This is a genomic window from Colwellia echini, assembly GCF_002843355.2.
Lineage (GTDB): Bacteria > Pseudomonadota > Gammaproteobacteria > Enterobacterales > Alteromonadaceae > Colwellia > Colwellia echini.
Genome location: NZ_PJAI02000001.1, coordinates 173014 through 403699, shown reverse-complemented (window position 1 = coordinate 403699; position 230686 = coordinate 173014). Strand labels below are relative to the sequence as shown.

The following is a 230686-nucleotide window of genomic DNA, read 5'->3' as shown; positions in this document are numbered from 1 at the left end:
AATCATTACCAAATATTGATAGTTGAGGTCTTTTTCCTACCGCGACTTGTGCAATAAATGGCATTAAATTATTTGGAATACCGCTTGGATCTTCCCCAATAAGGCCGCTTTTATCTGCACCAATTGGATTAAAATATCTTAAATTTACCACTTTGAAGTTGTTATTACTTTTAACAACATCAGCGAGAATTTGTTCTACCATCAACTTAGTTTGACCGTAAGGACTAGTCGGTGAACCTAGTTTTTGTGTTTCAACATAAGGCGCTTCTGCCTCTTCACCATATACCGTTGCTGATGAGCTAAACACTAAGTTGTTTACATTATGTTCAAGCATGGCTTCAACTAAAATAACTGTGCCTTCCACATTGTTGTGATAATAGCTTAATGGTTTTTTCACGGATTCACCTACCGCCTTGTGGCCGGCAAAGTGAATAACAGCACTAAATGAGAACTGTGAAAATATGCTGCTAAGTAGTTCTTTATCTAAAACACTACCTTCAAAAAAAGTAACCTTTTTACCAGATATACCTTCAACTCGATTTAACGACTCGCGAGAGGCGTTACTTAAATCATCAATAACAACGACATTTTTATTCAAATTAAGTAATTCTAAAACAGTATGACTACCAATATAGCCTGCACCGCCTGTTATAAGTATATGACTCATTAAGCTTCCTCAACTTCATTGATAACCGAAACACCATTCGCTGCACGGCTAACAAAAATATCTGCCACAAGGCTTGTTTCTTTTGTATATTTATCTTCAACAACTTGTTTTACCGTATCAACTAAATCATTGGCAACAAAAGCAACAACACAACCACCAAAGCCACCACCAGTCATTCGAACACCACCACGTTCGTCAATCACTGACGAGATAATATCAACAAGATAATCTATCTCTGTCGTAGTTATTTCAAACAAATCACGCATAGAAGCGTGGCTTTGTGCCATTAAACTGCTTATTTCTTTAACATCATTTACTTTAAACGCTTTTAATGCGTCTAATGTACGTTGGTTTTCAAATAAAACATGTTCGGCTCTATTGGCAACAATACTATCCATTTCGCCTTTTTTAGATTCAAATTCAGCTAGTTCTACATCACGAAGGCTTGTTTTACCAAAGAATGCCGCAGCCTCTTCACATTGCTCTCGACGAGTATTGTATTCACTATCAACTAAGCCACGTTTAACATTCGAATTGATGATCATAATAGTCATATCATCTGAAATAGTGGTATAGGTTAAGTCTAAACTTCTACAGTCTATGCCTACTGCTTGCTGACTTTTGCCACAAGCTGAAGCTAACTGATCCATAATGCCACAAGCACAACCAACAAAGTTATTTTCAGCTGCTTGAGATATTTTTGCTATATCAACCAACGAAATATCTAATTGACATAAGTGGTTAAAAGCAGCTGCAATTCCAACTTCTAAAGATGCAGATGAACTTAACCCTGTGCCTTGAGGTATGTTGCCACCAATAACAATGTCACAACCTGCTAAAGTGAAACCAGCTTTTTTAATTTCATCCACAACACCTCGCACATAATTGCTCCAGAGCTGAGATTCATGCTTATTAATGGTAGAATTAACATCAAAAGTATCTGTTTGTTCATCGCAATCAATAGCAACAATATTCACCAAAGAATCACTACGACGTGAAACGCAAATAACAGTTGCAAAATCAATAGCGCAGGGTAAAACAAAGCCATCATTATAATCAGTGTGTTCACCAATTAAATTAACTCTGCCTGGCGCATTAACGGTAAAGTCAGGGCTTTTTTGATAGCTTTCTAAAAATTTACTTTTTACTTTTTCAATAATATTCATAACTAACTCCTAAGAGGCTTTATAGTGAGTGGACGGCTGTGCTCTTAGCCTTTCAGCTGCTTGTTCTGGCGTTATATCTCGTTGTGCTTCAGCCATCATTTCATAACCTACCATAAACTTTTTAACGGTAGCTGAGCGTAATAATGGAGGGAAGAAATGTGCATGTAATGTCCATTCTTCATGTGATTCACCGTCAAAAGGAGCTCCATGCCAGCCCATAGAATATGGGAAAGAGCATTTGAATAAATTGTCATATCGGATAGTGATCTGTTTCAAAACATCAGCAAGGCTCTCTTGCTGCGATGGGGTTAACTCAGTCATTCTTTGAATATTGAAGCGTGGTAATAATAGTGTTTCAAATGGCCATGCAGCCCAGTAAGGCACTACGACTAACCAATCATCATTCATAACAACAATTCGTTCTTCACTCGCTATTTCTTTAGCAACATAATCAGCAAGTAAGTTGGTGCCAAACTTCTGCTTATATTCATCAAACGCATTTTGTTTTTTGATTGCTAAAGTAGGTAACTGATTTTGTGCCCAAATTTGACCATGTGGATGTGGGTTTGAACAACCCATAACCGCGCCTTTATTCTCAAAAACCTGAACCCAAGCATAAGTTTTAGACAAATCGTCACATTCCTGTTTCCAAGTTTGAACAACTTTAGTCACTTCTGATAAAGATAACTCTGGTAATGACCGACCATGATCAGGAGAAAAACAAATAACACGACTTACGCCTTGCTCGGCAGATAAGCGGAATAATGGATCATGATTTTCAAAACTTGGCGTCTGCTCATTTAATGCAGCAAAGTCATTGGTAAAAACAAACGTATCTGTATAGTTAGGGTTTATCTCACCATTGATTCTTGTATTACCTTGACAGAGAAAACAGTTTTCATCATAGGCAGGTTTTTCCGATTCATCGGCAACTTCTTCCTGGCCTTGCCAAGGTCGTTTTGCGCGATGCGGAGAGACTAAAACCCACTCTTGTGTTAATGGATTAAATCGGCGATGAGGGTGCTCAGTTGGGTCGAATATATTGCTCATTATGCTTTACCTAGCTTTAGTTTTAGGTTAATTCAATAATAATAGTCTACACCCTTTAATGTATATTGTTAACAATTAATTTATTGAGTTACAATTATAAATACGAAAAAAATGGTGAGACTTAAAAAAAAGCATCTATTAATTAGATGCTTAGATTTGGTGACTAGAAATGCGCTTTAAAAGCTAATTAGAGTTTTGGAAAGTACCAGCATCTAATACTTGACGCTTGATAGAAAACTTACAGATAAAGTTCCAGTTCCAACTTTTATCATATTTATGGCAAAGCCCCCATGACAAACCAGGAGACGCTAATTCTTCACCGCTATCATCTCGATACAAACCAATAGCTTCTGGTGCGCCTTTTATATGGGCTTTAATGTCAAAATTAAGACCATCAGGTGCAAACTGTACGGTATTTTTCTCAGGACCATCAGTGGTTAGTAAATTAGCAATACCACCTTGATAGTTCCATACCACAACTTCATGACCGCTGTTCGAAATTGGATTGAGATCAGATTTTATATAAGGACCTTCAATATTATCAGCAATGGCAACACCGTGCTTTATTTCACGGCCACCAAAGTTCATTTCTTCGCCCATGGTTTCACCTTTATAATAAAGGTAATATTTGTCATTAAAAAAAACTAAACAAGGATCGTGCACTTTGTGACTGTCAAAACTGCCTTTTTCTTTTACTAAAAATCGACTGTCTTCTTCACCATCCCAAACACCATCTTGGCTCGGGCTTAAAATTGCTTTGCTAGATTTTTTCCAAGGACCATAAGGCGAATCAGCACTAGCCATAGCTACTTCTTCAATTTGTCTATTGCTATAAGGAAATTGCACCGTTTGATAAACTAAATAAAAGCGATTGTTATGATGCAATACTTCAGGGGTAAAAATGGCTCTGTCATCAAAACAACCTTTAGCGCCTCTGGTAATTGCTACGCCTTGCTCTTTCCATGTAATCGTATCTTCTGATGTGGCATGCCACACTTCTGTTAAGTCCCACGGAAACACTTTATCTTCAGGATTATCAGAGCCAAACCCAACAGTTTCACCTTCACCTTTGGTATACCAGCAATGGTATAAGCCATCAACTTTTATAACCGAAGAAGGATCACGACGAATCACCCCTTCCTCAAAAGCAAAGTCACCTTTTAGTTCAACGACATCGAACTCAATCATCCAGCTAGAGTCTTTATCATCATAACCACGTTCTAGAGCGCGTTGACTTGCTAAACTTAATTTTTTATTTGATAAATTCATTTTTAAACCTTTTTAAATATGTGACATTCGAATTAGTTATACCAGTTTCATTAATTAAGTGATCTATTTTAGACGGAGGGAAAATCATTAAATACAAGGCTTTTATTTACATAACTAGTTGTTCTAATTATTAAATAAATAACGCTGTAGTTAGTGGTTTTAGCTCGTATAAATGATCACCTAATTTGTGAGATTGGTATTAATTACTTTTTCATATTGTTCTGATGGCATAATTGCGCCACGATGCTGCACTACGTGACCCGCAACCTTTGACGCTTGTTGCAAGGCAGTAGCAATATCATTATTAATTATTCGTTGTGCTAAATAAGTACCCGCAAATGAGTCACCAGCTGCTGTTGAGTCAACTTGAATAGGTGCAGCTTTGAACGGCTGATGAGCAGTCAGCTTGCCATCAAAATATGCAAAGGTTCCTTTTTCGCCACATTTGATAATCACTTCTTGCACATTAAAAAGCTGACAATAGTCTGCTATAGCAATGTGGTCTTGATGAGCAAATAACGCCTGATGATCTTCTTCACCTGGAAGTACAATATCACTAACGCTATAAGCTTGTTCTAACCAAAAAACAGCATGTTCTTTATTTACCCACATCGCAGGTCTGTAATTAGGATCAAACGCTATTTTCACGCCTTTAGCTTTTAAACCTTGTATAAATTTAATTAAAACGGCTTTATCTTCTTCAGACAATATAGCCAATGAAATACCACTGAAAAATACACAGCTTACGTCAGGACAAGTTTCAATTAACTCATACACTGGCTTTATAGCCATCATCTGTGATGCTGCTGAGTTTTTACGCCAATAACTAAAACTTCTTTCGCCTGTCACATCAGTTGAAATAGCATAAATACCAATAGTGGCAGTATTAGAAATTAACGTAAAGGAAGTATTAACTCCTTCTTTTTCCCACTCAGTTGACATACTTCTACTGATATCATCATTACCAATCGCTGAAAAAATAAAAGCATTGAGCTCTGGAACACTTCGCTTTGCATAAACCAAAGCATTATAAGTATCCCCAGCAAAAGCTTTATTAAAGCTTTTATCACCTTGCGGAGTTAATTCCATCATACATTCGCCAATTGCCAACAGTGCAGCCATATTTTAATTCTCTTGCTTATAACGTTAGGGACTAAATGTCTTAAGTTTATTTGTAAAGTAAGCATTAACTTAGTAATTCATAATAACCTAGTATGTAACAATTGTTAACAATTAATTATATGCAAGCATTATTTTTAGTGTATGCTATTGCTTAATAATATACCCGTTACCATTCAAAGTACGGGAACCTGCATTTTGAATGATAACGGGTATAGATTTAAATTCGATAAAAAATCAGTTAATGCGCACTGTAATAAACACTGGTAGTTAAATAAGCAGTAAGAGGATATAAACCTTGAAAAACAAATTTATAATAAAGTCCATTTGGTTTACTTCTTTGTTGGTAATAGCGCTAGCTTTAGTTGCCTGCAAAACAGACAAAACAACGTCTTTTCCAATAGTAGTATCACCTTCAACGCCATTAATTATTAATAGTCATCTTGAAAATTCTTTGTTAAAAAAGATAGTACTTGATGTAGACAATTCAGGTAATTATGCAAATTTGAGTTTATACGCAGATGATAAGTTATTAATTGATAACCTCAATATACCAAAGCAGGGTAAGCAAACACTTAATGCTCTAGTGCAGTTTAATTCACTAGGTGAAGTACAATTAAAAGTAGTTACTAAAGGCGCGACTCTAACTATCAATAACGTATCATTTGAAGACGTAAAAGACTTAAACCTACCACAATATACCGACATATCAGTTGCTGCAGGCATTGATAAAGTTAGCTCAATTAAGTATGGCGGCCCAACCATAGCCGATATAGACAATGATGGTGACTATGACTTCATCGTTAATAACCATAATGAAGAATCCAGTAAACTGTATTGGAATAATGGTGACGGCACAGTAACTAAACATAATCAAAATCTCGCTCGATGGTTTATGCATGACTTACACGGCACCTCCGTTGGCGATTACGATAATGACGGAGATTTAGATATGGTAGTAACGCTTGGGGGAGGTAACGGCAAAAACCCCGGCAAAGCTAATTTCTACCAAAACAGTAATGGCTATTTCGTACTTAGTACCGGTGATGTAAATATAGACAGAGGAGGTCGAGGTCGAGGCGCTAAATGGTCTGATATGGATCTCGATGGTGACTTGGATTTAATGCTAATAAACGAAGCAAGCCTTCAACATAGTAAACCACAGCATTATTTCTATAAAAACTTAGGTAATGGTGCCTTTGAATACCAATCAATAAAAGGCTTAGAAGATCAAGAGCCATCACGCGCACTAATCACAGATATTAATGGCGATAACATTGATGATGTCATTCTATATAGCCCACTTTCTATTTGGCAGGGTAATGGAGACTTTACCTTTACAGAGATCACTGCTCAAATCCCCGAAGATATTGCCAAACTTCATGATGTAATGGCAATAACCGATATTGACATTGATAACGATGGTGATCTCGATTTATACCTTGCTAGAGGTAAAGTTTTTGAACATGGTTTTGGTGAGGCACCGTCTGTTGATCATGATCCAATCAGTAAAGAATTTTCTATTAAACCAAGAGGCTATAAAGGCGTTGATGAATTTGAGTTCACCGCTAATGGTGCTATCAAACTACATCAATATAACTTTTTAACTCAAGGTACTTTTAGAGGCAAAGATTATCCCATTTTTCTTGGCAGTAATAAAACCGCCAAGATACTTGCTAAAGGTGAAGAGTTAGATATAACACCTGATGAATCAACAGGTTGGCCAGAAGACATCTCAGAAAATGGCGTCTATTTCGGTTATCTTGGTAATGGTAAGTGGCAAGCAGCACTCGTACGTACTGATAATATTTTTTGGACTTTCAGGTTTAGCCTTTCAGGCGTAGACGATGTAACACTAGGATTTGAACCTGAAAACCGGAACATTGCTGATATTTTATTAAAAAATGACAATGGCAAATTTACTGATGTTTCACAGGAATGGAATATACCGTCAGGCGGCAATTCTCTTGGTGTTACCGTTGGTGATTTCAATAACGACAGTCACCAAGATCTTTTTGTTTATCGGTGGGGATTAATTGGCGCTAGAATCTCTGATTATATGTTATTGAACACAGGTAAAGGCGGTTTTGAAACTGTTACTATGCACGGTGCTAACGATGTTGGAGGCCCTGGCAATGGTGATATGGGGCAAGCCTTTGATTTCGATTTAGATGGTGATGTAGATTTACTCAATGGTAGCGAAGACGGTGAATGGTACTTATACGCTAATCAAGGTGCTAACAAAAGCCCTAGCCAAGGAAATTATGCTTTAGTCAAGGTAGGCTATGCGCCTAAATCAAATGTTGATGCTATTTCTGCTGAGGTAATTGTTAAAACGTCGTCCAAGGAATATAGAAAACGTGTCGGCTCTGCTGGAGCAATTTTTTCACAAAGCTTACTCAATATTGTTCATTTTGGTTTAGGTGATGAAGATACCATAGAAAGTATTAACATAAGGTGGCGTAATGGTGAAACAGTCACTATCAAAGGGCAAACGGCTAATAAATTGTTTGATACCGATAATATTGATCCGGTAACACTTGCGGTTACGCCTGCAACCATCGAAGTAAGAAAAAGTACTTCCATAAAACTTAGCGCTAACACAACACCTATCAACGCAAACGATAGGGTTCATTGGTCATCAAGTGATGAGTCTATCGTCACCGTTAATGAAAGTGGCACGGTAAAAGCGATTGGAGATATTAACAACTCAGCTACCATTACAGCAAAAACACCAACAAATGGCCTGACTAGTTCAAGTAAAATCACCATTGTTGACTGGTATGCAATACCCGTTGAGTCAATATTATTACCGAAGCAACCCCAAACGATGATTGAAGGACAAAAACTGCATCTACATGCCACTGTATTACCAGAATATGCAGATAATTCCGCATTACACTGGTCTAGTAGTAACACTGACATTGCTCATATTAGCCCAGATGGAACAATCAGTGCATTACAAGCAGGAATAGTTACCATTAACGTAACTTCACAAGAAAATACCAAAATTAACAATCAATTAGAGATTTTGATAAAACCTTTTATTGAGCCATATGTGAATATTATTGATCCCCAAAAATATGAAAATACTGATTTTGTTGTTGGTGAAAGTATAAAGATCGATGTTAATTATCATGCTGGTACTGACAATACGGTGATTTCGGCTGACGAAGGTGGTATTCGATATTGGTTGCGAGAATTTAAATATAAGTGGATCCCCGCAAAAGATATTGTTTTAACTGACTCCAGTGCCTTAAAAACAGAATCTGGTAGTTCTTCAATGACCATTTCACTTGATGGCCTAACGCCAACTTCAGAATTACCTACGGGGCATTTTTATTATTTAAATGTATCGTTCGCGTCAAGTAATGGGCAAATGTATAAACACGAAATATACCCAATTACGATTGTTGATGCTAAGAAATCTAACTAATTAATATTGTGTTTTATAAACCTGGCTGCTGTAAGTTTTGGGTTTTTACCAACCTTAACTATACAGCCCTAAAATTTAGCCAAGACACTGATGTTGATGATTTTAAAGTATATAGGCCCTACTAAACCTGTAACGTGAAACATCACCATGAGTTGTCCCATATAATAACGTCTAATAAAGGAACTTGAGAATGAAACTAAATTTAATCGCACTATATGCTGCCTGTGCTGTATCCACATCAGTTTTTGCAGCGCCGCCACCGCTTGCAGAAAAAGCTCAATACAAAGTAGGTTTTGCACAATCAGAGAACAATAATCCATGGCGAATAGCAGAAACAGATAGCTTCAAAAATATTGCTAAAGAGTGTGGTTGGCAATTGATTGTGACAGATGCTTCAGGCTCTGCTTCCAAACAAGTTTCCGATGTCAATTCAATGATTGCACAGCGAGTTGATGTGATTTTTTTACCTCCTCGTGAAGAGCGCCCTCTTGTACCCGCAGTAAAAAGAGCAAAAGCAAGAGGTATTCCTGTTTTCCTCGTTGACCGTAAAGTAGACGAGACAGTTGTAAAACCAGGTGAAGATTACGTTACTTTCATTGGCTCAGACTTTATCAAACAAGGTGAAGTCGCGGCAGAGTTGCTCGTAAAACTATCTGGTGGGAAAGGAAAAATTATTCAGCTAGAAGGCACAACCGGCTCTACTTCTGCACTTGATCACGTCGTGGGTTTTAATAGTGTCATTGCCAAATATCCAGATATGGAAATTGTAGCATCACAAACAGGTGATTACGCTCGAGATAAAGGGCGCAAGGTAATGGAAACACTTCTTCAAACCAACCCTGACGTTACTATGGTATGGGCGCATAATGATGAAATGGCCTTAGGTGCAATTAGAGCGATTGAAGCTGCTGGTCTAGTACCAGGAAAAGACATTATTGTCGGTGGTAAAGATGGCACCCGTGATGGCTTGCAGGCCATTATAGATGGAAAAATGGCCTTTATTGTTGAGTCAACACCTAAGTTTGGCCCACTCGCTTGTGAAACGATGAAACGTTATGCGAGCGGAGAAAAAATAGAACCGTGGGTTAAAACAGAAGATCGAATATTTGACGCCTCTAACGCTGCTCAACACATTAATGATGCCTTCTAATCATTTTTAATCATTTTAATTAAATTGAGGGGTGCTCCCCCTCAACTTTCAAACACTCAAGGAGTGATATATGAACTGGGACAGTCCTATTTTACAAGTCACAGGCATCTCTAAATCCTTTAATAATATTCCTGCATTAAACAGTATTGACCTATCACTAAATCCCGGTGAAGTTAGAGCACTTATCGGTCAAAACGGAGCCGGAAAGTCTACTTTAATTAAAATTCTTAATGGTGCATATACATTAGATAGCGGCAGCATTCTTTTCGACAATAAACAAGTCCAATACTCTTCCCCCTACCAAGCTCAGCTCGACGGTATGAGCACCATTTTTCAGGAGGTCAATCTATTAGGTTATAGAACGGTTGCTGAAAATATAATGGCAGGGAGAGAAATAAAAAGATATGGCTTAATTGACTGGGCAGCCTGTAATAAATTTGCTGATGAAGCCGTTAAAATTTTAGGGTTAGATATAGACGTAACTCGTACCCTTGACTCATTTAATGTTGCTATTCAACAGCTTATTGCGATAGCAAGATCGGTTTCATTCAACGCCAAAGTATTGATCATGGATGAACCGACAGCATCACTTGATGAAGCAGAAAAGAAAACCCTATTTAAGGTGGTAAAAGATCTTAAAACTCAAGGAGTAGCTATCCTTTATGTTAGCCATCACCTAGAAGAATTATTTGAAATTTGTGATTCAGTGTCGGTTATGAGAGATGGCCGCATGATAGAAACATCGTTGATTAAGGATTTAACCAAAAAAGACATGGTTGCAAAAATGTTGGGGAAACGCGTCGAAGATATATTATCTGACGAAAATGCTCGACCTAAAGTCTGCGCAAATGATGAGGTCATTTTACATGTAGAAAAAATATCCGGTTCAGGTGTACTAAAAGAAGTCACTTTTGAACTTAAGAAAGGTGAAATTTTAGGTTTAGCTGGTTTATTAGGATCAGGACGAAGTGAAGTGGCTAAACGTATATTTGGCGCTGAGCAGGACGATAGTTATCAAGGTAAAATATCAATAAATGACATAACTATTGGCGTTAATGGACCTAAAATCGCCATTGAAAAAGGTATCGCGTTTTGCTCTGAAGATAGAAAAAATGAAGGTATTATTCCGGAAATGTCAGTGAGAGAAAACATGTCACTGGTGATCTTAGACTCCCTTTCAAAAAATGGTTTGATTGATAAAGAAAAAGAAATGGCATTGGTCGACTCCTACATTAAAAAACTTGGCATCAAGGTTTCTGATATGGAACAACCTATTTCACAATTATCTGGTGGTAACCAACAAAAAGTACTTTTAGCTCGCTGGATGGCAAATAATCCTGAGGTACTTATTCTTGATGAACCGACACGGGGCATTGACGTGGGAGCCAAATCTGAAATAACAGACCTCATCTTATCGTTAGCAGAACAAGGCTTATCTGTACTATTTATATCTTCAGAATATGAAGAAATATCAGCCAGTTGTCACAAAGTGCTGGTGATGCAAGAAGGTATTTCGCGTGATTACTTACACTATGACGAAATATCAGAAAATGCCATTTTAGATGAGCTAGGCAAACATTAAAAAGTCTCCGTGAATTAGGAAAGATATAATGGATATGATTAATCAACAAATTGATAAAAATGAAAGTTCGGGCAGCATAGCAAGCAGTGCAAAGTTTAAAGCTCTGCTAAAGAATAATGGCGCACTAGTCGCGCTTATAGTTTTACTGATTATTAACGCAATATTTACTCCACATTTTTTTGCTATGCAAACTTTTTATATCAATATGACGCAAGTCGCGCCAATTGCCATAGTTGCTATAGGTATGTGCCTTGTTATTGCCTCTGGCAACGGAGGTATAGATATTTCTGTAGGCTCGGTTTTGGCTCTCGCTGGTGCCTTAGCGCCTATGGTTTTTATGTCAGAGTTTGGACTCAACAACCCTGGTATTGCTATCGCTCTTGCCATTGTGTTGCCATTATTAGTTGCAACTAGCTGCGGACTTTTTAATGGCTTCTTGGTAGGGCATTACCGTATTCAACCAATGATAGCGACATTAATTTTATTTATATCAGGTCGTGGTATCGCACAGTTACTTACTAATGGCGATATTCAAACCTTTAATAATGACTTTTTTCAATACCTAGGAACTGGCCGTTTGTTTGGTATTCCTATTCAAGCGGTCATATTAATTATTATTGCGCTGTTCGTTTCATGGATTATTAAAACCTCTAAATTTGGCCGCTATTTATTAGCGGTTGGCGGTAATGATAAAGCCGCATTTTTGTGTGGTTTACCTACTTTTAAAGTCAAACTTATAGCATATGGTTTTTGTGGTTTCTGCGCCGGCATGGCGGGTTTATTTACCACCGCAATGAATTCCGCATCAGATGCGAATACTGCGGGCTTATTAATGGAGCTTGATGGAATATCAGCGGCAGTAGTTGGCGGTACAGTAATGATGGGGGGGAAAGCACCAGTAATAGGTGCTGTAATAGGCGCGCTTGTTATCCAGATGATGACCTACACACTATTAGCTAATGGTATATCTGATTCAGCAGCGATGATTGCTAAAGCCGCAATTATTATTGGTGCCATTTATTTACAATTAAAAAATAAACAAAAGCATTAAGAGGATTGTATGAAACTTAATAAATGGATGAAAAAATCACAACACCCACTCCTAAGAACTGAAGCTGTTTGGGTTGCATTAACCTTAATAATTGTTTTTGCAAGCTTACGTTATGACGACTTTCTATCACCTTATAATATTGAGAGTTTTTTCTCTTACAACTCAATGTTTATCTTAATTTCAATCGGTATGTGCTTTGTTATCATGACCGGTGGAATTGATCTTTCTGTTGGCGGTGTAGTCGCTCTTTCGAGTGTTATGGTTGCCTATGTTAGTCCTTATGGCATTGTTACCGCCTTAATTGTTGGTGCACTTACTGGGCTTATATGCGGCTTAATAAATGCCGTAGTAATAATTCGACTACGCATAGCACCTTTTATTGCCACATTAGCCATGATGCTCGCATCACGCGGTGTTGCCTTACTTGTATCTGGCAAACAATCAGTTCCTATTTCATGGGAAGGCAGCTTCCCAGAATATGGCATGGGCTTAATGTTTGATTTAATACCTTGGCCTGTAGTTGTTTGTTTAGTTATTGCCATAATGGCTTGGGTTCTTTTAGAAAAAATGCCCTTTGGACGTGCTGTATTAGCTGTTGGTGAAGATGAAGAAGCTGCAAAATTGATGGGATTAAAAGTTAATAAAACTATCACCTTGGTTTATGTTATTTCTGGTGTATTGGCTGGGTTAGCAGGTGTTACACTCGCAGCAAGTTTTGGCGCAGGACAACCTGCTGAAGGTGTTGGTTGGGAGCTTATCGCCATCTCTGCCGTTGTTGTTGGTGGTACACTATTAACAGGTGGATTAGGCTCAATTACCGCATCAATAGCTGGTGTAGTGTTAATGGGATTAATTTTCAATATTCTTAATTTTGAAAATGGTTACGGCAGCTTTACTATCAGTACTTATTGGCAGTCGGTTATACGTGGATTATTTCTATTACTCGTACTAATTATTCAAGCAGAAGTACTAAAAAGGTTAAGAAACAAGAAGACGGCCCAATAGATATGAACTTTAAAGACGCGAAACAACTTTCCGATTTGTCTTTGGCATTGGCCAACCAGAAAAAAGTAGCTATTGCTATTTCAGTGGCAGACAGCCATGGCGAATTAGTGATGTACCATAAAATGGATGCCGTTAGTTATCACGCTGCTTACTTGTCACAATGCAAAGCTTATACAGCAGCTAGAGAAATGCTGACATCCTCTCAAGTTGGCGCTTATGCAAAAAATACGGCTAAGGATTTAGCTAACTGGTGCGATAGTAAAATAACTGGAATCGCCGGTGGAGTGCCTATTTTTTCAGGGTATAAGGTTATCGGTTCATTAGGTATCGCAGGACTTAAAGAAGCTGAAGATGAGGAATTCGCTTACGAGGTTATCAAAAATTTCAGTAATACCAATTCATATAAGAAAGTGATCACTTAGCTTGTGGGGTTGGTATTACTACACCTACATCTAAATCACGCTAAAACTACAAATTACTATATTGTTAAATATTCAAATTGTTACATTGTTAACAATTTACTTAGTTACATTGTCAACAATCATCTGTTAACATGGAGTCAAGAGTGCTTTCAAAATTCATCATTCACCTATAAAAATTCTTTAAAGGTAAATATGATGAAGTGAAGGTTAAGCGCTACTTATCATAAACATTTGAGGTATTAGCATGATAACAACGATTAAAAATAAAAAGAAAACATCCTATGCTGTAGCAAGTCTATTGGTATTGACCATTTCAAGTTGTGGAGGTTCAGATGATGAACCATTAGCGCCAACTGTGCCAGACACAACACAACCTGACCCAACTACACCAGAGACAGATACTACGCCTAATATGTTCAGCTTTACTAGCATGAACAATGTTGCTCTAAACTCTGTAATAACTTCAGATGAAATAACTATTTCAGGCATAAACGCAGCTGCAAATATTACTATTACTGGTGGTGAGTATTCTATCAATAATACAAATTTCACTGCTTCTTCTGGCACAATTAGTGATGGCGATAAAATACAAATCAAAATTACAAGTTCAGCTGAGGCAGAAACGCTTTCAACAGCTCAACTAACAATAGGTGGTGTATCTGCTACTTTTTCTATTACGACTAAAGCAGCCGGAGCCTTTACAGGTATAAATGTAGATATTAATTTTGATACTAAACATAGTGTTGGCGGCATAGAGACATTTGATCGTCAGAAATTTATAACTATCCACTCATCACCTTCAGAAAATGATTGGGGCGAGAATGACGTTCATACCCAAAATGCTCCGAATGAAGATCCTAACTTAATGGTAAATTTTGTAACCAATAATGATGTTTATTTTGGCCGCAATACTGGTTCAATTGGCTGGGCACTTCGTAATGTCAGTGAAGATAGTAATAAACCTGGTTTCATTGATGAAAGTACCGCAACAACTGTTGGTGGCAATTTCCGTTGGACATATGCGAATGCTACCACTAAAAAACATACCGATGCGCGACTTCCACAAATTAAAGCCCGTAGTCTTGATATGATACATGGTGGTCAACAACACCCTTACTGGCCAGAAGGTACGCCAATTAGCCCACTAGCTGGTGATGCTTGGTCATTTTCGCAAACAGATACAGAAAGTGAGCCACTAGGTACTGCAACGGGTCATTATATGGCGCAATTCCTATCCAAGTTTTTCAGCAATACTGACACAGATGGTTATGAACCGAAGCCTAAATACTTCGAAATAATGAATGAGCCACTTTACGACTTAACAACTGTTCGTAACCCAATTGACGATGACTATGTATCGCCGTTAGAAGTATTTGAATTTCATAACACAACAAAAGCTGAAATACGTAAAATTGCTGAAAATGATGATATTGCAGTAGGTGGCTATACTGTTGCTTTCCCAGATTTTGATAAAGACAACTTCCAACGTTGGGAAGACCGCGATAAGTTATTTATCGATACTTCCGGTGCTGCAATGGATTTTTATTCTATCCATTTATATGACTTCCCTTGCCTTAGCAATACCGAAAAATATCGTTCAGGCAGCAATGTGGAAGCCACTATGGATATGATGGAAAATTACAGTCATATAGCCGTAGGCGAGATGAAACCTTATGTTATTTCAGAGTATGGCGCAGCAAATCATTGTGAACGAAGCATTGGTTGGACACCGAAAAAAGACACCTTAGTAATGCGCGCTACCAACAAAATGTTAATGAGCTTTTTAGAGCGCCCTGATGTAATCGCAAAAACCATCCCGTTTATTGTAGTTAAAGCAGAATGGGGTAGAACAACTCAAAATGGTCAATCTATCCCTTATGGTCCACGTTTAATGGTACAAAAATTCGAACGTACCGGTGTGAGCACAGAAACCGAATGGGTTTATTCTGATATCGAGTTATTTTATAACTTATGGTCAGAAGTTAACGGAACTCGTGTTGATACTTGGTCTTCTGATTTAGATATTCAAGTTGATGCATATGTTGATGGTGACGATGCTTATATCATTCTAAATAACTTAGAATTTGATGAAACTGAAGTGAACTTACACGCTTTTGGTATTGATACCGCTAATATAAGTGCTGTTAATATGAAGCATTTAAAAACGGATGATTGGGAGTCTTCACTGGTTGAATCAAATCAAACTAGTTTACCTGATTCGGTAACTATCGATGGTGAAGGCACAATAGTTATTAAAGTGACTTACAACACCGATATTACTATTGATCAAACCAATGATGAAGTTAAGTACTATTCTGGTGACTTTAAACAAGCAATTACAGCTAATACCGCTATAACATTTAATATCAACGATGTTACTGTTGGCGATAATGGTGAAGCAATACTACGTTTAGGTATAGGTCGTGACCATGGTAAGTCATTAACACCTACAGTTTTGGTTAATACTACTGAAGTGTCTGTACCTGTAGATTTTAGAGGTTACGATCAAGAGATGGGTAATGTAAACCGTGGGCGTGATAATTACTTTGGTGTGATAGAAATACCGGTATCGTTATCTGCTTTACAAGCAGATAATACCATTACGGTTACATTTTCTGATACTGGTGGATTTGTTTCTACCGCTGCCCTACAAGTATTTAATACGAGTCGTGCGTTATCAAGAAGTAAATAAGTTTAAGTAGAAGTTATGCTTTAAAACATGGGTTAAGTTTAACTTCCAACATAGCTTTATAAACAGATAGTTTATAAACATAAAAGCGGCTAGTCTAAAAACTAACCGCTTTTTTATATATCAAATAAAGCGTACAAAAAAGACCAGCAGCAAAAGCTACTGGTCTTTCATTAAACCCGTCAAGCTATTTCAAGACGAGACACCACAAATCAATTTATTTTTCTAGGTTGTTTTTCCATTTGATCAATTTATCAAAGTGAATACCAGAACTTAATAACAGATGGCACACTTGTAAAATTCCAGCATTATGACACTCTTCAAGTGCACTTCCCTTTAACTCAGTAACTGCTTTTTGCTTGATAGCATATAAACCATTTAAACTAGTAGACTCTTTATCATTGAGATCAATATTGATGGTTACAGGCTCAATCAATCCGAATTCATCCGCTTTAGCAAGTAGTGTTCTTGTCTGCTCTGAACCATTAAGTAATTCAGAGAACATTTTTTGAATACGTTGCAAATAAGCCGTTGGTTTTCCGCTATCATCAAATAGCATTTCACCTTTCTTGTCTTGTAGCTGTGTACTAGACATATCAACGGCTATATGCCCTTCTGCTGTTGAGTTTTCATCGGGTCTTATTAATTGGAAAGGCCTTCTTAGCACATCAATAGGTAGGTAAGTAGCCTGCCAGCTATCTCCTTTTAAATAAAGATTTTCACCGTTTGAAAAACCAAGTATTGCGGTAAGTTGAAAATCCCCAGTGTTATTATTCTTGGTAATAAAAATGGGGTATTCATGCACTACAGTACTGAGTTCATTAATGATCACTGAAGCTGCGTTGACATGATTTTGCTCACAATTATAACTTTTCGTATTTACGCGTAATTTACTGTGTTTAGCTGGGTTTAACATTTCAATAGAATTCGAAGCCATAAAGCTCTCCAACGATAATTAGGTTAGTAATATTATATTTTTTTCATTCCATACTGATGAATTTGTTCAATCAATTCACGATTAGATGGCAAAGTAGTTAACAATTTTTTAGTGCGTAATTCATTTTTAGTAATTTGTTCAGTTGCAAAGTTTTTTATTGCAGGGTCTATATCGAACAATGATTCTGTACGAAATTTACTACCATACAATACAAACTGATAACTGGCTGCCTGAAACACTTCACCAATACGGTTAAAATCGAATTGTGTTGGCACCGTATTTTTCCATAACGTCATTTGGTCTTGCAGACGTTTAGGAATACTTTCTTCTTTTTTATTATCTTGCCAAAAAGGGGTCGTTCTATTACTAACAATATAATGCAGCTTTAAGAATTCAATCACCCTTTCCCAACGATAATGAAAAGTTTCATTAAAACGTTGTTCTATTATAGCTAAAGTGTCTGTGGTTTTAGGTAGTTGCTCAGCAATCATAGTTGCTGAAAGCTCAACCATCACCAATGCGGAAGCCTCTAAAGGCTCAAGAAAACCTGCTGATAAACCAATCGCAACACAGTTTTTATAGAAAAACTTCTCTCTATAGCCCGGTTGAAATTTAATCTCTCTAAAAGTAAGCTCGTCTGTATTAACGCCAGTGTTTTTAATATAAGTAACTAAATCTTTCTTAACTTCATCTACTGATGCGTGTTTACTTGAAAAAACATAACCTACGCCGCGACGAGAGGGTAAACCAATATCCCAAATCCACCCTGCGGTTTGTGCGGTAGACTTTGTATATGACGCAATAGTATCGTTACTTTTTTCATAAGGTACTTGAACAGCGAGTGCTGTGTCTGCAAAAAGAACATCATCAATTGGATTAAATTTCACCCCGAGTGCTTCACCCAGTAATAACGATTTGAAACCACTACAGTCTACAAAAAAGTCTGCTGATAAATTACTACCATCAGCAATAATCACAGACGCTATATCACCCGAAGCAGATAGCTCTGCTTTTTTTATATCAGCTATAACATGCTTCACGCCCAAATTAGCAATACAATGCTTGCTTAAAAAGGCTGAAAATTTAACAGCATCTAAGTGATAACCATAATTGGCGAATGAAGCGTATTCTGGAGTAGAAATAGTTTTAGGTGCAAGTTCATTGTCACAAATAGATTCTTGGCTGGTAAAAAGTTTGGCCAGTGACTCATCAAAATTTTTATTCAACCAGAAGGAAGCTATATCGCCCTCTAAAGCACCTTGAGGAACATCAAAAGGATGATAATAATGACTATCTTCAGTTTCATTATCCCAATTGACAAATTTTGTGCCTTGCTTGAATGAAGCCGAGCACTCACGAATAAAGTCAGTTTCAGATATGCCCATACTACGCAATGTATTTGGCATAGTAGGCCAAGTGCCTTCCCCTACTCCAACAGTTGGAATATTGTCAGATTCAATCACAGTGATGGTTAAAGTATTATTTTTGATACGAGTGCGATGACGTGCAGCAATAATGCCTGCGGTTAACCAACCTGCCGTACCGCCGCCGACAATAATGATTGATTTGATTAGGTTATCCATACATCTTCCCTTACTTATTATTGTAATTATGTCTATACAACTGAACAAAACGAGTCATAAGTCTTCTTCAGAATTAAAATATACTTTATGGGGTAGCATTGAATCTTTAAATAAATAAAAATCATCAGGTTATGTAAAACACTTTGCTAGTAACCAATTACGTAAAGAATAAATTATCGTCAATAAAAGTAATTTTTATCTAGGTAAAACCAATCCAACTAATTCAGTGATATTTTAAAATGGACTAAATATCTAATAACATTGTTGCTTTCAATCCCAAAAAAACCGCTATTGCTAAATCAAGCGTCTTGTTCTTAAATATTTACCCTCATTAAAAATTGAATACTTAATTAATCTGATTGGTATAACTGCTTTCTATAATTAATATTCAATTCTTTAAAATAAAAAGCTCCAGTAAATACTGGAGCTTTAGTTTTAAACATATGTAACTATAGTACTATCTACGGAATACGTACAATTTCAATATTATCAATGATGTATTGCGCACCTACACTTTTTAATACAAAATCGACTGTAAGATTGTCGCTATTCCAATCTGTTTCAGCGTTAAACCCCAACCAATGACTAGCTTCATCAGCAACACCTTGTACTTCACCACCAGTTGCACCGTTCCATACGGTACTAAATAATGTAAAGTCTGTTGCGTTATCAGGATTTTTGAAAACAACGTCAACTGGATAACCACCCCATTGATTTATTTTAGGGTCAGTTGCCGCTTCTTTATTAGCCTCAAAGTTTAGATACTGAATATCATATGTTACTCGATATCGACCACCAGGGACTATCGAGCCTTTTTCGATTGGGAAGCTTATCGAAACACCGTCTTCGTCTGCACCTGTGGTATCTACATATAACACTTTGTTGGTAGCATCATTTGTGTCTTCTCGTACTTCAACCAATCCACCACCTGAAGTTGTAGGCACGTAAGCACCATCTTCAAATGAACCTGCATTAGCCGTTAAAATATCAACACCTTCAATATTGTCATAACGTATAAACTCGAAGTCATCAAATACTGGTAAGCCGTCGTTACCCAACCATGCACTCATCACATATAATTGTAACTGATCAGCACTTTCTATTGGCGTAGTACCATCCCCACCTGGTGTAGCTAAATAACCAGATTCAGTATCAAACTCAACAATCAATGGACGCCAAGAATCGTTGGCTGGATGCCAAGGTCGATCGCCCACCCAGAAGTTATGATTGGTTGTACTCGCATCATTGTGAATCATGATATAAGGGGATGCATCACCTGTTGCTACGTACGCATTATAGTGTAGGTAATATTTCCCACCTATTTCCAAATCAGGAAAATAGCTAGTACCATAAGACATATAACAAGGCGCACCTAACATTTGTAACGAACCTGTACCATTAGCAACAATGCTGTTACTGATTTCAGTTCCTGCTCCACAGTTAGTAGCGGCAAAACCCTTCCCATCACTTTCAAAACCGACATCTGCGCCTGCCGTAGAAACTAGTAAATTAGATTCAACACCATTAACCGTAACAATTAACTCACGCTGTCCGTCAGACATATTGCCTTTGTCATCAGATACCTTCATAGTAAAAGTGAATTCTTTGAAAGCTCCTGCTGCAATGTCATCCAAATAAGCAGTTGGGTTAAAGTACAACGTGTTATCTTCAAACCGGGTAGCAAAAGAGTTTGTCAGTGGAACACCGTCCAACATAAGTTCACTGACGATAATAGCATCACCTTCTCGCTCTACAATATCTTTTGCAAGATCTACCATTAACATCCCATCAGTTTCGACAATATTTTCGGTTAAGAAATAATTAGCAATTAACGGGGCGCCAGCAACATCTTTCACACCTAAGACATTAATAATCATATTACGTGACACTTCATTATTATGATCTTTAATCGTATAGGTGTATTTAAAAGTAACTTTATTTCCATCTGGAATCTCTGATGCAATTGCTGCGATATCTAGATTCAGCATGTTATCAACTATTGTGAAAGGAATTGCAAATGGGTTAGCTGCATCCGCTACAACAGAAGAAGTTTCTACGGTTAATGGCTCTTCATCTGCATCAGAAACATTTTTGAGTAAATCTAATACACCTGTACCTGCATCTTTCGTGAAGTTACCGATTAAGTCACCTACAACAACAGGAGCCGCATCTTCACCAACAATATTAATAGTCATTGTTCTAGGTACAGATTTTTCGCCATCAGAAATATTATATGATAACTCTATTGTCTCGGTATCGCCGGTATCTAAAGTTGCCGCGTAATCTGAAGGACGAACCCCCACTTTAGGGCCTGTTAGTGATATACCTGTGTCATCACCAGAGACTAACATACCATCTCTAATAAAAAGGATATCACCATCCATATCTGTGGCCACGCCTTCACCTACTGGCATACCATCAGGCGTACCTAAAGCAGATATAAAGCCAAAGCCCTCTTTCTCACTAAGTGTTACTACAATGTTACCACCGTGTTCAGGGGCATACATATTTTCTTTTACTTCTGGAGTGTAGTCATCGCCACAACCTGTTAGCGCTGTAATAATGCTACAAGCAATTAATGTTTTAGTTTTTAGTATAGTTTTCATAATTAAACACCATTCGATTATTTAGGGGGGTACGAAATTACTTTCGTCCCCTTCTCAATTTAGTTTAGAAAGTTACTCGAACACCTAAGCGGTAAGAAGTACCTACTTTATAGCTAGTGTAAGTTCTGTCAGTTGTAGCATCACCTGTCAGAGGGTTACCTTCTGGCACTGCTACAAAATCATACCCGGCAGCATTGTCTGCAAAGACACGAGTCACCGCTAGCTCTCTATTCGTATAGTAAGTTCTATATGCCGCATCTGTTAAGTTAGATGCTTGAAATACTACATTGACATAATCATTAATTTGGTAGGTTGCAGAGAAGTCAAGCGTGTCTCGTCCTTCATTCCAAATTGAACCTTGGTTCCAGGTACGACCGCTTTGACCGTTGTTGTAATCAGTGCCCACTAATGAGTCACTAGCACCACGCCAGCTTAAACGAACTTGATGTCCGTCTTGTTCCCAATATCCCGTAAAGTTATATGTGTGCATTGGAGTTTCAGCCACAGGCAGAGTAGGTAACTCTAAACCAGTGATAGATGATATATCCGCATCATATTCACTTTTTTGATAGGTATAGTTAGTAGAAACACCTAAACCACTCAAGAAATAGCCAGGTAAGAAGTCATACGCTTGGGTGTAGCCTAATTCTATACCACCAATAGTCGCACCTTTACCATTAACAACTTTAGTAACACTATACTCACCACATAAATCACGAAGATCATTGCTTAACATTGTTGGATCTGAACCCCAGAAGCCATAATCAGCTGTAGCACGTTGCGGCATACAACCTGTTAGACCATGGTTATCACCATCGGCATCGCTATTATCAGCAGTCATAATGATATCATTACTTGAAATTTCACCATCTACATCACGAAGATCAACTATGTATGATGCTGCACTATCATTAGTAGTAAAGTTTTTCATATCTTTATAGAACAATGCGACGCTTAATAAAGATGATGGATTAAAATACCATTCAGCTGAAATATCAAAGTTAGTAGACTCAAGTGGTTCAAGTTGTGTATTGAACATTGTAACTCGACCAGCTTGCGGGTTACCGCTACCCCAATAACCACTTTCATTTACTGAAAACCCTGGGCGAATCATGTCAATTTCTGGACGAGTCATTGTTTTAGACGTTGCAAAACGACCAATAAAGTCATCCGTAAATGCATAGTTTAAATTCAAACTAGGTAAAAGGTTCTCATAGGTATGAGAGCCCGTTGATGCAAATGAATTTAAAGATTTATCTTCTGTAGAATTGAAGCTATAACCAGTGAAGTTATTTGCCTCTGCAGGAGAGCCATCCCATTGAACACCAGAGTTCCAACCATAATCCTTGTTGGTAGAGATATCAGCATATCGCCACATGCTATCCCAAGAAGGAGACCATGCATCATCAGCTCTAGGAATACCCGCTTGAACATCAGCAGCCCACGAAGCATATTCTGGATCATGACAAGCGCCTTGATCAGGTGTTTGAGTCCAGCCAGAAGGATCTTGACCACTACTAGTATCCCAACCTAGCCCATCTACACGACCATAACGTTTATCGTAGCCTTGTATTGCATCACCTGCAAAAGCAGATAATTGACAAGCAGGTAATGATGTATCACGCAACTCACGAAGGTGTACTCGGTCAAATTCACGGTATAAATTATCAGCAGGGCTTGTGTAGAAATTAGCACCTGAGTAACCTGTTGTGTCTACCTTCGTTTTAACGTATCGAGCACCAATATCACCCGTTAATTTACCATCAAAATATGAAAAGTTGAATTTAAGATAAGCGGCTGCAGTATTAAAGTCAGCACCACGAGTTTCCGTATTGTTAATCGTTTCATTAACATCTGCACCAGCAAAAACAAGATCTGCTGCTGCAAATACATCAATAGGAGTCCAACCTGATGTAGCTGAATTACGACCGTAACCTAAAGATCCCATAAAATCGTCATAGTCTAAACCATCACTGGCGATCATCGATCCTCTAATATTTGATAATGTACCACCTGGAACAGTTACTGTATTACCATCTTCATCTAAAACTACATCTGTCGCTGCTGAAGAGCTATAAGTAAAAGCCTGATTATCAACAAATTTTTCACGCTCAGTATATTTAGCACCAAACTCTATGCCGCTAATTCCCGCAAAATCAACATCATATTGAAAATCAAACTGCGCATTACTAATGGTATCTTCAACGTCAACTTGGTTTCTAGCAATATAATTTAAATGAAATGCATTAATATCACGCGGGTTAAAGTTTGTTGTCGAAGAGTTGTCTTCATTGGCCACATGATAAACACCGTCTTCATCGGTCCAATCAAATTCATGTTCACCTAAGTCAACAAAACCTTCACCATTAACAATTTCACAACGACTTGACGTTGTACAATCGTAACCTACAGGCTCATTATCTGCACCTGCATCTTGGCTAAGTGAAGCAGGAGATTGAACAAAGTTTTGCATGTTAGTATTAGCATTAGGCATACTATGAGAAGTACTTTTTGAATGACCAACTAAAACGCTTAAGGATAAATCCTCAGTAATTTGATAGTCCATATCTAAATTTAAACTAAAGTTTTCCCGATCATTACCACCTTCAGCTCGAGCCAAATCACCTGAGCCATAACGGTTGACAAATTTAGTTAATGTTTGAGTAGAAGTGTCAATGGTGTACCAATCTTCTTGAGGGTCGGTAAACGGATCAATAGTATTATTATTTAATGAGCTAACACCTTCAATAAAGTTAGGTTGATTACCGTTACGACTTTTAACCGCGTCCATACTACTAGTTTTATCTTGTGAACTGTATGTTGCATCAAACATGAATGACAGGTCATCTGTAGGAAGCCATTGTAAGCCTAATGTACCGCCAATGCGGTCACTGGTATTTTGAAATAACTCGTAATTGGTAGAAGAATGCTGAATGGCTTTAACACCAGAAATAATTTCACCATTTTGATCTCTCGCTATTCCTATTTCATTTGAAGCCATGAAATTTTCTACACGATATTGGTCACGACGAACAGTATTAGTTTCATCATAAATAGAAAAAGCTACACCAAAAGTATCATCTAAGAATCTTTCAGAAAAAGCAGCAGATATTTTATAATCTGCCTTCTCAGCGAAATCGTTGTATCTGCCTTGAAGTGTTATAGCACGAACATCCCTATCAACCTCAAGAGGGCGAACTGTCGTCAAGTTAATACTCGCGCCTAATGAACCTTCATCTTGATTAGCGCTAGGTGTTTTAACAACCTCTAATTTTGACAAAATATCTGCAGAGAAAGAGCTTAAATCAACTGCTTGACTAAAGTCAGTTGAGGTCATTTGTTGACCATTGATAGTAATCTTATTTTGATTTGCCGAAGCACCACGTACTGTAACCTGAGAGCCTTCACCGTCTTGGCTTACTATTGTAACACCAGTAATACGGCCTAATGCATCTGCAACATTTTGGTCGGTACTTTTACCTACATCTTCTGCGTTGATAGAATCAACAACATTTGTAGCAAACCTTTTGTCATTAATGTTTTTTCTTAAACTGCCTCTTAAACCAGTAACTTCAATGGTCTCAATTTCCTTATCGGCACTTTCTACTTTTGAATCAGTATTTTTTGCTGTTACGTCAATATTATTATTGTCAACTTCTTGTGCGCTGAGGCTAAGACTTGTTGTGGCAAGCAAAGCAATGCACACAGGACTTAACTTAAATTTTTTACTATGATTAAACATATTACATCCCCCTAAGGTATCTTGTTTCAACGTTTTAACGTTAGGTGTTGTTGATTTTATTTCTTCTTTTCACCGTTATTTATTGTATTTTTAATCTTTCTTCTTCATCAAAATAAATTAAAAAGTTAATTTGATAATTTATTTATGTTTTACCTTATGCTTTATCCGCATGCCGTGTCAATTATTTTTTGTTAACAATCCACAATTATGAGTTTTGAAGTACGTTTTTTATATTACTTAATTAGTATTTATTGTTTATCCGTCATCTAAAGTATAGTTATTACAAAATTAAACTTACAAGCAACCCCTTAATTGTTAACAGTTAACCTGGTCTTGAAAACAGATTTTTGTTAACAATTATATTTAGTCAAAAAATAATATTGCCAAGCTAGATAATATTATTTTTTGTTAACAATTTACTTTTATCGAAAAAAATATATACTTCCTTTATCAAAATAATTAGGAGTTACTAATGAATCAAAAGACAATGCTTCTTCTATCTATTATAACATTGACCGCACTAACCGCTTGTCAGAGTGATAATAAAACTGAAGAAAATAAACCACTTAAATCCACACTTGATGCTAACACAAAGTCTCTTAACGATTTAAATCACAGCCCTGAAATAGTGTCTCTTATCGATTTCAATCAAGAAGCTGACCTAAGCCAAGTAAGCTTTATAAGTGCATCAGCTGAACAAATAATGGCAAACGATGGTTTAAAAGTAAATTTTCATTCTAAAGAAAATGGTTACAGTAATGTAACGCTCACCCCAAATGAACCTTGGGACTGGAGTAAATATGACGATTTTAACTTGGCAATTGATATCGCAAATACCGGCCAACATAGTGTACAACTCTATTTAGATATAACAGATATTGATGGCGGAAATTATACCCGAGCGACTAATATTCCTATCGGTGAATCAACAACTTATTATGCAAAAATGGCCGGACACGACCTTGCCACTCCTGACGGAGACGAGTCAGTAGAACTTAACTTTATGTCTGGTTTAAGAGGTAATCCTGATACATGGGAATCAGATGATACTCAATTCATTTCATTATGGGGCAAGAAAAACCTCAACCTTAAAGGTATTAAACAAATATCACTAAGCGTTCAAAGTAACCTTTTTGATAAAACAATAACATTGAGTAATTTAAGATTAAGAAATAATCCTGAGTTTAACAAAGATTACTTAACACATATTGTCGACCAATACGGACAAAACGCCACTATTGATTTTGCCGATAAAGTGCATAACGATGAAGAATTAAAAGCACAAAAAATTGAAGAAGCAAAGCAATTAACAGGAATATTACCTAAAGATCGTTCTATTTATGGCGGTTGGAAAAATGGACCTAAATTAGAAGCTACTGGCTACTTCAGAGCAGAAAAAGTTAATGATAAATGGTCACTAGTTGATCCAGAAGGTTATTTATATTTTGCCACAGGTATTGATGTTATCAGACTTTCAAACTCATCAACCATGACCGGTTATGACTTTGATCAATCCCTTATTAAAGCTCGAGAATCAACTAGCGTCACCCCTGAAGATTCACAAGGATTAAATAGAGTTGATAATGTTGTAAGTAAAACTAGAAAACTTGTTTCCCCAACTCGAATGAATTTATTCGAATGGTTACCAACCTATGAAGAACCATTAGGCAAGCATTTTGGGTATCGTAAAAGTGCTCACTCTGGCCCGATGAAACATGGCGAAACTTATAGTTTCTATGCTGCCAATTTAGAAAGAAAATATGGCGGTAAAGACGTTGATGTTATGGAAACATGGCGCGATGTAACACTTGATAGAATGATAGATTGGGGTTTTACCTCTTTGGGTAATTGGAATGACCCTATGTTTTACGACAACGGCAGAGTTCCTTTCTTTGCCAATGGTTGGATTATAGGTGACTTTAAAACAGTATCAAGTGGTAATGATTTTTGGGGGGCAATGCCTGATGTATTTGACCCTAAGTTTAAGGAGCGTGCATTGTTCACTGTAAAAAACGTTGCTGAACAAGTTAAAAACAATCCATGGTGCGTGGGGGTATTTATTGATAATGAAAAAAGCTTTGGCCGACCAGACAGTATTGAAAGTACCTATGGCATAGTGTTAAACACCTTGCAAAGAAATGGTAAAGATGTGCCAACAAAGGCTGTTTTTACCACCGCTATGAAAGAAAAATATAAAAATATTGCGGCGTTAAATAAAGCATGGGAAAAAAATATAACGAGTTGGGAAACTTTTGATGAAGGAATAGATGCAAGCCTTAATACCGATGCTCAAATTGCCGACTATTCATCATTGTTATCAATTTATGTCGACAAGTATTTTAGTATTGTTGATGATGCCTTAACCACCTATATGCCTAATCATTTATATATGGGAGCCCGTCTTCCTGATTGGGGTATGTCAAAAGAGGTCGTTGAATCTGCAGCAAAATACGTGGATGTAATGAGCTATAATTCATACAAAGAAGGTTTACCAGAACATAAATGGGAATTCCTAAGTAAAATAGATAAGCCGAGTATCATTGGTGAATTTCATATAGGTGCTACTGATTCTGGTATATATCACCCTGGATTAATCATGGCGAGTGACCAAAATGACCGTGCTCGTATGTACAAAGATTATATGAATACGGTAATCGATAACCCTTATTTTATCGGCGCACATTGGTTTCAGTACATAGACTCTCCTATCACAGGTAGAGCATACGACGGTGAAAATTATAACGTTGGTTTTATTACTGTTACCGACACTCCTTATGCTCCAATGGTAAAAGCCGCTAAAGAACTACATTCAACGATGTATGAACGTCGGTTTAATTAACCTAAAACCAAGCAAAGAATAGTACTATGTAGTCACTATTCTTTGCTACTCTAAATAATACTAATTGAAATAATACCAATTGAAATGTTAAATCAATTAACTTCAGATGGTATAACGATTGCATGAATGGGTTGTTGACAATCTTCGTTATACAATATTAATTCAACAAAGCTATGATTTTACGAGATAAAGTACTCGTTAAAATTATACTTTTTGTAAACAATAAATCATAAATCAATTGTAATCCTGCTATTAAACGATAAAATGAATTTATTATCTAAATAATCTAGTGTCGCTCATAAAGGCAAATAAGGGAGAAAATTGAAGGTGAATAAGGCTAGAAGAATTATGTCCGTAAAAGATCAAATAGCAGAACAAATACGTTCTGATATTATCGCTGGAGATTTAGCTCCTAATACGAAATTAAATGAAAAAGAGATGGCCGACAGGTTTGGTGTATCACGAGGTCCAATCAGGGATGTAATTCTTCAATTAAGTAAAGAAGGTTTATTAATCTCTAAAAATAACTGCGGTGCTTCTGTTAACAGTGTACTTGATCCTAAAATACAAAAGTTAATGATTAAGCTTCGTAGAGATATTGAAGTTTTTGCTATCGAGCAATTAAAAGATAAGTTAACCGCACGAGAATTAGCAGACTTAGATACAATATTAGAGCAATTGCAAAGTGCCTTTGATAAAGAAGACTATACCGAAGTAACTAAGATTGATATTTCTTTTCACAAATATTTAATTAACAAAGCTGGGGGTGATGAACTTGTTAATATTTGGTACCCTTACGTGATGAGAATGCGTTTGAATTACAAACGAATTACCTCAAGTGCGGAATGCGTAGCTGAGCATAAGTTAATTGTAGATGCCTTGAAAAACGCCGATATCCCTGCTGCGATCAAAGCAACCAAATCAAATATTCGATGATTGATAAATATCAATGTAAATAGTAAATAGTTAATAATCATATATTATTTACTATTTACTATTTACTAAACTACTACGGTTGGAAATAACTATTATTCAACCAATTGACCAAAACAGAGTAAATTACAACCCATATCTTTTAACTTTATTATGTGTTTAATAAAATTACTATAGCTCCCATACAACTAAAATTTATAGCTGTTTTATCTTGCGTATAACATAGTTCACAAATCTACCCAAATTATTATAACACTTGGTTTTATTCTTAATTGCTAAATGCTATTACTTTTATTAGGCGCCTATTCCTTATATACCTCTTACTGTCCGCTATCAAGTCTCCACTAGTTTCTAAAAAATCACAAATGACATTTATTAACATTCCATAAAAAAACAGCTTTAGTTGATTGTTAACAATGATTGGGTTAATGTTTATTCATGATTAATCATAATTTCATTTGGTATAAATATAATAAATATTAATGATTCTTATGGATTAAGGTTGAGGAAATATTTAAGGAAGTATATATGTTTAAAAGTATCAAGAACGTAAAAGAAATATCTATAATTGGAGGCTTTGCGCTTATTTTATTAGGTGGTTGTGCTCAAGAGAGATCCATTAATACTAGCAATCCTTCATTGACTAGTAATACTGACACTTCAACTGAAAAAGTGGGAGGGAATCATAACCCTCTGGCAAAAGTAACCTCTCAATACAAAACACTTGGCAGCATTGAAATCATTAATAACAGCGCCAAAGCCTATTTAGATGCTTCAAGTAAAGTGGTTGAGATAGCCACCGGTTTTAAATGGACAGAAGGACCACTTTGGCTTAACAAAAGTGACACCTTAATATTTTCAGACATCCCTGATAATAAAATTTATCAATACAACGAAAAGTCAGGACTATCGGTCTACCTTAATAAAACAGGGGCTACAGATCTTGTTGAAGGTGACTATTTAGGAGGTTCAAACGCTTTATTGCTCAATCAGTCAGATCAGTTGGTGTTATTACAAACTGGAGATCGTCGTGTTTCCATAATGAATGCGCCGCTAGATCAACCGCAATCGCTGTTTTCTACTTTAGCTGGTGCATATCAAGGGCTTAGATTAAATAGCCCCAATGACGGTGTATTTGATCAGCAAGGAAATTTATATTTTAGTGATCCTGCTTACGGTTTGAAAGATAAATTAGATGACGAACGCAAAGAGCTTACATTTCAAGGCGTATACCGTCTGACACCTTGGGGAAAGCTATCAGTTATAGATGAAACAATAAAGTTCCCTAATGGTATTGGAATTTCACCTGATAATAAAACGCTTTATGTGGCGGTATCTGATGAACAAGCACCCGTTTGGTTTGCTTACGACATTGAAGACGATGGCTCAGTTGTAAATAAACAATTACTTCATGATGCAAGTACTAATAAGCTTGATAATGACATTGGTGTACCTGATGGCATGGCAGTTCACTCTAGCGGCGTAATATTCGCTACAGCCCCGGGTGGTGTTTGGTTATTAAGTGCAAATGGTGAATTATTAGCAAAAATTAATACTGGAAAATTTTCCGCAAATTGTGCTTTGTCAGCTGATGAAAAACAATTATTTATCACGGCGCACGATAGTATTTTAAAAGTTGATTTAAATTAAAAATTGGCTACTCGCTGTTAGCTGACGAGACATTACTCGCCAGCTCTAACGGTAATGTTTTAAATAACACAGTTAATTTCTCAGCAAATAGAGCAAGTTGTTAGCGTTCAACTAACTCAACAACACACGGAAAGATTATTATAAATTTTACGCTTACTTAAGCCACAATCAGAAACCAATATAATACATTGAAGTAATTCACATAATCGCGACTTTCTTGACACATTTTGATTCAGTTTCCGCCCCACGCCTAGTGCGTTCTAAAAAACACAACCTGATGGATATTCTCTTATTCTCGATAAGTGCCTTGTATTTAACCATTCCTCCTACGTATAAAAAAAACACCAAGTAGATAGTACGGCTATAAATTAACACCGAAATCCTTTCATGTTATTTAAAGTAAACGATTCTTTAAATACTGTTTTTGTTAACAATTAATGTTTGACAGTAATCATTACGTTGTGAGATATTTAGTTATGCATTAAAAGTAAACAAAAAATAATACGTAATCTAATGCGGCATAGAAAAACTACCTCCATTCATTACTGTTTTAAACATATCACGGGAATAGACATGAAAATAAACACAACAAAATTTCGAAGAACTGCACTGTCAACAGCAATTTTACTGGCGAGTGCGGGTTCGATAACTCAATTACATGCTGCAGAAAGTAGTACCGAAAAGAGCATGATTAAGGATGTTGAAGTAATTCAAGTAACCGGTATGCTTGGTTCATTGAGTAAATCAGCACAAATGAAACGTACTGGAACAGGTGTTGTTGATGCTATTTCTGCTGAAGATATCGGTAAGTTCCCCGACGCAAACTTAGCAGAATCATTACAACGTATTACAGGTGTTTCGATTGACCGTACTAATAATGAAGGTAATGGAGTTACGGTGCGTGGTTTTGGTCCAGATTTTAACTTAGTAACACTCAATGGCAGACAAATGCCTAACTCTTCTGCTCTACAATCTGAGGGGATTGATCGTAGTTTTAATTTTAACGAAATCAGCTCAGATGCTGTGTCTGCAGTAGAAGTATTCAAAACTGGCCGTGCTGATCTGGATTCAGGCGGCATTGGTGCAGTTATTGACATTCAAACCGCGAAACCATTTGATTATGATGGATTTAAGGCTACAGCGAGTGTTAAAGCTGTTGTAGATACCACTGTTGATAATGTAACCCCTGAGTTTTCAGGTATGATCAGTAATACATTCCTTGACGATACTTTTGGTATTTTAGTAGCCGCTTCGTATGCTGAACTCAATAGTGAAAGTAAACGTATAGGTACTCAATCAGGTTGGAATACTAACTTTCCAGCACAAGTAGCAGGCAATATTGATAAAAGTAATATTAATACCGCATTAAACCCTGATAAAACTACCTGGGGTGTAAATACCGTTGACTCAGATTATTCACACAATGAGCGTACACGTACAAATGCCCAAGTAGCATTACAATGGGCACCAACAGACACCATTGTTGCCTCTGTCGAGTATTTCTTATCTCGCTTAGAACGTAGCAACTCAATGACTCGTAGTAGTTTCTGGTTTGATAATATTGAAACCGGTACAGCCGATGCCAATGGTACTATTATCAATCCTGCACGTGAAAATGATGAATTAAACTTTTGGGCGTGGGAGTATAACTTTGAAACAAAAAATGATTCTCTTGGTCTTAACATTGAGTGGATGGCAACAGACTCTTTAACCTTTACGTTAGATGCTCACGACTCTACTTCACACTCTAATCCAGGAGCACAGCCCGCAGAAAGTATCGCGAATATGAAAAATCCTGGACAACTTGTAGATATCAGTGCTGACTTCACATCTGATATGCCTATGGTTGGTTATGATGCTTCAGCTTTGCCTGGTGGCGACCCATATGCTCGAGAAAACATTGTCGGTGATATATATCAAAGACGTGGCTACGAAATTGAAAATAATATTCAACAAGTTGCACTTGGTGGTACTTGGCAAAGTAATGGCGACGCGGCGCTAGAGGCTATTCATTTTGGTGTGCAAAATACTGTTTATACTGTTGATACTACGTTAAGAGAAGAAGCTAACTGGAATGTTAGTGGTATGGATCTTAGCGAGCTTGATATGACGCTTGTTCCCGGTGAAATCGGCTTCCAACAACATATAGATTATAGCGCTGTTCAATTTTTCGATTTACTTGATAACCAAAATTTATTAAATGATCCAACATTAAAAACTAATGGTATGGAAGAAGATACAATCGCAGTATATCTTGCTGTTGATTTTATCACTGAAATTTATGATATGACATTTATCGCTAATTTAGGCGTTCGTTATGAAGATACTGATGTAACTTCTTATTCAGTCGTCCCTCCTGTAGTAGGGTTTAACTGGATAACTGACCTTGAAATGTCTGAATATGTCCTACCTGATACTCCAAATGTCTCAAGTAATTTATCTGGTGATTATACGAGTACCTTACCAAGTGTTAACTTAAGTTTACAAGTTACTAATGATTTAATTACTCGTTTTTCTTACAGTAAGACACTATCAAGAAGTACCATTGATGCTATGTTCCCGGCAACATCTCTAAATGACCATTTTTCAACAGGGCCTTTTAGAGCATCACAAGGTAACCCAGGACTATTACCTTACCTTGCCGATAACTTCGATTTCTCTTTAGAGTATTATTATGCCGAAGGTAGTTATGCTTCAATTGGATATTTCAGCAAAGATGTTGATAACTATATAGGTACTGGTGAAGAAGATAGAGTAATTAATGGCGTAAATGGTCCATTAACTAATCCAAGTATAAACCCACGCGGAATATGTCCAAGCGGCTCTAATTCTGATCCAGATCCAGATTGTCTGTCTCAACCACAAGATCCAGCTATTATATGGACAGTGACCACGCCAATTAATCAAGACAGTACTACTGTAGACGGGTGGGAGTTAAACATTCAAAACATATTTGGTGATACTGGTTTTGGTGCTATAGCTAACTATACGATAGTAAATACAGCTGATGAATATGACCCTTATTCTCTAGATAACCAGTTTGCGATTACCGGTTTAAGCGATACCGCTAACTTAGTCGGTTTTTATGAGAATGAATCATTTGAAATCCGTGTAGCTTATAACTGGCGTGATGACTTCTTGTTACTTGCTGGTAGTAGCCCTGTATTCACTGAAGCTTATTCTCAAATTGATATTTCAGCGAGTTATGATATTAATGACTCAGTTTCTATATTTATTGACGGTTTAAACATCACTGAAGAAGATACTCGCCGCCATAGCCGATTCTCAAATCAAATTGTTGACTTTGAACAATATGGTGCCCGTTATAATGTTGGTGTTAGAGCTGTTTTCTAATCATTAATCATTAGAAAACATTCATTAAATGGGGGGTACTCTAATTAGAGTACCCCTTTTTTTATAAAAATTTAATATTAGTTTAAATCCGTTGAATTAGTTAAGTTAGTTAAAAGGGTTATTAATAATGACAAGTAATGTAAAAAATATTGTTATTGTAGGTGGCGGCACAGCTGGCTGGATTACTGCAGGTACCCTAGCCGCTAGTTTAAAAAAGAAAGTCAGCTCTGGTTATTCAATTACCTTAATAGAATCAGCCCGTGTACCCATCGTTGGTGTAGGTGAAGGTACTTGGCCGACCATGCGTAACACGTTAAAAAATATGGGCATAAAAGAAACTGATTTTATCCGTCAATGTCATGTATCTTTTAAACAAGGAGCTAAATTTTGTAAATGGGTTACCGGTAAAGATGATGACTTTTATTATCATCCATTGATCTTACCTCAAGGCCATAACCAAATAGATCTAACGCCTCATTGGCTGGCATCAAACTCACAACAATCATTCGCTCAATCGGTTTGTCCTCAAGAAGCTATTTGTGAATTAGGTTTAGCACCAAAACACATAACAACTGCTGAGTACCTCGCACAAGCTAATTATGCGTACCATTTAGACGCAGGTTCATTTTCTGAGTTTCTTAAAAATCACTGTAAATCACAGTTAGATGTTAAACATATTGTTGATGATGTTTGTCAAATTAACAGTCTTGATAACGGCGATATTGCGTCAGTTACCACAAAAGAAAACGGACTAATTTCAGGCGACTTATTCATAGATTGCACAGGTTTTAACGCTTTATTACTAGGGAAACATTTTAAAGTACCCTTTATTTCTTGCGAAGATAGTTTATTTGCCAATCAAGCTATTGCAGTACAAGTTCCTTACAAACAAGAAGATAGCCCTATTCAATCTCATACACTCTCAACGGCACAATCAGCTGGATGGATTTGGGATATTGGTTTATCAACAAGGCGTGGTGTTGGCAGTGTTTATTCAAATAATCATATTAGTGAAGACCAAGCACATCAAGAATTATTAAATTACTTAAAACCTACGGTAGCGGAGCCTGAAAAGTTAACATTTAGAAGTATTCCAATTAAGGCAGGTCATCGTCAACGTTTTTGGGAAAAGAATTGTGTTGCAATAGGTTTGTCCGCTGGTTTCTTAGAGCCGCTTGAAGCATCAGCCATACTATTAATAGAAATATCAGCACAAATGATTGCCGATCAATTACCTACAAACCGTTTTGCTATGGATATATTAGCAAAACGTTATAACGAAACCTTCACTTATCGATGGCAACGTATTATTGACTTTTTAAAGCTCCATTATACATTAACTAAACGTACCGATAGCCAATTTTGGCTTGATCATCAAAACACCGATACAGTTTCAGAGCGATTGCAAGAACAACTTGAGCTATGGAAATATCAATTCCCTTGCGATAACGACTTTGAACAATCATTAGAAATTTTTCCAGCAGCCAGTTATCAATATGTTTTATATGGCATGGGCTTTAAAACAGAGCCAAACCCTTTAGGTATGTCAGCACAAAGTATTGAGATGGCACAACAGCACTTTCAAAAAAATCTGATGCAAAGTAACGCCTTAACATCATCATTGACCAGTAATCGAGAATTACTGAATAAAATTCAACGCTACGGCTTACAAACTGTATAAATATAAGGAATTTAACATGACTACATTAGAAGTATTGGATAAAAATATACATAAAAACACCCGTATTATTACTGGACGCGGGGCTGAATTTGGTGAAAATATTCATTTAGTACCAGTTATTGCTCAAGAGTTACATAAATTAGTTCTTGAATACCCAATATGTTTAATAAAAGACAATAATACGGGTCAATTTGGTTTAAATGCCTTATTAGGTTTTGAGGTTGGTGAGAATTTATTTTTACAAGGTAACGAATGGCAAGCAAATTACCTGCCTTTACACATATTAAGACAACCTTTTATGGTGGGTGTAAATGCTAAACAAGGAGAACAACCTACCCCTGATAATACAGTAATTACCATCAATACGGCTAATGCGCGAGTACAAGAAGATACTGGCGAAATGATCTTTGATGAAAAAGGTAATATTACCCCGTATATGCAACAAATGAACAACTTACTTTCAACGTTAGTAAACGGTATTATCAATACAGAATCATTTATCAATACTTTATCAGAGCACAACCTTATTGAACCCATACAACTCACTGTAAACTTAATTGGCAGTAAGGAAAAACGTTTTGATGGTATTTACACTATCAACGAAGAAACACTCAAGCAGCTCAGTAGTGAAGCTTTAAAAGAATTAAATAGCAAAGGATATTTACAAGCCTGTTATTTGCTACTTGCTTCAATAGGTCATGTGCAAAAACTAATTACCTTAAAGCGACAACGAGTATCGGTTGAGGTTAATGATTAATTAGCTAACTCATATACCTTTCCCAAAATAAAAGTAGCCTCTAATTTATTGAAGCTACTTTTATTTTGTTATCCATCGTAGTTAAAAAATTCACTATACCAATTAAAATTAATTCCCTCCCTCTCCTCTTCTTTGAATTGTTGACAATTAACATTATAAAACGCAGTATACATATATAAATAATACATTCAAAAAAACATACCACTTAAAAATACACCAAGATAAAAATAGGAATATAATGAAAACTGTCGTAATTACAGGCGCAAACAGAGGCTTAGGGTTAGGGTTTTGTAAGCATTATTTGTCTGCTGGTTGGCAGGTTATTGCTTTATCTAGAGTCAAGCCAGATATAGAAATATCAAATATAATAACGGATAAACAAAAGGCTCATTTCCATCATATTGACATTGATCTTTTAAGTGAAGAGTCTATTAATAACTCATATAGTAAAGTAGCAAAGATCACTTCCTCTGTTGATTTGGTACTCAATAATGCTGGTGTCGCTGAACATGAAAAATTTGGCCATTGGACTCAGCAAGCATTTATAAAAAGTTTCACCATTAATGCCATAGCTCCTGCTCTACTTACACAAACAATATCACCACTACTTAGTAATAATGCAAAAGTAATTCAATTAACTTCAGGGCTTGCCTCATTGCATGAACATATAGGACCTTTAGAAGACTTTGAAAGTTATAGTATGAGTAAAGTAGCGGTGAACATGCTGAGTCTACGTTTAGCCGTAAAGCTAGCCGAACGCCAAATAACAGTTTGCTCAATTAGCCCCGGCTGGGTAAAAACATCGATGGGTGGGGATGAGGCGCCAACAAGTGTTAGTCAAGCTGTAACTGATATCACCAACACTATTGAAGAATTAACCATTTCGCAAAGTGGCGGTTTTTTTGATGAGCTAGGCAATTCCCTTTCATGGTAATAGCGCTCTATTGCATAATTTAAAATTTTAAAACAGGGTTTATATATGAATATTCGTAACTTTATAATGTTAGCTTTACTGTTAAGTATGGCTCATAGCCAAGTTCACGCTAAAGATATAGCAAAAGTTAATACAACAGATAACCGACCAAATATTATCGTAATTTTAGCTGATGATCTTGGCTATAACGATGTCGGTTTTACAGGTGCTACACAAATCCAAACCCCAAATATTGATGAATTAGCCAATAATGGTATCAAATTCACCAATGGTTACGTTACTCACCCCTATTGTGGCCCTTCACGTGCAGGGTTAATAACAGGTAGATCACAAGCAAGATTTGGTATGGAAAATAATGTGTCTTACCTTCCAGATGACCCTCATATGGGCTTACCCCTTGATGAAATAACCTTTGCAAAACGTTTACAGAAAGTAGGTTATAAAACTGCAGCGTTTGGTAAATGGCACTTAGGTGGCGCCCCTCATTTTCAAGCAAACAATCGTGGTTTTGATTACTTTTATGGCTTTTTAGACGGTGGCCATAATTATATGCCAGGAGAAGTAGAAGTTGGTGGTGACGGTTATTCTCTGCCAATAATGAGAAACACTGGCGTAGCAGAGTTTGATGAATACCTAACAACCGCATTAAGTAATGACGCTGCACGATATATTAATAATAGCGGTGATACACCTTTTTTAATGTACCTGGCTTACAACGCACCTCATGCTCCTTTACAAGCACCACAGGAATTTATTGATAAATATTCACATATTGAAAACAGAGAACGTCGAATATATGCAGCCATGGTAGATGCCATGGATGAAGGCATTGGTAGGGTTGTTAATGCACTAGAAAAAGAAAATAAATTAGACAATACCTTGATTTTTTTCCTATCTGATAACGGTGGTGTTTATCCAGAAGCATGGTTACCTGATTTTAATTGGGCAGACAACTCGCCATTTCGACGTGGCAAAGTTGCCTTATTAGAAGGCGGTGTGCATGTCCCCTTTATTGCTCATTGGCCGAAAAAGATACCTAAAGGCTCAACATTTGATGGCTTAGTTTCTTCACTCGATATTGCTGCAACATCAGTTGCCCTTGCAGGCGCAGATGCTTCTGATGGAAAACTTGAAGGGGTTAACCTCATTCCATATGCGAGCGGTGAAAAACAAGGCTCTCCTCACCAAGCCTTATTCTGGCGATTAGAAGAAGCGGATAACATCTGGGCTGTTCGTACAGTCGATTCAAAATACTTAAGTCAACCATTGCCTAATGTTGGAAGAAGTTTTTTTGATATGAAAACAGATCCTACTGAACGTAATAATATTGTAGATCAATACCCAGAAAAGCAGGCTCACTTAGCAAAATTGTGGAACGAGTGGAATGCAAAAAACATTAACAACATACACTTACAAAAATATGAATATGACCAGGCTAAGAAGAAGTTTTTTGATGACTTATATCAACAACAGCTTAAAGCGGCGGCTGAGCAGAAAACTTATGTAATTAAGTAGACTGTTAAAAAAGGTACTTAAATCGTACATAAACTGGATAAGTACCCAAATTTATTTTTTGTGAGTGATTTTTTATGAATAAAGTAAAGCAAACGATGTTAACTGCCTTGTTAAGTATTCTGTCGTTATCAGTTAGGGCAGAACCTCAAAAACCTAACATTGTATTATTGTTTTCTGATGATGCTGGTTATAGCGATTTTAGTTTTCAAAAAGCAGTTAATAACAATAACTTCCTAACGCCTAATATTGACAACCTCGCTTCCCAAGGAGTTCGGTTCTCGCAAGCTTATGTTACGGCAGCTGTTTGTGGACCTTCTCGTGCGGGTTTAATAACGGGAAAATACCAACAAAAATTTGGTTTTGAAGAAAACAATGTACCTGGTTACATGAGTAAATCAGGACTTGATTATGATGATATGGGGTTACCTCTTAATCAAATAACTCTTGCAGATAGATTAAAAGCTCTTGGCTACAGAACCGCAATTTTTGGTAAATGGCATTTAGGTGACGCCGAACGATATCACCCGTTAAAACGTGGTTTTGATGAGTTTATTGGCTTTCGTACAGGTTCTCGTAGCTATTTTGAATATGATGATAAAAAATTACCGCAAGTCCCACAAAATGAAAAACTAGAATACGGTTTTGGTGATTACCGAGAGCCCAAACAATACATGACTGACTTTTTGGCTGAAGAGGCAAATCAATTTATAGAACGAAACAAAGACACGCCATTTTTTGCTTTTGTTTCTTTTAATGCCGTCCATACCCCAATGGAAGCACACCCAGATGATTTAGCAAAAATAAAAGGGCTTAGCGGAAAGCGAAAAGAGCTTGCTGCCATGACCATCGCACTTGATCGCGCGGTAGGAAAAATCCTTAAAAAATTAACTCAATTAGGCTTGGATGAAAATACCATTGTCGTGTATACCAATGATAATGGCGGGCCATCAGATACTAATGCGTCTGTAAATTTCCCTTTGAGCGGAACCAAAGCAAATCATCTAGAAGGAGGTATTAGAGTACCTTTCATTATCCGTTGGCCAACTAAAATTAAAGGTGATTCGTCCTATTCTCATCCTATTAGTACACTGGATTTATTGCCTACATTTGTCACTGCGGCAGGCGGAAAAATTTCCACCGAAGACGATCTAGATGGCGTAAATTTACTGCCTTATTTAAATAATCAAACAACAGAAGTCCCTCACCCAACACTCTTTTGGAAAAAAGAAGTTCGCGCAGCAGTACGAGATGGAGATTGGAAATTATTACGTTATCCAGATCGCCCTGCAGAACTTTATAATATTAAATTGGATGAAAGTGAATTAAACAATTTAGCTCATAAATATCCTGAGAAAGTTCGTGAGCTATACAAGAAGATTTTTGAATGGGAATTAACGCTAGAACGGCCTCTATGGCAATTAAAACGAGAGTATGAAGGTAAGGCAATGGAACGTATGGATGCATACCGCCCAGCGGCTATAAATGTTATGTAACGTAAACTTATTATCCTAATTTAGGAAGTAATATGTTCTTGTATTACCTAATACCTGTCTGATTAAGTTCTTTCCCACTCAGCGAGAATTAAAGGCTTAGAGGCAAGGCATTGATTGAAGAAAATGGTCATTCAGGAGAATAAGCGCCTGCATTCTCTAATAAGCTACATCCTTGTAGCGTCCTTATAAAAATAAATTAGGACAAGGCGATCGATTGAGCAAGAACTTAGTAATATTAGGTAATCACTATCTTGATGTACGGCTTACAATCGCGTTAAGACGCTGTTCTAACGCTTTTACTGTATCACTGTTTTGTTGCGCAACATTATGTTGCTCTTCTGGGTCGATAGCTAAATTATAAAGCTGAGCTGTTTTAGACAACCCCGGTTCTATATTTTTTAATGACATAACCCAGTCGTTTAAGTTTTCAGTTGGCGATATGTATTTCCATTGCTTCGAACCTATATTTGATCGAAGTGATAACGTATAAGCTTCTTCTATCAACTCGCTTCTGCCTTTTGCTTGATGATTCAGCCATGTATCAGCATAATTTTCACTATCGATAGCTTCATTACTTGCTAAAGGAATATCTAAAATTGCCGCAACAGAAGCATAAATATCAATTTGGCTCATCAGTTCATCATTAACACCTGGGCTAACTTTATTTGGGTAGTGGATTATTGTAGGTACACGTGTGCCCGCTTCGAATGCGCTGTATTTTCCACCACGATAAATGCCTCCAGGTTGATGATCGCCAAGTAATTCTTCCGCTTGATCGCCATAACCATCATTAAGTACAGGACCATTATCGCTGGTGAATAAGATCAGTGTATTATCCAATAGGCCCTGACTTTCTAAGTGGTCTACAACAGCACCAGTGATCCAATCCATTTGTGCAATAGCATCACCTCGAACACCCATAGTGCTTTTTCCTTGAAACTTTACGTTTGGCAATCGTGGAACATGAATATCATGAAAAGGGAAAAACAAGAAAAAGGGAACTTCTTTATTTTCACTTATAAAGTTGTTCGCTTTATTAGTGAATACTTGATAAAAGTCTTCATCTTTCCATTCTGCTGCTTTACCACCTTTCATCCAACCGATACGACTTATACCATTAATAATTGATTTGTTATGCTGATTGTCGGCTAATTGTTTTAATAGCTCAGGATTTTCATAACCCGTTGGACGTGAACCAATTTTTTCCTCATAGCTAACTGATAACGGATCGGAGTTATCAACATTTACCACATGATAATCTTCCAAATAAACTGCAGGAACTCGATCACCTGTTGCAGGTAATAAAAAGCTGTAATCAAAACCAATTTCTAAGGGACCTGGCTTTACTTCACCATTCCAGTCAATAGGTGTTCCATCACCTAAACCCAAGTGCCATTTACCAACAACGGCGGTTTTGTAGCCTGCTTTTTTAACAAGACTTGCTAGTGTAGGCTGTTCAGGAGAAATAATAAGTGCAGCGTCACCTTGTAATACTGAGGCTTTATTACGAAAAGCGTATTCACCCGTAAGCAGTGAGTAACGTGACGGTGTACAAGTAGCAGCAGAGCTATGAGCATCAGTGAACTTAATACCATTGGCTGCCAGTGCATCAATATTAGGTGTTTCAACGCCTTTAGCACCGTAAGCGCCAACATCGCCATAGCCTAAGTCATCTACATAAAAGATAACTATATTGGGTTTAGTTACATTAGATTTGGTTTTGTTGACAGCTTTAACATCACTACTATTTTGTACAAAATCTTGTGTTTTCTGTTGCGGTTGGCAAGCCATTATTGCTGTTATTAATAAGAGTTGTGAGGCTTTTTTTGAAATATTAAAATAGCTTAAATCAAATTTATTAAAATTCATGTTATTAACTTCCTTAGATAAACCTAATAGCTATACTCTTTACCAAATGAATTAACGTTTCAAATTTCAAAAATATTGAGAAGGGTGAGGCTTATGCCTCATCCCTCTCACAGAGCCGTACGGACCTCGTATACGGCTCCTGTACCCTCCACATTTTATCAACTTATTTCCTAAACGCTGATAAAGCAAGCCATCCCGTATTCACTTTTTCTATTGGATATAAACCAAGCTCCTCAAACCATTGGTTTGGCATCGCTACACAAGATAAAGGGCTTAGTGAGTTACGCCACGAGTTCATCTTTATGAACTTAAGTGGTGGCTTTTTCCCTAACTGCTTTAATCGTCGATGAAGCCTTGATGGCTTCTTCCACAACCTCAGCTGTATTGCCCTTAGTCGGGGTGATAAGGCATCTTTCAGCCTATCGGGTTTGCCAGCTTCGCTGGGCAAACAAAAAAGCCCCGCTTCAAATGAAGCGGTATTTAATCATATTACAATGATAGCTTATTACTCAGTAAGTAATCTTATACTACGCCTAACTGCAATTTACGGTAGTTTAGTAACAGTTAGGTTATCAACGTATACATCTAGCTCTAATGTGTTTGAAAAACCAGGTCGAAATACTTTATAACCAACAATATATTTACCTACAGGTAATGTATGAGTTGTGCTTATTGTTTGCCATGCACCACCAACATTTCTCTGCCAAAATTTATAAAGATCTGAATTAGCTGGGGTCTCCGCAGGGCGGATTGAAGCTTCTATAGCGAAATCTGTACCTGAAGACAAATTAGCGCCGTATACGTCAGAATCAAATTTATACTGACCTTCAGTAGTCACCTCAAATTCAACATCTTTTAAAATAAAGTTTTGTTGAGCACTGTTTGTATAAGCAAACTTAATACTATTACTACTATCTTTAGCTTGTTCATCGCTGAACGTAATTAAATTTGACAAGTCAGTTGCATAGTCATCTACCGTGTAAGCATACCAATCACCAATAGAGCCACCTTCGGCATTTGCACTACCACAACCTAGTAGGTTAGTCGCACAATCCGTCTCTACAGGAGTAGAGCTAGCAATAATGTTTAGTGGCCAAAGGCCTTTATCTGCAGCCTCGCCTTTAACATTTGTAATTTTAGCAAATAAGAAGTAGAAATTACCTTCATCTAACTCTGCCGTTAATTTTACATCACTTAAATCAAATATTACTGAAGCACTACCTGACTCTGTAGATGCTACTGATATGTCGTCTAAAACAATATCATGAACAACACCCCAAGCTGAGTTCATTTCTCGAAGGTAGAATTTAATTCCTGTATCTGTAACCAGCTGTGCAGAGCCGGCATGATAATTAACAGTCACTTCAAACAAATCATCTGCGTAAATTGGTCCGGTGTATTTACCTTCATCATCATAAGCAATAGATATATCGGAAAACTCTTCAATTGAAATATTAACCGTGTCTGTAACCATATCGTCGTTGGCGCTACTTAGGGCTGAAGCGGTAATGGTAGTTGCTCCTGTTGCAACACCTGTTACCTTACCTGTAGTGTCAACAGTTGCCACATTTTCTGCGCTACTTGTCCATGTTACGGTTGTATCATCTGCATTTACAGGCGTTACAGTCGCTGTTAATTGCGTACCTTGGCCTACATAAAACGCTGCTGAACCACCAGAGATAACCACGTCGGTAGCATACATAATATCGTAGTCACCTACTGTGATTACAACTTGTGCAGAAACGCTATCATCTACTGTAGAAGTAGCGGTAATGGTAACGTCTCCAAGGCCTATTCCGGCTACTAAACCTTGTGCATCAACAGTTGCAATGCTGTCATCGCTTGAAGTCCACGTTAAAGTATTAGTAGCATTTATTGGTGTAAATGTAGGTATTAAAGTTAAATCTTCAGACGGACGTAATTTAACGGTTGCCTCTCCTATACTCATAGCAACTGGCGTTGGGCTATCAACTCCGTCAGTAGTTACCGTAGCATTTGCTGTGACATCTGTGATTATAACAGATTCGCCGTTTCGCCATTTTACTTCTACTGAAGACACGTTAGTTACTTTACCTAAACCAAAGTGAACCGTATCTATAACACCAGCAGAGAAAATTTCGCCTGCTGAAGAGACACGCTTTGTATAAACATCACCAGATTCTAAGGTAACTATGATTTGAGCAGACATGGCATCTACATTATTTAAAGGGCTGTAGCCGACATCAACTAATAAGTAATTATTGTCATTAACAGTGTCATTCTCCCACAAATACCATTTACCACCTTCTTCACTGCCGTTGATCATGTCAACTGCGCCATCTTTGTTAAAATCAAACGCTTGACCCATATCGCCATGGCCATTATCAGTCATATTTATTGCGCCATGCATATGTGTTGTAGTAAAGCTATTATCACCAGAATTAAGCAACAATAAGTCTGAAATATGCTCATTTAAGAAACCATAACGGTATACGAATAAATCATTCCAACCATCATTGTTAAAGTCGCCGTGGGTAACACCCCAATGATCACCACCTTTTGGTAAATTCCATTCAGTGCTAGCATCAACAAATTTATCACCTTGGTTAATAAGTAGAACATCTTGCCCATTACGATTATTAGGTGTCCAGTCATATGTAACGTCAGTTAACCCGTCTAATGTGAATGAAACATTCCAATAAAGAACTCCGTCACGTACCCATTCAGCTTTCCAGTTTCCATCTGTAGTATGGCCAATGTATAAACCATTAATGGTTCTTTCTGTTGGCCAACCGGCAGCGTCTGTCTGGCTGATAGTTAATGAGTCATCGGCATTTGCCATTTCAACTGGTAATTGGTTTGGTTGAAAGCCTTCAGCTTTAACAACATGGCGAGTTTTCGCTGAGCCTAAGAATATAGGATAATCACCATCCCATTGGCGGTAAGTTAATCCTAAATCCGTTAATGTTATTTCGCCTTCGGCTTTAAAGTCGATTAACGTTGTACCTGTTTCACCATTATCGTGAATGTTTAATTCACCAATAGTAGGATTAAAATCAATAGATTTATTAGACAATTGATAATGTGTTTTACCGTAGGCTAAGTATAAATCTAGTTTTCCGTCGTTATTAACATCTACATCGGTTATGGCATTGATGCCCCATGAGTTTTGTACTGTCTCAGGCAAATAGGTAGCCGTAACATCAGTAAAGGTAAAATCACCATTGCCTTGCCACAACGTTAACGGCGAATACATAACTAAGTCTTCGTTTTGATCGCCATTAAAGTCAGTAATTAATAAACGTTCTCCGCCTTGGCTTTCTACACCAGCTACACGCACAGGTTTAAATGTGCCATCACCTTCATTGCTATAAAACAATTGAATTGGCCCATCACTGTTAGGTGTTATAGCGTTAGCTAACATAATATCTAAGTCACCATCGGAATCAAAATCAGCCCATCTTGGCGCTCTTCCTCGTGCAGGAGTATTAATACCCGATGCAACCGAAACATTTTCAAAAGTGCCGTTATTATTTTTCAGTAAAGCATAAGAGGTTGGGCTAGTGCCGTTTGCACCACCTAGCGCTACCATTATGTCTAAGTCACGGTCATTATCGTAATCAGCTAATGATACGCCGTGAAAATCTTGTGCACCGCTAAATAACTCTGTAACTGTCACTGTATTGTCACCATTGTTTTCAACATATAACGGTGGAATATAGTTATGATTTGGTAAGACGAAGTCATAATAACCATCATCATTTATGTCACCAACAGCTGGACCACCATATTTATAGGTATCCTCGGTGATTAATCCTATGGCTTCTGATATATCCGTAAAATGAACAAGTTGCTCTGATACTTCGGTAATAGTTACCGATTTTAAGTTGATTTCAGAACTTCGACCGACAAACTTTAGATCTTGTTTACCTGCTTTAGGAAACTCAACTAATATGTTTAAAACATTGTCGCCAGCAGTCGGTACATCAATACTATCAATTAATAATGTATCGCCAGAAAATAGACTTAAGTTAGCGTAGTTTTTTTCTATCGCTAGCTCTAAAGTTATTAATTTTTCTAAGGCGCCAGTAATATTAACTTCTTGTGTAAAGCCACTTATATTACTTAATGTTGCTGGTAAAGAACCTACAATATTAGACGCATCGCCGTCAGTGTTACCGCCGTCAGTGTTACCGCCGTCAGTGTTACCGCCGCCAGTGTTATCGCCGTCAGTGTTATCACCGCCAGTGTTATCGCCGCCAGTGTTACCGCCGCCAGTGTTACCGCCGCCAGTGTTACCACCGTCAGTGTTACCACCGTCAGTGTTACCACCGTCAGTGTTACCACCGTCAGTGTTATTATCGATAACAAAGTTATCTAATACAGAAGAATCAATCCCAAGTTTATCTAATTCACTTTTAAAATGGTTAATAGCTTCTTCTGAGTTAATTAGCTTTTCGTTAGGAATTGCCGCAAGAATTGCCGCTTCAAAACCTTCTTGTGTTAAAGAAAAATCTACATTGGCGTTCGTTACAAGATCAGGAGAAATATCAATGCCGTTTTCTAGATTGCCATCAGCATCAAGTGTTTGTAGTAATCGGGCAATATTTATTATAATAGTAGCCTGAACGTCAGCATCTGAACTTGATTCTAAAGCAATATCAATAGGGGTAATAATCGCTTTAGCCGTTACTGTGGGTAATACTATATTGCCAAGGGTAAAGGTGATTTTTTCACCTGCCACATATACGAACTCACCATTCGAGTTAGTTTTTCCTGATTGAGTTTCAGTTGTATAATCAATGTTTAAGATTGGGGCATCGATAAACACCCCAGTATTTAGTGTTTGCTGTTCAGGTTGAGGATCATTACTACCGCCACAAGCCGTAAGTGTAGAAGCGGTTGTGAGTAACAAGACTTTAAATAAATTATTTTTTAACGCAAAGGGTATTTTCGGATTCATGTTATTGAGTTCCTTAAGGTGTCATTTATTATTGATAATTATTAATTGACGATTGTTAACAATTAAGTAATGTAACAAATGTATAAAAATAAATCAATAATATTAAATTTGGGTTACAAGGGGCGCGTATAATAGACATGGAACAACCATTAACTAAACGTAATACCAGATGAATTAACGTTTCAAATTTCAAAAAAAAAAAACCGATAATGAATTCATTATCGGTTTAATATTCAGAAAAATGAGGTATTTCTAAAAGAGGTTACAATTTAAATAACTTAGTTATTTCTCTTTAAAATATACTGTCTTTTTCTCAAGATATTGCTCAAGACCAAACTTACCGTCTTCACCACCAAAACCGCTTTGTTTCCAACCATTATGGAAACCTTGGTGTTGCTCGCCCATACCCCGGTTAACATATACTTCACCGACTTCAAGGTTATTAATAGCATTATTAATATCTGCAAAGTTTTTTGAGAATATATAGGCACTTAAACCATAAATACTGTCGTTACAGTATTCGATAGCTTGATCCATGCTATTTATTTTGATGATTGGCAACACTGGTCCAAACGTTTCTTCGTGAACAGCAATATTGTCTTGTGCAACATCAACTAATAACGTTGGTTCATACCAACAACCGCCTTCAAAGCCTTCAACTTCAGCTAATTTTGCCCCTGTAGCTACCGTAGCACCTTGCTTGATACTTTCTTGAACAATATGATCAATGTTCTCAATTTCACGTTGGTTACATTTAGGCCCCATTTGTGTTTCAGGATCCATTGGGTCGCCAACTTTCAAGGCTTTAACTGCTGGTACGAATTTAGCCATGAATGCTTCATAAACATTTTCATGTACATATAAGCGTTCAACACAGGTACATACTTGACCACAGTTAGCAAAACGCCCCCAAAGAGCAGCATCAACAGCTTGATCTAAGTCAGCATCGTCCATAACAACCATTGGCGCTTTACCACCAAGCTCAAGCATAACCGGAGTCATGTATTCAGCACTGGTTTTATAAATCTGCTTACCCGCAGCCGTAGAGCCTGTCATGGTGATCATTTTAGTAATTGGGCTTTCACATAATGCTTGACCAACAACAGAACCAGAGCCATTAATAACGTTCAATACACCTGGAGGAATGCCAGCTTCATTAGCAATACGGCCTAATTCAGTTGTGGCAAGTGGTGTTTCTTGTGTAGGCTTTAATACAATTGTATTACCGGTAATTAATGCTGGACCAATTTTACGACCGGCAAGCGCAAGTGGGAAATTCCATGCGGTAATACCGACAACAACACCACGCGCTACTTTATGAATATATATTTTTTCATCTTCGTTATCAGATGGAAGAATATCACCTTCAATAGTCAATGCATTGTCACAAGCATAATCAATAAATGTAGCCGTTACATCAACTTCCATTTGCGCAACAGAAAGTAATTTACCTTGCTCTGCAACAATCATAGGCGCAAGGATATCTTTATTTTCGCGTATTTTATTAGCAAAATTGCGAAGAATATCTTGACGTGCACGAGCAGTCAATTTAGCCCATGATTTTTGAGCAACATCAGCCAGTGCAAGCGCATTATTTGCATCTTCAGCACAGCCTTTTGGAATATTACCAATAACTTTGCCGGTAGCTGGATTAAGGATTTCAATAATACCTTCTGCAGCAGAAGCTATATATTCACCATTGATAAAGTTAACATTGTTTTTAAATGATTCGTTTTGAAAGTTCATTGTGGATTATCTCCCCATCCAGCCGCCATCGACTAATAAGATAGCGCCGTTAACATAAGCAGCAGCTTCTGAAGCTAAGAATACTGCAGGCCCTTTAAAGTCTTCAGGATTTCCCCAACGACCTTGTGGAATACGGCCTAAAATAGCAGCATTACGTTCAACATCAGCACGTAAAGCTTCAGTATTATCTGTATCAATATAACCTGGTGCAATTGCGTTAACATTTACGCCCTTGCCTGCCCATTCATTAGACAGTGCCATAACTAACTGACCAATTGCGCCTTTACTTGCAGCATAACCAGGTACAGTAATACCACCTTGGAAGGTTAATAGTGAAGCCGTAAAGATCACTTTACCTGAGCCACGGTTAACCATTTCTTTACCAATTTCGCGACTAAGAATAAATTGAGCATTCAAGTTAACTTCAATAACTTTATCCCAAATATCATCGCCATGTTCAGCAGCAGGCGCACGTAAAATAGTACCCGCATTATTCACTAAAATATCAATTTTAGGATAACCTGCTTTCACTTCTTTAATAAAAGCATATAACGCATCACGATCGCTAAAATCACATTGGTAAGCTTTAAAGTTTCTACCTAGGGCTTTTACTTCTTTCTCAACGTCAGAGCCTTCAAGCTCTAAACTCGCAGAAACACCGATAATATCAGCACCTGCTTCAGCTAAACCTAATGCGATACCTTTACCAATTCCACGTTTACAACCAGTAACTAATGCTACTTTGCCTTCTAAACTAAATTTTTCAAACATATTATTCATTGTTAAAACCTTGTCTTTAATATCAAATTGAATATCAAACTATTCTGCGCCACATGAAACCAGTGCTTTCATGCCTTCAGGATTACCATCCATACTAGCAAATGCAGTACCAATTTCAGCTAACGGGCTTACTGAACTAATAAATGGCTTAAGATCAATTTGACCTGATGCAATTAATTCAATTGCCCAATCAAAGTCTTCAGCTTCATATACACGAGCACCTAATAACTCTAGCTCTTTCCAGAAAAATTGGAATAAATCAATTTCAGGTTTAGTGCTATGAATAGCAACCATAACAATTCGACCGCGACGGCCGGCAATTTGAGTCATTGCATCAATTGCTGGTTTAACGCCTGATACTTCAAATACTACGTCAGCACCTTTAGTTTCTGTCCATTCGTCAACGTAAGCCGCTAAATCTTGTTCAATAGGGTTAACTGATTTAACACCTAATTCATCAGCAAATGCACGACGACTTTCATTAGGCTCAGACACTAATACTTCTGCACCAACACTTTTGGCAACCGCAGCAACTAATTGACCAATTGGACCACCACCTAATACCACAACCTTTTCGCCAGCAACTAAACGTGAACGTCTAACATCATGACAAGCTACTGATAAAGGCTCAACTAATGCACCTTGCTGTAAATCAACGCCAGCAGGTAATTTATGTAAAGTACGAGCTTTAACTGTCCAGCTTGACTGGAAAGCACCCGGAGTATCAATACCCATGAACTTAAGGTTTTGACAAATATGTGTGTGCCCTGCATTACAAGTAGGACATTCGCCACACCAATCTAGTGGACGAACAACTACTTTTTCACCTACGATAAAACCCGTAACATCGGCACCAATTTCAGCAACAACACCTGAAATTTCGTGACCTATCGTTTGTGGGATAGAAACACGTTGATCCATTACACCGTGATAAATATGCATATCTGTACCACAGATACCAACATAACCTACGTTTAAACGGACTTCACCGGCTTGAGGCGCTTGTTCTTCGCCAGCCACTAAATCAAAACCTTTATTACCTATATAACGTGCAGCAACCATTGTGTTATCCTCTTAAGAATTTTTAATTAAATATTGACCAAGTAACGCGTCGTCGAAATCAACGCCGGTTCCTACTACATCTGGAGCAATCGCTCTTCCATCTTCGTCTAACTGAAGAGGATGCTTTGTGTATTGATCGATTGGAAATGAATGTACTTCTAAATAACCGGCATGTGACTGAGAAGCTAATAAAGACACATGTAATTCATGCATACCATGGCTACAAAGCGGTAAGTTATTTTCCTTAGCCATTTTTGCAACTCTCAAAAACCCAGTAATACCACCAATATTTGACGCATCAGGCTGTAAATAACTCAACTTAGCTTGTGCAATGGCATAACCAAATTCATGTGGTGTATGTAAATTTTCGCCCATTGCTAAAGGAATTTTCGTATTGTCAGCAATTTTAGCAAAACCGAGGTAATCATCCGGGATGGTTGGTTCTTCAAACCAGGTAATATTGTATTGTTCAATGGCATTAGAGAATCGAATCGCTTCATCAACAGATAATGAATAGTTAGCATCGACCATAAAGGTAATATCGTCACCGATTAGCTCTCTCACTGCAGCAACACGTGCAACGTCTTCTAGGTAGTCTTCTTTACCTACTTTAATTTTTACTGCATTAAAGCCTTTATCCAAATACCCTTGGATATTGGTAAGTAGTTTTTCTTGGGTGAAATTTAAATCTATACCGCCGGCATAACAATTAGTCTTGTTATCAGCTCCGCCAGCCACTTTCCAAAGTGGTAAACCAAGTTGTTTACAGCGAATATCCCACAAGGCAATATCGATCGCAGATGTAGCAAAACTTACTAAGCCACCACGACCTACATAATGTAAGTGCCACTCAATTTCGTCCCATATCTCATCGATTTCATTAGCGTCTTTACCAATAAGAAAAGGTTTCAGTTCATCCACTAAGAGTGAATAGATTGCTCGACCACCTTTACCACCTGTATACGTATAACCAACACCTTTAACGCCATCAGCACAAGTAATTCTTGATACGATTAACTCAAAATGAGTGTGGTCTCCATGTTTTGCATCAGATAGGACTTCAGCAAGTGGTACTTGATAGTACTCAACGTCTATCGCTATTATTTTATTAGCTGTTGAATTCATTTAATACACCCATAAAAGATAATTTAAAACTATTTATTGTTAACAATTTACACTAGAGATTGGTATTTGTAAAGCAACGTATTAATAATATATTCAATCATGAATCATTTTAATGCTGTAATATGTCAACAATAAACGTCTTGTTAACATTTTAAAAACGGGTAAGAAATAAGACGTAAAAAAAACTATAGGGTATTTAACCTCAACTCTGGATAAGAGGTTAGCTAACACATTGAATAGAAATAATTTTATAACCTCTGTCGTTCTAGCTTGATGTGTTTTCTTAATACAAGGGAAATTAGTGCGTCAATAGCGAGCTATTGCAATCTAATTTGACGCTGTAGTAAGGAAAAATAGCTGCTAGAAAGCAAGTTCTTATCCAGAGCTGAGGTTATTTAACGATTAGGTGAAAAATAAATAGTATTTAATATTCAATTTCATCTAAAATTCGGGTAGCGTTTTATCATTTTTCAATGATATCCGTTGATAAGAAAAATATGTTCATGGGAATAAAATGATTACACCAAAAAGTAGTAAATATGCGGTACCCGCTCTCGATAAAGGCTTAGATATTTTAGAATATCTAGCATCAAAAGCTGTTCCGTTATCACAAACCGAGATTGCACAAGGTATTGAACGATCACCAAATGAAATTTATCGGGTGTTAGTTGGTTTAGAAAACCGAGGGTATCTTATTCGAGATGAGGTTTCTGGAAAGTTCAGCGTGTCATTAAAGCTTTATAGTCTTTCAAGAAAGATCTCTCCGATTGACCAACTGCGACAAACCGCCATCCCTATCATGGAAGACTTTTCTGCAAAATCGGGTTATGCATCGTATTTAAGCATACTTTATCAAAGTAAAGTCATGGTCATTGTACATGCGAGAAGCCATGCTCCTATTTCACTTTCAATTGCTGAAGGTACTGTATTTCCAACAGTTGATACGACAACTGGACGCGTTTTATTAGCGAACAGTAATGAAGCTGTGAAACAGTTAATTTATGAGCGTGATGAAAGCCACCTTAAGATGAACAAAAAAAATAAATCCTTACTTGAGGGTGAGTTACAAGAAATTTTATCTGACGGTCATTGTTTAAGAAAAAGCCAATTAACTGATGGGCTAACCGATTGTGCCGTTATTATAGGGCAACCAAATGGTGCTGTTATTGCGGTATTAGCTGTATCATTACTTACTTCAACATTAGCTGATGAAGATACCCAAAAACATTTAATTAAAACATTAAAAGCAACAGCGACAAAAATATGTGAGCAGTTGGGAAACTAACATTAGGGTCTGTTGCTCTTTCAGGGGTAAAACTTATTCAATTTAAAGGCAGCACTTGTTTGAAATTTATAAGAGAACAACCTTTATCACATCACAGCGCTTTGAATTGAGATTACTCAGGCGCTCTGAAACCTTCATCTTTAATGATAACGGCTATAATTTCTTCGAAGACCCCCTGTACGACACGTAAGTTTTATCTTGACCCCCCAAGCATCTATATTTTTCAATATAGAGAAGTTTTCAGTAAAGTGTAAACTTATAACATACACTTAGTGTTATGAAAATTGATGTACTCGATAAGAGAAAAATGAATGTTTATTAATAGCTTACGTTCCATGATTAAATTACTTGGCCAAGTATATTGTCTTATTGCTCTATTTTTCCTCTGCGCGGTAAACAGTGTTGAACAACCTGTAAATACTTCAATAACTATTGCCATACATGGTGATGGCGTTATTCATCGAGAAGAAATTCAAAAACGTCTAGATAATTTTGAAAAACAATACCCTAACATTGATATTGACCTTTATTTTGTTAATGGCATGGAACGGTATTCTACCTATATTGATAAATGGCTCAATGGCTCAGAAGGGCCAGATGTCATTGGATGGGTAGGTGGTTCACGTGTTAAAAAGTATGTATCAAAAGGTTTAATTAAAGACTTAACCCCTTTTTGGAAAACAAATAAAAATCTTAACTTATTTCCTCAAGCGAACTTAGATTCTGTCCGGGTTAATGAAAAATTTTTTGGTATTCCCAAGAGCTCTGCAATCGTTGCATTTTATTATCGTAAGTCATTGATTAAAAACTTAAAAATAGAGCATCCAAAAACTTGGCAGCAGTTACTTGATACCTGTAATATTTTACACGAAAAAAAGGTAACCATGTTTGCTTTAGGTACGAAGGGAACAGAATGGGTTATTCATGGCTGGTTTGATTATCTAACTTTACGTTTACACGGAATAGATTTTTACAAACAACTAGCCTCTGGACAGAGTAGTTACTTAGATGTGCGAGTAAAAGAAACGCTTGAGCACCTTAAATCGTTGGTGGACAATAATTGCTTCAACCATGATCACGCTAATCACTCTACTTGGGATGTTTTTCCGACAATAATTAGAGGTCAAAGTGCGATGATTTTAGGAGAAGGTTTACCTCAAACTATCCCTTTTAACGATTATACTGACATTGGCATAACGGAGTTTGTTAATATCAAACCTGAAATTCCTAATTACACCGTAGTACCTGTCAGCACATTTGTGGTACCTCATTACACTGAAATAACACCAGAGATCACCACGCTACTTAACTTCTTGACTTCAGAAGGTTTTCAAAAGCACCATCAAGCAAATATAAGACATTTACCCACAATGATCACAACAAACCTACCACCTAATGAGCTCGTAAAATCCGCTACTGAGATCATACAAAACTCACCTGGCAGTATTCAGTACTTTGATCGGGAAGTAGATATACGCTTTTCAAGTAAAACCCCTAAGATATTTGTTAACTTTATCGATCACCTTAAGGTTGATGAAACCATGCAAACATTAGAGGAGCTAAGACTAAGCGTTTTTGGTGGAGTGGAGGTAAAGTAATTAAATATCATTAAGGTGCTTCAAAACGCTTGCAGATAAAGTTTGATAGATACCTGACACAGCAGCGTCATAAAACTTATCAAGGCAGCGTCCTAGTGCATCGTCATTTATATACTCCGCCTTGCTCTTTACCTATAAGTCGCTCAACGGGCTGTTCTTTAAAGTATTGCGATCACCCTGCTCAGGAAGTGCTTTATCAATTAACTTGGCAATACTAGCTCTTTGCTCATGCCGGGAATCAAACCTAAATGATCAAGACCTTTTGTTGAATACGATGCCATAGCTTTTCCACCACCCAAAGATTTTAATTAGATTAATAAGCTCATGTTAGTAGTTGCTTACTTGATGGTTTGTATGTGACTAATCTGCCCCGCTACTATTCCACAACTACTTTCACAACTACTTTTTAGTTGTGAAAGTATAACGTTGGAAATTTACATTCCGGGTTAAGTTTATTTAATTTTTAATACTTGTGCATATTTTGAAGGTGATTTAATGGGTAGTGTTACAACTAAACCTGCATCAGTTTGCTTAAATGCTAATTCATCTTTTACACCAATCATAGTGACCGACTCAATTTTGTTTGAGTAACGTTCTGGTGTAATACCTTTAATGGTGACTTTACTGTTATTACCGGGCCAAGCTAAGAAAGTTGCATATAAAGTATCGCCATTTTTAGTGAAACGAACATCACTGCTGTTAAAGTCTTTACGATTTTTTTCACCGTCATTAGAGTTTTTACCGTCTGGTACAAATGTTTCACCTTCGCCATAAATAATCCATGGACGTGTTTTATAAATGGCTTCACCATTGAGTTTCAACCAACCACCAATTTCTGCAAGGAGTTTAACCTCTTCGTCAGGAATCGTTCCGTCGGGTTTAGGGCCAATATTAAGCAACAGAGAACCATTCTTACTGACAATGTCGATCATATCATCTACCAATGAATTAGCATCACGGTATTCATGGTTTGTAACGTAGCCCCAAGATGTTTTAGAAACTGAAGTATCTGTTTGCCAGAAGTGAGGATGAATGTCAGTCATACCACCACGTTCAATATCAAGAACAGCTGATCCAGGAATGAAAGAGCGCATATCAGCATGTTCTTTATAATTCAATGCTGGCATACGATCCCAGTTAACACCTTTGTTGTAGAAATAACCGGTAAACTCTTTAACATGTTGATGGAAAGGCTCAGATGCCATCCACCAGTCAAACCAAATAAGTTCAGGTTCATACATATCAACAATTTCTACAGTACGTAGTAACCAGTCATCCATAAACTCTTGCGAAGGGGGTGTTTCGCCTTGTTCTGAAGTCTCTCGGTTTACGGCTGGACCATATAAATCTCGGTAAGCATCATCTTGTACGTCTGAAGGCATTTCTCTTCCGCCATCAAAGAACCACCAGTTTTCTGCGCGATGACTTGATAAGCCGAAATGAATATCATTTTTTTCAGATGCGTTCTTCAGTTCTTGAATTATATCGCGTTTAGGTCCCATTTCAACCGAGTCCCAGCGAGTGTAACTGTTGTCATACATTGAAAATCCATCGTGGTGCTCAGCCACAGGAACAATATATTTAGCACCAGAGTTTTTGATCACAGTTAACCATTTGTCAGCATCAAACTTTTCAGCTTTGAACATTGGGATGAAATCTTTGTAACCAAACTCTGTTTGTGACCCCCAAGTTTTCGCATGATGTGCCTTTTCATCACTCCCCTTTTCATCACGGTACATTTTTCTTGGGTACCACTCGCCATTGTATGCAGGAATTGAATAAGGTCCCCAGTGAATAAATATTCCAAACTTTGCGTCTTGATACCACTCTGGTATTTCGTATTGTTTAAAAGATTCGAATGAAGCTTTATAAGGTCCTTGATTTGCAACCTGACGAATTTCTGCTAATTTTTGTTTTCTTTCTTTCTCAGAAGCAACCTTTCCTATTGCGTCATTATTTGGACTATCGCATGCGCTAAGAAGACTTATTAACAGAGTTGCTAGCATAGTAGTTTTCATCATCGTTACTCTTTTTAATTTATTAAGAAGAAGTATGAAAAAGCCCCAACGAAAAGAGGCTTTGTTTCAATATTTAGGGTTAAGGCTATTACTTTTACCAATTAATGTGCATTAGGTAGCATTTCGGTATTAACCTTTTTAGCTTGTTGAGTACTAGGTACATTTAACCGGCGATTAAATCGCTCTGGATAAAGAGTGGTATTAAAGTCTTTAGCCATGTTAACCATTTCTGGGTAAGGAATATCCGCCACATTAACAAAACCAACATTGTAAGATTCGCCATCAAATGCTCGACCAGAAATTGGCGAATCTAAATATTGGAACCAATGTGCACCAACGAAGTTATCATGTCCTGACACGCTGTCCATATAGGTACGATATTTTTTTGCTCGGTCTTCTTGATCACTTGCATATTGTAAACCAGGGTGTAATAAACCAGTATCGCTGGTTGCGCCAAAATGGTATTCACCAATTAACGCGGGTAGATCAACTTGACGTAAAAACTCCCAATCGAATGGTTGTAAGCCTTGATCATAAACATTAAAACTCAATACGTCGGTATAAGTGGTTGCTGCTTTAACGGTTTCATCAGGCATCCCCCAAGTTGCCATACGTACGCCCATATATAAATGGTTAGGTAAAACTCGTTCAATTGCTGTATGCACTACACTAAAGTACCGACTAGAAAGCATGAATAACATTTCCGAAAGATCAGTCTCAAGTGCTTGGTTATATTCTGTAAATTTAACGCCTTTTTTAAACGATTGAATACTCGATATATCGGTTGCCCACGCTTTATTGATTCCTTCAATTGTTTTATATTTATTAATGACATACTCACTAAATGCTGCTTTTGCAGGGCTGTGCTCTGCATCCATCGCCATCGCGGCCACAGGTATAAAATAACGGTGCTCTACAGGCCCTGTTTTATAACCCCACGTTTTTTCATTATCGACAAATATTCCAACACACCAAGGTGATGCTTCAATTTCACGTGCTACTTGTTCTATTGTTAAATTTGCACGACGCTCAAACTCAGGATCAAAAGCATCAGGCATCGCATGCCAAATTTCATTACCGGTTTTAATTTCTTTAAAGTCACCAATAATCCAACCATTAGCAAAATAAGGTACTTTTTGATTAGGATAAAAAGCAGGATCAACCCAATTTCCCATTGATGTCATGCCCCAATCCAACATGCGATTTAAAGTGTTTTCTTGCCACTTTTCAATAAAATCAGTTGCACCATATTTTCGTTCTAAATTAGCGCGATAAAAACTAAACGTTTCACCATGAGGCAAAGGCCCACTGTGAAATGAACGGCGATAACTATAATGTTTACCTAAAGGCTCATTGTGCTCTGGCAACCATTCAAATAAGTTATGTCTAAGTTCACTGGCTAAATATCGTGTTTTAGCAATAGCTTCAGGTATATCAACTTTGCCTATAGAGTCTTCTGGCGTAAGTTCTTCTGGGTCTCGGTAACGAATGGAGTCGTCTGTAAAATCCATACCTGTAGTGGTGTACATATTTGCTAAACGAACATTAGCAACACCATTTGAAAAGAATAAGTAACCTTCAGGGTCAACTAACCACCATTTGCCATCCACTTTTTCGGTTCTAAAGTAACCACTTGCTTTTAGTTTTGGTCCATTCTTCCAACCACCAAATTTAGAACGATCGGCTAATGGCTTAACATTCTCTAATTGAGCAAGTTCTTTCGCTGACACTTGTTCAAACGCTTCTAATGAGTCAACTTTAATCGGAAAATTGGTTTTCGCATTCTGACCAAATTCATCCACTAAATGATAAACAAAAGATTCATCGTATTTGGGGTTTTTTCTAAGCTCAATATTATCAACTCGAAGCTGGGTATTGGTCATATTAGTACGGGTATTTAGCGATAAACGAGTAACACTGTCGTTTTTCATATCGTAATAGCCATACATTAAGATAAACATAAGTTCATCCGTATCCCAAGGCTTTGGATTTTCTCTCATGCCTGTGTCTATATTCCAGAACAAACCATCAACTGGAGCAATCAAGGTGTGCTTTTCGCCCGCGGGGATAGCTACATGACGATGTAATTCTGAACCTTGTGAGTTTATCGACAGGAATAAAGTCACGGTGTCTTTACCTGTATTTTCTACATCAAGCGCAACGTGGTACTCTTGATATTTTGTCCAATCTTGCGGAGATTCAAAATCGAAGTGTATTCCACTGTATCTTGCTGAATTTAAAAACGATATCTCTAACGCCTTGTTATTGTTATCTCTCACAATTTGATAATTGGCATTCTCAGCCGTGACTTTTAAGTCTATATCATCAAAGTTAGTCAGCACTTCTAGCGTTTCATATTCTGGTGTTTGATACTCTTGCTTTAACTCTGCTGGTGTATTGTCTGCATCATGAAAACAGCCATTCAATAATAAAATACATACTAAATACTTTATTTTATTGGATCTGATGATTGGGAACTTCACTTTACTCTCCTGTTATAATACAAATCATAATTATCTTTATTTATAATTGTGACTTTAATCGTTCTATAATAATGCTCCTAAGATTACACAAAGAGAACAATAAAAAAACAATTAACTGTTTTTTGTTTACAATAATAAAAGAATGATAATTATCTGCTGTAGTAATAATAGTAAACACTACTGTAAGCGTCCGTTAAACCACACATTTCAACTAGATTAACTAGGAAGTTTTAAAACATTAAAAGCAACAGCCACTAAAATATGTGAGCAGTTAGGAAACTAGTGTTCAGGTTAAATTACACTTAGCTTGTAAACTTGATGTGAAAACGAATAAGATGCTAGGCCACATCATTCCAAAGCACTGTATCGATAATTAAAGCGCCCTAAACTCGTCGAATAAGAGCTTTAGTAACCTCAGTGCCTTGGATTGGGATAACTCATTATTTAAATCAAACTTAATAAGGGTCGTTAGGTTTAATTTTTATAATCTCAGCATAATCAACAATTTCGTTTTCTATTCTCCACTTGTCACACATAGCGGTTAATTTTGCGACCAACTCAGGTTTTTGACTGGCTAAATTATTGGTTTCTCCAGGATCATTATCTAAGTCATAAAGCTCATAAGCGATACCTGGTTTTGCTAGTGTTTGTAAGTACCAACCGGCTTCAATTAATAATTTCCAACGCCCTTGATAAACAACACTCTGCTGTCCTTTATCATTATTGAATATAACTTCAGGTGGAGCCATTTTTTCACCTTTAAGTGTTGCCATAACACTACGGCCATCAGGTTTTCTTGGTGTTTCGCCACGAAATTTTTCTGGAAACGTGGTATCTGTGATTTCTAATATCGTTGGTACTATATCGCCAACCCATACAACATTATCGGTGATCGTTCCCGGTTTAGTTACCCCTGGCCAATTTGCTATAGCATGCGTACGTGCACCACCTTCCCAAAGTAAGGCTTTCACACCTTTATAAGGGATATTCATTAGATCACCAATATGAGAGGCTGCGCCGTTATCTGAAAAGTATAAAATCAGTGTGTTTTCATATTCGCCTGTATCTTTAAGCCCTTGAATAAGTTTACCCACATTTTCATCTACTTTTTCTACCATGGCAGCATGTACTGCCGCTTGCAGACGATATTGATCAATTTTTTCTTTATCTTGTTTCGTCCACATGTAGTTGTTATTTGTAGTGTTTACATCTTTTGCAAACATACCCGTTTCAACTAGCCCCTCATGGCGAGCATCAGCCACGCTTTGTAAGTTTTCATAACGTTTTAGATATTTTTGAACGAGTTCTTCTGGTGCCTGTAACGGTTTATGTGGCGCTCGATAGGCTACGTACATAAAAAATGGTTCTTTTTCAGTAGAGGCCTCTTTAATCATATCAATAGCGCGGTCTGTCATACCATCTGTTGCGTAAAAAGCTTTGCCTGACTTTCCATCACATGCGCTGTAATGTTTTTTACTAAAAGCATTACCTGCGTAACAGCGCATGTTGTAGTTATAATCGTATTTTAGTTTTGCTCTTTTATTACCTTCATAATATTCATGCTTATCTTCAGGTGTGGCAAATAAGTTGCCTTGCGCACCATGAAAAACAAAACTTTTTTGAAAACCACGTTGTGGTGGTAAACCAAGGTAATCTAGATCCATTTCTTCTTGGGTAAGCTTCATCCCGGAATGTGAGCTTATCCAACCTGGTGACATTGCTTTGGGGTGTTCTTTGATATAACTACCACCTAAATGCCACTTACCAGCCATCATAGTTTGATAACCATTATTACTGAGTAATTCTGAAATTAAAGGTTGTTCATAAGGTAGTCGTCCGCGATGCGCTTTAAAGGGCAATTCACGTACCCAATCGCCGACAACACCACCGCCAAAACCTACCTGTGCAGCATCAACGCCGGTTAACAAGGTAGCTCGGGTAGGGCTACATCGAGCATTACTGTAAAAGTTACTAAAACGAATGCCTTCATTAGCTAATTGATCAAGGTTTGGAGTTTCAATCTCACCGCCAAAAGTTCCTAAGTCGGTATAGCCTGAGTCATCAGAGAGGATCACAACAATATTAGGCCGTGTATCTGCAGCATAACTAGTAAATGATAATAAAAAGGTACAAATTAAAACGATATATTTGAAAGTAAATTGACTCATTATGTATTACTCATGGGTGTTGATTATTAGTAACTTGCGTAAATAATATAAGGCGCATCAATGTAAAGGGAACTACTTCTACATTGACGCACCTTATGTAAACTTAAAGTTCTGGTTATTATTTATCGTTAGTAAAACGTCTGTTATAGATGTTTCGATTTACCTTTTTAGCTGCATCAACTAAAGGCTGATAAGGTATATCGGTTACTGAAACAAAACCGACATTATAGTTTTCACCATCAAGTGCTCGCCCAGTTAACGGAGAGTCTATGTACTGAAACCAATGTGTTCCGACAAAATAAGGATTATCGATAGCACTATTAACATATTCAGTGTATTTCTTACCGCGATCTTCTTGGCTAGCCGCATGGATAAGACCAGGATTTAACAAACCCGAGTCTACTGCGCCATTATGAAATTCACCAATGATACTTGGGCGATCTATTTCTTCTAAAAACGTCCAAAAATCTTCATTAATAGCTTCTTTGTAATAGTTATAACTCACTACATCAACAACGTCTGCTGCCGCCGCTCTTAATTCTGGTGTCATGCCCCAATCAGCGAATCTTACGCCCATGTAAAGATGATTTGGCATTAACTCATCCATAGCATTATTCACTACACTGAAGTATTTATGACCAAAGACATAAAGCATAGTTGAGAAGTCTTTAATCATTGCATCATTAATATCTGTAAGCTTTACTCCTTGTTCGAATGATTTCCATGATGCTACATCGACTTGCCAAGCCGAATTTAATGCGTTAACTGTTTGGTATTTATCTTTTAGTATTTGGGTGAATTTTGCTTTGGTTGGGCTACTATTTGCTTCCAAACTTAGCGCACTGATAACAATGCCGTATTGGCTTTCAACATTACCCATTTGTCCCCAGCTTTTTTCGTTGTCGATAAACACGCCAACACACCACGGACTATTTTTTACTTCGCTAGCAACTTGTTTAACGGTTGAGTATGCGCGTTCTTTAAATTTAGGGTCAAAAGGATCAGGTAATGGCGACCAGTAATCATTGCCGCTGCTAACCGTTTTAAAGTCACCAATTATCCAACCGTTAGCGAAATATGGAAATTCTTCCATATCATAATAATTGGGGTCTATCCAATTACCAAATGAAGTAAACCCCCATGCTTGCATACGTTTAAGCGTGGTTTCTCGCCATTTTTCATCTATTTTTAAATGATCATCTGTTTGATACTTGCGAGCTAAATTAGCTTGATAAAAACTATAAGTTTCCCCTTTAGGAATTACCCCTGAGTGAACTTCTCTTCGGTAACCAAAATGCTCTGCCATAGGCTCACCATATTTTGGTAACCAATTAAACATATCAGCACGCAGCGTTGAACTTACATGTCGACTTGACCAAGCATCTTTAGGTGCTCGATTTAAGCCAATAGAGTCCTCCGGTGTTAAGTCACCAGGTTCTCTCTGTTTAATTAGGTTAGGATCAAAGTCATAACCTGTAATGGTAGACGTATTTGCCATACGCACATTGGCTAAACCATTAGAATAAAACAAGTACCCTTCAGGGTCTATTAACGTCCATTTATCTTGGTATTTATCAACACGGTAAAAACCAGTAGCTTTTAATTTAGGGCCATCAATCCAGCCATTAAATTTTGAACGGCCTAGTATTGTAGTGTTTTTTAATGCCTGCTGTTCTTGGTTAGAAAGCTCAATAAGCTGTTCAACTGTAGATATTTTATTTTCAAAATTTATTTTGGCATTTTGACCAAACTTATCGACTAAACCAACAAGGTAGTTATTGTCTGTTGCTTCCGGTGTCACCAGTTGAATATTATCAAAAGTCAGTGACTTATCTTCTGGTACTCCGATAACTTTAAAAGTCACTTTCTCAACTTTAGCTAAATTAATTTGCTTAGTACCATAGCGCCAAATTATTGGGGTGTAACGATCTTGCCAACTATCAGGGTTACTTCTTATACCCGCTTCTTGATTAAGATATTGCCCTTTTAACTCGACAACATAGCTGTCGCTTGATTGTGCGGGCACTACAAAGCTTCTATTATGCGTTTTACCATCGCTATCAGTTACAGAGACATAAAGGTGTGTAGAAGAAACTAATGGACTAGTTATATCAAAGGCAAGTCCAAAATATCCTTTTTCACTCCAATCCCATGGCTTAGCACTAGAAAATTCAACGGAAGACTCGTGGTTAGCTTGGCTTTTAAAGTCTATTTTTAAAACTTTATTTCCATCGTTATCTTGTAACGATTTGCTAGCATTCACTACCTTAACAGCCGTTAAGCTTTCATCTTGTTCAAATGAATAAATAATATTATTCGAGTCAAGATTCCCAACCGTTTTATCGACTATAGCTGTTGAATTATCAGTACATCCCATCATTGCTAGCATTACGCCAGCAGTGATGGTTAGTTGGTATTTAACATTAAACAAACTATTTACCATATCGATTTTGATACATAGTAGAGGTCACGTCTTTTACTGCTTTTATTAATTCAGGGTAAGGAGTATCAGTTACATCAACAAAACCGATATTGGCATTTTCGCCATCTAAAGCTCTACCCGAAATAGGCTCATCAACATACTGGAACCAGTGAGCACCAACCATATAAGGTTTATTTAACACACTCTCCATATATGTTTTATACATTTCGGCACGGTCTTTCTGCGAACTTGCATGTACAATACCCGGGTTAAACATCCCAGAATCTGTTGCTGTACCAATATGGAATTCACCAATGGCTACTGGTAAGTCAACTTCTTCTAGAAACTTCCAAAAATGTTCTTGTACGCCTTCTTCATAAATATTAAAACTTAACACATCTGAATACGTGGTTGACGCTTTAATAATTTCATCAGGCATCCCCCAATTAGCCATGCGAGCTCCCATGTATAAATGGTTTGGTAAAATTTCCTCTAAAGTATTATGAACAACAATAAAGTATTGTTCTCCAAGCATTTCAAGCATTGTCGATAAGTCATCTATTTGGTTCTCATTAAATACTGTAAAATCAATACCTTTAGCTAAATCCTGCCAGTTATCCAGTTGAATATTCCATGAGTTATTTAACTTTCCGATAGTTTTATACTTGCTTTGTAAATGTTTCATAAAAGCGTTTTTAGCTGGACTTTCTTGTATATCTTTTGAAAGTGCATCAATGATCACACCATAACGTGCTTCAACACTGCCCTCTCGTTCTCCCCAGCTTTTTTCATTGTCGATAAAGATACCAACACACCAAGGCGAATTTTTGATTTTTACCGCAATATCTTGAATTGTGATTCTTGCACGCTCTGCAAAAAATGGGTCATACGGATCAGGCATTAATCCCCAGTGATTTGTTTTACCTGACAAGGTTTTAAAGTCACCAATAATCCAACCGTTGGCAAAGTACGGCACTTGTTTAGCAGGATAAAACATCGGGTCAACCCAATTACCAAACGAGGTAAATCCCCAGTCTTTCATACGCTCTAGTGTTACATCACGCCACTTGTCTTCAAAAGAATTTGGATATTGTTCTCCATATTTACGCTCTAGATTGGCTCGATAAAAGCTAAAGGTTTCGCCATGAGGTACTGCACCTTTAAGTGTTGAACGACGGTAACTATAGTTATTTGCTAATGGGTCATCGTAACTAGGTAACCATTCAAACATATTATGTCGTAACGGAGAGCTTATATAACGTGTAGCCTTAATCTCTTCAGAAACTTCTACGATACCCATTGAGTCTTCTGGCGTTACTTCATAATCATAACGAATACGAACTTTGTCATCTTTAAAGTCAACACCTGTAAGGGTTGATAAATTTGCCATACGCACGTTAGCTGGGCCGTGGGAAAAATATAAATATCCTTCTGGATCTACCATCCACCATTTACCATCAACTTTTTGTGTTCTGAAGTAACCCGTTGCTTTTAACTTAGGTCCTGCGCTATAACCACCAAACTTTGAACGATTAGGCATACCTTTAGATTCTGAGAGCTCTTTAAGCTCTTTAGCAGAAACTTCGTTAAGTTGCGCTAAGGAGTTTATTTTCATCGAACTGTCTAATTTTGCATTCTGACCAAACTTATCAATAATGCCTTTCATCCAGTAAGGATCAGATTCAGGGTTTTTTCTTACACGAATATTGTCTATTTCAATTTGTTTATTTTCTAATAAACCAATGGTGAAAAAATTAAGTGCCGCTACCTTGTCTAAATTAACATTATCAGCACGCCAAGAACGCCAAATCATCAGTTGATCTTCGGTTTCCCAAGGTGGCGCATCGCCCCAAAATCCAGTTTCGGTTTCAGCTTCTTTACCTGTTAGTGGGAAGTATATTGTGCCAGAAAAATTAGCAGCTAAGCTAATGGAGCGACTTTGATATTCTCCTGCTTCATTTTCAACAGAGAGATAGAGTTGTATTGATTTATCTTGTTCATTGGTAACGTCGAAAGCCAAATTATAATCTTGAAATTTCTCCATCTGCCAAGACTGATTAGGCTTTACGGTAACTTGAGAAATATTTTCGCTAGCCAAAAACTCAATATTTAAACCGGCATCATCTAAACCAGATTTATTATCACTTTTTTTAACCAAAGCTGTAGCCGTAGGTGCATTTACCCATGATTGCTGTTGAGCTGAATCAAAATCTACTAGCGTTGATAACACTACTTCCTTAGCAAAGGCATCTTCTCCTGATGAAGAATTTGCATCTTTGTTGTCTGTCAATGCACTGCTGCAGCCAAAGAAACATAGACTAAATAATGTACTACTGATCACTGTACTTAACAGCGTTCTATTTTTTAATGTATTATTCATCATATTGGTTCACAAATTTTAATTAAATTATCTACAAATTGTTATTTATCACACTACATTGTTAACAATTAACCGTCAACCATATTTATTGTTTATGGATTACTTTTAATCTCACGACTTATAAAATTAAATAACCAATACATTTACACCCAAGCCACTTCAAGCTGAATTCTGTATTTTAAAATGGCTTGGGTATATTAATGAACCACTCATATCAGTACTTGCTAATTAACGAAGCTTAATCTGAACTTTAGTTATTTAGTGTCAGTAAAAAAGTTGAGATACAATCATCATAATTCTATAGTTCACTTCTATTTTTTATATTATTAACTTGAATAACACCCCTATTAATTGTATTTTGTTTACAATCTAATGTTTATTTGTTTTGAATTATTATTATTATTTTACATTGCAATGTAAAAGGTTAAAAACACTAACCTTAAAATTGTAAAACATAATAATTAATGAAGTAACGAATGAACTATTTCTATATTTGGTGCTAATGAGCTAGGCTTCACACCATAATAAAAAGAGTAACTTAAGATGTATCAATCAAATAACAAAGCATTTTTATACGCCTTTATTGTCTCCATAGGTGGTTTTATCTTCGGACTCGACATCATGTTGATATCGGGCACTTTTGAATACACAACGATAGAATTTGGCTTAACCGCCATCCAAAAAGGCAATATTGGAGCTGCCCCAGGTTACGGTGCTCTAGTTGCGCTTATTGTTGCAGGCTATTTTTGTGAGCATTGGGGGCGTAAAAAAACCTTAATGATTATTGCTGCACTCTATGTCTTATCAGCAGTAGGGTCTGCGCTTGCTCCAAGTTATGAATGGTTGTTTTCAGCACGTTTAATCGGTGGCTTAGCATTTACTTCATTAAGCTTAGCTTCTATGTACATTGGTGAAATTGCTCCGCCACAAATACGTGGAAAATTAGTAGGTCTTAATCAATTAAATATCGTTATTGGTATATTAGTTGCGGCTATATTAAATTACTACTTTGTTGCGTTTGCAAACTCAAACTCAGCTTGGGCTCAAGCAATTAACCTAACAAACACTAATGTTTGGCGATGGATGTTAGGTATTGAAACATTACCAGCAATTATTTGGTTTGGTTTACTCTTTTTAATCCCAGAAAGTCCACGCTGGTTAGTGCTTAATAATAAGCATGAACAAGCACGTAAAGTAATACACCAACTTAAACCTGCAAATGAAAACGACACTCACGTTGACGCTGAATTTGATCAAATAGTAGATAGCTTAAAAGATACCGGTCATTCTTTAAGTTATGTTGAGCAATTGAAATTATTATTTAGTAAAAATATTCGCATTGCTCTCACTATCGGCATGTTGATGGCTGCAGTACAAGCGTTATCAGGCATGAATGCGATACTCACATTTTTACCGATGATTTTTCAACAAGTAGGGGCTGGCGAGTCAGCCTTTGCGCAAGCAATATGGGTGAATCTTATCGGTGCATTCTTTACCGTTTTAGCCTTAATTTATATTGATAAAATTGGCCGTAGAATAATGCTGATTGGTGGATTAATAACATGTACTTTAAGCTTAGCCATTGTAGGATATGGCTTTTATGAAGCAACCTACATGATTACTAACGACTCATTAACGAGCATAGCCAATATAATAGATACATCAATACTCGCATCACTTGTTGGGGTTGAATTTACAAGTGATGTCGCTTTTAAACAAGCTGTTTTATCTTTAACAGGTGCAGAGAGTTTTGCCGTAATAGAAAATGCACTATTAGTTTCTTCAACGCACATGCAAGGTATGTTAGTGCTTATTGGTATTATTGTGTTTGTTTGTTCTTTTAACTTTTCATTAGGCCCTATTTTGTGGATATTATTTTCTGAAATTTTCCCAACAAAAGTACGTGCTATTGCCATTACCTCAAGTGCACTAATTGCCACAATTTTTGGCGGTATTTTAGTACCAACCCTTTTCCCTTGGCAATTAGAAAACTTTGGTGCAGCAACAACATTCTTAATTTACGCAGGCTTTTGCTTAAGCGGTTTATTGTTTGTTAGTAAAATGATGCCGGAAACTAAAGGAAAAACGATTGAAGAAATAGAAGAGATGTTTGCTGGTCATTTAGCAGATAAAAATAAAAAACATGCTGCTAAGTTAGCGTGATCTACTGACAGAACACCTTTTAATAAAAAAGGGTATTAACCGAAAAGGCTTTTGATTAAATCAAAAGCCTTTTTTTGTTTTAAAAATCTACGCATTAATAATTTAAATGACATGATTATCATTCACACACAGCCACAATTAAATTCACATAAAAATAAGAGATTCATATAAAAATAAAATATTGACTGATTTATTACGTTTATATTATAGTGAGTGCCGAACATTCCATTATTAATTCTCAGCTTAGCTGTTAGAGAGAACATACTATGAGCATCAAATTAACATCTGAACAAATAGACCAATTCAATGAAGACGGCTACGTTATCGCTAAAGGTTATTTCAATAAAAAAGAAATAGATCGTTTATCTGAAGTGGCTTTTAACGATCCTCGTTTACAGAACAATGCTTGGCATCAAAAAGACAGCTCAGGTAAAGTGAGTAAAGTTTGTATTTGGCAAGAGACTACGGATGATTTATACAGCATGTTCTCTCGTAGTCATCGTTTAGTTGACTCATGCGAAGCTATCATGGGTGAAGAAATGTACCACACCAGTACAAAGGTTATGATGAAAGAGCCAAAAGTAGGTGGTGCTTGGGAATGGCATCAAGACTTTGGTTATTGGCATCACGACAACCAAATGCTACATCCAAAAGCCATTAGTTGTATGGTTGCCATTAATCAAGCCACAGAAGAAAACGGTTGTTTACAAGTATTAAAAGGTTCGCATAAATTAGGCCGTTTAAACCATAATAGAACTGGCGATCAAAAAGGCGCGGAGTTAAAGTTTGTTGAACAAGCAATGAAACATCACGAATTAGTCTATGTTGAATTAGAGCCTGGCGATACCTTATTCTTTCACTGTAACTTGTTGCATAAATCTAACCAGAATAAATCGGATCATCCTCGTTGGTCAATGATAAGCGCCTATAATGCGATGACTAATCAACCTTGGGAAGAAAACGAAGCGGTTTATTATCCGCTAAACCGTGTAGATGATGACGCCATTATTAATTGGCAACAATCTTAGGTTTTAACTAACTTAGTTCTGGATAATGAATTTTATAAAAATGTAGTTTTCAGGTTAACTATTCCTATTCAATTTAAACGATGAATATTTTTAATACTCATCGTTTTTTTATATGGTAAAAAAGGTATCGTAATAATGACTAATTATTTTCCTAAGTCTCAACAAGATCCGCACGGAATGATTATTGGGCAAGGTGATTTTAAATATAAAGTAGATGCTCACTGGGGCAAACTTGATCCCAGCCAGAATCCCGTAGAAAACTGTCACGATATGGTCATAGACTCTAAAGGTCGTATTATCATGTTAACAGACAATACCAAAAATAATTTTATCATCTATAACAAAGATGGCAGCTTAGCTGAAGCTTGGGGATCTGAATATCCTGGAGCACATTCGATAGAAATTGTCGAGGAAAACGGCGAAGAATTCCTCTATGTGGTAGATCATGGTTGGGTATTAAACCGTCATTGGGATGGTAAAAGTACCGACGATTGGGCGTCACCTTATAACAAGGTTATTGCTCAACAAGGCTTTGTAGTCAAACTTACGCTCGATGGTCGTTTGGTGTACACCATAGGTCACCCAATGACCATTGGCATTTATCAGCCAGACATGCCCTTTCGTCCGTCTGATATTGCTGTGGCTCCCAATGGCGATATTTATATCACTGATGGCTATGGCTCTGATTTTGTTATTCAATACGATAGTTACGGTCGCTATATTAGCCATTGGGGAGGACAAAAAAATGAAGATAAAAATTACAACCTATTCAACACGCATGGTGTAGGTGTTGATACACGCAATCCAAATGATCCACATCTAATTGTCAGCTCTCGCTGGGAGCAATGTTTAAAATTATTTAATTTAGACGGTAGCTACCGTGGACGAATTGATACTCCCGGTGCTTATATTCACGGGCCGGTATTTAGCGGCGAAAACTTCTTTGCCCCAGTTTGTTGGTCACACATTGATGAAGAAAATGCTGAAGATTCGGGTTTTATTAGTGTATTTAATAAAGACAATAAGGTTATTGCTAATTTAGGTGGCACAGCACCTATTTATCAAGGTGGTAAACTACAAACTATGTCGACGACTTGGGATGTATTTAAGCATTGTCATGGAATGTGTATTGATGATGAAGGTAACTTATATGTTGGTCAATGGCGCGGCAATCAAAGTTACCCATTTAAGCTGACACCGATAAAATAATACTTTGTACGCTTTCATTCTCCTTTAATAAGCCACTTTAACAAACAAAAAAAGCCCCTTAATTGATGATACTAGTCAACTTAGCTAACTAGTATCACCTTTAAGAGGCTTTATATTTACTTTTTAACGTATTAGTTAATCAATGAATTAGTGACCTAATTCAAGAATACCCCACACTTCAAGGTTGTTAACCGTTACTACTGCATCACCATTTACATTGGTTGTAACAGGTAACGTAGTACTTGTACCATCAGGCAAGTGTATCGTTGCCGCTGTTACTGCTTGCGGGAAGTAGCTCGCTGGAACCGCTACTTCAACACCGTTAAGTGTCGGTGTTACACCATTGGCAAACGGACGATTAACTAAGTGTACAACATACGGCGCACTCAAATCAGTTTCATGAATTCGTGATACCGCTGATACTGTTTCATTCGAAACGCTGCCATTAATACTCACATTAATCGCTAAGTCTGCAATAGTACCGCGTTGACCAATATGTCTTACTTTACTGCCCTGTGCGTTTAATACCGCTAATTGCTCAGTAGTTAATAAGTTCTTATCTCCGTCAAAAAATACCACATCGAACTTATCAAAGTCTTCTTGGCGAGGTACAACAGGATAACCTTCGTCACCAAACACTAGCATGTCAAAGTTGATGTTTTCTTCGGTAAACAATCTCACACTGATTTGCATTTGATTGCCACCGTCAATAAAGCCCGCCTTCATTGATGAGTACATTGCGTGAACAAGACCCACTTTAGAATAAGAAGTGTAGTTATCAAACAAGTTCTCTTGTGCTCGAACAAATTGATAAATGTCACGATAATTATCTGCACCCGGAGACCAAACCCCCTCGTCACCTATCCAAACATTAGCAGGGATAGAGAATATACCGCCATAAGCATAAGCTTGTGCTACCCAACCACGACCAAAACGAGGAGCATTTTGTGCCTTAAGCTCTGCAAATTCCCAAGGATATGGGAAGTAAGCCAATGTTTTGCCTACCGCTTGTGCACCTTTTAAGTGAGCAAGAATATTAGTAGGGAGCTTTTCAATTGTTGTTTTTGCACCTAAATTCAATTCGCCCGATAAAAAAGTAATATTCTCGTTAAAGGTATAACCTCGAGACTCAAATAAATGTGTACTAGCACCAATTTCAATATCAGGACGTTGTTGACGAATGTAGGTTAATACTTCAGCAAATTTTTGGTTCCATACATCACGGTTGAAATAAATGAAGTCTTCAACCATAGGAATATTTCCTGTGATTTTGTCTGCGCCGTTCGCAAATGCTTGGTGTGTTATTCCTGCATTAAGTAAATGCTGTTTGTAGTCAAAGGTAGTTATATCGTCAATTCCCAGAGCTTCTAGCTCAGAGTTACTATATTTTTTACCTAACCAGATACGGAAGTTTTCCATGGCGTATGGCGAAAAGTCGCCACCAAAAGTACGCATATCTGTGGTGCGTGTTGAGTTAGTTTGCGTATCAAACATTAAGCGTTCAGGATTAGCTTTTAATATTTGGTCAACTTGTGACTTCATAAATGGCACAAAAGCTGGGCTATGATTACTCAACCAATTATTGTTAAAACCGTTATGGCTGAGATAACCCATAAAAGTCATTCTTACGTATGTATCATCTAAAGTAAGTACGTAATGTTTTTCTGGGTTAGTCATGTATTCAGTAAACCAACGAAATCCCCAGTCAAATTCACCGCGCGCGGTATATTTAATACCTTCGTTTTGAAAATTTGCTACAAGATTTGTCCAGTCAATAATAGTTGTATCATCGTAGAAATCTTCCTCTGGCGGATGTCCCCAGAATGCTCCAGTTGCGCCAAAATCATCGTAACCTGTAAGATCGCTATTTTGTGGGTAGGTATACCAAACATCAGATTTCAATACTTGTTTAGCAGTAGGTATTGCAACGGGTTTTTTAAGGTACATGACGTCCGTATCTGGACCTTCAATTTCGGCTACAAAATGATCTTCAGGATTATAATGCGGCGCAGGTGCTGCCGTGTAATCACCAATACGTGTAATGCGTACTTGGTCACCACTCCACTGCCAATCTGAGCCACCGTAAGCTTGTACACGTAGATCATAAGAGCCTGCGGTTTCTACCGCAAAGTGACCACCTGCTAAACCAAACTCTTCAGAAACATCCCAACTCCCCGTAGAAGTCATGTAACCATAAGCAACAAGCGAGTCACCAAGCATAAGGCGAGCACCATAACTACCTAGAGTTGCTGCAGCAATAGTTATATACGCTTGATAAGTTCCTGGCTCTGTAAAGGTAACTTGGTAATCACCATAATCGCCATTAGTTACCCAATTTATACCGGTAGCCGTTTTACCAAAACCGATGGTATTGTCGCCACCTACTTTGCCGCGTGCACCAGTACTAATAAAGTCTTCTAGCTGGACAATGATGTCGCCATCATTTTGTTCATTAGGGTTACCTGTTTCCTCACCTTCTGATGTAAATATGTTATCGCTTAATGTTGAAGGATGAACAAAGTTTGTGCCGCCATCAACATCAATACCAAAACCTAGATTGTCACCAACTGCGCCACTTCCGCCATCAAGATTACCTATTCTCAGTTCGAAGCTGTGTGTACCTGGAGTCAAGTTCAGATCACTCGTTGATGTTGCGGTTTCCCAACTATCATCAGAAAGGACAAGTACCCCATCAATATACAAACGAACAGAATCATCAATATGTTCAGAGAAAGAAATATGCCCGTCGTCGTCAGTTATGAAACCAGTATAAATCTCAGTAGTTTCACCGCCAATTTCGTCTTCTGTTTGCAATAAATCTGTTGTGCGCACCCAATTAGGGTTGGCATCTGTTTCATTCATTGCGCCAGCAACTTCACCGTACAATAAACCAACAACATGTTCACCGCCATTAGCCTTTTCACAACCATCTGCATCAACACTAGTCCCTGCAGGGGTGTCAGGGCATTGATCTAGCGTGTCGTTTACGCCATCGTTATCGGCATCTTCATTAACCACAACTGCACAACCCATAGCATCAACACTAGTCCCTGCTGGGGTGTCAGGGCATTGATCTAGCGTGTCAATCACGCCATCGCCATCGGCATCTTCAATAACCACAACCGCACAACCCATAGCATCAACACTAGCTCCTGCTGGGGTGTCAGGGCATTGATCTAGCGTGTCAATCACGCCATCGCCATCGTCATCTTCAATAACCACAACCGCACAACCCATAGCATCAACACTAGTCCCTGCTGGGGTGTCAGGGCATTGATCTAGCGTGTCGTTCACGCCATCATTATCTGTATCTTCATTTACCACAACCGCACAACCCATAGCATCAACACTAGAGTCTGATGGAGTGTCAGGGCATTGATCTAACGTGTCATTCACGCCATCGTTATCTGTATCATCATTTACCACAACCGCACAACCCATAGCATCAACACTAGAGTCTGATGGAGTGTCAGGGCATTGATCTAACGTGTCATTCACGCCATCGTTATCTGTATCATCAATAGCTATGCAACTATTACCATCCAAGATTTCAGTACTAAGACATTCTTTTATTTCCGTTGGTATTTCTTCGTCTGAACATGCTGACAGTAGTAACAATGTTGTTGAAAAGAGTAGTATTTTTGATGTTTTCATTGGTTTTCTCCAGTATGAAAAATGTTTATTTTTATAGTTAAATGCTTAAGGTGGTAGTACTAACAACTCACACTTTCAGCAAATACATGGTATTTTTCTCACAGTCAATGTAATTGCTTTTGTAAATTGTGTAAAGTAAATTGTTAACAAATGTAAATTTTTTAAGACAAATGAACACACCAAGGTACGTCAGTAAATTACATGAAGGTTGGTCTTCAAGCTCTCGTTATAGACATTTAGTTTGTTGGAATGAGCTTTCTTTGCCTTTGTCTGATTAAGGGGTAATCATCTTAGGTGTTGATTTCAATATATTTTATCGTATTTTCTTAAACAGATAAGTACGGTTGAACGACCTGACATAGCATAAATTTTCTAAGCTAGTTTAGAAGCCATGTCGCCTTTTTAGCGCGGCAACAATTTGTAATACAAAGCTTAATGAATAATTATCTTTTGCTCATTTAGCATGTACTTTTAGCATGTAGTGGTTGTGAGTTGCACATAATAAGCCCTATATGTGTAAACACATTGCAGAACGGAGCAGTGGAGTTTTAAAAAAGCCCCTTATTAATAAGAGGCTTTATATTTATTTTACATAGATATTAGTGAATTAATGAGCTAATTCTAATATACCCCACACTTCAAGGTTGTTCACTGTTACCACTGCATCACCATTTGCATTGGTTGTAACAGGTAACGTAGTACTTGTACCATCAGGTAAGTGTATCGTTGCCGCTGTTACAGCTTGCGGGAAGTAGCTCGCTGGAATCGCTACTGCAACACCGTTAAGTGTTGGTGTTACACCACCAGCAAATGGACGGTTAACTAAATGTACAACATACGGTGCATTGACATTAGTCTCGTGAATACGAGAAACTGCGGATACTGTTGCGTTAGAAACTGTACCATTAATATTCACATTGATAACTAAATCATCAATAGTACCACGTTGGCCTATGTGTCTAACCTTGCTGCCTTGTGCATCTAACACAGCTTGTTGCTCAGCCGTTAAGTAATTCAAGTCGCCGTCATAAAAGATATGATCAAACTTGTTAAAATCTTCGGCACGCGGCACAACAGGATAACCTGCATCACCAAACACTAACATGTCAAAGTTTATATTGTCTTCCGTAAGGATTTTCACACTTGATTGCACCTGATTACCACCATCAATGAAACCTGCTTTCATTGATGAGTACATAGCATGAACAAGACCGACTTTCGCATACGAGGTGTAATCATCGAACAACTGCTCATTTGCACGAACAAATTTGTAGATGTCACGATAGTTATCAGCACCAGGAGACCAAGTAAATACATCACCGCCTACCCAAACGTTTGCAGGAATAGAAAACAAGCCGCCATAAGCGTAAGCTTGCGCAACCCAGCCACGACCGAAACGAGGAGCATTTTTAACACGAAGTTCTTCAAACTCCCAAGGGTATGGGGCGTAGGCTAACGGTTTATTAATCGCTTGTGCACCTTTTAAGTGAACAAGAATATTGGTTGGTAATTCAGCTGTAGATGTTCTAGCACCTAAGTTTAATTCACCAGATAAGAAAGTAATATTCTCGTTAAAGATATAACCTCGTGATTCAAATAATTGTGTACTTGCACCAATTTCAATATCAGGGTGTGTTTCACGAATATAAGACAATACTTCACCGAACTTCTGATTCCAAACGTCACGGTTGAAGTATAAGAAGTCTTCAAGCATCGGAATATTACCTGTAACTGTATCTGCAGCATTTGAGAACGAAGTATGCGTTACACCGGCATCAAGTAAGTGCTGTTTGTAATCAAAGGTATTAATGTCGTTAATACCCATGTTTGCAAGAGCTGCGCTACTGTACTTTTTATCTAACCATATACGGAAGTTCTCCATTGCATATGGCGAGAAGTCGCCACCGAAAGTTCGCATATCGGTTGAGCGGGTAGAGTTGGTTTGTGTATCAAACATTAACTTATCTGGATTAGCTTTTAATAGTTGATCTACTTGCGACTTCATAAAAGGCACAAACGCAGGACTATGATTACTTAACCAATTGTTGTTATGACCGTTATGGCTTAAGTAACCCATAAATGTCATTCTCACATTACGATCATCAAGAGTTTGAACATAATGAGATTGAGGACTCGTTACATACTCAGTAAACCAACCGTACCCCCAGTCAAACTCTCCTCGAGCGGTATATTCAAGACCTTCGCTTTGATATTTATCAACAACGTTAACCGCCCAATCCATGATCACTGTTTCATCATAGAAATCGGATTCAGGTGGGTGCCCCCAGAAAGACCCCGTAGCACCAAAGTCAGCATAATCGCCTTCTTGACCACCATTATCTGCATCGTAAAAATCGCGATTTTGTGGATAAGTATACCAAACATCAGATTTCAACAATTTATTAGCTGCTGATATTTCTACCGGATCTTTCAAGAAGGGTAACCCTGTCACCGGGCCTTGAACTTCAGCTACATAATGATCGGCCGGATTGTAGATTGCAGGTGTACGAACAGTATTGTCGTTAACTTTAGCTATCCGAACAAAATCACCACTCCATTGCCAATCTGAACCACCAATTGCTTCAACGCGTATTGTGTGATTACCAGATGTTTCTACAACAAACTCACCACCATACAATTCATTTTCAGCCGAAATAGACCATCCACCTGTGCTTTCAAAGTAGCCCCAAGATGCAGTTTCTCCGTCAAGATCTATACGAGCACCAAAGCTACCTGTTTCTGGGGTAGTAACAGTGATAAACGCACGGTAAGTACCTGCTTCAAGGGCAATATTATTGTAGACGCCATAATCACCATTAGTAACGAAACCTACATTTGTGCCTGTGTCACCAACAACGAAACCGTCGTTAGGATCACTAGCAACACGACCGGTAGTACCTGTAGTATTAAAGTCTTCCAATTCGATGATAATATCATCTCCATCAATAATACTTACATCACCATTTTCTACTCCTTTCGAAGTGAAAAAACTTGCACCTAATTCCGCAGGTTTTAAGAAGTTTGTACCACCATTAACGTCGATGCCAAAACCGATAGAGGTTCCAACAGGACCGCTACCACCATCAGCATTACCTAAACGTAGTTCAAATGAATATTGACCTGGAGCAATATCACCAGCGCCAATATTCACAGCAACCGCTTGTGTTGAGTTTTGCCAGCTATCATCTGAAAGAACGAGTTGACCCGCAACGGTTAAACGTACACTGTCATCCATATCTTCAAAGAACGAAATAATACCGTCAGCATCAGAGATAATTCCCGTATAAATCTCGGTTGTATTACCCTTGATAGTGTCATGAATTTCTGCAAAGTCAGTAGTTCGAACCCAATTAGGATTTGTTTCTGTCCAGTTAGCAGCCCCCGTTACTTCACCACGCATTAAACCAGGTAAAGGAATCTCTGTTGGTGTCGGAGTTGGTGTCGGCGTTGGTGTCGGCGTCGGAGTTGGTGTCGGCGTCGGCGTTGGAGTCGGCGTTGGTGTTGGTGTCGGCGTTGGTGTTGGTGTCGGTGTCGGCGTTGGTGTCGGCGTTGGTGTCGGTGTCGGCGTTGGAGTCGGCGTCGGCGTCGGCGTCGGCGTCGGAGTCGGAGTCGGAGTCGATGCTAAAGTAAATGTAAAAGTATCTATATACCAGTTCCATTTGTTGGTACTACTTGTTGATTCAAGACGAACCATATGCGTACCTTGAGTCACCGAAATACCAGTACCAATTAATGTATCTGTCCAATCATTATAGTTTGAACCTGATATTTCTGACGAAGCAACTAGCACATTATCAACGTAAACATTGATACCATTGTCATTACCTTGCTCTGTAGAAATCATCGAGCTGAAGTCATATTCACCCGTAGCTGGGAAATCTACTTGATAATCAGCCCAATCACCCGTTTGAATACCGTTAGCAATAATACGACCTCCACCGCCCCAACTACGGGTTGTAAAACCATTGCCATTACCACCTGTCTCGAAGAAGTTTTCACCTTCTACAATTACAGAAGAGCCACCCGGAGTCGGAGTCGGAGTCGGAGTCGGAGTTGGTGTTGGTGTTGGTGTTGGTGTTGCAACTGCCGTCAATGAAAATGAATCCATATTCCATTGCCAGTTACCGCCTACAGCTCTGATACGCACTTGCGAAGTGCCTGCTGGTAGAGTGACTTGATGACTAGGCGTAAGCGCTTTAAAGTCATCCCATTGACCTGCAGGTACAGCAACTGTACCTTGGCTGACCCATGAGCCATTTTGATTCACTAAAAATTCAATATTCGTATTAGACGCGACACTTGTACCTACTAGGTACTCTACATTATAAACGCCGCCATCAACATTGACATTGAAATCCATATAATCTTCCGCATTTACAAAGTTAACAGCTGTAGTGCCATTAACTGAATAAATAGTGACTGGATCAGGTTGACCGTCGTCAAAAGTGCCACCCGAATTAACAAATGATTCTGCTTGAATTGTGCTCGTATCTGCATATGCATGCGTACCGATCGCTGCCAGTGACATGGCAATAGCCGCACTGATTAGTGTTTGTTTTGTATTATACATTCTATTTCCTTTTTAATTATTATTGGAAACATGGCAATTTACGTTAAGTTCATCCGAATATTCTGCTAATAAAATTCGATGATGATGATGTTAAGTGAATTCATGTTATCTCGTTATTGTTATTCTCTATTGATTATTTAAACAACAATCCAGTTAAAAATAACACAGTATTGTTAATTGAACAATGATAATTGTTAACAATACATTAACGTAATTGATAAATAAATAATCTTAGAGCGCAGCTATTGAAATATTAAATACGAGAAGGTCCTTAATAAAAGAGGCAATACAGAGGGTGTAAAAAATTAAACTTTGAGTTGTGAGTCATGCAAGTTAATCGTATATTTTTTGTAATTATACGATGCTATCTTTGATGAGGTAATTTAGAGCAGTACCGAACAAGTATTTGTCATGAAGTTTGTAAGAGCTATCTCTAAATATTAAAATAGCCTTCACTTTAGATTAATGCTGTATTTATAGTAAATAACCAGAGTCGGGATAAATAAAGTGCTACAACAGCCGTAATTATCCGTATTCCTTCGTTAAGAAAACTCCCAATAACCAGTTATTGGCTTCGTTTTCTCGCCTTGAAGGACAATATTTAAAACTATTGTAGAAGTATAATGGTGACTAATTGATATTATTAGGCTATAGATATTCATTACCCCGAGTTCAGGTTAAATAATATTTCTTACTTATTTTATAGCTTAGTTTTAGCTCTTATTTCATCAATTATGAAATCTGCATCTTCAAAGCTTTCCACTACATAGGCGCATTTATCTAACAAACTGTTTTCGACCGGTAGATAATCTGGAATGGCTACTGTTTGACACCCCGCTAATGTAGCTGCAGATACGCCTGCACTTGAGTCTTCAAAAACGAGGATATTTTCGGGTTTTATTCCTAATTTTTTAGCTGCTAGTAAATAACAATCAGGTGATGGTTTCGCAACATCAACTAAATCCCCTGTAATGAATACGGTAAAATAGTCCATGAAATCAGTACCGGTAAAGCTAAGTATAGCCGCGTCATGAGCGCTTGAAGTAACTAAACCAATAGGTAGTGATAATGATTTAACTTGTTCAAAGAATGTTATAAAACCTTTTTTAATTGGCATGCCCGCCGCTTTTTTATCATCTATATAGCGACGATTATGTTTAATGAAGTCTTTCATAGGGAAGCTTTCACCAAACATTTTATGCGCTCGTTGATAACATTCTACAGCACGTACTCCCACAAATGGGTCATACATTTCGGCAGTAAAATTCACGTTAAACGCTTTTGCACTAGCGACCCATGAGTCACAGTATATTTGTTCACTGTCGAAGATAGTGCCATCTTTATCAAATAACACTGCTTTTATTTCTTTTGTTAACATACACCCTCTTTTTACAATAATTTTTAATTTACCATTAGGGTCTGTTGATCTTTCGAGATTTTTTTACAACAGACCCTACATATTTTTAATATTAATGTGCACTTGTTTGGATTTACGCAGACAGACTGGAATTGATTTTGACGTAGGCGTAAAAGATTTATCCCCATAGCTATCCAATGGTACTAATGGATTTGTTTCCGGATAATAAGCCGCTAGGTTACCTTGCGGTATTTCATAGAAAACCAGTTTATAGCCATCTATAAGCCTTACTATACCATCATCCCATAACGATTGAACTTCAACTAATTCACCTTCAGCGAGATCATTTTTTTGAGCATCTAGGGAATTGATAAAAATAATTTTTCGATCATTTTTAATACCTCTGTACCTGTCATCTAAACCATAAATGGTGGTATTAAATTGATCGTGAGAACGTAAGCTTTGTAAAATAAACACCTGCTCTTTCTGCTCTGCAATTTTCGCCACAATTTTTTCTGGGATAATGTACTTAGGTAAGTGTACGGGGTTAAAGTTTGCTTTGTTAGACGCAGTTTTCCATATAAGATTAGTCGCATTGTTAGCTAAATGAAAACCATGTGGCTCTGCTATTTTTTGATTATAATTTTCAAAACCATCAATTGTTTGAGCGATCAGGTCTCTTATTTTCGAATAATCATCACGTAGTTCAAGCCAATCTATTCTCCCTTCTGGTAATGTATTATGCGCAATACTGGCCACAATATCAGTTTCAGAACGACAGTCATTACTGGCAGGTGTCGACATACCGTGCGACGCGTGAACCATACTAAAAGTGTCTTCAACGGTTATTTTTTGCGGGCCTGTTTTTTGTAGATCTAATTCAGTTCTACCTAAGCAAGGCAATATTAACGCGTCATCTCCTACCAGCAAATGGCTTCTATTTAATTTAGTGCTAATTTGAACATTTAGTTCGCTATTTTTTAATGCTTGAAAAACAAAATTTGAATCAGGTGCAGCTGCGGCAATATTTCCACCTAAACAAATAATAACTTTACTTTGTTTACTGTGAAGCGCTTTAATCGCCGCATTTACATTATGACCACCTAAGGTTGGTATTTGTGTACCTAAATGTTTATTTAATCGGTCAATAAAAGCATGTGTTGGTTTTTCATTGATACCCATTGTGCGATTACCCTGCACATTACTATGGCCACGCACAGGCGATAAACCTGCACCTGTTTTTCCTATTTGACCACATAACAAATGAAGGTTAGTTATTTCACGAATGGTATCCACTGAGTTTTTATGCTGAGTAATTCCCATCGCCCAGGTACTTATCACACGCTCACTGTCTTTAAAAACTAATGCAGCCTGTTGCAATTCAGCTTGGCTTAACCCTGACTGTTCTTCAATCTCATTCCAAGGAGTTGCTTTAACCACATCAGTATAAGCGTCAAATTGACTTGCATGCTTAGCGATAAAGTCGGTATTAATTTTATCTGCGTACTCTTCAATAATGACTTTTGCGATACCTCGTGCCGCAGAAAAATCACCGCCTAGCTTTGGCGTAAAGTATTTGTGGCTGATTTGTGTTGAGGCCGAGGTTAATAATTCTTTAGGGTTTTGTGGGCTAGCAAATTTATCCAACGCTACTTCTTTTAAGTTGTTAAAGGTAACTATTTTACAACCACCTTTAGCTGCTGATCTTAATGCATTCATCATCCTAGGATGATTCGTCCCTGGGTTTTGCCCCCAAACGAATATAGCGCTAGCATGATTAAAGTCATCTAAAACAACAGTGCCTTTAGCAACACCAATAGCATCATTTAAGGCTATACCACTCGCTTCATGGCACATATTTGAACAGTCAGGAAAATTATTTGTGCCATATAAACGACCAAAAAGTTGATATAAATAAGATGCTTCATTACTTGCTCGTCCAGAAGTGTATAGCTCAACCTCATTTGGGTTTTCTAAATTTTTTAGTTTATTAGCTATAATTTTAAAAGCTTGCTGCCAACTAACAGCCTCGTAATGATCCGTTGCTTTGTTATAGCGTACAGGTTGGCTTAATCGACCTTGGTATTCTAACCAATAATCCCCCTGTTGCATGAGTTGAGTAACACTATACTCTTTGAAAAATAATGGAGTAACCTTTTTATCGGTTGACTCCCACGCAACAGCTTTAGCACCATTTTCACAAAACTGAAAAGTGCCTTTAGTATTATCACCCCAAGCACAACCTGGGCAGTCAAACCCATCACTTTGATTAACGCGCAGTAAGTTTTTAATGTTATTTTTGGTTCTTTTACTCTTTAATAAATGTTTAATAGTCGACTGAACCGATGCTAAACCACCAGCTTTTAAGGGGATATTATTTTTCATCTTTATGGCCTCTAAGCACTTTATCTAATCTGAACTCGTGATAATAAATATGTATAACCTAATAATATCAATTGGTTATTTTTACACATCTACAATAGTTTTAATTATTGTTTTTCAAGGAGAGAAAACAAAGCCAATAACTGGTTATTGGGAGTTTTCACAACGCAGCTAATATAAGTGACTACGCATAATTAGCGCTGTTGTAGCATTTTGCTTATCCAGAATTCAGATTTTTTATTATCAATTTTTTGTAAACAGTGAAATTTCTACTCTGCAATAAAGCTTTTATTACGCATCTTTTATGGCATGTAATAAATAGGTAATTTATGTCTTGGTAAGTGGATCAAATTTAAGTTATGGGTGCTTGCTAAATTAACAGCTAATTGACTCGGCGAAGCTAAACTCATTAATGTTGTTGCACCAAATCGTAGTGTTTTTTGAATAAGTTCACTACTACAACGACTCGTTATTAATAAGATTCCAGATTGAGGAGATACCTTTTCTTGGATCAATGCGCCAATAAGTTTATCTAACGCGTTGTGCCTACCAATATCTTCTCGACAAAGCTGTATATTCGCGTCTTTATCTAACCAGAATGCTGCATGCATAGCACCACTGTGCTTAGCGCGCTCTTGCCACTTATTTAATTTTTCTCGCAAATGAGTTAATACATTTTCTTGGGGGGGACTTGATTGTGGTAAAATTGATTGCTCCGGAAAGGCTTGATTAAGCGCTTGCGTACCACACATACCACAACCACTTACGCCTTTTAGTTGACGTACCCTGTGCTTAAGTAATTGATTACAACGATTTGCGATCGTTATTTGGATTGTTAAACCATACTGACTTGCGTGATCTTGTATGTCATGAATGTCATAGAAGTGATTAATAATAGATTCACTAAATAAAAAACCAATGGCGAAGTCTGTTATGTCTTCAGGCGTAGCCATCATAACCGCATAACTAACACCATTAATTTCAATGGCAATAGCGGCTTCATCTGCTAAATAGTTTTCACTTACGTTTGAGTTATCCAACATTATTCAGGATATTTTCCATTCGTTAACTTTCAAAAAAATTAATTATCTAAAAAATCAGCATCTAAGAATTAATATCTAATCGTCAGTTAAATAATTAAGTAATTAGTTAAGTAATCAATTAGGTAAATAGTTAAAATACTCTTTTATTACTAAGCATTTTAACTATGCCATTAAATACGGCTATTTGTCTTGAGCATCTGCACTTTTATGTAACGTATTTACCTTCAATGAACCTAATTGCATCACTTCACCATTACGCCAGCGAATAGTGGCAGACTTAATTTTTGTATCAGTTCCTAAGCCAAAATGTAATGTATTTAATAAACTCTGTGAGAATACTTCTCCGGCTGAGCCTACTCTTTGTAAATATTTTTCACCTGAAATAGCTTCAACCGTGACCAAGGCAGAATAAGGATCAATATTGCTTTTAGGACTATAACCCACATTGATTAATATATAGTTGCCTAATAGTTTTTCTTTATTTTGATAAAGATACCAAGTCCCCTCTTCTTCACTCCCGTTTAACATATCTACTTGACCATCAAGATCAAAATCGAATGCTTGCCCCATGTCACCATGACCTGTGTCTTCGCGGTCAAATGCGCCATGGGATGTGATAATTTCAAAGCGTCCTTTACCGTTATTCAGTAATAACAAATCGGCAATTCTTTCTCTTAAATAACCATAGCGGTAAACGAATAAATCTTGCCAACCATCATTATTAAAATCTGCATGAGTAACTCCCCAAGTATTAATACCTAATGGAATATTCCACTCTTTGGTTGCATCAACAAATCGATCACCTTTATTCACTAATAATATATCTTGTTGATTACGGTTATTCGGTGTCCAATCATAATCAACATTAGTTACCCCTGTTAATGAGAAGGTAATGGTCCAATAAATATTTTGATCTCGTACCCATTCAGCTTGCCATTTGCCATCGCCCAAATAACCGATATACATACCATTAATTAACCGCTCTTCTGGCCACCCTTCCGCTTGGCTTGGTGCTATGGTTAACTCTGTAGCTGCATGCTTCATTTCTTCGGGTAACTGAGTGGGTTGAAAACCTTTAGCTTTAACTATTTTTCGGGTTTTATTTTTTCCTAAAAAAATGGCAAAACCGCCATCATATAAGCGATAAGTTAATTCCATTGCAGAAAGATTAATAGCGTCATCAGCGGTAAAATTAATTAGCGTTGAGCCTTTTTCACCGTCATCACGAATATCTAGTTTTTCATTTTTAGGGTTAAAATCAATCGACTTTTGCGATAATTTATAATGGGTTTTACCACCAGCTAAGTATAAATCGAATAAGCCATCATTATTTACATCTACATCGGTTACCGCATTTACTTCACTAATATCAATACCTTTTGGTAACCAAGTTTTGGTTACTTCTGTAAAAGTAAAATCGCCATTGCCTTGCCATAATGATAACGGGGCAAAAAGTAGAATATCGTCGATACCGTCATTATTAAAATCTGTAATTAAGGTACGTTCAGCCTCTACTTTTTCGATACCTGGGATAAGTTGTTGAGTGAATTTTCCTTTATCATTATTTTTATAAAAAATATGACGAGGGCCATCATAATTAGGTCTTTTCGCATTAATGAAAACTAGATCTAAATCACCATCGAGATCTAAATCAACCCAACGAGGAGAGCGCCCTCTTGTTGGTACCGTAATACCAACTTCTTGAGAAACATCCGTAAATTTACCTTCATCATTATTTAAAAGCATGTACGAAGTTGGGTTACTGCCGCTTCCGCCACCTTTAGCCACCATAATATCTAAATCGCCATCAGCATCATAATCACCTATTGCTGAACCATGAAAGTCTTGCGCATTGGTAAATAATCGCTCAATGCTAACTGTTCCATCACCATTATTTATCACAAGCTGTGTAGGAATATGGTTGTGATTATTCAATACAAAATCATAATCGCCGTCAGCATCAATATCACCTACTGAAGGACCTCCATATTTATAAGTATTCTCCGTTTCAAATGCTGCTGCTTTTGAAACATCCGCAAAACTTGGTATTTCAAGGCCGATCACCTCTTCAAATTTAATGTTATGTAATTTGATATCAGCCGTTCTTCTAACGAATGTTAACGTTTGAATTCCAGTAGATTCAAAATCAACAAGGAGATTTAAAGTATGTTTACCTTTAGTAGGTATATTGATGTTATCAACAATAAGTTTTTCACCATCAAATATACTTAAATTGGCATAACTTGAGTCAATTGAAACATCCAATGTTAACCGTTTTAACTTACTCCCTTTAACCTGGTAGTTCATTTGATAATTGTGTTCATTAGTTAAAAGAACCGGGCTATCAAATATTTTTTGCTGAGACACAAAGCTAGCCTCAGCATTTGTATTTGCAGTAGCACTATCAACTTCTGCGGCCTGAATAGAAAAAACGAATGGGACAAGGGTTAATAAATTAATTAATTTCATAAGATACTACTTTTTAAGTACTGTATTGTTGCTTTATTTTAAATAAACTTTAAGACTTTAGTCATCGGCAAGGAGAAGACGGCAAAGGTTGATAGGCTTGACTATCTAATTCATTGGCAGTTGAAATGAACGTTACTCTAGTTATTTAATAACGCTTATTAAAGATGTTCAACGCATTCTGTTGAACATCTTGTCTCGCATAATGAACAATAATAAGCGCCTATTCGGTTACCACCAAATAGTGTAGAAAGCGACCAGTAAAGCAGTACAAATCATTGCCGCAATATTGTATGTTCTATCAGTTTTAAAACATACGTCATCTAAATTAACACTTTGGTTTTCACTTCTTTCTATTGTTTTTAATGAAACTAGTACCGTTAATCCAACACACATTAAGAACACAATACCTATTCTATCCATAAATGGTAATTCTGGTAGGAATACGGCAAATAGTACAGAAAAGACCGCTGAACCAATTGCAGCAGCAAGTGCCCCTTGCGATGTGGTTTTAGACCAGAACATCCCCATTAAGAAAATGGTTGTGATACCTGGAGAAAATAAACCAGTAAATTCTTGAATATACTGAAATGCTTGCTCAAACTTACCAAGTAGCGGTTGTGCCATTATCAGTGCAATAACCAATGACGTTAAGGTAGCTAAACGACCAACATTTACATAATGATGTTGAGACTTATTTGGTTTAATCTTGCTGTATAAATCCATAGTAAAAATGGTTGATATACTATTAGTCATTGAGGCTAATGATGAAACAATAGCGGCCACAAATGCTGCAAAAATTAATCCTTTAATACCGACCGGCATTAATGTCATCATCGATGGATAAGCTTGATCTGGTTTATCTAAGGTTGGATAAATCAATGCCGCAGCAATACCCGGTAGAATAACAATTATAGGCATAAGGATTTTTAAGTACGCCGCAAAAGCGATCCCTTTCTGCGCTTCTTTAAGGCTTTTAGCCGCAAGAGCACGTTGAATTATGTATTGATTAAATCCCCAATAACCTATGTTCATTACCCATAAACCACCGATAAGTACAGAAATACCTGGCAAGTTTTTATAGTTAGCATTATCTGACGATAAAATCATTTCAAAATGACCTGGTAACTTTTCAGTGAGCACACCTAGCCCAGCTAATACACCTTGGCCATCAGAAACCGTATCGAGTGCTAAATAACTCAATAGGAGGCCACCAAATACAAGTAAAACGACTTGAAGAATATCAGTATAAGCAACTGCCTTTAGCCCACCATAGAGTGAGTAAGTTACTGAAAGTACGGCTAAGAAAATCATGCCGACCATCCAATCAACGCCTGCTACTGTTTCTATAGCTAAACCACCTAACCAAAGTACAGAGGTTAAATTGACAAAAATAAACACAGCTAACCAAAATAAAGCTAAGGTTGTTTTTACTCGGCTATCAAAACGTTGCTCAAGATACTGTGGCATAGTATAGATTTGATTTTTTAAAAATACTGGTATCAAATATTTACCAACAATAAATAGCGTGATCGCTGACATCCATTCATACGAAGCTATTGCTAAGCCTATAGCATAGCCAGATCCTGAAGCTCCAATAATTTGCTCTGCTGAAATATTAGCTGCAATTAATGATGCACCAATTGCCCACCACGGTAGTGCTTTACCCGCAAGAAAATAGTCTTCGGTATTACGTTCATGGTTTTTATCTTCTCTTGAGATCCATAAAGCAATCACTATAAGACCAATAACATAAGCGACAAAAACACCTATATCTATGCTATCTAAGTTCATTTTCTATCCTTTGTTTTGTACATGCTTTTACATAAATTTTCGTCTCACAGAGTTTTTAAAATATGCGAGACGAATTATATTTGAAGGATTACTTTACTTTTATGTAAATGATTTGATCTTCAAAACCTTTGATTTTCGCTGTAATTTTAGCTACGCCAGCAGTGCGGGTTGCTTGTATAATTGCTAATGCTCGACCTTTTGAAGTAATAAGGCTATTTGATTGAAAGTCTTGAATATTATCTTGCGCACCATTATCCACACCCAATAATTTAATCTCACCTTCAATATCAAAAGTCACTTTCATATTATCTGTTTTTATCGGTCGACCAGCTTTATCTGTTAACTGAACAATAAGATGTGCTACATCATATCCATCAGCATCAAGTACTGTTTTATCTGTAGTTAAACTAAAACCAACAGCTTTAGAGGTGGTTTCAACTTCGGCAATAATCTCTTGACCATTAAAGCCTGCTTTAGCAGTAATAGTACCCGGCTCAAAAGGTACTACCCAACGGAATATGCGATCAGGGCTTTCTGACATACTTCGGTAACCTAAAGACCTACCATTGATAAATAACTCTACCGTGGCGTAATTAGAAGATATTTCTACTAATATCGGTTGCTGTTTTTTGTAATTCCAATGCCTATTAGAATTACGCCAGTTATAACTTGCTTTACTATCGGCAACGGCTAATCCTGAAAGTTCATCAGCACTAAAGCCTGATGTGTCTAAAGGTAAGGTACCAATAGATAAATGCGGTTCATTGACCCAAATACTTTTAAAGTAATTCCAGCCTTGTTGTTTAAAACCTGCTAAATCGAGCATGTCGCCCCAACCACTTTTTTCAGGCCATTTTTTATGTCGCTCGCCCATGTAGTCAATGCCAGTCCACATGAAAATACTGAAAACACCTGGGTTCTCTAGAACGTATTTCCAATCATCCCAAGTACCTGGGTTTTCATTAATGGTAATAAGTTGATCTGGAAAGTGCGTTTGTGCCCATGGAATGGTTAAATTACGGTAGCTATAACCGGAAATATCAACAGTGTCAGCATATCCACTAACATGACTAACCTGCGGCACAATCATATTAGTGGTTGTAGGGCGTGTAGTATCAAGCTCTTTCACCCAACTAGCGACTTTCTCAGCGGTTTCAGCCAGAATGTAATCACCTTTTTTAGAGTCTTCAAAGCGCTGAGTTAACTCTTCAGGTGTGAACATTGGACCACTTCCCCAGTAAGCTCCTGAGTTTTGAGGGTCATTTGGGTCTTCCCAAAAACCAGTAACGTAACGGTAATGTAAGTAGGTCCACTCGATTTCGTTACCAATACTCCATTGCACAACGCTAGGGTGATTTCTATCGCGTAACATAGTACGAGTTAAATCGCTTTTCGCCCATTTTTGAAAATGCTCAACATAACCTTTAGAAATTTCATCGTCATGTCTTTCGTGATAATTTAAGCGCTTGTCTTTTGCATAATCAAATTCATCGAAGAATTCATTTTGAACTAAAAAGCCCATTTCATCACACAAATCTAAAAACTCTTGTGAATAAGGATTGTGCGCTGTACGTATAGCATTAACACCTGCGTCTTTTAATAACTGTAATCGACGTTTCCACACACCTTTAGGCACTGCGGCACCAACTAAGCCTGCGTCATGGTGTAAACTTACGCCCTTCATTAGGGTCGGTTTACCGTTAAGGAAAAATCCTTTTTTTGCTTCAAATTTTATGCTGCGAATACCAAATGGTGTTTCATATTGATCAATAATTTCGTCTTTACTTTCTAAAGTAGTTACTGCGGTATACAAGTTAGGATTTTCCGTATCCCAAAGCAGTGGGTTATCGACAATAAATGTTTGCGCTACATTGTTTTCTGAGTTGCTTTTAACCTTTACTTTTTTACGATTACTAGCAACGCGATTACCTTTATTATCAATAATATGTGTAACAAGCATTAATGATTTATTCTTTTTGTATTCGTTATCTATATCCACCGACAAGTGTATTTTCGCCTGTTTATCAGATACTTCAGGCGTGGTAATAAATGTACCCCAAATAGGAATATGAATTTTATTAACAGTAATAAGCTTTACATTACGATAGATACCACTACCCGTGTACCAACGGCTATCAACATAGCGAGAATGATCAACATGTACGGTTAAGATGTTGTCACTACCATCTGTATTTAAATAGTCAGTTAAATTGAAATAAGTTGGAGAATAACCATAAGGGTTTTCACCTAACAAGTGACCATTTAGCCAAAATGTAGCGTTGTTATACACACCATCAAATAAAATAAATGTGCTTTTATCTTTAGGAGTATGTGGCGTTTTAAAGTGCTTTTGATAAATCCCTACTCCGCCTGGTAAATAGCCAGTAGCTCCTTCAAGGTTTTCATCAAAAGAGGCTTCAACACTCCAGTCATGAGGTAGACGAATATCACGCCAGCTATCATCAACCAATGGTAACTTTTCAGGTAAATCTGTGTCATTAACAAGGCTAAATTTCCAGTCAAAGTTAAAATCGACTTCTCGACTAGCCGCATTAGATGTATCGGCTACCTGCTGATTATCGTTTAATTTACTTGCATGAGTTTGACCTAAAATGAGTAAACATATCAGTAAACCAAATGTATTTTTTATTATTAATTTCATCATTATTAACTTCATCATTATTGAGTTTTATAAATTAATCGTACGACTTACGTGAATAACATTTTCTATCTTTAACACAGACACCAGCAAAGATTAATTGTCAACATTAAACAAAGAGTAACTTACTATAAGTTCATTTACAATACAGAGTTAAACAATTAGAAAACACTTCATGGATTAATATTTAACCTAATCCTGGGGTGGTTAAACTGTAAAAAATAGAAATATCAAATACTTACATCAATACGTCGACAATAGTTTTAGTTATTGTCCTTCAAGGCGAGAAAGCGAAGCCAATAACGAGTTATTGATAATTTTCTTAACGAAGGAATACAGATAAATAAAGATTTTGTAGCACTTTGCTTATCCCGAACCCAGGTTATTTAAACTTAACTAGTTCATTACAACCTGTATCTTAATAAAGTTGCATGTTTATTCTTTCCCTGTATGATAATTGTTAACAAAACACAATGTGACTTATATGAATTTGATTAAAGGTTAGATACTATGAATAATATTATTTCTCGTCGAGGTGCTCTAAAATTTTTTGGCGCCGGTGTAGGTGCTGGTGTATTAGCAGCAAGTGCAGGATGCAGCTCAGCATTAACTAAAAATTCAGCAACAAGCCCTAAAGTAAAAGTGCCGACAAAAACACAAGATAATTGGAGCAATACCTATGACCGTGTTTGGTTAGGTGGTGAGTTTTGGGCAAGCCCAATGGAAGATTGGCGAGTAAAAGACGGTTATGCTGAATGTGTTAACCCTGGCGGTAACCGCAGTATTCATTCATTAACCCATCAAATTACACAAACCAATGCCCCTTTTAATGTAAGCGTTCGTATAGAAAACTTAAAAGAGAATGATAATGACGGCGGTGCCGGTATTCGATTGGGTGCGCGCAGTGAATTAAACGAATATCGTAGTAATTGCTTTGTACGTGAAGGCCTAGACATAGGCATCCTTAAAAATAAATTAATGATTGGTAACGAAAGTACTGTTCTAAGTCAAAACATTGGTCAGCAACCGGTAGATTTAGTCTTAACGGCTACGCCTCAGGTTGGTGCTATGATGTTACACGCTGATGTTCGTTTAGTGAGTACTCAGAAATCATTAGGTAATTTAAGTCTTCTGGTTTCAGGTGATGAAATTATAGGTAATATTGCCTTAGTGAGTAACTTTGCATTAGCACCTACTGATTTTCAATCAGATGCTGTAGAACACAACGGCAGTCGCTATCGCTTTAGTCAATGGGCAATGAGTGGTGATGCATTTGAAAATACGCCTAGCCAACGATTTGGTCCTATTTTGTGGACTATGTACACATTAAGTGACTCGCTTAACAATGAAGGATTTATTTTAAAACTGACCGCATTAATTGGTCCTATGGGCGAAAATGATACCAAAATTGCTGAGTTACAAATAAACCGTAATAATGAATGGGTATCTGTTGCGACTGCTAATATTGATCCAGCGGCTTCAATCGCTAGCTTTAGAGTTACTCAATGGGATGAAAGAAATCAAACTCCTTTTAGAGTAGTTTATAACGAAGCACATAAAGACGGTACGACTACAGCAGATACCTATGCAGGTATAATAAAAGCCAATCCGATAGGTCGGCCTATGCGTATGGCCTCTTTAACCTGCCAAAATGATTACGCTTTCCCTTATGCCCCTGTTGTTGAAAACTTAGTAAACCTAGAACCTGATCTAGCCTTTTTCTCAGGAGATCAATTATATGAAAGTCACGGCGGTTTTGGTTGTGTTAGAGCTCCAGCAGATCGCGCTGTATTAAATTACCTCAGAATGTATTATCAGTTTGGCTGGTCTTTTAGAGACGCTATGCGTAATCAACCTACGGTTTGTCTACCTGATGACCACGATGTATTACAAGGTAATTTATGGGGTGAAGGTGGCGCGCCTATGCAACATATTGAGCGTGATCCTACAGCAAGTGTATTAGGTGGCTATATTCAGCCAGTGAGTATGATTAATGTGGTTCATCAAACCAATACCGCACATCACCCTGATCCTTATGATGCAACAACAACGCCCAGTGGTATCAGCAGTTATTATGGGAGTATGATTTACGGTGATGTCGGCTTTGCTATTTTAGCTGATCGCCAATGGAAAAGTGGTCCTGAACGAATTGGGGTTGATGTTGGTATAACGGGCCAAGATGAAGCACCAGAATATATTAATCCTGACTATGATAAACCTGATTTAAAATTATTAGGTGAACGCCAAGAAGCCTATTTGAAAGTTTGGGGACAAGATTGGCGCGGTCACAAACTTAAGGCGGTATTGAGCCAAACAGTATTTGCCGGTATTGCGACCCATCAACCACGTCCTGATCGCTATTTAAAATATGATTTTGATTGCAGCGGTTGGCCATCGTCAGCTCGTAACAATGCCATTGACATAATGCGAGACTCAATGGCATTACATATTTGCGGAGATACCCATTTAGGTACACTCTCACAATATGGTGTTGACCAACAACGTGATAGTAACTGGGCATTTTGTAGCCCTGCTATATCCGCAGGCTGGCCACGTTGGTGGGCTCCTGACTCTATCAACTTAACGTATAACAACCGACCAAAACATGGGCTACCTAATACAGGCGAGTACTTAGACGCTTTTGGTAATAAAATGTATGTATACGCCGTTGCTAATCCTGTAGTGGGTAAATCAGGTAACCGTTATGTTCAAGCCAATGAAAAAGGCTCGGGGTTTGGCTTTATTACCTTTGATACCGAGCAAGGTACTTATACTATGGATGCATACAAATTTTTAGTTGATGTAACTGATAATAAACCATCAAATCAATTTGAAGGTTGGCCTGTGACTATTCATAAAGAAGAAAACAGTGGTAAAAATCGCTTAAGTTAAGCGCGTAAATATATACCCGTTATCAATCAAAATGTGTATTTCTGCATCTTGAATGGTAACGGGTATAGCCGCAACTATCACTGAGTATCATCAAAGTTATTGCCATTAAAACGATTCAAAACACATCTATTGGTATTATTTATCGAAATTTCTTGTCCTATTTTTTACATTAAGCCTGTATTGAAAAGGAGTTGCTTTGAACTGCTTTTTAAATTGGGAAATGAAATGTGATGGATTTGAAAATAAAAGCTCATAACTGATGTCAGTAATAGATCGTTCTGTTTGACTGATCAACCTAGCTGCACTATATAATTTATGCCGTAAGCTATATTCAGTAAAATTACATCTAAATATTTTTTTGAACAATCGAGAAAAGTGTGACGGTGAAACAAAGCACATCTTTGCAGCCTCTGGTAACGTTAATTCGACACAATTATTTTTCCTAAATAAATCAATAACAGGGGATAATTTTTTATACCCTGAACTAGAATAAATTGGTAACGTGTTTGGAGGATCAACTTGATTGGCATGCTCAGCGATCCAAAGAATTAATAACCGCAATAGGGTTACACTAATACTGCTTAATGGATTGTCTGTATAGCTTTGATGTAACCATTCAACTTGACTTTTTACTATGGCTAAATGTTCGTTGCTTAGTCGTAAATGCTGACCTCGCTCAAAACTATTTGCAATTTTTTTTAATTCACCATCATCAAAAACTTCAGGAATAAACTGAATGATGTACCAAGACTTTGATGTGTTTTTAAGTTCAAAATCATGCGTTTCTAGTGCTGGAGTATAAACAATATCATGGTCTTGTAGTTTAGATTCTCCTTGGCTATAAAAATAATTACCCTCTATTTTTTCAAATAATATTAATTCATGTACCTCATGAAAATGCATAAAACACGAGTACGGCATGTCTTCTTCATATTGTACTTTGTGTATTTCAAACTGATAACCCTGTTCAATACAAAAAGGCTCACAGTATACTTGTTTGTCATTCATAACTGTCATCATATATCTAGTATTAATTGCATAAATACCATTATTTATCTTATAAATAAAGCAAATATTTGTTATTGCAATTGGTATTAGTAACTAAGTCTTAGAAAGTCACTTTCTTTAGCTGTTATGTTATGGGTAAAGGGGGGAATTTTAGGAATAAAAAAGCACTCGTTTAACTAAATAAACGGGTGCTTTATGTTAATACATTATGAGACAGTAACGATTAAGAACGATATTCTACTTCAACGTCATAATCATCTTCGTTCCAGTCGTCGTCATCTAAGTCATCGTTATAAGCCGCTATCGTTTCTTCATGGTAAGTATCCCACTTAAATTCAGCAGTTTTACCATCAATTGGCGCAGCTTCTTCCTCTTCAGGTAGCTCTTCGATAAAGGTCATTACTCTTTGCGCTAACTCTTGTGTACCAGTACGATTAGCTGCAGAAATACTATGTACTTCGCCTTTCCAGTCAAGGCCAGCAAGTATTGCGTCAGTAATTTCTTTTGCTTCTTCTTCTAACACTAAATCGGTTTTATTGAATACAATCCAGCGTGGTTTTCCAGCAAGTTTTTCATTATGCTGCTCTAATTCGCTGATTATCGTTTTAGCATTTTCTAAAGGATCTGAACCATCGATAGGAAGAATATCAATAACGTGCAATAAGATACGACAACGTTCAAGGTGCTTTAAGAATTGAGTCCCTAAACCAGCACCTTCGGCAGCACCTTCGATAATTCCTGGAATATCGGCAATAACGAAGCTACGTTGAGTATCTAAACGTACTACACCTAAATTAGGTACTAAGGTAGTAAACGGGTAATCAGCTACTTTTGGTGTCGCTGCTGATACGCTACGAATTAAGGTAGATTTACCAGCATTTGGTAAGCCTAACAAGCCAACATCAGCAAGTAACAATAATTCTAATTTAAGATGACGAACTTCACCTGGTGTACCATCGGTACGTTGGCGTGGTGTACGGTTGGTACTACTTTTAAAACGTAAGTTACCCAAACCATGCCAACCGCCTTTAGCGACTAATAGTTTTTGACCTTTATGAGTCAAATCACCAATTTGTTCACCGGTATCTTGATCGATAGCGCGCGTACCAACAGGTACTTTTAGAACAAGATCGTCAGATCCTTTACCTGTACAGTTTTGCGGTTGACCATTTTGGCCACGCTTAGCACGATGAAAACGTTCAAAACGGTAATCGATTAGTGTATTTAAGCTTTCATCTGCAATTAAAAATACATCACCGCCATCACCGCCATCACCACCGTTAGGGCCTCCATACTCAATAAATTTTTCTCTACGGAAACTGACACAGCCGTTGCCACCATCGCCCGCTTCAACTCTGATCTCAACTTCATCAACAAATTTCATGGTATCTCAATAACCCTAATGTGGTAATTCTTGTTCAATAACGCGTTTATATTAACGTTAGTCTAATTAACGCTAGTATAAACTATTTTTGACCGACTAAATATCAATCTCTACTCAGCCTAAAAAAAAATAAAAAAAAACCTCGCATGAAGCGAGGTTTTTATGAGTCTAAGTTTTTAATTAGTCAGCAATAATGCTAACAAACTTACGACTTTTTGGACCTTTAACTTCAAATTGTACTTTACCGTCAGATAAAGCAAATAAAGTATGATCTTTACCGATACCCATGTTGTCACCAGCGTGGAAACGAGTGCCACGTTGACGAACAATAATGTTACCAGCTAAAACAGATTCGCCACCAAAACGCTTAACACCTAGGCGTTTAGCTTCTGAGTCGCGACCATTTCGTGTACTACCTGCAGCTTTCTTATGTGCCATGTCAAAATGCTCCTAATTAGCCGTTAATACCAGTAATCTTCACTTCAGTGAACCATTGACGATGGCCCGCTTGTTTGCGTGAATGCTTACGACGTTTGAATTTAACGATAGTAACTTTAGGTGCGCGAGCTTGGTTAACAACCTCTGCAACTACTTTACCACCAGCAACGTAAGGCGCGCCTACATTGATGTTTTCGCCATTGGCGATCATTAAAACGTTATCAAATTCTACTGTTGCGCCTACTTCAAGCTCAAGCTTTTCTAGACGAACTGTTTGTCCTTCGGTTACACGATGCTGTTTACCACCGCTTTGGAATACCGCGTACATAGCTACTCCGTACTGCGCCAATCTTTTACTTATTCAGTAAAGTTATATGACGCTAAATTTAAAAATATAGGGCGCGAATTCTACGCTAAGAAATTAGCGAGGGCAAGTTTAAATATGATCATTTGACAAGTTTATTTTAATTCTTAGTGTTTTATTAACTTTTCATCCAACAATTTAAAAACAATACGGTTAGAAAAGTTCTTTTGGATAAAATTTAGTGTAAACTTTATCCCCTTAAACAGGGTAAGTAACTAATTGAAACCTTTTGATTAATAACTAAACGAAATAGCTAAAGAAAAGCAATATGGGCAATAACGTAGATATTCAAGCAATACAAAAATTAGCACAAAGCGACATGACTGCAGTAAACGATCTTATTTATGATCAATTACAATCTGACGTTGCTCTCATTAATCAATTAGGTATATACATTGTTAACGGTGGTGGTAAGCGAATGCGCCCAATGTTAACAGTGCTTGCCGCTAGAGCATTAGGTTATAAAGGCGTTCAACATTTAAATATTGCTGCCATTATAGAGTTTATTCATACCGCAACTTTATTGCATGATGATGTGGTTGACGAGTCAAACATGCGTCGCGGTAGAGAAACCGCTAATGCGCTTTTTGGTAATGGCGCGAGCGTACTGGTAGGCGACTTTCTCTACACCCGTTCGTTTCAAATGATGACTAAAATCGGCGATATGCGCATTATGGATATTTTATCTGATGCGACCAATATTGTTGCTGAAGGTGAAGTATTACAATTAATGAATTGTAATGATGCTAACACTACAGAAGAAAGTTACATGCAAGTTATCTACTGTAAAACAGCTAAACTATTTGAAGCAGCAACCCGACTTGCCGCGGTAGTTTCACAGCAAGATGACAAAGTTGAAGCTGCAATGGCTGATTACGGTAAATATTTAGGAACTGCCTTTCAACTAATTGATGATGTAATGGACTACACCGCTGATGCACAAGCTATGGGCAAAAACGTTGGTGACGACCTGGCTGAAGGCAAACCTACCTTACCATTACTTTATGCCATGAATAATGGCACTGAGGCGCAACAAGCATTAATAAAAGATGCTATTGAAAATTGTACTGGCATGGATAACCTTGATGCTATTTTGCAAGCAATGGAAGAGACTGGCTCTATTACCTACACTAATAATAAAGCCGCTGAAGAAGCAGATAAAGCAATTAAATCATTAGAGGTTATCCCAGATTCAGATTATAAATCTGCACTTATTTCTCTAGCGCATATTGCAGCCAATCGCTCAGTTTAACTGTAACTTACCATGACTAAACATTTAGGTTTTTTATTAAATATTTTTGCCATCGGTTTATTTATTCCTGGCATTACTCTACCTATTTTTTCTTTAGTAATGGAAGCGAATGCCCATGTTGGCGGCACGCAGATAACCACTGAAGTCATTAATAAAGAGTTATCGTTATTAGGCACGATTAACGAATTATGGACTAAAGATCGTTTGTTAGTAGCTATCGCGCTGTTTATTTTTTCAGTCGCAATTCCTGCAATAAAGGCAATATTAGTTTGTGCTGCTTATTTTATTACTAATACCCAACTCGCTAAAAAAATACTGAATGTGATTAGTGCTATTGGTAAATGGTCGATGGCTGATGTGTTTGTTATCGCGGTTTTTCTAGCGGTATTATCCACTAACCATGCGGAAACGATGAATCATCAACAATTTAACTTGTTTTCTTTTCAAATCAAATTAGCAATGAGTAGTGAAACTTTATCGAATGTTGGTAATGGTTTTTATTATTTTTTTGCCTATTGTATTTTGTCGTTACTGGCTAGCCAGCTTAGTCAATACGCAATTAATAAAGCCAAATAACACCACTGACTATATTTTAGTCAAAAAAAAGCCAGTCACTTTAAAATGACTGGCTTTTTACAAGCTATTGTTTTTATCAATTATGCATTGATGAAATCAACACCTTCTTGAATGTCTTTATTTAATGTTTCTAACATGTCGTTTTTAGCTTTTTCTTCAAACGCTGATAATGCGCCGTAAGATAAAATCTCTTCAACACCGTTTTTACCTAAACGTACAGGATGTGCAAAGTATGCAGCATCGCCATCAGCAACATCAACGTAAGCGTAATCTACAACTTCTTCGCCTTGTAAACCTTTAACTAAAGATAAACAAAAACGAGCAGCAGCAGCGCCCATTGATAAAGTAGCGCTACCGCCACCCGCTTTAGCATTTACAACTTCAGTACCAGCATTTTGGATACGTGGAGTTAATGCAGCAACTTCTTCATCAGAGAAAGTTACGCCTTCAACTTGTGAAAGAAGAGGTAAAATAGTTGTACCTGAATGGCCACCAATTACTGGAACTTTAACAGTTGCAACGTCTAAGCCTTTAAGCTCAGCAACAAATGCTTCACTACGGATAACATCAAGAGTTGTTACACCGAAAACACGGTTTTTATCGTAAGTACCCGCTTTCTTGAATACTTCAGCAACAATTGGCACAGTGCCGTTTACAGGGTTAGTGATAACACCAACTAACGCTTTAGGACAGTTAGCAACAATGCCTTCTGCTAAAGTTTTGATGATACCAGCATTTACTGCGAATAAATCTGCACGGTCCATACCTGGCTTACGTGGCATACCTGCTGGAATGATTACAATATCAGCACCAGTCAATGCTTGGCCTAACGCATCAGCACCAAAACCTTCAACTTTAACAGCTGTTGGGATGTGTGATAAATCAACAGCAACACCAGGAACAACTGGTGCAACATCATATAATGCTAACTCTGAACCCGCTGGTAATTGAGTTTTTAATAATAAAGATAACGCTTGACCAATACCGCCTGCGGCGCCTAAAACTGCTACTTTCATTTGATATCTCCGAACTATAAATGGGGTTATTTATTGTACATTAATTGATTAACTTATTTACTCAAATAAACATTTATTTGTACTTGAGTAAATACGTTAATTTATTTCTGGGCAAAAGATATAGCATAAGTAGACAAAAAACAAATTATATACGCATATATTGACTATCTATTTGCTGAATTGCTAACCACTAAGTAAACAAAACCAAACTAAAATATTGATATCAAGCACTATTCAATTAAGTTCAAGCAGAGCGATAATTTTTAGATTGTATTATTTATTTTATATAATTATTCTGTTTTAATGAAATTTTATGCGATGATGACATTCTGGCGACATGACTGAAAACGAATATTTAATTCGCCTCGATTAATTATTAAAGAATAAATCTATTTCAAAGTTACTCATTACAAGGTTAGTTATTCATTATGAGCGGTTTACAAAAACAAGAAGAACTTGTACAAGTTTTTAAAGACTTATTAAAACAAGAGCAATTTAGCTCACAAGGTGAAATAGTCGAATCATTAAAAGCCTATGGTTTTGATAACATCAGTCAGTCAAAAATATCACGTATGCTCAGTAAATATGGTGCGGTAAGAACCCGTAATGCTCGCCAAGAAATGGTTTATTGCTTACCTGCTGAATTAGGTGTACCTACGGCACAAAGTCCCCTAAAGCAATTAGTACTAGAGATAGAACATAACTCAGTGATGATCATTATTCAAACAAGTCCTGGTGCAGCGCAATTAATAGCGCGTTTGTTAGATAGTTTAAGTAAGAGTGATGGTGTACTAGGCACTATTGCAGGAGACGATACTATTTTTATAGCACCAACAGACATCAGTAAAATTGAAGAAACGATTAAAAGATTAGAGCAACTTTTCTCCTTGAATTTAAGCTAATTAATATAACTTATGTTAAGTACATTACTAAGTGGGTGTTAACCATATAACTAGGTAGGTGATCAGTACATGATTAGCTATAAATACGTTTATGCGATGGTATTATAAACACACCGTATAAACGCATTTTTTATCTTAAAATTAGTGGTCAGTATTAGTACACTGAAAAAGCACCGTTTTTATGCTACTTAACAAAGCTTTGCCCGTTACTGGCTTAGCCATATGAAAATTCATACCCGCATCAAGACTTTGTTGCTTATCTTCTTCCCTTGCATGTGCCGTCATAGCAATTATCGGTAAATTTTTATAATGACTCTGCTTTCTAATAAGCTTAGTTGTCGTTAACCCGTCCATTATTGGCATTTGGATATCCATTAATACCACGTCAAATTTTTCATCAGTTAAAATATCTAACGCCGCTTGACCATTGTCGGCTATTGTTACTTTGGCGTGCATACTAACTAGTAACTCGTTAGCGACAAGTTGGTTAATTAAATTGTCTTCCACTAAAAGTATTGATACACCTTGTAAGTTTTCTTCGATATCTACAGAATTTACCGACAATTGTGTTGTCTCACTTTCCGATCTGGCCTCACTATTGCCATTCTTTTTGATGCTAGCATTCATCGAATCATCTTTATTGCATCGCTTTACTAGCGTTTTTTTATCGCTATTCTCAACAGATAAGCTTGTTGCATCAATAACTGCTGACTTAGTTATCGGTTCAACTATTTTGGAGTTTATCATTGGTTTAATTATCATTGGTTTATTTAAGGCTTGCGATATTTGATCGAGTGCAAATCTAAATAACGGTAAATCCAACAACAAATATGGTATTTCAAGGGCATCTAAATGGTGCCCTGTTTCATTACTTAAAGATGTCAAAGCTGGTTGACATAAACAAAGTAAGTTAACGTTAGTTAAACAGTCAGTTAGTCTAACATCACTTAATTGAGAGCCTTGCAGTAACGACAGATTCACTTCATCAATCAGTAATACCTTTGGCTGCAATAATTCAGCGTCGGTATTGTCAATATGTAAAAAATCATCAACTGTATCCAGTACTTTTAAGTGCCAACCCATCAATTCAATGCTCTTGATAAAACTATCAGAGAAACACTGTTTAATCGCATAAACGATTATGTCTTTAACAAGCGGTTTGTTTAACTCTGTGGGTAAATTAGCAAACTCAGCATAGTTGAAGTCACTGTTTTTTTGCCCGATGAGTACTTGCTCACCGACTCTATCAATAATGACTTTTTCCAAAGGTAAAACAAAACTCAACTCACTTCCTTGACCTAGTTGACTCGTCAAGGTTATTTTACCGCCAAGTAACTTAATAATCTGCTGACAAATAGATAAACCTAAACCAGAGCCACCATATTTACGGGTCATGGACTCATCGGCTTGACTAAAAGCTGTAAACAAATGACTTTGATTATCGCTAGCAATACCAATACCGGTATCTATCATTCTAAACCTTACCTGAGTATGACTATCATTATTAGCCAAGGTATCAACAATTAACTTAATTTGTCCTTGCTCAGTAAACTTAATCGCGTTATTAAATAAATTAGCTAACACTTGCACTAAGCGCATTTCATCACTAAGCACATTACTTGGCACTGCAGCGCTTATGTCGATTAGCACTTCAACACGTTGATGATTTACATTAGTGATATTTAATTTAAGCGCTTTATCTATAATATTAGCTAAATTAACTGGCGCTTGACTAACAACCATTTTACCCGCTTCAACTTTAGATAAATCTAACAGTTCATCAACAAGGTGGAGTAATGTTGATGAAGCACTTTGCGCGTTCAGCAAGTAATGCTCTTGTCGTGTATCAAGAGCAGTGCGCGATAATAAATCCATCATTCCTTGCATGGCATTAATTGGCGTTCTCACTTCGTGACTCATATTAGCTAGAAATTGTATTTTCACACGGTTTGCATATTCGGCTTGATCTTTAGCACTTTCCAGAGCTGATTGAGTTGCTTGCTGAACAGTAACATCATGAAAGAGACTAATTGAGCCCAAAATATTCCCTTGCTCATCGGTAAACTGATTACAAAATCCTTGGTAGGTAAACTCCCCTGCTTTAATTAAAGCTTGTTGTGGATAAACATTATCGTTGAGTGCATTTAAACGGTTAATTTCTATAGCTAACTCTGTAGGCATAAACCTAACCGCTCTTTCTCCTAACATTTCCTCAACACTATGTTTAGTTAATCGTTCAAAGGCATTATTACAACCTATCAATAAGCCATTATTATCATTAAAAACAATTAACTCTGGAATAGCATTCATCACTGATCGCAAAAGAGCGTAATCTCGCTGATGTTTAGCACTGGTTTCTTGTAATGCTTTGGTTTTCTCAATGACGCGGCTATCTAATACATCATTTTGCTCTGTAAGTTGTAATAACAAGGTTCTATTTTGAACAAATATATCTTCAACAACCTGAAACCAATGCAACCAGTCTGGTGTAGGTGTTACTTTACCAGGATCACCTTCAGCACAATATTGAATGTGGCGAATAAATTCGGTTGTTGGCTTAATAAATGTACGTTTAGTCATGCTGTTTATTAACATTAAAAAGGCAAGTAACCCTATAAACATCATCGAAAAAATAAAGATGAAGTCACTGTATTGAGGCGCAGAGAAATTGGCAAATTTTTGATACTTAAGTAACGACCAACCATTAACGGCAATAGGCTGCTTTTCAATAAACCATTCACCAATTCGCTCTGCATCATTAATTTTCGCTAATTTTTCTACGGATAAATATTGTAAGTCAGTTGGCAGTATATCTTGCCAAGACGCACGATAACTTAACGATTCTTTTCCTAAGCGTTTAGCTAATAGTATTTCATTATCTTGATTGTATAAGATGATCCCTTCATCACCAGAGTTTAATTCAGACAAGCTCGCGTGCAGCCTAGACAAATTAACATCAATAACCACTGCCCCTAATAGTTTATCGCCATAAAAAACCCCTGTTCCAAGTGACGCATTCATACCACTACCGGCAGCATCAAGATAAGGTGAAGACCATAGTACGCTATTGTTTTTTTCGGTTAAGGTATTCATTCTTTTGAAATGAGGGCTTGTTAATGTACTTTCACTAAATTGCCAAATTTCTCGATCAACCCAAGGGTATATATTCACAAATTTATTAAAGGAAATATAATAAAACCAAGTTGCTTCTTGAATAATATTTTGTGCAGCAATAAAAGCAGGCGTTAATGCATTCGCCATTGCAATCTCTTGCTTTTGCAGTTCATTGAACTGACTCACTTGGCCTAACCCCGTAATACTACTGCTTAATCTTTTACCTTGTTGGATAACATCATGTTCGGTTTTATTTAAATAAAATGTATCACCTTGTTGAGACAAGGAAGGCATTGGGGTAAGTAATTCATTAGGATGTTCGAGAATATATTCAGCAAACTCTTGTATACCAACAACAGCTTGCACACTTTGCTCAAGCATCACATTTAATTGCTGAGCTTCTTGCTTTAATTCCAACAAACTTTGCTGTTGGTGATGAGTGATTTGATTAAAATAACGTAAGGAAGCAACCGATAAAGCAACTAAAATAATGACGATAAAAGCAACAACTACCGTTATATTATAACGCCTAAAAACTGTACTAACACCTGATTGATAATACACTGTGTTGCCTTAACATTTAACTGAGTAAAATAGAATAGAATAACGGGAAGGTAATAAATTAAAGCAGTCACTTAATTTAAGCAAGGTTTGCTAGGAGTTTAAAGTAAAAAAGTAACTTAGTTAACCTGAGAGATAGATTAGGTTAACTACATAAGTTACTTTTCATAGGTGGTTATGATAATTATTTAAGATAGACGATTTAAGGATTACATGCGTTAAATCATCATATTTTAAATCTATAGGTTTTCTTCCGCAAATGAAGCTAATCGACTACGAACCACACCATTTAAGTTAATGGTTGCTGAGCCTGGGAAATCTTTAAAACGCTCCACAATATACGTTAAACCTGAAGTAACCGCGGTTAAGTAATTACTATCTATTTGCGCTAAATTACCCGAGCAGACAATTTTAGTGCCCTCACCACAACGAGTAATAATGGTTTTTAATTGCGCTGCTGTTAGGTTTTGACACTCGTCAAGTAATACTAAGGCATTTTGTATACTTCGCCCACGCATAAAGTTAACCGATTTAAATTGAATATTCGCTTTATCCATAATGTAATTTAAGCTGCCATGCATACTCTCATCTTGTTGATGCAATACTTCAAGAGAATCAGTAATTGCAGCAAGCCAAGGCGCCATTTTTTCTTCTTCCGTACCGGGTAAAAAACCAATAGACTCTGCTATTTCAGGGGTGCTTCGAGTAACAATAATTTTATCATACAAACCACGTTCGATAACTTGCTCAAGCGCGCTTGCCAAAGCTAAAAGTGTTTTACCACAACCGGCAGGGCCAGTAAGAATAACCAAATCAATATTAGGGTCAAGTAACGCATCCATCGCCATCCCTTGATAAATATTTTTAGGGGTAATACCCCATGCAGTTTTTGTTAATAATCGTTCACGACCTAAATCTAAAATGGCGAGTTGTTCGTCATCCCAACCGGTAACTTTGCCAGCAAAGCTGTCACCATCATCTAATAAATATTCATTAATATATGCTGAAGGCACGGTATCACGCGCTACATAATGCGTGGTATTTCGCCCATCTAATTCACTATCAACAGCTTTAATTTTTTCCCAGAAATCCCCTGAAAATTGATGATATCCTTTCGTTAAAAACTGAATATCATCAATTAATTGGTCAGTTCTATAATCTTCAACATGAGCTAACCCTGCACCTTTTGCTTTAAGGCGCATATTGATATCTTTTGTCACCAATACAATTTTTTTATTCGGTGTTTTCTTTTGAATATGTAATGCTGCATTAATGATACGGTTATCATTTTCGTTAAATGACAACGTATGTTCAGTTTGTGGCAGCGCATAATCATTTATAATGGCTAAACAACCGCTAGGATGCTGTTCATCATTTTGCGGAAGTTTTACACCCGACAAAACTTGCTCTGGGCTTGCATCCCTTAAAGTATCTTCAAGCGCTCTTATGGCAACACGCGCATCTCGGCTAACATCTTTATTTCTATCTTTAATTGAATCTAACTCTTCTAATACCGTCATTGGCACAACAACATCGTGCTCTTTAAACGATAAAAAAGCAAAAGGCTCGTGTAATAGAATATTGGTATCTAAAATATAGATAATTGATTGTTCGGATGGTGTAGAAGGTACTTCAGTAGATAGATTTTTCGGGGTCTCGGTTGGAGAGGTTTGGCCTGAATTATGATTTAAATCATTACTTAACTTATTTTCGTTATTCATATTCTCTTTAGTCATCGCGAATCTCCATGATTGACCGACAAAACAAATATAAAACCGTATTAATATAAACAAAGTATAGCCTAACTACAGTAATCCCTTATTTTTAGTGAAGCAAGCATAATTTTTTAATGATTCCGTCTATGATTACGCGTAACATAGCGCCTTTTTTTATCCTAGAGTTTTATATTTAGTGAGTCCTGATTATAATGGGGACAACTAGATAATTGTCGGAGAAGTATATATATGCCATTTCAGCTAGGTCAGCGTTGGATCAGTGATAGTGAATCAGATCAAGGTTTAGGAACAGTAACAGGGGTTGAACATCGCTTCGTTAATATTGTTTTCACAGCCACAGGTGAGTCTCGTAAATATGCCAAAGACAATGCACCACTAACGCGTGTTATTTTCAACAAAGATGATCTAGTTCCAAGTCATGAAGGCTGGATGTTAAAAGTTAATTCTTACAGTGAAGCGCATGGCATCATTACTTATGAAGGTATTCGCCAAGACACTAACGAGCAGACCTCTTTAAAAGAAGTGATGATAGATCACTTTATTAAGTTCAATAAACCTCACGACCGTTTACTGAATAGCCAAGTTGACCGTTTAGATTGGTTCCGCTTACGTAAAGACTGTTTAAACCATCAATATCAACAGCAACAATCAGACTTAACCGGTTTAACAGGTGCTCGCGTTAGTTTGATTCCGCATCAATTATATATTGCTGATGAAGTTGGTAGCCGTTTTGCACCGCGTGTATTACTTGCGGATGAAGTAGGTTTAGGAAAAACCATCGAAGCGGGTTTAATTATCCATCAGCAATTAGTTACCGGCCGTGCAAAACGCGTATTAATTATTGTGCCTGAATCTTTAATGCATCAATGGTTAGTTGAAATGCTACGTCGCTTTAACTTAAGTTTTAGTATTTTCGACAACGAACGTTGTGTTGAAACTAGTCAAGATAATTACATTGATGGCAAAAAAGCTAATCCGTTTAGTACTGAACAATTAGTATTAGTTAACTTAGGTTTCATTACTAAAAATCCAGAATGGTACGAAGCATTACTTGAAGAAGAATGGGACTTAATGATTGTTGATGAAGCCCATCACTTAAATTGGCAACAAGATAACTCAAGTATTGAATATCAATGTATTGAACAACTTTCGCAAGTGATCCCTGGTGTTTTACTGTTAACCGCAACACCTGATCAATTAGGTCATGAAAGTCACTTTGCACGATTACGTTTACTCGATCCTGATCGCTTTTATGATTATCAAAAATTTACCGAAGAAGAATCACAATACAGTGTTGTTGCCGATGCGGCTAACGCGTTAGTCGAAGGCGAGAAACTCAGTAAAGAGCAAGAAGCAACATTAACGTCATTATTAAAAGAAACAGATATTAAAGCGCAACTGACTTCGCTTAACGATGAAAAGAAAGCCGCACTAACACGCCAAGCTTTATTAAAGCAACTACTTGATAGACACGGTACTGGCCGTATCTTATTTAGAAACTCGCGCAATACAATTAAAGGTTTCCCTGCGAGGAAATTAATGCCCACCGCATTAACTATGCCTGAGCAGTATCAAGACAACATTAATGACTTTATGCTCAGCGATAGCCCTGAAGCGCTTGCTAGTTCTAAACAAGCTAAGTTTATTTTTACTCCTGAAATGCTGTACGGTTTAGATCATCATGCTCAAGCATGGACAGATTTCGATCCGCGCGTTAACTATTTAATTGAGCTTTTACAAACACTCAAAAAAGAGAAAGTATTAGTAATTTGTGCCCATGCACAAACCGCTATAGATTTAGAAGCCGCATTACGTGTAAAAGAAGGTATTCGTGCTGCAGTTTTCCATGAAGGATTATCTATTTTTGAGCGTGATAAAGCTGCCGCTTACTTTGCCCAAGACGAAGACAGTGCACAATTATTGCTTTGCTCTGAAATTGGTAGTGAAGGTCGTAACTTCCAATTCGCTCATCATTTAGTGTTATTTGATTTACCAAGCAACCCTGATTTACTAGAACAACGTATTGGTCGTCTTGACCGTATTGGCCAAACCGATGTAATTCAATTACATGTGCCTTATTTTGAAGATTCTGCACAGCATTTGTTATTTGATTGGTATCACCAAGGCATGCAAGGTTTTGAGCATACTTGTATTACCGGTCGAGTTATTTTTGAAACCTTTGGCGAAACCTTACTGTCATTAGCGTTAACCTCGCAACAACAATCAAGTGCAGCAGAAAAACTAATTAGTGATAGTTGGCAGAAACATTTAACGATTAAAGCCGAGTTGGAATCAGGTCGAGATAAATTATTAGAGTTAAATTCATCTGGCCAAGGTCGTGCTCTTGAGCTTGTTAATAAAATTGAAAAAGTTGATAACAGTATCGACCTACCGCAATTTATGTTCCAAGCATTAGATGTTTTTGGTATTCAACAAGATGATAAAGCCGATAATGCCATTGCCTTAAATCAAAGCGAGCATATGCTTAATAGCAACTTCCCTTGTTTACCTGAAGACGGCACTACGGTTACTTTTGATCGAGACACCGCATTAGTTAATGAAAACTATCAATTATTAACTTGGGACCACCCTATGGTTCGCGGCGTTATGGATTTAGTGCTTAGTGATGAAATTGGAAATGCCAGTATTGGACTATTAAAAAATGAAGCCTTACCTGTTGGAACCTTTTTTCTTGAATGTTTATTCACGGTTGAAGCAACCGCGCCTGCACATTTGCAATTAGGTCGTTACTTGCCAACCACGCCAATACGAGTGTTGGTGGATAAAAGTGGTAATAACTTAGCTGAGAAAGTCAGTGAGCAAGTACTGGATAAACAATTATCACCAGTGAAAAAACAAATGGCATTGCAATTAGTTAAAGCCCTTAGAGCACAAATAGCACCTCTTGTCGCTAAAGCTGAAGTGCACGGTGCTGAGCATATTGTAGCTATTCAAGAGAAATCTTTAGCGGCAATGCAAACTAAACTCAGCACAGAGCAGCAACGATTAACCGCATTAAAAGCGATTAATCCAAGTGTTCGCCAAGAAGAAATTGACTTTATTAGCCAGCAACAAGAAGAGTTAACGCATTACATTGATAAAGCACAACTTACTTTTGAAGCCATCAGAATGATAGTGGTTACTCACTAACCTTTTTAAAATAGGTTAACCTCTAATCATTGATAAACAATAAAGCTAAGTTCATATGTTAAAGTGGACTTAGCTTTTTTATTGCTTGTTGATAACAAGCCAACAAACTAACACGAAAAAACACTGAGATACGAATGAGCGCCAACCCTGATTTCATCTATACGCCACCAATGTCACCTTATCTTGATATTATTTACCAAGATGATGATATTGTAGTGTTAAATAAAGCTAGTGGGATTTTAAGTGTGCCGGGGCGCTTACCAGAACATCAAGATTGTTTGCAAAACCGTGTTCAACGCGTATTACCAAGTGCAACAATTGTACATCGTTTAGATATGGCAACCTCAGGTATTATGATCATGGCGTTAAATAAACCTGCTCATGTGGCCATTAGTCGTCAATTTGAGCAACGTAAAACGCAAAAAAGTTATCTGGCTCGGGTGTTTGGCCGCGTAACAGAAACTAATGGTAGTGTTGATTTACCCCTTATTTGTGATTGGCCGAACAGACCCAAACAAATGGTAGATCATGAATGCGGGAAAAAATCTTTAACGCATTTTCGCGTACTTGGCTATTCTGATGAAAATAGCACTGATGAAGCAATGCCTGTTGAACCAATAACTACGTTAGTAGAATTAACACCTGTCACTGGTCGTTCTCATCAATTACGTGTTCATATGTTAGCAATCGGACATCCTATTTTAGGCGATAGGTTGTACGCTACAAACGATGCCTTAACGATGCGTAATAGATTACAATTGCACGCATTGAATTTAAGTTTATTTCATCCAACGAGCGAAGAGCTGATGACTTTTAGTGCGCCCTGCCCGTTTATTTAAGTTAACATTTAAGCTAATATTTAGCCTAAACTCTGGATAATAAATTAAGATTTTGAGGCCTCCTATTGCAACACAATAACCCTAAAAAACTCTACGTTACATCCTTTTACTTACTAGCTGTTTTTTTCATAGTGATCCTAGCGAGCATTTCATTAAATGTAGCAAAAGCCGAGCCGCAAGTTAAACAAGATCAGGTTAGCTCAACGAGCGATGCGACTATGACTGATAAGACTGATAAGACTGACACAGCGCCTGATACAGCAACTGATGCAACCACTGATAGCCCAATAAAGCCGCCAATAAATCATACCAAGCAACATAAACAAGATTTGCAGCATTACTTTAACGATAACCAAGTAACACCGTTATTAGCAGGCCCTAATGATTACATCACTTTAGTACAAAAATACACCAGTGCGAATAGTAAAGGTGTGGTCATTTTATTACCTGAATGGCAACAAGGAGCAACAAACCCTAAGGCCATTAACTTTTTACGCAATACTCTCCCAAGCAAAGGCTGGAATACAATTGCCATCCAACCAGAGAATAAGCCTGAAGGTTTCCCATCAACAGCTATAACCAGCGAAGATCAAATAAAAGAAAATGAATTAATACTTACTGAATATAAACGAAATTTAGGGGAATTATTTAATGCGGTTATGAATACTGCGAAAGAATATTCAGGTATTGTACTGGTGATTGCGCAAGGTAATAACGGCGCTTTATTGGTTGATATTTTGAGCCAAACTGACAGCCAACGCCCTAATGCGCTTATTTTATTAAGTAGCTACCGACAAAGTAACGACCAATTAATTGATGCTGATAATGAAACATTTTCCCGACAACTAGCACTTACTGAGTTACCGGTACTCGATTTGTACCTCAAGCATGACAACAGTTTAGTTATTAGCAAAGCACCACAGCGGAAGCTTATGGCCGCTCAAGAAATGAAAACCTATTACCGACAACGACAATTGAATAATACCATTACCGGTTATTACCCAGAAAACGAATTACTCAGTCAAATTAATGGTTGGTTAAAAGCGATTGGCTGGTAGTACACAACATCTCGCCAATACTTCTCGATATTCAATAACAAGGCAATTGTGTTTTGGTTTAGTTATTCTAAATCAAATGAATTTAACGATACCTGTAGGCATCGAGCAAGCTCCCAAAGAACAAACACCTAATAAAAAGTATGGCTTACATGTAGCGTTATTGATTTTGACAAGAACGCTACATGGATGGTGTTATTAAAGAATTATTACTTAACCCGAATTCGGGATAAATAAGGTGAATAGAATAATAACATCAATCACTTAGAAGTTTACCTCTACAATAGTCTTAATTATTCGTAGTACAAGGCAGGAAAGCGAAGCCAATAACGGATTATTGGGAGCTTTCATAACGAAGTAATACGGGTACTTAAGTCTGTTGTAGCATTTTACTTATCCCTAACTCAGGTTACTTATTTTGTTTAACGATTAAATCGTAAGCGCCTTGAATCTCTTGAGTCTTTTCTTTTGCACTTTCCATCATTGCTGGTGGTAAACCTTTAGCAATTAACTTATCGGGATGGTGTTGTGACATTAATTTTCGATAAGCTTTTTTAATAACTGACATGTCTGAGTTTTTATCAACACCTAATACCTTATAAGCATTATCAAGTTGCTGAGCTGTAGTTGGCCTACTAGAGCCTGTACTATGTTGTCTATAGCCGCCACCTGATTGTTGTTGGTGAAAGCTGCTACCAGCGATAATCATTTCTAATAAGTTATCAAGTTCACGGGTTGAATAACCTAAAAACTGGGCAATAGTGTGTAAAACAGAGCGTTCAGAATTATCTAAATCGCCATCACTAAACGCCACTTGAATTTGTATTTCTAGAAACATCAACAATAAATCTTGCCTGTTTCCCATCAAACGTTTGAATTTAACAAGCCTATCTTTTAATGGAAAACCTGAAGATTTACCTTCACGAAAAGCATCTTGCGCTTGCTCACGCAGATCACTGCTTAAATTCAGCTTATCCATATAAGCACTTGCAAAGGCTATTTCATGGCTAGTCACTTGTCCTTTCGCTTTAGCGACATGACCCATAACAGAAAACGTGGTATAGAAAAAAGCGGCCTGGCGAGCAACATCATCTTCTGTACCGCCTGATACACCGTTAAAATTAAAGCCTCTTCCACGGTCGAAAATATGTCCTAACCATAAGCCTAGTAACGCACCAAACAAACTTTTACTTAGCATAAAACCAAATAAGAAGCCTAAAATTTTACCCCAAATATGCATATTTCAAAATTTTCCTAAAGTAAATAAAATGAAAGATAACCGCGTTTGGCTATTTTAGTTAACCTGAGTTCTGGATACTAAATTTTTAAAGTCGAAAGAAAAAAACAATAAATTGTGCGATTAGTTACTTCAATTAGTATATTATCCGAACAATTACAGAAGAATTTAGCCCAACAGAAAAAATTGCTATATCATAAAGCAATTAGCCGTTAAAATAACTGATTCATCATTATAAAATCAATTTATAAATTTTCACCTATTTTCGAACAAAATTTCGGACAATAAATGCTCTTTTCCCGTAAATTATATTTTAGCTGTTCACTATTACTTTTCTGCTTACCGCAAATAGTACAAGCTGAAAATGATAGTAATAACCAATCTACCGAGACACTCTCCGCCCAATGTCCATTACCTATATTTAGTGATATTGGTCAAGGAATTTCCGTAACCGATAGTAGTATTCGTATATCGTCATTAGAAGCTAATATTGAGAAAGATCAACGCGCACTTTTTAATGGCTCTGTTATTTTGGTTGATAAAACGCAAAAAATAATGGCTGACCAACTCGCATTTAACCGCTTAAAAATGCAAATTGACGCGGTTGGTAATATCCAATATCAGAGTAAAGACATTAATATTTTTGCCGATTCTTTAAGTGCTAGTAAAACAGAGCGTTCAACTACAATGACCGCAGCAGCTTACCAGCTAGATGGCAATCCAGGACACGGTAAAGCGCAAGTCTTGTCAATAAATAATGAGGGGTTACTCAACTTATCAGACTCTACTTTTACCACCTGTTTACAAGAAGTACCTGATTGGCAAATTAAAGCGTCAGAGATAAACTTATCAGCTACTGGTGACTTTGGTGAAGCTTACGGGGCACAATTTAGAGTGTTAGATGTGCCTGTTTTATATGTTCCTTATTTTTATTTTCCTATTTCTAAAAATAGACTCAGTGGTTTTTTATATCCAGAAGCGGGTAACTCGACCAATTCAGGCGTTGAATTTAGCGCGCCTTTTTACTGGAACATTGCCGAAAACTACGATGCCACAATAACTCCACACTACATGTCAAAACGAGGCTTACAAATTATTACCGAGTTCCGTTACATGCATGACATGCAGGCGGGGCAGATTGACCTTGAATACTTAAATAATGATAGAGAAATAACCTCAAATGATGATGCTCGTTATTTAGCGCGCATTCAACATGTGGGCACTTTTTCTGAAGACTTTCGAGCCTACCTCGACTTTACCACCATCAGTGATGATAACTATTTAGTTGATATAGGTAGTAAACAATATAATTATAATGACACTTACCTTTATCAAACGGGCGAGTTAGCTTACTTTGGCGAGCAATGGCAAAGCACCATAAAATTGCAAGATTTTGAAGTACTGGGTGATCACCAGCCAAGTTATAAAACTTTACCGCATATCGATTTATCAGCCCAGCAACCCTTAAATTTTCTAAATGGTCAATTTGAGGTTTATTCTGAAATAACCAATTTTCAAACTGCAGAGCAAGATGAAGCCGAAGCCAACCGTTATCATGTTGAAGCAGGAGTAACCTTTCCAATAGCAAGACCGGCATGGTTTTTAAATTCAGAAGTTAAGTTACTACATACCTATTACCAACAAGATAATATCCAGCAAGGAAGTCCGTTAGAGTCTACGGTAAGTCGAACCATTCCTAAGGTACGGTTACATGGTGGAATAAATTTTGATCGCGATATTTTTGCCTTCGGTCAAAGTTATCGACAAACATTAGAGCCACAATTACAGTACCTTTATGTGCCAGAAAAAGATCAATCTATGATAGGTTTGTACGACACTACTGATTTACAAGAAGATTACCATGGTATTTTTCGTGATATTAGTTACAGCGGTCTAGATAGAATTGCTGCTGCTAACCAATATACCTGGGGTATCACTAGTCGTTTACTAAACGAAGAGAATTTAGAGGTATTAAGAGTAAGTGTTGGGCGTATACAATATTTAGGCAGTTCAAGTGACAACTCTAACCTTGCCAACGATGTTCTGTTAACTAATAATGGTCAGGTTAACGAAGTACAACCTGCATTAGCCGCTGATTTATTTTATCGCATTAATCATCAATGGCAAATTAGCGGGGATATTCAATATAACACCCTAGATGATTATACCAATAAAGGGCAAATCAATATTGACTATCAAATGACAAAATATACCTTACTTCAATTGAACCATAGGTACACTCGTAATGTCTCAGGAGAGAGCATTGAGCAAGCATCGGCATTAACTAGCTTTGCAATTAACCAAAATTGGGCCTTTGTCGGACGTTTAACACAAGATTTAAAACAAGATAGAAGTTTAGAATCCTATGCTGGATTACAATATGAAAGTTGCTGTTGGGCAGTACGCATTGCTTATTACCGACATATTAACTCTAACTTAGATACTGACGGCATTGGCACTGACGGACGTGAACCATTTGATTCAGGAATAGACTTTAAATTAGTTATTAAAGGCTTCGATGGCAATCAATCAGCTATTGGTACACAAGAGATGCTTGATAAAAGTATATTTGGTTACAAACGTCCTTACTATTTACAGAATTAGCTAGGCTGTTAACTCAGCCACCGTTAAAATAAAAAATACAGTACAAGCTTAAAAATAAGAGCCAAAGGTAAGCTTAATAAATAAATTACTTAAAAATTTACTTAATAAATGAAATTTAAATAACACCATGACAAATATTCTAAATAAATTACTGTTCGCATCCAGCCTTATCGTGGCAACACTTACTACCGTTCAAGCAAAAGAGGAGCTCCTCGACAGGGTTGCTGTTATTGTCAATGGTGGTGTAGTACTTGAATCAGAGGTTGAAGATTTACTGAAAAGTATAAAACAACAGGCCAAAAATAATAATCAAGATTTACCTTCTGATACTGCTTTACGCATTCAAGTCACAGATAAATTAATCAATGACAGTTTACTTACTCAAATTGGTGAGCGCATGGGTGTGCAAATTAGTGATGCTCAACTTGATGAAACTATTAATAGAATGGCACAAGAAAATAAAATGAGCCTAGCGCAATTTCGTCAAACTATTATTAATGACGGCACTACCTATGAAAAATATCGTGAAGATGTACGTATTGAGCTAATTGTTGGCGAAGTAAGCCGTAATAACGTTAGACGTCGTATTTTTGTTTCTCCACAAGAAGTAGACAACTTACTTACAGCTATGAAAGAGCAAAGCAGTAATGACATTGAGTATGAGTTAGGTCATATATTAATAGAGTTCCCTGCTAACCCTAAACAAGCTGATTTAGATGCAGCTAAAGCACGAGCAAATAAAGTTATTGAGCTACTTAATGAAGGCTCTGACTTTGCGAAAATTGCCATTACCTCATCTGGTGATTCAAACGCGTTAAAAGGTGGTAATTTAGGTTGGAAAAATATTAATGAAATGCCAACACTTTTCTCTGAATTGATCGCTGAACAACCCAAAGGCACTGTAGTAGGTCCCATTCGTACAGGTCTAGGTTATAGCATAGTAAAAGTATTAGATGTTCGTGGCCGTGAAATCGTTGAAGTAGAAGAAGTCAAAGCCAGTCATATACTAATTGCACCATCGGTTATTTTAAGTGATGAAAAAGCACAAGCTTTGTTAAACAGTCTTTTAGCCAAAATTGATGCCGGTGAAGCAACCTTTGCAGAGTTAGCTAAAGAGTACTCTGAAGGCCCTACTTCAGTTCGAGGTGGTGATTTAGGTTGGGCAGACCCAACAAACTATGATCCCGCTTTTCAAAAGGCGTTAGCTACCATGGAGAAAGGCGATTACCATAAGCCATTCCTTTCATCTTTCGGTTGGCATATTATTTATTTAGAAGATAGACGAATGGTTGATGCCACTTCACAAATGAATGAAAACAGAGCTTATCAACTACTTTTCAACCGTAAATACGCGATGGAAAATGCACGTTGGTTAAAAGAAATGCGTGATGAAGCCTACATTGAGATTTTTGAAAAGGACGCAAGATAATGACACAACGTATTGCTATTACACCTGGTGAGCCGGCAGGCATAGGCCCAGATCTAATAATTAGTATTGCGCAACAAGATTGGCCTGTAGAAATGGTTGTTATCGCCTCTAAAACATTATTAATTGAGCGTGCAAAATTATTATCATTACCATTAACACTTATCGACTACGATAAAGACTCACCTGTTAATGCACAAAAAGCAGGTACTTTAACAGTATTAAATGTTGAATTAGGTCAACCCTGTATTCCCGGAACGTTAGATACTGCTAATGGTGCCTATGTAGTTGAGACATTAAGGATAGCCAGTGAAAAAAACATTTCTGGTGAATTTGATGCTATTGTTACTGGCCCTGTTCATAAGGGTTTAATCAATAAAGCAGGAATTGCTTTTAGCGGCCATACCGAATATTTCGCTAATCAAGCTAATTGTGCTGATGTAGTTATGATGCTTGCTACAGAAGGGTTACGCGTAGCATTAGTAACAACTCATATTCCACTTGCCTACGTTTCTAAAGCAATAACCCCTGATCGCTTACAAAAAGTAACGCGAATATTGCATCATGATTTACAAACAAAATTTGGCATTAAATCACCTAAAATTTATGCCTGTGGAATTAACCCACATGCTGGTGAAGATGGTCATTTAGGCCGTGAAGAAATAGAGGTGATGGACCCAACTTTTGCCGAGCTACGCGCTGATGGTATTGATATCATAGGTCCTTTACCTGCAGATACTATTTTTCAAGAAAAATACCTCGCCGAAGCTGATGCTATACTTGCAATGTATCACGACCAAGGCTTACCAGTATTAAAGTATAAAGGCTTTGGTTCATCGGTAAATATTACTCTTGGCTTACCTTTTATTCGCACCTCGGTTGATCATGGTACAGCATTAGAATTAGCTGGCACAGGTACGGCAGATTCAGGTAGTTTCATTGAAGCAATGAATAATGCTATCAACTTAGCTAAGAATAAATAGCGCGACTATCTAGGGCTGAATAAGCGCTTACACGAACAGTTAATTAAGAAAGAGTTATGAACGACAAAAAACATTTAGGTCATCAAGCAAAAAAACGTTTTGGACAAAACTTTCTGCACAATGACGCTGTGATCAGCGATATTGTCGATGCCATCAATCCAGAGCCTGGTGAAAACCTAGTGGAAATTGGACCTGGTTTAGGTGCACTAACCGAGCCAGTTATTGAGCGTGCGGGTAAACTTTCAGTAGTTGAATTAGACAGAGACTTAGCGCATAGACTTCGCCATCATCCTTTTTTAGCAAAAGATTTAACCATTTACGAAACTGATGCACTTAAATTTGATTTTGCCGAATTAGCCAGCGACGAAAAACCATTAAGAATATTTGGTAACTTGCCTTACAATATTTCTACTCCGCTAATTTTTCATTTGTTGACGTTTAAAGACAAAGTGAAAGACATGCATTTTATGCTACAGAAAGAAGTCGTTGAACGCATGGCTGCAGGGCCTCATTGTAAAGCGTTTGGGCGCTTATCAATAATGACTCAATATCAATGTCAAGTATTCCCAGTTATGGAAATTGGTCCAGAAGCTTTTAAACCTGCACCAAAAGTTGACTCAGCTATTGTTCGCTTAATACCACATGCCCACATTGCTAACCCTGTTAAAGATATTAACGCCTTAAACACTGTTTGTTTAACGGCCTTTAACCAACGTAGAAAAACCATTAGAAATAGCTTTAAAAAACTCATTAGTGAAGAGCAATTAACCAGTTTAGGGCTAGATGCTAATTTACGACCTGAAAATTTAACACTAGATGACTACATTACACTCGCTAACTTTATAGTTGATAACCCTGCAGATGTAGCTCCAGATAAAGAAAAACGTCGTCTGTCAAAAAATAGAACTCAACAACATGCCAATAATGCTGATGATCTGATTTTTCCAGAAAAATCTAAGAACACAGCGCCAACAGAAGAGTAATCAATGGCGATTTATTTGGTAGGCGACATACAAGGTTGTTGTAAAGAATTAACCGCATTGTTAGCGCAAGTCAAATTTTCGCCTGAGCACGATAAACTCTATCTTGCAGGGGATTTAGTCGCTCGCGGCCCAGACTCACTCGACACGCTACGTTTGGTAAAGTCACTAGGAAAAAGTGCGAAAGTAGTTTTAGGTAATCACGATTTACATTTATTAGCTGTGCATGCTGGTATTAGAAAAGAAAAAGCGTCTGATCATTTATCAAAACTGTTAGCCGCTCCAGACATTGACGAATTAATGGACTGGCTTGCTAGCCAGCCTTTACTGCAAAAAGTAGCTCATTCAAACCTTGTAGCTGACAGTAAAAGTAAAGTTAAACATGCTTATATAAGTCACGCGGGTATTTCACCACAATGGGATCTTTTAACAGCAAAAAAACAAGCTAAATTTGTTCATCAACGGTTAGCAAGTAACGAACGATCTTATTGGTTATCTGTTATGTATGGTGATGAAGCTAACAGTTGGAGTGAAGCTAAAACAGACATAGAAAAATTTAAATTTAGTATTAATGCCTTAACTCGTATGCGCTATTGTTTTCAAGATGGTTCTCTGGAGTTCACCCAGAATAAAGCACCTGATAAAAATGATAATCTAAATACTTTAAATCAAGATAGCATCGAAAATATAGTGCCTTGGTTTGAATTATCAGAAACCATCAACCAAACCCCATGGGTTTTTGGTCACTGGGCTTCCCTTATGGGTAATGCCTCTCATCCTAATATTTATCCTTTAGATACAGGTTGTGTCTGGGGAAATCATCTCACTATGCTTCGCTGGCACGACAAAAAATACTTTACTCAAATAGCTGAAAATAAAGCTTGATCAGCACAGCTATTGAACTATAGTACAATGTTAAACCGTTATTTCGATGAAAGTGAGCCTAAAACGGGTTAACTATCTGAAGCAATAAAAAAATTAAATTAAATATTTCCTATTTTTCGCCGATACAGGCTAAGCTTTATATATCGAAAGAACTTAACGTATTAACTAGGTTAGTAACCTTCTAAATTGGTGGATTCTATGAATTTAACTGTCGCTGTAAAAATTATTGGTGGCTTTGCCATTATCTCCCTGTTACTTATTATCATTAGTGTCATTTCGCTTTCTAATCTAAGTACCATCAGCGAATCAACTCATCAACAAAACACCCTGGCCATTCCTACATTGAAGGCCAGTAATAAACTTGCGCTTGAGTTAAGCCAAATGACTTATTTAAGTTTAAGAGGTTATTACCAAACAGATTTACAAGTATTAGCTCGCGAACTTAAAGAATACGAAAATACCGAAACACAATTTAAACAGCGTTTAGCCGAGTTAAAGGATATTGTCGTTAATGAAGAGAACTTATTAGCAAACTTAGGAGAAGTTGATCAGTTATTTTCTAAGTTTCATAATGCAAGTACGTCTTTATTCAATAATCACAAAATAAGCATAGAGCAAAAACAATTACTGACTGAAAAAATTGATGCATTAGAAGAAAAAGCAGACGACACTGTTACTTTATTATTAGATTTAGCTGATCATGATTTAGCTAATTCTAAACTTAAGCGCGCTATCAGCTTAAGTGAACGATTAGAAACACAATTCAATTCAATTGTAGCTTCAACTTTAGAATATCGTGACATTATTAAAGATAATACAGCCCAGCTAATTGAAAATGAAATTAACCGTAATGTTATCGACGCAAAAGACTCAGTAGCCGCGATCATTGCCGAATTAAATAAACATAATGTTGAAGATGTAGCGGAAGAAGTACAGCAAGCATTTGACGATATCCAAGCACTATTATCACAAGATAATGGCATTTTATCGCACAAAACAAAGCAGTTAGCCGGTAATGCCCAAGCAACACTGCAACTTAAAGAAGCAGATAAGGTTGCAAAACAAGTTAACCAAATCCTAGAAACACAAATAGACTTAGCCAACCAAACAACCGTTATTACCAGTGAGTTAGTTAAAGATTCTGTAAATAGTGGTACAACACAAACCTATATCATAATGTTTATTTCTATCGTTGTAGCTTTAAGTATTGCCCGTATAACGCTAATTGGTATAACTCGTCCGCTTGCGCGTGTTAACGAAATGCTGAATATAGTTGCTTCTGGTAACCTTTCTAGAAAACTTGATGAAAGCGGTCAAGATGAGTTTGCTCAACTATCTAAAAATTGTAATTTACTTATCGATAGTTTACGTACACTAATTGAAAGCATAGTAAATCGTTCTTCGCAACTTGCTGCTGCCGCAGAAGAAACGTCTGCCGTAACCTCACAAAGTACCAGCGCAATTGAAGAGCAACGTAATCAAGTTGAACAAGCCGCTTCTGCAACAACTGAAATGAGCAGTACCGCACAAAGTGTATTATCAAGCGCAAAAGATGCTTTAAGTGAAATAAAACATGCTGACGATGAAGCTGAACGAGTTAAAGTTATTTCGGCAAGAAATCGCCACACTATCGAATTGCTAGCTACTGAGGTTGAATCTGCTGCCCAAGTAATTAATCAATTACAACAAGACAGCGCTTCAATTGGTAGTATATTAGATGTAATTCGTGGCATTGCAGACCAAACCAACTTACTGGCATTAAATGCGGCTATAGAGGCTGCTCGTGCAGGTGAGCAAGGTCGTGGTTTTGCAGTGGTTGCTGATGAAGTAAGAACACTTGCTAGTAGAACTCAAACGTCTACATCTGAAATTCAAACAATGATCGAAGCTTTACAAACTGGAGCAGGTAAAGCTGTTACAGTAATGGACGCAGGAAAATCTAAAGCGAGCGAATGTGTGACACAAAGCGAAGAAGCCGATCAAGCTCTTGAGATTATTACTCACGCAGTACATGAAGCTTTTGATAGAAGCTCACAAATTGCAACTGCTGCTGAAGAACAAAGTGTTGTTGCTCATGAAATCAGTGAAAATCTTGAGTCTATTGTAACCATTGCCGAACAAACAACAGCTGGTGCTCAACAAACAGCTAGTTCAAGTAGTGAAGTAGCTCGTTTAGCTGAAGAGCTACAACAATCAGTAAAAGAATTTAAATTATAAAATATTCATTTTCTAAATTAGAGCTGTAAGTCTATTTTTCGAGTTAACTTGCAGCTTTACTTACACTTGTTGTTGACATTCTATCACCTAACTATATAATGCAACCAGCTTGAAGTTAGTTTGTTTTTTTTGTACACCATTTCGATGTTATCTCATGCTTACCTTAGATAAGATATCTGTAACACGTCCTGATTTATAAGTAATATCAACTCTTTTTAGCAAACCCGCTAAGCCTTAGTAATACTTTGGTTAATTAGCACAATTACTCTTAAATTTTTATAGGATACACTTATGTCTACTACTACTGGTACAGTAAAATGGTTTAACGAAGCTAAAGGTTTTGGTTTTATCGAGCAAGAAAACGGTCCAGACGTTTTTGCTCACTTCAACGCTATCGTTGGTGAAGGTTTTAAAACTCTTGCTGAAGGTCAAAAAGTTGAATTTACAGTTACAGATGGTCAAAAAGGCCCTCAAGCTGAAAACATCGTTGCACTTTAATTTGCAATTAATATCCCAGTAATTTATTACTGAGATAAGATGATAGAAGGACATACCTTTAATGGATGTCCTTTTTTTATACCTGTAATTTATGCCTGTGATTAATCTCCTAGACCTTAACTTGGGCAATAAAAAAAGCCAGTATCTATTAAATACTGGCTTTTAAAATTGATACAAACATCACTGTATTCTTAAATTATTAATAATTAAGACAATCTTTAATGATTATAATAACGAGTCAAATTAATGCTTAGTCAGCTTTAATACGGGTAATATTAGCACCTAATCCTTGTAATTTACCTTCAATACACAAGTAGCCACGATCAATATGATAAATTCTATCCACTTGGGTTGGCGATTTAGCAACTAAACCTGCAATTACAAGGCTTGCTGAGGCACGTAAATCTGTAGCCATTACTTGTGCACCATTAAGCGTTTCAACGCCTTTAACGATTGCTGTATTACCTTCTAAAGCGATGTCTGCTCCCATACGTTGTAATTCAGGAACGTGCATAAAGCGATTCTCAAATATAGTTTCGATAACTGTCGCAGTACCTTCAGCTAAAACATTCATCGTCATAAACTGCGCTTGCATATCGGTAGGAAAAGCGGGGTGTGGCGCAGTTCTTATATTTACCGCTTTTGCAGGCCCTGTCATTTCTATTTCAATCCAATCTTCGCCAGTTGTAATTAATGCACCTGCTTCTTTTAACTTAGCTAATACAGCTTCTAATGCTGTAGGATCTGTATTTAAGCATTTAATATGACCTTGGGTAACTGCTGCCGCAACTAAGAAAGTACCTGTTTCGATACGATCCGGCATAACCGAGTATTCTTTACCATTTAATTCACTCACCCCTTCAATTGTTAGGGTGTTAGTACCTGCGCCAGTAATCTTAGCCCCCATACTTATTAAGCATTCGGCTAGATCAACAATTTCAGGTTCACGTGCTGCGTTTTCAATAATAGTAATACCGTCAGCTAAAGCTGCAGCCATCATCAAGTTTTCAGTACCTGTAACACTAACCATATCCATTAATATTGTTGCGCCAGATAAACGACCTTCTTTCTTAGCAATGATGTAACCATCTTCAACGGTTATATCTGCGCCCATTAATTTTAGTCCTTCAATATGAAGGTTAACTGGTCTTGCGCCAATTGCACAACCACCAGGTAAAGACACTTCAGCATGTCCCATACGGGCAAGTAATGGCCCAAGCACTAAAATTGATGCACGCATAGTTTTAACTAAATCGTAAGGAGCACGACAGATATCAATACTACTCGCATCGATCATCAGTTGGTTATCACTAAGCCATTGTGTTTTAGCGCCGAGCTGCCCTAATAGCTTTACGGTTGTTAAAATGTCATTAAGTTTCGGCACATTACTAAAAACAATAGGTGTTTTTGATAATAGCGCTGACATTAATATAGGAAGAGCAGCGTTTTTTGCTCCAGAGATCACGACGTCGCCGCGCAGTGGATTACCACCAATAACTTTAAATGCGTCCAAAATAACCACTACTTACTTAAAAAGGTTTAAAAATATCGAGCCAGTATACACAAAAATGCCTAGCAGTAAAAAGCTAGGCATTAAAAATACAATTTAGTTACAATTTTCCTGTAAATTACACACTAATTTCTTATGAAATTAACTATTAAATAATTTATCGCGCTGCCATTGTGCTTTATTAAATGTTTTCACCGTTATCGCGTGAATAGTGCCGTCTTTAATAATTTCAGCTAAAGGTTTAAGCACTGTTTGTTGACGTTTCACTCGACTTAAATCATCAAACATATCACTAACGGCATTTATTCTGCATTGTGAGCCGTCAAACTTTACATGAACTTCATCAAGAGTGAGTGCTTCATTTATCAATTTACTTACTAATTCTTCAACGTCACCAGTTTCCAAAGGAGACTCCTTTAATCATTATGTTAAATTGGCTGTGATATTACTCACAAGTCATAGGTAATAAACCATCAACTCCACTAAGAGAGATGAGTTTAGTTAATTTTTCAGGTATTTTGCAAAAATTTAACTGACAATTATAATTATCGGCTTGCTCTAATAGATAAAACAACCATGCTAAGCCTGCAGTATCTACTTTACTTACTAGGCTTAAATCAACTTTAACGGCACTATGAGCAAACCAATTAACATATTCACTAGGCTTAAACTCTGCAACACTATAACGTGTTAACTCACCGTTAATAACCAGCACACCATGATTTAATATTATGTTTACTGTGCTCACTATTTAGCCTTAGTCATTAGTTTCAAACGCTGTACCGACATTATTATCACCATCATTTTTAAATACGATGTCACGTTCACTTTTATTTTTTAATAACTCGGTCACATAAGGCAAACCTTTTTGTCTAATGATACCGCCTATTTCTGCTTGCTTCGAGTCAAGTAGGCTGATGCCTTCTGCAACCATATCAAAAGCTTGCCATTGCCCAGTATTCTTATCAAGTCTAACTTTAAAGGCTACATCAATGTTATCGCGACCAGGCATAACAACTACTGTATTAACCGCAATAATCCTTTGAGCTTCGATAGGTTTTGCACGCTCAAACTGCACTTCTTGATTATCGTATAAAGTAAAAACTTGAGCGTAAGAGGTAATTAAGTATTCATAAAATACGGGTACAAACTCACGTCTTTCTTCGTCTGTTGTTTTACTTAATTGCGGCCCTATAACTTTAAAAGCTGAATATGTATAATTCACGTAAGGCATAAGCTCTTCACGAACAATATCTTTTAATATGTTAGGGTTCGTTTTTATCGCATCTTTTTCATTAGCGAAGCGAGCAAAAGTTTGCTCAGCTGCACCTTTTATCATGTTGTACGGGTTAGTTTGATCAACCAATATTTTTACCGGCACAGTTGCTGTTCCATTTACGGGCGCTTGCGCTTGCGTTGTCTTAGCTTCATTACTTGCAATTGCAACAGTAGTTAAACTGCAACTAAGGGCGATACTAACCGCTAACTTAGTGAAAAGTTGACTCTTGTACGATTTATTTAGGTTCATTAATTTACTTGCCTCCACTGCCTTGACTAAATAAGAATTGTCCAATTAATTCTTCTAATACTAATGCTGGTTTAGTATCTTCGATAAAGTCACCCGGCGCTAGCGTATATGTGCCGAGTGATTCATCGACAAAACCAGGTTGAATACCTAGATATTGTTCACCTAATAACCCCGCCGTTAAAATTGAAACTGACGTGGTATCTGAAAATTGATTAAATTTTATATCGATATCTAGTGTTACTTTCGGGGTATAGTCACCCGTATCAAGTGAAATTTCACTTACGCGCCCAACAACCACACCACCGACTTTTATCGGCGAGCGGACTTTTAAACCACCAATGTTGTCAAACTTGGCATACAGTTGATACGTTGCACCACTGCCACTAGCACCAGTGTCGGCAACTTTAAATGACAATGCCAATAAAGCCACAATTCCTAATGCAACAAAAAAACCTACCCATAACTCTACTTTCTTAGACCCCATGTCTTCCACCAACGCCTTGTATTTAAATAAAAATCAACCATAAACCACGTAAACAACACTTTAAATTAGTTAAGTATGCGAGTAAGCATCAATCAATTATTCAATCAATACTCTTTAACAAACATTATTTAACAAACATTATTTAACAAACATTAACGCGGTAAGAATAAAATCGAGAAATAACACTAATAAGGAGGACTGCACTACGGTAGAGGTAGTCGCTCGGCTAATACCTTCTGACGTAGGCTCACAATCGTAACCTTTATATACTGCAATCCACATCACAACAAAAGCAAAGACCACACTTTTGATAAAACCATTGAGTATGTCTTTATTGAAATCAACTTGATCTTGCATCACCGACCAAAAAGTACCGCTGTCTACGCCAAGCCAATCAACTCCGACAAGGTGAGCACCTAAAATCCCCACCATAGAAAAAATAGCCGCTAACAAAGGTAAACTAATAAAACCCGCCCAAAAGCGTGGAGCTATAACGCGTCTTAATGGATCAATTGCCATCATTTCTAAACTGGATAATTGCTCAGTTGCCTTCATTAAACCAATTTCAGCTGTTAAAGCTGAGCCAGCACGGCCTGCAAATAATAAAGCCGCAACCACAGGGCCAAGTTCTCGTAATAGTGATAACGCAACCATAGGTCCTAAACTTGCCTCGGCGCCATAACCAACAAGAATGGTATAGCCTTGTAGTGCCAATACCATGCCAATAAAAGTACCTGATACCATTATAATTAATAATGATAACACACCAACACTATAAAGTTGCTGCATTAATAATGGCGTGCCTTTACGAACATTTGGTATATGCAACAATGCGGATAATAATAAAATTACCGCTCGCCCTAAACCGCTAATTAAAGCAATAGTCTCTTTTCCTAAAAAACGTATCTGCTTCACGATTTATTACCTAAAAAACACTTAATTTGCACCTGCTTATTTTTAAAGCATTTACTCCGCTCAATCTTTTTATACCCGTCAGTTGGATGAACTAACAATAAATCTACTTTCATATTCGTCATCTAACTTAAATTCCTGTCACATTTTTAATCAATTCACTACGATAATCAGCTGCTTCATAATGAAAAGGAACAGCGCCATCCGCTTCTCCTTTCACAAATTGTTGCACTAACGCTGAACTATCTAAGCGAATTTGCTCCGGCGTACCTTGGCCAATAATTTTCTTCTCCGCAACAATATAAATATAATCAGCAATACTCATTACTTCAGGTACGTCATGCGAAACCACTACTGAAGTTAAGCCAAGCGCATCACTTAATAAACGAATTAAGCGAACAATAACCCCCATAGAAATAGGGTCTTGTCCTGCAAAAGGTTCATCATATAAAATTAATTCGGGGTCTAAAGCAATTGCCCGTGCTAATGCTACTCTACGTGCCATACCACCAGAAAGTTCACTCGGTTGTAAATCTTTTGCTCCGCGTAAGCCTACGGCTTCAAGTTTCATCAACACTATCTTTTCAATAATCGCTTCTGATAACTGTGTGTGCTCCCGAATAGGGAAAGCGACATTATCAAACACACTCATTTCAGTAAATAAAGCACCACTTTGAAAAAGCATACTCATCTGCTTTCGCGCATCATACAGGTCGGAGCGTGATAGCTCAGGGATATTTTGTCCGTTAAACAGTATTTTGCCACTTTCTGGCTTTATTTGACCGCCAATTAAACGTAACAAGGTGGTTTTACCTATGCCGCTAGGGCCCATAATAGCGGTAACTTTTCCCTTAGGTATTGTTAAACTGATATCATCATATATAACGCGCTCACCTCGTTTAAAGGTAAGGTTCTCAATTTTAACCAATTGGTTTTCAGATTCTGGATTTGTCATCATTCAACATCACTGTTTTATTGTTTAAGTACGCTATCGGTGGTAATTCAGATATTTGCCTCAACATTTATTAAGACATAATTTAAATCTAGAACTTAGGTCAAAAGTTTAAGTTGAGCGCTTAGCGCCATTGCTTCATTCGATAACTTAAATCAGCAATAAAAATTCTTTTTTTAGTCGCTGATGATTTTACCTGAGCCATAACAATTCTTCATTAGAAAAAGCTAAATAACCGTGTAATAAATGTAAGAATCAATGACTAGCGCTAAAGAAATGGATCGTTTTTGCATAAAACTAAGTCAAAAGCGCATTATTTTGGTTTTGCGGACAATAATTACTTCTCTTTTGCGCCACAACCAGTAACAATTTACCCTTAAAGCCAATTTTTGCTATGGAAAATATAATTTAGCTGGCTTGATATACTATGGAGTGAATAATGCTAGAACAAATTTTTATATTACTTATTGCCCTTGTTGCTTTGGTATGGAGCGCTGATAAATTCGTATTTGGAGCCTCATCTTTAGCCAGAAACCTAGGCATATCACCAATGATTATTGGTTTAACAATTGTTGCTATGGGCTCTTCGGCCCCAGAAATGATGGTAGCAGCAACAGCATCTTTACAAAATAACCCTGATACTGCCATTGGCAATGCCATTGGCTCAAACATTACCAACATCGCTTTAGTGCTTGGTATCACCGCATTATTACAACCACTTACTGTGTCATCACAAACAATAAAACGTGAAATTCCTATTATTTTAGCGGTAACTGCTCTTGGTTATTGGGTTTTAATTGATAACAACTTTAGCTTTATTGAAGGGGTTATTCTAATGACAGGATTTGCTATTTACATTATTTCCCTGCTTGTTATTACATTGAAGAAAACCAAAGGAAAACCAAGTGATGATCCACTAATTATCGAAGCTGAAAGTGAAGTGGCTGAAGCCGTGAGTATGAATTTATCATTACTTTGGTTAGTTGTCGGTATTATTGTTTTACCATTAAGTGCTAGCTTTTTGGTAGATTCCTCGGTATTCATTGCAAAAGCATTTGGTATTAGCGATTTAGTTATTGGTTTAACCATTATCGCCATTGGTACTAGTTTACCCGAGCTTGCCGCAAGTGTGATGAGCATTATCAAAAAAGAAGATGATTTAGCATTAGGCAATATCATTGGCTCAAATATCTTTAACATTTTAGCCGTGTTACCTTTAGCTGGGCTTATTGCCCCAGGAGATATTGACCCACTTGCTGCAGGCAGAGACGCTCCTTATATGTTAGGCGTAACATTGCTACTACTTATTTTATGCTTTAGCCGTAAACCAGGCGCATTTAGAATTACTCGTGCTAAAGGTGTATTATTACTGCTAAGCTTTGTTGCTTACCAGGTATTACTTTTTAGCCAATTTTCTTAATAAAAACTGAATCTCATTATTATGCATAATTTTAAAGCTTTAGCGAAAAACGTTATTGAAATAGAACAACAGTCTATTGGCGAGTTAATCCAGTATGTTGATGACGCGTTTGAGCTTGCTTGCCAACTTATGTTCAATTGTAAAGGTAGAGTTATTGTTATTGGCATGGGTAAATCTGGTCATATCGGTGGAAAAATTGCAGCTACTCTTGCCAGTACTGGCACGCCTGCCTTTTTTGTTCACCCTGGAGAGGCTAGCCATGGCGACTTAGGTATGATCACCAGCAATGACGTGGTATTAACAATATCTTATTCTGGTGAAACCAATGAAGTATTAGCTATAACACCAGTAATTAAGCGCATTGGTGCAAAGTTAATAGCTATGACAGGTAAAAGCAGCTCAACCTTAGCAAAATTAGCAGATACTCATATATGTATAAAAGTATCAGCTGAAGCTTGTCCGCTTGGATTAGCACCAACATCAAGCACTACTGCAACCTTAGTAATGGGCGATGCATTAGCTGTAGCTTTATTAAACGCTAAAGGCTTTACTGCTGACGATTTCGCTTTATCTCACCCTGGTGGCAGCTTAGGTAAACGTTTATTATTACGACTTAGTGATATAATGCACAAAGACGAACGCGTACCTGTTGTTTCTGAGCATGCTTTTATTAAAGATGCCTTAGTTGAGATGTCGTTAAAAGGCTTAGGTATGACCGCAATTGTTAACGATCAACATCAACTTATTGGTTTATTCACCGATGGTGACTTACGCCGGGTATTAGATAACCGTGTCGATATTCACAGTGACAGCATCAAAACTGTAATGACACATAACCCTAAAGTTGCACAAAGTGATATGTTAGCTGCACAAGCACTAAAAATAATGGAAGATAAAAAAATTAACGGACTGATCATTGTTGATGATAACAACAAACCCGTAGGTGCAATGAATATGCACGATTTATTAAGTTCCGGAGTACTTTAATGAATACCCTTTATGGTGATGTAGAACAGAGCGTATTGATTAAAGCTAAGCAAATCAAATTACTTGTCTGTGATGTTGATGGTGTATTTTCTGATGGTAGGATATATTTAGGCAATGACGGCGAAGAACTAAAAGCCTTTCATACTAAAGATGGTTTTGGCATTAAAGCTCTTGGAGCTAGCGGTGTTGCCGTAGCAATCATTACCGGTAGAAACTCAGCTATTGTTGCTAATCGTATGCGCGCATTAAATGTAAAGCACATTATTCAAGGTCAAGAAGATAAATTGCCTGCCTTAATTGAATTAAGTCAAACGCTAGATCTTAAACTCAACGAAATTGCTTATATAGGTGATGATGTACCTGATTTAGCTTGTATAAAAGCGGTAGGTCTTGGCATTTGTGTTGCCGATGGTCACCCTGCAGTATTAAATGGCGCTAATTACATTACTTATACCAATGGTGGCTTTGGTGCGGTACGAGAAATTTGTGATTTAATCATGCAAAGCCAAGATAGTCTTGATAACGCAACAGGCGCAAGTGTATGAATCGATTAAATAGCATCACGCTATTTGTCTTACTGTTTAGTGCGTTAATTTATGGCGTTATAGAATGGCGAAGTACAACGATTGAAGAAGATACTTCAATCGTTGATGAACAACGCCCGAACTTTATAGCTGAAAAATTACAAAGTAAAATTTATAACGACTTAGGTGAATTATCACACACCATTGAAGCCGAACGAATGGAGCATTATGCTGATTTAGCGGTAAGCTATTTTGAGCGCCCAAACTATATTTTATACCCGAAAAAGAACGCCAAACCTTGGACAGTAAGCGCCAAAGAAGCAACGCTGTATAAAGATAATCGCGTTGAACTTAAAACCCAGGTATATATACAATCAACAGAGGTTGGTAGTTTAATAAAAGAAATTCATTGCAAAACAATAGCGTTAGACTTAAAAACAAATATTATTAGCTCAGAGCAAGCAGTGGTTGTCATCGGAAAAGACTTTACCATGTACGGCTCAGGATTAATTATCGATTTAAACACTAAACAAATGACCCTTACCCAGCATGAACGGACTATCTATAAAAAATATGATGAAAGTTAACTTAAACAATTATATAAGCCAAAGTTTAAGCCGCTGCAATTTTACAAGTGGCTGTAAAGTACTTGCTATTAGTTGTGGTCTTTTATTATTAAACCCAGCTCACGCAGCAAAAAGTGATTTAGAGGAAGAAATTACCATTAAATCTCAACGTCAATCTGCAGATCTTAAAAATAAAATAGCCAGTTATTTAGACAATGTCAGTATTAACCAGGGCTCTATCTCAATTACTGCCGATCTAGTTAAAGTATTTAGTACTGAGAATGAAACTAATGGTGAAAAAAGTGATACCTATTTAGCCAAAGGTCAGCCCGCTGTTTTTCAACAAAAACTAGAAGATGGCAATATTATTCTGTTACAAGCAGACGAGATAACCTATACACCAAATTCAAATATCATCACAGTTTCTGGTAATGCTTTGGTCAAACAAGCCGGCAGTGAAGTCAGTGGTGATCTCATAACATTCAACACCTTAAGTGAAAAACTAGAAGCTAAAAGTGCAGCTAACCAATCTATCACAACAGTGTTGCAGCCAACTATATTAAAAAAACAAAAAAGCACTAGTGATAAGCCTAAAAAAACAAAAGTACCTAAAGCAAAAGATGCCTCTGAAGCAACTGAGTCAATCAGTGTAACAACTCCAGAGCCTAGTTCTAAAAAATCAACAGAAGTAACACCTGATACTCAAGTAGAAGTTATGATTGAACAAAAAGGCGAAAGTAATGCCAACTAATCCCGTCACTGATACTGAACAATCAACAGAAAACGCGTCACCAATAAGTACTCTAGTCGCCGATAGTTTATCCAAAGCTTATAAAAGCAGACAAGTGGTAAAGAATGTCAGCTTACAAGTTAATGCAGGACAAATAGTTGGTTTATTAGGACCTAATGGCGCAGGAAAAACTACATCATTTTATATGATTGTAGGTCTAGTACCAAATGACAATGGTTCAATCAAACTTGATGGCCAAGACCTTACGCTATTGCCTATGCATGAAAGAGCACGCAGCGGCATTGGTTATTTACCGCAAGAAGCCTCCATTTTTAGAAAGCTTACAGTCACTGACAATATCATGGCGATATTACAGACCCGAAAAGAACTCAATGAAGGCCAACGAGCTGAAAAACTTGAACACCTACTTGAAGAATTTCATATTTGCCATATTAAAGATAATACCGGTATGAGCTTATCTGGTGGCGAACGTCGACGTGTTGAAATTGCACGAGCATTAGCTGCTGATCCAAAATTTATATTGTTAGATGAACCATTTGCTGGTGTTGATCCTATTTCTGTTGGCGACATTAAAAAAATCATCTTACACTTAAAAGAAAGAGGGATCGGCATATTAATAACCGATCATAATGTTAGAGAAACACTTGACGTTTGTGAGCATGCTTACATTGTAAGTCATGGCGAAATAATAGCTCAAGGCGATGCAAATCAAATTCTTGCCAATCAAAAAGTAAGAGATGTATACCTTGGTGAACAATTCACGCTATAGTTAAGCATAAGTTAAGTTGAATGACTTTAACTACTCAACCAATTTACTTGGCGCAATAGCACAAGTTAAACTGGCGGATAAAAAGTTATTCAACTAACACATAAATCATGAACATAATCGTTAGTATAATAATGGTAGTCACCCTTTATACAAAATATACAAAACTGACTACTCATAAAATAATTAGGAAAAGATAAAACCTAAATGCGCCCAACTCTACAACTCCGTATTGGACAACACTTAACAATGACACCTCAGTTGCAACAAGCAATCAAGCTTTTGCAACTTTCAACGTTAGAGTTACAACAAGAAATTCAAGAAGTATTAGAAAGTAATCCATTACTTGAAATAGATGAAAGTGCTCAACATGACAATACCTCTGAACAAAATAATCTTGAAGAAGCATTTTCAGCCAAGAGTAGCGACTCAACCGAGCAAAGTAAAAGTGATGGCAGTGAAGATCAACTAGCCAACATTGACGATATCAGTACAACCGAAGCAATGGAAAAAAACGATATTCCAGAAGAATTGAATATCGATACCACATGGGAAGAAAGCTATAGTGCTGGAGTTTCAAATACTGGTGCTGTAAGTAGCCCTGCCGATGATTACACATACCAAGGTGAAACTACTGAATCGATACAGGGACATTTATTATGGCAAATGGAATTAACCCCGTTTTCAGATACCGATAAAACTATTGCTATAGCCATTATTGAAGCGGTTGATGACGCAGGTTATTTAACCGTATCTCCTGAAGAAATATTAGAAAGCGTTGGTACTGAAGGACTAGAGCTTGACGAAGTAGAAGCCGTATTAAAGCGCATTAACATGTTTGACCCTGTAGGTGTCGCAGCTCGCTCGATCCCTGATTGTTTATTAATTCAATTAAATCAATTTAGCGCTGACACGCCTTATCTTGCCGAAAGTAAATTAATTATTAAAGAACATATCGATTTACTTGGCAATAGAGATTACCGCCAATTAATGCGCAAAACTAAATTAAAAGAAGATCAATTACGTGAAGTTATGCGTTTAATTCAAAGCCTTAACCCTCGCCCTGGCGATGTTATTGTTAAAGGTGATGAACAATACGTGATCCCAGACGTTACCGTTGAAAAGAAAAATGGTCGTTGGGTGGTTGAATTAAACTCTGATTCAGCGCCAAAATTGTCAATTAATAAGCAATATGCCGCTATGTCTAAAACCATGAAATCTTCTACTGATGATGGCCAATTTATTCGTGCTAACTTACAAGAAGCAAAATGGTTCATCAAAAGTTTAGAATCTCGTAATGACACCTTACTTAAAGTGTCTAATTGCATTGTTCAACGTCAACAAGGCTTTTTAGAGCATGGCGCTGAGGCAATGCGCCCTATGGTACTAAACGACATTGCAGAAGCTGTTGATATGCATGAATCAACTATATCCCGTGTTACTACCCAAAAATATATGCACACCCCACGTGGTATTTTTGAGTTGAAATACTTCTTTTCCAGTCACGTCAGTACAGAAAATGGCGGTGAATGTTCATCTACCGCTATTCGTTCTTTAATTAAAAAACTCATTTTAGCGGAAGTACCTGCTAAACCGCTAAGTGATAGTAAAATGGCTGAGTTATTAGCCGAGCAGGGAATTAATGTAGCGCGTCGCACTATAGCTAAGTACCGAGAATCATTAGCTATACCGCCGTCTAATCAACGTAAAAGTTTACTTTAAAAAACTACAATACAAGGATTATACTATGAATATCAATCTTTCTGGACATCACGTTGAAGTAACTAACTCATTACGCGAATATGTAGATTCAAAGTTCTCAAAATTAGAAAAACACTTTGACCACATTAATAATGTTCATGTAATACTTACCGTAGAAAAGCTTGATCAAAAAGCCGAAGCGACAGTACATATCAACGGTAGTGAAGTATTTGCATCAGGTATAAATACTGATATGTATGCCTCAATCGATACATTAGTTGATAGATTAGACAGGCAAATCCTTAAGTATAAAGGCAAAATAGCTCACCATTAAACTGACCTATCATCACCAAACGCTTTAAACGTAATTTAAGCATCTTAAAGTAGGCGCGCTGAGCTAAATGATTTAGAATATACGCGCGCCTAAAACTATAACTCTTCTAAACACCATTATGCAATTATCCGAAATATTAACGAGCAGCTGTACTAGTTGTGATGTAGACGTAACAAGTAAAAAACGTATTTTAGAAAAAATTTGTCAACTTGCTGCACAGCAAGTTACTGAAATAGATGAAGATGACTTATTAACAAGTTTGCTTGATAGAGAAAAAATGGGCAGCACAGGTATTGGTAATGGCATTGCTATTCCCCATGGTCGCTTACCCAATGCAAGTAAAGCTGTCGCAGTGTTAGTTACTACAGAGAAAGCTATTGATTTTGATGCTATAGATAATAGAGACGTAGATATTTTCATCGCTTTATTTGTGCCCGAAGATAGCTGTCAAGAGCACCTCGACACATTGCAAAATATTGCTAAGTTATTTAGTGATAAAAAAATAATCAAACAAGTTCGCAAGTGTAATGACGATCAATCACTCTACAATCTAATTCAACAAGCTCACTGATAACTAATTATAAGAGCAGTTAGGTAAACTGGCTGAATTTAGTCCATAGTATCTTTAGTATTCAGCTTGGTATTTGAAAATTAGTGCTTATACCTTATGTAAATAGTGCTGAAACGCTATTTTAAATAAGCTCTTTAATAAGCCCTAAAAAGCAAAGTCACATAAGTATTCGGAAATAACACATGAAATTAATCATTGTCAGCGGTCGCTCAGGATCGGGTAAATCAGTTGCGTTACGCGTATTAGAAGATCTTGGTTATTATTGTGTCGATAATATTCCAATCAATCTGTTACCTGCTTTAACGCATACTGTTATTAATGATTATGAAAATGTAGCAGTAAGCTTAGATGTTCGAAACTTACCTAAAGACTCGCAAGATATTCCAGAGATCATTGCATATTTACCTAAAGCAGTAGACGTTAACACACTGTTTTTAGATGCCGATGACAAAGATTTGATCCGCCGTTTCAGTGAAACTCGCCGATTACATCCTCTTATTCGCGAAAACATGGCATTAGATCAAGCAATCGCGCTAGAAAAGAAATTACTAGAGCCAATTTCAACGACAGCTGATTTATATATTAATACTACTCAACTAACCCCGCACCAATTAGCAGACCTTGTTAGAGAGCGTATTTTAGGTAAAAAAACCGGCTCTATGGTATTGGTGTTTGAGTCCTTTGGTTTTAAACATGGCATACCTGTTGATGCTGATTACGTATTCGATGCGAGATTTTTACCTAATCCTTTCTGGGAAAACTCATTAAAAGGTAAAACAGGCGTTGATCAAGAAGTACAAGACTTTCTAGGAAGCCAAGCTATAGTTACTAAATTCATCTGGCAAATCAATAGCTTTATGGTGACTTGGTTACCGCATTTAGAGCGAAACAATCGCAGTTATGTTACAATAGCTATCGGTTGTACTGGTGGTAAACATAGATCCGTTTATATTGCTGAAATGTTAGCTAAAAACTTTCGTAAAGAGCGCAAAGATATTCAAACTCATCATCGCGATATTAACATTCAATCAACCTAGTGAGTGAGCCAATGACAGCTATATCTCAACAAGTAACTATTTGTAATAAACTCGGTTTACACGCCAGAGCAGCAACTAAACTTGCGCAGCTTAGTCAAAAGTTTTCAGCAAAAATAACTGTCGAGTTAGATGGAAAAAAAGCGGATGCGGGTAGTATCATGACTTTAATGTTGCTAGCTGGCGGTCAAGGTAAGGTAGTAAATATTACCGCTCAAGGTGAAGATGCTCAGTTAGCGTTAACCGAAGTTTGCCAACTCATCTCTGATAAATTTGACGAGGCAGAATAAGCTAGCCACTATTAATACTAACAGTGACTTTGCTCGTACGAGTTATATTGTTCAATTAAAATTTAAAGTAAATAAAATTATACTAATTCCATGAATTAGGTGATCTATTTCTATATGAAGGAAAAATAGCCAAATACAAAACATTTATTGATTCTAATTATTAAATTAATAACGAAGTAGTTTGGTGTTTCAACCAGTACAAATAATCACGTATTTAATCGGATTAGCATTAACCTGAGATCTGAATAAGGTTAAGGTTAAATAAATTCATAATCAGCTACTCTCTCAAGAAAGCTGTTTTCTTTTCATTACAAATATCTCTTGGTTTTACCATTTATGTGTTACTCACGTAAAAAAGAGGTTAAGGAAGCAGAGTCGTCATGCCTGAAGTATCAGAACAAGAATATAATCATAAAAGGCTACAACAAGTTCATGAAGCACTTGGCAGTGGTATGTTCGTCTATGTACGAAAATTACTACAACACATGCCTGCTTATGATCTAGCCCTAATATTAGAGTCATCTACCGCAAAAAGTCGTCAAGTGCTTTGGCAACTTATTGATCCCGAATTCCATGGTGATGTACTCGAAGAGCTTAACGAAGAAGTCCGAAAAGGTATCCTTAAAAGTATGCGACCTGAAAAGCTCGCAGCTGTTGCCGAAGGCATGGACATTGATGATTTAGCAGAAGTTTTCCGTACCCTGCCAGACAGTATTTATAATGAAGTACTGAATTCTATGGACTCGATTGATCGTAGCCGAGTCGAAACCGCCTTGTCTTATGAAGAAGATACTGCCGGTGGCATCATGAATACCGATACCATCACCTTACGCCCTGAAGTGACGGTTGATGTGGTTTTACGTTATTTACGCTTAAAAGGCCAGTTACCAGATGCTACTGACTCATTTTATGTGGTCGATCGAAAAAATAAGTTTATTGGTTCTGTGTCACTTGCCGCAATAGTTACCGCAAAAGCCGAAGTTATTGTATCAAGTTTGATTGATGCCGATATTGAAGCGGTACAAGCTGACATGAGCGAAGAAGATGTTGCCAAATTATTTGAACGTTACGATTGGTTTTCGGCCCCAGTAATTGATGAGTTTGGTCACTTGCTTGGTCGTATTACTATTGATGATGTTATCGATGTAATTAGAGAAAATGCAGAGCACTCAATGATGAGTATGGCCGGTTTAGACGGCGAAGCTGATACTTTTGCCCCGGTAATTAAAAGTACCAAACAACGCTCATTGTGGCTCGGTGTTAACCTAGTAACCGCATTAATGGCTGTTGCTGTAACCAGTATGTTTGAAGGGGTTTTTCAACAATTGGCAATATTAGCGGTATTAAATTCATTAGTACCCAGTATGGGCGGGGTTGCGGGTAATCAAACCTTAACACTTGTTATCCGCGGCATGGCTTTAGGGCATATAGGTGGCAGTAACGCTCGCGCATTACTTACTAAGGAAGTGGCTATCGGTTTTTTAAACGGGATTATTTGGGCAACCTTAATTGCCACCTTTGTCGCCATTTGGAAGCAAGATATAATGCTAGGCGCTGTTATTGCTTTTGCTATGTTGATGAACATGACTGCGGCAGGACTTGCCGGTGTAAGTATTCCATTATTACTTAAACGCCTTAAAATAGACCCTGCCCTTGCTGGTAGTGTTATTTTAACAACCGTTACTGATGTAGTAGGTATTTTCGCATTCTTAGGTACTGCGACCTTATTGCTTACTTAAAAGACAATAAGTATCAAATACCTATATACTAAAAGGCGTTAATCAATGTGTTATTGATTAACGCCTTTTTAATTAATATTAGGTCTGTTGATCTTTCAGACTTGAGCCTAATTCAATTTAGACAATTTAAAACATATTTAATCGTATCTAAACTAATGCCCTGCTACTTGCATTTCATCAATCAAAATTGAACCTGTTCTAATACTACCGCGCTTTTCTACATCACTACCAACTGCAACAATACCTTTAAACATTTGCGCTAAATTACCTGCAATAGTTATTTCACTTACTGGGTAAGCAATTTCACCATTTTCAACCCAAAAACCCGCTGCGCCACGTGAATAATCACCATTAACAACATTAACGCCTTGACCCATTAATTCTGTTACTAATAAACCTGTACCTAAGGTTTTTAACATCGCATCAAAACTGCCGTCATGGCCTTGTGCTTCTACTAACCAGTTATGAATGCCACCAGCATGCCCAGTAGTGGTTAAACCTAATTTACGTGCTGAATAACTGGTTAATAAATACGTTTGCAAAGCACCTTGCGTTATAATTTCACGGTCTTGGGTTAATACTCCTTCGCTATCAAATGCACTACTAGCGAGTGCTTTGGCAATATGTGGTCTTTCACTAATATTTAAAAATTTAGGAAACACATCTTTGCCGATAGCATCAAGTAAAAAAGAAGATTTACGGTATAAGTTACCGCCACTAATTGCAGAAACAAAATGTCCCCAAATAGTATTAGCAATGTCGGCTCTGAATAAAACAGGTACTTTACCGGTGGCAATAGTTTGTGGCTGTAGTCTAGAAAGCACTTCTTTGGCGGCTTGTCTGCCAACACTTTCAGCGCTTTCCAATAAATTAAACTCGCGATCTACCGTATAAGCATAATCACGTTCCATGTCATCGCCATCGTTAGCAATCATTACACAACTTAAACTATGACGAGTACTTGGGTAACCCACTAACTGGCCGTTACTATTGCCGTATACTTTAAAACCTGCAAATGTATCAAAGCTCGCACCGTCAGACTGACCTGCTCGAATATCTACGCTTAATGCACTTTCTTCACAGTTTTTCGCCAGTTCAATGGCTTGTTGTGTAGAAATCTCATGTGGATGATATAAATCTAAATCTTTTGGATTCATTGCCAGTAAAGATTTATCGGCTAGACCTGAGCAATCATCTACTGAAGTGTATTTGGCAATATTCACTGCCGCGGTAACCGCTTTAGTTAGCGCTTGTTCAGATAAATCAGCGGTTGATGCACTCCCTTTACGACCTTCACGATAAACCGTGATACCTAAACCACCATCATTAGTAAACTCAACATTTTCTACTTCCCCCATGCGCGTACTAACACTTAAGCCTTGTTGGCGACTCATCGCTACTTCTGCGCCATCAGCGCCAAGTGATTTAGCTAATTCAAGTACTTTAGCAACACGTTCTTTAACTTCGTTGAGTTGGTTAATAATAGGATCATGCGATTTAGAGGTTAGGGTCATATTGGTTTCTACTTTCTCTTTAATAAGGAGTAACAAGGCTAGTGCGTCTTTTAGCGAAATAGAATTAAAGTATATTGAGGCGTGAACTATCAATTATTTTCATCTTCGAAAAATTATTTCGCTTGGTATAAATCGGCAACTTAGAATATTTTAAAATTAGTGGTATAATAAACGTAATTATTATTTATTTTAACATGCTATTAGACATTATTATGCCCCAGTCAGCCAACGATATCGACGAATCTTTAGAAGAAGAGTTAAAAAGTAAAACCGAAATAAAGCGTGAGATGCATCAATTACAAGATTTTGCGCAAAGTATTATTGAAATGTCTAAGCATCAACGTAGTCGTTTACCATTAAGTGATGACTTAAAAGATGCTATGGTTGTTGCTGACAAAATCAGAAACAAGCATGAAGCATTGCGTCGTCACATTCGTCATACTGCAAAAATTTTATTAGAAACCGATCTTGAGCCAATTCACCACGCTATCGAAGTTATGGCGAATAAACACCAACAAGAAACAGCCAAATTTGTTCGTCTTGAAGTGATAAGAGATGAATTAATTGCACAAGGTAATGATGCTGTTGAAGCATTAATTGTTGAGTTTCCAAGTATTGAGCGTCAAAAAATTAAACAGTTAATTCGCCATGCTGCGAAAGAAGTAAAAGCAGAAAAGCTTGGTAAGCACTATAAGAATTTATTCACTTACCTAAAAGAAAATGCTTAACTCAAAAAATAACGTATTGTACTAATTGTAATAATGAATCAATCATTTTCAATTAGTATTAGAGAAAACAAAAAGGATATAATCAGCATATTTCAAGCTGGTTATATCCTTTTTTAGTTAAATCTACTGAAGTGTTTTTCTAAGCAATATTACTGTGTACCACCAACAGTCATACCATCAACTTTTAATGTAGGTTGACCAACACCAACCGGGATGCTTTGTCCGTCTTTACCGCACACGCCAACGCCACCATCAAGTTTTAAGTCATTACCAACCATACTTATGCGTTTCATTGCTTCAGGACCATTGCCAATTAAGGTAGCCCCTTTAACTGGTGTCGTAATTTCACCATCTTCAATTAAATAAGCTTCAGAGCTAGTAAATACAAATTTACCTGAAGTTATATCAACCTGTCCGCCAGCAAAATTAGGGGCATAAATACCTTTTTTAACTGACTTAATAATATCTTCTGGGCTAGATTCGCCTGCTAACATATAAGTATTAGTCATGCGCGGCATAGGTAAGTGAGCATAAGATTCACGACGGCCATTACCCGTTGGGTTAACCCCCATTAAACCTGCGTTGTGCTTGTCTTGCATGTAACCTTTTAAAATACCCTTTTCAATCAGCACATTGTACTGACCTGGCGTACCTTCATCATCAATAGATATTGAGCCACGTCGGTTAGGTAAAGTACCATCATCTACAATAGTACAAAGCTCTGAAGCAACTTGTTGCCCTACTTTACCTGAAAATGCTGAAGAGCCTTTACGGTTAAAATCACCTTCTAAACCATGACCTACAGCTTCGTGCAATAATACGCCCGGCCAACCTGCACCTAATACCACAGGGAATGTACCTGCAGGTGCTTCAATTGCTACTAAATTTACTAATGCTTGGCGAACAGCTTCTTCAGCATAAGCCAAGTAGCGCGCCTTGTTATCGCCCGTTTCCACTTCAAAAAAATAACTATAATCGGTACGAGCACCACCGCCAGCACTTGCGCGCTCACGTTTGCCATTTTCTTCAACTAATACCGAGCAATTAAGTCTTACTAATGGACGAATATCGGTGCCATAGGTACCGTCACTGGCGCTTACTAATACGGTTTCGTATACACCTGATAAACTTGCAATAACTTGTGTAACTCGGCTATCAACTTGGCGTGCGTGTGCCTCAACTTGATGTAACAAATCTATTTTTTGCTCTTGTGTTAAACTACCAAGCGGCTCAACTGACTGGTAAATTTGAATAGGTGATTGGCGACTAAAGGCTTTAACCGTTGCGCCTGTGCCACTGTCGGCAATGCCTTTTGCTGCATCGGCTGCTTGTTGTAAAGCCGCTGGGGTTATATCATCAGAATAAGCAAAACCTGTTTTCTCACCTGAGATAGCTCTCACGCCAACACCGCGTTCAATATTGTATGAGCCTTCTTTAACAATTCCATCTTCTAAAACCCAGGTTTCATGCTGACTTGCTTGAAAGTATAAATCAGCATAGTCAACTTGACGGCTCATCATGCTTTTTAAGGTTTTTGATAATATTTCATCATCAATATGACTATCACTTAATAAAGATTTTTCAACACTATTCATTTGCTCTGCGCTCTACTTTTCGTTTTGTACTGTTCTTAATTAGAATAAAATGATGGTCATTTACTTAATTCGACCTATGGCGATCATTCATTCTGCGATATGTTCAGAAGCCTTTTCTACAACAACTTAAAAGTTGTTATTGAGCTTCAGTTAATGTGGTAATAAACGGTGTTTTCAATGGCATACTATTACGTATACGTGTTGTCTCTTGCGGCTGATAATCAACAGTAATATAACCAACACCTGTTTCGATAATTTGTTCTATTTCGCCCCAAGGGTTAATTATCATCGAATGCCCCCAGGTTTCTCGGCCATTTTCATGTACGCCTTCTTGCCCTGCAGCGATGATATACACTTGGTTTTCAATTGCTCTCGCCTGAAGTAAAGTTTGCCAATGAGCTTTGCCCGTTACTTTAGTAAAAGCACTGGGTATGGTAATTATATCAGCCCCGAACTGCGTTAATTGTTGAAATAAACTTGGAAAGCGTAAATCAAAACAAACTGATAAACCGATATTTGCTAAAGGTGTTTTAATGACTTTAATAGCATCGCCTGCTTGTGTAAAACGCGATTCGCAATAGCTTTTAGTGTTATCACTTACGGTAACATCAAACAGATGTATTTTATCGTATTGTCCTATTAACTCACCATTAGGATTAAATATACAGCTGCTGTTAGTAAATTTTTCTTCTGACTCGGATAAAATAGGGATTGTGCCCGCTACTAAGTATACTGCGTATTTTTTGGCTAACGCACCCAACGCTAAGCTCAGTGAAGAACTACGCTGTTTTACCTTTAAGTGCTGTGTTTTATCATCATGTTCAGCGGTCGAGGTTGTGCTCTTAGCTAATGTTAATTGATCACTTTCTTTACCGCCAAAATATAAGCAACATTCAGGTAACACCACTAAATGTTGAATATCATTACCCGCCTCTTCATAAGTAGCGCTAGTAATTTTTTCTAAAGTATCTGCTATTGTTGCTAAGTTACTGGCAACATCAGCTGCAGAAGTTAACTGTATCGCGCTTAACTTAAGTTTGCATTTAGATTTACTCAACAGTGCTCTCCTCATTAGCCGGCTTAGTCGATTTAGTTGGCGGTATTAATTCTAGAGTATTATTTTCTATTAAAGGCTTAATAGGCTCTGTTATTAAAGATTTTGGCAGCGGACTTTTTAAGCTGCCTTGTGTATCAACTTCAATAGGCAAAGTAGTATCAACACTCACACTCTTACTTTTTCTATCAACTTCTTTAAAATCAGGAGAATCTATAGTGCCAGTCAGTTTAAAATTAAATTCGGAAACAACCTGTGACTTTATAACTTGATCAATAGCAACTCCAGCCAGGAAAGTTACCGGGTTTAACGTTGCTATCCAAGCAAGCACCGGCAAACTTGACGTTAAGTTAGGTTTATACGACATATCGTAATCAAGCTCGCCCGAGATTAAATTAGTGTGTCCTGTCATAAATAAGTTACCTGCGGTACCATTTAGCTCGGTATTGTGTGTGGTAACTAGTCCTTCTTCTAAGTGATAATCACCTTGAATACTACTATAGAACATACCGTCACTAAATATATCACGAAAATCTAGGGTTAACTTACGCACCAAGGACTGCAAACTCAGGACTGAAAAAATTCTTGCTTTATCACTAACTTCCGCTAAATAGCCATCATCAAGTCGACCTTTGATACTGCCATCTAATTGCTTAACGTCAAAATCATGCATGCCACCTGGCCAACTAAGGTTAAACGCAATTTTAGCGCCACTATCTTTTATAATTGACTCATAGTCCATGGCTTTAAGCTCATCTTCTACATCGTTAACGTCTAAATTACCTGTTAGCGAAGTAGTTGACTCTTCTGCAGTATTAAACCATCGACCGCTTAAGCTTAATTTTGTTTTATTACGTTCAGCAGTGAAATTATTAAACTCAATAGTCTGTGCATTAGTTCGTTCAACGTTAAAATCAACAACACCTAAGTCAAGCAAGCCAATACTGCAACTATCACAATGAAAAGTGATAGGTGGGATATTGGCAAAAATAAGATCATTTTCAGTTTTGTTTATTAATGGTACTTGTTGGGGACCAATTTGTTGAATATCAAAAGGTTGATTCGGTAAAGTATCGGTAATCATTACCGTATTACCTTGTTGATTTACATTAACCACTAGCTCATTACTAGTGTCAGCTGTTTTTGTACTTGATGGTAGCTTTAAAAATTCGGCATTGATTGCTAAACCTTGTTCTAACCAATCTGGGTATATTTTTATTTGACTACGCGTTTCTGTCGAATCAAGCTGTAACAACTGCCACTCTGACTTTTGTAATAAATTAAATGTGACATTATTAAGTTCTTGGTTAAGAATTTTTAATTGCCCAACAGAGCCTCTAATACGACTCGGCTTTGCAAGTAATGGGGTTACGTTTTCTTGTTCAACTTCCGCTGAAGATTGGGCATTACTATCAAGAACGTCACTAATTAAGGCTTGCCACTGTGCAAAATCAACGTATTCAAGTTTAGTAGTAATATGAAACCCATCATTTGGCAACGCCATGCTGCCTTCACCTAACATTAGGTTAGCACGAGTAAAAGCAGTATTCTCATGGTTTAACAAACCAGTAAAATGGAGGTTTTCGCCATAATCTAACACAATTTCAGACTGTTCAGACTCGCCTTTAATAACAATGTCGAGCATGCTTATATGTTTGTTATTGCGTTCATAAGGGGGCGGAAGTAACAACTGGGTATTGGTTAAATCCGAGTGAATATTGGCATCATATGAAAAGCCATCATCATGATGTTGATACAAGGATATTTCCCCTTGCAACGGTAATTCACCTTGAATATAACTACGTAATGTTGGTGGTACATGAGGTAACCACTGTGCTTGTTGCCAGTTAGCGTTTAATTTAATGTTAGTGTGATAGTAATTTTCACTGTCGTTACCAGTCACGGCTACTTCAAGTGGTAAACCTTGCCAAATCAACTGCAAATTTTTGGTATCAATAACATCGTTGGCAAAATTTAATTGCCCTTTTACCTCACTAAAGTTTAACTGTGGTGATTGTAGAGCAAGCTGATTATTATTAAATAATATATTCCCGGTTGCCAAACCTAATTCACTGTCATCTAAGGGTAAGTTCAAATTGAAATAGCCACTGACTTCACCTGTGATTTGTAAGTACGCTAAGGCGCTACCTACACTATCTTTGAGTGGACTTTGATCCATTAAGCGACCAATATTACGAGAGTCGGTTGGCGTTATTTCAGCATCTACCGTTAAAATTGACTCACCTGACAAATCAGCTATTGCCGCTTCAAAACCAGTAACATCTAGCCCCGTTAATGAACCACCACGACCAGTAATGACCATTGAATTATTAGTGAAGTTTAAATTGGCGATAAGGTCATTAATTGCAGGCCAATGCTCAACAAACTTAAATTCCGCTTTACTTAATTCTGCATCAACGACAAAGATTCCACTACCATCAGTAAAAGGGAAGTTACCGATGGGACCGTTAATTAATACTTGCCCATCTTCAATACGCCCAGAAACAATGGCATTATTTAAGTATTCAACTAAACTTTCACTCATAATTGGCAAAGGTAAATATCGCCCGACTAAACCTGCATTACCATTACTAACATTGGCCAGTAGTGCTAAATTAACTTCGCCATCAGTAGGTGCTTCAACATTAACCTGTGCTGAGAGATTAACTTCTTTAGATAAAAAGCTTAATCGCTCAACCGATAACGCCCAACCATCACTAGCAAAAGCAACATTCAATTTGCCTGTTAAACTGTCATAAGGAAATGCTTGAACAAATAATGTGTCAAAATCCAAATGCCCGTCATTAGCAGCAAAGTCGATTGCTAAAAAATTATCAACAAAACTTAACTGGCCTGAAGCGTTTTCTAAACCGGGAATTCCATGGCTAAAGTGAGTGTTGAAATTTGTAAAGTTTGCAATAGCCTGTAGTTGCTCTTTATCATTGCGAATATATAAATCTTCAACCTTGCCTGTTATGGCCATGGTTGAGAGTAATTCTCGTGTTTCTTCATTTTCAATAATTAACGGTGCTAGTTGAGCAAGCATAGCCGCGTCTATTTCAGAAACGTGTAAAGAAAAATCATCCGCCTTTTTAGATAGCATAGTAGTAAAATGTTGGGCAGGATGTTCATTAAATTTGAGCGTTAATGGCGTACTATAAAGGTTAAAATTACCTTCAGCTTTACCTTTTACTAATAAAACTTGCCCTTTTTCCAAAACAAGTTGCTGCTTTTTATCTTGATAAAACCAAGCTATATTACTGTCAGTGAAATTTATATTTAAACGATTTACATTACTTTTATTAACATCTAACCAAGCCGAAAAATTAATATCCGTTTTGGTTTTATCATCTTCTAAAACTAAAATACTATCTAACCAAGGAGTAATATCGATGTGGTTGGCTTGCAAATAAGCTTGCCCGGTAAGGTTTGTTATTTTTCTACCTTGTAGATCAATACTTAGCGTCAAATTATTCGAGCTTAATTCATTTAAAACAACGCTGCCTTGAGCTTGATGTCGACGTCCACGATTAACCCAATGCAATTTATTGACTCGTACCTTACGCGCTATACTTTCATTACGTACGATCACATGACTATTCAAAATCGAGAAGCGTTTTATCTGATTTAAAAATACGTCGCTAATTAAATCTATATCGTTAGCTTCATCGTCGACCATGTTTTCATTGGCTTGACTATCATCGGGTGAGTCTGCCGACCACAATTGTTCATTAACATCGATAGAGGCTTCCGAAATTATTAAATTTTTAGAAATAAGGTTTTGTTGTGTAAGACTTTGCCAAAAGTCGATCTGCAGCTCAATCTGCTTAATAAAGACTGACGCATTTTCTGTATCAACAATTTGTACATCACCTATCACGAGACTTGGACCAAAACCTTGCCATGTCATACTTAATGCACCAATCGTTATATCAGTGTTTGCTTGTTCATTAAGGTAATTTTGTAGAGGTAGTTGATAATGATGAACATAAGGTAGGAATAAACGAAAAGCACTAATGGCTACCGCTAACAGCACCAATAAAATGGCAACTGTTTTATAAAGGTAATTTAACCAACGGTTAGAAGTGCTTACAATATTCATTAAAGCTGAAAATATCCTATCTTAGGGATAGTGTGATTAGGTAAAGAAGTAAGCGGTTATTTACTTACATCATAACTACGTCAAATTGTTCCTGATTATACATGGGTTCAGCTTTTACTTTAATTAACTTACCAATAAAAACTTCAACTTCCGCTAAATTATGGCATTCATCTTCTTGTAAAAAGTCACAAACCGCAGTTGAGGCATAAACAATGAACTTATCGGCATCGTGAGCACGATTAACACGCACTATTTCTCTTAATATCTCAAAGCAAACTGTTTCAGCTGTTTTTAAATGACCTCGTCCTGAGCACAAAGGACATTCGCCGCATAAAATATGCTCTAAGCTTTCACGAGTACGTTGACGTGTCATCTCAACCAAGCCTAGCGCTGAGAAACCGTGCAGGCTATATTTAACTTTATCTTTGCTCATCGCCATATCAAGGCTATTTAACACTCGACGTTTATGGTCGTCATTATGCATATCAATAAAATCGACAATGATGATACCACCTAAGTTTCTTAGTCTTAGCTGTCTGGCAATCACTTGGGTTGCTTCAATATTGGTACTGAAAATAGTATCTTCCAGATTTCGATGACCTACGAATGCTCCCGTGTTTATATCAATAGTAGTCATAGCTTCAGTTTGATCAATAATCAAATAACCGCCAGATTTTAGTTCTATTTTACGATGCAATGCGCGTTGAATTTCTTGCTCTGCAGAAAACAAATCAAAGATCGGTCGCTCACCAGGGTAATATTCTAATGAAGGGGTTAATTCAGGAATGAACTCTTCGGTGAACACTGCAAGCTCTTGATAGGCTAATTTTGAATCAACCCTAATTCTCTCAATGTCGATACCAACAAAGTCTCTTAACACACGAAAAGATAATGATAAATCTTGATAAAGCGGTAATTTCGTTTGTTTACGTTGTTTACGCTTAAGTACTTTTTGCCATACCCGACGTAAAAACTCGGCATCATGTTGTAGCTCTATTTCACCCGCACCTTCACCTGCAGTACGAACAATAAAGCCTTGTTCTTCGTCGCAGTATGGACCAACGATTTTCTTTAATCGGTCACGCTCTTGCTCATCTTCAATTCGCAGTGAAATTCCTGCATGGGTTGCGTGTGGCATTAATACTAAATAACGAGACGCAACGGTTATGTCTGTTGTTAAGCGTGCGCCTTTGGTACCCAGCGGGTCTTTTACCACTTGCACCATAATATACTGCCCTTCGTGTACTAAAGAACGAATATCGGCAACTTGGTCTGAATCTTCTTTTAAAATCAGTTTACTTTTAATATCTGAAGCATGAAGAAATGCGGCTTTGTCTAATTTAATGTCAACAAAGGCCGCTTGCATACCGGGTAAAACACGAATTATTTTGCCGAGGTAAATATTTCCAACAATGCCTCGTTTCGCTTCTCGTTGAATGTGTACTTCCTGTAATGAACCATTTTCAACCAAAGCAACACGCGTTTCACTTGGGGTAACATTAATTAATAACTCGGCGCTCATAATTAGCCTTCCTTCACTTAATTTTTATATATTGGTCAGGTATTAATTTTCAGGTTTTAATTAACACACTTGATAGCGCCAACAAAACCCGCTTCAGTTAATAATTTTGCTGTTTCATACAAAGGTAAGCCGACGACTGCGGAGTAACTACCATTAATATTTTTAACAAACTGCCCTGCAATACCTTGAATACCATAACTACCCGCCTTGTCTTGAGGCTCGCCAGTTAACCAGTAAGCTGAAATTTCTGCTTGAGAAAGCATTTTAAAATCAACATTTGTGGTGACAACTTCACCTTTAACAAACGATTTTCCAACTAACGCAATTGCCGTTAAAACTTGATGTTGATTATTAGACAACAGAGAAAGTGTTTTAATGCAATCGGCTTCACTTTCTGGTTTACCTAAAATATGACCGTTAAATACTACACTTGTATCAGAGCCTAGAACGAAGCTGTTTGCTTGTTCATTTTTAGGTAATAAATTAAAAATGTGTTGTGCTTTTTGCTTTGCTAAACGTAGTACATAATCATACGCTATTTCGTTAGCGATAACAGTTTCATCAATATCACTCGCCTGTATCGAAAATTCAAAACCAAGCTGCGCTAACAAGGCTTTTCGTCTAGGTGATTGTGAGGCGAGTATTAATTTTGGCTTTGCTTGATTAGCGATTACATCATTCATAAATACTCTTGTTGCGGTTATGGTATTGGTTGATTAGTAACCTTGTATTATTTGATTTGAAAATGTCTACGTACTCTACGCAATAATAAAAATAACCAAGGCCACAATATAATTGAGGTTATTACTGGATATAAGTAATTAGGTAAGAATACTGCATCATTTAAGAAGCGCTGTAACCAAAAAACGACAAGATGATACAGTGCAGAGAGTACGCCAATGATTAGTGCTTGTTGAGATACAGAAAAGTTTCTAATTTTTTGAAAGTTAACAACAACAATATAAATTGATAACGCCATGGCGCAGGCATGTACACCTAATACTGAGCCAAGTAACACATCAAGAATAAAGCCCATCACCCAAGCTGTAATAATATTAATTTTATTCGGTAAAGCTAAACACCAATAAACTAAGATAATAAGTACCCAATCTGGGCGAAATGCATCAACACCTAATGGCATGGGTGTAATAGTCGCAATTAAAGCGATAAGTAAAGTGAGTAATATTATAACGCCATTGTTACTGAACATTCGTTTTACCTACTACTTTCTTAGTACTCTTTTTAGTTTTTTTATTGTTAGTAAGTGATGTGTCTTTTAACGCTTTCTCTTTCGAAAGCAGCAAAATATAGCGCAACCTGTCTATTTGAGCGACAGGTTGACTGTGGACAACCGCAAATTCTCGAGACTCGTCTGCGAGTACTAGTACCACACGTGAAACGGGATAGCCTTCGGGAAACTTACTACCAAGACCAGAGGTTACCAGTAAGTCTCCCTCTTTAATATCGGCACTATGAGGAACAAAGTTGTGAACAAGCCTATCTATTTGACCACTACCTGTGGCAATAAGTCTTAAGCCATTGCGTTGTACTCTTACAGGAATAGCATGTGAAGTATCACTAATTAACAAAACTCTAGAGTTGCTTGCACCTACGTGTAATATTTGCCCAACAATACCTTTTTCATCAAGTACGGGTTGACCTTCGTAAACGCCGTCATTAGCGCCACGGTCTATTACCACTTGATGTGAATAGGGATCACTATCAACCGATAATATTTCAGCGAACATTTTTTTATTTTCACCGCTCACAGGGGAAGATAACAATAAGCGTAAGCGTTCATTTTCTTGACGAAGGATACTTAATTGCATTGCTTGTTCGTGAAAGAAAAGCTCATTGACGCGAAAGTCTTGATTTTCTTTCATGAGCTTTTGGCGAGTAACTAAGTTTTCAGAAGCCCACGTCATCATTTGTTTTGGTACATTTGCTACGTACTGCAAAGGGCTAACTAGGGACTGTAAATAACCACGGGCAGTTTCAAAGCTACCCATTTTATGGTCAAAGAAAATCAAAGCCGCAGAGCAAATTAGCAACAAGATGAGTCGTTGCCCTGGAGAAGTGCCTTGATTAAAGATTGGGTTCATAAAAGCCAGTTATGCGGTAAAAATCATGGTTATAAACCATATAAATAACGTTGAGAAAGAGATAGTTAGTTAATTAAGTATAACTAACGGAAACTTTTTCGCAGATATTTGACTCAAGTACAAAGAAAAAATACGGAGTTGACGCTAGTCAATGAGGACTATTTCACGCCGTAATTGAGCCATATAACAATAAATATTAATTTTATTCGTAAGAAAATAAATCGCCACCATGCATGTCAATCATCTCTAAGGCTTTACCGCCGCCACGAGCAACACAGGTTAATGGATCATCAGCAACCACAACCGGAATACCGGTTTCTTCCATTAACAAGCGGTCAAGGTCTTTTAATAAAGCACCACCGCCTGTTAACACCATACCGCGCTCTGAAATATCAGATGCTAGTTCTGGTGGCGATTGCTCTAATGCCACCATAATAGCACTTACAATACCGGTTAATGGCTCTTGTAATGCTTCAAGAATTTCATTACTGTTTAAGGTAAAGCTACGTGGAACACCTTCAGCAAGGTTACGACCACGCACTTCAATTTCAATAAGCTCTTCGCCAGGGTAAGCTGAACCAATTTCATGTTTAATACGCTCAGCGGTTGCCTCACCAATTAAACTACCAAAATTACGACGAACGTAATTAATAATCGCTTCGTCAAACTTATCACCACCTATACGTACCGATGAAGAATAAACTACACCGTTAAGTGAAATAATACCAACTTCAGTAGTACCACCACCTATATCCACAACCATTGAGCCTGTTGCTTCAGATACTGGCATACCTGCACCAATAGCTGCAGCCATAGGCTCATCAATTAAGTATACTTCACGTGCGCCAGCACCTAGAGCTGATTCACGAATCGCACGGCGTTCAACTTGGGTAGAACCACAAGGAACACATACCAGCACTCTTGGGCTTGGGCGTAAAAAATTATTGCTATGTACTTGCTTAATAAAATGCTGAAGCATTTTTTCAGTAACAAAAAAGTTAGCAATTACACCGTCTTTCATTGGGCGAATGGCTTCAATATTACCTGGTGTTCTACCAAGCATTGCTTTTGCTGCAGCACCTACTGCAGCAACACTTTTAGAGCCGCCTGAGCGATCTTGGCGAATAGCCACTACAGAAGGCTCGTTTAATACAATACCTTGGTCTTTTACATAAATAAGTGTATTGGCGGTACCTAAATCGATAGAAAGATCGTTAGAAAACATGCCGCGTATTTTTTTAAACATAGCTAAAAATGTCCTGTAATGTACTAATAAAGTAAACGCTAGTTATGTGCGAGAATATGTGCGAATAACAGATCGGATAATGATACCTTAGTCTTAGCGTAATGTGTTGCTTTTTTTGAAAGAAAACATAAAGAAAAAGTAAAGAAATATCTCCAAGTTTACGCCATTATCTAGATATTTCTCGTTGATATATAATTCTGTCGTTACCACGGTACAAACCAAAGGTGAGTTTTGCTGTAGGGTTGTTGTTATAATTGCTGTCATTATTCCAATCATATTGCAGCCAACTAGGTACTTGATACTCAAAATCTAAACTACCTTGCCTGCCAGCACCCGGCGGTGAAAAGTATAATAAATCATATAAGCCTAATTCAAATGTCTGATACGAACCAATTCCAAAAGGTAATTCATCATCAATAATAGGCGTTGTTTGAGTGGTTAACAGGTTATCCGTGACGTCAAGATCAGCTAGTCGATAATCCCAAAGTGTCATGCCGCCATCGCCAACAGTGCCGCTGAGTTCAACATCACCAACTTTAGGCACAAGACAATTTTCTAAAGCATTAGGAATGAAATTGATTCCATCGAATATTTCAATTGCCATGTCCATAGGTAATTGTGAAGTTTCAGGACCATAACTATTTTCTAACAGCCAACGGCCAAAGCGAATATCAACACCTGCTGTCACTACTTTTTCGGTTGGCTCAATATTCGAATCTGCACCTGCGTATAATTCAATTTCATCAGAATCTTCGACACTTGTAACAACAAAAGGAATTTTTGCAGTAAAGGGCGCTATTTTTGAAGCCTCAGAATGTTCGTAGATAAAATGATCTGTAGCATTAAAGGTATAACGTAGTTTGCCAGCTTCACTTACAACAAGATCATCACCTACCGTCATCACTGAGTTAATAATAATGTTATCGCCTGCAGCAATAGGTAAGCGCAATTCTTCATCATCTTTAATTGGCGCAGTAATATCAATATCGGTTTTAACTAACTTCTTAAAACCAGTTTCAGTGTAATTTTCAGTTAGGTTACCATCAATGTTATAGGCATTAATTTCAATAACAGGTATACCGCCGCTCGCAGAATCGTAAGAAATTGCTCCTGTAGTAGTCACGCCATTGATTCGTGTTTGTCCTGCGTAAGCCCAGGTATTCTCAGTACAAGTGTCATAATGATTAGCGTTCAATAGGCCATGAGAATAAACTGTTTGGGTAAAATATGCTGGCGTAAATCGCCCAACATAAGGCTCTGTACCTATAATATCACTTGCCCCTAAATACGCCCCATTCGTTAAGTTAGCCGTAAAACTGACAATACCTACTTCGTCATAAGTCATACTTTTATTATTAGTGGTTCCATTAGTTGCCACACCATCACTAAAGTTAGTGAAGTCTACATTGGTTAAAACGCCTTCCGTACCTGGATTAGGTAAATATAAACTAGGAGTTATCGTGGCATTTTGTACTGAGCTTTCATTACCAAAGTTAACGGTAGCAGTATTATTTGATAAATCAGCGTTATCATCAGGGATGCCATTTTCATCAGTATCGTCAGCAGCTTGCCACTGAACAGCGGTTAAGCTCGTGGTAAAATTTTCGCCGGCTTTTTTAAATACACTGTTTGCTTGAGTAGCACTTTGCGCTTTAGGGTTACCTGTAACATCAATAAAAAAACCTAAAGGTCTCACCACAAAAGCATTAGATGACCCTAACATATAATTACCCGATGGATTGCCATCAGCATCTGGAATATTATATCTAGCATGTAGTTGCACTTTTCCAGCATCAGGGTAAGTGAATATAAACTCTGCGTTATTTACTGTATTACCACCGAAGTTAAGACCTATATTCGAATATGTTTTGCTAGCACTGTTATTCAAGGTCTCGATAGGTGTATCAGAGATAAGGTTGTTAATAGTGACATTACTACCAGCACAAGCGACAGGGTCAACACAGGTTGCTGCCATTTCAATATTCTCAGCATCAATCAAGGCAGCCTGACAAGCCCCTGTTTCAGGGCTTTTCTCTATTGCTTGTAATTTCAATGTGCTGTTATTAAAACCAATGTTTGAAGGTTTTGCTGATAACTGCTCAGGAATAATAGTTCCTTCATTATTAGAGAAAAATCTAAAACCAGTATCTGCAAAAACCAACTCGCAACTTGTCGTACTTCCGTTAAAACATACGGTTGGGCTTATTGCCTCTATCGATGCATTTTCTATAGATAAAATACTCGACTCAGCAACAGTGTAGGCAATACTAGCGTTGCCTTCACCTGTAAAACTAATACTATCGGTAACTGCTTCAGAACCAAGAGCTTTAACAGTAACAGATACGGTCTCATCACTTTGGATACAAGTGCCATCATAACTATTTGTACAGGCTTTAATGGTCACGACTTCTGGTTCACACGTTAAGCCTCTACCATCATGAATTATTTGATAATGCTGTATTTGTGTGCCAATTATACAGTCACCAAACCTTACCTTTCCATTAAGAGCGCCGTGTTTTAAAACTTCATAGCCTGATGGTGCAGCATTACTGCGAATATCATTGGCAATTGAAACTTCTAAATAATCACCGCCACCTCGCTCAAAAAATATCGTCGAAATGTTAAAAATAGAAGTCTGAGTTAAGGTAAATGAACCACCCGTATTTGAGTTTCCGGTAGGTGTTTCATACCTTAATTCATTGCTGTCACCAACCGTTGAGCTACCAAACTTACTGAATGTAACTACGTCTCCTTCTAACGAATCCATGACAAAGCTAAAACCATCATCAGCCTCTACATAGATAGTGTAATCACCAGCAGGTAAGCGAAGCGTGCCAGAGGCATAAACTAAAAAGTCTGTCCCTCCAACACCTGCACTCGCACCGGGATAGGGTAGCGTATCTGAATAATCATGTTCTCTACCGCCGAAATCTATACGATCAGCTTGGCTTGAACCGCTTGCCGCGACTTCATATTTGTTATTATCTATATAGCCAGTTACAGGTGAGCCCGCAGCTAACCACGCGGCATGAATTGCGAGGGCTTCGGTTGTTGTGGTTATTTGAGTATCACTGCCATTATCGCCAATTCGAATACCGACTGCGCTTAACTCGCCGGGAGTAGCACTACAACATTCTAGTGCGGCTCGATCACTACCGTTATAATTTAAACCATTATCTTCATTAGTAAATATTTCTAAAACTTGATTGTCAGATAACTTTGCTTGGAAAATTTTAAATTCGTCTAATTTTGCTTCTAGGCCTTGATCAGACACAAAAACATCATTTTCGACACTGTCTTTACCTAAACCCATTACAACTGCATTATCATGAGTTACTGATAATGTGTCGCTTGATGCGCCACCATCACAATCAGTATTATTACCATTCACAAACAAGCATACATTGTTAGCTTGTCTGGTAACCACTACATGATTCCAATTGCCATCAGACAATGACGTTGCATCGGTTGTTAAATCAACACTGACATCAGCAACAAATACCCTAACATAACTATTATTACTGCCATCTCCTTTAAGTAGAATCATCAATTGGTCATCGGTTGCAGAGTCACCTACAGCGTGAATAATTGTTTCAGTGGCATTAGTATTGTCTGATGATTTTTTTAACCAAAATGACACGCTAAAGTCATTTAAACCGTTAATAGCATTTTTAGGAACACTCAACCAATCTGAAGTTCCTGAAGCGCTTAAATCAAGCGAGTTATTTATAACGGCATCACTATCTGGGCTAAGCACACCATAAATATCGGCATTATAATTACCCGTCTCATCTATAACTTGCTTGGGATCACCCTCATAAATACATTCATCATAACGATAATTCAAGCTAGGATCAGGTATAGGCTCTGGAGTAGGAATATAAGCATCACAGGTGTAATATATTTGGCTAGTGTCCGTTAGCTCTACACGTCCACCAGAAGCAGCCCCTACAAGTTTAACCGAGTCATATAAACTAAGGTTATTTTTCGCGTATAGTAATCCGTGTATTTCGCTTGAATCATGAACATATATATCGTCATCTCTATTATAAATAAGGAAGTCTTCCGGAGCCCCCCCTATATTCATACGAGTATTCCCCTTAAAGTCACTACTATTCTCAATCAAGACTCTAACTGTACCGCTACTAACAATCGTAGTATTTTGATTCGTATCAAATGTGCTTATATAATAATCTCCTGGGGCGAGATTAATTGTAGCTGAATCACCATCATTATCATCCGCTAGCACTGTAAGTTTGTTTATATAATAGACACTATGATTATTTGAAAAAGTTAAATTGCCACCATCTTTTATGGTTATATCTTTAAACGTATCAGTATCGTAACTACCACTACCTAAAGTTACCGATGAAGTAATATTAAGAGAATTACCGCCACTACCTGAAATGAATGGAATATTGTTTAATTCTTGAGTATCACCATTCGTTGTATCTCGAATACAGTTCTGACTAACTCCTGTACCATTAATATCATTACACATGAAAGTACCGTCTTTCACGTTAAGCTTATCAGTCCTTAATATGCCAGTACTGTCATTTACTATAATCGGCGAGCCTGATGTTCTTATTTCACCTCCACCAAATGTAGTTGCGCCATTTACAAAAGTTATTTCACAGTAACTTGGTGGCTTTTCACAAAAATCACCAAAATCAGGTACTTCATCCGAAAATTCAATAACTTGCTCTGTATTGGATGGATTCAGGTTTTTAGCACTTATAGCCCCTTTAACATAAGACTGATAAGCGATAGTGACGTCCTCTTTGCTATAAATAAACCCAGAAACATTTACTTCGTTTCCAACAGCAATGTTATCTGCTGAGTACAATAGCAATTGACTCGGGCTGCCATTTTCATTCAACCCCGTTTGATAACCTAATGTTACTATCCCTTGAACAAATATCCTCACAACACCATTACCATCAATAGCTATATTGTTTTGCGAGTTATTGATGAAGTTACCTGTGAAATAATAATCGCCTGGCTCTAAGGTTAAGGAAGATTGATAAGGTAATAATAAGTCTTTATAGTTTCCTGGTGACTTAGTAATTGCTACTGCGCCAATTGCTGTAATATCACCATCTTCACCGGCACCGAAATCGGTAATATCTACCGGATGAGCTATAGAAAATGATTCTGTACAAGCTCCACTTTCACAGCTATTCCAATCATCACCTGAAAGATCAATAATACCTTGATTAGTTGCTAAAATATTGTCGGGGCTATTTTTTAGTTGTCCATGATAATTGAAGGTAATAATCCCTTTCTCATCATTATTTTGTATTCCATCAGGAAAAACAACAGGGCACTCTACAGCTCTCACACCATGAGAAAATAAGACAAGAAAAACGAAATAAAACCATACACGAACAGCCATTTACAAACTCCTCGCTTCTATTTCAATCGTTCGGCTGCTTTTAACAATAACTTTACTATCTGCAGCCATTGCTCCGCTGCCGCATTTTCCGGTACTAGTTAACCGATAATATTTAATATTATTGGTATCCGTATAATAATTCACACAAGTTGTACTTGCATCGCAATCATACAAACCAGGGATATCTGCATTAGCTGTGGTTTGAAAATCATAAGTGATAATATTGTTGGCATTACAAACACCCGCAGCATTATTTAGTGGAAATAGTTGTTGTAATTCAGACTGCATAGCTGAATTAGCAGCCATATAAGCACGAGTTCCTAAGACTTCTTGCGATACGGTTTCGCTGCTGGTTGAAATCATACGCATTAAAACACTGCCTAGCAGGGTCAATATAATAATTATAAATAAGGCCAATACTATAGAGCTACCTTGTTGTTTTGTAACGCGAGGAAATTTAGTGACTAATTTATTGTGAGACAATGGAAGATTACAAATAAACATACTGACGTTAAGACTACTATTTATATGACGGGGATATTCTAAAGGTAACGCTAAGCACGTGTTTATGCAATAAAATAACATAAATAAGCCCAGTAAAACGGGGCTTTGCTTGAAATTTTATTGTCTGCCTAACCCATAAATAGATTAGATTTCAATTAAGGAACATTATTGATATGTATTTCATGATTGAATACATAACTTTCATCATTTTTGGCAAATGCTAAGTGTATTTGTACTACTGCATTACGTTTTAATGTCGCGGGTTGATAATTAAAAGGTAGGTTATTATTCAAGTATCCTGCCATCTTAACCATAGCGTTGTTTGAAGCAGGTGGTGTAACTTGGTCACCAATAGTGATTGGCTCCTCATACCTATAAATAAATCCTGATGTAGCGCAGTAGCTGACTTGATTATTAATAAGGTAAAGTCGTTGGGTCGGTGAATCCTCGTTAAAATGAACAGCGTTTTCTAATGTGATATCAGTAGCTGCGACTTTTTCAAACAAAAAGGTTTTACCGGTAATATCATTATGACCTTGATAAATATCATCGTTTGTTAAAGGATAAACAGTCACTAAACCATCGCAGTGGTTTTCGCTATCAGAGTCGTTATCGTCACATTGATAAGAATTTCCGATAGCATTATTAAAAGGGATCACTGTAAGAGTTTCACTTGCAACCTCGGGGGCGACTGGAATATCACTATAAACGGTACTTGCTGCAATCGGGGTAAATTGCAAACACTGACTTTGTCCGCCATTATAATCTTTAATACGTATACTATTAGGTAGTGCGTTACGTAATTCACGGTTTAGCCGTTCAATAACAAAGCGAGCGTTACCAACTAACTCGTCACGATTAGTCGCGTTTAAATAGGTTTGTGTGGATAGTGTTATAAAACCACTTATACCTGCCCCCATAATACCTAAAATGATAATCACTAAAATCATTTCAAGTAAGGTAAAACCTTTATTATTTTTTTGAGCTAATACGTATGACTTACTCTTTATTAGCGGCATTAGAAATTAGCCTTATGACTAGTAAATGCAATAGCAGTGCCTAGAGGTGTCGTTACCGTTACCGTAATTCGCTTGGCTTGCGTATTATCTATTCCTAAGTCTTCACCTGCATAAATTACTTCAACATTAATTAAAAACTGATTATACCCTGTATCGATAGCATCGTCCGTTGAGTTAACTCTTTCATTAAAACCGTTAAAATCATCAACATCATCGAATTTATTTCGGTCACCTTCTTCTCCGGCTTCGGGCCCAAGTTTTGTCGAATCAGTACATGGATTGGTAGCAATGTTTGGTTCTCCGCAACGAACTCTTCCGCCTGACTTATCTGAATTGTCATCAAAGGCGCGACTGGTAATATCATTCATCAAACTTTGAGCAAGCTCTGAGGCTTTAATTTGTAGCACAATATCAGCACTTTTCTCTTCTGCAGGAGCAATTAACGTACTCACAATCGACAATGAGATTGTTAATAACACAATACCAATAATTAGTTCAATTAACGTAAAGCCATGCTGTGCCTTGTGCTTTAATTGCAATAGACGCTTATCTCGTTTGTAACGGGAGCTAAAACGCATGAATATAGCCCTCTTCTTCAATTATGATTTGTAGCGCAGATGCAGTTGGGTGAGTGATATTAATGATACAGCCACCTTCACAGTCCGCTGTCGGTCGCCCCATCCAATCAAAAGCTACCCTCTGGGGGTTAGGTTCGCCATCAATATTAAAGCTTATTTGGTAACTGTCATCAACTAGGTGACCTGTAGCATCGGTTGACCACTTCCCCTCAGAATCAGGTGCTGGAAAAGCGGTATTATCACAATTTGTTCTATCAGGAATACCATAACGCGGATAATCTCTATCAAAAACAATTTGGTGACAATATCCATCTGTTGAATCGGTTTGTTGCATCGCACGTTGTTGGGTTAAACGAAGCGCTGCAATTAATTGTGCTCGGTGAGAATGCGCTTCGTAGCTATCACTGCTATCAAATTTGGGGGCTATAGACACAGCAAGAATTGAGATCAAAATGATCACAACAATTAATTCAATTAAGGTAAAGCCCTTATGATGCATTTTATTCTCTAAGGTGAATTGTGATTAAGGTGAATTGTGATTTGCCTAACATAAATTCTTAAATATTGGTGTACTGCTTACAGTAATTAGCAACATCGAACGAAGGTATTAGCCATAACAGAACAATGAAAATCAACAAAAAATATAATGATTATCTTACAACACTTTAACTATAGATTGTATACTCAAGCATTGCCTTTGCCAGTAAGAGTTTCTTTTGATTTTATTACCTTATTTTAAATTTTTCGTTGTGCTGTATTTTCTGATTGGTATGCATGTAGTTTTAGATACGCCGGGCGGGGTAGGTTTATATTATTCTTATAATGTTATTGCTTGGGTAATAACGCCTATATTAATTGCGCTAGGACTTTGGCAAGTTACACTAAATAAAAAAATTTATTACAGTAACATGCTAGTTTGGTTAGGTTTAGGCTGTCTTTTTTTAGTTATTCCTATTTTTTATGATTTTGAATTTACTGATCATGCTATCCCCAGAGTATTGGCTCTAATAGGTGGTTTACTATTTCTATTTTCACTTTATCAATTTCAATTACCAAAGCATGATGCTTTACAGCTACTTTGCTTAATACTTGTAGCAGTTGCTTTAGAGGCTACTTTTGGTTTAGTGCAGTTTTTTTTATTGGAAGATGGGGATTGGGGCGGTTATAAAATTGGACGAAGTAGGCCTCATGGGGTGTTTTTACAACCCAATGTCATGGCAAGCTTCATGGCTACGGGTTTTGCTATAGCCTTATTTTTTTCGACAAATAAGTCATTATTTAACAAAGCGAAACTCTTTAACGGCTTTGTGTTAAGTAGCCTTTTCATTACTACATTTTTACTTGTTTTATTACAATCTCGTACCGGTTTTGTTGCCGTATTTTTGGTCTTGTTATTAAGTGCCCCATACATCTACCAACAAAGTAAAAAACAATTTTATATTAACCTTATGGTCGTTTTCTTAGCTGTAGTTTCTGCTTTATCTGCTTTAAATAACTCAAACACACCTATTCGCGACGAACATGTTTATAAAACGACTGATGTGCGATATGACATTATTGTAGTTGGAATAGACATGATCAAAACCAAACCTCTGTTAGGATTTGGTTACGGTAACTTTGAGCGTAGTTTTATTGATTATTTTAATAACTACGCTATCGAACATCCTGAAATTGGCGATACATTAACTAATTTTGCACATCCCCATAACGAAATATTATTTTGGGTTATTGAAGGTGGCTTAATCGCCTTACTTGCTTTTATTTTTTTTATTGTTGGATTTTTAGTAACTTGGCTGAAGATCCCGATTAAACAAGGTTTAATCTTATTGTCACTACCCTTACCATTATTAATACATAGCCAATTAGAATTTCCTTTTTATAGCTCTGTTTCACATTGGTTAGTATTTTTAATATTAGTTTGGATATCTGATAAATACGCCATGCAGTCTAAAACAAAAATAAGCTCTATCTCTTGTAATAAAACCTTTTTAATAAGATTTTTTGCGATATTAATACCTGCTATTTTCGTTCCCTTTATGATAACAGCGCAACACACCGCACATATTTTAGTTGAGCATGAAAAAGATTTAACAAATCCTACCGCCTTTGCACGATTAAACAATATTATTAATCCTATTGCTTGGCAAAGCCGATTAGATGCTGCTGTATATGCTCACATCCTAATATCTGGTTTACAGGAAAAGGATAATGAGAAATTAACAAGCTATCTTAACTGGGCGCTAAAACGCATAAAACACAAACCGAGACCTATTCTATATCGCAATGTTTTATTGGTATTAAAAAAAATAAATCGCACAGAGCAATATCAAGTAGTACTTGCTGAAGCAAAACATACCTACCCGCAAGAAAGTGATTGGAAAAATAGTCCGTTACAAGAAAAATATCAATAACAGAAAAATGTTATCGAGAATGAATATTATTCCTTGAAGAAGATCAAGAATATAACAATAAATAGCATTATCTGCTTACCGATAAATCTACCATTAGATATTAGAGCAGAATACCGTACTGGTTTTCAGGCATAAAAAAACCGAGATTCACTCGGTTTTTTAATTCCTAAGATACATACAAATTAACAATCAGTAACTGTACTTATTATTAGTGGCTTTTCATCAGCTTCCGCTTCAGTGTATGTCACAAGGCATTCAGCTGCTGTAGCTGCCTGAGCGTGAGTAAAAGTAGTAGCTGTTGCTTGTTCAACTATTGTAAAGTCTGGATTACTTACGTCAGTGTTAATATCAATTAAATCACTGATAGTTTCGGCATCAGGATAACCATTTACAAAAGTAATAGTCGAATTACCAATACTTGTTGTACCACCTTCACTAACCCCTAATACCAAACGCTTGGCATAGGCCATATCAGCAGCCGAGCTCAATGACCCCTGAACAGCTTGAACTACTGACGCTTTAGCATCACCCGTTAAATCGATAAACTTAGGTGCTGCAGTTACCGCTAAAATACCTAGAATAACTATTACGACTACTAATTCTATTAAGGTAAAACCCTTTTGATTTGCTTTAATATTTACACTATTTTTCATGTTTTATCCTCAACTTATGAACGAAATTAAATTTTTTATGACGAGTTTTAGCACTTTTTATAATTTATATAAGCTTATTTAAACTTACTTAAATTTATGATTAGTTATCATTTATATAAATAATAACTGAACTGTTTGCTGGTTGGTAACTAAAACTATTACCTACACTGGTTAAAGTATCCACGCTTGTTGTAGCCGGCGCAGTATAATCTCCATCACCATCACGTGCCAATGTTTCTTTTAAATGGTAGTGGCACAAGGTGGCTGCACCGCTACCTGATAAATTTGCTAAATATTTAATGCTGTTATCACTACCATTAACATCATCAATGTCGCTTGTTATTGCTGGTGGTTGCTGTAATAAACTATTCCAAATATCAATACAATCAGAAACAGTTATATTAGAACCAACACCATTAATACCATTACCACTTGTGATACCAACAATATAACCTGGGCTAATTGCTGGTGTAGTGGTGCGATCTTCACTGGTTAAGTAAACCACGGTGCCGTCATAATTAACCATATTCAAATTACTAGTATCTTTCGGACGGGCTTCGGCTTCCCATTGAGCACGAGCTAACGATACACCTGTCGCAAAACCACCGGCCATACCTTCAATATTTGCTTGTTTAGCTTGTCCTGTTAAATCAACAAATTTAGGAATAGCTGTTGCTGCGAGGAAACCTAAAATTACCACCACGATAACCAATTCAATTAAAGTAAAACCTGCATTTTTGTTATGACCAGTTAACGCCTTAGCTCGAATGTTGGAGGAAAATTTATTGTGGCTATTATTATCTATCATTACGCTGACCTTGTTAAAAATTACGTAGGGTAGGTTTACTATATTTATCTCTGCTTTACTTTTTACGTTTACTTTAAAGTAAAGCTAGCTCTGTTAGACTTTTATAATAACATTATGATTTAGAGAATTATAAAATACAATGTTATATATATGTTATTAGATGTAACTTACCCTAGTGTTACCTTAATAATTAATAAAAACACTGTACGATATAAACTATAAAGCTAATTTAACTTTACCTGTATCACTACGATAGTCAAAAGATTGCCCGTTAGCAAGGCTGTAGCGACATAAACGACCGTTTTTAATCACTTTATTTTGAATTTCAATCGCTATTACGGTCGATTTGACCACCTTCAATGGCATTGCCAATGTTTGTAGCCAAATATGATGGCAAGCCAAGTTGTTATCTTTGCTATCTACCCAGCCAGCACTATTGACCTCGATATACTGTTTTTCATTACCATTAAAACTATTTAACACTACAACATTTGGCTGTTTATCCATAAACCATTGGCCATGAACCACATTTATTTTACTGGTAAAGTTTTGAGCGACCCCTGTAAATGCGGTATCTGTAATCTGATCTTGTTGGCTGAAAAAAATATCTACTAATAATTTCATCAGCACCAAAACAATAACACCCACTATGATAAATTCAATAATTGAACTTTGTTTTTTTTCTGTGGAGCTAGGTGGCCTTTCCATCTTAGTTATTTACCTTGCATAGCCGAAGCCATATCCCACATAGGGGTAAATATTCCCAAAGCCAAAACAAGTACCATAACCGCAACAACTATTAAAAGTAGAGGTTCAATACGTGCGGTAAGAGTTGATAAGTCATAATCAACTTCTCGCTCATAATAATCTCCCACTTCAGCGAGTAACTCATCAACACGTCCTGTTTCTTCACCAACCGCAATCATTTGTAGTACTAATGGAGTAAATAATCCGCTTGCTACTGACGAACGTAATAAGCTTTCACCACTTTCTATACCTTGTCGCATTGCGGCAATTTTTCCTTGCATATAGCTATTATCTACTGCATCAGCCACCAAGGTTAGTCCTGTGGTCATGGGTAGACCGGCTTTTAATACAATGGCAAAGCTATGCGAGAATCTAGCTAATATGGAACGTTCAATAATACTGCCAATAATGGGGATTTTTATTTTACGTCTATCCCACTGTAATCGGCCCTGCTTAGTTTGTAGTGATTTGTTGATCATGAAATATATAAATATTACACCAAACAACATATACGGCCAGTAGTTTAAAAATAGGTTTGAGCTCGCAATGATAAAACGAGTCGCTAGTGGCAAGTCTGCGCCTAAACGTGAAAACATGTCAGCAAAGGTGGGTATAACAAAAATATTGAGAATAACTATCGCCGCAGTAATGGCGATCAACACCATGCTTGGATAACGTAAAGCGGCTTTTATGCGTTTACGTGTGTCTAGTTCACGTTCAAGATAACTGGTTAATTTTAGAAAGGATTGATCTAATTGACCAGTGTTTTCACCTACATGAACTAATGATACAAACAGATGATCAAATATTTTTGGATGTGCGTTTAATGCTGAAGAAAAGGTATATCCCCCTTCAAGTTGCTTAGCAATATCTGATAATGCTTTTTTAAGATTTGCTGAATTAGCCGATTCAACCATACCGTTAATAGCACGCAATATCGGAACACCTGAACGCATTAGCGCATACATTTGCCGACAAAAAACAATAAGCTCTTCTAAAGACACACGTCCATTATTAAATACTTCAAATACATCTGCGCTGGCAGCACTGTTAGTACTTTTTTTTATGGCAACAATAGCAATAGGAGTAATTGCCTTCTTAAAAAGCTTTTCCGCAGCGCCATCAACATTAGCCGCGTCTATACTGCCTTTTACTTGGCTACCACTGGCATTTCGCCCGGTATAATTAAATGACGCCATAAAACACTCTATTCTCAATTTAATTGGTGCAAATTGCCTAGTGTAGCTAACGTAACCTACTTAGGCTGTTTTGCTAAATAACGGTTTTGCTAAATAACTTTGTTGTTACCTAATTTATATCTATGGTTTCCACAAGACGTAAAACCTCTTCTACCGTGGTAATACCTTGACTAGCATAATTAAATGCCGCATTAGCTAATGGAGTGAACGTTGGGTTTTTCTTTGCTAAGTTAGCAAATTCTTCACTATCATTACGCTTTAATGCTGCCATCATCGAGCTATTCATTTCAAGTATTTCGAACACACCTATTCGACCTTTATAGCCGGTATATTGACAAGATTGACAGCCTTTACCGTGTTTAAAGTGTGCATTTCTGGCTTGCTCGCCAGCTAAGTTAGTTAACCAAAATAATTCTTGCTCATCAGCTTGGTACTCATCTGAACATAAGTCACAAACTCGTCGTACAAGGCGCTGTGCGATTACGGCTCTTAATGCGCTACCTACTAAAAATCCTGCCGCCCCCATATCTATTAATCGCAAAGCACTGGTTATTGCGTCATTGGTATGTAACGTTGATAACACTAAATGACCTGTTATAGCGCCACGCAAGCCTATTTCTACCGTTTCTTGGTCGCGCATTTCACCTACCATCATAATATCAGGATCTTGGCGAAGTGCGGTGCGTAATACTTTTGAAAAGGTTAAGCCTACTTTGGTATTGATTTGGACTTGGTTTATCCGTGGTAAGCGGTACTCAACTGGATCTTCAACCGTTATGATTTTTTTTGTAGCTTCATTTAATTCGCTTAACGCGGCATATAAGGTAGTAGTTTTACCACTACCTGTTGGTCCTGTGACTAAAATCATGCCGTGTGGACGATGAATTTGTAGCCTAATGCGTTCAACAATATCACTTGGCATACCCGTTTGATCGAGCGATAACAACCCTGCGGATTGGTCTAATAAACGCATAACAACCGATTCGCCAAATTGCACAGGCATCGTAGACATACGTACATCGATACTATGCCCCGCAATATCTAAATGAAAACGGCCATCTTGTGGAATTCTTTTTTCTGAGATGTCGAGTCCAGCCATTAACTTAAGGCGTAAAACCATAGCGGAGGCTATTTTATTCTCTTTGAGAACTTTTTCTTGTAACACACCATCAATTCGTTGGCGAATACGCAGTTGCTGCTCTTCTGGTTCGATATGAATATCAGATGCGCGCATTTGTACCGCATCTTCAAATACTGATTGTAATAATTTACCTACCGTTGCATCACCACCTTCATCGAGAAAGGTGGTTTCTAAATTAAAACTTGAAGATTCTTCATATTCTTCTTCAAGTTGGCTGGCAAAAGATTCTATTTCAGCGGTACGGCGATATAAATTATCGAAAGCATCAAAGATCTGTGATTCCATAACCACAGCAAGCTCAATACGCTTAGGTGCAAGCATTCGCTCAAGTTGATCTAAACCACTTAAATCGGCAGGATCACTCATTCCTAATAATACCGAAGCCCCCTTGTCTTCAATAATTAATGCTCTTAAACGACGAGCATGTACTTCAGGTAATAAGCTGGCAACGTTAGGGGAAATTTTATGTTGTGAAATATCTAAAAATGGCACATCGAGCTGTTGCGCTAAAAATTGTAACAACTGTCTTTCAGTTAAAGATCTTAACTCTATTAAAGTGTCACCGAGCTTACGACCCGTTTCTTTTTGACTTGCTAACGCTTGTATCAGTTGCTCGTTGGTTATGATGTTTTCATGAACCAACAAATCGCCTAAGCGCATCTTTAATTTGGGAGCTGCCATAATCTTTCCTAGTGTCCTGTTACTACTTAGCTATAAACTACTAAAGTATTGCTACTGTGCTATCGCAATTATACGTTGCTTAACAAAATCTTCTGAAGAAAACGATAAATCATTATTTGCTAATGCTTTATTATAAGACTCATTTGCTAAAATAAACTGACTGTTTTTATCATATAAAACCGCTATCGCTAAATGCCATCTACCTTTTTCAGGTTGCATTGAAATTAATGTTTTATAAGCGGTAATGGCAATATCGTTCTGCTGTGCTTGCTGCGCAATATTGGCTAACATTAGTTGATATTGTTCATTTTTTAATTGCGCTAAAGGCTTTAACGTATTTAAAGCAGCAGTCACTTGGTTTTGCTGTAAATGAATTCGAGCTTTCATCTCACGCAAACTACTATCTTTACTATTTAAGGCAATACCTTGAGAAAGTAGGTTGGTCGCATTTTGATAAGCTTGACGACCAAACCATAATGCAGCTAATTTTTTACGAGTTTGGCTATCACTTGGCTTTAAAATAACAACATCTTCTAATAATTTTTCGGCCTTTTCTACTTGGTTAGCCTCTAGGGCTTTCTCGGCGAGAACTAATTTTTTTGCAACCAGTTCATCGGCTGACAAATGACGGCGTGATACTGACATTTGATTCGACGATGCAGGTGATTTAGTTTTACTCGGACTAGTAACTATATCGTGACTGTGACTAATTTCATCACCATCATGGCTATGCATATTAGCTTTTTTAGCAGGGGTGACTTTACTCGAATTATTAGCAACAGTTACAGGTGCTTGTTTCGTGTTTTTCAAAGCAGAACTATTCGAAGATGAACTACTGGAAGATGAACTAATAGCAGGTGTAACTTTAGTTGGTAGTATATCTGTTGAGTTATTCTGCTCGTTTGGCTTATTTTCAACTAAGTCAGTTTCAACCAAGTCAGTTTCAACTAGCTCATTTTCACCTGACAAAGTAGCAGAGGTGCTTGTTATTTTATTATTATTTAAAGCTCTTAAACTTAGCCCTGTATTAGGTTGGGTAACACCTTGCTCGCTTAATTGAACAGTAGTTTTCTCATGTGCAGACGAGGTAACCATACGGTTATTTTGATAAAGTGACTTTTCTGCTTTTAACGCGTTATTTTCAGTAATCAACTGCCAAATAAAAAAGCTAATTAAACACAAAAACAACACACTAAATCCGCTAAACAATGCAACTTTGGGAGCTGATACCCCTGAAACAGTATTATTCCGTTGAGCATTTTGCTTGTTCTTTTCAGGATCTCGTTGCTCTAAATCCTTTAACATTTGATTGATAACACTCATACTTTATTTACCAAGGTAACATAGGAGAAAAACAAGCCACTTAATATAACTAACGCCGCAAACACTATCATTGTTCTAGTAGAGCCTTGCTCAATACTCTCGGTATCTTTTACTGCCATTTGAAGTATATTATTTGTCATTTTGTAATGCCCTTGACCATAAGCAACCATAAGCATTTTATGACACAAAATATTAACCACCCTCGGTACTCCTTGGCTAACTCGTGCTATTCTTTTACATATTTTAACGGGAAATAGTTCCGCGCCTTTATAGCCAGCTACTTGTAATCTGTGATGAATATATTGATGTACTTCATTAGAATTCATCGCTCTTAATTTATAAGAAAAGGTGATCCGTTGTCTTAATTGCCTAAACTCTGTTTTGGTTAAACGTTGATCAAGCTCTGGTTGAGCAAACAAAACAACTTGTAATAATTTACGGGTTTCGGTTTCTAAATTTGTGAATAACCTTAAAGCTTCTAAGCTGTCTTCTGGTAATGCTTGCGCTTCATCAAGTATTAAAACCACAGAGTGACCTTGGCTATGTAATTCTAACAGTCGCGTTTGTATGCGCTGGGTTAATAACTGCGTTGACATGCGTTGAGCTTGTTTAATACCAAGTTCAACAGCAACGGCGCGCCTTAATTCATCAGGATTTAAATATGGATTAGGAATATAAGCCGTAACAAAGTGGTCGGGTATTTCATTAAGCAGTTTGCGGCATAATAATGTTTTACCTGTACCTACCTCACCAATCACTTTTATAAAGCCTTCACCTGTTTGCAGCGCCGTTGACAATACCGCTAACGCTTCATCGTGCATCGCCATAGGTAAATAAAAACTTGTATTAGGCGTTAACGTAAAAGGTAGCTCGGCTAAACCAAAATGATATAAGTACATGGCTAATTCACAACGTGAGTCAATTAAGTTAAATCAAGCCAAAAAGCTCGCGTCTTATTGGTTACTATTAATATCATGCTGATTCACGTTATTACTTGTGCTTGGCTGAATACTTAAATGCGCTTCTTGGCAAACAGCGTTTGCTTGTGCGTATTCTGCATCTTTGCATTGCTCTTTACAATCTTGTGTTAATTCACCGTTAGCTGATAATTCACACGCTTCTACCTGTTCAGGAAACCATTTTGTAAGAATACTACGAGCATCTTTTAACTGATGTTTCCATGTATCTTGTCCTACCACAACAGGTTTAAGCATAATAACTAGCTCACGCTTTTGAGATTTAGTTGACTTACTTTTAAACAACTCTCCAAGAAAAGGAATATCGCCTAAAATTGGTGTTTTCGACTCAATATCAACATTATATGTTTCAATTAATCCACCAATAACCGCTACTTCGCCAGACATAGCACGAATAATAGTATCCGATTCTCTGACGCGACTTTGCGCCAAAGGTAGTACAAGTTCTTCATCACCAATTTGAATCACTTTATTTTGCTCTTCAGTAATAGTTACTGACGGATGAACATGGAGAATCACACTGCCGTCTTCACTTATTTGTGGCGTTACATCAAGCGCAATACCAGAGAAGAATGGCGTTAATTCAATATCTGGTGTTGCGTAAGTTCCATCATTGCCACTACCTGCAAATACGGTACTTGAAACATCTGTTACAAAGTATTCATCTTCACCCACTTTTATAACCGCTTTTTGGTTATTAGTTGCTGCAATACGCGGACTTGACAGTACTTGCACATTACCTTGCGTTTGTAATAATTCAATAACACCTGAAAAGTCACTACCATTAGTTTGTTTACTAAAACCAATGGTATTAACACCGCCAATAGCAGTTGAGATAACATTACCAATTACATTGCCCGTGCTAGAGTAGACAAATTCAGCACTACCTACATTATCAAGCACTTGGTTCCATTTAATACCTTGCTGATAATCATCGTTGAGCGTCACTTCCATTATTTTAGCTTCAATGATGACTTGACGATGTAAATGACTTTCAGTGTCAGTTAAAAACTTTTTAACCGCATTAATCTCTTGCGGTAATGCACGTACAGTTACCAACCCCGCCTGCGGTGAAACAATGATTGAACGTCCTTCACCTGTACCAACAAAAGCAATCAATGACTCTTTTAATTCAAGCCAAAAATCAGACTCATTTTCGGTATATAAATTAACACCGTTTTGATTATTTGAATCGCCGTTATTTCCATTGCTACCATTATTACTGCTATTGTTATTACGGTTACCGCTATTACTATTATTACCGCTACTCCCATTGTTGGAATCGTTTGAGGCTACACCTCCAGAGTTTATCGAGGTAGTCGACGAGCCAAAACGCTTAAGAAACAAATAATTTAAAGCAATAGTTTCAGTACGAATACCCGGTGGAAAAACCTGTACTACATTGCCTTTTCGAGTAATTTCGTAACCATAAACATCTTCAACAACCACTAATGCCTCTGATAAAGTTACATCACTTAAGCTTAACGATATTTGACCGTTAACATTAGGGTGCATCACAACGTTATAACGAGATCCCCTGACAATTGCTTGGAAGAAATCTTTAGCCTCTACATTAGTTGCTGAAATTTCTAAACGTTTTTCCGCTAACATGCCCTGTTTAGCTAAATCCATATCATTAAACATCATCTCTTGTTGTACAGAGCTTGGCACTTGAGTTAATGGTTTTGGCTGTTTTAATTTTTGATTTGATTTAATTGCAGCATCTATATCTTCTTTCATCCAAGTTGGATCATCTGGCGATGTTTGACAGCCAATTAATACGAATAATAACGTTGATAGAACAATTTTAGATTTCAGTTTTTTCATAGGGGGACTTATTTTTATCATTAGTGAGCTACTGTGCTTTCTATAACGCTACTGGTGAAACCTTGACTTTTAAAAACATTAATTTTTAATCGTTCAGATTTACTACGTAAGACCACGCTATGGTTGTTAATTGCAGTGATCCGGTATTCACCAACATAGTCAAACATTTTATATATTTTACCATTGATAACAGCAGTATGTATGCCGTCACCATGGATGATAGAAGTTAAGGTAAAACTATCTTCATGTTTAAGTGAAGTATTACCATTACCTGCTCCACTGCTCCCAAATGGTTGAGTAGGATCGAGAGCTTCGGCTGAGCTTATAAATGATATGAACATCATGATTAGCCCTAAGAAGATAGATAACAGTGAATTTAAAAGAAGATTAAACACCAATAAACTCCTTATTCAATCCTAAACTATAAATAATAACTTCAACTTCATTTAAAGGGTATTCAGTTACTTGAAGCTGAAAGTCTTGCCAAAAGAATTTCCATTTTAATTGTTCAAGCTGTTGTAAGTAATTACGTAATTGAAAATACTCTCCCGACAACTTTAATTTAATACCGTGTTTGTATAAATTTAAACCAAGCTGTTCTGATGAAGGCATGGTATTTACTTCCTGAGAATTAGCAGTTGCAGCCGCAATTTCTAATAAAGGTTTAGCGCCAATTAATTCAAAAGATGATAATGACACCCCAGGCTCTAATTTAAGTAACTTAAGTAAAGCTTCACGCATTTCTGTGGGACTAATTAGCTCTGTTGTTAACAATACTAGTTGGCTGTCTAGATTGTCTAATTTAGTTTCAAGCTGTTCAATTTGCTTAAGAGTATCAGTATTAGGGTCTAACTGCAGCGCCGCTTGGTATTGTTCAATTGAGTAGTTCAATGTTTTAATACTAGATCGCATTGATTTACTTTGCTTCTCAAAGTTTAGTGATTTAGTACTTTTTTCATCAATAAATAGGTAAGAGCTAATAAAAAATATTGCCACTAGGCCTGTAATTAAAACAAGAAACTGTTCTCTACTCGTTAGTTGAAGAAACCTGTCACTATAGTTTTGCCATTGCTGCTTCATTAGCCTTTACCTTCTTTAGCTGTTGAGCTAACAACAAACTCAGTAAGATTATCTTTATTTTGAGTGAGTTTGAAATTTAAGAATTCTTTACCTGACAATAAACGTGATTGTTTAAAGCCTGCTAGCCATGCAGGTACCGCTTGTGGATTGAGAGCAAGTCCAGAAAAGCTCATATTTGCTGAATTAACACTTATATGTTGCAAGCGGATATCTTTATGATGCATTTCTGACAAATTGTTCATTACCATGACAAAACCACCAGCAAAAGTCTCATTAGAGTCGGTAAGTTTACTTAATAATGCATCTTTATGCTGCATAACCAATTTTAAGGTATTAAGGTTTTGCTTTAAGGCTGGAGTTATTTGTCTATTTGCTAATTTAACTTCTAATTGTTTCGTTTGATTTTGCTTTTGTTGCTGCTCTCTTTTCAAGGCGTCATGAATTATTAGCGCCTCATTGTAGTTAAGGGCGGTAACAAATGACCATATTACCATGATAAACAATAGCCCGAGCCAAATTACCATAACCTTACTTAATGTTAGTAAAGCTTTTTCTGGATAGAGCTCAGCTTGTAGTAAATTAATCGTTTTTTTAGTGGTCAAAATGCGCTCCCTCTGAAGCATCTACTTCACTGTCGTAAGGGATATTCTCTATACTAGCACCAATGGCTGCTGCAAACTCTCTATGTTGATGATAAGGACGAGGTAACTCTAATAAACTTACTGGTGCAGCAGTATTCTCAGCTAATTTTTCGACAAAAACACTTTCTAATGTTATCGGTAATAAGACTTTAATACCTTTAATTGGAGCTTGTTTTAATTGCCGCTCAAAATAGTCTGTAGAGCGTTGAATTTCTAAACTAATATCATCAATAATCCGAGAAGATAATTCTGTTTCTGTTTTATCAGCAATATTCGCGTAGCCGCGTAAACGTCGGTGAAAGAATATTTGATTGTCTTTCACTATAATTAACACAATCTCTTCATCAGGCTGCGAACAAACCAATAAAATAGCATCACTTTGCGCAGGGAGTAAATTTGCGAAAGCAAATTCTTGGGTAATTATGGCCTCAACCTTTAACGAGCCTTGCTCAGTAGCCATAACAATATTTTTAAGTTCATCTAACGGCGCGCAAACTACATTAATTTTCTCTTTACCACCTGCAAGCCTTGGCGCGTCATAATAATCTAGCAACATGTTGTCAGCGGAAATACTGACTAAATCTTTCACCTGCCATTTTAAGGCGCTATTTATTTCTTCATCAGAAACAGTCGGCTTGTCTACCTGTACAATATGAGATTGCGCTTCACTAAGCACTAGAGTCACTTTGCCATCCAAATCATTTTCATTATGAAATGCCTGAATAGTTTTAATAAAATTAGCGTTATAGGTTTTTTCGTGTTGAAAAATTACTTTGCCAATTTTAGCTTCAGCACCTTCATTATCAAAGCTTAGATCTGGAATAGAGCACAAAGAAATACCTTGCTGCTGAAAAGCAATACCAATATGTTTTTTAGGGCCGCTCTTTGAAAAAATTTGGCTTATTTTTGTTAAAAACGACATTTATAGGCAATATCCCATCGTGCTAAAATTATTTTCAATATACCCTTTGTCATGCTTACAGAGCAAGTATTACTGGCTATTATTAGTTAAGTTTATTAGTCGCTTAAGTGCAAATTTTATTATCAAATAACACATTTTATTTTTAGTTACATTAAAAGAAGTGATTTTGAAATTATTATTCACGGCCAATTTTTATTAATAAACCTGAGTTCGGGGTAATGAAAGTGAGTAGAATAATAATATCAATCACTTAGAAGCTTACCTCTACAATAGCTTTAATTATTCGTAGTACAAGGCAGGAAAGCGAAGCCAATAACAGGTTATTGGGAGCTATCAAAACACAGTAATATTGATAATTAAGGCTGTTGTAGTATTTTGCTTATCCCCGAATTCAGGTTAATAAATATCTTTTTAGAAACTCCTGAGTAATACTATTCTCGTTTATAATAACAATAAGACTATGATTAACTTTCCTCAATGATAAAAATATGCCTAACTCATTATCAATATTACACAAATTAGAACACCCGCTGTTTGATAAATACCAAGTTAGTGTGCAAATCAAACGAGATGATCAACTGCATGACATTATTTCAGGCAATAAATGGCGAAAGCTAAAGTACAACCTTACTCAAATAACTGAAGGTAATTACGTAGGTGCATTAACCTTTGGTGGTAGCTATTCTAATCATATTCATGCCTTTGCTTATGCTTGTAAACTACAAAACATACCTTGTATCGGCATTATTCGCGGAGAAGAAAATTATGCGAATAACTTTACCTTAAGCTGGGCAAGACACTGGGGAATGAGATGTCATTTTGTTGATCGTAAAACCTATCGTCGTCGATTTGATACGGACTACCTTAGCGAGTTAAAACAACTTTATCCTGACTATTTCATCATACCTGAGGGCGGTAGTAATTCGTTGGCAATAAGTGGCGTGGCTGAAGTTATTACTGAGTTAAATCAACAAACTGAGTTTGATACTTTACTCACTCCTGTAGGCAGTGGTGGTACTTTAACAGGTTTAATTGCGGGTGACTGTAACGAGCAATACCCGCAACATAAAATTGTAGGTGTTGCGGTATTAAAACAAGCAGAATATTTACTTGATGATATTGAAAGCTTACTTCACAGCCGAATAAAGTCGCAAAAAACGCCTCTTTTAACTATGCATAGCAATTGGCATTTACTCACTGAATTTCATCGCGGTGGCTATGGCAAATTTAGTAATGCTGATGTTGAACGGCTGCTCGAATTTAATCAGCAAACAGGGGTGATTTTTGAGCCTGTCTATTCTGGTAAAATGATTTTAGCTATGCTCGATTTATTAACACACGGCTATTTTAAACCTGGCGAGCGAATTGTGTTGTTACACACTGGAGGATTACAAGGCCTAGGCGGGATGATTGAACAAGGTAGGTTAAATAGTGATGAGTGGCCTGCCCCTAAAACTGTGCTGGATGGTACGTTTTAACGGCATATTATCCTTACAGGTTACAAACAAAGCCAACTTCATAACCAACTAAAATGCGACTTTGTAAAGTACTTTGCCGCTAGAATTTAAGCACATAACGACCTTGTTCGTCAGGGCGTCCAAGAAAAGTTAAAGCTTCTTTCAAGTCAGCAGGAAATTTAGCGCCCGGTTGTAAATATCCTTGTCCCGATGGTTTTTGAGTTGCTAAATTTACACGCGCATCTAAACTTAACCCTAAGTTATTTTTCGGCAGAATTTTTGCTAACAAATCCCCCGCTTCACAACTAATATCAGCCTTAAGTAAACCTAACTTAATATCTCTATCTAACGCAACAACACCTGCTCTTATCCAAGTCACTTGCCCTTGAGAGTATTCACACGCTAGTTTGTTAGACATAGTAAGCTTAAATTCACTTAATATTAACTCAACATTACCTTGTGCGGTTGCTGGAATAGGTAATGGCAATTGTTGAGCAATATCATTGGCTGAAAGAAATAATTCAACATCATTAAGTAATAATTCTTTCGATGAAATAGTTAAGGTTAATTTACCTTCAGGACCATCTCGCATTGCATCACCAAAACTAAGATTTATTTCTGGAGAAAGGAGCAGTAATGACCAAAAGCTTAGATCTAAATTAACTTGCTCTATACGATTATTACTTAATGATATATGGGTGATTTTACCTTGCCATACAGTTCCTGAAGCAACGCCAACATTGACATTTTTAGGTAAGCTCATATTATTTATTAAAAAAGCTAATGGCATAGTTGCCACAAGAAACACTAAATAACTTGTCAAAAAAATCGCGGTAATAGTGAACCATTTCTTCATTTAATTTCTCTATATTCTCTTAAATATGACAAAGCCACAAAGCTTTGCTTACCTCAGCTTAAGCTATTTGTTTACATCTGTTACTTAACAAGATGTAAACGTTTAACATTCACTTCCCCAGGACGATTTCCCTGTGATAAATCGATAGCTTGAACTTGTAAACCTTCATTGTTTGCTAGGTGCTCAAGCCAAAACAATAATTGAGTAAAAGGAGTGTTTTCAATCCACACTTGTAAATCATCACCTTGCGGTTGCATACGGGTAATAGTTAATTTGTAGGTTTTTGCTGTTCGACTAGCAATACTAGATAGACTGCCACTTGACTGACCTTTTCCACTAGCTCTCTTCGCCTCTTGATACAAAGCAGTATTTTCTTCTACCCAGGTCAACATTTCTTGGTTTCTTTCTAGCTTGGCTTGACCTTCAATTAAGCTATCATTAAGTGGCTGCCAAATTGTGCTATATAAAATAAAAACAAGACAAGCAAGTGCCATAGCCGCAACAAGGCGTTGCTCTCGGGTATTTAAATGTTGCCACCATGCTTTCATTATGATGTTTCCTTATTGCGCTTGTTGCTTTGCTGATAAATAGCCGCCGTTTTCTTACCTTTAGTTTTGTTAGTGATGCTAAATGAGCCTGACACCAATTCACCTTGATTACTTTGCGAACCTTTTTTAACTTCTAACCCCGTTTCAGCTAAAGCTATACTAAATTTTTCAAACGTTTGATAATCTTTCGCTGTTGCCTGCAAGCGAAGCTCTTGCCGTTTACCGTCAAATTTTAACGACTCTGGTTTTAAGGTCGGTACTTTAGCAAAAGCAGGCTGTATTTTAGCAAGCATAGCTAAAAAGCCTTCTTTATCGCTAACTCCACCGAGCAAAGCCAGTTCACGATTTAATTGTGATTTAATTGTAGAAACACGAACTCTTTTAGTTTTAGGAAATGCGACTTTATATTGATCAATAATACTTTGCTGAACTCTATCTTGCTCTGCATTAAGATGCCACAGTTGCGCACCTTTATGACTCAGGTTTAACAATAAGGCAAACATTGCAACACCTGCAACCCATAACCATTGTTGCCTCGCATGGCTGCGAACTTCTTTAACTTTGTATTTACCCTGCAGTAAATTGAAGCGATTCAATTTACTGCTATAGTTTTTCGCCATTAATGCTAAAGGCAATTCTTCAGGCATTTCAGCAATATCAAACTTATCGCTATAAGCTAATGGTGAATATGCCTCAATATGTACACTAACAGGAGGTTCCGCATTTTCATCATTTTCATAAATTTCAGCAGCTTGATTTGAAAAGGCTTCACATTGTAATTGCCATGTACTGGCGTCTAAAGTAAAACCTTGCCATAAATGTTGACGAACAATAACTTGCTCTTGTTGAGCATTACCTAAGGTGATCGCACTCCAACCTTTTTCGGTATAAGGTATTGTTAGTACGTCAGGCAACATAAATGTTGTCTCTATTTCTGCCTCGGCCAGCCATGATATCCAACGGGCCATCTGACTATGAGATACGATGGCGACAAAACAGTTATTATCTTGAATATCATGCGGTAGATCCGCATAGGCAAAAAATAGTTTATCAACATCTTCAGCCACACTGTCTTCTAATACGTATGGTGCAGCCAAACGTACCGCGCGATTAGATTTTGCTGGTATTTTTAATGACTTAAGCAATACGTCACAACCAGGTACTATTATTTTGACCTTTCTATGCTCTGCCTTGCTTGTCAGCTCACTGAGCTGCTCTGCACCTGATAAATCACCACTGGCAATTATCGCTTGATCATCATCACTACTTTCATCAACGATCAACCAATATATAGTATCGGTAGGTTGACTTCCTAGACGGATAAATAAAGTTTCTGTCACTAGTTACGTCCTATGGTACGACTAATTATTTGAATTTCTTGGTTACTTTGTACTTGCATGATCGAAGTCATGTCAAAATAACTATTATTAAAACGTGCATTAGCTTTGAGTTTAAAATAGTCGCTATCCACAACAAACTGAGCTTTTTGCCATTCATCCAGTTTAGCATCAGTCAATTCAGGAAGGTTAAAGAAATCAGTTAAATCTTCATAACCTGAGCTATCTCTGGCTCCTAATACCGATTGCGCATCTTCTAAACTGATATCAAGCATTGCTTGTATTAACTTAGGATGTTCGGCACTGACGGTATTGATATTGATTAAATGTTGACTGTTTTGTGGTAATACACACACATAAGGCATTAAAGCTAAAATAACCTGTGGAGTAAAATGCTCAACTAACCTTAATTCGTTAACACTACCTAAAAAGTTATTTGCTGCTAGGTATGGAAATTCTCGAGAAGCATAATCATTATCTTCTGCTCCGCCTGTTCCGGTAATAGTATCATTACTATCAAGCCAATCGGTTAATGATTCAACCATAGCTTCGGCTTCAAAAGTACTAATATCCTGTATATCTAGGTTAATAAGTAGCGCTTCTAGTACGGTTGCGGCTGGTAGTTTATTAAGATCATTAGCATTTCTTCCCGTAGCCTTAGCGTCATCTACCGTTGCTGAGTCATCAGCTTTACTTTGGTTTTTTGTTTTTGCACTTGGGTGTAACGCATTAAGGTTTAAACAACTTTGTAAATCACTAATTTCACCACCAATCTCACCAAAGTCAACGGGGTAACTGTTTGCCCCAATTGCCCATATTTGCTCTAAATGCGTCACTTTAGGCTCATCTTTAAAAGCCTTAATTAATACTCGTTTGCTAAATGCTTCAGCCCCTAAAGCATACCAGTAGGCTTGCTGATTGAAACTTATATTAGTGCTGCGCTGCATTTGAACTTGTAATCTTGCAGTCATTTGCGCTGCAATAATAGAGGCTAATGCGACAATTAGCATAACGGTAATTAACGCGACGCCCTGCTGTTTAATTTTGGCATTAATAAGTTTAATCAACATAATTATTGCTTAATACTTGTGTTAACAGGGTCACCTGCAACTAAAAACTGACGTCTGATCATGCCATATTCTTCTGTGTCAATTTCAATAGCAATTGCTTGGGGTAAGGTATTTCCATCCCATTTCTCTTGCCATTTTTGACCATCATAATACTCAAATTCAACACTTTTAACTTTACTAATTAATGGCCTTACTCTTGGCTCTTGCCCAACAACAGCATCAACAAAATTATAATGTAATCGCTCTAAGGTACCATCAACCAAACGATAAGCGACGCTTTGTAAATCTCCACGTGGTAGCAATAAACCAGGGTTTGTCCAGCCATTACGCACAAACGCAATAGCTTGCTCGTCTGCGACAAAACTATCATCAGAAGTTTGAATAAAATCCTCAGTAGCTGTTTCACCATTAATGCGCATAGTACGCTTTGTTATTTGGGTGAAATCACGCTCCATTAATAAAAAGGCTCGCTGTAAATTATTTTGCTGTTCGCTACGTACCTTAGACGTTTCATCGCCACGTAGCACGGTATCAAATATGGTAAAACTAGCTAAACTTACCACTGAAAAGATCGCAACTGCGATTAACACTTCAAGTAGTGTAAAACCTTTTTGTGCTGCGCTAACCGCTGATCTGGTATGACGTTTTGCTATCATCAGGGCTTTTCCTGTGATAAATAAGTCATTAAACTCGCCGAAATTAGCTCATCGTCTTCATTTTTCCGTACCTCAATAACTACTGATTGCAAATCATTACTGGCCGTTTTAATGACTTTTTGTTTCCAATACCAGGTTCTGCCTGCCATGGTAACTTCACCTTTTTTATTATTTTTTGGTGGCCAAGTTTTATCTAAACTGCTTTCTACTAACTGGTTTGATGCAACCCAGTTAGCAAACATCTGTTCTTCTAAATGACTAATATGCCGATAATTATTATCAGAAACCCCAAGTAAAGCGACACCTGCAATCGCAAAAATGGCCATTGCTAACATTACTTCAATTAAAGTAAAGCCACGGTTTATGGAAGCTGATTTTTTACTATTAGAATATTGCTTGATAGCATTATTTTTAAATAAATAACGGATAGGTTTAATCATTGAGGACTGGTCCCTCAATGGTTAATGGCGTGGTATATATGCCCGTTACTCGGTAAGCTAAGTCTTCGGCATCTTGGGCGTAGGCTAGTTCTTCAATGATGCGAAAAGTGAGACTAAACGGCGTAAGATCTCCCCCTGAGAGTATATAAACTTGCGGTATTATTTTCTCTTCTTGCTCTTCTTTAGATAATAAAGTGAAAGCATCTTCATCTTTCTCTTTAAAGGTGTCGGTGTCAAAAAGCAAAGGCTCTTCAATTGGTAGGTCATCTAATTCAAGTGTTACTTCCATTTCCTCTGGCAAGGTAACATTAACTTCCCAGTCTTGGTCGGGTATTTCAGTCCAACGCGTGCCATCATAGCCTACAAACTCATAACTATTTTTCTTAACAATTAAACCTAACTCTATGTTGTTAAGCATGCCATATTCAGCAACAACTTCAAATATAGCGGCAAAACGAGCGCTCTCATGTTTTAAGTTATCACCAGGTTTAGTGCCTGAAAAATTAAATTGCACCAAACTTGCCATAAGACCAATAAGCACAACAACAACCATTACCTCAATTAAGGTAAAGCCTTTATTTTTGTGTGCTTTTGGCTTGAGATGCTTAAAATTCATATTAATGTTGCAGTAGGTAACCTTAAGCTGTAATGCGCAATTTAAAGGAAATGCATAGCGTTGAGATTAATCAATGGGTGCAATTCACGCCTAAATTGTATTTTACCGCGACAAGGTAGCCTTTACTTACTGAAAATCGCCAAGATTCCAGTTACCAATATCATCTTCTGTTCCAGCTTCACCGTCAGGGCCTACTGAAAAAACATCCATTTTACCTTGCTCACCAGGATTTAATAAAACGTAATCATTACCCCATGGATCTTTAGGTAAACGTTTAATATAACCATCATCCGGGAACCGACGTGGCTCTGGCTCTACATCAGACATTTCAACAAGAGCATCTAAGCCTTGTTCTGTTGTTGGGTAATCATAATTATCCATTTTATACAGGCTTAAAGACGTTTCTAATGCGGTAACATCAGATACTGCTTTTTGCATGTTAGCGCGCTCTTGGCTACCCATTAAGTTAGGCACAACCATACTGGCTAAAATACCTAAAATAACTATAACTACCATCACTTCTAGTAAAGTGAAACCTTGTGCTTTTTTCATGTTCATAGTGCTTTCCTAACGTCTGATAAAATCATATTTCAACAATGTATGTTGATGTTTTTTAACTAACTGCTTTTAACTACCGGCTGTTTATCGCCGTTTTTTTTTACCCCCCGACAAGACTGTTCAATTGTAAAATCGGTTGTAATATTGCCATAACAATAAAGAGTACCACACCTGCCATTGCTACCATTAACGCTGGCTCAAATGCTTTTAACGAAATACTAACTAGAGCATCAAACTCTTTATCTTGATTATCTGCTGCGCGGCTCAACATATGTTCTAATTGACCACTTTTTTCACCACTAGCTATCATGTGTAACATCATGGGCGGAAATAATTTAGTCTGCTCTAATGCAACTCGTAAGCTTGATCCTTCTCGTACTTTATCTGTAGAGGCTTTGACTTCTTGTTTGATAAATAAATTATCTAAAACTTCACCTGATATGCGCATGCTTTCAAGTAAAGGTACTGCACTAGCAGTTAAAATACTCAAAGTACGGGCAAATCGTGCTGTGTTGATACCTTTAGCTACTTTGCCTATGCCAGGAATTTTTAATAAGTTTTTATGAAAAGCCATTTCATATTTAGGCTTTTTCAACATTTGTGAGAATAAGAACATTAAGCCAGCCACCATTACTACTAGCGCTAAACCGTAATCTCGAAGAAAATCACTACTGGCAATAAGAAACTGGGTTGTACCTGGCAAGTTTTCACCCATATGTTCAAACTGACCTACAATTTTTGGCACTACTGCAGTCAGTAGAATGGCAATTACCCCTGTTGCTACAACAGTCATGATAATAGGGTAAACAAGAGCTTGAATAAGCTGTGAGCGCATTTGTTGACGTTGTTCGGTATAGTCAGCTAAACGATTAAGTACTTTATCTAAATGTCCTGATTTTTCACCCGCAGCAACCATAGCTCTATATAAACGGTTAAAAATTTTAGGATATTCGGCCATACTTTCAGATAAACCGTAACCTTCGGTAACTTTAGTACGAACCCCCATTATCATACTTTTAATACGGTTTTTTTCACATTGTTCGCCAACCGCCATTAATGATTCTTCTAGCGGCAAACCTGATTCAACTAATGTCGCTAACTGACGAGTGATCAGTGCTAATTCCGAAGCAGAAACTTTGCCACCATCATTGTTATTGAAGCTAGCCGCAAATCCTTTTTTACCCTCGGTTGTTTTACTTTTAGATAAAGTAGAAGACACTTCAATAGGCATTAAGCCTTGATCACGCAACAAGCCACGTACTTGTCGGGCGGTATCGCCGTCGATAACGCCTTTTTTAGTTTTACCGCGGCTATCAACCGCTTGATATTCAAAAGATGCCATATTTACTTATAATCATTATTGGGTAGACAATCGTTAATTAGTTTAATTCTCTTAGTTGTTTATCGCTTAATTATGGGTATATAACCATTAATCTTCACGCGTAACACGCAACACTTCTTCTAATGTAGTTTTACCTAACATTACCTTGTCGAAACCATCGCGACGGATACTTGCATAATTTTTTCGTACATGTTTTTCAATAGCCTGTTCACCTTGACCATTGTGAATAAGTTCACGGACTTTTTCATCAACAGGTAATAACTCATGAATACCTACTCGACCACGATAACCTTTAAAACTACATTCTTTACAGCCAACTGCGCGGTAAATCACTAATTCATTATCTTCAGGTAAGGCTAATAATTGCCTTTCTTCCGCATCAGGTAAATGACTCTCGCGACAGGTTGGACAAAGTGTTCGAACCAATCGTTGCGCTAAGACCCCCAATAAACTTGAAGATAATAAGAAAGGCTCTACGCCCATATCTTCCATACGTGTTATTGCGCCTGCAGCGGTATTGGTATGTAACGTAGATAATACCAAGTGACCCGTTAAACTCGCTTGTACCGCAATTTGTGCAGTTTCCAAATCTCGAATTTCACCAATCATTACTACATCAGGATCTTGACGTAATATGGCGCGCAAACCTCGAGCAAAAGTCATGTCTACTTTGCTATTTACTTGAGTTTGACCAATCCCCTCAATAGCGTACTCAATAGGATCTTCGACGGTTAAAATGTTACGTTCTTTCGCATCAATTTGAGATAAGCCAGCATATAATGTGGTACTTTTACCTGAGCCCGTAGGACCAGTAACTAAGATGATGCCATGTGGTTTTTCAATCAGGGTTGAAAAATCAATTCGAGTAACATCGGTCATGCCTAATTCTTTTAAGTCTAAGCGTGCTGCGTTTTTGTCTAATAAACGTAAAACTACGCGTTCACCGTGTCCTGTAGGCATGGTAGATACACGAACATCAACTGCACGACCACCTATACGTAAAGAAATACGACCATCTTGTGGAATACGTTTTTCTGCTATATCGAGCTTCGCCATAACTTTAATACGAGAAACCAATAACGAGGCTAATTTACGATTTGGTTTGAGTACTTCACGTAACACCCCATCAACACGAAAACGAATTTGCAAAGTATTTTCAAAGGTTTCAATATGAATATCAGACGCTCTTTCTTTAATACCTTCGCTGAGCATGGCGTTAATTAATTTAATAATCGGCGCATCGTCTTCATTTTCAAGTAAATCTTCACTTTCAATGAACTCATCAGCAAGTGAATATAAATCAACTTCATTACCAATATCTTCCATCATCTGCTGTGCTTCAGATGAGTCTCGTTGATAGGTATGCGTTAATAATAATTCGAATGCAGTTGGCTCTAAAAACTCAACACTAAAGGGTGCTTTTAAAATTCGGCGTACTTCTAAAATAGTATCAAAATGTATGCTAGCCAAGCAGTGAAGAATATAACCCCCAGTATCTTTATCTACGGTGATAAGTACACTATAACGCTTAGCGAAGGCAAAAGTTAACAACCATGCGCTGCTTACTTGCTCTTTATCTACTACCTCAGTGTCGCCAATTTTTATATCACCAATTTCAATATCATCAAGCGAAGCTAAATCAACATCGTCAAGTGATGTTATGTCATCAAGTGAGGTTATTTCTTCAAGTGCTGTTACTTCAACTTCTTTTGACATTAGTTCTTGTCTTCTATTGGTGTTGCATTTGGCGGAACTGGCAAATCAGCGCCCTTTTTCCCTAAGTCTTTTTGATATTCGTCAAACGACGGGGGTAACGTTAAGTTGTCTTGCCATTCAGGTAAAATTGGCATGTTTTCATCACTCATTAATCGTAAACCTTCTTCTTGTCTACGAATTTGATCCGCGCGAATATAGTTGTATTTCGTTTCGCTGATTTCTTTCATTAAGGCAGAGTCACGTACAATAGTGGCGCGTAAAAACACCATTAAATTACGTTTACGAGTGCTATTAGTCGTTGATTGAAATAAGTAGCCAATAATTGGAATATCACCCAGTAATGGAACTTTTTGCACACTTTCTTGTACGTCTTCATCAATTAAACCGCCAAGTACAACAGTATCACCACTATCAGCCATTACAGTGGTTTTGATTTCTCTTTTGTTAATTGAAATATCAACACCAGTTGTACCACTTACTGACGACACTTCTTGTTCAATAATTAATTGCACAGCATCGCCTTCGTTAACTTGTGGCGTAACACGTAGTTTAATACCAACTTCTTGACGGTCGACAGTTTGGAATGGATTGGTGTTATTACTACCCGTTGCCGAGCCAGTAATAATTGGTACTTCTTGACCAACAATAAAATAAGCTTCTTCATTGTCTAGTGTAGTAATACTTGGCGTTGCTAGAATGTTTGAGTTGGTATCGCTGCTTACCGCTTGAATAATTGCACCCCAATCATTTTTAGCAATACCGAACATCATACCGCTCACATTACCAAGTACTTGCGCTAATATACTATAATCACCTTGGGTTGACGGGTTAACTGTCGTAGAGCCGTTTTCTGAAACGACTGTAGTACCAGGGATATCTTCAGCGGCAATAGCACCTGCTGCTACCGATGAAATACTTGCTGGGCCATTAGTAAATTGAGTAAAGCCACCCGCTTCGTTGTACCATTGCACACCTAAACTAATACCGTCACTTTCAAATACTTCAACAATAATCGCTTCAACCAATACTTGTGCACGACGAACATCTAATTGACGAATTACCGCTTCAAGTGAGCGTAACATGTCGGGCTCTGCGGTAATAACCAAAGCGTTAGTTGATTCATGCGCATCAATACTTACGTCACCCTTTGAACTATTACGTGATTTTGATTTTGAGCCAGTAGCATCGGTAGCAATTGTTTCACTAACACCTTGTAAAACTTTAACTAAATCTTCTGCTTTAGAATATTTAAGGTAATAAACACGGGTATTACCATTACTTTCTAACTCACTGTCTAAGCGTTTAACTAAACGAGCAATACGCTCACGGGCTTTTATTTCACCACTGACAATAACACTATTAGAACGGTCATCCGCGACAATGGTAGGGATCAAAAATGTTGGCTGACCTGCTTTACCACCGCCTGGCTTACTCATTGCTTCAATAATTCGAACCATTTCACCTGCTGAAGCGTATTGTAGTTTGATTATCTCAACATCTTGGTCACCTGCTCTGTCAACTCGTTCAATAATTTTAACTAAACGATTAACAGTAGCTGCTGTACCGGTAAGCATAATAACGTTAGCTGGGTCGTAGTTTACTACGTTACCACCACCTGCTTGATCTGAAAGTTGGCGTAATAGCGGAACTAATTCACGTACGGTAACGTTTTTAACTTCTACAACGCGAGTAACCATTTGGTCGCCAATAATGTTACTTTCATTGTCGATTACTGGGATAGCTGCCGTTTTGGCATCTTTATTACGAATGATCTTAATAATATTATTTTCGGTTTCTACCGCTGCATAGCCATAGACTTCAAGAACATTGAGAAAGAATTGGTAGTATTGTTTTTCAGTTAAAAGATCATAACTACGGACATTGATTTTCCCTCGAACATTGGGATCAACAATCATGGTTTTTTGCAAGTTTTTACCAACAATATTGACGAACTCGGTAATTTCAGTGCCTTTAAAATTTGGAGAATATTCTGCGGCACTTGCTTGTGCTATAAAACACAAACAGTTGAAGGCCATTGCCGTAGTTACAGTTAATAAAAACTTTTTCATCATTATCAGTATCTCTGCTTTATTATTTTAACTGAAAGTTTAAGTGGGACATTTCTCTGGTTATTTATACCTTAGCAGAAAAGTGTTACAACTATCTTTCTATATAATTTCATAACTTATACATAACACATACTTAGTGTATTCATTATGTAAATTAATTCGTTTCGTGACTTTTTCATGGCCTATTTTGGTAAACTATAGGCTAATAAGTATTTCGGTTAAACCACCGTCTCGGTCAACCAGTAATGTTATATTACTGGCTTCTTTCATTTCAACCATTGCTTGCATTGCCTGTGTTGTCGCAGTTAAATCATAACCATTCATTTGTACTGCAACATCACCTGGTTTTAAACCCGCAAGTTCAAAAAACTCAGGCTTTTTACCTGGGCGTAACGAATAACCTATGATGTTACCATCTTTTCGTTTAGGTGAAATACGCAAGTAATCGCCTATGTTTGCAGGGTCTTTTGCAATTTCACTACGTACATCTTTGGCTGACTCTGTTAACTGTTCATTATTTCGTTGATCAACCGTACTAGCCTTAGGGCTATCAACTACTTTTGATTTTTGCGCGGCTGACTTACTCTTTATCCCTAATGCTGGTTGATTATAATCAAAGCCATCAAGCATTAAAGTTTCTAGTGCTCCTGATTGTTTGATCAGCACTCGGTCCATTAACACTTGCTCAAGACTAGCTCGAGTGCCAACAATAATATCACCAACACCGTAAGTTTCTTGCTTTCCTTGATACTCAATTATTGCTGCTGCAGTGTCATTATTATCACTGGCAACTAAACCAGAAAGTACTAAATTTAATTTTGTTTCAGGCACTTCAGCTGCGGCAATGTCAATTGTTTCAGCATCACTTTCATTATATAAACCAAACAGATTAAGCGATTGAATTTTAGCAACATCAATTAATTTTTTTGTATTGTTAGCGCTCGAATTTGTTCCATTAGCGATTTGTGAGGCGTTTTGGTTCCCCTGGTTTTGCGGTACTACAGACCAGGTTATTTTTGCCGCCACAAACGAAATATATATCAATAATAATACCGTCACCGTTTGCGCAACACGTTTATGACCGAGTTGAGACAATAGGGCGGATAAATCTGTCATGTTAGTGGGAAGTTGCATATATTCTTATATCATTGTTATTTATGAATTTATCTTGTCGACTTTAACGACAACTACTCATTATTATTATGAAGCAAACAGGAATGATACTTGACCATAGAGCTGGCAACAAGTGTTACTCCACGAATTTCAGTGATTTGAGTGAATTAAATGTTAACAAAGATTTAAACGCACAGATATAGCACTTGTTATGTTAATTTTAAGACCAATATTAATTATATAAGTTCCTTAACTATAGGTTAATTATGACAACAACTAAAGCTACCCAAAACACGGCAACACGATTAGACAAGTGGCTTTGGGCGGCTCGTTTTTATCGCACCCGAGCAATTGCAAAACAAATGATTGACGGTGGTAAAATTTTTTATAATGGTCAACGCACTAAGTCAGGAAAAGCAGTAGCAATTGGTGATATAATAAAAATACGACAAGGTTTTGAAGAAAAAGAAGTTACCGTGATCGCATTAGCTGACAAACGTAGTGACGCAACTTTTGCCCAAACCTTATATTCAGAAAGTAAACAAAGTATAGAGTCTCGTGAAAAAAATGCACTTGCACGTAAGCAAGGTATTTTATTGAGCCCTGCAAGTGATACTAAACCAGATAAAAAACAGCGTAGAAAGCTACGTGAATTTAAAGAAAGGATCTAACCGCTATGAGCCAATTCAATGTATTAAATCGTTACTTATTTACCGATGCCCATGCCCGTGGTGAGCTAGTACAATTAAGCAGTAGTTTTAAAGCAATTATTAAAAATCATAATTACCCATCAGGTGTGGAAAAATTATTAGGCGAATTACTCAGCGCTACTTGCTTATTAACTGCCACCTTAAAATTTGAAGGTGATATTACCGTGCAACTACAAGGTGACGGTCCTGTTGGTTACATGTCGGTAAGTGGTAATAACAACCAACAAATGCGTGGCATTGCTAAAATGACTGAAGAAACCTCTGCTGATACACTTAAAGGTCTTATTGGTAAAGGCACTATGATCATTACTATTCGCCCATCTGTTGGTGAAGCTTACCAAGGCGTGGTTGCTTTAGATCAAGAGACCCTTGCAGGTTGTTTAGCCCATTACTTTGAAGTATCAGAACAAATCCCAACAAAAATTTGGTTATTTAGTGATACTGAGCAACAACTTACCGGTGGTGCTTTAGTACAATTATTACCTGATGGTGATGGTAGTATTGAAAACAAACAAAAACAAACAACTGATTTTGAACATCTTTGCCAACTTACAAACACCATTAAAAGTGAAGAGTTATTTTCATTAGAAGCTGAAGCATTACTGTATCGTTTATATCATCAAGAAGCGGTAAATATTTTTGAACCACAAACAGTTAGTTACGTTTGTGGTTGCTCTGCAGATAAATGTTTGACAGCTATAGCTCAAATTGAACCAAGTGAAATTAAAGCTATTTTAGCTGAACAAGGTAAGATTTCGATGACTTGTGATTACTGTGTAACCACCTATGATTTTGATGAACTAAGTTTACAAGAGTACATTTCAGACGTTAGACATTAAATTAGATAATTAAATTAGATAAATATATACAATCAGCCTTTAATCACCTTATAAAAATAAGTAATGGTTAAAGGCTAATTCCCCTCTCTTATATATCATAAATCATATATCATATATCAGCTTATAAATCCTAACGGATAAATACAGTATTATGCTGCTGAGTGATATAACGCATTAAAAATATTAACAAAACTAGAATCTACATTAATATTAATAGGTATTCTTAATTTTCTAGCTATGTCACTAGCTGAGATTATACCGCGGATCATGTGGCTATCTCGATCAACCACAATACAGTGTTGTTGCCCTCTTTTTTGTAGCGTTTCAACTACATCATTGATACTGGATTTTTGTAACTCCTCATAAGAAAAAGCTTTTAACTCATTTCTTGCTTGCATAAAATCAGCAACACATAGCTCTGCTCTTGGAATACCGCTAGCTTCGCGTTTAATTATTCCCTGTAGGTTTAGATCATCTAAACTCACTACGCCTAAAAAGTGAGACTGTTCGACAATAATAATAAGTCTAACATGCGAGTTTATCATTAATTTTTCTGCTTCTACTGCAGAAGTGGAAGCATCTAAAACTATCGGTTGTACTGCTTCAAAGTCAGTAAAAATAGTAAGAGCTGAAGAGTTTAAATTAACATTTTTATCTTTTGGACATGCTAATTCATCTATTGATTCAAGATTACATAAGGCTAAATTTTTCATAATTAACTACCTAATATTTATTATATTTATTCCCTAACGATAGCGACATATCCAGCCTCGATGAGTAACTCAAAAAAAGCCAAGCTATTAGTATGTTAGGTATTTTGTCTGTTTTATAAAATGAAACGATTAAAAATAATATTTCATCAGTGACGATATAAAATTAAGAGGCAGTATGAGGGGGGGCTCTAATTGAGCCAGTAGTATAAGTATTTTTTAAATCAGCTAAATCATAACCCGTTAAAACAAATATGTTTTGTAATGCGTTATGATAATTTATGTTATTAACAAAGCAGTGTTCAACATCTAAATCTGTAGTTTGGCTATCTTGCTCAACGTCAACTATATAAATTTTACTTACGCTTACTATGTTATTCTCAAGCGCAACAGCACTTACTGAATAATTCAGTAAACTAAAAGCAATAATTAAAGTGAGAAAATATTGATACATAAACATACTTTATATAACTAAACACAACATTATTTATAGCGCTAATAGCATTCTTGCGCAACCATTTCTGCTGTTATCTTTGTAATAATATGTATCCATGATTTACAGCTTCACCATTTAATTCCCCCTCTAAATTACATTAACCTAGCTTTATACTTTCGTTTTAGCTATTACTCACTTATGATAACTTTATAAGCGAGATGAAAACTTTCAAATGACCGATCATTATTATTTAAAATACACATTGTAAGATTACTTTTTTAATATTAAGAGAGGATTTCTATGACAACGCCAAGTATCACTATTGATTTATCACAATACGGTATATCTAACCCTCGCCAAATAATTTATAACCCATCGTATGAATTACTGTTTAGTGAAGAAACTAAAGCAGAACTCAAAGGCTGTGATAAAGGTGTAGTAACAGAGCTTGGTGCGGTAAACGTTAATACGGGTATATTTACTGGGCGATCTCCTAAGGATAAATATATTGTTCGCGATGACATTACGCGCGATACCGTGTGGTGGTCTGATCAAGGTAAGAATGACAACCATCCCATGACTCCTCAAACTTGGGATCATTTAAAAGGCTTAGTAACTAAGCAATTATCTGAGCAACGTTTATTTGTAGTAGATGCGTTTTGTGGTGCCGATGAATCAACTCGTTTAAAAGTACGCTTTATTACCCAGGTTGCTTGGCAAGCCCACTTTGTGAAAAATATGTTCATTCGCCCAACCGACAGTGAACTAGAAGATTTTGAAGCTGATTTTGTGGTAATGAACGGAGCTAAAACTGTTAATACACAGTGGCAAACGCAAGGCTTGAATTCTGAAAACTTTGTCGCCTTCAATTTATCTGAAAAAATTCAGCTAATTGGTGGAACTTGGTATGGCGGCGAAATGAAAAAAGGTTTGTTTTCAATGATGAACTATTACCTACCACTGCAAGGTATTGCTTCTATGCATTGTAGTGCAAACGTGGGTAAAGATGGCGAAACAGCTATTTTCTTTGGTTTATCTGGCACCGGTAAAACTACCTTATCAACCGATCCTCATCGTCAACTTATTGGTGATGATGAACATGGCTGGGATGATAAAGGCGTATTTAACTTTGAAGGCGGTTGTTACGCAAAAACAATTAACCTGAGTAAAGAAAATGAACCTGACATTTACAATGCTATCAGGCGTGATGCTTTATTGGAAAACGTAACCGTTGCTGATGATGGAACAATTGATTTTAATGATAATTCAAAAACAGAGAATACTCGGGTTTCTTACCCTATTTATCATATAGATAATATTGTTAAACCTACTTCACGAGCAGGTCATGCGAAGAAAGTTATTTTCTTAACTGCTGATGCTTTTGGGGTATTACCGCCAGTAGCTAAGTTAACACCAAAGCAAACCGAATATTACTTTCTGTCGGGTTTTACCGCTAAGTTAGCCGGAACTGAACGTGGTATTACAGAGCCAACGCCAACTTTTTCTAGCTGTTTTGGTGCCGCGTTTTTAAGCTTACACCCAACACAATACGCTAAAGTGTTACATCAACGTATGGTTGCTGCAGGAGCAGAAGCTTACTTGGTAAATACTGGTTGGAACGGTACGGGGAAACGTATTTCGATTAAAGCCACCCGTGCTATTATTGATGCGATATTAGATGGCTCGATAGATCATACTTTAACGCAAATCATTCCAATATTTAATTTATCTGTACCGCTTTCACTTGCGGGTATTGAAGATGCGATTCTTGATCCTAGAAACACTTACGACAGCGCTTCTATTTGGGCTAAGAAAGCAGATGATTTAGCTGAGTTATTTATCAATAATTTTGAAAAGTTTACTGATACAGATAACGGCAAAGCATTAGTTAGTGCAGGCCCACAACGCTAATTTTACAAAAATTGTCATGTGAAAATGTTAGTAAAAAGCCAGAAGTTTAAGTCTGGCTTTTTTATGACAATCAATCAATACATCAAAAAATATAGCGAATACATTCTATCGCTAGGGTGTTGGCTTATTTACTCTTCAAAGGTAAACGCACTTTCGCTTGTAAGCCACCCGTAGTTCTATTTGTTAACTCTACAGTACCGCCATGTGCTTCAACAATACGTTTTATAATAGCTAAACCTAAGCCGCTACCTTCAGTGCCTCGAGCGGTGTCACCTTGAGTGAATGGTTGGAATAAACGGTCAATATCTGCTGCTGGAATACCTGCGCCATTATCACTTACAATAATAAAAGCAAAACCTTTTTCTATGCCAGTAGATACGTCAATTTCACCTGTTGTATAACGAATAGCATTTTGCACTAAATTTGCCAGAGCGCGCTTAACGGCAACATGGCGTAACGGTATTTTAGGGCAGTCACCATATTGGGTATTGATCACACGATTACTTGGTGTTTCTACATTAACGACTTCTTCAACAAGCTCATTTAAATCATCTAACTCGGCTTTATCTTTTGAATCATGACGAATGTAATCAATAAACTGGTCAATAATATTGTTCATGTCATCAATATCAATTTCGATGCCTTCTTTAAGAAAAGCATCTTGCTCATGCATCATTTCACTGGCTAAACGAATTCTCGTTAGCGGGGTGCGTAAGTCATGAGAAATACCCGCCATAAGTAAATTTCGGTCTTCTTCAAGCTGTTTAATACCTTTGGACATTTGATTAAACGCTTGCGTTACCGCCATTATTTCTGAGGTACCACGTTCAGTTAAAGGATCAGGAAAATCGCCACGCCCAACATCTTTTGCTGCTAGCTCTAATGATTTTAATGGTCGGTTAAGCTGTCTAACAAAAAGCCACCCTCCCATAACACTTAGTAAACCAATAACCACCATAAAGAATATTAATGGTGAAATACTGCCTTTTTCCATACCATTAATGGGTATTTTGACCCAAAGGTGCGGCGCTTGCGGTGCACGTATCCAAAACAGATATTCATCACCATCAAAAATTCTCACTTCCGCGGGACCACCGAGCAATAATGACATTTGCTCTGAGCGATAAGAATATAACACCGCATTAGCTAATCCTGCAGCCATTGCGTCATGCTCACGATAAACACCAATGCCTGTTTCATTATGAAAAGCTTTCGCCATTTTTGGACTTAATTTAGCGTCATCTATATCAATAAAAACAACGCGCACTTGCTTAGCCAACAACTGGTTTATTTGTTGTTGGTGCGGGTCAAAAACATAGATAGCAAATGAGATATAAGACACTATTTGATTGATAAAAAGCAAAAAGCCAATCAATAAAACCGTTTGTCCAAAAGCACTACGAGGCAATATTTTCATTTAAATATTATCATTAAAAGAACTTTCATTTAAAAATCTTAACGCTAAAACGCAAAAACAAACTACGCTTGAGTTCCGTCAGGTACGAAAACATAACCTAAACCCCAAACCGTTTGTAAGTATCTAGGTTTAGTCGGGTCATCTTCTAACATACGGCGCAATCGCGACACTTGTACATCAATACTGCGTTCAAGAGCAGAATAGTCTCTACCGCGCGCTAAATTCATTAACTTGTCGCGTGATAATGGTTCACGCGGATGGGTAACTAATGCTTTGAGTACCGCAAACTCACCACTGGTAAGTGGCATACTTACTTCGCCTTTTTGCATTTCTCGGGTCGCTAAATTCAATTGATAGCCACCGAAACTAATAGTATTTTCTTCTAGAGCAGGAGCACCTGGTGCTTCTTGAGTTTTACGGCGTAATACCGCATTAACACGCGCTAGTAATTCTCTCGGATTAAAAGGTTTAGGCATGTAATCATCTGCACCTAGCTCTAGACCGATAATACGATCAACTTCATCACCTTTAGCGGTTAACATAACAATAGGGATATTATTTGAATTTTGACGTAAACGACGACAAATTGATAAGCCATCTTCTCCAGGAAGCATTAAATCAAGCACAATTAAGTGAAAGTTTTCACGCTCAAGTAGTCGATCCATCTGCTCAGAATTAGCAGCACTGCGTACGGTAAAGCCTTGTTCAACTAGGTAGCGTTCGAGCAGAGAGCGAAGACGCATATCATCATCTACTACTAAAATTTTTGTTGTTTCTTGAGGCATATTATTGGTCACTTTACTTGGTTAGCTACTGTTATATCGAATCGTTTGATTAAATATTTACTGTCGATTTTACTGTCGATTTTACTGTCGATTTTACTGTCGATTTTACTGTCGATTATTAATTTTACGCTACTATAAGCGAAATTGCTTACTATGTTGAAGTTACAAAAAGTAAATGCTGCCAAGCATTTGTTACAATTTATGTTATTAACCTGAACTATTAACTTAAATTATTAACCAAATATAAACTCATCATTAAGGGCTGTTAATCTTTCGCTATTACTTTTAAAGCAGCATGTTTGGTATTTAGGCAAGGCAGAGCATGTAAAGTAGAACTGATTAAATGCACATGCGATCACGCACTTTAAATATCAAACACGTCAAATGACAACCTTTATTTTAAGTAATGAATACTTTGCTCGGTGACGCATTGGCTGAAGCTTTTTTGACGTTCTGAATGAGAAAGCGACTTTACTGCTTGCTGCACTAATACCATCTTTTCTTCCCTGTCCTTTTTAGGTAAATGAGCCAGTTGCGCATGAAAACAACCAAACAAGCCAAAGTTTATCGCTTCGTCAGATTGCATAGTATCTTCCCCCAAACAGGTAATTAACTTTTCTGCCAGGGTATTTCTATCCATTTTGTTAATAAGAAAACTCAACTCATAATCAGATTCATCTGTTTTTCGCGTGTTATTACAAGAAAAAAACATATCGGCGACTGCAACCACCGGAATTAATTGCTGATGCTGTTCACTAAATCGACTTGTTAACCAATCATTGTGAGCTTTATTACTTTCAGGCGTAGACTCAACTATGACTTCTTCGTTTGTTGTCAACGGTGCAGAATGCGCTGCAGACAGCCACCACGCGTGACTAGGCTGAGCATAAAAAATAAAAGACAGAAGCATTATATTTAGGGATTTTCTTATATTATTTTTTTTCATACCACCATCCTTAACTATATTTGAACCATATTATAAATACAGTTGTATATTTTGACATATATAACCCTAGACCTTAAGTGCGCGCTATAACAAAAAAGCCTATCTCAGGTAGCTGAAATAGGCTTAGTAAAAATTACGTTTTTATACGTGTTTAAATCATTTTTTCAAATAACATTAATGATTATGCACTTGGTGTTTGGTGAATATGCACATCACGTTGCGGATATGGGATAGAGATATCAGCTTTATCAAATTCAAGTTTAACTTTTTCCATCATATCGAAGTAAATACCCCAATAATCAGCAGACTTTGACCAAGGGCGTACAAATAAGTTTATTGAGCTGTCACCGTGCTCGCCAACCCAAATATCAATAGGTTGATCTTTTAATACACGTTCATCAGCTTCAAGCAACGAGCGAATAACAGCTTTTGCTTTAGAGATATCATCGTCGTAACCAATACCAAAAACCATATCAACACGGCGTGTACCATTAACATTAATATTTGTTACACAACCATTTGATAATAAAGCATTTGGAATAACAATACGCTGATTATCAAATGTTTTTAAAATAGTATTGAAAATTTGAATTTCTTCAACGCTACCTGCAAAACCTTGTGCTTTAATTGCATCACCGGCTTTAAATGGACGGAATAATAAGATTAATACGCCACCAGCAAAGTTAGCTAAACTACCTTGAAGTGCTAAACCAATAGCTAAACCTGCAGCACCTAAAATAGCGATAAATGATGCTGTTTGAATACCAATCATTGAAGCAACAACAATAACTAGAATAACTTTTAATAGGGCACTTAAAATACTTAATAAAAAACCATGTAAAGTAATTTCAACTTTCTTTTTTTCTAAACCCATTGCAACTAGATTAAGTACTTTTTTAATAATAAAGCTACCAACCACGTAAGCAATAATTGCGAGTAAAATCTGCACGCCATATTGCACAGCCATTTCACCAAGCATTTGTATATAATGTTCGACTTTTTCTATATTGAATTCCATGAAACTGATATCCTAGTTAGAGAGTACCTAATGAGTTAATTTAAATAAATTAACTCGCTTTAACAATTGTAACTTTTTTGAAAAATGGTGTAAATTACATTCGACATTATTTACGCCATTTTATAGGTTGTAAATTCAAATAATAAGAAACACATCAACTATTTAAATACACAAGGAACGTCTTTACCATGACAAGCCTGTTCAACTTCTTCACCCACAAATTTTTTAAAGTTTTACTAGCTTTATATCTCGGTTTGTTTTCTCTTATTTGGTTAATATCTTCACCGATCGCTAAACACTACCTTACCCCTATTTTAGCTGAGCAACAGTTACAATTATCTGATGATGCTAGCATACGCTTTAACCCTTTTTTAATGAGAGTTACACTTGCTGATATCAAATTATCAACATTGCAAAACCCAGAGATAAACGTATTCACTTTAGCGGAATTAAAACTTCAAGTAGCCCTATGGCAATTAGCATTTGATAAAATTGTGGTTAGTAAGTTTGTCATAAATCAAGGTACCTTAAGAGTTACTCAACATGATAATGAACTCGTTATTGCTGGTATAACATTACCTAAGGCTGAAGATGATACTGCTGCCGATGATAATGCAACTGAAACGATGGACGAAGGTTTAACCGAAACAACTGCAGAACCAACTACAGAATTTCCTTATCAGTTTGTGTTACCTGACTTTATACTCAGTAATTTTACCATTGATATAGAAAGAGATACGCAACAGCAAAAAAACAAAACTCATCATATTAACATTGAACAACTGGCATTAAGCCAAGTTAAAGCAACACAAGACAACCAAGAAGCTAATTTAGCGTTAACTGCTTTAATCGACCAAACCGAATTAGCGCTTACCGCGAATACGAACTTAAACTTAGGTAAAGGCGATATAAACAGTAATATTCGTTTAAGTAATTACCCTGTTGAAAAGTTAGCCCGTTACGTTGAAGATCTTAACGAACTAAAAGGCTCATTATCATTCACTAGCCAACAAACGATAACTCTTGCCGATACCGGCATCAACCTTCGAGTGCAAAAAGCCAACTTAGGTTTACAAAACCTGCTCATTGGTTTACCTAAACATCATTTAACGTTAAATGAATTACAATATAACTTTGCCGATATTGCTATTGATTTACAAGATAATGCACTCACACACCTTGATGGTAAAAGTAATATCAAACTAAGTAATCTGGCCGTAAATGACAATGAAACTACAGATACAATTACCTCATTTAGACAACTTGAGTTAGCTGATATTAACTTTCTTTTTGATGAAGAGCCGAGTGTTGATATTACAGATATAGTATTAGAGGATTTTTTATTCTCTAAAAAAGCTAAGTTAGCTGATGAAATTGCCTTACAAACTATTGAGAGAATTAATGATCTATCAGAACAAGAAGGCATTGATATTTCTGCTGAAGCTTTAGTTAAATTACCTCCAGTATTAGAACTAAAAAAACTAACTGTTAATAACTTAAAGATTCATGAAAAAAATATTGCTATCAACAGCATTATTTTTGACACCTTAACGGGTGAAGTTATTGTTAAAGAAAATAAAGAACTCGCTAATTTAATTGCTTTGGCTGATAAGACAGAACAAGAACCTATTACCGAAGGTGTTACCGTAGAACCTGTCGAAAGCAAAGAAAATACTGAACAAGATGTTGCCAACACAGATACGGAAGTAAAAGAGGAAGCTTTTATCTTTAGCTTTAATGAATTGCGTTTTATTAATGATAACTCTTTTGCTTTTAGCGACTTTAGTGTTGACCCTTTTTATCAGCGCACTTTGTATATAGACACACTTGAACTTGGTGCATTAAGCAATGGTCCAGTTAAAAAACAAGAACAAACGCCTTTCGCATTAGTAGGACGTAGTGATAAATACGCCAATTTTAGCCTCGCAGGTTACTTACAACCTTTTGCCGAGATTGCTACTTATCACTTAGAGGGCGACTTCAAAGAGTTCTCATTACCTGCTATTTCTTCTTATTTAAAAGGCTCTACAGGTATAGAAGTAAAAACAGGTCAACTTAATACAGCTTTAAATGTCACGCTTACCGGTGATGAACTTGATGGTAATGTTGTGGTATTACTACAGGCGTTAGAAACCGCTCTAGTTGATGAAGAAGAAGCAGGTAGCTTAATTAGCCAAGGCGCATTACCATTAAACATGGCAATGGGTATGTTAAAAGACAGTGATGGCAATGTTGAACTTGAGGTACCACTAAGCGGCTCTACTTCTGATCCACAATTTGGAATGAGTAGCATCATTACCTTAATCACCCAAAAAGCGATAATGTCGGCAACCCAAGACTATTTAATGACTACTTTTGTGCCCTACGCCAACATAGTATCAATTGCGATTACTGCTGGGGAGTTTGCCTTAAAACTACGTTTTGATGATTTAGAATATAATGCGAAACAAATTGAGGTTGGCGATAATCAAAGTACTTATTTAACAGAGTTTATTGCCTTAATGCATGACAAAGAAGACACCCGAGTAACCCTTTGTGCTGTGAGCACGCCTGCTGACATTGACTTACCCGCAGGTGTTTCGGTAACCGACAAAGCCTCCATTAAAAAGTTAATTGATATCGGTGAAAAACGTGAACACGCCTTAAAAGATTACCTAATTGAAGAAGGTAAACTTCCATCATCGCGTATTCTACTGTGCAAACCTAAAATTGATAGCAGTGAGGGTGCAATTCCACATATTGCTATTTCAGTCTAATTCATCAGGTAGCTCAAAACTAATTTGAAAATAATTTGCAACTAATATGAAAGTAAAAGCATTTAAAAAAATAACAAGCCAAGATAATTTCATTTATCTTACTGTAGCCTTATGTTTATTATTATTAAGCACTGCATTGGCGCAACAGTTTTTCCATGCTTCCGTACAGCGAATGGTGCAATCCGCTACTATAGTTACCTTATTAGTAGCGGTATGGGGAGTGGAGTCTAAAAATTTCTTTTTAAGAAAAACCTTTATGCTCCCTTTTGCTATTTTAGTTTTTTCATTTTTTAGCGCCTGGCTAGATAACTCTTACTTCGATAAGTTGTATTTGTTTATGTTGTTGGTGTTTTTCATCATTACAGGCTTGCAAACAGCTAAACAAGTACTCTTTACTGGTGAAATTGATATCAATAAAATATTAGGAGCCATTTGCTTATATTTATTAATGGGCTTAATTTGGGCGGTAATATATACCTTGATCCAGCTTTACATCCCAGGTTCCTTTACAAATATAAACCAAAATAATCAATGGTTTACGTTATTCCCTGATTTTATGTACTTTTCCTTTGTTACATTAACAACCTTAGGTTTTGGTGATATTTCACCCACCTTACCCGTTTCACGATTTTTGGTGTATTTTGAAGCGATTGTTGGCCAATTTTATTTAGCTATATTAGTGGCAAATTTGGTTGGTTCACACATGGCCAGTACCAATTTAAAGCGAAACAACCGTATTAATTAAAAATGCTATTTAAATAAAAAACATACAATAAAGAGCCTATTAAAAACATTAATTCACTTAGAAAACCATCATAACAATGAGAAATATATGACAGATAAAACAGGCGATAATGAACAGGTGTTTAACCGACGTATTATTGATATAGCCATAAAACTTGGAGCTTTGGCTTTAGTTATTGTTTGGTGTTTTCAAATAATAAGTCCCTTTATTATGATAGTTATTTGGGCTGCAATTCTTGCTGTTGCTTTATTTCCACTTCACAGCAAGTTAAGCCGTTTGTTAAAAGGTAATAAAAAATTTGCTTCAATAATCATTGCCTTATTAGGTATATCTATTATTGCCGTACCTTCCACTAACCTAGCTTCTTCTGCTTTTGATTCTGCTCAGCATGTTTATACTGAAATGGAAGCAGGTACTTTAAAAATACCCAAGCCTAATGACAGCATCAAAGACTGGCCGTTGATTGGTGAAAAATTATTTCAACTTTGGTATGAATCATCACAAGATATTCAAACAGTTATTGAGCAATACAGCGAACAAGTTAAGGGGCTGTCTGAAAAATTATTATCTGCTGCTGCGGGTATTGTCGGCGGTATTTTACAATTTATTGCCTCGCTAATTATTGCTACCGTGTTTATGACCAAATCTACAAGCCTACATAATGGTGTAAGTAAGCTAACGCGTCGCTTGATGAATGAAAGTGGTGACAGAACAATTAACACCACTATTGCAACCATTCGCAGTGTTGCTACTGGCGTACTTGGCGTAGCTGCTATTCAATCATTATTAGCGGGGGTTGGATTAATGATTGCTCATATTCCTGGAGCAGGTGTATGGGCAATTATTGTGCTTATTTTAGCAATAGCACAACTTCCCCCTATTATTATTTTAGGGCCTATTGCCGCTTATTACTTTAGTGTGGCTGATACAACGCCAGCGGTTCTCTTTTTAATTTTCAGTGTTATTGTTAGTACTAGCGACGCTTTTTTAAAGCCATTATTTTTAGGTCGTGGTATGAATATACCAATGCTGGTTATTTTATTAGGCGCTATTGGCGGTATGTTAATGTCTGGTATTGTTGGCTTATTTGTTGGCGCTATTGTTTTAGCATTAGGTTATGAGTTGATCATGGATTGGTTAAACCAAAAAACGCTAAACAAAGAAAGTGCTAGCAAGCATAAAACAGAATATTAACTAACCTGAGTCCAGGTTAATGTTGTTTAGAAGCTAACAGGTAACTTACCTGTTGTTTTAATATTACCCAAAATAGCTTCCATACTGGCATTATAACCTGGGCTTATTTTTTGTCCTAATTTACTCTGGTAAATTCTATCGTCGAAATTTAACAAAACCGCATCAGCCAATTCACTATATTGCTTTAATAAAAAAGGAGATCCTTTAGCAATGAGTATTGATGGCGTTTTTAAATTCGCCGCTAGTGTTAATTGCTGCTTTAATAATTTGTCATAAGTTAATTTTTGCTGTTGTTGTGCCTTACTACCATAACTTGGTTTTGCGCCAGAGCCTTTACTTAAATTCAGATCATCCATACCGCCTAAATCAACCAAACTTGCGGTTTTAATATCAAGCGTGGCAATTACCACATCAGCCTGAGCAATTAATTTTTCGTTAATATTATTGAATTTTCTATCATCAGCAATAAAATAACTGATATTTATTTTTGCGTGTTCTTGACTAATAACCTTGCTGTTTATCGCGTTAGTTATAACGTTATTTATACTGCTAGTTAAAGCAAAACTAAGTGCATCAAGTTCTGCTTGATTAGCAACCACAAGATGAAGTTGTTTTGTGGTTTTTAACGATATAGGGATTAGTTGCTGATTGAAGTCACCCCCCATCTTAATAGCATTATTCTTAAGTAAAGTTAACGCAGCATCAGCTAGGGCTTGCTCGCTATTAAGGTGTTCTGTTGTGGCTATAACTTTTTCTGCATTCGCAATTTGAATTTCAATACTATCGCTAGGCAGTTTAATATATTGTTGCTTGTACTTGTTCAACCGAGCAATAGACTGTTGAAATTCGGCTAGCGTATATTCTTCTAACTCAATACGATCATTGAGAGATTTTGCAACATTTTTAACAAAGTCATAAAAATTGGCAATGTCTTTAGGGGTTTTTACTTTAAATGGCATTACCGCTAGATCAGCACCCGCAATAAAGGTTTCTACCACAGCTTCAACTTCTGTAAAAAACTGACTAATACCTGCCATATCAAGCGCATCGGTCGCGATAATACCGTCAAACGCCATATCAGTTCTGAGCAAATCCGTTAATATTTTACGTGACATAGTTGCGGGTCGAATCAGTTTATCGCCACTTTTACTGGTAAAAACACTACTATCAAGCACAGGATATTGAATATGTGCGGTCATTATCATCGCTGGTTTACTATTTTTTATTGCCCAAGTAAAAGGCGCGAGATCGACTGCATCAATTTTGGCTCTGTCGTGATCAACACGCGGTAAACCTAAGTGACTATCTACATGAGTATCGCCATGCCCTGGGAAGTGTTTCAGTGTAGCCATAACGTCTTGTGCTTGAATTGCATTAACAGCACTTGCGCCAAGCTCGGCAACTTGCGTTGCAGATTCGCCAAATGAACGGGTATTAATTACTGGGTTATCTGCATTAGTATTCACATCAATTACTGGTGCGTAATTATTATTAATCCCTAAGGCTTTTAATTCTTTGGCAATCACCGCATTAACTTGTGTGGCAAAAGAAGTACCATGTTTAGGGTAGCTCGCGCCAATAGCCATATTACCTGCAAAGCCGGTCATATCAGCAAAACGAGCAACACGTCCGCCCTCTTGATCGATCGAAATTATTAACGGGTTTTTACTTTCCGACTTAAGCGCAGCGCTTTGAATATCATAAGTTAGCTTTACAATTTGTGCGGTGTTTTGTACATTTTCAGCAAACAGTACAATACCACCAACTGAAGTCTCACTGATCAAGGTTGCCAACTCTTCAGGTAGCTTGGTAACGCCTTTTCGGCAATGTTTCGATGTTGGTACGCTAGGTTTGCCATTAACGTCTGCACAATAATAACGAATATCAAGAGACATTCTTTGTGCAACCTGTTGTTCAAAATCAGTCAATTTTTGGAGATTGATTCGCTTATTGTTCATGTTTATTGGTTCTGCCTGACTTGGAAAAATACTGAATATAATAGAACTAAAAATTAGTGTGCTTATTACTAATACAAAGCCTTTATGACGAAAGAGATTACTTGGTAAATTTACCATTTAAAACACACCTAAAACATATACCTGCAACATATAACTACAACATAAACATAACAAACGGTTATTTACAAAGCGCGATAACATATTTCACTAACTTATTAATACCTACCGCCGCTTCACTAATTGATTCAGCAAGCATGTAAGCTGGGGTTGTTACCACTTTATAAGTTTCATCAATAACAATATCCGTTACCGTACAATCAATATGCGTTAAACCTTTTGCGGTGATCAAGTTTGCCGTGGCATTGTCCTTACCAATAGTACCCTTAATTCCCTCAGGGTAAATAAGGGGCAGCATTGCCGGTGCAATACACATAAAGCCTGCAGGTTTTTCAACGTTGGCAAACGATTTGGCGGCAGTTAATACTTGTTCATTGACTTGGAAAGTATCGTTATCTTCAATATTACATAGTGCGAAATTACTTAGATTTTTTGCAGCACCAAAGCCACCAACAAAAATAATAGCGTCGAATTCTTTTTCATCCAATTCAACAATATCTTCTACGTCACCACGACCAATACGCGCTGCTTCAACCAATACATTTCGGCTCTCAGCTGCACTAACTTCACCAGTTAAGTGATTAATAACATGATGCTGCGCAATATTAGGAGCGAAACAGCGATAACTAGCGCCTTGTTGATCTATGGCGAGTAAAGTAAGCACCGCTTCTTGAATTTCACTACCATCGTAAACACCACAACCACTTAAAATTACTGCTATGTTTTTCATTATTTACCCTTCTACTATTAATGTTAGTAAATCGTAGTACTAACGTTTAATGACAATTATCCTTTTATATGACAACTGTACCTTTAATGGCAACTATACTTTTAATAACACTGTACCTTTAATGAGATGGTACCTTTTAATAACAACTATACCTGATGATGTTTAAAAAAGTTGTTTAAAAACAGTTATGCCTACGACTTTACTTTAACCAAGGCTATTATTTTAAAGCATATCAGCTTTAAAATCCGAAAGTGACAAAAAAACTAGGTGAATAAATTGTATTAACCATGTTAAAGCAAACCACAAATTTGCTATGATATACTTCAGTTACCACTCAAGTGTCTACTTTAACGTAAATATTGAATGGTATAGCAATAGCAAAAGCCAACCACTTTCAAATAATTTAGGTAACCCAATGCAACGACTAGCCCCAGCTTTACGTCAAGACAATGTACCTCTTGATTTAATTTCATTGATCCAAGCAATTTTAACCGCATCAAAAGATATTTCATTTCGTGTAGGTCAAGGTCACTTAAACGACTTATTAGGCTCAACAGAAGATGAGAACGTTCAAGGCGAAGTACAAAAAAAATTAGACGTGATCTCTAATGATATGTTGAAAGAAATTATTCTTGAGTCTGGTTTTGTAAAGGCTATCTCATCAGAAGAAGAAGACCACTGTGTTGCTGGTGTTGAAGATGGTAAATACCTTGTTTCTTTTGACCCACTTGATGGTAGCTCTAATACCGACATTAACTCGTTAATCGGTACTATTTTTTCAATTCATGAAGCACCTAAAGATTTAGCTGCTAATGATAATGATATGTTCAAGCAAGCAGGTGACAAGCAGGTATGTGCTGGTTATGTGCTTTATGGCCCGTCAACTATGCTTGCTATGACTACAGGTAACGGCACTCACTTTTATGTATTAGACAAAACTCAAGGTGAGTTTCTTTTAGTAGAACGTAATGTGCAAGTACCTGCCGATACTGCTGAATTTTCAGTGAATATGTCAAATCAACGTTTTTGGCAAACACCAATGCAAAATTACATTAATGATTTACTTGCTGGCAACACTGGCCCTCGTGGTAAAAACTTTAATATGCGTTGGATTGCAGCTATGGTGGGTGATATTCATCGTGTGTTATGTCGTGGCGGTATTTTTACTTACCCAACAGACAGTAAAGATGCGAGTAAACCAAATAAGTTACGTTTAATGTACGAAGCCAATCCAATGGCATTTTTACTTGAGCAAGCTGGCGGTTTAGCTATGACCAGCCAAGGCCGTATTATGGATATACAGCCTGATAGTATTCATCAACGTGTTGAAGTTATCATGGGTTCTAAAAACGAAGTAGAGAAGTGCTTAAGCTATTACAAGTAATCTGAATTAGCTTAACCTCTGTAGATTATTGTGGAAATTATAATTAAAAAGAGCTTATTGTTTAAAACAATAAGCTCTTTTTTTGGTACTCATTAGTTATTTAAAATAGGTTAAAATAACTACATTTGAAAAGCTTTACCATTAAGTGTTAATTGCGTTTGTACGTATTTTGCATCAAAACTAATCATGTTATCTTTTTTAGTAAAATAGCCTTGCTCAACAAAACTATCTACCATTGGTGTTACGCCTAAACTATCTAAAAAACCAACAGGCACTTGTCCTTTAGCATCAGCTTCTAAAGCCATAATCAATGCCATTGAGTTTAAGTTATTGGTGTCAACTAAGTCTTCGTTGAGTGTAAAAGTGAATTGACTCTCTACTTTACCTTCTGCGGTTTCTACACTTAAATCAGTTACTTTTAAGCGAGGTTTTTGCGCTAATATTTGTTGCGCAACATCAGCTAAAGCAGCCATCAATTCTTCGGTTTGAACATCATCAACATTGTTTTGATCTATATCGTATTCAACAGCATTACTTGCGGGAAGGTTTTCCATCGCAGTATTTAGCTCTTGTAAGGCATTAATATCGATATTGTCTAAAACGATCTCTAAATTAGGTTGCTCAAACGTTTGACCTGAGGTGGTAATATCTTTGGCGTGATATTTTAAATCTAATGCTAACAATTCACTATCTAATGAAACTACTGAGTTAAGCTCGGCGTCATTTAATGAGAAAACAGTATTATTATCGCTAGTCATACTCATCTTCGATACTTTAAAGTTTGCATCACCGGTTAAAATTGCGGTGCCTTGTAAATAATCACCGCGCGCAACTTTTTGTTCGGTAGTCATATTAACTTTACCAACAACAAAGTGATCACCAAATTCTTTTAACTCAAGGCCACCCCAAGAAAAAGTACCTGAAATTTCTTTATTATCAATAAAGGTAAATTGTGCAGATGATGGAGCTGAAACAATAGAACTGCCATCTTCTTCAATACTCACTTCATCGGTGCTAATAAAAGCAGTAACATTTTTATTAAAGCCTAATAACGCACCTAGGTGGATTTTTTCATTCAGTAACTGAGTAATATCTTCATCAATATCTACTGACAATAACTTAAAGGTCATTGTCGAATAGCCTAAACCAAACTGTAAACCTTGATCCGCAATAATTATTGGCCCAAACGTTAGTTTCTCTTCTAATAATACGGTAACTTCACCTAAGCCGTCGTCTTCTAGGTTAAAGGTTAATTCAGAGCTGACATCAGCGCCAAACCAGCTACTAGTGTATTGATTAGTTGTTAAGATAACGTCATCGTGTTTATTGAGTTCCATAACCGATTTTTCACGCTCTTCTTCAACAATCGAGCCAATAAACTTTGGTGCTACGAGCAAACCTGCAACGATAACACCAACAGCAATAACTATTTTTTTCATGGTTTCCTATTCCTTTTTATTTTTGGTTTAAATATTTTACTTTTACTTTAATTTATAGGGACTTTCGAATTAAAGAGAACGTTGACGTACTATTTCAAATAAACAAATACCTGTGGCTACTGATACATTCAAGCTTGAAACCGCACCAGCCATAGGTAATTTAACCAGTTGATCACAGTTTTCTCGCGTTAAGCGACGCATACCTTTACCTTCAGAACCCATAACAAGAGCAATTGGCCCTGAAAGCTTAACATCGTACAAGTTAGTATCGGTTTCACCGGCAGTGCCAACAATCCATACACCTTGCTGCTGCAGGTGTTTCATGGTTCTTGATAAGTTAGTAACTTGCACTAAAGGCACACTTTCAACTGCGCCAACTGCAACTTTACGTACTGTTGGAGTAATTTGTGCGGCATTATCTTTAGGAACAATAATCGCTTGAACTCCAGCGGCATCGGCATTTCGCAAACACGCACCAAGATTGTGAGGATCGGTAACGCCATCAAGAATAAGTAAAAATGCTGGAACCTCTTTTTTATTCGCAGCTTGAATAATATCGTCTAGATCATTCTCGTTATATTGTTTACCGGGCCTTACTCGAGCGATAACACCTTGATGTTGCTCACCTTCACTTTTTTCATCTAATGCTTTACGACTGACTAGTTGCGTACCAATACCATATTTACGTGTTAAGTTAATGATTGGCATCATACGGTCATCTTCACGACCTTTTAACATCCAAATTTCAATAAAACGCTCTGGGGCTGCGTCAATTAAGGCATTAATTGCGTGAATACCAAAAACTAACTCTTCATTTTTCGCCATGATCTTTCTCTGTATTTATTTTAAAATAAGTACTTAATAAAAAAGCACTTAATAAACAACCTGAGCTCAGGTTAAATAGTATTACTTAGCTGCGTTTTTACGGGCATTTTTACCAGGACGTTTTTTTCGTGCACTGCGTTTTTTAGCCTTACTCTTTTCTTTAGGTTTAGTACTACCCTTTGGCTTAGGCTTAGGTTTAGGTTTAGGTTTAGGTTTAGGTTTAGGCTTTCTCGCTTGCGTTCCCTTAGCTTCATTTCTATCCGTTTTAGGGGCTGTTGCATTTGGCGTTGAACGACGCCCCCTGCCTTTATCATTGCCACGACCTTTAGACTGCCCTTTGCTTGGCGCTTCATAATCAGAGCCTTCAAGGCGTAGATCTATTTTCTTTTCATCAAGATTAACGGCAGCAACTTGCACACGAATTTCGTCGCCAACACGGTATTTTTTACCGCTGTTTTCACCAGTTAGACACAATCGTACTTCATCAAATTGATAAAAGTCTTTACCTAAAGAAGTAATATGTACCAAACCTTCAATGTGTAAATCTTGCAAACGCACAAACATACCGAAGTTGGTAACCGTAGAAATAACACCTGAGAAGCAATCGCCCACATGATCTTGCATAAACTCACATTTAAGCCAGTCGGCAACATCACGTGTGGCTTCATCAGCACGACGTTCGGTCATTGAACAATGCTCACCCAACTCAATAACTTCTTCTAGGGTGTAATCATAAAAACCTTCATTGGCTTTATTTTTTACTTCTTTTTCTAAAATAGCTTTAATGACACGATGTACTACTAAATCTGGGTAGCGGCGAATAGGTGAAGTAAAATGACTATATGAAGGTAATGCTAAACCAAAGTGTCCTTCGTTATCGCTTTGATAAACGGCTTGACGCATAGAGCGTAATAGCATGGTTTGAATTAATTCTTGATCAGGGCGACCTGCAACTTTAGCTAAGATATCGCCATAATCTCTTGGTTCTGGCTCTTCTTTAGCCGGCATTTTTAAACCAAGTTCATTAAGGTAAGTAATAAAGTTTCTATACTTTTCTTCACTTGGTTTGTCATGCACACGGAATAAACCCGGTGCTTCATGTTTTTCTATAAATTTAGCCGTAGCAACATTCGCTAAGATCATACATTCTTCAATGATCTTATGTGCGTCATTACGAATTAATGGCACAACACTGTCTATTTTTTTGTTTTCATTAAAGAGGAAAATAGATTCTTGTGTTTCAAAAGCTATCGCACCACGTTTTAACCGAGCATCAGTTAAAGCATGATACATCTGCTCAAGGTTTTTCAAATCAGGTACTACAGCTTGATATTCATTAATAAGTGCTTCGTCGCCATCAAGAATTGCTGCAACTTTTGTATAAGTAAAACGTGCGTGCGAGCGCATTACCGCTGGGTAAAATTGGCTACCAGATAATTTACCCGTGGCACTTACGGTCATTTCACAAACCATACAAAGCCTGTCTACGTCAGGATTTAATGAACATAATCCATTCGATAACTTTTCTGGCAGCATCGGAATTACTTGGCTTGGAAAATACACTGAGTTACCACGAGAGATAGCTTCATCGTCAAGTGCGGTACCATGTCTAACGTAATAACTTACATCAGCAATAGCTACCCATAAACGCCAGCCGCCTGATTTTTTAGGTTCACAATACACAGCGTCATCAAAATCTCGTGCATCTTCTCCATCGATGGTTACCAATGGTAAGTCACGTAAATCTTTACGCGGTAATTTTGAAGATTCTTCTACTTCATCGGCAATACCGGCTACTTCAGCTTGTACAGTATGAGAGAATTGATGAGGTAAATCATGGGCGCGTAACGCTATTTCAATTTCCATACCTGGTGCTAAATGATCGCCCAAAACTTCAACCACTTTACCAATAGTTTGAGTACGCCTAGTTGGTCTTTCAATAATTTCAACTACCACCATTTGACCATGGCGAGCGCCCATTCTACCTTCAGGAGTAATAAGTACTTCTTGTTTAATTTTACTATCTTCAGCAATGACTTTACACATATGAGCGTCAACATAAAGTCGACCAACGATAGGTGCATTTCTAGGTTCAATAACTTCGAGTATTTTTACTTCTTTTCTACCTTTACGGTCAGCGCGGTCAACCAACATGGCCTGCACAATATCACCATGAAAAACACGCTGCATTTCAAAAGCAGAAATATAAAAATCTTTACCATTTTTATCAGTAACTGAGGCATCGTCTGGCGCAAAAAAGCCAAAGCCATCGCGATGGCCAATAACTTTACCCGTTATAAGGCTATTTTTTTCAGGTAAAGCATATTGCTTAAATTTGTTGAAAATTATCTGCCCACTGTTTTCCATGGCACGTAAACGACGTTTAACCCCGATCAACTGATATTCCTCAGTATATTTTAAGGTTTTAATTAAGCTATTAAAGGTAGGCGGAGGTGAGCATTTTTCGATTATTGATAGCAATAATTCGCGTGAGGCTACAGGCTGTTCGTATTTTTTAGCTTCGCGTTTAGCGTGTGGATCGTTATAGGTCACTATATAAAAAGTCAATATTTAAGGATAATTGACACTAAGTATACCACTAACCAGTCAATCACTAATGGTTAATTTGTATAGCTTGTTTTTTTTGCTTGTTCAACCACGTTATTAGGCATTTTTCTGGCAAGGTCAGCAAGTAATTCGCTAATTTTTTTATGGGTTTCTTTATCATCTGTTAATGAATTAAATAATTGCGAATATAAAGCTGGGTAATCTAACGGACTACCGTAACCCTGTTGATAAATTTCAGCTAGGCGAATTTGTGCCGCTAGATTGTCTAAACTTGCCGCTGTTTTTAAATAAATAATAGCGCGGTCAATATCCACCTGCATAAACTTACCTTGGTGATAATAACGGCCTAGTTGCTCTAATCCTTCAGCTAAGCCCTGATCAGCAGCTAAATGCATATAATGTAAACCTAGGGGAATATCTTTTTTAACACAAACCCCATAAGCTAACATATCGCCCCACAAATACTGATAAGACGGCATATTGGCTTTATTAGCTCGGGCTTCAATATCTTGCACTAATTGACATTCATCTAAAACTACTTGCCCCAAATGCTTATTTTCTTTAATTAGATCAAGTAATTGATCGTCTGAGTAAATTTGTACTGCTTGCATATTCTGGTTTGCCGCCCAAGCAGAAGTACAGGTAGAGAGAATAAGTAAAACTGACAATAAAATACGCATAATAATCCTAATAGAGCTATTGCTAACGATAACGAGTTATTACTTTATATCGACAATAAAGTGATTTAGATAAAAATATTTAAAATGCTTTATTAGTTCATTAATTAATAACAACTAAATTAACAAGCTTGCACTGACCATTTAATACTTATCTTATTTTTATTATTCAAATGCAAGTTTAGCACCAATATATGAGTTTAAAATCAGTCGCCTGAAATTTCATTGTTTAACTCACTAGCAATAATAAAAATATCCACTCAAAATACATTAAACATAAGTAACCTGAGTTCGGGATAAGCAAAATGCTACAACAGCCTTAATTACCCGTATTACTTCGTTATGAAAGCTCCCAATAACCCGTTATTGGCTTCGCTTTCCTGCCTTGTACTACGAATAATTAAAACTATTGTAAAGGTAAAATCCTAAGTGATTGATATTATTATTCTACTCACTTTCATTATCCCGAACACAGATTAAGCAATATTCTGATTATCAATAACAAACACATATTAATTTATAGCAATGATATAAATGCTATGGCATTATTTTTCTAGCTAAAGGTATCGCATTAATTTTAGCTAAATAAAGGGTAGATTACCCAGCTTTTATTTTAGATTAAAATCAAAATACAATTGAAAGGAAAAATCAATGACAACACCGCTTAAGAAATTCAATAAACTGTTAGGTTGCTCGCTACTAGCGTGTTCAAGCTTAGCAGTGCAAGCAGGAGAGATTCCTGAAAACATTACCTCTGCAGATCGAGTTGAAACCAGTATTGGTAGCTTAGTTTACCAAAATGGTGTTCCAACAGAAGCAACTGCACAAAAAGTATATGATACGCTAGATTTTACTCGCGCCTTAAATGTTTTTAATAACAGTTTTCGCGGTGCTTCTGCACTTGCCATAGCTAAAGGTTTGGAAAGCGCAGGGGTAAAAGATAACTCTGTCGCTATTTTTTCTGAGTTGATGGATTCTAATTCAATATTTCTTACGGCCAATGCTGATACCATTTATTATCTTTCTGTATTAGATCTAACCAAAGGGCCAATTATCATTGAACAGCCACCAAATGGTTTAGGTACTATAAATGACATGTGGTTTTCATGGAGCATTGATATAGGTAAACCAGGACCAGATCGCGGTGAAGGGGGTAAATACTTAATCGTACCGCCAGGTTACGACGAAAATCTACTTCCTGATGGCGGTTACTTCATCGCTAAATCAAAAACTAACCGTGCATTATATGCAGCGCGTTCTTTCTTAGTTAACAATGACCCTAAACCAGCGGCTGACTTAATTAAGAAAACCATGAAAATTTATCCTTATACGCCAGGTACTGTAGGTACAAGTATTGCCTCTGCACTTACTGGTAAAGTTCGTTTAGGGCGTGGTGGTCCAATTCCTGAAACTACTTTTGTTGAACTTACAGGAAAAAGTTTTAATACAGTACCACCAAGTGATTTTGGCTTCTTTGAAATGATAAACGAAAATATTCAAGAGCAGCCTGCAACAAGTTATGATCCAGAGCTAACAGGGCAACTTGCTGCTATTGGTATTGTTAAAGGCAAGCCTTTCAAGCCTGATTCTCGTATGCGAAGAATCTTAACTGATGCTGCTGAAGTTGGTGCTGCTGCAGGTCGTTCATTTAACTGGCGTTACGCTATGGCGCATCCTGAATGGCGTTATTATGAAGATTCAAACTGGGGTAACATGTTATTTGAAGGTGGTTATAACTTCGAAACACCACCACCAATGTTTGATGGCAAAACTGGCATGTTCAAACCATTTCATCCAACAGGTGCGCGTACTTTAGATTCACGTTCTGCGTTTTACTTCGGTTACACCCTAGATTCACCAGCCATGATCATGCGTATACCAGGTGTTGGTTCGCAATACTTAATGAGCTTCGCAGATAGTAAAAATGAAATATTTAACGGTGAAAAAACCTATAAGGTTACCTTACCTAAAGATATTCCAGCGGCTGCTTTCTGGTCATTCACAGTATATGACAACCAATCACGTTCAATGCTTGCGACACCTCAACGCTACCCTCGTGCTGGTAGTCAAAGCTACCCTTCACCTGCGGCAAAAGCCAATAAAGATGGCTCAACTACTATTTACTTTGCCCCTAAACAACCTAAAGGTGTAGACCGTGGCAACTGGATTCAAACTATGCCGAACAAAGGTTGGTTTACTATCCTACGTCTATACAGCCCTAAACCTTCATTCTTTGACAAGACTTGGCAGCCTACTGAAATTGAATTGGTAGACTAATCCTTCTTTTCAAGGACTAAGTAGGCCTTTAAATAAAGGTTAACTAAAGCATAAATGGCTAATCACGAAATTTTCGTGATTAGCCATTTTTTTGTTGTGTAATATTTTTGTTTTATGACTTTAATTCCCACTGAAATCCCGCACTTTGAATGGTAACGGGTATATACACATGTCAGATCAGTTACATATTAAAAAGCCAGTACTAAATCAATAGCACTGGCTTTTTAATATGTAACCTGAATTCAGGTTATGTAGAAAGATCAATTAACTAAAAATTAGCTGCTATATCTTTGCCTTTTATGAAGTGCTTAATAATTGATTCTCTTTACGTTTATCTCGTAATACCAACAAACACGGTGTTAGTACTAAGGTTAAGACTGTTGCGAATGCTAAGCCACCTGCAATAGCGGTTGCCAGTTGTGTCCACCATTGAGTAGAAGGCGCGCCAAACACAATAGTACGTTCAAAGAAGTCTAAATTTACCTGCAATACCATAGGCAATAAACCTAGAATAGTCGTGATAGTGGTTAACATAACAGGGCGTAAACGTTGTGCGCCGGTACGTAATATTGCGTCAACCACCCCAGAGCCTTCTTTGCGTAATACGTTATAGGTATCAATAAGTACAATGTTATTATTTACTACTATGCCCGCTAATGAAATAACGCCAATCCCCCCCATGACAATACCAAAAGGTTTTTGTACCAATAACAAGGCTAAAAACACCCCGACAGTTGAGAAGATAACCGCGCTTAAAATCAAAAACGCTTGATAGAAACTATTAAACTGGGTTACTAAGATCATCGCCATAACAAATAAAGCAATACCAAAAGCATTCACTAAAAATGTTTGCGATTCTTCTTGGTCTTCATTCTGCCCTTTCACATCAATTTCAACTGAGTAATGTAAACCCAAAGTCGGTAATTGTGCTTGTAAAAGGGGTAACTCATTCAGCAACTGCGCACCAGGAACTAAGTTAGCTTGTATAGTCACTACACGCTTTGCATCAACTCTATGAATAGTATCAACCTTAGGTGCCGCTTTACGTTCAACAAAACTACCTACTGGCACTAAGCCTGACTGTGTTTTTAAGCGAAGTGAGTCCAGTCGAGAAATATTTCGCTTTTCTTCGGGAAAACGAACACGAATATCCAACTCATCATCAACATCATCAGGGCGATATTCACCAAGCTTTAAACCGTTAGTAACCATTTGCACACTTGAGCCAACAAGTGCCGCATCTGCGCCATAAGTTGCTGCTTTATTACGGTTAATAATTAGCTGCCATTCTATACCCGGTTTTGCTCCTGTATCTTCAATATCGGTAAACTTGCCTGTAGCAACTAACGCATTACGGATAATAGCTACCGATTCATCTAATTTTTCAGGAAAACGTGAGCTCAATTCAAGCTTTAAATCTTTACCATTTTGCGGGCCGTTTTCATTTTTTCTTACTTCAATTTCAACACCAGCGAGATCGGCAGTTAACTCATGAATAGTCTCGATAATTTCGTCCGCCGCGCCTCTTATTTGCCAATCAACAAAGTTAACTTTAAAGGTACCTATTTGATCCGTTCCACCGGTTCGGGTATATAAGGTTTCTATCTCTTCAAGTGGTAAAATACGTTGCTCGATAGAACGCATAATCACGTCTTTTTCGTTGATTGATAGATCGCCATGCGAGCGTACAACCATAGTTGCACTTTGTGGTTCAACATCAGGAAAAAAGCTTACACCAAGACCTGAAGCGCCATATAACCACATAACTAAAAACGAAACAGCAAAAGTACCAGCCACAACTTTCCATGGGTGTTTAATTGCGGTTGTTAGTACTCGAATGTACTTGCCAGTAAAGCCTGTTAATTTGTCGAAATTACCAGCTTCAGCGTGATCTATTTGTTGTTGCTCGGCTTTACTTACTAAACGTGGCTTACCTAAAACAGAGCCTAGTGTTGGCACAAATACTAAAGCCATGGCTAATGAAGCGGTTAACACAGCGATTAAGGTAAAGGGTAGATATTTCATAAATTCTCCCATGATACCTGGCCAAAACATTAACGGCGCAAAGGCTGCAAGTGTGGTTGCTGTAGAGGCTATAATTGGCCATGCCATTCTACGTGCAGCAGTAGCGTATGCGTGTTTTTTATTGTGCCCTTCGTTCATTTGTCGGTCGGCAAATTCGGTGACAACAATCGCACCATCTACCAGCATACCGACAGCCATAATTAAACCAAATAACACTACAATATTTACGGTCATACCTGCCAAGGCAATAACTAATATACCCGTTAAAAAAGCGCCCGGAATGGCTAAACCTACTAATAAGGCACTACGCGCACCTAAGGCTGCAATAATGACAATTACAACTAACAGTACAGCCGAGAATACATTGTTTTGTAAATCAGTTAAGGTGTTTTTTATTTCTATTGATTGGTCACCAACATAATCAACCTGTACTTGTTGCGGCCATTTCACACGACTTTCAGCAATAATAGCTTTAACTTTTTCTACGGTTTCGATGAGGTTTTCACCAGAGCGTTTTTTCACTTCAATTGAAATTGAACGATGACCATTGAGACGAGCAAAGCTAGTAGGGTCTTTGTAGGCACGTCGAACTGTTGATACGTCTTGGAAGGTGATAACGCGATCGCCATCAACCTTAATAGGTAGCTCTAATAAATCTTGAATATTTTCAAACACTGAAGGTACTTTAATGGCAAAGCGCCCTTTACCTGTATCCATTGTACCTGCAGGTACTAAACGGTTATTTCGCTCTACAAGATTATAAATGTCCGCTTGATCAAGACCATAACTTTCCATTAATAATGGATCGACAATAATTTCAACCATGTCTTCACGGTCACCACCAATATCAACCTCAAGCACTTCTTGCATGCTTTCAATACTGTCTTTTACATCACGGGCTATGGTAATTAAACCTCGTTCAGTTACAGCGCCTGATAAAACAACTGTTAATGCGGCTTCTTGGTTTGCCATAGTAACTTCATTCACTACTGGCTCTTCGGTTTCACTCGGTAACTTAGCTTTTGCTAACGTCACTTTGTCGCGCACATCAGCAAGTGCTTCTTTTGGATCGAGCCCGGCAATAAACTCTAAGGTAACAGAGGCATGTCCTTCGCCGGCGTTAGAGCGCATTTCTTTAATACCAGCAATAGACTTTAGTTCATTCTCCATTGGCCTTACCAGCATACGTTCAGCATCTTCAGGAGAGATGCCGTCATGTACCATAGACACATAAATAATTGGAATGGTGATATCTGGGTTAGCTTCTTTAGCAATGTTGTTGTAGGTTACTGCGCCTGAGATAAGCAGTAATACAAACAACATCAATACCGTACGCGTTCGCGTTAAAGCGGCTTCAATAAGCGTTAACATAATTGATCCTATTCTTTATCGGCAGAGGTTGCTGCTTGCTCTGTAGATGCCGTATCAAATATAGCATCCACTTTATCGCCTGCACGGACAAAACCTTGCCCTAATACAATGATATCAACTTGATCGCCAAGCCCCGTTAACCATATGCCATCGCTTTCACTTTTAATGATCTCAATAGGTGTAAATTGAACAATGGTGTCTTTAACTGACTTAACACCGATATTGCCACTTTCATCTAAGGCAAGTAACGCTGGGGAGATTTTAATCGCTGACATTTCAGCTAACTCGATCGTTAGTTCACCGCTTAAGCCCGCTAACAATTGCATGTTTTTATTTTCTATTTCTACTTCAATTTTAAAGGTATTGGTCGCATCATTACCTACACTGGCAATATAACGAAGCACGCCTTGTGCCTTCTCACCATTTAATAGGGTTACTTGTGCTATTTGCCCAACCGACAATTGACTGATTTGGCGCTCGGTTACATGAGCGCGAACAATAAGCGGATCTAAATCTGCGATGATAGCAATGTCATCACCTGACTTAACATAATCCCCAACTTCAACATTACGTGTATTTAAAATACCGCTAAATGGCGCTCTAACAACGGCGTTGGCAATGTCTAACTCTAAACGTTCAATCTCAGCTTTTACAGACTCAAGTGCCGCATATGATTGTGCTAACTGAACCTTACCTTGATAGCCTTTTTGACTTAGCTTTAATGCACCTTCATACTCAACTTCACGCTGCTTTAACAACGCTTTACTACTTGTTAATTGTACTGGTAAACCATTTAAAGCAATTTTGGCAATAACTTGCCCTTTAGATACTTTTGAACCGCGTTTTGCTAATACTTCAGTAATTTTACCGTCAAGTTCAGCTTTTAATGTGGCAATACGATCAGGCTCTGTGCGACCATATAGCTCTATTATTTTATGAATATTGCTGCCATAACGTGTTTCAACTTTTACTTGCGCCGTTAGCTCCTTTTCATTATGACTAGGAGTGTTCGCTTTTATTTCCGCTTTTTGTTCGCTCGCGCTAGGGCCTGAGGCCATCCAAAAAAATAAAATTAGGGTAATGATAATGGCAATAAGATAAGGCTTTTGTGCTAACCAACTGGAATTAAAGATATGTTTCATTAAAAGATCTCCATATTTATATGGCGATATAGTAACCCATTTTACAGCGATGATAAAAAATAACTTATATAAACGCACAAACTATAATTAATGTGAATCAGTACTATTGAGTTTTTTTGAGCGGAATTAATTAGCTAGAAACAAAAATACCGACAATTGCCGGTATTTTTAAGTCTAATTACACAGGTTATTTACGAGCGTAATAAAATATTAGATAGAAAATGATGAACCACAACCACAAGTTGTTGTTGCATTAGGGTTATTAACCACAAAACGGCTACCTTCTAAACTTTCAAGGTAATCGACTTCACCATCAACAAGGTATTGTAAGCTCATTGGATCAATCACCATAGCTACACCTTGCTTTTCAATAGTTAAATCACCGTCATTTACTTTTTCATCAAAAGTAAAGCCATACGAAAAACCTGAACAACCACCACCGGTAACATACACGCGCAGTTTTAGGGCTGGATTTTCTTCTTCGGTAACAAGTGATAAAACTTTATTTGCCGCAGCATCGGTAAATTTAATCGGTAATTCAAGATCTGACATGGTGCTCAACTTAGTACTAACAAGTACGAATAACTACGTTTAATGCGGGTGATTAACGTGAATGAAACTTAAGTGTAAAATTAACTGTAATCACTAATAGGCTAATTATCTTAAACCTGACTAATTTAATCAAGTATTATTCCTGACTTTGCTTGTTGTAGGACTTCTAATAAACAACGCTTATTGGCTAAGCTGCCATTTTACCCGCTTTTCTTGTTTGGCGTATTTTTGCCAACGAGACTTAGCTAAAATAGCTGACACAATAACACTCTCAGGTAAAAAATTTGCTGGTAAAGTAAATTCACCACTGATAATTTGAAAGTACTGAAAACTGAAATCCAAATCTTTTTTATCCAGTGTCGCTACATCTGTTAGTTTAAGTGTTACCGGTTGCTCATCTTGTTGGCCGATAAAATCTAATTCTATATAACCTTTACTGTATCGTCGTTTTAATTGCTGCTGCACTAATGCTACTTGAAAGCGGTATTTATATGGCGTTGATGTTGTTACAATTTTAATACTTTCAACAAAAAGTCCTTCTGCTTGCTTTTCTGGCGCCATCACTTTTTCATAAAAAGCTAACTGCTTTCTTACTTCAAAATTTTGATCCGCTGAAGTTTTCAATAACTGTTGCGCTTGATTATTAGCAAGTTGCTCAATCGCTAATTCGACTTCTAAACTATGGATACGCTCAATGTTTTCTTCTTGCTGTTGATAAAGTCGATTTAATCGACTTTTTTGCTGTTCGAGTGTGGTTACTTGAAAGTGATGATAATAATTACCTAAACGATAACCTATAAAAAGGCACAAGCCGATAACGGTAAAGAGAAATAACGCCGATTTAAACGTACCTAATCGCTCAATAACGACTTTAAGATTTATTTTTGCTAACCATTTCATTTGTAAAGTATTATAATCCTGTAATGATAATATCAATCGCATCAATAAGAAAACATCTCGCTTTGCCAAAGACCTCTTGGCAAATATGTTTACTTGCCATTGTTGGTGGCTGTGCTTCTGCCTTATTGGTGGTGTTATTCACCCTTACTATTGAAGAAATTCAGCAACTTTACCTGATAAAGCGCGACAACTATAACAGTTTAGATGACGTAAGTCGTTTTCAATTACCTATTATCGGCGCACTTGTCATCTTACTGATGGGTTGGCTTACCGGTTATAAATATCTGCGTACAGGTATTCCCTTTGTTTTACATCGATTAAAAGTCGCTCATGGAGTCATGCCTTTTAAAAATACCCTCAATCAATTTTGGGGAAGTGCTGTTGCCCTCGCCTCAGGATTTTCAGTTGGTCGAGAAGGTCCTGCTGTGCATCTTGGTGCAGCATGTAGTAGTTACCTAGGCAGTGTTTTTAAATTACCTTATAACAGTATTCGTACGCTATGCGCTTGTGGCATAGCGGCAGGTATAGCGGCAACATTTAACACCCCAATTGCAGCAGTAATCTTTGTGATGGAAGTCATAATGCGTGAGTATAAAGTACACATATTCATCCCTGTTATGATCGCTGCAATAGTAGGCTCTTTAATTACCAGTAGTGTTTTTGGAACAAGTCATGACTTTCAATATTTTCATACATTAGCACTTGAAAAGCAGCATTATTTTTCATTAATACTACTTGCCATTTTTTTAGGTGGATTAGCTGCCCTCTTTAATAAGTATTTGGTATTTATCATAGAAAAGGGGGTTAAGTATCATATAGTTCCGCGCTTAATTCTGGCGGCAATAATTACCAGTTGTTTGGGGTATTTAGTTCCTAGTGCCATGGGTAGTGGTACTGAAGCGATTGATGTTTCGTTAATTAATGACCTCCCACTCGGTTTTTTATTTAGTTTATTAATAGCTAAATTATTGATGACCATGTTCGCTCTGGGTTTAGGCATTCCTGGTGGTGTTGTTGGTCCAACCATAGGTATTGGAGCCATTGCTGGCGCTTGTGCTGCCGCTATGATGGTTAATTTAATACCAGGTGCTAATAATTTAAGTGGCGATTTTGTTTTAATGGGAATGGCGGGGTTTATGGCGGCAAGTTTAAATGCCCCACTCGCTGCGTTACTTACTGTAGTGGAGTTATCCGGACAACTAGAATTAGTAGTACCAGCGATGATTGTGATCAGTATCGCCAGTATTGTTTCCAGACAACTCTGTAACAATAGATCAATTTTCACTATGCAATTAGATGCTCAAAACTTACTTTACAACAAACCTCCTATTGAAGAATCATTACAAAATATAGGCGTATTGGCGGTAATGAAAGACCAATTGTTAATTTTAGAACACGCAACTAACCGCACCATGATAGGCGAATTACTACGCAATCCCGAAGAAAAACTAGTAATCAATAAAGTATTCGATCCTGAAAGCCACGCCAATCATTATTACTGGGCTAAATTAGATACAGAATTAGCAACAAGCATAGCGCCAACAACAAGCGAATCATCAGAGTCAAAAGTAAACGCTGAAGAAAAGTATGTTACTGAGTTAGATGCTATTTTACAAACCATGGAAGAGTCAGTAACCGCTGAAAATGACAACGACAGCCCTATTATTACTGATACTAAGAACCAAAAAAGTATTGAGCCTGCTAGCATGTTGATATTAGATAAATTGATCCCTTTAGATCATCAAGCAACACTAGCTGAAGCTTATTTGTCTTTGGTAAACCAACGCTCTGGTGCGGTATATATTTATGGTGATGATATTAACCAATGCCTAGGCATAGTCACCTTTGAACAACTTAGAATCTATTTAGTTGAAGGAAATTTGATTTAATGACAACTTTTATACTGAGTAATATGCAATGGTTTAAAGCATTTCACGTGATTTTTATGGTCGCTTGGTTTGCTGGCATTTTTTACTTACCTCGTCTATTTGTTAACCACGCAGAAACTAATTCAAGTGACATAAGCCAGCAACTTAAAGGCATGGAAAAACGCTTACTGTACTTTGTAACTCCCTTTGCTATTTTTACGTTAATTTTGGGGTTACTTATGATCTATGCTTACGGCTATGCCTGGTTTGCTAACGCAACTTGGTTGCATATCAAAATAACGTTAGTGATCATATTGTTTGCTTATCACGGCTATTGTTTTAAATTAGTAAAGATATTTGCTGAAGATAAAAACACCCGTACAGGTCGCTTCTATCGAATATTCAATGAGGTTCCTGTATTGATATTATTTGCCGTAATTATCTTAGCTTACGTAAAACCCATGTAGAAATTCGATATAAAAAAAGGTTAGTACCAAGCAAGAAAGCAAAGCCGATAACGAGTTATTGGTTTTTCAAAATACCGCTAATTAGAAGAAAATAAGGATAAAGAAGCTGCTATTGCATTTTATTGTTCTGAACTCAGCTTAACTAAATTAATAACTAAATTAATAACTAAATTAATAGTTAAATTAATACTCTGTCTATCCTTAGTTCACTAGCACGAAAAATATGATTATATTTTATCCATTTTATAAGTATACTCAAGTAACTATCTTCTATTCTTCTCTCAAGAGCTGCGAAGTTAAAACCTATTAGGAAATAAATTGATGAAATATATTTCATATACATTGCTCTGCATCACATTGTTCCTAGCTCCCTTTCGTTTCGCGTTTGCAGAATCATCAACCACTCAAAAAAATCTCGCTTTAACATCAATAGAAATGCCGCTTATCGTTGGCGGCGAACTTGCTAATGAAAATGATTGGCCTTGGATGAGTGCTTTAGTTTTTACTATTGATGAGTTAACCACTTCGCTTGATGTTGCAGGTGTTGATTACGACAGCTCCCCTTTCTTATATGCGCCTACAGGCCAAGCTAGTGCTGTAATGGTTGACTGCGGCATAGGCGATAGCGCATGTGATTCAGCTACCGGCAAACTATGTTTAATTGCCCGTGGCGAAATAAATTTTTCAGAAAAGGTTAATAACTGCCAGGCTGGTGGCGGTATTGGTGCCATTATTTATAATAATTCACCATCTAAATTAGCCTTCACTTTAGGCGAAGATTTTAGCGGTACAATACCGGTTATCTCTATTAGTCAAAGTCATGGTGCTGAGCTATTAGGGAAACTTGATAGCATTGCGACCATTAGCAATGAGCCTCAAACAACCACGCAAATCGCCAATTGTGGCGCTAGTTTTATTGGTACAAAATGGGTGCTTACAGCCGCGCATTGTGTAAGTGACATTAGCATTGATTTTCTCAAGGTAAACGTCGGTGAATACGATTTAACCGATGGCGCAAGTAATGCTAAAGCCATTGCCAGTATCTATATACATCCTGAATATAATGAAGGCGCCGAGGTAAACAATGATATAGCAATAATTGAACTGGTTGAGTCTATTAACCACCCTGCAATTACGTTACTTAACGCCACTGAAACAACTCAGTTAGCGCTTGATAATAGTCCGGCTACAGTTATAGGTTGGGGTAACGTTGTTGGATATGGACCTTATGAAGTATCGCCAGGTAATAGTCAACCTGATCAATTACGTCAAGTTGAATTAACGCTACTTACTAACAAACAATGTAAAGATAAGTTAGTACAAACTTATAAAGATTTGGACAATAGAACACTTTCCACTGATGACGTTGGTATAACCGACAGCATGATATGCGCACATTTTTTAGGTGGTGGTAGAGGCTCTTGTCAAGGTGATAGTGGCGGGCCATTAGTAGTCAATACTAATCAAGGTTGGCAACAAGTAGGGATTGTGAGTTATGGAATAGGCTGTGCCGACGCTAATTTTCCTGACATTTATACTCGTGTAGGTCAGTTTACCGACTGGATAAATAGCATTACACAGGGAATTGCGATTGAAACGAGTTATAGCTTTCCTATAACACCGCAAAATAAATCACAAACCCAAACACTTAATGTTACTAACAATAGTGTAACAAGCGCCAATTTAACCTTCTCACTAGCAACAGAAATGACCAGTAATCATGGTTTTAATTTAGTCACAGACCATTGCGCATTTCTTGCCGCTAAACAATCTTGCCAAATTCAAATTACTTTTGATGCCAAAACCTTAGGTAAGCAAAACATTACGATCAAAATTGATAGTAATGCTGAAGACATCCCAACAAGTCAGGCTTATATCAGTGCGCAATCTGTTGCCGCTAATACAAATATTAATACGCAATTATCAAATGGATCTACTGAATTGCTTTGGTTTAGCGGTGGAGATAAACCTTGGCAAGTAGACAATACCCAAGCAGGTATAATAAGTGGAGATATTACCGATGGTGAACAAAGCTCAGTATTATTAACCTTCTCAGGCAGCGGAAGTTTATCATTTGATTGGTCTGTCTCTTCGGAAGAAAATTCAGAGGCTCCTGAAGAACCATTCGATGCATTATATTTAATAATTGACGGCGAGCAAATTTCCTTTATCTCTGGTGAAATTGGCTTTGAAACGGTTAAAATTGATAATTTATCTGCTGGAGATCATCAAGTGACCTGGCTATATAAAAAAGACGCTTCAAGTAGTGCAGGCCAAGATCAAGGTTTTCTAAAAAATGTAGCGTTCACAGCAAGTACTCCATCAAATACACCAAGCACCCCGACATCACCTAATGAGCAAACAAGTAATGATTCTAGCGGCGGCAGCACAAGCTTCAATATATTTATAGGCTTATGTATATATCTACAACGTCGATTAAGAATATCTGCACCTTAGAGAAGCTACCGCTCAATACAGTTTAAAAACATAACACTACACTCACTGATCTTAATTAACCTTAAGCTGGTTAATTCCGCTTATAAATTATTGATTTTTAATAGCATAAAGTGATCTTAACGTTATTTTCTAATGTATAACTTCAGTATCCATATACTCAATGGTGTCAGTATCTTATATTGCCGATTATCGTTCACAAACTAGTGAATTTATGCTATATTCTTGCAAATTTTTTCCCTTTCAATGTAACGAATCAAAATGATGAAATTCGAAGGCAACAACATACTGTCCGTATCACAATTTGACCGCGAATCAATTGCGAAAATACTGCAAATTTCGGCTCAGATGGCACCTTATGCGTCACGTCAAAAACGTTGTCACGTACTTAATGGCGCAATATTAAGTAACTTGTTTTTTGAACCAAGTACACGTACTCGGGTTAGTTTTGGCACTGCGTTTAATTTATTAGGCGGATTTGTCCGTGAAACAGTTGGCCAAGAGAATTCATCATTAAGTAAAGGTGAATCTTTATTTGATACCGCTCAAGTAATTAGTGGCTATTCTGATGTAATTGCCATGCGTCATCCACAAATGCATTCAGTAGAACAATTTGCGCAAGGTAGCACGGTTCCTGTAATTAACGGGGGTGATGGCGCCAATGAACACCCGACTCAAGCATTACTTGATTTGTTCACCATTCAATCAGAAATGATGCACTTTAATAAAGGTTTAGATAACTTAAATATTGTTTTAATGGGCGATTTAAAACATGGTCGTACCGTCCATTCATTATCAAAATTACTAAGCCTGTATAATAACGTTAAAGTAACCATGGTTTCACCAACAGCTTTGCAAATGCCGGATAGTGTTATATCTAGCTTAAGTGATGCAGGCCATGAAGTGATTATTACCGACACCATGGCTGGTAATTTATCTGCCGATGTTATTTATCAAACCCGCATTCAACAAGAACGTTTTGCTAGTAAAGATGAAGCCGATTTATATCGTGGTCACTTTAGTTTGAATAAAGATGTTTACCAAAAATACTGTCAAGAAAACACGGTGATCATGCACCCTTTACCACGTGATTCTCGCCCTGAAGCAAATGAATTGGATATCGATTTAAACGATTTAGACAATTTAGCCATATTCAGACAAGCACAAAATGGTGTTTTAGTTCGCATGGCTTTATTTGCATTAACATTAGGTGTTGAAAATCAGTTAACTCAATACGAAAAGCCCGTTAATTGGTACACCAATAAAAACGTTTAACTCTAGTAACTATTTAACAGTACTTATTTTCAAAAGCTAATGACATATATCCAAGTCATTAGCGCGACTTAAAAGACAAAATTATGAATAAATCAGAACAGTTATTTGAACAAGCACAAAAAATAATCCCTGGTGGTGTCAACTCTCCAGTACGCGCATTTAATGGTGTTGGTGGCACGCCTTGTTTTATAAAGCGCGCTCAAGGTGCTTATATTTATGACGCTGACGATAAAGAATATATTGATTATGTTGGCTCGTGGGGACCTATGATCTTAGGTCATAATCACCCAGCTATTCTTAAAGCCGTTATTGAAACAGCACAAAATGGTTTAAGTTTTGGCGCACCAACTGAACTTGAAATTACCATGGCCAATAAGGTTCGTGAATTAGTGCCTTCCATGGAGTGTTTACGCATGGTTAGCTCTGGTACAGAAGCAACCATGAGTGCTATACGTTTAGCGCGAGGTTATACTGGCCGCGATAAAATATTAAAGTTTGAAGGAAATTACCACGGCCATGCTGACTCATTGTTAGTAAAAGCAGGCTCAGGTGCATTAACAATGGGCGTGCCAAATTCACCGGGTATACCTGCTGATTTTGCTAAGCATACGCTAACGGTAAGTTACAACAATATTGAAGAAGTTAAAGCCATTTTCGCTAAATATCCTGATGAGATTGCTTGTATTATTGTTGAGCCAGTTGCTGGTAACATGAACTGTATACCTCCTGTTGAAGGCTTTCTTGAAGGTTTACGTGCTGTTTGTGACCAATATAAAAGTGTATTAATTTTTGATGAAGTCATGACTGGCTTTCGTGTTGCTTTAGGTGGCGCACAGGCACACTACAACATCAAACCTGATTTAACGACTTTAGGTAAAGTTATTGGTGGCGGTATGCCTGTTGGCGCCTTTGGCGGCAAACAAGAAATTATGGACTATATCGCGCCTATTGGGCCGGTTTACCAAGCAGGTACTCTGTCAGGTAATCCTATTGCGATGGCTGCAGGTTTAGCCTCTTTAACAGAATTAGCGCAGGGCGATAAGCATGCACAACTGTCTGCCGGCACAGAAAAACTAGCAATGGGCTTAAAAGCTGCTGCAGAGCGTAATGGTATTGCTTTGAGTATTAATTATGTAGGTGCTATGTTTGGCTTTTTCTTTACTGAAGATGAAAACCCAATAACCACCTATGAGCAGGCAACTCAGTGTGATGCAGAAATGTTTAAAAAATTCTTTCATTTAATGTTAGATGAAGGGGTTTACCTTGCACCTTCAGCCTATGAAACTGGCTTTTTATCAACTGCACATACTGATGAAATAATTGAAAAAACATTAGCGGCTGCTGATAAGTGTTTTGCTCAATTGTAAGTAATCTGGGAGCAGGTTAAGCCATAACTCTGAACAATGAGCTGAACAATAAGCTGAACAATAAACAAAAAAACGCTAGCGGTATTAATACTGCCAGCGTTTTTTATTGTTTGCATGTGTTATCAACTTATAGCCAATGAAAAATAGCTATATCTTCGAAAAGTATTAAGCGCTCAGCTCACTTTGAATCCAATCTAAACCGTCTTGCCAACCTAAATTTAAACCGTCAAATATTCTTAAATTCCAACCATCATGCTCGCGCATAGTGGCTAAATTCTTCACTTGCTCTTTACTTTCCTTATCGTAAGTTATCACAGCTATAGCTGTTAAATTTTCATGGGAAGCCACATTGAGTTTAGCTTCAAAGGAAAGATCATATTGATGAATTTTATTAACTAATACTGCAAAATTACTTGAAAATGTTTTAGCTAAAAAATCATCATATTCTTCAGTCATCTCTAACGAAATATCAACACCTTTATTTACAATGACTTCTGCGATATGGTCATTTAAAATATTGATTTTAGCAAAACTAAGCTGGTGTTTAATCATACGGCCGTCCAATCTTATTGTACCCTTGAACAATACTACTACATATAATTGTTTTATCCAGTTCAAAAGTTAAATAACAATTGTTCTCTTATAGATTATAGTTTCATAAGTTAATAACAAAAAAACGCCACTCTAAAATATCTCGAAAAAATATTTACTCTCCTCATAGAAAAAATTTATATTAATTCAAAATTAAAGAAAATGGTCAAATAGTTGAACAGTCACTTTCTCGCCAGCCATCACTTTGCCTTGATCTTGTGGCAATATAATAAAGCAATTAGCTTTAGCTAAACTCGATAAAATTCCAGAGCCTTGTGCCCCCGTTGACTTTACTATATTTTCACCTGCATCGTTAACTGACAAATAGCCTCGTTGAAAGTCCATACGCCCCGGTGATTTACGTAAGTCAGAAACACATTTAACCGTGAGCTGAGTTCGCTGTAACGATTGTGCGTTTTGCATTTTAGTTAAAGCAACTAACGCTAATTGATGAAAAGTAACTAATGCTGAAACTGGGTTACCCGGTAAACCAAAAAATACACTGTTAGGTAGTTTCCCAAAAGCAAATGGCTTACCAGGTTTCATCGCTATCTTCCAAAAACCAATTTCCCCTAAATCATCTAATACCGTTTTAGTGTAATCTGCATCGCCCACAGATACTCCACCAGAAGAAATAACTGCATCAGCTTGTTGATCAGCGCTTATAAATGCGGCTTTAATCGCCTTAAAATCATCCTCGATAATGCCAAAATTAATGACTTCAACATGTAGCTTTTCCAGCATCGCTGATAATACAAAGCTGTTAGTTTCATAAATATCGCCTGAGCGCAATGCTTGTCCTGGTATCTTTAACTCATCACCAGTAGCGATTAAAGCGACTTTTAGTTTTCGATAAACACTCACTTTAGCCACACCTAACGAAGCTAATACACCTATATCAACCGCTGATAATTTTCTACCGGCCTGTAATACTTGTTGGTTAATTTTAATATCTTCGCCTGAATTTCTAATATTGTCGCCAAAACTCTTTTCTTGTAAAAAAGTGATCTGCTCGCCATCAACACTAACATTTTCTTGCATCTCAACCGTATCGCAGTCACTTGGCATTTTCGCGCCTGTCATAATACGAATACATTCACCTGCTTTACATTCTCCTTCAAAAGGCGCACCCGCCATTGACCGACCGACCATTGTTAGGGTTTTATTCTTAGCTAAACTTGCCACTGCAAAAGCATAACCATCCATAGCTGAATTATCATGCGGCGGCACATTTAAAGGGCTAACAATATCTTTAGCTAAGACGTAATTTAACGCCTGCTCAATAGGTAAAGTTAAAGTGTCGGTAATAGAGGAAACTTGCGCTAACATATTAGTTAACGCGTCTGCAAAGGGTAAAAGTCCTGGTGCTGAGCAACAATCTGACATAAAAACTCGCTTAAATATTACATAAATAAATAGATATTGTTTCTTTCACGATTTAATTCGCTTTAAATTGAATAAATTTTAACTTTGAAAGATCAACATCCTCTAACTAAGCTTAGTATCTCTATATCGCGACGAATTTAATAGTACTAAAAACACAGTTTTATTGATTTTGATCACTATTGTGCACACGAAAAAGAATTACCATCAATTCATCAGATTAAGATATACTCAAATAAGTACAGAGCTCAGCAAGAGCTTCATTTATAACACCGAGCTAGCCCAGCTAAAGTTACTTTAGTAATTATGTTGTGCTATGCCGTAGCTAAGCCCTTATATTGTAATAATATTATTTATAGCTTAGTTGCCAGGGTTAACAAGGAAACGCGTTAGCCTCCCTACATTTGGAAAGGTGACATGTTAACAGACAATTTTGGCCGTAGGTTTTCATACCTACGACTTTCGATTACTGATGTTTGCAATTTCAGTTGCACTTATTGTTTGCCTGATGGTTATCAGTGCGATCAGCCGCGTGATTTTTTATCCATTCCTGAAATAAAACGCATTGCTAAAGGCTTTGCTGAATTAGGTACTGAAAAAATTCGTATTACCGGTGGCGAGCCAGCACTGCGTAAAGACTTGCCTGAAATAATCCGTATTTGTAAACAAACTCCCGGCATCAAAAAAGTCGCGATTACTAGCAATGGTTTTAAACTGCCTGAGCATTTACCGCAGTGGTTAGATGCCGGTATTGACGCTATTAATATTAGTATCGACAGCTTAGATCCTCGCCAATTTCACGCGATAACAGGCCACGACAAGCTTAATACAATTCTTGAAGGTATTGATATGGCATTAGCCGATGGCAGAGCTTCGGTTAAGGTTAATACCGTGCTAATGCGTGAATATAGTGGCAAAGACATTCAAAGTTACCTCAACTGGCTGAAAGACACGCCTATCACCCTACGCTTTATTGAGTTAATGCAAACTGGCGATAATAAAGAATTTTTTGATGCACAACATGTGCAAGGTGCTCGTATTAAGCAAAACTTAATTCTTGATGGCTGGCTTCCTGTTATTCAAAATAAATCAGCAGGCCCTGCGCAAGAATTTTATCATCCTGATTACCAAGGAAAAGTAGGGTTAATAATGCCCTACTCTAAAGACTTTTGTAATACTTGTAATCGCTTACGCATTAGCTCAAGTGGTAAATTACATTTATGTTTATTTGGTGAAGAAGGCTTGTCATTACGTGAAGAATTACAAAGTGATGATCTTAAGCCGCTACAGCATAAAATAGTTTCTTTACTGGGTGATAAAAAAGCGACCCATTATTTACATGAAAAGCTTACTGGTGCCACTAAGCACCTGGCTATGCTAGGAGGTTAACAATGCTTATTCAAGATATTGGTGACCTAAATAACAAACATCTAGCTGTTGACTGTTTGGGTGTAGTTTTGGCAGGTGGCTTATCGTCTCGTATGGGGCAAGATAAAGCGCAGCTTACGCGTTCGAACGACACCTTAAACAAGGCCTCAACACACAGCTGGGCACAAACGTCTGGGCAAAGCATGTTGGATTTTTCTAAGCAGTTATTAACAGATTCTGGCATCGCTAATATTGTCATTAGTGGTGACCACCATCAAATACCTGATTTAGTGCCACAATCTGGACCAGTTGGTGGAATTTACAGTGTTTTAGCGCATTGTTTACAACAATACCCTGAACATTTACAACCTAAATCATTCTTGATTCTCCCCGTTGACTTGCCATTAATGACGCCTGCAGCAATAGCTGAATTACGCCTTAAAGGTGAGCTTAGCCGCAAAGCTACATTCTTTAGTGATACGCAAAAACAGATACATCATATTCCACTGTATCTACCAAATAATGCTTTCTTGAGTGCATTTTTAAGCCAAGCTTTTCATCAATATATTTTAGTAAATCAAGATTCAAATCGTGTTAAGGGTGAAAATAAAAATGCTCCATCCGTGCGCTCAATGTTAGCGAAAATACCTCATCAGGCCATTAGCAGTAAAAATAGCAAATTATTATTTAATACCAATACGCCAGAACAATGGCATCAAGCACAACAACAATTTAAGTAATCATTAAAAAATAAAATCTCATTAACTTTTCAGTAAAAATTAGTAAAGGATAAACCTATGTCAGGACATGGCGGTAAACAATTTATACCATTAAATATTGCAGTGTTAACCGTATCAGACACTCGTACCGAGGAAAATGACACCTCAGGACAAGCACTGGTTGAGCGGTTAACTC

At 37.2% G+C, this 230686-nt stretch carries 165 protein-coding genes, 1 pseudogene and 1 riboswitch (2 of these 167 running past the window's edge); of the genes and pseudogenes, 66 read left to right on the top strand and 100 right to left on the bottom strand.

Annotation, left to right across the window (positions count from 1 at the left end; translation table 11 throughout):
* The 5 genes from galE to CWS31_RS01535 form a co-directional block, all read right to left on the bottom strand.
* Window positions 1-667, bottom strand: partial view of a UDP-glucose 4-epimerase GalE gene (gene galE / locus CWS31_RS01555; RefSeq protein WP_101343346.1) — the 5' portion only. Its footprint begins 359 nt before the window's first position; only the first 667 of its 1026 coding nucleotides appear in the window; the start codon lies at window positions 665-667; the stop codon falls past the left edge of the window.
* Complete coding sequence (galK, locus tag CWS31_RS01550) at window positions 667-1833, bottom strand: galactokinase (RefSeq protein WP_101343345.1); 1167 nt, start codon at window positions 1831-1833, stop codon at window positions 667-669. The genes galE and galK overlap by 1 nt, the downstream gene beginning before the upstream one ends.
* A 9-nt stretch (window positions 1834-1842) precedes the next feature.
* Window positions 1843-2883, bottom strand: coding sequence for a UDP-glucose--hexose-1-phosphate uridylyltransferase (locus CWS31_RS01545; protein ID WP_101343344.1), 1041 nt, complete (start codon window positions 2881-2883; stop codon window positions 1843-1845).
* Between the two features lie 183 nt (window positions 2884-3066).
* Window positions 3067-4152 (bottom strand): glycoside hydrolase family 117 protein, encoded by a 1086-nt coding sequence (locus tag CWS31_RS01540; RefSeq protein ID WP_148747671.1) that lies wholly within the window; start codon window positions 4150-4152, stop codon window positions 3067-3069.
* A gap of 180 nt (window positions 4153-4332) precedes the next feature.
* The gene (locus CWS31_RS01535; protein WP_148747670.1) at window positions 4333-5274 is read right to left on the bottom strand and encodes a sugar kinase; all 942 of its coding nucleotides are present in this window, start codon (window positions 5272-5274) and stop codon (window positions 4333-4335) included.
* 295 nt (window positions 5275-5569) lie between these two features.
* Between CWS31_RS01535 and CWS31_RS01530 the strand changes: the two genes are divergently transcribed.
* The 7 genes from CWS31_RS01530 (at window position 5570) to CWS31_RS01500 (ending at window position 16609) form a co-directional block, all read left to right on the top strand.
* A complete protein-coding gene (locus CWS31_RS01530; protein WP_246143271.1) occupies window positions 5570-8707 on the top strand; it encodes an FG-GAP-like repeat-containing protein in 3138 nt (1045 codons plus the stop codon).
* A 190-nt stretch (window positions 8708-8897) separates the two neighbouring features.
* Entirely contained in the window at window positions 8898-9857 is a 960-nt protein-coding gene (locus CWS31_RS01525) for an ABC transporter substrate-binding protein (RefSeq protein ID WP_148747669.1), read from the top strand.
* A gap of 70 nt (window positions 9858-9927) precedes the next feature.
* Window positions 9928-11439: a sugar ABC transporter ATP-binding protein gene (locus CWS31_RS01520; protein ID WP_148747668.1), complete on the top strand. Its 1512-nt coding sequence runs from the start codon at window positions 9928-9930 to the stop codon at window positions 11437-11439.
* A gap of 28 nt (window positions 11440-11467) precedes the next feature.
* A complete protein-coding gene (locus CWS31_RS01515) occupies window positions 11468-12490 on the top strand; it encodes an ABC transporter permease (protein ID WP_211355774.1) in 1023 nt (340 codons plus the stop codon).
* Window positions 12491-12499: 9 nt separating this feature from the next.
* Window positions 12500-13495 carry an ABC transporter permease gene (locus tag CWS31_RS01510; RefSeq protein WP_211355773.1) on the top strand — a complete coding sequence of 332 codons (996 nt, stop codon included), beginning with the start codon at window positions 12500-12502 and terminating at the stop codon, window positions 13493-13495.
* Between the two features lie 2 nt (window positions 13496-13497).
* Window positions 13498-13917 carry a GlcG/HbpS family heme-binding protein gene (locus CWS31_RS01505; protein ID WP_148747667.1) on the top strand — a complete coding sequence of 140 codons (420 nt, stop codon included), beginning with the start codon at window positions 13498-13500 and terminating at the stop codon, window positions 13915-13917.
* 244 nt (window positions 13918-14161) lie between these two features.
* Window positions 14162-16609, top strand: coding sequence for a hypothetical protein (locus tag CWS31_RS01500; protein WP_148747666.1), 2448 nt, complete (start codon window positions 14162-14164; stop codon window positions 16607-16609).
* 214 nt (window positions 16610-16823) lie between these two features.
* Here the strand turns inward: CWS31_RS01500 and CWS31_RS01495 are convergent, their stop codons facing one another.
* From CWS31_RS01495 to CWS31_RS01480, 4 genes are all read right to left on the bottom strand, one after another.
* Window positions 16824-17543, bottom strand: a complete 720-nt coding sequence (locus CWS31_RS01495) for a SapC family protein (protein ID WP_148747665.1) — start codon at window positions 17541-17543, stop codon at window positions 16824-16826.
* A 32-nt stretch (window positions 17544-17575) separates the two neighbouring features.
* Complete coding sequence (locus CWS31_RS01490) at window positions 17576-19126, bottom strand: tryptophan halogenase family protein (RefSeq protein ID WP_148747664.1); 1551 nt, start codon at window positions 19124-19126, stop codon at window positions 17576-17578.
* Between the two features lie 461 nt (window positions 19127-19587).
* Window positions 19588-21732 carry a hypothetical protein gene (locus CWS31_RS01485; RefSeq protein ID WP_148747663.1) on the bottom strand — a complete coding sequence of 715 codons (2145 nt, stop codon included), beginning with the start codon at window positions 21730-21732 and terminating at the stop codon, window positions 19588-19590.
* Window positions 21733-21796: 64 nt separating this feature from the next.
* Window positions 21797-25474 carry a TonB-dependent receptor gene (locus CWS31_RS01480; protein ID WP_148747662.1) on the bottom strand — a complete coding sequence of 1226 codons (3678 nt, stop codon included), beginning with the start codon at window positions 25472-25474 and terminating at the stop codon, window positions 21797-21799.
* Window positions 25475-25946: 472 nt separating this feature from the next.
* Here CWS31_RS01480 and CWS31_RS01475 point away from each other — a divergent pair, with 472 nt between their 5' ends.
* The 9 genes from CWS31_RS01475 to CWS31_RS01435 all read left to right on the top strand — a co-directional run bounded on the left by CWS31_RS01475 (window position 25947) and on the right by CWS31_RS01435 (window position 40630).
* The gene (locus CWS31_RS01475) at window positions 25947-28313 is read left to right on the top strand and encodes a beta-galactosidase (protein ID WP_148747661.1); all 2367 of its coding nucleotides are present in this window, start codon (window positions 25947-25949) and stop codon (window positions 28311-28313) included.
* Window positions 28314-28661: 348 nt separating this feature from the next.
* Entirely contained in the window at window positions 28662-29249 is a 588-nt protein-coding gene (locus tag CWS31_RS01470) for a GntR family transcriptional regulator (RefSeq protein ID WP_170252734.1), read from the top strand.
* 525 nt (window positions 29250-29774) lie between these two features.
* Window positions 29775-30896, top strand: coding sequence for an SMP-30/gluconolactonase/LRE family protein (locus CWS31_RS01465; protein WP_148747659.1), 1122 nt, complete (start codon window positions 29775-29777; stop codon window positions 30894-30896).
* Between the two features lie 573 nt (window positions 30897-31469).
* Window positions 31470-34250 carry a TonB-dependent receptor gene (locus CWS31_RS01460; protein ID WP_246143269.1) on the top strand — a complete coding sequence of 927 codons (2781 nt, stop codon included), beginning with the start codon at window positions 31470-31472 and terminating at the stop codon, window positions 34248-34250.
* Window positions 34251-34377: 127 nt separating this feature from the next.
* Entirely contained in the window at window positions 34378-35931 is a 1554-nt protein-coding gene (locus CWS31_RS01455) for a tryptophan halogenase family protein (RefSeq protein ID WP_148747658.1), read from the top strand.
* Window positions 35932-35947: 16 nt separating this feature from the next.
* Window positions 35948-36688: a SapC family protein gene (locus CWS31_RS01450; protein WP_148747657.1), complete on the top strand. Its 741-nt coding sequence runs from the start codon at window positions 35948-35950 to the stop codon at window positions 36686-36688.
* A 238-nt stretch (window positions 36689-36926) separates the two neighbouring features.
* Window positions 36927-37622, top strand: coding sequence for an SDR family NAD(P)-dependent oxidoreductase (locus CWS31_RS01445; RefSeq protein ID WP_148747656.1), 696 nt, complete (start codon window positions 36927-36929; stop codon window positions 37620-37622).
* 45 nt (window positions 37623-37667) lie between these two features.
* A complete protein-coding gene (locus CWS31_RS01440) occupies window positions 37668-39137 on the top strand; it encodes a sulfatase family protein (RefSeq protein WP_342780209.1) in 1470 nt (489 codons plus the stop codon).
* Between the two features lie 74 nt (window positions 39138-39211).
* Complete coding sequence (locus CWS31_RS01435) at window positions 39212-40630, top strand: sulfatase (RefSeq protein ID WP_211355772.1); 1419 nt, start codon at window positions 39212-39214, stop codon at window positions 40628-40630.
* Window positions 40631-40876: 246 nt separating this feature from the next.
* Here CWS31_RS01435 and CWS31_RS01430 read toward each other — a convergent pair whose 3' ends face one another.
* The 6 genes from CWS31_RS01430 to CWS31_RS01400 form a co-directional block, all read right to left on the bottom strand.
* Window positions 40877-42421 carry a sulfatase family protein gene (locus CWS31_RS01430; RefSeq protein ID WP_148747679.1) on the bottom strand — a complete coding sequence of 515 codons (1545 nt, stop codon included), beginning with the start codon at window positions 42419-42421 and terminating at the stop codon, window positions 40877-40879.
* Window positions 42422-43043: 622 nt separating this feature from the next.
* Window positions 43044-47441 (bottom strand): Ig-like domain-containing protein, encoded by a 4398-nt coding sequence (locus tag CWS31_RS01420; RefSeq protein WP_148747655.1) that lies wholly within the window; start codon window positions 47439-47441, stop codon window positions 43044-43046.
* Between the two features lie 282 nt (window positions 47442-47723).
* Window positions 47724-49187, bottom strand: a complete 1464-nt coding sequence (gene aldA, locus CWS31_RS01415; RefSeq protein ID WP_148747654.1) for an aldehyde dehydrogenase — start codon at window positions 49185-49187, stop codon at window positions 47724-47726.
* Between the two features lie 6 nt (window positions 49188-49193).
* Complete coding sequence (locus tag CWS31_RS01410; protein ID WP_148747678.1) at window positions 49194-49958, bottom strand: 2,5-didehydro-3-deoxy-L-galactonate 5-reductase; 765 nt, start codon at window positions 49956-49958, stop codon at window positions 49194-49196.
* Window positions 49959-50006: 48 nt separating this feature from the next.
* Window positions 50007-51029, bottom strand: coding sequence for a zinc-dependent alcohol dehydrogenase (locus CWS31_RS01405; protein ID WP_148747653.1), 1023 nt, complete (start codon window positions 51027-51029; stop codon window positions 50007-50009).
* Window positions 51030-51041: 12 nt separating this feature from the next.
* Window positions 51042-52154, bottom strand: a complete 1113-nt coding sequence (locus CWS31_RS01400) for a mandelate racemase/muconate lactonizing enzyme family protein (RefSeq protein ID WP_148747652.1) — start codon at window positions 52152-52154, stop codon at window positions 51042-51044.
* 514 nt (window positions 52155-52668) lie between these two features.
* Between CWS31_RS01400 and CWS31_RS01395 the strand changes: the two genes are divergently transcribed.
* Window positions 52669-53439: an IclR family transcriptional regulator gene (locus CWS31_RS01395; protein ID WP_148747651.1), complete on the top strand. Its 771-nt coding sequence runs from the start codon at window positions 52669-52671 to the stop codon at window positions 53437-53439.
* Between the two features lie 311 nt (window positions 53440-53750).
* Window positions 53751-55037, top strand: coding sequence for an ABC transporter substrate-binding protein (locus CWS31_RS01390; RefSeq protein WP_148747650.1), 1287 nt, complete (start codon window positions 53751-53753; stop codon window positions 55035-55037).
* A 12-nt stretch (window positions 55038-55049) separates the two neighbouring features.
* On the opposite strand, the pseudogene CWS31_RS17810 reads toward CWS31_RS01390, so the two are convergent.
* The 6 genes and pseudogenes from CWS31_RS17810 to CWS31_RS01360 all read right to left on the bottom strand — a co-directional run.
* Window positions 55050-55318, bottom strand: a pseudogene (locus CWS31_RS17810) (DUF4277 domain-containing protein); the annotation flags it as partial.
* Between the two features lie 171 nt (window positions 55319-55489).
* Window positions 55490-57058 carry an alpha-L-fucosidase gene (locus CWS31_RS01380; protein WP_246143265.1) on the bottom strand — a complete coding sequence of 523 codons (1569 nt, stop codon included), beginning with the start codon at window positions 57056-57058 and terminating at the stop codon, window positions 55490-55492.
* A gap of 98 nt (window positions 57059-57156) precedes the next feature.
* The gene (locus CWS31_RS01375) at window positions 57157-59538 is read right to left on the bottom strand and encodes an agarase (RefSeq protein WP_170252732.1); all 2382 of its coding nucleotides are present in this window, start codon (window positions 59536-59538) and stop codon (window positions 57157-57159) included.
* 455 nt (window positions 59539-59993) lie between these two features.
* Window positions 59994-61706, bottom strand: a complete 1713-nt coding sequence (locus tag CWS31_RS01370) for a sulfatase-like hydrolase/transferase (protein WP_148747649.1) — start codon at window positions 61704-61706, stop codon at window positions 59994-59996.
* Window positions 61707-61824: 118 nt separating this feature from the next.
* Window positions 61825-64095 carry a beta-galactosidase gene (locus CWS31_RS01365; RefSeq protein WP_246143290.1) on the bottom strand — a complete coding sequence of 757 codons (2271 nt, stop codon included), beginning with the start codon at window positions 64093-64095 and terminating at the stop codon, window positions 61825-61827.
* A 43-nt stretch (window positions 64096-64138) separates the two neighbouring features.
* Window positions 64139-66511, bottom strand: a complete 2373-nt coding sequence (locus tag CWS31_RS01360; RefSeq protein ID WP_246143264.1) for an agarase — start codon at window positions 66509-66511, stop codon at window positions 64139-64141.
* Between the two features lie 540 nt (window positions 66512-67051).
* Between CWS31_RS01360 and CWS31_RS01355 the strand changes: the two genes are divergently transcribed.
* The 3 genes from CWS31_RS01355 (at window position 67052) to CWS31_RS01345 (ending at window position 70908) form a co-directional block, all read left to right on the top strand.
* On the top strand, window positions 67052-68671 hold the full coding sequence (locus CWS31_RS01355) for a sugar porter family MFS transporter (protein WP_148747647.1): 1620 nt from the start codon (window positions 67052-67054) through the stop codon (window positions 68669-68671).
* A 266-nt stretch (window positions 68672-68937) separates the two neighbouring features.
* A complete protein-coding gene (locus CWS31_RS01350; RefSeq protein WP_148747646.1) occupies window positions 68938-69699 on the top strand; it encodes a phytanoyl-CoA dioxygenase family protein in 762 nt (253 codons plus the stop codon).
* Between the two features lie 135 nt (window positions 69700-69834).
* Window positions 69835-70908: an NHL repeat-containing protein gene (locus CWS31_RS01345; RefSeq protein WP_148747645.1), complete on the top strand. Its 1074-nt coding sequence runs from the start codon at window positions 69835-69837 to the stop codon at window positions 70906-70908.
* A gap of 147 nt (window positions 70909-71055) precedes the next feature.
* On the opposite strand, the gene CWS31_RS17970 is transcribed toward CWS31_RS01345, so the two are convergent.
* The 8 genes from CWS31_RS17970 to CWS31_RS01305 all read right to left on the bottom strand — a co-directional run bounded on the left by CWS31_RS17970 (window position 71056) and on the right by CWS31_RS01305 (window position 90839).
* Window positions 71056-74562 (bottom strand): thrombospondin type 3 repeat-containing protein, encoded by a 3507-nt coding sequence (locus tag CWS31_RS17970; protein ID WP_148747644.1) that lies wholly within the window; start codon window positions 74560-74562, stop codon window positions 71056-71058.
* A gap of 607 nt (window positions 74563-75169) precedes the next feature.
* Complete coding sequence (locus CWS31_RS17905; protein ID WP_148747643.1) at window positions 75170-79132, bottom strand: carbohydrate-binding protein; 3963 nt, start codon at window positions 79130-79132, stop codon at window positions 75170-75172.
* A 700-nt stretch (window positions 79133-79832) separates the two neighbouring features.
* Window positions 79833-80510, bottom strand: a complete 678-nt coding sequence (locus CWS31_RS01330; RefSeq protein ID WP_148747642.1) for an HAD family hydrolase — start codon at window positions 80508-80510, stop codon at window positions 79833-79835.
* A gap of 75 nt (window positions 80511-80585) precedes the next feature.
* The gene (locus tag CWS31_RS01325; RefSeq protein ID WP_148747641.1) at window positions 80586-82874 is read right to left on the bottom strand and encodes an FdhF/YdeP family oxidoreductase; all 2289 of its coding nucleotides are present in this window, start codon (window positions 82872-82874) and stop codon (window positions 80586-80588) included.
* A 299-nt stretch (window positions 82875-83173) separates the two neighbouring features.
* The gene (gene fdhD / locus CWS31_RS01320; protein ID WP_148747640.1) at window positions 83174-83914 is read right to left on the bottom strand and encodes a formate dehydrogenase accessory sulfurtransferase FdhD; all 741 of its coding nucleotides are present in this window, start codon (window positions 83912-83914) and stop codon (window positions 83174-83176) included.
* 180 nt (window positions 83915-84094) lie between these two features.
* Window positions 84095-86383 carry a CRTAC1 family protein gene (locus CWS31_RS01315; protein ID WP_148747639.1) on the bottom strand — a complete coding sequence of 763 codons (2289 nt, stop codon included), beginning with the start codon at window positions 86381-86383 and terminating at the stop codon, window positions 84095-84097.
* Between the two features lie 228 nt (window positions 86384-86611).
* The gene (locus CWS31_RS01310; protein WP_148747638.1) at window positions 86612-88174 is read right to left on the bottom strand and encodes a sodium/sugar symporter; all 1563 of its coding nucleotides are present in this window, start codon (window positions 88172-88174) and stop codon (window positions 86612-86614) included.
* An 88-nt stretch (window positions 88175-88262) separates the two neighbouring features.
* The gene (locus CWS31_RS01305; RefSeq protein ID WP_246143262.1) at window positions 88263-90839 is read right to left on the bottom strand and encodes a glycoside hydrolase family 2 TIM barrel-domain containing protein; all 2577 of its coding nucleotides are present in this window, start codon (window positions 90837-90839) and stop codon (window positions 88263-88265) included.
* Window positions 90840-91343: 504 nt separating this feature from the next.
* Here CWS31_RS01305 and CWS31_RS01300 point away from each other — a divergent pair.
* On the top strand, window positions 91344-93725 hold the full coding sequence (locus tag CWS31_RS01300; RefSeq protein ID WP_148747637.1) for an alkaline phosphatase D family protein: 2382 nt from the start codon (window positions 91344-91346) through the stop codon (window positions 93723-93725).
* 135 nt (window positions 93726-93860) lie between these two features.
* On the opposite strand, the gene CWS31_RS01295 is transcribed toward CWS31_RS01300, so the two are convergent.
* From CWS31_RS01295 to rplU, 4 genes are all read right to left on the bottom strand, one after another.
* On the bottom strand, window positions 93861-94733 hold the full coding sequence (locus tag CWS31_RS01295) for a helix-turn-helix transcriptional regulator (protein WP_148747636.1): 873 nt from the start codon (window positions 94731-94733) through the stop codon (window positions 93861-93863).
* A 223-nt stretch (window positions 94734-94956) separates the two neighbouring features.
* Complete coding sequence (gene cgtA, locus CWS31_RS01290; RefSeq protein ID WP_101343343.1) at window positions 94957-96117, bottom strand: Obg family GTPase CgtA; 1161 nt, start codon at window positions 96115-96117, stop codon at window positions 94957-94959.
* 180 nt (window positions 96118-96297) lie between these two features.
* Entirely contained in the window at window positions 96298-96555 is a 258-nt protein-coding gene (gene rpmA / locus CWS31_RS01285; protein WP_101343342.1) for a 50S ribosomal protein L27, read from the bottom strand.
* Between the two features lie 16 nt (window positions 96556-96571).
* The gene (gene rplU / locus CWS31_RS01280) at window positions 96572-96883 is read right to left on the bottom strand and encodes a 50S ribosomal protein L21 (RefSeq protein WP_101343341.1); all 312 of its coding nucleotides are present in this window, start codon (window positions 96881-96883) and stop codon (window positions 96572-96574) included.
* Window positions 96884-97187: 304 nt separating this feature from the next.
* On the opposite strand from rplU, the gene ispB reads away from it, so the two are divergent.
* Window positions 97188-98171 carry an octaprenyl diphosphate synthase gene (gene ispB, locus CWS31_RS01275; protein ID WP_101343340.1) on the top strand — a complete coding sequence of 328 codons (984 nt, stop codon included), beginning with the start codon at window positions 97188-97190 and terminating at the stop codon, window positions 98169-98171.
* Window positions 98172-98183: 12 nt separating this feature from the next.
* On the top strand, window positions 98184-98747 hold the full coding sequence (locus CWS31_RS01270) for a paraquat-inducible protein A (RefSeq protein WP_101343339.1): 564 nt from the start codon (window positions 98184-98186) through the stop codon (window positions 98745-98747).
* 80 nt (window positions 98748-98827) lie between these two features.
* Here CWS31_RS01270 and mdh read toward each other — a convergent pair whose 3' ends face one another.
* Window positions 98828-99763 carry a malate dehydrogenase gene (mdh, locus tag CWS31_RS01265; protein ID WP_101343338.1) on the bottom strand — a complete coding sequence of 312 codons (936 nt, stop codon included), beginning with the start codon at window positions 99761-99763 and terminating at the stop codon, window positions 98828-98830.
* A 428-nt stretch (window positions 99764-100191) separates the two neighbouring features.
* Between mdh and argR the strand changes: the two genes are divergently transcribed.
* Window positions 100192-100665, top strand: a complete 474-nt coding sequence (argR, locus tag CWS31_RS01260) for a transcriptional regulator ArgR (RefSeq protein ID WP_101343337.1) — start codon at window positions 100192-100194, stop codon at window positions 100663-100665.
* Between the two features lie 141 nt (window positions 100666-100806).
* Here argR and CWS31_RS01255 read toward each other — a convergent pair whose 3' ends face one another.
* Together CWS31_RS01255 and CWS31_RS01250 are read right to left on the bottom strand one after the other, a co-directional pair.
* A complete protein-coding gene (locus CWS31_RS01255) occupies window positions 100807-104343 on the bottom strand; it encodes an ATP-binding protein (RefSeq protein WP_101343336.1) in 3537 nt (1178 codons plus the stop codon).
* A 236-nt stretch (window positions 104344-104579) separates the two neighbouring features.
* Complete coding sequence (locus CWS31_RS01250) at window positions 104580-106076, bottom strand: PhoH family protein (protein WP_246143260.1); 1497 nt, start codon at window positions 106074-106076, stop codon at window positions 104580-104582.
* A 228-nt stretch (window positions 106077-106304) separates the two neighbouring features.
* Here CWS31_RS01250 and rapA point away from each other — a divergent pair, with 228 nt between their 5' ends.
* The 3 genes from rapA to CWS31_RS01235 all read left to right on the top strand — a co-directional run bounded on the left by rapA (window position 106305) and on the right by CWS31_RS01235 (window position 111123).
* Entirely contained in the window at window positions 106305-109226 is a 2922-nt protein-coding gene (gene rapA / locus CWS31_RS01245) for an RNA polymerase-associated protein RapA (protein WP_101343335.1), read from the top strand.
* Between the two features lie 134 nt (window positions 109227-109360).
* Window positions 109361-110065 carry a pseudouridine synthase gene (locus CWS31_RS01240; protein ID WP_101343334.1) on the top strand — a complete coding sequence of 235 codons (705 nt, stop codon included), beginning with the start codon at window positions 109361-109363 and terminating at the stop codon, window positions 110063-110065.
* A gap of 131 nt (window positions 110066-110196) precedes the next feature.
* Window positions 110197-111123, top strand: coding sequence for a DUF3530 family protein (locus CWS31_RS01235; RefSeq protein WP_246143258.1), 927 nt, complete (start codon window positions 110197-110199; stop codon window positions 111121-111123).
* Window positions 111124-111529: 406 nt separating this feature from the next.
* Here CWS31_RS01235 and djlA read toward each other — a convergent pair whose 3' ends face one another.
* Window positions 111530-112360 carry a co-chaperone DjlA gene (djlA, locus tag CWS31_RS01230; RefSeq protein WP_101343333.1) on the bottom strand — a complete coding sequence of 277 codons (831 nt, stop codon included), beginning with the start codon at window positions 112358-112360 and terminating at the stop codon, window positions 111530-111532.
* 285 nt (window positions 112361-112645) lie between these two features.
* Here djlA and CWS31_RS01225 point away from each other — a divergent pair, with 285 nt between their 5' ends.
* From CWS31_RS01225 to CWS31_RS01195, 7 genes are all read left to right on the top strand, one after another.
* On the top strand, window positions 112646-114961 hold the full coding sequence (locus tag CWS31_RS01225; RefSeq protein WP_101343332.1) for an LPS-assembly protein LptD: 2316 nt from the start codon (window positions 112646-112648) through the stop codon (window positions 114959-114961).
* A 127-nt stretch (window positions 114962-115088) separates the two neighbouring features.
* Window positions 115089-116390 carry a peptidylprolyl isomerase SurA gene (gene surA, locus CWS31_RS01220; RefSeq protein ID WP_101343331.1) on the top strand — a complete coding sequence of 434 codons (1302 nt, stop codon included), beginning with the start codon at window positions 115089-115091 and terminating at the stop codon, window positions 116388-116390.
* Complete coding sequence (pdxA, locus tag CWS31_RS01215; RefSeq protein WP_101343330.1) at window positions 116390-117370, top strand: 4-hydroxythreonine-4-phosphate dehydrogenase PdxA; 981 nt, start codon at window positions 116390-116392, stop codon at window positions 117368-117370. Before surA ends, pdxA begins: the two co-directional genes overlap by 1 nt.
* 56 nt (window positions 117371-117426) lie before the next feature.
* Window positions 117427-118353, top strand: a complete 927-nt coding sequence (gene rsmA / locus CWS31_RS01210; protein WP_101343329.1) for a 16S rRNA (adenine(1518)-N(6)/adenine(1519)-N(6))-dimethyltransferase RsmA — start codon at window positions 117427-117429, stop codon at window positions 118351-118353.
* A 3-nt stretch (window positions 118354-118356) separates the two neighbouring features.
* Window positions 118357-119235, top strand: a complete 879-nt coding sequence (locus tag CWS31_RS01205) for a symmetrical bis(5'-nucleosyl)-tetraphosphatase (RefSeq protein ID WP_101343328.1) — start codon at window positions 118357-118359, stop codon at window positions 119233-119235.
* A 198-nt stretch (window positions 119236-119433) separates the two neighbouring features.
* Window positions 119434-121452, top strand: a complete 2019-nt coding sequence (locus tag CWS31_RS01200) for a methyl-accepting chemotaxis protein (protein ID WP_101343327.1) — start codon at window positions 119434-119436, stop codon at window positions 121450-121452.
* 291 nt (window positions 121453-121743) lie between these two features.
* Window positions 121744-121950, top strand: a complete 207-nt coding sequence (locus tag CWS31_RS01195; RefSeq protein ID WP_033092258.1) for a cold-shock protein — start codon at window positions 121744-121746, stop codon at window positions 121948-121950.
* 250 nt (window positions 121951-122200) lie between these two features.
* Here CWS31_RS01195 and murA read toward each other — a convergent pair whose 3' ends face one another.
* From murA to mlaF, 7 genes are all read right to left on the bottom strand, one after another.
* Complete coding sequence (gene murA / locus CWS31_RS01190; protein ID WP_101343326.1) at window positions 122201-123463, bottom strand: UDP-N-acetylglucosamine 1-carboxyvinyltransferase; 1263 nt, start codon at window positions 123461-123463, stop codon at window positions 122201-122203.
* A gap of 138 nt (window positions 123464-123601) precedes the next feature.
* The gene (locus CWS31_RS01185; RefSeq protein WP_101343325.1) at window positions 123602-123865 is read right to left on the bottom strand and encodes a BolA family protein; all 264 of its coding nucleotides are present in this window, start codon (window positions 123863-123865) and stop codon (window positions 123602-123604) included.
* 40 nt (window positions 123866-123905) lie between these two features.
* Entirely contained in the window at window positions 123906-124208 is a 303-nt protein-coding gene (locus tag CWS31_RS01180) for an STAS domain-containing protein (RefSeq protein WP_101343324.1), read from the bottom strand.
* Between the two features lie 9 nt (window positions 124209-124217).
* A complete protein-coding gene (locus tag CWS31_RS01175; RefSeq protein WP_101343323.1) occupies window positions 124218-124988 on the bottom strand; it encodes an MlaC/ttg2D family ABC transporter substrate-binding protein in 771 nt (256 codons plus the stop codon).
* Window positions 124989-124992: 4 nt separating this feature from the next.
* Window positions 124993-125472, bottom strand: coding sequence for an outer membrane lipid asymmetry maintenance protein MlaD (gene mlaD / locus CWS31_RS01170; protein ID WP_101343322.1), 480 nt, complete (start codon window positions 125470-125472; stop codon window positions 124993-124995).
* A gap of 138 nt (window positions 125473-125610) precedes the next feature.
* On the bottom strand, window positions 125611-126387 hold the full coding sequence (gene mlaE, locus CWS31_RS01165; RefSeq protein WP_101343321.1) for a lipid asymmetry maintenance ABC transporter permease subunit MlaE: 777 nt from the start codon (window positions 126385-126387) through the stop codon (window positions 125611-125613).
* A 127-nt stretch (window positions 126388-126514) separates the two neighbouring features.
* Entirely contained in the window at window positions 126515-127342 is an 828-nt protein-coding gene (mlaF, locus tag CWS31_RS01160; protein ID WP_246143257.1) for a phospholipid ABC transporter ATP-binding protein MlaF, read from the bottom strand.
* Between the two features lie 433 nt (window positions 127343-127775).
* Between mlaF and CWS31_RS01155 the strand changes: the two genes are divergently transcribed.
* From CWS31_RS01155 to mgtE, 12 genes are all read left to right on the top strand, one after another.
* Window positions 127776-128756: a calcium/sodium antiporter gene (locus tag CWS31_RS01155; RefSeq protein WP_101343320.1), complete on the top strand. Its 981-nt coding sequence runs from the start codon at window positions 127776-127778 to the stop codon at window positions 128754-128756.
* 21 nt (window positions 128757-128777) lie between these two features.
* The gene (locus CWS31_RS01150) at window positions 128778-129743 is read left to right on the top strand and encodes a KpsF/GutQ family sugar-phosphate isomerase (RefSeq protein ID WP_101343319.1); all 966 of its coding nucleotides are present in this window, start codon (window positions 128778-128780) and stop codon (window positions 129741-129743) included.
* A complete protein-coding gene (gene kdsC, locus CWS31_RS01145) occupies window positions 129743-130288 on the top strand; it encodes a 3-deoxy-manno-octulosonate-8-phosphatase KdsC (protein ID WP_101343318.1) in 546 nt (181 codons plus the stop codon). The genes CWS31_RS01150 and kdsC overlap by 1 nt, the downstream gene beginning before the upstream one ends.
* Window positions 130285-130854 carry an LPS export ABC transporter periplasmic protein LptC gene (lptC, locus tag CWS31_RS01140; RefSeq protein ID WP_101343317.1) on the top strand — a complete coding sequence of 190 codons (570 nt, stop codon included), beginning with the start codon at window positions 130285-130287 and terminating at the stop codon, window positions 130852-130854. Before kdsC ends, lptC begins: the two co-directional genes overlap by 4 nt.
* Window positions 130841-131584, top strand: a complete 744-nt coding sequence (gene lptA / locus CWS31_RS01135) for a lipopolysaccharide transport periplasmic protein LptA (RefSeq protein WP_246143255.1) — start codon at window positions 130841-130843, stop codon at window positions 131582-131584. Before lptC ends, lptA begins: the two co-directional genes overlap by 14 nt.
* Window positions 131574-132353, top strand: coding sequence for an LPS export ABC transporter ATP-binding protein (gene lptB, locus CWS31_RS01130; RefSeq protein ID WP_101343316.1), 780 nt, complete (start codon window positions 131574-131576; stop codon window positions 132351-132353). Before lptA ends, lptB begins: the two co-directional genes overlap by 11 nt.
* A 204-nt stretch (window positions 132354-132557) precedes the next feature.
* Entirely contained in the window at window positions 132558-134072 is a 1515-nt protein-coding gene (locus tag CWS31_RS01125) for an RNA polymerase factor sigma-54 (RefSeq protein WP_101343315.1), read from the top strand.
* A 25-nt stretch (window positions 134073-134097) separates the two neighbouring features.
* Window positions 134098-134385, top strand: coding sequence for a ribosome hibernation-promoting factor, HPF/YfiA family (gene hpf, locus CWS31_RS01120; protein WP_101343314.1), 288 nt, complete (start codon window positions 134098-134100; stop codon window positions 134383-134385).
* A 118-nt stretch (window positions 134386-134503) separates the two neighbouring features.
* Window positions 134504-134956 carry a PTS IIA-like nitrogen regulatory protein PtsN gene (gene ptsN, locus CWS31_RS01115; RefSeq protein WP_101343313.1) on the top strand — a complete coding sequence of 151 codons (453 nt, stop codon included), beginning with the start codon at window positions 134504-134506 and terminating at the stop codon, window positions 134954-134956.
* A gap of 182 nt (window positions 134957-135138) precedes the next feature.
* On the top strand, window positions 135139-135993 hold the full coding sequence (rapZ, locus tag CWS31_RS01110) for an RNase adapter RapZ (protein ID WP_101343312.1): 855 nt from the start codon (window positions 135139-135141) through the stop codon (window positions 135991-135993).
* 11 nt (window positions 135994-136004) lie between these two features.
* Complete coding sequence (locus CWS31_RS01105; RefSeq protein WP_101343311.1) at window positions 136005-136280, top strand: HPr family phosphocarrier protein; 276 nt, start codon at window positions 136005-136007, stop codon at window positions 136278-136280.
* A 380-nt stretch (window positions 136281-136660) separates the two neighbouring features.
* A complete protein-coding gene (gene mgtE / locus CWS31_RS01100) occupies window positions 136661-138019 on the top strand; it encodes a magnesium transporter (protein ID WP_101343310.1) in 1359 nt (452 codons plus the stop codon).
* A gap of 152 nt (window positions 138020-138171) precedes the next feature.
* On the opposite strand, the gene pmbA is transcribed toward mgtE, so the two are convergent.
* On the bottom strand, window positions 138172-139533 hold the full coding sequence (gene pmbA, locus CWS31_RS01095) for a metalloprotease PmbA (protein WP_101343309.1): 1362 nt from the start codon (window positions 139531-139533) through the stop codon (window positions 138172-138174).
* Window positions 139534-139745: 212 nt separating this feature from the next.
* Here pmbA and yjgA point away from each other — a divergent pair, with 212 nt between their 5' ends.
* Window positions 139746-140261, top strand: coding sequence for a ribosome biogenesis factor YjgA (gene yjgA / locus CWS31_RS01090; RefSeq protein WP_101343728.1), 516 nt, complete (start codon window positions 139746-139748; stop codon window positions 140259-140261).
* Window positions 140262-140410: 149 nt separating this feature from the next.
* Here the strand turns inward: yjgA and tldD are convergent, their stop codons facing one another.
* From tldD to CWS31_RS01025, 13 genes are all read right to left on the bottom strand, one after another.
* Window positions 140411-141856: a metalloprotease TldD gene (gene tldD / locus CWS31_RS01085; protein WP_101343308.1), complete on the bottom strand. Its 1446-nt coding sequence runs from the start codon at window positions 141854-141856 to the stop codon at window positions 140411-140413.
* A 136-nt stretch (window positions 141857-141992) separates the two neighbouring features.
* Entirely contained in the window at window positions 141993-142913 is a 921-nt protein-coding gene (locus tag CWS31_RS01080; protein WP_246143253.1) for a carbon-nitrogen hydrolase family protein, read from the bottom strand.
* Window positions 142906-147012, bottom strand: a complete 4107-nt coding sequence (locus tag CWS31_RS01075) for a YhdP family protein (RefSeq protein ID WP_101343306.1) — start codon at window positions 147010-147012, stop codon at window positions 142906-142908. The genes CWS31_RS01080 and CWS31_RS01075 overlap by 8 nt, the downstream gene beginning before the upstream one ends.
* Window positions 147013-147076: 64 nt before the next feature.
* Window positions 147077-148534 (bottom strand): ribonuclease G, encoded by a 1458-nt coding sequence (gene rng, locus CWS31_RS01070; RefSeq protein WP_101343305.1) that lies wholly within the window; start codon window positions 148532-148534, stop codon window positions 147077-147079.
* A gap of 56 nt (window positions 148535-148590) precedes the next feature.
* Window positions 148591-149217 (bottom strand): Maf family protein, encoded by a 627-nt coding sequence (locus CWS31_RS01065; RefSeq protein ID WP_101343304.1) that lies wholly within the window; start codon window positions 149215-149217, stop codon window positions 148591-148593.
* A gap of 47 nt (window positions 149218-149264) precedes the next feature.
* Entirely contained in the window at window positions 149265-149744 is a 480-nt protein-coding gene (gene mreD / locus CWS31_RS01060; protein ID WP_101343303.1) for a rod shape-determining protein MreD, read from the bottom strand.
* Window positions 149734-150636, bottom strand: a complete 903-nt coding sequence (gene mreC, locus CWS31_RS01055) for a rod shape-determining protein MreC (protein ID WP_101343302.1) — start codon at window positions 150634-150636, stop codon at window positions 149734-149736. The genes mreD and mreC overlap by 11 nt, the downstream gene beginning before the upstream one ends.
* Before the next feature lie 202 nt (window positions 150637-150838).
* Window positions 150839-151882 carry a rod shape-determining protein gene (locus CWS31_RS01050; RefSeq protein ID WP_101343301.1) on the bottom strand — a complete coding sequence of 348 codons (1044 nt, stop codon included), beginning with the start codon at window positions 151880-151882 and terminating at the stop codon, window positions 150839-150841.
* A 166-nt stretch (window positions 151883-152048) separates the two neighbouring features.
* Entirely contained in the window at window positions 152049-157277 is a 5229-nt protein-coding gene (locus CWS31_RS01045; RefSeq protein ID WP_101343300.1) for a LamG domain-containing protein, read from the bottom strand.
* Complete coding sequence (locus CWS31_RS01040; RefSeq protein ID WP_101343299.1) at window positions 157278-157646, bottom strand: hypothetical protein; 369 nt, start codon at window positions 157644-157646, stop codon at window positions 157278-157280.
* Between the two features lie 290 nt (window positions 157647-157936).
* Window positions 157937-158800, bottom strand: coding sequence for a PilW family protein (locus tag CWS31_RS01035; RefSeq protein WP_101343298.1), 864 nt, complete (start codon window positions 158798-158800; stop codon window positions 157937-157939).
* Complete coding sequence (locus tag CWS31_RS01030) at window positions 158800-159378, bottom strand: type II secretion system protein (protein ID WP_101343297.1); 579 nt, start codon at window positions 159376-159378, stop codon at window positions 158800-158802. Before CWS31_RS01030 ends, CWS31_RS01035 begins: the two co-directional genes overlap by 1 nt.
* A complete protein-coding gene (locus tag CWS31_RS01025) occupies window positions 159368-159877 on the bottom strand; it encodes a prepilin-type N-terminal cleavage/methylation domain-containing protein (protein ID WP_101343296.1) in 510 nt (169 codons plus the stop codon). Before CWS31_RS01025 ends, CWS31_RS01030 begins: the two co-directional genes overlap by 11 nt.
* 271 nt (window positions 159878-160148) lie before the next feature.
* On the opposite strand from CWS31_RS01025, the gene CWS31_RS01020 reads away from it, so the two are divergent.
* The gene (locus tag CWS31_RS01020; RefSeq protein WP_148747635.1) at window positions 160149-161789 is read left to right on the top strand and encodes a PglL family O-oligosaccharyltransferase; all 1641 of its coding nucleotides are present in this window, start codon (window positions 160149-160151) and stop codon (window positions 161787-161789) included.
* Between the two features lie 182 nt (window positions 161790-161971).
* Here CWS31_RS01020 and CWS31_RS17900 read toward each other — a convergent pair whose 3' ends face one another.
* From CWS31_RS17900 to CWS31_RS00960, 12 genes are all read right to left on the bottom strand, one after another.
* On the bottom strand, window positions 161972-162442 hold the full coding sequence (locus CWS31_RS17900; protein ID WP_101343294.1) for a type II secretion system protein: 471 nt from the start codon (window positions 162440-162442) through the stop codon (window positions 161972-161974).
* A gap of 100 nt (window positions 162443-162542) precedes the next feature.
* Entirely contained in the window at window positions 162543-163250 is a 708-nt protein-coding gene (locus tag CWS31_RS01010; RefSeq protein WP_101343293.1) for a type II secretion system protein, read from the bottom strand.
* 216 nt (window positions 163251-163466) lie between these two features.
* Window positions 163467-163958 carry a hypothetical protein gene (locus CWS31_RS01005; RefSeq protein ID WP_101343292.1) on the bottom strand — a complete coding sequence of 164 codons (492 nt, stop codon included), beginning with the start codon at window positions 163956-163958 and terminating at the stop codon, window positions 163467-163469.
* Window positions 163959-163963: 5 nt separating this feature from the next.
* Window positions 163964-165196 (bottom strand): type II secretion system F family protein, encoded by a 1233-nt coding sequence (locus CWS31_RS01000; RefSeq protein ID WP_101343291.1) that lies wholly within the window; start codon window positions 165194-165196, stop codon window positions 163964-163966.
* A gap of 109 nt (window positions 165197-165305) precedes the next feature.
* Window positions 165306-167018, bottom strand: coding sequence for a GspE/PulE family protein (locus CWS31_RS00995; RefSeq protein ID WP_101343290.1), 1713 nt, complete (start codon window positions 167016-167018; stop codon window positions 165306-165308).
* A 51-nt stretch (window positions 167019-167069) separates the two neighbouring features.
* Window positions 167070-168341, bottom strand: coding sequence for a tetratricopeptide repeat protein (locus CWS31_RS00990; RefSeq protein ID WP_101343289.1), 1272 nt, complete (start codon window positions 168339-168341; stop codon window positions 167070-167072).
* Window positions 168338-169240 carry an ExeA family protein gene (locus CWS31_RS00985; RefSeq protein WP_101343288.1) on the bottom strand — a complete coding sequence of 301 codons (903 nt, stop codon included), beginning with the start codon at window positions 169238-169240 and terminating at the stop codon, window positions 168338-168340. Before CWS31_RS00985 ends, CWS31_RS00990 begins: the two co-directional genes overlap by 4 nt.
* A gap of 54 nt (window positions 169241-169294) precedes the next feature.
* Window positions 169295-171145: a pilus (MSHA type) biogenesis protein MshL gene (gene mshL / locus CWS31_RS00980; protein WP_246143252.1), complete on the bottom strand. Its 1851-nt coding sequence runs from the start codon at window positions 171143-171145 to the stop codon at window positions 169295-169297.
* A 20-nt stretch (window positions 171146-171165) separates the two neighbouring features.
* Window positions 171166-171489, bottom strand: a complete 324-nt coding sequence (locus CWS31_RS00975) for a hypothetical protein (RefSeq protein ID WP_101343727.1) — start codon at window positions 171487-171489, stop codon at window positions 171166-171168.
* Between the two features lie 43 nt (window positions 171490-171532).
* Window positions 171533-172225, bottom strand: a complete 693-nt coding sequence (locus tag CWS31_RS00970; protein ID WP_101343286.1) for a hypothetical protein — start codon at window positions 172223-172225, stop codon at window positions 171533-171535.
* Window positions 172225-172827 (bottom strand): PilN domain-containing protein, encoded by a 603-nt coding sequence (locus CWS31_RS00965; RefSeq protein WP_101343285.1) that lies wholly within the window; start codon window positions 172825-172827, stop codon window positions 172225-172227. Before CWS31_RS00965 ends, CWS31_RS00970 begins: the two co-directional genes overlap by 1 nt.
* Window positions 172817-173788 (bottom strand): hypothetical protein, encoded by a 972-nt coding sequence (locus CWS31_RS00960; protein WP_101343284.1) that lies wholly within the window; start codon window positions 173786-173788, stop codon window positions 172817-172819. Before CWS31_RS00960 ends, CWS31_RS00965 begins: the two co-directional genes overlap by 11 nt.
* Before the next feature lie 488 nt (window positions 173789-174276).
* Between CWS31_RS00960 and CWS31_RS00955 the strand changes: the two genes are divergently transcribed.
* Window positions 174277-175266, top strand: a complete 990-nt coding sequence (locus CWS31_RS00955) for a 1-aminocyclopropane-1-carboxylate deaminase/D-cysteine desulfhydrase (RefSeq protein ID WP_101343283.1) — start codon at window positions 174277-174279, stop codon at window positions 175264-175266.
* Window positions 175267-175345: 79 nt separating this feature from the next.
* Here CWS31_RS00955 and CWS31_RS00950 read toward each other — a convergent pair whose 3' ends face one another.
* From CWS31_RS00950 to gspC, 12 genes are all read right to left on the bottom strand, one after another.
* Complete coding sequence (locus CWS31_RS00950; protein WP_101343282.1) at window positions 175346-176101, bottom strand: type II secretion system protein N; 756 nt, start codon at window positions 176099-176101, stop codon at window positions 175346-175348.
* A gap of 80 nt (window positions 176102-176181) precedes the next feature.
* On the bottom strand, window positions 176182-176649 hold the full coding sequence (gspM, locus tag CWS31_RS00945; protein ID WP_101343281.1) for a type II secretion system protein GspM: 468 nt from the start codon (window positions 176647-176649) through the stop codon (window positions 176182-176184).
* Complete coding sequence (gene gspL, locus CWS31_RS00940) at window positions 176649-177989, bottom strand: type II secretion system protein GspL (RefSeq protein ID WP_101343280.1); 1341 nt, start codon at window positions 177987-177989, stop codon at window positions 176649-176651. The genes gspM and gspL overlap by 1 nt, the downstream gene beginning before the upstream one ends.
* Window positions 177989-179056, bottom strand: coding sequence for a type II secretion system minor pseudopilin GspK (gspK, locus tag CWS31_RS00935; protein ID WP_101343279.1), 1068 nt, complete (start codon window positions 179054-179056; stop codon window positions 177989-177991). The genes gspL and gspK overlap by 1 nt, the downstream gene beginning before the upstream one ends.
* A 2-nt stretch (window positions 179057-179058) precedes the next feature.
* Window positions 179059-179712 (bottom strand): type II secretion system minor pseudopilin GspJ, encoded by a 654-nt coding sequence (gspJ, locus tag CWS31_RS00930; RefSeq protein ID WP_101343278.1) that lies wholly within the window; start codon window positions 179710-179712, stop codon window positions 179059-179061.
* On the bottom strand, window positions 179712-180152 hold the full coding sequence (gspI, locus tag CWS31_RS00925) for a type II secretion system minor pseudopilin GspI (protein WP_101343277.1): 441 nt from the start codon (window positions 180150-180152) through the stop codon (window positions 179712-179714). Before gspI ends, gspJ begins: the two co-directional genes overlap by 1 nt.
* Entirely contained in the window at window positions 180145-180768 is a 624-nt protein-coding gene (gene gspH / locus CWS31_RS00920; protein ID WP_101343276.1) for a type II secretion system minor pseudopilin GspH, read from the bottom strand. The genes gspI and gspH overlap by 8 nt, the downstream gene beginning before the upstream one ends.
* Before the next feature lie 126 nt (window positions 180769-180894).
* Window positions 180895-181326, bottom strand: coding sequence for a type II secretion system major pseudopilin GspG (gspG, locus tag CWS31_RS00915; RefSeq protein ID WP_101343275.1), 432 nt, complete (start codon window positions 181324-181326; stop codon window positions 180895-180897).
* A gap of 100 nt (window positions 181327-181426) precedes the next feature.
* Window positions 181427-182668: a type II secretion system inner membrane protein GspF gene (gspF, locus tag CWS31_RS00910; protein WP_101343274.1), complete on the bottom strand. Its 1242-nt coding sequence runs from the start codon at window positions 182666-182668 to the stop codon at window positions 181427-181429.
* A gap of 87 nt (window positions 182669-182755) precedes the next feature.
* A complete protein-coding gene (gene gspE, locus CWS31_RS00905; protein WP_246143251.1) occupies window positions 182756-184384 on the bottom strand; it encodes a type II secretion system ATPase GspE in 1629 nt (542 codons plus the stop codon).
* Window positions 184384-186456: a type II secretion system secretin GspD gene (gspD, locus tag CWS31_RS00900; protein WP_101343273.1), complete on the bottom strand. Its 2073-nt coding sequence runs from the start codon at window positions 186454-186456 to the stop codon at window positions 184384-184386. Before gspD ends, gspE begins: the two co-directional genes overlap by 1 nt.
* A 192-nt stretch (window positions 186457-186648) precedes the next feature.
* The gene (gene gspC / locus CWS31_RS00895; protein WP_246143250.1) at window positions 186649-187587 is read right to left on the bottom strand and encodes a type II secretion system protein GspC; all 939 of its coding nucleotides are present in this window, start codon (window positions 187585-187587) and stop codon (window positions 186649-186651) included.
* A gap of 245 nt (window positions 187588-187832) precedes the next feature.
* Here gspC and CWS31_RS00890 point away from each other — a divergent pair, with 245 nt between their 5' ends.
* On the top strand, window positions 187833-188237 hold the full coding sequence (locus tag CWS31_RS00890) for a S4 domain-containing protein (protein ID WP_101343272.1): 405 nt from the start codon (window positions 187833-187835) through the stop codon (window positions 188235-188237).
* Between the two features lie 5 nt (window positions 188238-188242).
* Complete coding sequence (gene hslO / locus CWS31_RS00885; RefSeq protein WP_101343271.1) at window positions 188243-189115, top strand: Hsp33 family molecular chaperone HslO; 873 nt, start codon at window positions 188243-188245, stop codon at window positions 189113-189115.
* Window positions 189116-189264: 149 nt separating this feature from the next.
* Here hslO and CWS31_RS00880 read toward each other — a convergent pair whose 3' ends face one another.
* Window positions 189265-189828 carry a CBS domain-containing protein gene (locus tag CWS31_RS00880; protein ID WP_101343270.1) on the bottom strand — a complete coding sequence of 188 codons (564 nt, stop codon included), beginning with the start codon at window positions 189826-189828 and terminating at the stop codon, window positions 189265-189267.
* Between the two features lie 163 nt (window positions 189829-189991).
* Window positions 189992-190279, bottom strand: coding sequence for a hypothetical protein (locus tag CWS31_RS00875; RefSeq protein WP_101343269.1), 288 nt, complete (start codon window positions 190277-190279; stop codon window positions 189992-189994).
* 282 nt (window positions 190280-190561) lie between these two features.
* On the opposite strand from CWS31_RS00875, the gene pckA reads away from it, so the two are divergent.
* Window positions 190562-192172: a phosphoenolpyruvate carboxykinase (ATP) gene (gene pckA / locus CWS31_RS00870; RefSeq protein WP_101343268.1), complete on the top strand. Its 1611-nt coding sequence runs from the start codon at window positions 190562-190564 to the stop codon at window positions 192170-192172.
* A gap of 124 nt (window positions 192173-192296) precedes the next feature.
* Here the strand turns inward: pckA and envZ are convergent, their stop codons facing one another.
* From envZ to CWS31_RS00850, 4 genes are all read right to left on the bottom strand, one after another.
* Window positions 192297-193589 carry a two-component system sensor histidine kinase EnvZ gene (envZ, locus tag CWS31_RS00865; RefSeq protein WP_101343267.1) on the bottom strand — a complete coding sequence of 431 codons (1293 nt, stop codon included), beginning with the start codon at window positions 193587-193589 and terminating at the stop codon, window positions 192297-192299.
* A gap of 62 nt (window positions 193590-193651) precedes the next feature.
* Window positions 193652-194374 (bottom strand): osmolarity response regulator transcription factor OmpR, encoded by a 723-nt coding sequence (gene ompR / locus CWS31_RS00860; RefSeq protein ID WP_101343266.1) that lies wholly within the window; start codon window positions 194372-194374, stop codon window positions 193652-193654.
* Window positions 194375-194768: 394 nt separating this feature from the next.
* Window positions 194769-195284, bottom strand: coding sequence for a hypothetical protein (locus CWS31_RS00855; RefSeq protein WP_246143249.1), 516 nt, complete (start codon window positions 195282-195284; stop codon window positions 194769-194771).
* 217 nt (window positions 195285-195501) lie between these two features.
* The gene (locus tag CWS31_RS00850; RefSeq protein WP_101343265.1) at window positions 195502-196338 is read right to left on the bottom strand and encodes a mechanosensitive ion channel family protein; all 837 of its coding nucleotides are present in this window, start codon (window positions 196336-196338) and stop codon (window positions 195502-195504) included.
* 188 nt (window positions 196339-196526) lie between these two features.
* Here CWS31_RS00850 and CWS31_RS00845 point away from each other — a divergent pair, with 188 nt between their 5' ends.
* From CWS31_RS00845 to CWS31_RS00835, 3 genes are all read left to right on the top strand, one after another.
* On the top strand, window positions 196527-199094 hold the full coding sequence (locus CWS31_RS00845; RefSeq protein ID WP_101343264.1) for a DUF748 domain-containing protein: 2568 nt from the start codon (window positions 196527-196529) through the stop codon (window positions 199092-199094).
* Window positions 199095-199140: 46 nt separating this feature from the next.
* Window positions 199141-199839, top strand: a complete 699-nt coding sequence (locus CWS31_RS00840) for a potassium channel family protein (RefSeq protein ID WP_246143248.1) — start codon at window positions 199141-199143, stop codon at window positions 199837-199839.
* Window positions 199840-199926: 87 nt separating this feature from the next.
* On the top strand, window positions 199927-201033 hold the full coding sequence (locus CWS31_RS00835; protein ID WP_101343263.1) for an AI-2E family transporter: 1107 nt from the start codon (window positions 199927-199929) through the stop codon (window positions 201031-201033).
* A 26-nt stretch (window positions 201034-201059) separates the two neighbouring features.
* Here CWS31_RS00835 and CWS31_RS00830 read toward each other — a convergent pair whose 3' ends face one another.
* Complete coding sequence (locus CWS31_RS00830) at window positions 201060-202991, bottom strand: glycoside hydrolase family 3 N-terminal domain-containing protein (protein ID WP_101343722.1); 1932 nt, start codon at window positions 202989-202991, stop codon at window positions 201060-201062.
* 178 nt (window positions 202992-203169) lie between these two features.
* A complete protein-coding gene (elbB, locus tag CWS31_RS00825; protein WP_101343262.1) occupies window positions 203170-203838 on the bottom strand; it encodes an isoprenoid biosynthesis glyoxalase ElbB in 669 nt (222 codons plus the stop codon).
* A gap of 415 nt (window positions 203839-204253) precedes the next feature.
* Between elbB and CWS31_RS00820 the strand changes: the two genes are divergently transcribed.
* A complete protein-coding gene (locus CWS31_RS00820; protein WP_101343261.1) occupies window positions 204254-205222 on the top strand; it encodes a class 1 fructose-bisphosphatase in 969 nt (322 codons plus the stop codon).
* 119 nt (window positions 205223-205341) lie between these two features.
* Here CWS31_RS00820 and CWS31_RS00815 read toward each other — a convergent pair whose 3' ends face one another.
* The 4 genes from CWS31_RS00815 to CWS31_RS00800 form a co-directional block, all read right to left on the bottom strand.
* The gene (locus CWS31_RS00815; RefSeq protein ID WP_101343260.1) at window positions 205342-206661 is read right to left on the bottom strand and encodes a YdgA family protein; all 1320 of its coding nucleotides are present in this window, start codon (window positions 206659-206661) and stop codon (window positions 205342-205344) included.
* A 69-nt stretch (window positions 206662-206730) separates the two neighbouring features.
* Window positions 206731-207486, bottom strand: a complete 756-nt coding sequence (gene rlmB, locus CWS31_RS00810) for a 23S rRNA (guanosine(2251)-2'-O)-methyltransferase RlmB (RefSeq protein ID WP_101343259.1) — start codon at window positions 207484-207486, stop codon at window positions 206731-206733.
* 81 nt (window positions 207487-207567) lie between these two features.
* The gene (gene rnr / locus CWS31_RS00805; RefSeq protein WP_101343258.1) at window positions 207568-210039 is read right to left on the bottom strand and encodes a ribonuclease R; all 2472 of its coding nucleotides are present in this window, start codon (window positions 210037-210039) and stop codon (window positions 207568-207570) included.
* Window positions 210040-210107: 68 nt separating this feature from the next.
* Window positions 210108-210734, bottom strand: coding sequence for a tetratricopeptide repeat protein (locus CWS31_RS00800; RefSeq protein WP_101343257.1), 627 nt, complete (start codon window positions 210732-210734; stop codon window positions 210108-210110).
* A gap of 648 nt (window positions 210735-211382) precedes the next feature.
* On the opposite strand from CWS31_RS00800, the gene CWS31_RS00795 reads away from it, so the two are divergent.
* A complete protein-coding gene (locus CWS31_RS00795) occupies window positions 211383-213008 on the top strand; it encodes a DUF1254 domain-containing protein (protein ID WP_101343256.1) in 1626 nt (541 codons plus the stop codon).
* A gap of 297 nt (window positions 213009-213305) precedes the next feature.
* Here the strand turns inward: CWS31_RS00795 and CWS31_RS00790 are convergent, their stop codons facing one another.
* The 4 genes from CWS31_RS00790 to CWS31_RS00775 all read right to left on the bottom strand — a co-directional run bounded on the left by CWS31_RS00790 (window position 213306) and on the right by CWS31_RS00775 (window position 218998).
* The gene (locus CWS31_RS00790; protein ID WP_101343255.1) at window positions 213306-216404 is read right to left on the bottom strand and encodes an efflux RND transporter permease subunit; all 3099 of its coding nucleotides are present in this window, start codon (window positions 216402-216404) and stop codon (window positions 213306-213308) included.
* 8 nt (window positions 216405-216412) lie between these two features.
* Entirely contained in the window at window positions 216413-217546 is a 1134-nt protein-coding gene (locus CWS31_RS00785) for an efflux RND transporter periplasmic adaptor subunit (protein WP_101343254.1), read from the bottom strand.
* A 210-nt stretch (window positions 217547-217756) separates the two neighbouring features.
* On the bottom strand, window positions 217757-218098 hold the full coding sequence (gene erpA / locus CWS31_RS00780; protein ID WP_101343253.1) for an iron-sulfur cluster insertion protein ErpA: 342 nt from the start codon (window positions 218096-218098) through the stop codon (window positions 217757-217759).
* A 180-nt stretch (window positions 218099-218278) separates the two neighbouring features.
* Window positions 218279-218998, bottom strand: coding sequence for a DUF6776 family protein (locus tag CWS31_RS00775; RefSeq protein ID WP_101343252.1), 720 nt, complete (start codon window positions 218996-218998; stop codon window positions 218279-218281).
* Between the two features lie 23 nt (window positions 218999-219021).
* Here CWS31_RS00775 and CWS31_RS00770 point away from each other — a divergent pair, with 23 nt between their 5' ends.
* The 5 genes from CWS31_RS00770 to hemL all read left to right on the top strand — a co-directional run bounded on the left by CWS31_RS00770 (window position 219022) and on the right by hemL (window position 226429).
* Window positions 219022-220887, top strand: coding sequence for a chloride channel protein (locus CWS31_RS00770; RefSeq protein ID WP_246143247.1), 1866 nt, complete (start codon window positions 219022-219024; stop codon window positions 220885-220887).
* Window positions 220887-221333, top strand: coding sequence for a protoporphyrinogen oxidase HemJ (gene hemJ, locus CWS31_RS00760; protein ID WP_101343251.1), 447 nt, complete (start codon window positions 220887-220889; stop codon window positions 221331-221333). The genes CWS31_RS00770 and hemJ overlap by 1 nt, the downstream gene beginning before the upstream one ends.
* 321 nt (window positions 221334-221654) lie before the next feature.
* Window positions 221655-223790, top strand: coding sequence for a trypsin-like serine protease (locus tag CWS31_RS00755; RefSeq protein WP_101343250.1), 2136 nt, complete (start codon window positions 221655-221657; stop codon window positions 223788-223790).
* Between the two features lie 258 nt (window positions 223791-224048).
* Window positions 224049-225062: an aspartate carbamoyltransferase gene (locus tag CWS31_RS00750; protein ID WP_211355771.1), complete on the top strand. Its 1014-nt coding sequence runs from the start codon at window positions 224049-224051 to the stop codon at window positions 225060-225062.
* A gap of 83 nt (window positions 225063-225145) precedes the next feature.
* Window positions 225146-226429 (top strand): glutamate-1-semialdehyde 2,1-aminomutase, encoded by a 1284-nt coding sequence (gene hemL / locus CWS31_RS00745; protein WP_101343249.1) that lies wholly within the window; start codon window positions 225146-225148, stop codon window positions 226427-226429.
* Window positions 226430-226594: 165 nt separating this feature from the next.
* Here hemL and CWS31_RS00740 read toward each other — a convergent pair whose 3' ends face one another.
* Window positions 226595-226981 carry a hypothetical protein gene (locus CWS31_RS00740; RefSeq protein WP_101343720.1) on the bottom strand — a complete coding sequence of 129 codons (387 nt, stop codon included), beginning with the start codon at window positions 226979-226981 and terminating at the stop codon, window positions 226595-226597.
* Window positions 226982-227173: 192 nt separating this feature from the next.
* A complete protein-coding gene (gene moeA, locus CWS31_RS00735; protein ID WP_101343248.1) occupies window positions 227174-228406 on the bottom strand; it encodes a molybdopterin molybdotransferase MoeA in 1233 nt (410 codons plus the stop codon).
* A 255-nt stretch (window positions 228407-228661) separates the two neighbouring features.
* Window positions 228662-228835, top strand: a riboswitch (molybdenum cofactor riboswitch).
* Between moeA and moaA the strand changes: the two genes are divergently transcribed.
* The 3 genes from moaA to moaB all read left to right on the top strand — a co-directional run.
* On the top strand, window positions 228821-229792 hold the full coding sequence (moaA, locus tag CWS31_RS00730; RefSeq protein ID WP_101343247.1) for a GTP 3',8-cyclase MoaA: 972 nt from the start codon (window positions 228821-228823) through the stop codon (window positions 229790-229792). (Overlaps the previous riboswitch by 15 nt.)
* Window positions 229793-229794: 2 nt before the next feature.
* Window positions 229795-230511: a molybdenum cofactor guanylyltransferase gene (gene mobA, locus CWS31_RS00725; RefSeq protein ID WP_101343246.1), complete on the top strand. Its 717-nt coding sequence runs from the start codon at window positions 229795-229797 to the stop codon at window positions 230509-230511.
* A gap of 57 nt (window positions 230512-230568) precedes the next feature.
* Window positions 230569-230686: the 5' end (the start) of a molybdenum cofactor biosynthesis protein B gene (gene moaB / locus CWS31_RS00720; RefSeq protein WP_101343245.1), read on the top strand. It continues 425 nt past the right edge of the window; only the first 118 of its 543 coding nucleotides appear in the window; the start codon lies at window positions 230569-230571; its stop codon lies off the right edge, out of view.

Coding starts and splice junctions, on each gene's coding strand:
- galK (WP_101343345.1), bottom strand. CDS start 1,833: ATGAATATTATTGAAAAAGTAAAAAGTAAATTTTTAGAAAGCTATCAA.
- CWS31_RS01545 (WP_101343344.1), bottom strand. CDS start 2,883: ATGAGCAATATATTCGACCCAACTGAGCACCCTCATCGCCGATTTAAT.
- CWS31_RS01540 (WP_148747671.1), bottom strand. CDS start 4,152: ATGAATTTATCAAATAAAAAATTAAGTTTAGCAAGTCAACGCGCTCTA.
- CWS31_RS01535 (WP_148747670.1), bottom strand. CDS start 5,274: ATGGCTGCACTGTTGGCAATTGGCGAATGTATGATGGAATTAACTCCG.
- CWS31_RS01525 (WP_148747669.1), top strand. CDS start 8,898: ATGAAACTAAATTTAATCGCACTATATGCTGCCTGTGCTGTATCCACA.
- CWS31_RS01520 (WP_148747668.1), top strand. CDS start 9,928: ATGAACTGGGACAGTCCTATTTTACAAGTCACAGGCATCTCTAAATCC.
- CWS31_RS01515 (WP_211355774.1), top strand. CDS start 11,468: ATGGATATGATTAATCAACAAATTGATAAAAATGAAAGTTCGGGCAGC.
- CWS31_RS01510 (WP_211355773.1), top strand. CDS start 12,500: ATGAAACTTAATAAATGGATGAAAAAATCACAACACCCACTCCTAAGA.
- CWS31_RS01505 (WP_148747667.1), top strand. CDS start 13,498: ATGAACTTTAAAGACGCGAAACAACTTTCCGATTTGTCTTTGGCATTG.
- CWS31_RS01500 (WP_148747666.1), top strand. CDS start 14,162: ATGATAACAACGATTAAAAATAAAAAGAAAACATCCTATGCTGTAGCA.
- CWS31_RS01495 (WP_148747665.1), bottom strand. CDS start 17,543: ATGGCTTCGAATTCTATTGAAATGTTAAACCCAGCTAAACACAGTAAA.
- CWS31_RS01490 (WP_148747664.1), bottom strand. CDS start 19,126: ATGGATAACCTAATCAAATCAATCATTATTGTCGGCGGCGGTACGGCA.
- CWS31_RS01485 (WP_148747663.1), bottom strand. CDS start 21,732: ATGAAAACTATACTAAAAACTAAAACATTAATTGCTTGTAGCATTATT.
- CWS31_RS01480 (WP_148747662.1), bottom strand. CDS start 25,474: ATGTTTAATCATAGTAAAAAATTTAAGTTAAGTCCTGTGTGCATTGCT.
- CWS31_RS01475 (WP_148747661.1), top strand. CDS start 25,947: ATGAATCAAAAGACAATGCTTCTTCTATCTATTATAACATTGACCGCA.
- CWS31_RS01470 (WP_170252734.1), top strand. CDS start 28,662: ATGTCCGTAAAAGATCAAATAGCAGAACAAATACGTTCTGATATTATC.
- CWS31_RS01465 (WP_148747659.1), top strand. CDS start 29,775: ATGTTTAAAAGTATCAAGAACGTAAAAGAAATATCTATAATTGGAGGC.
- CWS31_RS01460 (WP_246143269.1), top strand. CDS start 31,470: ATGAAAATAAACACAACAAAATTTCGAAGAACTGCACTGTCAACAGCA.
- CWS31_RS01455 (WP_148747658.1), top strand. CDS start 34,378: ATGACAAGTAATGTAAAAAATATTGTTATTGTAGGTGGCGGCACAGCT.
- CWS31_RS01450 (WP_148747657.1), top strand. CDS start 35,948: ATGACTACATTAGAAGTATTGGATAAAAATATACATAAAAACACCCGT.
- CWS31_RS01445 (WP_148747656.1), top strand. CDS start 36,927: ATGAAAACTGTCGTAATTACAGGCGCAAACAGAGGCTTAGGGTTAGGG.
- CWS31_RS01440 (WP_342780209.1), top strand. CDS start 37,668: ATGAATATTCGTAACTTTATAATGTTAGCTTTACTGTTAAGTATGGCT.
- CWS31_RS01435 (WP_211355772.1), top strand. CDS start 39,212: ATGAATAAAGTAAAGCAAACGATGTTAACTGCCTTGTTAAGTATTCTG.
- CWS31_RS01430 (WP_148747679.1), bottom strand. CDS start 42,421: ATGGCTTGCCAACCGCAACAGAAAACACAAGATTTTGTACAAAATAGT.
- CWS31_RS01420 (WP_148747655.1), bottom strand. CDS start 47,441: ATGAATCCGAAAATACCCTTTGCGTTAAAAAATAATTTATTTAAAGTC.
- aldA (WP_148747654.1), bottom strand. CDS start 49,187: ATGAACTTTCAAAACGAATCATTTAAAAACAATGTTAACTTTATCAAT.
- CWS31_RS01410 (WP_148747678.1), bottom strand. CDS start 49,958: ATGTTTGAAAAATTTAGTTTAGAAGGCAAAGTAGCATTAGTTACTGGT.
- CWS31_RS01405 (WP_148747653.1), bottom strand. CDS start 51,029: ATGGTTGCTGCACGTTATATAGGTAATAAAGGTTTTGATTTAGTGGCT.
- CWS31_RS01400 (WP_148747652.1), bottom strand. CDS start 52,154: ATGAATTCAACAGCTAATAAAATAATAGCGATAGACGTTGAGTACTAT.
- CWS31_RS01395 (WP_148747651.1), top strand. CDS start 52,669: ATGATTACACCAAAAAGTAGTAAATATGCGGTACCCGCTCTCGATAAA.
- CWS31_RS01390 (WP_148747650.1), top strand. CDS start 53,751: ATGTTTATTAATAGCTTACGTTCCATGATTAAATTACTTGGCCAAGTA.
- CWS31_RS01380 (WP_246143265.1), bottom strand. CDS start 57,058: ATGATGAAAACTACTATGCTAGCAACTCTGTTAATAAGTCTTCTTAGC.
- CWS31_RS01370 (WP_148747649.1), bottom strand. CDS start 61,706: ATGAGTCAATTTACTTTCAAATATATCGTTTTAATTTGTACCTTTTTA.
- CWS31_RS01365 (WP_246143290.1), bottom strand. CDS start 64,095: ATGCTAGCAATGATGGGATGTACTGATAATTCAACAGCTATAGTCGAT.
- CWS31_RS01360 (WP_246143264.1), bottom strand. CDS start 66,511: ATGATGAATAATACATTAAAAAATAGAACGCTGTTAAGTACAGTGATC.
- CWS31_RS01355 (WP_148747647.1), top strand. CDS start 67,052: ATGTATCAATCAAATAACAAAGCATTTTTATACGCCTTTATTGTCTCC.
- CWS31_RS01350 (WP_148747646.1), top strand. CDS start 68,938: ATGAGCATCAAATTAACATCTGAACAAATAGACCAATTCAATGAAGAC.
- CWS31_RS01345 (WP_148747645.1), top strand. CDS start 69,835: ATGACTAATTATTTTCCTAAGTCTCAACAAGATCCGCACGGAATGATT.
- CWS31_RS17970 (WP_148747644.1), bottom strand. CDS start 74,562: ATGAAAACATCAAAAATACTACTCTTTTCAACAACATTGTTACTACTG.
- CWS31_RS17905 (WP_148747643.1), bottom strand. CDS start 79,132: ATGTATAATACAAAACAAACACTAATCAGTGCGGCTATTGCCATGTCA.
- CWS31_RS01330 (WP_148747642.1), bottom strand. CDS start 80,510: ATGTTAACAAAAGAAATAAAAGCAGTGTTATTTGATAAAGATGGCACT.
- CWS31_RS01325 (WP_148747641.1), bottom strand. CDS start 82,874: ATGAAAAATAATATCCCCTTAAAAGCTGGTGGTTTAGCATCGGTTCAG.
- fdhD (WP_148747640.1), bottom strand. CDS start 83,914: ATGTTGGATAACTCAAACGTAAGTGAAAACTATTTAGCAGATGAAGCC.
- CWS31_RS01315 (WP_148747639.1), bottom strand. CDS start 86,383: ATGAAATTAATTAATTTATTAACCCTTGTCCCATTCGTTTTTTCTATT.
- CWS31_RS01310 (WP_148747638.1), bottom strand. CDS start 88,174: ATGAACTTAGATAGCATAGATATAGGTGTTTTTGTCGCTTATGTTATT.
- CWS31_RS01305 (WP_246143262.1), bottom strand. CDS start 90,839: ATGATGAAATTAATAATAAAAAATACATTTGGTTTACTGATATGTTTA.
- CWS31_RS01300 (WP_148747637.1), top strand. CDS start 91,344: ATGAATAATATTATTTCTCGTCGAGGTGCTCTAAAATTTTTTGGCGCC.
- CWS31_RS01295 (WP_148747636.1), bottom strand. CDS start 94,733: ATGAATGACAAACAAGTATACTGTGAGCCTTTTTGTATTGAACAGGGT.
- cgtA (WP_101343343.1), bottom strand. CDS start 96,117: ATGAAATTTGTTGATGAAGTTGAGATCAGAGTTGAAGCGGGCGATGGT.
- rpmA (WP_101343342.1), bottom strand. CDS start 96,555: ATGGCACATAAGAAAGCTGCAGGTAGTACACGAAATGGTCGCGACTCA.
- rplU (WP_101343341.1), bottom strand. CDS start 96,883: ATGTACGCGGTATTCCAAAGCGGTGGTAAACAGCATCGTGTAACCGAA.
- ispB (WP_101343340.1), top strand. CDS start 97,188: ATGGGCAATAACGTAGATATTCAAGCAATACAAAAATTAGCACAAAGC.
- CWS31_RS01270 (WP_101343339.1), top strand. CDS start 98,184: ATGACTAAACATTTAGGTTTTTTATTAAATATTTTTGCCATCGGTTTA.
- mdh (WP_101343338.1), bottom strand. CDS start 99,763: ATGAAAGTAGCAGTTTTAGGCGCCGCAGGCGGTATTGGTCAAGCGTTA.
- argR (WP_101343337.1), top strand. CDS start 100,192: ATGAGCGGTTTACAAAAACAAGAAGAACTTGTACAAGTTTTTAAAGAC.
- CWS31_RS01250 (WP_246143260.1), bottom strand. CDS start 106,076: ATGACTAAAGAGAATATGAATAACGAAAATAAGTTAAGTAATGATTTA.
- rapA (WP_101343335.1), top strand. CDS start 106,305: ATGCCATTTCAGCTAGGTCAGCGTTGGATCAGTGATAGTGAATCAGAT.
- CWS31_RS01240 (WP_101343334.1), top strand. CDS start 109,361: ATGAGCGCCAACCCTGATTTCATCTATACGCCACCAATGTCACCTTAT.
- djlA (WP_101343333.1), bottom strand. CDS start 112,360: ATGCATATTTGGGGTAAAATTTTAGGCTTCTTATTTGGTTTTATGCTA.
- CWS31_RS01225 (WP_101343332.1), top strand. CDS start 112,646: ATGCTCTTTTCCCGTAAATTATATTTTAGCTGTTCACTATTACTTTTC.
- surA (WP_101343331.1), top strand. CDS start 115,089: ATGACAAATATTCTAAATAAATTACTGTTCGCATCCAGCCTTATCGTG.
- pdxA (WP_101343330.1), top strand. CDS start 116,390: ATGACACAACGTATTGCTATTACACCTGGTGAGCCGGCAGGCATAGGC.
- rsmA (WP_101343329.1), top strand. CDS start 117,427: ATGAACGACAAAAAACATTTAGGTCATCAAGCAAAAAAACGTTTTGGA.
- CWS31_RS01205 (WP_101343328.1), top strand. CDS start 118,357: ATGGCGATTTATTTGGTAGGCGACATACAAGGTTGTTGTAAAGAATTA.
- CWS31_RS01200 (WP_101343327.1), top strand. CDS start 119,434: ATGAATTTAACTGTCGCTGTAAAAATTATTGGTGGCTTTGCCATTATC.
- CWS31_RS01195 (WP_033092258.1), top strand. CDS start 121,744: ATGTCTACTACTACTGGTACAGTAAAATGGTTTAACGAAGCTAAAGGT.
- CWS31_RS01175 (WP_101343323.1), bottom strand. CDS start 124,988: ATGAACCTAAATAAATCGTACAAGAGTCAACTTTTCACTAAGTTAGCG.
- mlaD (WP_101343322.1), bottom strand. CDS start 125,472: ATGGGGTCTAAGAAAGTAGAGTTATGGGTAGGTTTTTTTGTTGCATTA.
- mlaF (WP_246143257.1), bottom strand. CDS start 127,342: ATGATGACAAATCCAGAATCTGAAAACCAATTGGTTAAAATTGAGAAC.
- CWS31_RS01155 (WP_101343320.1), top strand. CDS start 127,776: ATGCTAGAACAAATTTTTATATTACTTATTGCCCTTGTTGCTTTGGTA.
- CWS31_RS01150 (WP_101343319.1), top strand. CDS start 128,778: ATGCATAATTTTAAAGCTTTAGCGAAAAACGTTATTGAAATAGAACAA.
- kdsC (WP_101343318.1), top strand. CDS start 129,743: ATGAATACCCTTTATGGTGATGTAGAACAGAGCGTATTGATTAAAGCT.
- lptC (WP_101343317.1), top strand. CDS start 130,285: ATGAATCGATTAAATAGCATCACGCTATTTGTCTTACTGTTTAGTGCG.
- lptA (WP_246143255.1), top strand. CDS start 130,841: ATGATGAAAGTTAACTTAAACAATTATATAAGCCAAAGTTTAAGCCGC.
- lptB (WP_101343316.1), top strand. CDS start 131,574: ATGCCAACTAATCCCGTCACTGATACTGAACAATCAACAGAAAACGCG.
- CWS31_RS01125 (WP_101343315.1), top strand. CDS start 132,558: ATGCGCCCAACTCTACAACTCCGTATTGGACAACACTTAACAATGACA.
- hpf (WP_101343314.1), top strand. CDS start 134,098: ATGAATATCAATCTTTCTGGACATCACGTTGAAGTAACTAACTCATTA.
- ptsN (WP_101343313.1), top strand. CDS start 134,504: ATGCAATTATCCGAAATATTAACGAGCAGCTGTACTAGTTGTGATGTA.
- rapZ (WP_101343312.1), top strand. CDS start 135,139: ATGAAATTAATCATTGTCAGCGGTCGCTCAGGATCGGGTAAATCAGTT.
- CWS31_RS01105 (WP_101343311.1), top strand. CDS start 136,005: ATGACAGCTATATCTCAACAAGTAACTATTTGTAATAAACTCGGTTTA.
- mgtE (WP_101343310.1), top strand. CDS start 136,661: ATGCCTGAAGTATCAGAACAAGAATATAATCATAAAAGGCTACAACAA.
- pmbA (WP_101343309.1), bottom strand. CDS start 139,533: ATGACCCTAACCTCTAAATCGCATGATCCTATTATTAACCAACTCAAC.
- yjgA (WP_101343728.1), top strand. CDS start 139,746: ATGCCCCAGTCAGCCAACGATATCGACGAATCTTTAGAAGAAGAGTTA.
- tldD (WP_101343308.1), bottom strand. CDS start 141,856: ATGAATAGTGTTGAAAAATCTTTATTAAGTGATAGTCATATTGATGAT.
- CWS31_RS01075 (WP_101343306.1), bottom strand. CDS start 147,012: ATGAATATTGTAAGCACTTCTAACCGTTGGTTAAATTACCTTTATAAA.
- rng (WP_101343305.1), bottom strand. CDS start 148,534: ATGAGCGCCGAGTTATTAATTAATGTTACCCCAAGTGAAACGCGTGTT.
- CWS31_RS01065 (WP_101343304.1), bottom strand. CDS start 149,217: ATGAATGATGTAATCGCTAATCAAGCAAAGCCAAAATTAATACTCGCC.
- mreD (WP_101343303.1), bottom strand. CDS start 149,744: ATGTTCAGTAACAATGGCGTTATAATATTACTCACTTTACTTATCGCT.
- mreC (WP_101343302.1), bottom strand. CDS start 150,636: ATGAACCCAATCTTTAATCAAGGCACTTCTCCAGGGCAACGACTCATC.
- CWS31_RS01050 (WP_101343301.1), bottom strand. CDS start 151,882: ATGTTTAAAAAAATACGCGGCATGTTTTCTAACGATCTTTCTATCGAT.
- CWS31_RS01045 (WP_101343300.1), bottom strand. CDS start 157,277: ATGGCTGTTCGTGTATGGTTTTATTTCGTTTTTCTTGTCTTATTTTCT.
- CWS31_RS01040 (WP_101343299.1), bottom strand. CDS start 157,646: ATGCGTATGATTTCAACCAGCAGCGAAACCGTATCGCAAGAAGTCTTA.
- CWS31_RS01035 (WP_101343298.1), bottom strand. CDS start 158,800: ATGCCGCTAATAAAGAGTAAGTCATACGTATTAGCTCAAAAAAATAAT.
- CWS31_RS01030 (WP_101343297.1), bottom strand. CDS start 159,378: ATGCGTTTTAGCTCCCGTTACAAACGAGATAAGCGTCTATTGCAATTA.
- CWS31_RS01025 (WP_101343296.1), bottom strand. CDS start 159,877: ATGCATCATAAGGGCTTTACCTTAATTGAATTAATTGTTGTGATCATT.
- CWS31_RS01020 (WP_148747635.1), top strand. CDS start 160,149: ATGCATGTAGTTTTAGATACGCCGGGCGGGGTAGGTTTATATTATTCT.
- CWS31_RS17900 (WP_101343294.1), bottom strand. CDS start 162,442: ATGAAAAATAGTGTAAATATTAAAGCAAATCAAAAGGGTTTTACCTTA.
- CWS31_RS01010 (WP_101343293.1), bottom strand. CDS start 163,250: ATGATAGATAATAATAGCCACAATAAATTTTCCTCCAACATTCGAGCT.
- CWS31_RS01005 (WP_101343292.1), bottom strand. CDS start 163,958: ATGGAAAGGCCACCTAGCTCCACAGAAAAAAAACAAAGTTCAATTATT.
- CWS31_RS01000 (WP_101343291.1), bottom strand. CDS start 165,196: ATGGCGTCATTTAATTATACCGGGCGAAATGCCAGTGGTAGCCAAGTA.
- CWS31_RS00995 (WP_101343290.1), bottom strand. CDS start 167,018: ATGGCAGCTCCCAAATTAAAGATGCGCTTAGGCGATTTGTTGGTTCAT.
- CWS31_RS00990 (WP_101343289.1), bottom strand. CDS start 168,341: ATGAGTGTTATCAATCAAATGTTAAAGGATTTAGAGCAACGAGATCCT.
- CWS31_RS00985 (WP_101343288.1), bottom strand. CDS start 169,240: ATGTACTTATATCATTTTGGTTTAGCCGAGCTACCTTTTACGTTAACG.
- mshL (WP_246143252.1), bottom strand. CDS start 171,145: ATGAAAAAACTGAAATCTAAAATTGTTCTATCAACGTTATTATTCGTA.
- CWS31_RS00975 (WP_101343727.1), bottom strand. CDS start 171,489: ATGATGTTCATATCATTTATAAGCTCAGCCGAAGCTCTCGATCCTACT.
- CWS31_RS00970 (WP_101343286.1), bottom strand. CDS start 172,225: ATGAAGCAGCAATGGCAAAACTATAGTGACAGGTTTCTTCAACTAACG.
- CWS31_RS00960 (WP_101343284.1), bottom strand. CDS start 173,788: ATGTCGTTTTTAACAAAAATAAGCCAAATTTTTTCAAAGAGCGGCCCT.
- CWS31_RS00955 (WP_101343283.1), top strand. CDS start 174,277: ATGCCTAACTCATTATCAATATTACACAAATTAGAACACCCGCTGTTT.
- CWS31_RS00950 (WP_101343282.1), bottom strand. CDS start 176,101: ATGAAGAAATGGTTCACTATTACCGCGATTTTTTTGACAAGTTATTTA.
- gspM (WP_101343281.1), bottom strand. CDS start 176,649: ATGAAAGCATGGTGGCAACATTTAAATACCCGAGAGCAACGCCTTGTT.
- gspK (WP_101343279.1), bottom strand. CDS start 179,056: ATGTTGATTAAACTTATTAATGCCAAAATTAAACAGCAGGGCGTCGCG.
- gspJ (WP_101343278.1), bottom strand. CDS start 179,712: ATGATAGCAAAACGTCATACCAGATCAGCGGTTAGCGCAGCACAAAAA.
- gspI (WP_101343277.1), bottom strand. CDS start 180,152: ATGATTAAACCTATCCGTTATTTATTTAAAAATAATGCTATCAAGCAA.
- gspH (WP_101343276.1), bottom strand. CDS start 180,768: ATGAATTTTAAGCATCTCAAGCCAAAAGCACACAAAAATAAAGGCTTT.
- gspG (WP_101343275.1), bottom strand. CDS start 181,326: ATGAACATGAAAAAAGCACAAGGTTTCACTTTACTAGAAGTGATGGTA.
- gspF (WP_101343274.1), bottom strand. CDS start 182,668: ATGGCATCTTTTGAATATCAAGCGGTTGATAGCCGCGGTAAAACTAAA.
- gspE (WP_246143251.1), bottom strand. CDS start 184,384: ATGTCAAAAGAAGTTGAAGTAACAGCACTTGAAGAAATAACCTCACTT.
- gspD (WP_101343273.1), bottom strand. CDS start 186,456: ATGATGAAAAAGTTTTTATTAACTGTAACTACGGCAATGGCCTTCAAC.
- gspC (WP_246143250.1), bottom strand. CDS start 187,587: ATGCAACTTCCCACTAACATGACAGATTTATCCGCCCTATTGTCTCAA.
- CWS31_RS00890 (WP_101343272.1), top strand. CDS start 187,833: ATGACAACAACTAAAGCTACCCAAAACACGGCAACACGATTAGACAAG.
- hslO (WP_101343271.1), top strand. CDS start 188,243: ATGAGCCAATTCAATGTATTAAATCGTTACTTATTTACCGATGCCCAT.
- CWS31_RS00880 (WP_101343270.1), bottom strand. CDS start 189,828: ATGAAAAATTTAGCCTTATGTAATCTTGAATCAATAGATGAATTAGCA.
- CWS31_RS00875 (WP_101343269.1), bottom strand. CDS start 190,279: ATGTATCAATATTTTCTCACTTTAATTATTGCTTTTAGTTTACTGAAT.
- pckA (WP_101343268.1), top strand. CDS start 190,562: ATGACAACGCCAAGTATCACTATTGATTTATCACAATACGGTATATCT.
- envZ (WP_101343267.1), bottom strand. CDS start 193,589: ATGAAAATATTGCCTCGTAGTGCTTTTGGACAAACGGTTTTATTGATT.
- ompR (WP_101343266.1), bottom strand. CDS start 194,374: ATGCCTCAAGAAACAACAAAAATTTTAGTAGTAGATGATGATATGCGT.
- CWS31_RS00855 (WP_246143249.1), bottom strand. CDS start 195,284: ATGCTTCTGTCTTTTATTTTTTATGCTCAGCCTAGTCACGCGTGGTGG.
- CWS31_RS00850 (WP_101343265.1), bottom strand. CDS start 196,338: ATGGAATTCAATATAGAAAAAGTCGAACATTATATACAAATGCTTGGT.
- CWS31_RS00845 (WP_101343264.1), top strand. CDS start 196,527: ATGACAAGCCTGTTCAACTTCTTCACCCACAAATTTTTTAAAGTTTTA.
- CWS31_RS00840 (WP_246143248.1), top strand. CDS start 199,141: ATGAAAGTAAAAGCATTTAAAAAAATAACAAGCCAAGATAATTTCATT.
- CWS31_RS00835 (WP_101343263.1), top strand. CDS start 199,927: ATGACAGATAAAACAGGCGATAATGAACAGGTGTTTAACCGACGTATT.
- CWS31_RS00830 (WP_101343722.1), bottom strand. CDS start 202,991: ATGAACAATAAGCGAATCAATCTCCAAAAATTGACTGATTTTGAACAA.
- elbB (WP_101343262.1), bottom strand. CDS start 203,838: ATGAAAAACATAGCAGTAATTTTAAGTGGTTGTGGTGTTTACGATGGT.
- CWS31_RS00820 (WP_101343261.1), top strand. CDS start 204,254: ATGCAACGACTAGCCCCAGCTTTACGTCAAGACAATGTACCTCTTGAT.
- CWS31_RS00815 (WP_101343260.1), bottom strand. CDS start 206,661: ATGAAAAAAATAGTTATTGCTGTTGGTGTTATCGTTGCAGGTTTGCTC.
- rlmB (WP_101343259.1), bottom strand. CDS start 207,486: ATGGCGAAAAATGAAGAGTTAGTTTTTGGTATTCACGCAATTAATGCC.
- CWS31_RS00800 (WP_101343257.1), bottom strand. CDS start 210,734: ATGCGTATTTTATTGTCAGTTTTACTTATTCTCTCTACCTGTACTTCT.
- CWS31_RS00795 (WP_101343256.1), top strand. CDS start 211,383: ATGACAACACCGCTTAAGAAATTCAATAAACTGTTAGGTTGCTCGCTA.
- CWS31_RS00790 (WP_101343255.1), bottom strand. CDS start 216,404: ATGTTAACGCTTATTGAAGCCGCTTTAACGCGAACGCGTACGGTATTG.
- CWS31_RS00785 (WP_101343254.1), bottom strand. CDS start 217,546: ATGAAACATATCTTTAATTCCAGTTGGTTAGCACAAAAGCCTTATCTT.
- erpA (WP_101343253.1), bottom strand. CDS start 218,098: ATGTCAGATCTTGAATTACCGATTAAATTTACCGATGCTGCGGCAAAT.
- CWS31_RS00775 (WP_101343252.1), bottom strand. CDS start 218,998: ATGAAATGGTTAGCAAAAATAAATCTTAAAGTCGTTATTGAGCGATTA.
- CWS31_RS00770 (WP_246143247.1), top strand. CDS start 219,022: ATGATAATATCAATCGCATCAATAAGAAAACATCTCGCTTTGCCAAAG.
- hemJ (WP_101343251.1), top strand. CDS start 220,887: ATGACAACTTTTATACTGAGTAATATGCAATGGTTTAAAGCATTTCAC.
- CWS31_RS00755 (WP_101343250.1), top strand. CDS start 221,655: ATGAAATATATTTCATATACATTGCTCTGCATCACATTGTTCCTAGCT.
- CWS31_RS00750 (WP_211355771.1), top strand. CDS start 224,049: ATGATGAAATTCGAAGGCAACAACATACTGTCCGTATCACAATTTGAC.
- hemL (WP_101343249.1), top strand. CDS start 225,146: ATGAATAAATCAGAACAGTTATTTGAACAAGCACAAAAAATAATCCCT.
- CWS31_RS00740 (WP_101343720.1), bottom strand. CDS start 226,981: ATGATTAAACACCAGCTTAGTTTTGCTAAAATCAATATTTTAAATGAC.
- moeA (WP_101343248.1), bottom strand. CDS start 228,406: ATGTCAGATTGTTGCTCAGCACCAGGACTTTTACCCTTTGCAGACGCG.
- moaA (WP_101343247.1), top strand. CDS start 228,821: ATGTTAACAGACAATTTTGGCCGTAGGTTTTCATACCTACGACTTTCG.
- mobA (WP_101343246.1), top strand. CDS start 229,795: ATGCTTATTCAAGATATTGGTGACCTAAATAACAAACATCTAGCTGTT.